Origin of the sequence: Streptomyces sp. NPDC051909 (genome assembly GCF_040681095.1) — a bacterium.
Taxonomy (GTDB): Bacteria; Actinomycetota; Actinomycetes; order Streptomycetales; family Streptomycetaceae; genus Streptomyces.
In genome coordinates, this window is the sequence record NZ_JBFAYA010000016.1 from 1 (window position 1) to 217,913 (window position 217,913).

197 protein-coding genes, 5 tRNA genes, 2 pseudogenes and 1 riboswitch are annotated in these 217,913 nt (G+C 71.8%); of the genes and pseudogenes, 68 read left to right on the plus strand and 136 right to left on the minus strand.

What is annotated here, in order from left to right; translation table 11 throughout:
- Positions 1 to 300: 300 nt before the first annotated feature.
- The 3 genes from AB0M18_RS24370 to thyX all read right to left on the minus strand — a co-directional run bounded on the left by AB0M18_RS24370 (position 301) and on the right by thyX (position 3,978).
- Positions 301 to 1,986, minus strand: a complete 1,686-nt coding sequence (locus AB0M18_RS24370; RefSeq protein ID WP_365761411.1) for a ribonuclease J — start codon at positions 1,984 to 1,986, stop codon at positions 301 to 303.
- 141 nt (positions 1,987 to 2,127) lie between these two features.
- Complete coding sequence (gene dapA, locus AB0M18_RS24375; protein WP_365761413.1) at positions 2,128 to 3,027, minus strand: 4-hydroxy-tetrahydrodipicolinate synthase; 900 nt, start codon at positions 3,025 to 3,027, stop codon at positions 2,128 to 2,130.
- A gap of 207 nt (positions 3,028 to 3,234) precedes the next feature.
- Complete coding sequence (gene thyX / locus AB0M18_RS24380) at positions 3,235 to 3,978, minus strand: FAD-dependent thymidylate synthase (RefSeq protein ID WP_365761415.1); 744 nt, start codon at positions 3,976 to 3,978, stop codon at positions 3,235 to 3,237.
- Between the two features lie 165 nt (positions 3,979 to 4,143).
- Here thyX and AB0M18_RS24385 point away from each other — a divergent pair, with 165 nt between their 5' ends.
- Positions 4,144 to 4,383: a hypothetical protein gene (locus tag AB0M18_RS24385; protein ID WP_365761417.1), complete on the plus strand. Its 240-nt coding sequence runs from the start codon at positions 4,144 to 4,146 to the stop codon at positions 4,381 to 4,383.
- A 52-nt stretch (positions 4,384 to 4,435) separates the two neighbouring features.
- Positions 4,436 to 4,984, plus strand: a complete 549-nt coding sequence (locus tag AB0M18_RS24390; RefSeq protein ID WP_365761419.1) for a hypothetical protein — start codon at positions 4,436 to 4,438, stop codon at positions 4,982 to 4,984.
- Between the two features lie 40 nt (positions 4,985 to 5,024).
- Here AB0M18_RS24390 and AB0M18_RS24395 read toward each other — a convergent pair whose 3' ends face one another.
- From AB0M18_RS24395 to eccD, 6 genes are all read right to left on the minus strand, one after another.
- Positions 5,025 to 5,465, minus strand: a complete 441-nt coding sequence (locus AB0M18_RS24395) for a hypothetical protein (RefSeq protein ID WP_365761421.1) — start codon at positions 5,463 to 5,465, stop codon at positions 5,025 to 5,027.
- 5 nt (positions 5,466 to 5,470) lie between these two features.
- Positions 5,471 to 6,223 carry a 4-hydroxy-tetrahydrodipicolinate reductase gene (dapB, locus tag AB0M18_RS24400; protein WP_365761423.1) on the minus strand — a complete coding sequence of 251 codons (753 nt, stop codon included), beginning with the start codon at positions 6,221 to 6,223 and terminating at the stop codon, positions 5,471 to 5,473.
- A gap of 60 nt (positions 6,224 to 6,283) precedes the next feature.
- On the minus strand, positions 6,284 to 7,663 hold the full coding sequence (locus AB0M18_RS24405) for a pitrilysin family protein (protein WP_365761425.1): 1,380 nt from the start codon (positions 7,661 to 7,663) through the stop codon (positions 6,284 to 6,286).
- A complete protein-coding gene (locus AB0M18_RS24410) occupies positions 7,660 to 9,873 on the minus strand; it encodes a polyribonucleotide nucleotidyltransferase (protein ID WP_365761427.1) in 2,214 nt (737 codons plus the stop codon). Before AB0M18_RS24410 ends, AB0M18_RS24405 begins: the two co-directional genes overlap by 4 nt.
- Positions 9,874 to 10,144: 271 nt before the next feature.
- Positions 10,145 to 10,432, minus strand: coding sequence for a 30S ribosomal protein S15 (gene rpsO, locus AB0M18_RS24415; RefSeq protein ID WP_265864476.1), 288 nt, complete (start codon positions 10,430 to 10,432; stop codon positions 10,145 to 10,147).
- A 199-nt stretch (positions 10,433 to 10,631) separates the two neighbouring features.
- The gene (eccD, locus tag AB0M18_RS24420) at positions 10,632 to 12,107 is read right to left on the minus strand and encodes a type VII secretion integral membrane protein EccD (RefSeq protein WP_365761430.1); all 1,476 of its coding nucleotides are present in this window, start codon (positions 12,105 to 12,107) and stop codon (positions 10,632 to 10,634) included.
- A 182-nt stretch (positions 12,108 to 12,289) separates the two neighbouring features.
- On the opposite strand from eccD, the gene eccCa reads away from it, so the two are divergent.
- The 6 genes from eccCa to AB0M18_RS24450 all read left to right on the plus strand — a co-directional run bounded on the left by eccCa (position 12,290) and on the right by AB0M18_RS24450 (position 20,633).
- Positions 12,290 to 16,240 carry a type VII secretion protein EccCa gene (gene eccCa / locus AB0M18_RS24425; RefSeq protein WP_365761432.1) on the plus strand — a complete coding sequence of 1,317 codons (3,951 nt, stop codon included), beginning with the start codon at positions 12,290 to 12,292 and terminating at the stop codon, positions 16,238 to 16,240.
- A gap of 131 nt (positions 16,241 to 16,371) precedes the next feature.
- On the plus strand, positions 16,372 to 16,785 hold the full coding sequence (locus AB0M18_RS24430; protein WP_365761434.1) for a hypothetical protein: 414 nt from the start codon (positions 16,372 to 16,374) through the stop codon (positions 16,783 to 16,785).
- 32 nt (positions 16,786 to 16,817) lie between these two features.
- On the plus strand, positions 16,818 to 18,983 hold the full coding sequence (locus AB0M18_RS24435; RefSeq protein ID WP_365761436.1) for a hypothetical protein: 2,166 nt from the start codon (positions 16,818 to 16,820) through the stop codon (positions 18,981 to 18,983).
- A complete protein-coding gene (locus AB0M18_RS24440; RefSeq protein ID WP_365761438.1) occupies positions 18,980 to 19,645 on the plus strand; it encodes a hypothetical protein in 666 nt (221 codons plus the stop codon). The genes AB0M18_RS24435 and AB0M18_RS24440 overlap by 4 nt, the downstream gene beginning before the upstream one ends.
- Positions 19,646 to 19,653: 8 nt before the next feature.
- Complete coding sequence (locus AB0M18_RS24445; RefSeq protein WP_365761440.1) at positions 19,654 to 20,310, plus strand: hypothetical protein; 657 nt, start codon at positions 19,654 to 19,656, stop codon at positions 20,308 to 20,310.
- 89 nt (positions 20,311 to 20,399) lie between these two features.
- Entirely contained in the window at positions 20,400 to 20,633 is a 234-nt protein-coding gene (locus tag AB0M18_RS24450) for a DUF397 domain-containing protein (RefSeq protein ID WP_365761442.1), read from the plus strand.
- Between the two features lie 72 nt (positions 20,634 to 20,705).
- Here the strand turns inward: AB0M18_RS24450 and AB0M18_RS24455 are convergent, their stop codons facing one another.
- The 7 genes from AB0M18_RS24455 to eccB all read right to left on the minus strand — a co-directional run bounded on the left by AB0M18_RS24455 (position 20,706) and on the right by eccB (position 27,449).
- On the minus strand, positions 20,706 to 21,014 hold the full coding sequence (locus tag AB0M18_RS24455) for a WXG100 family type VII secretion target (RefSeq protein ID WP_365761444.1): 309 nt from the start codon (positions 21,012 to 21,014) through the stop codon (positions 20,706 to 20,708).
- 17 nt (positions 21,015 to 21,031) lie between these two features.
- On the minus strand, positions 21,032 to 21,361 hold the full coding sequence (locus tag AB0M18_RS24460; RefSeq protein WP_365761446.1) for a hypothetical protein: 330 nt from the start codon (positions 21,359 to 21,361) through the stop codon (positions 21,032 to 21,034).
- Positions 21,362 to 21,395: 34 nt separating this feature from the next.
- Positions 21,396 to 22,637, minus strand: coding sequence for a S8 family serine peptidase (locus tag AB0M18_RS24465; RefSeq protein ID WP_365761448.1), 1,242 nt, complete (start codon positions 22,635 to 22,637; stop codon positions 21,396 to 21,398).
- A gap of 13 nt (positions 22,638 to 22,650) precedes the next feature.
- Positions 22,651 to 24,015, minus strand: coding sequence for a hypothetical protein (locus AB0M18_RS24470; RefSeq protein ID WP_365761450.1), 1,365 nt, complete (start codon positions 24,013 to 24,015; stop codon positions 22,651 to 22,653).
- Between the two features lie 18 nt (positions 24,016 to 24,033).
- Positions 24,034 to 24,498, minus strand: coding sequence for a hypothetical protein (locus AB0M18_RS24475; RefSeq protein WP_365761452.1), 465 nt, complete (start codon positions 24,496 to 24,498; stop codon positions 24,034 to 24,036).
- Between the two features lie 124 nt (positions 24,499 to 24,622).
- On the minus strand, positions 24,623 to 25,897 hold the full coding sequence (gene mycP, locus AB0M18_RS24480; protein ID WP_365761454.1) for a type VII secretion-associated serine protease mycosin: 1,275 nt from the start codon (positions 25,895 to 25,897) through the stop codon (positions 24,623 to 24,625).
- A 10-nt stretch (positions 25,898 to 25,907) separates the two neighbouring features.
- Complete coding sequence (gene eccB / locus AB0M18_RS24485) at positions 25,908 to 27,449, minus strand: type VII secretion protein EccB (protein WP_365761456.1); 1,542 nt, start codon at positions 27,447 to 27,449, stop codon at positions 25,908 to 25,910.
- A gap of 191 nt (positions 27,450 to 27,640) precedes the next feature.
- Between eccB and eccE the strand changes: the two genes are divergently transcribed.
- The 8 genes from eccE to AB0M18_RS24525 all read left to right on the plus strand — a co-directional run bounded on the left by eccE (position 27,641) and on the right by AB0M18_RS24525 (position 38,967).
- A complete protein-coding gene (gene eccE / locus AB0M18_RS24490) occupies positions 27,641 to 28,966 on the plus strand; it encodes a type VII secretion protein EccE (RefSeq protein WP_365761458.1) in 1,326 nt (441 codons plus the stop codon).
- Positions 28,967 to 29,127: 161 nt separating this feature from the next.
- On the plus strand, positions 29,128 to 29,913 hold the full coding sequence (locus AB0M18_RS24495) for a hypothetical protein (protein ID WP_365761752.1): 786 nt from the start codon (positions 29,128 to 29,130) through the stop codon (positions 29,911 to 29,913).
- A 226-nt stretch (positions 29,914 to 30,139) separates the two neighbouring features.
- Complete coding sequence (locus AB0M18_RS24500) at positions 30,140 to 32,950, plus strand: SCO5717 family growth-regulating ATPase (RefSeq protein WP_365761460.1); 2,811 nt, start codon at positions 30,140 to 30,142, stop codon at positions 32,948 to 32,950.
- A gap of 206 nt (positions 32,951 to 33,156) precedes the next feature.
- Positions 33,157 to 35,004, plus strand: coding sequence for an ABC transporter substrate-binding protein (locus tag AB0M18_RS24505; RefSeq protein ID WP_365761754.1), 1,848 nt, complete (start codon positions 33,157 to 33,159; stop codon positions 35,002 to 35,004).
- 3 nt (positions 35,005 to 35,007) lie between these two features.
- Positions 35,008 to 36,081, plus strand: coding sequence for an ABC transporter permease (locus tag AB0M18_RS24510; protein WP_365761462.1), 1,074 nt, complete (start codon positions 35,008 to 35,010; stop codon positions 36,079 to 36,081).
- Positions 36,078 to 36,980 (plus strand): ABC transporter permease, encoded by a 903-nt coding sequence (locus tag AB0M18_RS24515; protein WP_365761464.1) that lies wholly within the window; start codon positions 36,078 to 36,080, stop codon positions 36,978 to 36,980. The genes AB0M18_RS24510 and AB0M18_RS24515 overlap by 4 nt, the downstream gene beginning before the upstream one ends.
- Positions 36,977 to 37,951, plus strand: a complete 975-nt coding sequence (locus tag AB0M18_RS24520) for an ABC transporter ATP-binding protein (protein WP_365761466.1) — start codon at positions 36,977 to 36,979, stop codon at positions 37,949 to 37,951. The genes AB0M18_RS24515 and AB0M18_RS24520 overlap by 4 nt, the downstream gene beginning before the upstream one ends.
- Positions 37,948 to 38,967: an ABC transporter ATP-binding protein gene (locus AB0M18_RS24525; protein ID WP_365761468.1), complete on the plus strand. Its 1,020-nt coding sequence runs from the start codon at positions 37,948 to 37,950 to the stop codon at positions 38,965 to 38,967. The genes AB0M18_RS24520 and AB0M18_RS24525 overlap by 4 nt, the downstream gene beginning before the upstream one ends.
- A 107-nt stretch (positions 38,968 to 39,074) precedes the next feature.
- Here the strand turns inward: AB0M18_RS24525 and AB0M18_RS24530 are convergent, their stop codons facing one another.
- Complete coding sequence (locus AB0M18_RS24530) at positions 39,075 to 40,088, minus strand: hypothetical protein (RefSeq protein ID WP_365761470.1); 1,014 nt, start codon at positions 40,086 to 40,088, stop codon at positions 39,075 to 39,077.
- A 69-nt stretch (positions 40,089 to 40,157) separates the two neighbouring features.
- Entirely contained in the window at positions 40,158 to 41,333 is a 1,176-nt protein-coding gene (locus AB0M18_RS24535; protein WP_365761472.1) for a type III polyketide synthase, read from the minus strand.
- 147 nt (positions 41,334 to 41,480) lie between these two features.
- Here AB0M18_RS24535 and AB0M18_RS24540 point away from each other — a divergent pair, with 147 nt between their 5' ends.
- Positions 41,481 to 42,698 carry a cytochrome P450 gene (locus tag AB0M18_RS24540; RefSeq protein ID WP_365761474.1) on the plus strand — a complete coding sequence of 406 codons (1,218 nt, stop codon included), beginning with the start codon at positions 41,481 to 41,483 and terminating at the stop codon, positions 42,696 to 42,698.
- A gap of 36 nt (positions 42,699 to 42,734) precedes the next feature.
- On the opposite strand, the gene AB0M18_RS24545 is transcribed toward AB0M18_RS24540, so the two are convergent.
- The 9 genes and pseudogenes from AB0M18_RS24545 to rimP all read right to left on the minus strand — a co-directional run bounded on the left by AB0M18_RS24545 (position 42,735) and on the right by rimP (position 53,912).
- Positions 42,735 to 43,688: a bifunctional riboflavin kinase/FAD synthetase gene (locus AB0M18_RS24545; RefSeq protein WP_365761756.1), complete on the minus strand. Its 954-nt coding sequence runs from the start codon at positions 43,686 to 43,688 to the stop codon at positions 42,735 to 42,737.
- 2,667 nt (positions 43,689 to 46,355) lie between these two features.
- A pseudogene (locus AB0M18_RS24550) lies at positions 46,356 to 46,799 on the minus strand (trypsin-like peptidase domain-containing protein); the annotation flags it as partial.
- Positions 46,800 to 46,958: 159 nt separating this feature from the next.
- On the minus strand, positions 46,959 to 47,858 hold the full coding sequence (gene truB, locus AB0M18_RS24555; RefSeq protein WP_365761476.1) for a tRNA pseudouridine(55) synthase TruB: 900 nt from the start codon (positions 47,856 to 47,858) through the stop codon (positions 46,959 to 46,961).
- On the minus strand, positions 47,855 to 48,295 hold the full coding sequence (rbfA, locus tag AB0M18_RS24560; RefSeq protein WP_365761478.1) for a 30S ribosome-binding factor RbfA: 441 nt from the start codon (positions 48,293 to 48,295) through the stop codon (positions 47,855 to 47,857). The genes truB and rbfA overlap by 4 nt, the downstream gene beginning before the upstream one ends.
- Positions 48,296 to 48,324: 29 nt before the next feature.
- Positions 48,325 to 48,618 (minus strand): DUF503 domain-containing protein, encoded by a 294-nt coding sequence (locus AB0M18_RS24565; RefSeq protein ID WP_356076752.1) that lies wholly within the window; start codon positions 48,616 to 48,618, stop codon positions 48,325 to 48,327.
- Positions 48,619 to 48,775: 157 nt separating this feature from the next.
- A complete protein-coding gene (gene infB / locus AB0M18_RS24570; RefSeq protein WP_365761481.1) occupies positions 48,776 to 51,859 on the minus strand; it encodes a translation initiation factor IF-2 in 3,084 nt (1,027 codons plus the stop codon).
- 162 nt (positions 51,860 to 52,021) lie between these two features.
- Positions 52,022 to 52,300, minus strand: coding sequence for a YlxR family protein (locus AB0M18_RS24575; protein ID WP_365761483.1), 279 nt, complete (start codon positions 52,298 to 52,300; stop codon positions 52,022 to 52,024).
- A 101-nt stretch (positions 52,301 to 52,401) separates the two neighbouring features.
- Positions 52,402 to 53,403: a transcription termination factor NusA gene (gene nusA, locus AB0M18_RS24580; RefSeq protein ID WP_365761485.1), complete on the minus strand. Its 1,002-nt coding sequence runs from the start codon at positions 53,401 to 53,403 to the stop codon at positions 52,402 to 52,404.
- Positions 53,404 to 53,405: 2 nt separating this feature from the next.
- Positions 53,406 to 53,912, minus strand: coding sequence for a ribosome maturation factor RimP (gene rimP, locus AB0M18_RS24585; RefSeq protein WP_365761487.1), 507 nt, complete (start codon positions 53,910 to 53,912; stop codon positions 53,406 to 53,408).
- A gap of 165 nt (positions 53,913 to 54,077) precedes the next feature.
- Between rimP and AB0M18_RS24590 the strand changes: the two genes are divergently transcribed.
- The 4 genes from AB0M18_RS24590 to AB0M18_RS24605 all read left to right on the plus strand — a co-directional run bounded on the left by AB0M18_RS24590 (position 54,078) and on the right by AB0M18_RS24605 (position 57,038).
- A complete protein-coding gene (locus tag AB0M18_RS24590; protein WP_365761489.1) occupies positions 54,078 to 54,626 on the plus strand; it encodes a hypothetical protein in 549 nt (182 codons plus the stop codon).
- Complete coding sequence (locus AB0M18_RS24595) at positions 54,623 to 55,039, plus strand: ferritin-like domain-containing protein (RefSeq protein WP_365761491.1); 417 nt, start codon at positions 54,623 to 54,625, stop codon at positions 55,037 to 55,039. Before AB0M18_RS24590 ends, AB0M18_RS24595 begins: the two co-directional genes overlap by 4 nt.
- Positions 55,040 to 55,113: 74 nt before the next feature.
- Positions 55,114 to 56,004 (plus strand): aminoglycoside phosphotransferase family protein, encoded by an 891-nt coding sequence (locus tag AB0M18_RS24600; RefSeq protein WP_365761493.1) that lies wholly within the window; start codon positions 55,114 to 55,116, stop codon positions 56,002 to 56,004.
- A 56-nt stretch (positions 56,005 to 56,060) separates the two neighbouring features.
- Positions 56,061 to 57,038: a slipin family protein gene (locus AB0M18_RS24605; protein ID WP_365761495.1), complete on the plus strand. Its 978-nt coding sequence runs from the start codon at positions 56,061 to 56,063 to the stop codon at positions 57,036 to 57,038.
- Between the two features lie 76 nt (positions 57,039 to 57,114).
- On the opposite strand, the gene AB0M18_RS24610 is transcribed toward AB0M18_RS24605, so the two are convergent.
- The 13 genes from AB0M18_RS24610 to AB0M18_RS24670 form a co-directional block, all read right to left on the minus strand.
- Positions 57,115 to 58,818: a proline--tRNA ligase gene (locus AB0M18_RS24610; protein ID WP_365761497.1), complete on the minus strand. Its 1,704-nt coding sequence runs from the start codon at positions 58,816 to 58,818 to the stop codon at positions 57,115 to 57,117.
- Between the two features lie 98 nt (positions 58,819 to 58,916).
- Positions 58,917 to 59,459 carry a GNAT family N-acetyltransferase gene (locus AB0M18_RS24615; protein WP_365761499.1) on the minus strand — a complete coding sequence of 181 codons (543 nt, stop codon included), beginning with the start codon at positions 59,457 to 59,459 and terminating at the stop codon, positions 58,917 to 58,919.
- A gap of 34 nt (positions 59,460 to 59,493) precedes the next feature.
- Positions 59,494 to 60,339 (minus strand): GNAT family N-acetyltransferase, encoded by an 846-nt coding sequence (locus AB0M18_RS24620; RefSeq protein WP_365761501.1) that lies wholly within the window; start codon positions 60,337 to 60,339, stop codon positions 59,494 to 59,496.
- Between the two features lie 188 nt (positions 60,340 to 60,527).
- The gene (gene ispG / locus AB0M18_RS24625) at positions 60,528 to 61,685 is read right to left on the minus strand and encodes a flavodoxin-dependent (E)-4-hydroxy-3-methylbut-2-enyl-diphosphate synthase (protein WP_365761503.1); all 1,158 of its coding nucleotides are present in this window, start codon (positions 61,683 to 61,685) and stop codon (positions 60,528 to 60,530) included.
- 127 nt (positions 61,686 to 61,812) lie between these two features.
- Positions 61,813 to 63,117, minus strand: coding sequence for a site-2 protease family protein (locus tag AB0M18_RS24630; protein ID WP_365761505.1), 1,305 nt, complete (start codon positions 63,115 to 63,117; stop codon positions 61,813 to 61,815).
- A complete protein-coding gene (dxr, locus tag AB0M18_RS24635) occupies positions 63,114 to 64,364 on the minus strand; it encodes a 1-deoxy-D-xylulose-5-phosphate reductoisomerase (RefSeq protein ID WP_365761507.1) in 1,251 nt (416 codons plus the stop codon). Before dxr ends, AB0M18_RS24630 begins: the two co-directional genes overlap by 4 nt.
- Before the next feature lie 34 nt (positions 64,365 to 64,398).
- Positions 64,399 to 65,646 (minus strand): 3-phosphoshikimate 1-carboxyvinyltransferase, encoded by a 1,248-nt coding sequence (gene aroA / locus AB0M18_RS24640; protein ID WP_365761509.1) that lies wholly within the window; start codon positions 65,644 to 65,646, stop codon positions 64,399 to 64,401.
- A 92-nt stretch (positions 65,647 to 65,738) separates the two neighbouring features.
- A complete protein-coding gene (locus AB0M18_RS24645) occupies positions 65,739 to 67,667 on the minus strand; it encodes an acyl-CoA dehydrogenase family protein (protein ID WP_365761511.1) in 1,929 nt (642 codons plus the stop codon).
- A gap of 152 nt (positions 67,668 to 67,819) precedes the next feature.
- A complete protein-coding gene (locus tag AB0M18_RS24650) occupies positions 67,820 to 69,265 on the minus strand; it encodes an aldehyde dehydrogenase family protein (RefSeq protein WP_365761513.1) in 1,446 nt (481 codons plus the stop codon).
- A 181-nt stretch (positions 69,266 to 69,446) separates the two neighbouring features.
- Complete coding sequence (locus tag AB0M18_RS24655; protein WP_365761515.1) at positions 69,447 to 70,748, minus strand: PQQ-binding-like beta-propeller repeat protein; 1,302 nt, start codon at positions 70,746 to 70,748, stop codon at positions 69,447 to 69,449.
- 72 nt (positions 70,749 to 70,820) lie between these two features.
- Complete coding sequence (locus AB0M18_RS24660) at positions 70,821 to 71,792, minus strand: EamA family transporter (RefSeq protein WP_365761517.1); 972 nt, start codon at positions 71,790 to 71,792, stop codon at positions 70,821 to 70,823.
- Between the two features lie 113 nt (positions 71,793 to 71,905).
- On the minus strand, positions 71,906 to 73,522 hold the full coding sequence (locus tag AB0M18_RS24665) for a PucR family transcriptional regulator (RefSeq protein WP_365761519.1): 1,617 nt from the start codon (positions 73,520 to 73,522) through the stop codon (positions 71,906 to 71,908).
- 280 nt (positions 73,523 to 73,802) lie between these two features.
- Positions 73,803 to 76,256: an ATP/GTP-binding protein gene (locus AB0M18_RS24670; protein WP_365761521.1), complete on the minus strand. Its 2,454-nt coding sequence runs from the start codon at positions 76,254 to 76,256 to the stop codon at positions 73,803 to 73,805.
- Between the two features lie 245 nt (positions 76,257 to 76,501).
- Here AB0M18_RS24670 and gabT point away from each other — a divergent pair, with 245 nt between their 5' ends.
- Together gabT and AB0M18_RS24680 are read left to right on the plus strand one after the other, a co-directional pair.
- On the plus strand, positions 76,502 to 77,836 hold the full coding sequence (gene gabT / locus AB0M18_RS24675; RefSeq protein WP_365761523.1) for a 4-aminobutyrate--2-oxoglutarate transaminase: 1,335 nt from the start codon (positions 76,502 to 76,504) through the stop codon (positions 77,834 to 77,836).
- Between the two features lie 109 nt (positions 77,837 to 77,945).
- A complete protein-coding gene (locus tag AB0M18_RS24680; RefSeq protein ID WP_365761525.1) occupies positions 77,946 to 78,680 on the plus strand; it encodes a phosphatase PAP2 family protein in 735 nt (244 codons plus the stop codon).
- Here the strand turns inward: AB0M18_RS24680 and AB0M18_RS24685 are convergent.
- The 8 genes from AB0M18_RS24685 to AB0M18_RS24720 form a co-directional block, all read right to left on the minus strand.
- Positions 78,646 to 80,451, minus strand: a complete 1,806-nt coding sequence (locus tag AB0M18_RS24685; protein ID WP_365761527.1) for a glycoside hydrolase family 18 protein — start codon at positions 80,449 to 80,451, stop codon at positions 78,646 to 78,648. The two genes, AB0M18_RS24680 and AB0M18_RS24685, sit on opposite strands and share 35 nt — an antisense overlap.
- Positions 80,452 to 80,541: 90 nt before the next feature.
- Positions 80,542 to 81,051, minus strand: coding sequence for a hypothetical protein (locus AB0M18_RS24690; protein WP_365761529.1), 510 nt, complete (start codon positions 81,049 to 81,051; stop codon positions 80,542 to 80,544).
- A gap of 130 nt (positions 81,052 to 81,181) precedes the next feature.
- A complete protein-coding gene (locus AB0M18_RS24695) occupies positions 81,182 to 82,600 on the minus strand; it encodes an FAD-dependent oxidoreductase (RefSeq protein ID WP_365761531.1) in 1,419 nt (472 codons plus the stop codon).
- Positions 82,601 to 82,672: 72 nt separating this feature from the next.
- A complete protein-coding gene (locus AB0M18_RS24700) occupies positions 82,673 to 83,467 on the minus strand; it encodes an ABC transporter permease (RefSeq protein ID WP_365761533.1) in 795 nt (264 codons plus the stop codon).
- Entirely contained in the window at positions 83,467 to 84,396 is a 930-nt protein-coding gene (locus tag AB0M18_RS24705; RefSeq protein WP_365761535.1) for an ABC transporter permease, read from the minus strand. The genes AB0M18_RS24700 and AB0M18_RS24705 overlap by 1 nt, the downstream gene beginning before the upstream one ends.
- A complete protein-coding gene (locus AB0M18_RS24710; protein WP_365761537.1) occupies positions 84,393 to 85,559 on the minus strand; it encodes an ABC transporter ATP-binding protein in 1,167 nt (388 codons plus the stop codon). The genes AB0M18_RS24705 and AB0M18_RS24710 overlap by 4 nt, the downstream gene beginning before the upstream one ends.
- Before the next feature lie 43 nt (positions 85,560 to 85,602).
- A complete protein-coding gene (locus AB0M18_RS24715; RefSeq protein WP_365761539.1) occupies positions 85,603 to 86,850 on the minus strand; it encodes a spermidine/putrescine ABC transporter substrate-binding protein in 1,248 nt (415 codons plus the stop codon).
- Between the two features lie 55 nt (positions 86,851 to 86,905).
- The gene (locus AB0M18_RS24720) at positions 86,906 to 88,420 is read right to left on the minus strand and encodes a gamma-aminobutyraldehyde dehydrogenase (protein WP_365761541.1); all 1,515 of its coding nucleotides are present in this window, start codon (positions 88,418 to 88,420) and stop codon (positions 86,906 to 86,908) included.
- Positions 88,421 to 88,596: 176 nt separating this feature from the next.
- Between AB0M18_RS24720 and AB0M18_RS24725 the strand changes: the two genes are divergently transcribed.
- Positions 88,597 to 89,148, plus strand: coding sequence for an NADAR family protein (locus tag AB0M18_RS24725; RefSeq protein WP_365761543.1), 552 nt, complete (start codon positions 88,597 to 88,599; stop codon positions 89,146 to 89,148).
- A gap of 101 nt (positions 89,149 to 89,249) precedes the next feature.
- Here AB0M18_RS24725 and AB0M18_RS24730 read toward each other — a convergent pair whose 3' ends face one another.
- Positions 89,250 to 89,870, minus strand: a complete 621-nt coding sequence (locus AB0M18_RS24730) for a DUF4190 domain-containing protein (protein ID WP_365761545.1) — start codon at positions 89,868 to 89,870, stop codon at positions 89,250 to 89,252.
- 89 nt (positions 89,871 to 89,959) lie between these two features.
- Here AB0M18_RS24730 and AB0M18_RS24735 point away from each other — a divergent pair, with 89 nt between their 5' ends.
- The 4 genes and pseudogenes from AB0M18_RS24735 to AB0M18_RS24750 form a co-directional block, all read left to right on the plus strand.
- Positions 89,960 to 90,985, plus strand: coding sequence for an adenosine deaminase (locus AB0M18_RS24735; RefSeq protein ID WP_365761547.1), 1,026 nt, complete (start codon positions 89,960 to 89,962; stop codon positions 90,983 to 90,985).
- Positions 90,986 to 91,004: 19 nt separating this feature from the next.
- Positions 91,005 to 91,694: a glycerophosphodiester phosphodiesterase gene (locus AB0M18_RS24740; protein ID WP_365761549.1), complete on the plus strand. Its 690-nt coding sequence runs from the start codon at positions 91,005 to 91,007 to the stop codon at positions 91,692 to 91,694.
- A gap of 11 nt (positions 91,695 to 91,705) precedes the next feature.
- A complete protein-coding gene (locus tag AB0M18_RS24745; RefSeq protein ID WP_365761551.1) occupies positions 91,706 to 92,485 on the plus strand; it encodes an SAM-dependent methyltransferase in 780 nt (259 codons plus the stop codon).
- 18 nt (positions 92,486 to 92,503) lie between these two features.
- Positions 92,504 to 92,685 (plus strand): annotated as a pseudogene (locus AB0M18_RS24750) (peptidase); the annotation flags it as partial.
- Here the strand turns inward: AB0M18_RS24750 and AB0M18_RS24755 are convergent.
- The 3 genes from AB0M18_RS24755 to AB0M18_RS24765 form a co-directional block, all read right to left on the minus strand.
- Positions 92,651 to 93,223: a hypothetical protein gene (locus tag AB0M18_RS24755; RefSeq protein ID WP_365761553.1), complete on the minus strand. Its 573-nt coding sequence runs from the start codon at positions 93,221 to 93,223 to the stop codon at positions 92,651 to 92,653. The pseudogene AB0M18_RS24750 and the gene AB0M18_RS24755 overlap by 35 nt on opposite strands.
- 31 nt (positions 93,224 to 93,254) lie before the next feature.
- Positions 93,255 to 93,791 carry an HXXEE domain-containing protein gene (locus tag AB0M18_RS24760; RefSeq protein WP_365761555.1) on the minus strand — a complete coding sequence of 179 codons (537 nt, stop codon included), beginning with the start codon at positions 93,789 to 93,791 and terminating at the stop codon, positions 93,255 to 93,257.
- Between the two features lie 147 nt (positions 93,792 to 93,938).
- Positions 93,939 to 95,375 carry a gamma-aminobutyraldehyde dehydrogenase gene (locus tag AB0M18_RS24765; protein ID WP_365761557.1) on the minus strand — a complete coding sequence of 479 codons (1,437 nt, stop codon included), beginning with the start codon at positions 95,373 to 95,375 and terminating at the stop codon, positions 93,939 to 93,941.
- Positions 95,376 to 95,565: 190 nt separating this feature from the next.
- Between AB0M18_RS24765 and AB0M18_RS24770 the strand changes: the two genes are divergently transcribed.
- The 5 genes from AB0M18_RS24770 (at position 95,566) to AB0M18_RS24790 (ending at position 100,679) form a co-directional block, all read left to right on the plus strand.
- A complete protein-coding gene (locus AB0M18_RS24770; RefSeq protein ID WP_365761559.1) occupies positions 95,566 to 96,072 on the plus strand; it encodes an Lrp/AsnC family transcriptional regulator in 507 nt (168 codons plus the stop codon).
- Positions 96,057 to 97,436 (plus strand): aspartate aminotransferase family protein, encoded by a 1,380-nt coding sequence (locus AB0M18_RS24775; protein WP_365761561.1) that lies wholly within the window; start codon positions 96,057 to 96,059, stop codon positions 97,434 to 97,436. The genes AB0M18_RS24770 and AB0M18_RS24775 overlap by 16 nt, the downstream gene beginning before the upstream one ends.
- A gap of 210 nt (positions 97,437 to 97,646) precedes the next feature.
- Positions 97,647 to 98,378, plus strand: coding sequence for an ATP-binding cassette domain-containing protein (locus AB0M18_RS24780; RefSeq protein WP_365761563.1), 732 nt, complete (start codon positions 97,647 to 97,649; stop codon positions 98,376 to 98,378).
- Positions 98,360 to 99,448 (plus strand): hypothetical protein, encoded by a 1,089-nt coding sequence (locus AB0M18_RS24785; protein WP_365761565.1) that lies wholly within the window; start codon positions 98,360 to 98,362, stop codon positions 99,446 to 99,448. The genes AB0M18_RS24780 and AB0M18_RS24785 overlap by 19 nt, the downstream gene beginning before the upstream one ends.
- A gap of 94 nt (positions 99,449 to 99,542) precedes the next feature.
- On the plus strand, positions 99,543 to 100,679 hold the full coding sequence (locus AB0M18_RS24790) for an LOG family protein (RefSeq protein ID WP_365761567.1): 1,137 nt from the start codon (positions 99,543 to 99,545) through the stop codon (positions 100,677 to 100,679).
- Here AB0M18_RS24790 and AB0M18_RS24795 read toward each other — a convergent pair.
- Positions 100,646 to 101,068, minus strand: a complete 423-nt coding sequence (locus AB0M18_RS24795) for a hypothetical protein (protein ID WP_365761569.1) — start codon at positions 101,066 to 101,068, stop codon at positions 100,646 to 100,648. The genes AB0M18_RS24790 and AB0M18_RS24795 overlap by 34 nt on opposite strands.
- A gap of 65 nt (positions 101,069 to 101,133) precedes the next feature.
- On the opposite strand from AB0M18_RS24795, the gene AB0M18_RS24800 reads away from it, so the two are divergent.
- Complete coding sequence (locus AB0M18_RS24800) at positions 101,134 to 102,141, plus strand: hypothetical protein (RefSeq protein ID WP_365761571.1); 1,008 nt, start codon at positions 101,134 to 101,136, stop codon at positions 102,139 to 102,141.
- Here the strand turns inward: AB0M18_RS24800 and AB0M18_RS24805 are convergent.
- The 4 genes from AB0M18_RS24805 to rlmN form a co-directional block, all read right to left on the minus strand.
- A complete protein-coding gene (locus AB0M18_RS24805) occupies positions 102,138 to 103,166 on the minus strand; it encodes an ABC transporter ATP-binding protein (RefSeq protein WP_365761573.1) in 1,029 nt (342 codons plus the stop codon). The genes AB0M18_RS24800 and AB0M18_RS24805 overlap by 4 nt on opposite strands.
- On the minus strand, positions 103,166 to 104,779 hold the full coding sequence (locus tag AB0M18_RS24810) for an iron ABC transporter permease (protein WP_365761575.1): 1,614 nt from the start codon (positions 104,777 to 104,779) through the stop codon (positions 103,166 to 103,168). The genes AB0M18_RS24805 and AB0M18_RS24810 overlap by 1 nt, the downstream gene beginning before the upstream one ends.
- A gap of 53 nt (positions 104,780 to 104,832) precedes the next feature.
- Positions 104,833 to 105,930, minus strand: coding sequence for a thiamine ABC transporter substrate-binding protein (locus AB0M18_RS24815; protein WP_365761577.1), 1,098 nt, complete (start codon positions 105,928 to 105,930; stop codon positions 104,833 to 104,835).
- 83 nt (positions 105,931 to 106,013) lie between these two features.
- Positions 106,014 to 106,123: riboswitch (TPP riboswitch) on the minus strand.
- Between the two features lie 29 nt (positions 106,124 to 106,152).
- Positions 106,153 to 107,259 (minus strand): 23S rRNA (adenine(2503)-C(2))-methyltransferase RlmN, encoded by a 1,107-nt coding sequence (gene rlmN, locus AB0M18_RS24820; protein WP_365761579.1) that lies wholly within the window; start codon positions 107,257 to 107,259, stop codon positions 106,153 to 106,155.
- A gap of 139 nt (positions 107,260 to 107,398) precedes the next feature.
- Between rlmN and AB0M18_RS24825 the strand changes: the two genes are divergently transcribed.
- Entirely contained in the window at positions 107,399 to 108,073 is a 675-nt protein-coding gene (locus AB0M18_RS24825) for a hypothetical protein (RefSeq protein WP_365761581.1), read from the plus strand.
- Between the two features lie 110 nt (positions 108,074 to 108,183).
- On the opposite strand, the gene AB0M18_RS24830 is transcribed toward AB0M18_RS24825, so the two are convergent.
- The 5 genes from AB0M18_RS24830 to rpsB all read right to left on the minus strand — a co-directional run bounded on the left by AB0M18_RS24830 (position 108,184) and on the right by rpsB (position 112,810).
- Entirely contained in the window at positions 108,184 to 109,377 is a 1,194-nt protein-coding gene (locus AB0M18_RS24830; RefSeq protein ID WP_365761583.1) for a phosphatidate cytidylyltransferase, read from the minus strand.
- The gene (gene frr / locus AB0M18_RS24835; protein ID WP_265864595.1) at positions 109,377 to 109,934 is read right to left on the minus strand and encodes a ribosome recycling factor; all 558 of its coding nucleotides are present in this window, start codon (positions 109,932 to 109,934) and stop codon (positions 109,377 to 109,379) included. Before frr ends, AB0M18_RS24830 begins: the two co-directional genes overlap by 1 nt.
- A 130-nt stretch (positions 109,935 to 110,064) precedes the next feature.
- On the minus strand, positions 110,065 to 110,829 hold the full coding sequence (gene pyrH, locus AB0M18_RS24840) for a UMP kinase (protein WP_365761585.1): 765 nt from the start codon (positions 110,827 to 110,829) through the stop codon (positions 110,065 to 110,067).
- Between the two features lie 158 nt (positions 110,830 to 110,987).
- Entirely contained in the window at positions 110,988 to 111,824 is an 837-nt protein-coding gene (gene tsf / locus AB0M18_RS24845) for a translation elongation factor Ts (RefSeq protein ID WP_265864597.1), read from the minus strand.
- Between the two features lie 110 nt (positions 111,825 to 111,934).
- Entirely contained in the window at positions 111,935 to 112,810 is an 876-nt protein-coding gene (gene rpsB, locus AB0M18_RS24850) for a 30S ribosomal protein S2 (RefSeq protein WP_365761587.1), read from the minus strand.
- 253 nt (positions 112,811 to 113,063) lie between these two features.
- Here rpsB and AB0M18_RS24855 point away from each other — a divergent pair, with 253 nt between their 5' ends.
- Positions 113,064 to 113,546, plus strand: coding sequence for a M23 family metallopeptidase (locus tag AB0M18_RS24855; RefSeq protein ID WP_365761589.1), 483 nt, complete (start codon positions 113,064 to 113,066; stop codon positions 113,544 to 113,546).
- Positions 113,547 to 113,647: 101 nt separating this feature from the next.
- On the opposite strand, the gene AB0M18_RS24860 is transcribed toward AB0M18_RS24855, so the two are convergent.
- The 17 genes from AB0M18_RS24860 to AB0M18_RS24940 all read right to left on the minus strand — a co-directional run bounded on the left by AB0M18_RS24860 (position 113,648) and on the right by AB0M18_RS24940 (position 126,957).
- Positions 113,648 to 114,208, minus strand: a complete 561-nt coding sequence (locus AB0M18_RS24860; protein ID WP_365761758.1) for a helix-turn-helix domain-containing protein — start codon at positions 114,206 to 114,208, stop codon at positions 113,648 to 113,650.
- Positions 114,209 to 114,265: 57 nt separating this feature from the next.
- Positions 114,266 to 115,108, minus strand: coding sequence for an RNA polymerase sigma factor WhiG (gene whiG / locus AB0M18_RS24865; RefSeq protein ID WP_265864603.1), 843 nt, complete (start codon positions 115,106 to 115,108; stop codon positions 114,266 to 114,268).
- 254 nt (positions 115,109 to 115,362) lie between these two features.
- A complete protein-coding gene (gene dprA / locus AB0M18_RS24870) occupies positions 115,363 to 116,613 on the minus strand; it encodes a DNA-processing protein DprA (protein ID WP_365761591.1) in 1,251 nt (416 codons plus the stop codon).
- Positions 116,610 to 118,229 (minus strand): YifB family Mg chelatase-like AAA ATPase, encoded by a 1,620-nt coding sequence (locus AB0M18_RS24875; RefSeq protein ID WP_365761593.1) that lies wholly within the window; start codon positions 118,227 to 118,229, stop codon positions 116,610 to 116,612. The genes dprA and AB0M18_RS24875 overlap by 4 nt, the downstream gene beginning before the upstream one ends.
- A complete protein-coding gene (locus AB0M18_RS24880) occupies positions 118,229 to 118,603 on the minus strand; it encodes a YraN family protein (RefSeq protein WP_365761595.1) in 375 nt (124 codons plus the stop codon). Before AB0M18_RS24880 ends, AB0M18_RS24875 begins: the two co-directional genes overlap by 1 nt.
- 153 nt (positions 118,604 to 118,756) lie before the next feature.
- A complete protein-coding gene (locus AB0M18_RS24885; RefSeq protein WP_008737534.1) occupies positions 118,757 to 119,065 on the minus strand; it encodes a DUF2469 domain-containing protein in 309 nt (102 codons plus the stop codon).
- Positions 119,066 to 119,120: 55 nt separating this feature from the next.
- Complete coding sequence (locus tag AB0M18_RS24890; RefSeq protein WP_365761597.1) at positions 119,121 to 119,681, minus strand: NUDIX hydrolase; 561 nt, start codon at positions 119,679 to 119,681, stop codon at positions 119,121 to 119,123.
- Complete coding sequence (lepB, locus tag AB0M18_RS24895) at positions 119,678 to 120,451, minus strand: signal peptidase I (RefSeq protein ID WP_365761599.1); 774 nt, start codon at positions 120,449 to 120,451, stop codon at positions 119,678 to 119,680. Before lepB (AB0M18_RS24895) ends, AB0M18_RS24890 begins: the two co-directional genes overlap by 4 nt.
- Positions 120,452 to 120,514: 63 nt before the next feature.
- On the minus strand, positions 120,515 to 121,591 hold the full coding sequence (lepB, locus tag AB0M18_RS24900) for a signal peptidase I (RefSeq protein ID WP_365761760.1): 1,077 nt from the start codon (positions 121,589 to 121,591) through the stop codon (positions 120,515 to 120,517).
- Entirely contained in the window at positions 121,512 to 122,639 is a 1,128-nt protein-coding gene (gene lepB, locus AB0M18_RS24905) for a signal peptidase I (protein ID WP_365761601.1), read from the minus strand. Before lepB (AB0M18_RS24905) ends, lepB (AB0M18_RS24900) begins: the two co-directional genes overlap by 80 nt.
- Positions 122,632 to 123,417, minus strand: coding sequence for a signal peptidase I (gene lepB, locus AB0M18_RS24910; protein ID WP_365761603.1), 786 nt, complete (start codon positions 123,415 to 123,417; stop codon positions 122,632 to 122,634). The genes lepB (AB0M18_RS24905) and lepB (AB0M18_RS24910) overlap by 8 nt, the downstream gene beginning before the upstream one ends.
- Before the next feature lie 38 nt (positions 123,418 to 123,455).
- Positions 123,456 to 123,806, minus strand: a complete 351-nt coding sequence (gene rplS / locus AB0M18_RS24915; RefSeq protein ID WP_265864619.1) for a 50S ribosomal protein L19 — start codon at positions 123,804 to 123,806, stop codon at positions 123,456 to 123,458.
- 127 nt (positions 123,807 to 123,933) lie between these two features.
- Positions 123,934 to 124,755 carry a tRNA (guanosine(37)-N1)-methyltransferase TrmD gene (gene trmD, locus AB0M18_RS24920; RefSeq protein ID WP_365761606.1) on the minus strand — a complete coding sequence of 274 codons (822 nt, stop codon included), beginning with the start codon at positions 124,753 to 124,755 and terminating at the stop codon, positions 123,934 to 123,936.
- Positions 124,755 to 125,348 (minus strand): ribosome maturation factor RimM, encoded by a 594-nt coding sequence (gene rimM, locus AB0M18_RS24925; RefSeq protein ID WP_365761608.1) that lies wholly within the window; start codon positions 125,346 to 125,348, stop codon positions 124,755 to 124,757. Before rimM ends, trmD begins: the two co-directional genes overlap by 1 nt.
- 163 nt (positions 125,349 to 125,511) lie before the next feature.
- Positions 125,512 to 125,751, minus strand: coding sequence for an RNA-binding protein (locus tag AB0M18_RS24930; RefSeq protein ID WP_056566048.1), 240 nt, complete (start codon positions 125,749 to 125,751; stop codon positions 125,512 to 125,514).
- Between the two features lie 2 nt (positions 125,752 to 125,753).
- A complete protein-coding gene (gene rpsP / locus AB0M18_RS24935) occupies positions 125,754 to 126,197 on the minus strand; it encodes a 30S ribosomal protein S16 (RefSeq protein WP_365761611.1) in 444 nt (147 codons plus the stop codon).
- A 154-nt stretch (positions 126,198 to 126,351) separates the two neighbouring features.
- Positions 126,352 to 126,957: a hypothetical protein gene (locus AB0M18_RS24940; protein ID WP_365761613.1), complete on the minus strand. Its 606-nt coding sequence runs from the start codon at positions 126,955 to 126,957 to the stop codon at positions 126,352 to 126,354.
- A 350-nt stretch (positions 126,958 to 127,307) separates the two neighbouring features.
- On the opposite strand from AB0M18_RS24940, the gene AB0M18_RS24945 reads away from it, so the two are divergent.
- Positions 127,308 to 128,033 carry a methyltransferase domain-containing protein gene (locus AB0M18_RS24945; RefSeq protein WP_365761615.1) on the plus strand — a complete coding sequence of 242 codons (726 nt, stop codon included), beginning with the start codon at positions 127,308 to 127,310 and terminating at the stop codon, positions 128,031 to 128,033.
- 13 nt (positions 128,034 to 128,046) lie between these two features.
- Here AB0M18_RS24945 and ftsH read toward each other — a convergent pair whose 3' ends face one another.
- The 6 genes from ftsH to AB0M18_RS24975 form a co-directional block, all read right to left on the minus strand.
- Positions 128,047 to 129,996: an ATP-dependent zinc metalloprotease FtsH gene (ftsH, locus tag AB0M18_RS24950; protein WP_365761617.1), complete on the minus strand. Its 1,950-nt coding sequence runs from the start codon at positions 129,994 to 129,996 to the stop codon at positions 128,047 to 128,049.
- A 149-nt stretch (positions 129,997 to 130,145) separates the two neighbouring features.
- Positions 130,146 to 131,699 carry a signal recognition particle protein gene (ffh, locus tag AB0M18_RS24955; protein WP_365761619.1) on the minus strand — a complete coding sequence of 518 codons (1,554 nt, stop codon included), beginning with the start codon at positions 131,697 to 131,699 and terminating at the stop codon, positions 130,146 to 130,148.
- A gap of 89 nt (positions 131,700 to 131,788) precedes the next feature.
- Positions 131,789 to 134,275 (minus strand): [protein-PII] uridylyltransferase, encoded by a 2,487-nt coding sequence (locus AB0M18_RS24960; protein WP_365761621.1) that lies wholly within the window; start codon positions 134,273 to 134,275, stop codon positions 131,789 to 131,791.
- Positions 134,276 to 134,300: 25 nt separating this feature from the next.
- Entirely contained in the window at positions 134,301 to 134,639 is a 339-nt protein-coding gene (locus AB0M18_RS24965) for a P-II family nitrogen regulator (RefSeq protein ID WP_128977495.1), read from the minus strand.
- A complete protein-coding gene (locus AB0M18_RS24970) occupies positions 134,636 to 135,982 on the minus strand; it encodes an ammonium transporter (protein WP_365761624.1) in 1,347 nt (448 codons plus the stop codon). The genes AB0M18_RS24965 and AB0M18_RS24970 overlap by 4 nt, the downstream gene beginning before the upstream one ends.
- A 302-nt stretch (positions 135,983 to 136,284) precedes the next feature.
- Entirely contained in the window at positions 136,285 to 137,760 is a 1,476-nt protein-coding gene (locus AB0M18_RS24975; protein ID WP_365761762.1) for a hypothetical protein, read from the minus strand.
- Positions 137,761 to 138,184: 424 nt separating this feature from the next.
- Here AB0M18_RS24975 and AB0M18_RS24980 point away from each other — a divergent pair, with 424 nt between their 5' ends.
- Entirely contained in the window at positions 138,185 to 138,838 is a 654-nt protein-coding gene (locus AB0M18_RS24980; protein WP_365761626.1) for a bifunctional DNA primase/polymerase, read from the plus strand.
- Between the two features lie 131 nt (positions 138,839 to 138,969).
- Here the strand turns inward: AB0M18_RS24980 and ftsY are convergent, their stop codons facing one another.
- Entirely contained in the window at positions 138,970 to 140,187 is a 1,218-nt protein-coding gene (gene ftsY / locus AB0M18_RS24985) for a signal recognition particle-docking protein FtsY (protein ID WP_365761628.1), read from the minus strand.
- Positions 140,188 to 140,330: 143 nt separating this feature from the next.
- Between ftsY and AB0M18_RS24990 the strand changes: the two genes are divergently transcribed.
- Positions 140,331 to 141,359: an LLM class flavin-dependent oxidoreductase gene (locus tag AB0M18_RS24990; protein WP_365761630.1), complete on the plus strand. Its 1,029-nt coding sequence runs from the start codon at positions 140,331 to 140,333 to the stop codon at positions 141,357 to 141,359.
- Here AB0M18_RS24990 and AB0M18_RS24995 read toward each other — a convergent pair.
- The 4 genes from AB0M18_RS24995 to AB0M18_RS25010 form a co-directional block, all read right to left on the minus strand.
- A complete protein-coding gene (locus tag AB0M18_RS24995) occupies positions 141,356 to 142,789 on the minus strand; it encodes a sugar porter family MFS transporter (protein ID WP_365761632.1) in 1,434 nt (477 codons plus the stop codon). The two genes, AB0M18_RS24990 and AB0M18_RS24995, sit on opposite strands and share 4 nt — an antisense overlap.
- 217 nt (positions 142,790 to 143,006) lie before the next feature.
- Positions 143,007 to 146,564, minus strand: coding sequence for a chromosome segregation protein SMC (smc, locus tag AB0M18_RS25000; RefSeq protein ID WP_365761634.1), 3,558 nt, complete (start codon positions 146,562 to 146,564; stop codon positions 143,007 to 143,009).
- A 240-nt stretch (positions 146,565 to 146,804) separates the two neighbouring features.
- Positions 146,805 to 147,023, minus strand: a complete 219-nt coding sequence (locus AB0M18_RS25005) for a hypothetical protein (protein ID WP_265864635.1) — start codon at positions 147,021 to 147,023, stop codon at positions 146,805 to 146,807.
- 417 nt (positions 147,024 to 147,440) lie between these two features.
- On the minus strand, positions 147,441 to 147,722 hold the full coding sequence (locus AB0M18_RS25010; protein ID WP_365761636.1) for an acylphosphatase: 282 nt from the start codon (positions 147,720 to 147,722) through the stop codon (positions 147,441 to 147,443).
- 213 nt (positions 147,723 to 147,935) lie between these two features.
- On the opposite strand from AB0M18_RS25010, the gene AB0M18_RS25015 reads away from it, so the two are divergent.
- Complete coding sequence (locus AB0M18_RS25015) at positions 147,936 to 148,760, plus strand: CAP domain-containing protein (protein WP_365761638.1); 825 nt, start codon at positions 147,936 to 147,938, stop codon at positions 148,758 to 148,760.
- Between the two features lie 75 nt (positions 148,761 to 148,835).
- On the opposite strand, the gene AB0M18_RS25020 is transcribed toward AB0M18_RS25015, so the two are convergent.
- Positions 148,836 to 149,420, minus strand: coding sequence for a flavodoxin family protein (locus AB0M18_RS25020; protein ID WP_365761640.1), 585 nt, complete (start codon positions 149,418 to 149,420; stop codon positions 148,836 to 148,838).
- 131 nt (positions 149,421 to 149,551) lie between these two features.
- Here AB0M18_RS25020 and AB0M18_RS25025 point away from each other — a divergent pair, with 131 nt between their 5' ends.
- Positions 149,552 to 149,935: a helix-turn-helix domain-containing protein gene (locus AB0M18_RS25025; RefSeq protein WP_365761642.1), complete on the plus strand. Its 384-nt coding sequence runs from the start codon at positions 149,552 to 149,554 to the stop codon at positions 149,933 to 149,935.
- Position 149,936: 1 nt separating this feature from the next.
- Here AB0M18_RS25025 and mutM read toward each other — a convergent pair whose 3' ends face one another.
- The 9 genes from mutM to AB0M18_RS25070 all read right to left on the minus strand — a co-directional run bounded on the left by mutM (position 149,937) and on the right by AB0M18_RS25070 (position 159,085).
- Positions 149,937 to 150,806, minus strand: coding sequence for a bifunctional DNA-formamidopyrimidine glycosylase/DNA-(apurinic or apyrimidinic site) lyase (gene mutM / locus AB0M18_RS25030; protein ID WP_365761644.1), 870 nt, complete (start codon positions 150,804 to 150,806; stop codon positions 149,937 to 149,939).
- 130 nt (positions 150,807 to 150,936) lie between these two features.
- Positions 150,937 to 151,725 carry a ribonuclease III gene (gene rnc / locus AB0M18_RS25035; RefSeq protein WP_365761646.1) on the minus strand — a complete coding sequence of 263 codons (789 nt, stop codon included), beginning with the start codon at positions 151,723 to 151,725 and terminating at the stop codon, positions 150,937 to 150,939.
- 19 nt (positions 151,726 to 151,744) lie between these two features.
- A complete protein-coding gene (gene rpmF / locus AB0M18_RS25040; protein WP_030496967.1) occupies positions 151,745 to 151,918 on the minus strand; it encodes a 50S ribosomal protein L32 in 174 nt (57 codons plus the stop codon).
- A gap of 2 nt (positions 151,919 to 151,920) precedes the next feature.
- Complete coding sequence (locus AB0M18_RS25045) at positions 151,921 to 152,526, minus strand: DUF177 domain-containing protein (RefSeq protein WP_365761648.1); 606 nt, start codon at positions 152,524 to 152,526, stop codon at positions 151,921 to 151,923.
- Positions 152,527 to 152,688: 162 nt separating this feature from the next.
- A complete protein-coding gene (locus AB0M18_RS25050) occupies positions 152,689 to 153,726 on the minus strand; it encodes an ATP synthase F0 subunit B (protein ID WP_365761650.1) in 1,038 nt (345 codons plus the stop codon).
- A 120-nt stretch (positions 153,727 to 153,846) separates the two neighbouring features.
- Positions 153,847 to 154,326, minus strand: a complete 480-nt coding sequence (gene coaD / locus AB0M18_RS25055) for a pantetheine-phosphate adenylyltransferase (RefSeq protein ID WP_265864814.1) — start codon at positions 154,324 to 154,326, stop codon at positions 153,847 to 153,849.
- Positions 154,327 to 154,352: 26 nt separating this feature from the next.
- Positions 154,353 to 154,934 carry a 16S rRNA (guanine(966)-N(2))-methyltransferase RsmD gene (gene rsmD, locus AB0M18_RS25060; RefSeq protein WP_365761652.1) on the minus strand — a complete coding sequence of 194 codons (582 nt, stop codon included), beginning with the start codon at positions 154,932 to 154,934 and terminating at the stop codon, positions 154,353 to 154,355.
- 81 nt (positions 154,935 to 155,015) lie between these two features.
- Complete coding sequence (recG, locus tag AB0M18_RS25065; protein ID WP_365761656.1) at positions 155,016 to 157,253, minus strand: ATP-dependent DNA helicase RecG; 2,238 nt, start codon at positions 157,251 to 157,253, stop codon at positions 155,016 to 155,018.
- A gap of 260 nt (positions 157,254 to 157,513) precedes the next feature.
- Positions 157,514 to 159,085 carry a DAK2 domain-containing protein gene (locus AB0M18_RS25070; RefSeq protein WP_365761658.1) on the minus strand — a complete coding sequence of 524 codons (1,572 nt, stop codon included), beginning with the start codon at positions 159,083 to 159,085 and terminating at the stop codon, positions 157,514 to 157,516.
- A 235-nt stretch (positions 159,086 to 159,320) separates the two neighbouring features.
- Here AB0M18_RS25070 and rpmB point away from each other — a divergent pair, with 235 nt between their 5' ends.
- A complete protein-coding gene (rpmB, locus tag AB0M18_RS25075) occupies positions 159,321 to 159,506 on the plus strand; it encodes a 50S ribosomal protein L28 (protein ID WP_003957616.1) in 186 nt (61 codons plus the stop codon).
- Positions 159,507 to 159,612: 106 nt separating this feature from the next.
- Here the strand turns inward: rpmB and thiD are convergent, their stop codons facing one another.
- On the minus strand, positions 159,613 to 160,416 hold the full coding sequence (gene thiD, locus AB0M18_RS25080; protein ID WP_365761660.1) for a bifunctional hydroxymethylpyrimidine kinase/phosphomethylpyrimidine kinase: 804 nt from the start codon (positions 160,414 to 160,416) through the stop codon (positions 159,613 to 159,615).
- Positions 160,413 to 161,375 carry a thiamine-phosphate kinase gene (locus AB0M18_RS25085; protein ID WP_365761662.1) on the minus strand — a complete coding sequence of 321 codons (963 nt, stop codon included), beginning with the start codon at positions 161,373 to 161,375 and terminating at the stop codon, positions 160,413 to 160,415. The genes thiD and AB0M18_RS25085 overlap by 4 nt, the downstream gene beginning before the upstream one ends.
- A 233-nt stretch (positions 161,376 to 161,608) precedes the next feature.
- On the opposite strand from AB0M18_RS25085, the gene AB0M18_RS25090 reads away from it, so the two are divergent.
- The gene (locus AB0M18_RS25090) at positions 161,609 to 161,842 is read left to right on the plus strand and encodes an Lrp/AsnC ligand binding domain-containing protein (RefSeq protein WP_265864650.1); all 234 of its coding nucleotides are present in this window, start codon (positions 161,609 to 161,611) and stop codon (positions 161,840 to 161,842) included.
- Between the two features lie 23 nt (positions 161,843 to 161,865).
- A complete protein-coding gene (locus AB0M18_RS25095) occupies positions 161,866 to 162,345 on the plus strand; it encodes a DUF3515 domain-containing protein (RefSeq protein WP_365761764.1) in 480 nt (159 codons plus the stop codon).
- A gap of 69 nt (positions 162,346 to 162,414) precedes the next feature.
- On the opposite strand, the gene AB0M18_RS25100 is transcribed toward AB0M18_RS25095, so the two are convergent.
- The 3 genes from AB0M18_RS25100 to AB0M18_RS25110 all read right to left on the minus strand — a co-directional run bounded on the left by AB0M18_RS25100 (position 162,415) and on the right by AB0M18_RS25110 (position 165,402).
- The gene (locus AB0M18_RS25100) at positions 162,415 to 163,554 is read right to left on the minus strand and encodes a D-alanine--D-alanine ligase family protein (protein WP_365761664.1); all 1,140 of its coding nucleotides are present in this window, start codon (positions 163,552 to 163,554) and stop codon (positions 162,415 to 162,417) included.
- Positions 163,555 to 163,633: 79 nt separating this feature from the next.
- Positions 163,634 to 164,635 carry an NAD(P)H-dependent glycerol-3-phosphate dehydrogenase gene (locus AB0M18_RS25105; RefSeq protein WP_265864653.1) on the minus strand — a complete coding sequence of 334 codons (1,002 nt, stop codon included), beginning with the start codon at positions 164,633 to 164,635 and terminating at the stop codon, positions 163,634 to 163,636.
- Entirely contained in the window at positions 164,632 to 165,402 is a 771-nt protein-coding gene (locus AB0M18_RS25110) for a lysophospholipid acyltransferase family protein (protein WP_365761666.1), read from the minus strand. Before AB0M18_RS25110 ends, AB0M18_RS25105 begins: the two co-directional genes overlap by 4 nt.
- A gap of 121 nt (positions 165,403 to 165,523) precedes the next feature.
- Here AB0M18_RS25110 and cofC point away from each other — a divergent pair, with 121 nt between their 5' ends.
- Together cofC and AB0M18_RS25120 are read left to right on the plus strand one after the other, a co-directional pair.
- Positions 165,524 to 166,183, plus strand: a complete 660-nt coding sequence (cofC, locus tag AB0M18_RS25115; protein WP_365761668.1) for a 2-phospho-L-lactate guanylyltransferase — start codon at positions 165,524 to 165,526, stop codon at positions 166,181 to 166,183.
- A gap of 58 nt (positions 166,184 to 166,241) precedes the next feature.
- The gene (locus AB0M18_RS25120) at positions 166,242 to 166,445 is read left to right on the plus strand and encodes a hypothetical protein (protein WP_365761670.1); all 204 of its coding nucleotides are present in this window, start codon (positions 166,242 to 166,244) and stop codon (positions 166,443 to 166,445) included.
- A gap of 100 nt (positions 166,446 to 166,545) precedes the next feature.
- On the opposite strand, the gene AB0M18_RS25125 is transcribed toward AB0M18_RS25120, so the two are convergent.
- The 4 genes from AB0M18_RS25125 to leuC form a co-directional block, all read right to left on the minus strand.
- Positions 166,546 to 167,217: an HU family DNA-binding protein gene (locus AB0M18_RS25125; protein ID WP_365761672.1), complete on the minus strand. Its 672-nt coding sequence runs from the start codon at positions 167,215 to 167,217 to the stop codon at positions 166,546 to 166,548.
- Between the two features lie 143 nt (positions 167,218 to 167,360).
- Positions 167,361 to 167,588: a hypothetical protein gene (locus tag AB0M18_RS25130; protein ID WP_265864658.1), complete on the minus strand. Its 228-nt coding sequence runs from the start codon at positions 167,586 to 167,588 to the stop codon at positions 167,361 to 167,363.
- A 104-nt stretch (positions 167,589 to 167,692) separates the two neighbouring features.
- Positions 167,693 to 168,286, minus strand: coding sequence for a 3-isopropylmalate dehydratase small subunit (gene leuD, locus AB0M18_RS25135; RefSeq protein WP_365761674.1), 594 nt, complete (start codon positions 168,284 to 168,286; stop codon positions 167,693 to 167,695).
- Positions 168,287 to 168,292: 6 nt separating this feature from the next.
- The gene (leuC, locus tag AB0M18_RS25140; protein ID WP_365761676.1) at positions 168,293 to 169,717 is read right to left on the minus strand and encodes a 3-isopropylmalate dehydratase large subunit; all 1,425 of its coding nucleotides are present in this window, start codon (positions 169,715 to 169,717) and stop codon (positions 168,293 to 168,295) included.
- A 141-nt stretch (positions 169,718 to 169,858) separates the two neighbouring features.
- On the opposite strand from leuC, the gene ndgR reads away from it, so the two are divergent.
- A complete protein-coding gene (gene ndgR, locus AB0M18_RS25145) occupies positions 169,859 to 170,575 on the plus strand; it encodes an IclR family transcriptional regulator NdgR (protein WP_005311436.1) in 717 nt (238 codons plus the stop codon).
- 144 nt (positions 170,576 to 170,719) lie between these two features.
- Here the strand turns inward: ndgR and AB0M18_RS25150 are convergent.
- The 9 genes from AB0M18_RS25150 to AB0M18_RS25190 form a co-directional block, all read right to left on the minus strand.
- Positions 170,720 to 170,792: transfer RNA gene (locus tag AB0M18_RS25150), tRNA-Glu, on the minus strand.
- A 43-nt stretch (positions 170,793 to 170,835) separates the two neighbouring features.
- A tRNA-Gln gene (locus tag AB0M18_RS25155) sits at positions 170,836 to 170,907 on the minus strand.
- A gap of 20 nt (positions 170,908 to 170,927) precedes the next feature.
- A tRNA-Glu gene (locus AB0M18_RS25160) sits at positions 170,928 to 171,000 on the minus strand.
- 61 nt (positions 171,001 to 171,061) lie between these two features.
- Positions 171,062 to 171,134 (minus strand) — tRNA-Glu (locus AB0M18_RS25165).
- A gap of 42 nt (positions 171,135 to 171,176) precedes the next feature.
- Positions 171,177 to 171,248: transfer RNA gene (locus AB0M18_RS25170), tRNA-Gln, on the minus strand.
- Positions 171,249 to 171,343: 95 nt separating this feature from the next.
- On the minus strand, positions 171,344 to 172,066 hold the full coding sequence (locus AB0M18_RS25175; protein ID WP_365761678.1) for an HAD family hydrolase: 723 nt from the start codon (positions 172,064 to 172,066) through the stop codon (positions 171,344 to 171,346).
- Between the two features lie 62 nt (positions 172,067 to 172,128).
- Positions 172,129 to 173,604 (minus strand): glutamate--tRNA ligase, encoded by a 1,476-nt coding sequence (gene gltX, locus AB0M18_RS25180; RefSeq protein WP_365761680.1) that lies wholly within the window; start codon positions 173,602 to 173,604, stop codon positions 172,129 to 172,131.
- Complete coding sequence (locus tag AB0M18_RS25185) at positions 173,597 to 174,391, minus strand: fumarylacetoacetate hydrolase family protein (RefSeq protein ID WP_365761682.1); 795 nt, start codon at positions 174,389 to 174,391, stop codon at positions 173,597 to 173,599. The genes gltX and AB0M18_RS25185 overlap by 8 nt, the downstream gene beginning before the upstream one ends.
- 80 nt (positions 174,392 to 174,471) lie before the next feature.
- A complete protein-coding gene (locus AB0M18_RS25190) occupies positions 174,472 to 174,672 on the minus strand; it encodes a hypothetical protein (RefSeq protein ID WP_365761684.1) in 201 nt (66 codons plus the stop codon).
- Between the two features lie 582 nt (positions 174,673 to 175,254).
- Between AB0M18_RS25190 and AB0M18_RS25195 the strand changes: the two genes are divergently transcribed.
- From AB0M18_RS25195 to AB0M18_RS25260, 14 genes are all read left to right on the plus strand, one after another.
- A complete protein-coding gene (locus AB0M18_RS25195) occupies positions 175,255 to 179,064 on the plus strand; it encodes a nitrate- and nitrite sensing domain-containing protein (RefSeq protein ID WP_365761686.1) in 3,810 nt (1,269 codons plus the stop codon).
- A gap of 9 nt (positions 179,065 to 179,073) precedes the next feature.
- Positions 179,074 to 179,487, plus strand: coding sequence for a roadblock/LC7 domain-containing protein (locus tag AB0M18_RS25200; RefSeq protein WP_265864815.1), 414 nt, complete (start codon positions 179,074 to 179,076; stop codon positions 179,485 to 179,487).
- A 192-nt stretch (positions 179,488 to 179,679) separates the two neighbouring features.
- A complete protein-coding gene (locus AB0M18_RS25205; RefSeq protein WP_365761688.1) occupies positions 179,680 to 180,087 on the plus strand; it encodes a DUF742 domain-containing protein in 408 nt (135 codons plus the stop codon).
- Positions 180,068 to 180,655 carry an ATP/GTP-binding protein gene (locus AB0M18_RS25210; protein WP_365761690.1) on the plus strand — a complete coding sequence of 196 codons (588 nt, stop codon included), beginning with the start codon at positions 180,068 to 180,070 and terminating at the stop codon, positions 180,653 to 180,655. The genes AB0M18_RS25205 and AB0M18_RS25210 overlap by 20 nt, the downstream gene beginning before the upstream one ends.
- A 363-nt stretch (positions 180,656 to 181,018) precedes the next feature.
- Entirely contained in the window at positions 181,019 to 184,267 is a 3,249-nt protein-coding gene (locus tag AB0M18_RS25215) for a nitrate- and nitrite sensing domain-containing protein (protein WP_365761692.1), read from the plus strand.
- A 10-nt stretch (positions 184,268 to 184,277) separates the two neighbouring features.
- A complete protein-coding gene (locus tag AB0M18_RS25220) occupies positions 184,278 to 184,691 on the plus strand; it encodes a roadblock/LC7 domain-containing protein (RefSeq protein WP_128978734.1) in 414 nt (137 codons plus the stop codon).
- A 93-nt stretch (positions 184,692 to 184,784) separates the two neighbouring features.
- Positions 184,785 to 185,327, plus strand: coding sequence for a DUF742 domain-containing protein (locus AB0M18_RS25225; protein WP_365761694.1), 543 nt, complete (start codon positions 184,785 to 184,787; stop codon positions 185,325 to 185,327).
- Positions 185,308 to 185,889 carry an ATP/GTP-binding protein gene (locus tag AB0M18_RS25230; protein WP_017235983.1) on the plus strand — a complete coding sequence of 194 codons (582 nt, stop codon included), beginning with the start codon at positions 185,308 to 185,310 and terminating at the stop codon, positions 185,887 to 185,889. The genes AB0M18_RS25225 and AB0M18_RS25230 overlap by 20 nt, the downstream gene beginning before the upstream one ends.
- A 177-nt stretch (positions 185,890 to 186,066) precedes the next feature.
- Entirely contained in the window at positions 186,067 to 187,068 is a 1,002-nt protein-coding gene (locus AB0M18_RS25235) for a serine/threonine-protein kinase (protein WP_365761696.1), read from the plus strand.
- On the plus strand, positions 187,058 to 187,534 hold the full coding sequence (locus AB0M18_RS25240) for a hypothetical protein (RefSeq protein ID WP_365761698.1): 477 nt from the start codon (positions 187,058 to 187,060) through the stop codon (positions 187,532 to 187,534). Before AB0M18_RS25235 ends, AB0M18_RS25240 begins: the two co-directional genes overlap by 11 nt.
- Positions 187,535 to 187,538: 4 nt before the next feature.
- Positions 187,539 to 188,330 (plus strand): hypothetical protein, encoded by a 792-nt coding sequence (locus AB0M18_RS25245; RefSeq protein WP_365761700.1) that lies wholly within the window; start codon positions 187,539 to 187,541, stop codon positions 188,328 to 188,330.
- Between the two features lie 114 nt (positions 188,331 to 188,444).
- A complete protein-coding gene (locus AB0M18_RS25250; RefSeq protein ID WP_365761702.1) occupies positions 188,445 to 189,233 on the plus strand; it encodes a hypothetical protein in 789 nt (262 codons plus the stop codon).
- A 47-nt stretch (positions 189,234 to 189,280) separates the two neighbouring features.
- A complete protein-coding gene (locus tag AB0M18_RS25255) occupies positions 189,281 to 190,096 on the plus strand; it encodes a PP2C family serine/threonine-protein phosphatase (RefSeq protein WP_365761704.1) in 816 nt (271 codons plus the stop codon).
- Positions 190,083 to 191,495 carry a hypothetical protein gene (locus tag AB0M18_RS25260; protein ID WP_365761706.1) on the plus strand — a complete coding sequence of 471 codons (1,413 nt, stop codon included), beginning with the start codon at positions 190,083 to 190,085 and terminating at the stop codon, positions 191,493 to 191,495. The genes AB0M18_RS25255 and AB0M18_RS25260 overlap by 14 nt, the downstream gene beginning before the upstream one ends.
- A gap of 92 nt (positions 191,496 to 191,587) precedes the next feature.
- On the opposite strand, the gene AB0M18_RS25265 is transcribed toward AB0M18_RS25260, so the two are convergent.
- The 3 genes from AB0M18_RS25265 to AB0M18_RS25275 form a co-directional block, all read right to left on the minus strand.
- Positions 191,588 to 191,791, minus strand: a complete 204-nt coding sequence (locus tag AB0M18_RS25265) for an acyl-CoA carboxylase subunit epsilon (protein ID WP_265864676.1) — start codon at positions 191,789 to 191,791, stop codon at positions 191,588 to 191,590.
- Between the two features lie 44 nt (positions 191,792 to 191,835).
- The gene (locus AB0M18_RS25270) at positions 191,836 to 193,419 is read right to left on the minus strand and encodes an acyl-CoA carboxylase subunit beta (RefSeq protein ID WP_365761708.1); all 1,584 of its coding nucleotides are present in this window, start codon (positions 193,417 to 193,419) and stop codon (positions 191,836 to 191,838) included.
- Positions 193,420 to 193,644: 225 nt separating this feature from the next.
- A complete protein-coding gene (locus AB0M18_RS25275) occupies positions 193,645 to 194,157 on the minus strand; it encodes a hypothetical protein (protein WP_365761767.1) in 513 nt (170 codons plus the stop codon).
- A gap of 296 nt (positions 194,158 to 194,453) precedes the next feature.
- Here AB0M18_RS25275 and AB0M18_RS25280 point away from each other — a divergent pair, with 296 nt between their 5' ends.
- Positions 194,454 to 195,065 (plus strand): YceI family protein, encoded by a 612-nt coding sequence (locus AB0M18_RS25280; protein WP_365761710.1) that lies wholly within the window; start codon positions 194,454 to 194,456, stop codon positions 195,063 to 195,065.
- A 102-nt stretch (positions 195,066 to 195,167) separates the two neighbouring features.
- On the opposite strand, the gene AB0M18_RS25285 is transcribed toward AB0M18_RS25280, so the two are convergent.
- Complete coding sequence (locus tag AB0M18_RS25285) at positions 195,168 to 196,328, minus strand: serine hydrolase domain-containing protein (RefSeq protein WP_365761712.1); 1,161 nt, start codon at positions 196,326 to 196,328, stop codon at positions 195,168 to 195,170.
- A 115-nt stretch (positions 196,329 to 196,443) separates the two neighbouring features.
- Between AB0M18_RS25285 and dnaN the strand changes: the two genes are divergently transcribed.
- A complete protein-coding gene (gene dnaN / locus AB0M18_RS25290) occupies positions 196,444 to 197,556 on the plus strand; it encodes a DNA polymerase III subunit beta (protein WP_365761714.1) in 1,113 nt (370 codons plus the stop codon).
- A gap of 5 nt (positions 197,557 to 197,561) precedes the next feature.
- On the opposite strand, the gene AB0M18_RS25295 is transcribed toward dnaN, so the two are convergent.
- The 8 genes from AB0M18_RS25295 to ureA form a co-directional block, all read right to left on the minus strand.
- Positions 197,562 to 198,908: a hypothetical protein gene (locus tag AB0M18_RS25295; protein WP_365761716.1), complete on the minus strand. Its 1,347-nt coding sequence runs from the start codon at positions 198,906 to 198,908 to the stop codon at positions 197,562 to 197,564.
- A gap of 53 nt (positions 198,909 to 198,961) precedes the next feature.
- Complete coding sequence (gene cimA / locus AB0M18_RS25300; protein ID WP_365761718.1) at positions 198,962 to 200,578, minus strand: citramalate synthase; 1,617 nt, start codon at positions 200,576 to 200,578, stop codon at positions 198,962 to 198,964.
- A 282-nt stretch (positions 200,579 to 200,860) separates the two neighbouring features.
- Positions 200,861 to 202,183 (minus strand): MFS transporter, encoded by a 1,323-nt coding sequence (locus AB0M18_RS25305; RefSeq protein WP_365761720.1) that lies wholly within the window; start codon positions 202,181 to 202,183, stop codon positions 200,861 to 200,863.
- Between the two features lie 81 nt (positions 202,184 to 202,264).
- A complete protein-coding gene (locus AB0M18_RS25310) occupies positions 202,265 to 202,804 on the minus strand; it encodes a TetR/AcrR family transcriptional regulator (protein WP_365761769.1) in 540 nt (179 codons plus the stop codon).
- A gap of 156 nt (positions 202,805 to 202,960) precedes the next feature.
- A complete protein-coding gene (locus tag AB0M18_RS25315; RefSeq protein WP_365761722.1) occupies positions 202,961 to 203,083 on the minus strand; it encodes a hypothetical protein in 123 nt (40 codons plus the stop codon).
- A gap of 26 nt (positions 203,084 to 203,109) precedes the next feature.
- Positions 203,110 to 204,126 carry an agmatine deiminase family protein gene (locus AB0M18_RS25320; protein ID WP_365761724.1) on the minus strand — a complete coding sequence of 339 codons (1,017 nt, stop codon included), beginning with the start codon at positions 204,124 to 204,126 and terminating at the stop codon, positions 203,110 to 203,112.
- Between the two features lie 9 nt (positions 204,127 to 204,135).
- On the minus strand, positions 204,136 to 205,818 hold the full coding sequence (locus AB0M18_RS25325) for an urease subunit alpha (protein WP_365761726.1): 1,683 nt from the start codon (positions 205,816 to 205,818) through the stop codon (positions 204,136 to 204,138).
- The gene (ureA, locus tag AB0M18_RS25330; protein ID WP_365761728.1) at positions 205,818 to 206,567 is read right to left on the minus strand and encodes an urease subunit gamma; all 750 of its coding nucleotides are present in this window, start codon (positions 206,565 to 206,567) and stop codon (positions 205,818 to 205,820) included. Before ureA ends, AB0M18_RS25325 begins: the two co-directional genes overlap by 1 nt.
- 184 nt (positions 206,568 to 206,751) lie before the next feature.
- Between ureA and AB0M18_RS25335 the strand changes: the two genes are divergently transcribed.
- Positions 206,752 to 208,236, plus strand: a complete 1,485-nt coding sequence (locus tag AB0M18_RS25335) for a cytosine permease (RefSeq protein ID WP_365761730.1) — start codon at positions 206,752 to 206,754, stop codon at positions 208,234 to 208,236.
- A 9-nt stretch (positions 208,237 to 208,245) separates the two neighbouring features.
- Here AB0M18_RS25335 and AB0M18_RS25340 read toward each other — a convergent pair whose 3' ends face one another.
- From AB0M18_RS25340 to AB0M18_RS25350, 3 genes are all read right to left on the minus strand, one after another.
- Positions 208,246 to 209,337 (minus strand): branched-chain amino acid aminotransferase, encoded by a 1,092-nt coding sequence (locus AB0M18_RS25340; RefSeq protein ID WP_365761732.1) that lies wholly within the window; start codon positions 209,335 to 209,337, stop codon positions 208,246 to 208,248.
- A 262-nt stretch (positions 209,338 to 209,599) separates the two neighbouring features.
- Positions 209,600 to 210,640 (minus strand): 3-isopropylmalate dehydrogenase, encoded by a 1,041-nt coding sequence (locus AB0M18_RS25345; protein ID WP_365761734.1) that lies wholly within the window; start codon positions 210,638 to 210,640, stop codon positions 209,600 to 209,602.
- Between the two features lie 135 nt (positions 210,641 to 210,775).
- Positions 210,776 to 210,907 (minus strand): hypothetical protein, encoded by a 132-nt coding sequence (locus AB0M18_RS25350; RefSeq protein WP_365761736.1) that lies wholly within the window; start codon positions 210,905 to 210,907, stop codon positions 210,776 to 210,778.
- 288 nt (positions 210,908 to 211,195) lie between these two features.
- On the opposite strand from AB0M18_RS25350, the gene AB0M18_RS25355 reads away from it, so the two are divergent.
- The 3 genes from AB0M18_RS25355 (at position 211,196) to AB0M18_RS25365 (ending at position 213,260) form a co-directional block, all read left to right on the plus strand.
- Positions 211,196 to 211,552 carry a helix-turn-helix transcriptional regulator gene (locus AB0M18_RS25355; RefSeq protein ID WP_365761738.1) on the plus strand — a complete coding sequence of 119 codons (357 nt, stop codon included), beginning with the start codon at positions 211,196 to 211,198 and terminating at the stop codon, positions 211,550 to 211,552.
- A complete protein-coding gene (locus tag AB0M18_RS25360; RefSeq protein WP_365761740.1) occupies positions 211,549 to 212,280 on the plus strand; it encodes a hypothetical protein in 732 nt (243 codons plus the stop codon). The genes AB0M18_RS25355 and AB0M18_RS25360 overlap by 4 nt, the downstream gene beginning before the upstream one ends.
- A gap of 92 nt (positions 212,281 to 212,372) precedes the next feature.
- Complete coding sequence (locus AB0M18_RS25365; protein WP_365761742.1) at positions 212,373 to 213,260, plus strand: alpha/beta hydrolase; 888 nt, start codon at positions 212,373 to 212,375, stop codon at positions 213,258 to 213,260.
- A 13-nt stretch (positions 213,261 to 213,273) separates the two neighbouring features.
- On the opposite strand, the gene AB0M18_RS25370 is transcribed toward AB0M18_RS25365, so the two are convergent.
- The 3 genes from AB0M18_RS25370 to AB0M18_RS25380 all read right to left on the minus strand — a co-directional run bounded on the left by AB0M18_RS25370 (position 213,274) and on the right by AB0M18_RS25380 (position 216,240).
- Positions 213,274 to 213,510 carry a hypothetical protein gene (locus AB0M18_RS25370; protein WP_365761744.1) on the minus strand — a complete coding sequence of 79 codons (237 nt, stop codon included), beginning with the start codon at positions 213,508 to 213,510 and terminating at the stop codon, positions 213,274 to 213,276.
- Between the two features lie 138 nt (positions 213,511 to 213,648).
- Positions 213,649 to 215,280: an L-glutamate gamma-semialdehyde dehydrogenase gene (pruA, locus tag AB0M18_RS25375; protein WP_365761746.1), complete on the minus strand. Its 1,632-nt coding sequence runs from the start codon at positions 215,278 to 215,280 to the stop codon at positions 213,649 to 213,651.
- Between the two features lie 33 nt (positions 215,281 to 215,313).
- Positions 215,314 to 216,240 carry a proline dehydrogenase family protein gene (locus AB0M18_RS25380; protein WP_365761748.1) on the minus strand — a complete coding sequence of 309 codons (927 nt, stop codon included), beginning with the start codon at positions 216,238 to 216,240 and terminating at the stop codon, positions 215,314 to 215,316.
- Positions 216,241 to 216,433: 193 nt separating this feature from the next.
- Here AB0M18_RS25380 and AB0M18_RS25385 point away from each other — a divergent pair, with 193 nt between their 5' ends.
- Positions 216,434 to 217,681, plus strand: a complete 1,248-nt coding sequence (locus AB0M18_RS25385; protein WP_365761750.1) for a helix-turn-helix domain-containing protein — start codon at positions 216,434 to 216,436, stop codon at positions 217,679 to 217,681.
- The last annotated feature ends 232 nt before the right edge of the window (positions 217,682 to 217,913 follow it).

Below are 217,913 nucleotides of genomic sequence, written 5' to 3' on the forward strand. Positions count from 1 at the left end.
CTTCCTTTGTACTCACCCTCGCGGGCTTTCCTCCGGGCGCTTCCTTCGTTTCCGACTCTATCAGATCTTTCCGATCCGATTTCCTCGGTGCTTTCTGGTCCCGATTACTTTCGCATTCGAGGCCTTCCGGCGCGTTCCGACTTTATCAGAAGTTCTGAGTCGGAATTTCCACCTCCCGGTTCGACCTCCCGGCACGCACTGGTGCCCGGGGCTTCCCCTTTGGCGGAGCCGTAAACGTACTGGAGGGGGGTGCCCCGATGCAAATCGAGGCGCCCCCCTCCGGGCGTACGCGACGGTCCGTCAGACCTCCACGACCACCGGGAGGATCATCGGGCGGCGGCGGTAGGTGTCGGACACCCACTTGCCGACCGTGCGACGGATCAGCTGCTGGAGCTGGTGGGGCTCGACCACGCCGTCCTGGGCGGACTTGTTCAGGGCCTGGTCGATCTTCGGGAGCACCGCGTCGAAGGCGGAGTCCTCGATGCCGGAGCCGCGGGCGTGGACGTTCGGGCCGCCGACGATCTTGCCGGTGGAGGAGTCCACGACGATGAAGACCGAGATGATGCCCTCCTCGCCGAGGATGCGGCGGTCCTTGAGGGATGCCTCGGTGACGTCGCCGACCGAGAGGCCGTCCACGTACACGTAGCCGGCCTGGACCTTGCCGGTGATGCGGGCGCGGCCGTCGACCAGGTCGACGACGACGCCGTCCTCGGCGATGACGATGTGGTCCTTCGGGATGCCCGTCATCGCGCCGAGCTCGGCGTTGGCGCGCAGGTGGCGCCATTCGCCGTGGACCGGCATGAGGTTCTTCGGCTTGCAGATGTTGTAGAAGTACAGCAGCTCGCCGGCCGAGGCGTGGCCCGAGACGTGGACCTTGGCGTTGCCCTTGTGGACGACGTTGGCGCCCCAGCGGGTCAGGCCGTTGATCACGCGGTAGACCGCGTTCTCGTTGCCCGGGATCAGGGACGACGCCAGGATCACGGTGTCACCGGGGACGATCCGGATCTGGTGGTCGCGGTTGGCCATCCGGGAGAGGGCGGCCATGGGCTCGCCCTGGGAGCCCGTACAGACGAGCACGACCTCGTCGTCCGGCAGGTCGTCGAGGGTCTTCACGTCCACGACGAGGCCGGCGGGGACCCGCAGGTAGCCGAGGTCGCGGGCGATGCCCATGTTGCGGACCATGGAGCGGCCGACGAAGGCGACCCGGCGGCCGTACTCGTGGGCGGCGTCCAGGATCTGCTGGATGCGGTGCACGTGGCTGGCGAAGCTGGCCACGATGATGCGCTTCTGGGCGTTGGCGAACACGTTGCGCAGGACGTTGGAGATGTCGCGCTCGTGTGCGGTGAAGCCGGGGACCTCGGCGTTCGTGGAGTCGGTGAGCAGGAGGTCGATGCCCTCCTCGCTCAGCCGCGCGAAGGCGTGCAGGTCGGTGAGACGGTTGTCCAGCGGGAGCTGGTCCATCTTGAAGTCGCCGGTGTGGACGGCCATGCCCGCGGGGGTGCGGATGGCGACGGCCAGGGCGTCGGGGATGGAGTGGTTGACGGCGATGAACTCGCAGTCGAAGGGGCCGAGCCGCTCACGGTCCCCCTCCGCCACCTCAAGGGTGAGCGGACGGATGCGGTGCTCCTGGAGCTTGGCCTCGATCAGGGCGAGGGTCAGCTTGGAGCCGATGAGCGGAATGTCCTGCTTCATGCGGAGCAGGTACGGCACACCACCGATGTGGTCCTCGTGGCCGTGGGTCAGGACGATGCCGACGACGTCGTCGAGGCGGTCCTGGATGGTGGTGAAGTCCGGCAGGATCAGGTCGACGCCGGGCTGCTCCTCCTCGGGGAAGAGGACGCCGCAGTCGACGATCAGCAGACGGCCGTCGTACTCGAAGACCGTCATGTTGCGGCCGATCTCGCCGAGGCCGCCGAGCGGGGTGACGCGCAGGCCGCCCTTGGGCAGCTTCGGCGGGGCGCCGAGTTCAGGATGCGGATGGCTCAAAAGACTCTCCTCACCACACGCGCCACGTACCGGCTCGGCACGTGGCGCGCATGACATTCGTGCACTTGCTGTGTGTGTCTTCGGTTACGAGTGTTCAATTACGCGTGTTCAGTTACGGATCTTCGGTTGTGAAGTCTGTTGTCAGAGCTGTACCCCGCCGGCGGCCAGGTCGACCTTGAGCTGGGCGGTCTCCTCGGCGGAGAGCTCGACGAGCGGCAGGCGCAGGGGGCCGGCCGGGAGTCCCTGGAGAGCGAGGGCGGCCTTGGTGGTCATGACGCCCTGGGTGCGGAACATGCCGGTGAAGACCGGAAGCAGCCGCTGGTGGATCTCGGTGGCCTTCTGGACGTCACCGGCGAGGTAGGCGTCGAGGAGGGCGCGGAGCTCCGGGGCGACGACGTGGCCGACCACGGAGACGAAGCCGCAGGCGCCCACGGAGAGCAGCGGCAGGTTGAGCATGTCGTCGCCGGAGTACCAGGCGAGGCCGCTTCGGGCGATGGCCCAGCTGGCCCGCCCGAGGTCGCCCTTGGCGTCCTTGTTGGCGACGATCCGCGGGTGCTCGGCGAGCCGGACGATGGTCTCGGTGTCGATCGGGACGCCGCTGCGGCCGGGGATGTCGTACAGCATCACCGGGAGCTCGGTGGCGTCGGCGATGGCCGAGAAGTGCCGGTACAGGCCCTCCTGCGGGGGCTTGTTGTAGTACGGCGTGACGGCGAGCAGGCCGTGCGCGCCGTCGCGCTCGGCGGTGCGGGCGAGCTCCAGGGTGTGGTGGGTGTCGTTGGTTCCGATGCCGGCGACGACGTGCGCGCGGTCGCCGACCGCCTCCAGTACGGCCCGTACGAGCTGCGATTTCTCCGCGTCGGTGGTGGTGGGGGACTCGCCGGTGGTGCCGTTGACGACGAGACCGTCGTTGCCGGCGTCGACCAGATGGGTGGCGAGTCGCTGGGCGCCGTCGAGGTCGAGTGCGCCGTCCGCCGTGAAGGGCGTGACCATGGCGGTGAGGACCCGCCCGAAGGGGGTCTGCGGAGTGGAGATCGGAGCCATGGGTAACACGCTACTCGCTGCTCAGCGCCGGGGGTCCCCTCGGGGGACGTGATAAAGGGAGCCCGGCACTGCCTGCTCGGGGGTTCAAGCAGTGCCGGGTCCGTTTGATCAGCCTAGATGAACTTCACGAAACGTCGCAATACGGACACTTCGCAGGGGTTGTTCGTACTTTTGTGCGCCCCCGGCGTGCGCCCCCCTGCTCACGGCTTACGGCGCGACCCGGCCGTTCTTGTTGAAGGCGGCGTGGGTCAGCGGCATCAGCCGGGCCCAGTGCTCCTCCATCTTCTCGCCCACCATCTCGATCTCCCGCTGCGGGAACGACGGCACCGCCGCCAGCTCGTGCTGGGTGCGCAGACCGAGGAAGTGCATCAGCGAGCGCGCGTTGCAGGTGGCGTACATCGAGGAGTAGAGGCCCACCGGCAGGACCGAACGGGCGACCTCGCGGGCCACGCCGGCGGCCAGCATCTCCTGGTACGTGGCGTACGCCTGGCGGTACGAGTCCTCCATGGCGCGGCCCGTCAGCTCGTGCTGCGCCTCGGTGCCCTCGACGAACACGTACTTGCCCGGGCGGCCCTCCTGGACCAGCTTGCGGGACGCGTCCGGCACGTAGAAGACCGGCTGGAGCTCCCTGTAGCGGCCCGACTCCTCGTTGTACGACCAGCCCACCCGGTGCCGCATGAACTCGCGGAACACGAAGATCGGGGCGCTGATGAAGAAGGTCATCGAGTTGTGCTCGAAGGGGCTGCCGTGACGGTCCCGCATCAGGTAGTTGATCAGGCCCTTGGAGCGCTCCGGGTCCTTCTGGAGCTCTTCGAGGGACTGCTCACCGGCCGTGGACACCCGGGCCGCCCAGAGGACGTCGGAGTCGGCCGCGGCGCTCTTGACCAGCTCGACGGTGACGTCGCTCCTGATCTCGATCTTCGCGTCGTGCTCGGTGGAGGTGTCGGTCACCAGCGGTCCTTCCCGGCGGGGCTCGTTGCAGTCGCCCACTCTATCCACCTACGTCTCAAGGATGAGATTGGGCCGCTTTGATGAAGAATCGGCACCAAAGCGCCTGTGTCCTCGTCTGTAGAGACGACAAGCACGTTTCAGCACCGAATCCCAGGAGAGTGGACCATGCCGCGCCGGCGAGAGGCCGTCCCGTTCGCGTTCGTCGCGGAGTCCGACCACTTCCGCAGTAACGTCACTCCCCCGCCGAAGGAACGTCTCACCGCCTCCCAGTACCTCGGCCGCACCCTCCTCGGTCTCACCGTCGTCGCCGGTCTCGTCGGCTCCCTCGTCTTCGGCATGCCGGCCCTCGGCGGCGGGGACGCGGGCGGCAGGCAGCATCAGTCCGAGGCATCCGACGGCCGCTGAGGTAGCCTCACCGGGCACAGCCACCGAACGTGCTTGTGAGTGAGGACCTGTCGTGCCCCTGCCCTTCCTGACGGCCGACCGCGCCTTTGACGCGGACGAGGACATCGCGCTGCCGTTCGCCGACCACGACCAGTGGCGGCGTCCGTACCGGCCCGGGCCGTGGCGGGTGGGGCTCGCCGCCCTCGCACTGCTGCTCGCCTCGTTCGTACTGCTCGCAGCCGTGATCATCGCCGCCGCGGGGGCGCCCGGCGGGGCGCTCCTCACCTTCGGCTTCGCCGCGGTGATCGTCGTCGCCGCGCTGCGCACCCTCCGTATGGGTGTCTGGGTCAGCCGGGCCGGTCTGCGGCACGTCCGCTTCTTCACCACGAGCACCCTGCCCTGGCACCAGGCGAACGGTGTGCGCACCGTCCAGCAGCCCGTGCGCTGGCTGGGGCTCCCCCGCACCGTGCAGGGCCAGGCCCTGGTCCTCGTACGGCAGAACGGCGAGCAGGTCGCGCTGCTGACCGATCACAACGCCGACTTCCTCTCCCGCGTCGAGGCCTTCGACCGCGCCGCGGACACCGTCGAGGCCTGGAACGCGGAGTACGCCGGCGCCCGCTAGGGCCACCGGCGTACTCACGCTCACGCAGGAACAGCTGCCGCTACACGGCGTCGTGCAGCGTGATCGCGCGCTGCATCGCCTTGCGGGCGCGCGGGGTGTCGCGGGCGTCGTGGTAGGCGACCGCGAGGCGGAACCAGGAACGCCAGTCGTCGGGCGCGTCCTCCGTCTCGGCCTTGCGCCGGGCGAACACCTCGTCGGCCGAATCGCGGTCGATCCGGCCGCCCTGGGTGCGCTTCAGCTCGTCGACGGGCAGTCCGCCCTCGGCCTCCAGCTCCGCGGCCAGCCGGTTGGCCCGGCGCGCGAAGCGGGTGTTCTGCCACAGGAACCAGGCGCCGACGACCGGCAGCACGAACGCTATCGCCCCCATGCCCATGGCGGCCGGCTCGCCGGTGAGGAGCAGCAGGACACCCTCCATCGCCACCACCCCGAAGACCAGCACCAGGACGGTGGCGAGGAAGACGTACGTGATCTTTCCGCCCATGCCCGTCAGCCCAGGTCCAGGAAGTGTTCCAGGCCGAAGGTGAGGCCCGGGACGGTGGTCACGCGGCGGGCGGCCAGCAGGATGCCCGGCATGAAGCTGGAGTGGTGCAGCGAGTCGTGCCGGATCGTGAGGGTCTCGCCCTCGCCGCCGAGCAGCACCTCCTGGTGGGCGAGCAGGCCCCGCAGGCGTACGGCGTGCACCGGGACGCCGTCCACGTTCGCACCGCGCGCCCCGTCCAGGGCGGTGGTGGTCGCGTCCGGCTGGGCGCCCAGGCCGGCCTCGGCGCGGGCCGCGGCGATCAGCTGGGCGGTGCGGGTGGCGGTGCCGGAGGGGGCGTCCACCTTGTTCGGGTGGTGCAGCTCGACGACCTCGACCGACTCGAAGTACGGCGCGGCGATCTGCGCGAACTTCATGGTGAGGACCGCGCCGATGGAGAAGTTCGGGGCGATCAGGACACCGGTCTGCGGCATCTGGTCGAGCCAGCCCGTCAGCTGCGCGAGGCGTTCCTCGGTCCAGCCGGTGGTGCCGACGACCGCGTGGATGCCGTGGCGCACGCAGAAGTCGAGGTTGCCCATGACCGAGCCGGGGGTGGTCAGCTCGACGACGACCTGGGCGTCCGCCTCGACGAGCGTCTCCAGCTTGTCGCCGCGGCCGAGGGCCGCGACCAGTTCCATGTCCTCGGCGGCCTCGACGGCCCTGACCGCCTCGGAGCCGATGCGGCCCTGGGCTCCGAGGACCGCCACGCGCAGCTTGCTCATTGCTCTTCCTTACTCGTGCTCTGGAGAACTCGTGCTCTGGAGACACTCGTGCTCAGGGGGTCAGGAGACCGCTTCGTGGAGGCGGCTCGCCTGCTTGTCCTTCAGCGGGCCTATCACCGAGAGCGAGGGCCGCTGCTCCAGTACATCGCGCGCCACCTCCCGTACCTCGTCGGGGGTGACGGCGGCGATCCGGGTCAGCATGTCGTCGACCGACATCTGGGTGCCCCAGCACAGCTCGCTCTTGCCGATGCGGTTCATCAGCGCTCCGGTGTCCTCCAGGCCGAGGACGGTGGAGCCCGAGAGCTGGCCGATGGCGCGGGCGATCTCGTCGTCGGTGAGACCGTCGGCGGCGACCTTGTCGAGCTCGTCCCGGCAGATCCTCAGCACGTCGTGGACCTGGCTGGGCCGGCAGCCCGCGTACACGCCGAACAGGCCGCAGTCGGCGAAGCCCGAGGTGTACGAGTAGACGCTGTAGGCCAGTCCGCGCTTCTCCCGGACCTCCTGGAAGAGGCGGGAGGACATGCCGCCGCCGAGGGCGGTGTTCAGTACGCCGAGGGCCCAGCGGCGCTCGTCGGTGCGGGCCAGGCCGGGCATGCCGAGGACCACGTGCGCCTGCTCGGTCTTGCGGCCGAGCAGCTCGACCCGGCCCGCGGTGCGCAGGGTGCGCCGTCCGTCGCGCGGGGCGATCGGAGCGGCGTCGTCCCGGCCGAGGGCGCCGGCACGTTCGAAGGCGCGGCGGACCTGGCGTACGACGGTGGCGTGGTCGACGTTGCCCGCGGCCGCGACCACCAGGTGGGTGGGGTCGTAGTGCTTCTTGTAGAAGCGGGCGACCTGGTCCCGGGTGAGCGCGTTGATGGTGTCGACGGTGCCGAGGACCGGGCGGCCCAGCGGGGTGTCGCCGAACATGGTCTGCGCGAACAGGTCGTGCACCATGTCGCCGGGGTCGTCCTCGGTCATCGCGATCTCCTCGAGGATGACGCCGCGCTCGGCGTCCACGTCGGAGTCGAGGATGAGCGAGCCCGTGAGCATGTCGCAGACGACGTCGATCGCCAGCGGCAGGTCGGTGTCGAGGACCCGGGCGTAGTAGCAGGTGTACTCCTTCGCCGTGAAGGCGTTCATCTCGCCGCCGACCGCGTCGATCGCGGCGGAGATGTCGAGGGCGGAGCGCTGCTTGGTGCCCTTGAAGAGGAGGTGCTCCAGGTAGTGGGTGGCGCCGTTGAGCGCCGGGGTCTCGTCGCGGGAGCCGACGTGCGCCCAGATGCCGAAGGTGGCGGAGCGCACGGACGGCAGGGTCTCGGTGACGACGCGGAGACCGCCGGGGAGGGTGGTGCGGCGGACGGTGCCGATGCCGTCCTTGCCCGGCAGAAGCGTTTGGGTACGGGCGACGGCCCGCCCCTTGGTGGAGGGGCGGGCCGTCGTCGCGGAACTGCGGGACGTCACTGGTCGGTGTCGTCCTTCTTCTCGGCCTCTTCGCCCTCGATCACGGGGATGAGGGAGAGCTTGCCGCGCTGGTCGATCTCGGCGATCTCGACCTGGACCTTGGCGCCGACCGCGAGCACGTCCTCGACGTTCTCCACGCGCTTGCCACCGGCGAGCTTGCGGATCTGCGAGATGTGCAGCAGGCCGTCCTTGCCGGGCATGAGGGAGACGAAGGCACCGAAGGTGGTGGTCTTGACGACCGTGCCCAGGTAGCGCTCGCCGACCTCCGGCATGGTCGGGTTGGCGATGCCGTTGATCGTGGCGCGGGCGGCCTCGGCGGCCGGGCCGTCGGCGGCACCGATGTAGATGGTGCCGTCGTCCTCGATCGTGATCTCGGCGCCGGTGTCCTCCTGGATCTGGTTGATCATCTTGCCCTTGGGGCCGATGACCTCGCCGATCTTGTCCACGGGGATCTTGACGGTGATGATCCGCGGGGCGTTGGGGGACATCTCGTCCGGGGTGTCGATCGCTTCCATCATCACGTCGAGGATGTGGAGGCGGGCGTCGCGGGCCTGCTTGAGGGCCGCGGCCAGGACGGAGGCCGGGATGCCGTCCAGCTTGGTGTCGAGCTGGAGAGCGGTGACGAACTCCTTCGTACCGGCGACCTTGAAGTCCATGTCGCCGAAGGCGTCCTCCGCACCGAGGATGTCGGTGAGGGTGACGTAGTGCGTCTCGCCGTCGATCTCCTGGGAGATCAGACCCATGGCGATACCGGCGACGGGGGCCTTGAGCGGCACACCGGCGTTCAGCAGCGACATGGTGGAGGCGCAGACCGAGCCCATGGACGTCGAGCCGTTGGAGCCGAGGGCCTCGGACACCTGGCGGATCGCGTAGGGGAACTCCTCGCGGGTCGGCAGGACCGGCACGAGGGCGCGCTCGGCGAGGGCGCCGTGGCCGATCTCGCGGCGCTTCGGGGAGCCGACGCGGCCGGTCTCGCCGGTGGAGTACGGCGGGAAGTTGTAGTTGTGCATGTAGCGCTTGCGGGTCACCGGGGAGAGGGTGTCCAGCTGCTGCTCCATGCGGAGCATGTTGAGGGTGGTGACGCCCAGGATCTGGGTCTCGCCACGCTCGAACAGGGCGGAGCCGTGCACGCGCGGGATGGCCTCGACCTCGGCGGCCAGCGTACGGATGTCCGTGACGCCGCGGCCGTCGATGCGGACCTTGTCCTTGATGACGCGCTCGCGGACCAGGGCCTTGGTGAGGCTGCGGTAGGCGGCGGAGATCTCCTTCTCGCGGCCCTCGAAGGCCGGGAGGAGCTTCTCGCCCGCGAGGACCTTGACGCGGTCCAGCTCGGTCTCGCGCTCCTGCTTGCCGGCGATGGTGAGCGCCTGGGCGAGCTCGCCGCGGACGGCGTCGGAGAGAGCGGCGTAGACGTCGTCCTCGTAGTCGAGGAAGATCGGGAACTCGCCCTCGGGCTTGGCGGCCTTGGCGGCGAGGTCGGACTGCGCCTTGCAGAGGACCTTGATGAAGGGCTTCGCGGCCTCGAGACCGGCGGCCACGACCTCCTCGGTCGGCGCCTCGGCGCCGCCCTTGACGAGCTCGATGGTGCGGTCGGTGGCCTCGGCCTCGACCATCATGATCGCGACGTCGCCGTCCTCCAGGACGCGACCGGCGACGACCATGTCGAAGACGGCGTCCTCGAGCTCGGTGTGCGTCGGGAAGGCGACCCACTGGCCGTTGATCAGGGCGACACGGGTGCCGCCGATCGGGCCGGAGAAGGGCAGGCCGGCCAGCTGCGTGGAGCAGGAGGCGGCGTTGATGGCGATCACGTCGTAGAGGTGATCGGGGTTGAGCGCCATGATCGTCTCGACGATCTGGATCTCGTTGCGCAGGCCCTTCTTGAAGGACGGGCGCAGCGGGCGGTCGATCAGGCGGCAGGTGAGGATCGCGTCCTCGGAGGGGCGGCCCTCGCGGCGGAAGAAGGAGCCGGGGATCTTGCCGGCGGCGTACATCCGCTCCTCGACGTCCACCGTGAGGGGGAAGAAGTCGAGCTGGTCCTTGGGCTTCTTCGACGCGGTGGTCGCGGACAGCACCATCGTGTCGTCGTCCAGGTAGGCGACGGCGGAGCCGGCGGCCTGGCGGGCCAGGCGGCCCGTCTCGAAGCGGATGGTGCGGGTGCCGAAGGCGCCGTTGTCGATGACGGCCTCGGCGTAGTGGGTCTCGTTCTCCACTAGCGGTTTCTCCTACGTTTCGTCTTTGCGTCCGCGGGCCCGTGTGGCGCGCGGGCGGTGCGGGAGAAGCGATGTGGGGGCGGGCCGGTCTTCGATCGAAGCTCCCGGGGACCATGCCCGGGGGCCACTACCGAGGACCGGCGGCGTGCCGGCTGCTTCTCGCGCGTGGATGTGGCGTTGTGTGACCAGACTAAGTGCCGGGGGGTACATCGCGCACGTACAGCAAAGGGAGCGGCCCCCTGAAAGTGGGAACCGCTCCCTTCACAGCGACTTACTTGGCGCCGGCCGCACCGCGGCGGATGCCGAGGCGGTCGACCAGCGTACGGAAGCGCTGGATGTCCTTCTTGGCCAGGTACTGCAGCAGGCGGCGACGCTGACCGACCAGGATCAGCAGACCACGACGGGAGTGGTGGTCGTGCTTGTGGGTCTTGAGGTGCTCGGTCAGGTCCGAGATGCGGCGGGAAAGCATCGCGACCTGGACCTCGGGGGAGCCGGTGTCGCCCTCCTTGGTGCCGAACTCGGCCATGATCTGCTTCTTGACAGCGGTGTCGAGAGCCACGCGGATCTCCTCTGGTTCGTGCGCCCACGAGTGCCCCTGGTCTAGGTCTCAGGGGAAGCTTCGGTGACTCGGGAGCGAAGGTCCGATGAGCGCTGCTTCCCGATCTTCACGGGTTGCCCGTGGGTTTCCGGAAGCGCGTACACAAACGGCCGTCACACAGCGTACCAGGTCACCACAGCGGCCCTGAGCTCCCCCGGCCTCAGCTGGTGAGCGAGCGGGCCCGCATGAAGACGTCGAGGACGGCGAGGCACAGCGGGACCAGGGAGAGCAGCACGAAGCCCTCGGTGAGGTCGAGCAGTCGGCCCCAGAAGGGCGAGAGTCCCTTGCGCGGGATGATCAGGCCGATCGCGGTGACCAGGGCGGCGCCGGCGGCGACGGCCGCGGTGAGCCAGATCGTACGGATGTCGAGGCCGCCGCGGTCCCCGTACATCAGGAGGTCCTTCACCAGGTCGACCGGCGGGTTCAGGGAGAGGCCGAGGACCAGCAGGGCGATCGCGGCGAGGCCGGCGACCAGGACGCAGGCGACCTGCGAGGTGTAGCGGAAGAGACGGGCGCGCAGCAGCATCGCCAGGCCGGCGGCGAGGGCGAGCAGCTGACCCCAGGTGTTGGCGGCGAAGCCGAGGACGGCCGAGGAGCCGACGACGACCGCGGCGCAGCCGCCGACCAGGCCGAGCAGCATCTCGTGGCCGCGGCGGGCCTGGAGCGCGATCCGCTCGCCGTCGACGGGCTGCGCGTCGGGGCCGGCCTGCTGGTGCGGGTCGGCGAGGAACTCGTCGTCGGTGGCGCTGCGCGGGGAGGCGTAACCGATGGGGAGCCGGGCGAAGCGGGCGGACAGGCTCGGCAGGAAGGCGACCAGGCCGATCGCGACGGGCACGCAGACGGCGGCCGTCTGGGTGGCGGAGGCCTCGGTGAGGATCGCGACGAAGGTGGCGAGGGTGCCGACGGTGGCCAGGAAGGTCGCGGCGACGAACGGGGCGTCACCGCTGGGGGTGAGCGCGACCAGGGCGACGGAGGCGACCAGGACGGTGACGCAGCCCATCAGGAACTGGAGCCGGCCCGGTCCCTGGCCGGCGTCCGGGGCGAGGATGCCGGAGCCGGCGATCAGCAGCAGCGGCAGCGCGCCGAGGCCGAGTGCGACGGCGGTGGCGCGGTCCCCGTAGACCCGGGCGCGGACGCCGGCGAAGGCGGTGAGGAGCACGCCGGCCGCGCCGGCGATGACGCCGGGCAGGCTGTGCATGTCGTGCCGGACGGGGTCGGCGAACCAGAGCACGAAGCCCATGAGGACGAGGAGCAGCACGCCGCCGACGAGTCCGGCGCCGCGCAGCAGGTCGTCGCTCCACAGGTGCCGGTCGCGGGTGACGGCGGAGGCGACGGCGTCGGAGACGTCGTCGAAGACGGCCGGCGGCAGGGACTGCGCGAAGGGGCGCAGGCTCAGCACCTCGCCGTCGAGGACCTGTTGGGCGGCGAGGGTGCGGGCGCCGTCGAGGACGGTGCCGTCGCGTCGCACCAGGTGGTATCCGGTGGGGGCGCCGGCCGGCTGGGTCTGTCCGGTGAGCCGGAGGATCTCCGGGTAGACGTCGGCGACGGCGATGTCCTCGGGGAGTGCGACGTCGATGCGGCTGTCCGGCGCCACGACGGTGACGCGGCAGAAGCCGGTCGCTGCGGTCGTACTCACGTGTCTGGACCCCCTGATTCGCGGTTGCGCACACTGCGGCGACACCCTACCGGGGACCGCTGACGGTGGCTGCAAGTAGGATCCTGCACTCACGGGGGAGTCCGCATCGAAACACAGTCGACGGGGGCGCTGGTGCGGAGAATCCTCCCCGAGCCCGCCCGTAACGAGGGATTGATGCGCCGGTGAGCCAGATCGTCGTCAAACGCCCGCCGAGGTCCCTTCCTCCGGAAGTACCCGGTGAGGAACTGGTCCTGGAGTCGCCGCCGGAACTGCCGCGGGGCCAGCAGGAGTCCGCGCTGATGCAGCTCCTGCCGATGCTCGGCATGGGTTCGTCCGTGGTGTTCTTCTTCATGACGCCGTCGCCGATCATGCGCATCATGGGCACCCTGATGCTGGCGTCGACGGTCGGCATGGCCATCGCCCAGTTCGTCAGATTCCGCCGCGGGTCGCAGGGGCAAATGGCCGATGTGCGGCGGGACTACCTCAAATACCTCGCGCAGACCCGGCGTACGGTGCGGCGCACGGCGCGCAGGCAGCGGGACGCGCAGCTGTTCCTGCACCCGGCGCCCGAGCAGTTGTGGTCGGTGGTCGCGGAGGGTTCGCGGGTCTGGGAGCGGCGGGTCGGTGACCACGACTTCGCGCAGGCCCGGATCGGGCTCGGCGCCCAGCAGTTGGCGACTCCGCTGGTGGCGCCGGACACGGCGCCGGTGGACGAGCTGGAGCCGCTGTGCGCGGGGGCGATGCAGCAGTTCCTGGCGGTGCACGGCACGTTGGACGGGCTGCCGATGGCGGTCTCGATGCGCGCCTTCTATCACGTGACGGTCTCCGGTGATCCGGAGTCGGCGCAGTCCGCGGCGCGCGGACTGGTGGCGCAGCTGGTGACCCTGCACTCCCCCGACGACCTGATGGTGGCCGTGGTGGCGGCACGGGGTGCGCAGGAGCGCTGGGACTGGACGAAGTGGCTGCCGCACACGCAGGTGCCGGGCACGGTCGACGGGGCGGGCACGAAGCGCCTGTTCGGCGACGACCTGGGCGAGCTGGAGCAGTTGCTGCGGTCCCGGCTCGACGGCCGGCCGCGGTTCAGCCGGGAGAACCAGCCGGTGCTCGACCAGCCGCATGTCGTGGTGGTCCTGGACGGCGGAATGGTGCCGCCGGACTCGCTGTTCGCGGCGGCCGAGGGCCTGCAGGGCGTGACGATCGTCGAGGTGGTGTCGGGCGAGCTCGACGAGCCGCGCGGTGGTCTGTCCGTGGTGGTGCGGCCCGGGCGGCTGCGCCTTGAGTCGGGCGGCGGTTTCGCGTACGAGGGCGTGCCGGACGTCATGTCGCCGCAGGCCGCGGAGGCGCTGGCCCGGCAGCTGGCGCCGCTGCGGATGGGCGGCGGGGACGACGACGAACCGCTGCTCGCCAACCTGGACTTCACGGATCTGCTGAACCTGGGCGACGCGGCCTCGGTGGACGTGGCGCGCACCTGGCGGCCGCGTTCGGTCGCGGAGCGGCTGCGGGTGCCGATCGGCGTGGGCGAGGACGGCTCGCCGGTCATGCTGGACCTGAAGGAGGCCGCGCAGGAGGGCATGGGCCCGCACGGTCTGTGCGTGGGTGCGACGGGTTCCGGCAAGTCGGAGCTGCTGCGCACGCTGGTGCTCGGTCTGGCGGTGACGCACTCCTCGGAGACGCTGAACTTCGTCCTCGCGGACTTCAAGGGCGGCGCGACCTTCATGGGCATGTCGCAGATGCCGCACGTGGCGGCGGTCATCACCAACCTGGCGGACGACCTGACGCTGGTCGACCGCATGGGTGACGCGATCCGCGGCGAGCTGCAGCGGCGTCAGGAGCTGCTGCGGTCGGCGGGCAACTACGCCAACATCCACGACTACGAGAAGGCGCGGGCGGCGGGTGCTCCGCTGGAGCCGCTGGCCTCGCTGGTGCTGGTCATCGACGAGTTCTCCGAACTCCTCACGGCCAAGCCCGACTTCATCGACATGTTCATCCAGATCGGCCGCATCGGCCGGTCGCTCGGTGTGCACCTGCTGCTCGCCTCGCAGCGCCTGGAGGAGGGCAAGCTGCGCGGCCTCGACACGTACCTCTCGTACCGGATCGGTCTGCGGACCTTCTCGGCGGCCGAGTCGCGCACGGCGATCGGTGTGCCGGACGCGTACCACCTGCCGTCGGTGCCGGGTTCGGGCTATCTGAAGTTCGGTACGGACGAGATGACCCGCTTCAAGGCGGCGTACGTCTCCGGCACGTACCGTACGGGCGGGCCGCGTCTCGAGGCGGGCAGCATGCCGATCGAGCGGCGGCCCGCGCTGTTCACGGCCTCGCCGGTGCCCGTGGTGTACGCGGCGCCGGACCCGGCGTATCTGACCGCGCGGCGCGACGACGAGGACGAGGCGCTCGCGGACACCGTCCTCGACGTGATCGTGCGCCGTCTGGAGGGGCAGGGCGTGCCGGCCCACCAGGTGTGGCTGCCGCCGCTCGACCAGGCGCCGTCGCTCGACCAGCTGCTGCCGGGGCTCGCGCAGACCGCGGACCGGGGCCTCACGGCGACCGAGTACACGCGGCCGGGCGGGCTCACCGTGCCGCTCGGTCTCATCGACAAGCCGTTCGAGCAGCGCCGCGAGGTGCTGTACCGGGACTTCTCGGGTGCGGCGGGCCACATGATGGTGGTCGGCGGTCCGCAGTCCGGCAAGTCGACGCTGATGCGCTCGCTGGTCGCGTCGTTCGCGCTCACCCACACCCCGGCCGAGGTGCAGTTCTACTGCCTCGACTTCGGTGGCGGCGGCATGTCCTCGCTGGCCGAGCTGCCGCATGTCGGCGGGGTGGCCTCGCGCCTCGACCCGGAGCGGGTGCGGCGCACGGTGGCCGAGGTGCTCGGCGTACTGAACCGGCGCGAGGAGTTCTTCCGCTCGCACAACATCGACTCGATGACGACGTACCGGCGCAAGCGCGCGGCGGGCGAGCTGCCGAACGAACCCTGGGGCGACGTCTTCCTGGTCATCGACGGCTGGGGCGGTTTCCGCACCGAGTACGAGGGCCTGGAGTCCGTGATCTCCGACCTCGCCTCGCGCGGTCTGGGCTACGGCATCCACGTGGTGATCACCGCGGCCCGCTACATGGAGGTCCGGGCGGCGCTCAAGGACCAGATGCTGGGCCGGCTCGAACTGCGGCTCGGTGACGTCATGGACTCCGAGTTCGACCGCAAGGTCGCGGCGAACGTGCCGACCGGCGTGCCCGGACGCGGCCAGGTGCCGGAGAAGCTGCACTTCATGGGCGCGCTGCCGCGCATCGACGGTTCGAGCTCGGCGAGCGACCTGTCGTCGGGCACGGCGGCCTTCGTCGAGGCCGTGCGCACGGCCTGGCAGGGCCCCGGCGCGCCGGCCGTCCGTCTGCTGCCGCACAAGCTGCCGGCCGAACAGCTGCCGAAGGGCTTCGAGTTCCCGCAGCACGGCATCGCGATCGGCATCGACGAGACGCGCCTGGAGCCGGTCTTCGTCAACTTCGAGACCGACCCGTTCCTCCTGATCTTCGGCGAGAGCGAGTCCGGCAAGACCAACCTGCTGCGCCTCATCGCCAAGCAGATCGGCGAGCGCTACTCCCCCGACGAGGCGAAGCTGGTCGTCGGCGACTACCGGCGTTCGCTGCTCGGCGCGCTGCCGGAGGAGCACCTGCTCGAGTACGCGCCGATGGCGAGCTCCATGCAGATGCACATGGAGGCCCTGGGCGGCGTCTTCGCCCGCCGCCAGCCGCCGCAGGACGTGACGCCGCAGCAGCTGCGCGACCGCAGCTGGTGGTCGGGCCCGCAGGTCTTCATCATCGTCGACGACTACGACCTGGTGGCGACCAGCGCCGGCAACCCGCTGGCCCCGCTGGCCGAGTACCTGCCCTTCGCCCGCGACACGGGCGTCCGCTTCATCATCGCCCGCAACAGCGCGGGCGCCTCGCGCTCCCTGTACGAGTCCTTCATGCAGCGCATCAAGGAGCTGGGCGCCCAGGGCATCGTCCTCTCCGGCGACCCCGCCGAGGGCGACCTCGTCGGCACCGCCCGCCCCCGCCCGATGCCGCCGGGCCGCGGCTACTTCGTGGGCCGCCGGGGCCAGGCCTCGCTGGTGCAGACGGGGCGGCTGCCGGAACGGTAGGCCCCCGCTCTCCCGGTCATGGTGCGGGCATGGTGCGGCCTCGCGATCGAGGCCGCGCGATTGACCCGCGCCATTGGACGTGAGCACTTCAGGAATGTGAACATCACTGCAACTCACACGAGGGGGACCGCATGTCGTTCGATGACGAATGGGCACAGCAGAAAAGCGCAGCGGCCACGCGCCTCAACCAGCTTCCCGCGGATCCGGGTGGGGGCGGCAGCGGCAAGCCCGACCTCGGGACGACGCCGGCGAAGAAGCAGAAGGCCGCCAACGACATCGCGGGCATCCAGACGACGGTGCGGGAAGGCGCGGACGCGGCCGACGAGGGCACCAACGGCGCGGTCTCCGAGTTCAAGGGCTGGGACACCGCGTCCGGGCTGAAGAAGGCCCACGAGCACTGGGACACGCAGGTGGCTCGTCTGCAGGGCCGGCTGGGCGGGGACAGGGATGCCCTCACGGGCACGGCTAATCGGTTCGTGCTCAACGACCTGGAGACGGAGTACAGCTTCAACTCGGTGAATTCCAAGATCACCGGCGTGTCGTAGGGGGAACCGGAATGCCGACGTACCAGGAAATCATGCAGACCGACCTCGGCAAGCTGATCACGGCTGCTGACGGCTGGAAGAAGATGGCCGGGAAGTTCAAGGAGGCGGAGGACGCCTACGAGAAGCAGGTCCAGAGCGTCGCCACCGACAACCCGCTGTGGACCGGCCAGGCCCAGCAGGTCAGCGCCGTGAACTTCGCGATGACCCGCAAGGAGCTCGACTCGGCGCAGAAGGAAGCACTGGCCGTGGAGTCGCTGCTGCGTGACGCCCATGGCACGTTCACCGAACTCAAGAACCGGGTGAAGTCGGCGGTCGACGAGGCGATAGCCGCCGGCATGAAGGTCAACGAGTCCGGCAACGCGAGCTACGACTTCAGCAAGGTCAGCACGCAGGACGCCTACACCATCCGGCACGACCCGGATCTGCACGACGTCGAGATGTCCTGGACGCGGAAGATCAGCGACGCGGTCAAGGCTGTCACGGATTACGACGCGGACGTCAAGGTCGCCCTGCTCAACGCCTCCGGCGCCGACGGCACCGCACCGTTCGGCTTCAACTCCAAGCCGGTCAACGACGTCGAGGCGGTCGAGGCGCTCAAGCTCTCGGAGAAGGTCCGCGAGGGCAAGGCGTCGAAGGCGGAGCTGGAGCACTACCGCGAGATCCTGGAGAAGAACTCCAAGGACAAGCACTTCAGCGAGGCCTACCTGAACGGCCTGGGCGCGAAGGACACCCTCACGATCGCGGACAGGATGAACCTGGCCGCGAACGAGCGGGGCCTCTCGGACGCCGAGAAGAAGCTCTACAACTCGATCAACGCGGGCCTGGCGGACACGATCGCCTCGGGGACGAGCGACCCGAAGAGCTACGCGTACCGGCCGTTCGTGGACGGTCTGAAGGAGCTCGGCGGCGAGGTCGTCACCGATGAGACCGGCCCCTTCGGCGACAACGTCCCGACGCACGGATACCAGGTCCTCGTCACCCTCATGAACCAGGGGAACCCGGACGGCTACGGCAAGGAGTTCCTCAACGAGATCGGTCACGACATGATCGAGATCGAGAAGAAGGACCCTGACCACTGGGCGCACTTCAGGGACGTGTTGCGTCCCAACGTCGCTGCCGACCCGCTGGACGGCCTGCTCAACATCATGAGCAAGGACCCGGCGGACGCCGAGTACTTCCTCGACCCCAAGGCGCCGGGGAACGAGAACGAGCACCTGAAGTTCCTTCTCACGGACCGGGAGTGGCCGAAGGAAGGGCTGAACAACGTCTATGGGCCTCCCCAGTTCATGGACGACCCCATGAAGGCCATGGGCCTCGGGAATGCCATTCAGGCGGCGGCGACCGGCCACGAGCCGGGCGAGAAACTCGGACCGGTCGGACTGCACAGCGATGGCCAGGCGCGGGTCATGCACAACGCGATCAAGTTCCTCGACGATGACATGGGCGGTGCCAAGGCCTTCGAAGGAGACTTGGCAAACCTCCGTCAACCGATGGCGAGGGCCTTGGCAGACTATGTTGCCGATACCCACCTCGGACTCAACGGGCAGGAGGCGGCGTACGGGGAGGTCGACGGCAAGGACTCCATCACCACTCGTCCGGGATCGGGTGACACCTCGAGCATTGCCGTGGGGCAGGGAAGTCTCGTTCGCGTCATGCGTGGCATCGCTGACGACGGCCCGTCCTACGCCCTCCTCTACGAGGCTGAGCGCTCCTATTCCGCCCACCTGCTTGCCGAGGCTCCGCCCTTCCACGGCGATCCCATGCATTCATCCAGCGCGGAATGGAACCACCGATCGCGGGACATCGGAATGGCGATGGGCGCCCTCAACGAGATCGGCGCCGACGTGTACATAGACAAGGCGGACGACAAGGTGAAGTGGGCCGAGGGCACCTCGGAGCACACGGCAGCGGCGGTCAACGGAATGATCGGAGAGATTCCGGTCGTCGGCACCGTGGGAGGCTCGATCATTGACTCCGTCAAGTACGAATGGGTCAAGGATGTCACCGACCTCGCAGAAGAACAACGAGACAACGCAGTCAGCGACAACTTCGCCTCCGGCAAGCAAGGCGTTTCCAAGATTTACAACGCATGGCAGACTCAGGAGAATGTGGCCACCGGACCGTTCAATGCGGCGCGGGATGCCGCCTACGGCGGTCTCAGCGACGGTATCGGCGACGCCAGGAAGCATCTGGGATGAAGACGTCGAAGCGACGCCCTTGGCTCGCGCTCGCAGCTATCTCCGCGGTCAGCATGACCTCCTGTACTTCTGAGCCCGCGAGCCCTCCTGAAAACAGACTCTGCAAAATCCCGGCAGGTTCTGTCGAGGAACAGTTGCTGCACGCTGTCATCCGAACGAAGACCTTCAGGACTGACTCGCACCAACCTCGCGACCAGCGCTTCGTCGAGAGGATGGAGGAGAACCTCCGCAACATCGCGGACCCAGCCGCGACCTACGCCGTCATGGGATGCTCCTACGTACCGAACGGGCAAGAAGGTATCGGCCGCGCCACGATCGAATTCGAGTGGGAACCCCTCGGTGACGCAAACAAGGAGGCCCTCGAGAAGGACACCCGGGAATACCGGCTGAATGGCGCAACCGGAAGATCCAATGATGTCACGACGAGCCTGTACGTCCAGTGCCTCATGCCAGGTGAGCTGAAGGCACCTTCGAAGAAGGTCCTCCTTCACACAGATGCCGCGTTCACGGTGAATCTGGGTCCCATTCACGATCACCACACCCAGGACCAGCAGATGGAGTTCGTCTACCGCATGGCGCGCCGGGCCACGGAGGCCCTGGGCTGTCAGAACAAGCCGCTGGAGAAGGAGCCGGTCGTGAAGCCGTCCTTCGCGAAGCGTTGAGAGGGATCATGCGTCACCTGAAGCCCCGGGCCGCCACAGCGGTCAGCGTCGTCGTCCTGCCCCTGCTCGTCGGCTGTGGCGGCGGCGGGGCGGACAACGGCGGATCCGTGAGCGTGGACCGGCTGGTGACGCTCTCGGAGGAGGTCGGAAAGGACGGCGCGGACACGTGCCCCCTGCCGTACGACGCCGCCGATGCGGTGGACGAGGCCGGACTCGGCGAGGGCATCGAGCCGGGTGCGGCAGGCGCGGAGGTGGACGAGCCCGTCGCGACCGCCCAGGGCGGGAGGACGTCGGATCCGCAGTCGCCGTGGGCAGGCAAGGCCGGTGCCTGGATCACCTGCTCGTACCACGTGGGCGGCGAGGATCTGGACATCCACACCGCCGGCACGGAAGCGGGGAACGCCATCAACCTCCTGCTGCCCACCGCGCAGAGCGCCGCCGGCATGAGCTCCGACGAGATGAAGACCTACTACGAGAAAGCCGACAAGGCCAAGCCCGGAGAACCGGTGCCGAGCCAGAGCGGCAACGTCGTCACCGTACGGCTCGATTCCGGCGGCAAGGGCGATGTCGCCCTGCTGCTGACCGTCGGCGAGGACCACAAGAGCAAGCTGAAGCCGGAGCAGGTTCTCGAGCTCGCGCGGACCTTCGCCACGCAGGTGAAGTGAATCTGTGCATTCCGTCTGACAGGGGACTCGCCCGTGGTCGATCATTGATCCCGCGACGACGTTCCGCCCGCACAAAGGAGCAGAGCCAGATGAGCACTCAGCAGGAGAAGGACGAGCTGTACGCGCTCGACATCAGCGGCGTCGAGTGGCAGGGCGCCCCCGGGACGAGCCCCGACGAGGAGCGCGTGGAGATCGCCCACCTGCCGGGCGGCGGGATCGCGATGCGGTCGTCGCTCGACCACGACACCGTGCTGCGGTACACGAAGGCGGAGTGGGACGCGTTCGTACTCGGCGCGAAGGACGGCGAGTTCGACCTGCAGTAGGCGCCGGTGAACATGAGAAGGGGCCCGCTCCGGGAGGAGCGGGCCCCTTCTCATGGACCGGGTCCGGGTGGATCAGTACGACTCGGTGAAGAGGCGCGAGGCCTTCACGTCGGTGGAGCGGTAGCTGTCCTTGCCCTGCTCGACGATCTGGGCGATCTTCTCGAGGCGGGCCTTCATGTCCTCGGCACGCTTCTTGTACTTGCCCTGAAGGATCTCGTACTCGCGGTGCGCGTCACCGTCCCACGTGTCGGTCACGGTGCGGAGCGCCGTGTCCATCGTCGTGAGGTCGTTGACGATCTGCTGCGAGACCGCACGGATGCGGTTCGCCATCTCCTGAACGCTTTCGTACCGGACCTTGGTCCCGGCGGCGTCGACAGACATGTTGATCCCCCTTTTCGTCAGATGTTGTTGAGCGACGAGTGGTTGACGGCGGCGAAGGTGGCGCGCACGTCGTCGTCGTTCGCGTTGCTGAGGTTCTTGGTCTCGCTCACAGCGTGGAGGAGGACGTTCAGCAGACGACGGATGGTGTCGTGGTCCTCGTTGAGGTTCGTCTGGGCCGTCTTGAAGCCGATCGCACCGACACCGGTCCAGCCGGCGGCGCACGTCTCGAGGATGTTGGCGAGCTCACGCGCCTGCTTGGAGACCGCGTCACCGGTCTCCGTGATCTTGATCTTCGCCTTGGTGATCGGATCGTCTGCGAGTCCGAACCCACCAGCGGGAGTGCTCATGTAATGCTCCTCTTGTTGTCGATGCTGCAGTTGTTCATGCGTCTGTCGACGCTCTCCTGCGTACTCCCGCCACTACGCCGAAGCCGATCAGGGCGACGACGGCGACGGCACTCGCGACAATGGCCCAGAGCGGAAAACCGCCCTCGTCGGACTCTGCGGCCTGGTTGTTGTCCTTGGCCTGGCCGTTGCCGCTTGCCCCCGTGTTCTCAGGAGAGGGGGAGGTCTGTGATGCGTTGGACGGCTTGGGTGTCGGCGCCTTGCCCGCGCCCTGCGCGGCGAGCAGCGGGTCGACGTCTGGGTCGCCCGGGTTGCCTTTGCCCTCAAGGAGGACCTGGGCGGGGCGGACGGAACCGTAGCCGATGTAAGGGGACGGAACCGGGCCCGTGTGGCCCGCAGTCTCCATCATGACCCGGAGAACCTGGTTCCTCGTCCATTCGGGGTGAGCGGACCAGATGAGGGCGGCGGTACCGGAGGCAATGGCAGCGGAATGGCTGGTGCCCCAGAAGCCGCAGAATTTGTTCTTGTCATTGGGGCAGCGTCCCGGCATTTCGATACCGGGAGCGACCAGGTCGACATAGGAGCCGTAGTCGGAGAACTTGGCGACCTTGCCCTTGGTGTCCACGGCGCCTACAGCAACCACGCCGGGAACGGAGGCAGGGTAGACGTTGCGCCGCTCCCTACCGTCGTTGCCGGAGGCGGCGAAGATCAATGCGCCCTTCTGCACCGCGTAGTCGACTGTGCTCTGCCACTCGCGGGCTTCAGCCTCGTCCGCCACACCACCGGACGAGATGTTGATCACCCGAGCGCCGTTGTCCACTGCGTAGCGGATGCCCTGGAACATGGTCTTCCACCCGTTGAAGGCGTAGTCGCCCGTCTTGACCGGGAGGATCCCCGCTCCGGGAGCAATGCCCTTCACACCACCGTCGGCACCGGTCCCGGCGATCGCGAGGGCCATGTTCGTGCCGTGGCGGTCCCTGTCCTTGTCATCCACACGGCCAAGCCCGCCCGTGTCGAAGTTGCGTCCGGGCAGCACCTTTCCACGCAGCTCCGGCAGCGTCGAGTCGACGCCGGTGTCGAGCACCGCCACGGTGATGCCCTTGCCCGTGGCCACCTTCCACAGCTCGTCGGCCTTCATCGCGTCCAGATACCACTGGCGCGACCGCATGTCGTCCGCCGTCGCGGCAGGCGCCGCGACGGTCCAGGTGGCGACGACGGCCGACATGGCGCCGAGCAGGGCTGCTGCGCGGCGCCGGGCGACCCGGGTGAGGGGGGACATCAGGGAAGTGCTCCTAGTCGATGACGGGCGGGACGATCTGGCGCTGGCCCGAGGTCCACGTCTCCTCGTCCTCGGTCAGATAGTCGGGGCGGTGGCCCGGCTGACGCCGTTCCTCCCCCTCGTGCTGCGACGAAGCGGGCGGACGCACCAGACCCGTGCCACCGGGAGTGAAGGCCGAGCGTCCACTCACACCGGACGCCCTGGGCGCGCCCACGGTTCCGCCCGGCTGGTTTGCCAGGCGGCGGCCTGCGCCACCCTGGCCGCCGGCGGGGCCGCCGTGCATGCCACCGGCGCCCGGGCCGTGCATGCCACCTGCGCCACGGCCGTACGGCGCGGAGGTCCGCTCCTCGCCGACCACCATGCCCTTGGGCATACGACCCATCTGCTGGTTCGTGAGCGGACGACCGGGCACCTGACGGCCACCGGTGATGCCCTCGGTACGGCCCATCGGGCCCGGAAGGCCGGTGCGGTTCGCTCCGCTCGGCAGACCCGTGATCGGCGCCCGGGGCGGCTGGTAACCGCTCTGCTGAGCCATCGGCGGCGCCATGGGCGGAAGGGGCAGCGGGTTCGTGGGCGTCGGTGGCGTCGCGGTGGTGGTCACCGGAGGCTGTACGGGCGGTCGGTTGGTGGTCTCCGGCGGCGGCGTAAGCGTCACGGAGTCGAGATTGGTGTCCACCTCGGACTCCGGAGGGCGCGGCGGCGTGACCGACGGCGGGTTCACCGGGTCGGCGATCGGCCGATGCGTGCTGCTCGGGGTCGACACGTCGGCCCGTTGGAGTGTCGTGTGGCCGGTCGGAGTGGTGCCCGTACCGGAACCCGAACCCGAACCCGAATACGTCCCGGAGCCGGTACCGCTCCCCGAACCGTACTCGCTATATCCACCGTCCCAGCGGCCTTCGACCGGCTTGAACTCCGGCTGCCGCTCCGCCGCGAGACGCTCACTCGACGTGTCGTAGTACGAAGAGAGGCGCTCCATCTGCTGGATGCCTTCCTGGAGCTTCGGGCCGGTCTCCGCCTCAAGGCGGGCCTTCTCCTTCTCCGGGTCCGCGAAGCACATGCCCGCCGGCTTCGGCATGGCCGACTTGGCCTCGGACAGCGCGTTTCCCGCGCGCTTCATCTCCTCGGACACGACCTTGGTGAAGTCACCGAGGACGAGCGTCTCACGGACCATGCCTTCGCCCCACAGGCGGAAGGCATCGCCGCCCTCACCCTCCCACTGCACGTGGGAGATGTAGTGCCTCAGGTCCGCGGCGATGTCGAGAATCTTCGGCACCGCCGCCGCGAGCGCCGTGCCTGTGCTCGAAATCTCCTCGGGCTTGGCCGACGCGATCATCGCGTACAGAGCGTCCAGGGACTTCCCCTCGAACTCTCCAGACATCGTGTTGTCCTCCCCCGTTTAGCTGAAGCCGCCGGAATCCTTGGTGCCGTTCACCGGCTTGGCCGGCTGCTGCGGCGTGGCCGGGTCCTCGACGCCCACCTCGGTGTGCTTCTCGTAGTCCTCTTGCGTGGTCTTCTGGATCTGCTGGAAGCGTTCCCGCTGCTCCTCGTTCACGCTGCCATAGCCCTTGTCGGCGATCTGCGCGCGAATCCCCATCGCCTCGATCGTCTCGCCGAAGATCTTCGTCAACTCCTCGAGCCGCGTGCGCACCTTCTCGTACGCCCCGTGCAGCTCGCTCGCCGCGCTGAAGCCCGTGCCGTACGACGCGGCCGTGACCTTCTGCTCGCCGATCTTCGTGTGCTCGGCCGGCGAACCCTTCAGTTCGTCGACCAGCTTCTGCATACGCGTCTGGAAGGTCAGGAGCGTCACTTCACCGACATCGAGCCCCTGCTTGCCGCCGCCGTCCCCGTTCGGCCCAGCCACTTCGGTTCCCCCTCGTCCCCACGTACGAACTCGACCACTCTAACGACTTGGTACGACAGTTCCAACTGCAAAGTTGCCTAGGTACTGCCGGGTAGTGACTAAGTATCCCTACTCATCTGACGGCTCATCGAGCCGCCCCTCCGCGCGCCCCGCGCCGCCGTCCGTCCCTGATCACCACGGCCGCCCCCGCCACCACCGCGACCAGCACCCCCGCGATGCCCAGCGCGTACGTCGCAAGGCGCTCCGAGCGCTCCTGCGGGGTCTCCGACATGGCCATGTGGGCCGGTTCCGGGGCCTCGGCCTTCGGTGGGCCGGGGTCCGGGGTGGGGCCGGTGGGCGGGGGCTCCGGGCCGTCGGCCAGGGCGCGGACCGGGTCGACGACGCCCCAACCGACGTGGTTGTCATGGCCGTTGACGGAGCGGATCGCGGTCTGCTCGATGCGGGTGGCGATCTGCGCGGGGGTCCACTTCGGGTACTTGGCGCGCAGCAGGGTCGCCACGCCCGCGACGTACGGGGCGGAGAAGCTGGTGCCGTTGTCGACGCACTGGCCGCCGCCGGGGACCGTCGAGACGATGTCGACGCCCGGGGCGGCGACGCCGACGAAGGTGCCGGACTGGGAGAAGGCGGCGCGTTCGTTGTTGCGGTCGGAGGAGGCGACGGCGATGACCCCGGGGAAGGCGGCGGGGTAGGTGTTCTTGAGTTTGCCGTCCATGCCGTCGTTGCCTGCGGACGCGACGACCACCACACCGCTGTCGATCGCCTTGGCGACCGCCTTGCCGAGCGAGGACTCGGGGCCGAGCGGCTGGGTGGTGTCCTGGGAGATGTTGATGACCTGGGCGCCCTTGGCGAGGGCGTGCTCGATGGCGAGGGCCATCGTGTCCGACTTGCCGCTGTTCTTCTCGTCGTTCTGGCGGATCGGGATGATGGTCGCCTCGGGCGCCAGGCCGACGAAGCCGGTGCCCTTGCGCGGGCGGGCGGCGATGATGCCGGCGACCTTGGTGCCGTGGCCCACGTCGTCGACGGTGCCGTCGGTCTTGCCGCGCTGGTCGTTGCCGGCGCCCGAATTCTGCTTGTCCGGCTTCAGGTAGTCCTTGCCGGCCTTCGCGTCGACGGCGGGCTTCAGCTGCGGGTTGACGTCGTCGACGCCGGTGTCGATGACCGCGACGCGCACCCCCTTGCCCTTGGTGTCCTGCCACAGCTCGTCGAGCAGCACCCGCTGGAGCGACCAGGGGATGCCCTCGATCTGCTTCTTCATCGGGAAGGTGCACTCGCCGCTGCCGTCGATTCCCACTGCGAATCGGGGTCGCGGTTCGGCGGCGGCCGCCGGGCCGGCGGCCAGTCCGCCCGTCAGGGCCGTGGCCGCGAGCAGCGCGCCCGCACGCCTACGAGACGTCGTCAACGGTGCCCCCTCACGAACCCTGCGGCTGGCGCGCGCTGTTGGTGTCCAGGCGCGGGCCCTTCGACAGGAACTCCGACCACTCCATCGGTACGAGCACGGGGGTGACCTTCTCGTAGCCGAGCCGCTTCTGCGCGTCGGACGGCTCCGGCCGCCCGTCCGTGGTCTGCTGCTGGTTTCCGGTGCCGATCTCGGAGCGGCCGGCGTCGCTGTCGCCGTTGGCCTGGACGGCGTAGCGCAGTCCGGTGTCGGTGACGAGGAAGAGCGAGCCGTCGGGGGCGGACTGCTTGCCCTGGATCTGGGTGTAGAGCAGTCCGGTGCCGGGCGTGACGTACGTGCTGGTGCCGCCGGCGGTGATGTCGGCGGGGTAGTTGGGGCCGGCCCAGGTGGACAGGGTGGTCCTGCCCTTGGCGTCGACGTTCTCCAGGACGGAGCAGACGGTGTCGCGGGAGCCGGGGCCGCCGACCGAGTTGATCTGGGTGGACTTCCGCTCGGGCCAGCGCAGTTCGGCGCCGAAGGCGGTGCTGTCGGGCGTGAGCGACTGCAGGTCGACGGGGGTGGCCTTGCCGGCCATGTCGAGGGAGTCGGTCTTCGGGGACTGGATGAGCAGCCAGGCGGTGAAGTCGGAGACCGGCTGGACCTTGCCGTCGAGGACCACGTAGTGCTGGGGGCCGGAGCCGGTCTGGGCGAGGAGCACCATGCCGACCTTGTCCTGCTCGGGGGTGAGGCCGCCGCGGACGTGGGCGTCGGCGCCGACCGTGCCGGGGATCGGCGGGAAGTCGACGGGGCTGCCGTCCTTCAGGGTGGCCAGCCAGTCGTCGGTGACCTGCTGCGGCTGCCGGCTGCCGAAGAGGGCGTTGGTGAGGTTCTGGGACTTCTCGGCGACGCGGTACTTGGTGCCGGTGTGGTCGACCAGGTACTGGGCGCTGTCCTTCTGCCCCTTCACGTACATGACCTGACCGGCCTTCAGCTTGTTGCCGTTCTCCGTCCGGCCGAGGTCGCGCTCGGCGAAGAGGAAGGTGGCCTTCTGGACGCTGCCGCCGTTGCCGCCGCCGGGCTGTTCGCAGACCGCCCAGCGCTTGGCGGTGCCGGCGTCGTCGGCGCCGGGGAGGCGGTCGGGGGCGTACGGGATGCCGAGGATGGGGCCGCGCGGCGGCTTGCCCTCGTCGAGCGTCTTGTCCTCGACCTGGATGACCTGGAAGTCGTCCGGGTTGAGCAGCAGCCGCGCGGAGGCGAGGTTGAGCACCGGGTGGAGCAGGGTCTTCTTGTCCTTGCCCTTGCCGGTGGTGAGGACGACATAGCGGGTGGTCGACTGCTTGCCGACGATCACCTTCTTGCCGGGCTCGTCCCAGCCCTGGGGCGCGGTCGGCTTGAACATGCCCCAGGCGCCGAAGCCGGCGATCACGAGCGCGCCGACGATGACTCCGGGCAGCACCGCGCGCAGCGGCCTGGGCGCCCCCTCCTCCGTACCCGAGGGAGAGGGTTGGAGGAATGCCGCGACCGTGCGCTTCTTCGCAAAGGTGTATGCGTTGAGCTCGTCCCGCCGTGATGCCATGAGTCCCCGTTTCCGTCAGGCGCAGTCTTCGCTCGGGAGTCCGGGGAGCATGGCGCCCGGGCCCCGGCTGTCGGACCGGCCCCCTACTATGCCTGCTGTCCGCCGGTGCGTGTGGGGCGGGTAGGGTGATCCGGCCGCCAAAGGCCTGGCGGGCCAGGGTGATCGGGACGAATTGAGGGGGATTCTCCATCATGGCTTCCGCGACGCGGACACGGTCCGCTGCGGGCGGGTCCACATCCGCGCCCCCCACCTCGCCGGGCACGGGGCCCGGTTCGCCCGTTGCGTCCTCGGTGTCTCCGCGACTCCAGGCACGCCCCGGACACTTCGGGGCGTTCCGATTGCAACAGCTCGTACTGATCGAGGTGGCGGCCGCGATCCTGGTCGTGGCAGCGGTCGTGGACAAGCTGATGCTGGTGCCCGCGGGCGTGGTGGCGGCGCTGCTCGTGCTGCTCGCGCTGCTGCGCCGGCACAAGCGCTCGCTGCCGGAGTGGCTGGCCACCTTCCTCGCGCTGCGCGCCCGCACCCGCCGGTCGGCGGCCTTCGCCGTGCCGGAGGGCACGGAGCCGGGCCTTGCCCCGGTGGTGGAGTGCGATCCGGCGCTGCGGACCTACACGTACAGCGACCGTGACCGGCGTCCGATCGGGATGATCGGCGACGGGACCTTCCTGACGGCCGTCGTACGGGTCGAGTCGGAGTCCTCGGCGCTGCGCCCGGACCGGGGCGCGCACCCGCTGCCGGTGGGGCTGATCGGCGACGTGCTGTCGGTGGACGGCATTCGTCTGGAGTCGGCGCAGATCGTGCAGCACACCCAGCCCGCGCCCGCGCCGCACCTGCCCGCGCAGTCGATGGCGGCCCGCAACTACGGTCCGCTGCAGGCGCAGACGGGTTCGCCGGCGCTCCGGATCACCTGGGTCGCGCTGAAGCTGGACCCCGAGCTGTGCCCGGAGGCGGTCGAGGCGCGCGGCGGCGGCGTGGAGGGCGCGCAGAAGTGCCTCGTGCGAGCCGCGGACCAGCTCGCGAGCCGGCTGGCCGGCGCGGGCTTCAAGGCCACGGTGCTGACCGAGCAGGAGCTGACCTCCGCGCTCGCCACCTCGACCTGCGCGAGCCCGATGGCGATAGCGCAGGCCGGCCGCGGGCAGGCGCAGGGGCGCCGCACCCAGGAGACCGCGCGCACCTGGCGGGTCGACGACCGCCGCCACACGACGTACTGGGTGGGGCGCTGGCCCCAGCTGGGCGGCGCGGGCGGGGCCGGGGCGTCGATGCCGCAGCTGGTGGCGCTGCTGACCTCGCTGCCGGCGCTCGCGACGACCTTCAGCCTGACGCTGAGCGGGGGTGACCGTCAGGAGGTGACGGTCACCGGACATGTACGGATCACCGGGCGCAGCGACGAGGAACTCCTCGCGGCCCGGCACGAACTGGAGCGTGTGGCGCGCGGTGTGAAGACGGGCCTGGTGCGGCTCGACCGCGAGCAGGTGCCGGGCATGCTGGCGACGCTGCCGTTGGGGGGTGCGCGCTGATGACGACTCCGGGGAACCCGGCGGGTCACCTGGGCCAGGCAGGTCAGATGAGCCAGGTCGGCCCTGCCGGGCAGGTCGGGCAGGTCGGGCAGGTCGGGCAGCCGATGGGCGCCGTGCCCGGCGGTCCGGTCGGGGGTCCGGTCGGGGGTGTCACCGGCGGTGTGCCGGGCGGGGCCCCCTCGCGGCGGGCCCGGCCGAGCGGCGGCGGGCGTGCCGCCCTGCGCAGTACGGGACGGGGCGGCGGCAAGCCCCGTCTCGGCTTCGGGCTCATCGGGCCGCGCCGCGACCGGCATGCGGCCCCGCTCGACCAACTCGGCGCGCTGGCACTGCCGGTGGGCGACGACGGCGTGGTCATCGGCGTGGACGCCGAGAGCCGGCCGGCCGTCCTCGGCATCAACCGGCCCAGCGCGTACGACGTGACGCTCATCGGCGGCCTGTGGACGGCGCAGGTGCTCGCACTGCGGGCGGCGGCGACCGGCGCCCGGGTGGCGGTGGAGACGGGCCGCGCGCCCGCCTGGACGGCGCTCGCCCAGGCGGCCGGCGGCGGCCAGCCCTGCATCACGCTGCACGACGTGGGCCGGGTGCCGCCGCAGGGCGCGTCCGCCGGCAGCCCCGTGGTCGTCGTCCGCGACTGCGGCATGCGGCCGCCGCGCGGCCGGGTGGTCTCCGCGCCGTGGCAGTCGGTGGTCACCCTGCTCCCCTATCTGAGCCCGGTGGCCCCGCGGCTCCTGGAGAAGTCCTCGCTCGTCGGCGTGCAGCGGGTCTCCCCCGACGAGGCCGCGCAGATCGGCCGGATCATGGGGTTGCAGCGTGCGGAGTGGGAGGCGCTGTCGACGCTGGCCGACGGGGTGACCCTGTGGTGCACGCCGAACGACCGCCAGTTCGTGATGACGCAGGCCACGGACGCCGAGACCGGATTGTTGGGCGGCGCCCGCCGGATGGACTGATCCGGCCGGACCGACAGACAATCACCCAACCTGTCCGTTTTTATGCGGGTTTGGAGTGCCGTCAGTCTCACTCTCCGGTACTCGTGGGTCACTTGGGGGACCCGGCCTGTCCGCGCACCGGGGAGCGGCGGGCCGTCGGCCCTGCCCCGCGGGCACGGTTGGCGTTTAGGGTGGGATGTGCCCGCCCACGACTGCACACGGGTGCGCGACCACACCAGGAGGCAAAGTGAACCGCGATCGGGACGAGATCAACGGGGGTTGGAACCCGCCCGTCGACGATCAGTCCGACGCAGATCCCGCCGAGATGACGGGTGAGTTCACCATCGACTACACCCCGCCGGCCTGGTACACGCAGAACGCGTCGGGCGGTACGGGCGCCGGGGCGCCGACGCCTCCGCCGCCGACCGGTGCGCCGGTCGCGGTGCCCGGGCTCCCGGCGCCGGGAGTTCCCGCGCCCGGTGGCTACGAGTCGAACTGGACCCCGACGCCCCCGCCGGTCCCCGGTCCCGAGGCCCCGGTCCCGGCCCCGGCCCCGGTCGCGCCCGTCGCGCCCCCGGTCGCCGAGGCCCCTGTGACGCCGCCGCCGGCTCCCGCACCCGCCCCCGCGGCCGTTCCCTTCGGTGGTGGCGATCTGGAGAGCGGCGCGACCATGCGCTTCTCCCCCGCCGCGCTCAAGCGCGAGATGGCGGAGATCGCGGCCGCGCAGGAGGCGCAGCCGGCCCCGGAGACCCCGCAGATCCCGGAGTCCCCGCAGGCCCCGGAGGCCGAGGCCGCGCCGGAGACCGACGCGACGACCGCCGAGGCCGAGAGCGAGCCCGAGACGGGCGCCGAGGCCGCCGCGCAGTCCGCGGAGCGCACGCCCGGGCCCGAGGCCGCCGCCCCGGCGGAGAGCGCCGAGGAGGCTCCGGAAGCCGCGGAGGCCCCCGCGCCCGAGCCCCAGGCCGACATCGCTCCCGTGCCCACGCCCGAGCCCGAACCGGAACCGGCGGCACCCGCCCCCGCCCCCGTACCGCAGGACTCCGCGCCCGGCGCGCTGCCGCCCGTGGCCGCGGAGGTGCCGGCGCCGGGGAGCGGACTGCCGCCGCTGCCGCCGTCGTTCCAGCCGGCGACGCCGGCGCCCGCGCCGCAGTGGCCCGCGCAGGCCGCCCCGGCCGAGCAGCAGGTGCCGCAGGCTCCGGCCGCCCCGCTGCCGCCCGCGACGGACGCCTGGCCCGCCCCCGTACCGCCGCAGGGTGGCTACGGCTTCCCGCACCCGGGCCAGCCGCAGCCGCCCCAGGCCCCGCAGGCCCCCCAGGGCTACGGCTTCCCGCAGCCGCCCGTACCCCCGCAGCCCCAGGCCCCCCAGCAGCCGCAGCAGGGTTACGGGTTCCCCCACCCCGGCCAGCCCCCGTTCGGGCAGCCGCAGCCGCCCGTACCCCCGCAGCCTCAGGCACCCCAGCAGCCCCAGGCACCGCAGCAGCCCCAGGGTTACGGGTTCCCGCACCCCGGCCAGCCCCCGTTCGGCCAGCCGCAGCCCGCTCCGGGCGCGCCGAACGTTCCCGCCCCGGCACCCGCCCCCGACTCCCCGGCGATCGACCCCCGTACCGGGGCCGCGTGGCCGTCGGCCGTGACGCACGACCAGCGGGAGCGGTCCGTGCCGGGCGCCCCGCTCGGGTACAACGCGGCCGTCGAGCTCTCCTCCGACCGGCTGCTTCGCAACAACAAGCAGAAGCCCAAGTCGAGCCGCAACCCCGGCGCCGCCAACCGCTTCAAGCTGGGCGGCAAGAAGGAGGAGGCGGAGCGGCAGCGGAAGCTGGAACTGATCCGGACCCCCGTCCTCTCCTGCTACCGGATCGCGGTCATCTCGCTCAAGGGCGGCGTCGGCAAGACCACGACGACGACCGCGCTCGGCGCGACCCTGGCCACCGAGCGGCAGGACAAGATCCTGGCGATCGACGCCAACCCGGACGCCGGCACGCTCGGCCGCCGGGTGCGGCGCGAGACCGGGGCGACCATCCGCGACCTGGTGCAGGCGATCCCGTACCTCAACTCGTACATGGACATCCGCCGGTTCACCTCGCAGGCGCCGTCCGGTCTGGAGATCCTCGCCAACGACGTGGACCCGGCCGTCTCGACGACCTTCAACGACGAGGACTACCGGCGCGCGATCGACGTCCTGGGCAAGCAGTACCCGATCATCCTCACGGACTCGGGCACCGGCCTGCTCTACAGCGCGATGCGCGGGGTGCTCGACCTCGCCGACCAGCTGATCATCATCTCCACGCCGTCCGTGGACGGCGCCTCCAGCGCCTCCACCACGCTCGACTGGCTTTCGGCGCACGGGTACGCGGAGCTGGTGCAGCGCTCGATCACGGTCATCTCGGGAGTCCGCGAGACCGGCAAGATGATCAAGGTCGAGGACATCGTGCAGCACTTCCAGACCCGTTGCCGCGGGGTGGTCGTGGTGCCGTTCGACGAGCACCTGGCGGCCGGCGCCGAGGTCGACCTCGACATGATGCGGCCGAAGACCCGCGAGGCGTACTTCCACCTCTCGGCGATGGTGGCCGAGGACTTCGTACGGGCGCAGCAGGCGCAGGGCCTGTGGACGGCGGAGGCGCAGGGCGCGATGCCGCCGCACATGGCCCCGCCGATGCCCGGCCAGCCGGGCTACCAGGCCCCGCCCGGGCAGCCCCAGCCGTACCCGGGTCAGCCGGGTCAGCCGGGTCAGCCGGGTCAGCCCTACCCGCCGCAGCAGCCCGCGCCCGGCCAGCCGGCCCCGGGCCGGCCCTACGCGTACCCGCCCCAGCAGCCCCCCGTACCGGGTCAGCCGTATGGCGGTCCCCCCGCCCCCGGACAGATGTACGGGGCGCAGCCCGGCCAGCCGCCGATGCCGCAGGGCTGGCAGCAGCCGGGGCAGCCGCTCCCGCCGCACGCCCAGACGCCCGGCCAGGTTCCCGGGCAGACGCCCGATCAGGTCCCGGGCCAGGTCCCGCCGCCCAACTGGCCGCAGCAGGCGCCGCAGCAGCCTCCGCAGGCGCCGCCAGCCCCTCAGCAGTAGGGCGTCACAGGAGTAGACCAATGAGGCCCCGTACCGGTGTTCCGGTACGGGGCCTTTCGGCATTCCCGCAGCCCACACGGTGTTTGAGACATCGTTGACGACGGCAGACCACCGCTGATACACCTTCGCTTCATCCATCGTCAGCCCAAGATCCACGGCACTTCCCCCGACGCACGCATCCCGACGCGAGGTCACGCCCCATGGTCATGGTCACGAAGGTTCCACCCCGTCAGGCAGCCGCCCGCAGACCCCTCCGCCCGCTCCGTCTCCTGCTCGCCACCGGCGTCACAGCCGCCTCGCTCGCGGCCGTGCCGGGTACCGCCCGGGCGGAGGACGACAAGGCGGCCGCCGGCAACACGCTCACCGTCGCCGTCTCGCAGAGCGTCGACTCGCTCTCGCCGTTCCTCGCGCAGAAGCTGGTGTCGACCAGCATCCACCGCCTCGCGTACGAGTACCTGACGAACTACGACGCGAAGGACGCGCACCCGATCCCGGGCCTGGCGACCGAGTGGAAGTCCTCGCCGGACAAGCTCACCTGGACGTACACGATCCGCAAGGACTCGATGTGGTCCGACGGGCAGCAGGCCACCGCCGAGGACGCGGCATGGACCTTCAACAAGATGATGACCGACCCGAACGCGGCCACCGCGAACGGGAGTTTCACGGCCAACTTCAAGAAGGTCTCCGCGCCCGATCCGCAGACCCTGGTCATAGAGCTGAAGCAGCCGCAGGCGACGATGACGGCGCTGGACGTGCCGATCGTGCCCAAGCACGTGTGGGAGAAGGTCTCCGACTTCTCCAAGTTCAACAACGACCAGCAGTTCCCGATCGTCGGCAACGGCCCGTTCGTCATCACCGACTTCAAGGTCGACCAGTACATCAAGCTGAAGCCGAACAAGAAGTTCTGGCGCGGGGCGCCGAAGTTCGACGAGCTGGTCTTCAGGTACTACAAGGACGGCGACGCGGCCGTCGCCGCGCTGCAGAAGGGCGAGGTGTCCTTCGTCCCGAACCTGACGCCCGCTCAGGCAGCCGCGCTGAAGACACAGAAGAGCATCAAGGTCAACGACGCGCCCGGCCGCCGCTTCTACGCGCTCGCCACCAACCCGGGCGCCCGCGCCAAGGACGGCAAGACCTTCGGCAACGGCAACAAGGCGCTGCTCGACCCCGAGGTGCGCAAGGCGCTGTTCCTGGCCGTGGACCGTACGACCCTGGTCGACAAGGTCTTCCGGAACCACGCCGTGGAGGGCGAGGGCTACATCCCGCCGCGCTTCGGCTCGTACTTCTGGAAGCCCACCGACACCCAGAAGCGGGCCTACGACCCCGCCAAGGCCGAGCAGGTCCTGGAGGCGGCCGGGTACAAGAAGAACGCCGAGGGCAAGCGGCTCGGCAAGGACGGCAAGCCGCTCGACCTCCGCATCCTGTGCCACGCCACCGACCCCAACGACAAGGCCTCCGCGAAGTACCTCCAGGAGTGGTGGGGCAAGCTCGGCATCGGGCTCAGGGTCGACTGTCTGGACAGCGTCTCCGACCCGTGGGCGAAGGGCGACTACGACCTCGCCTTCGACGGCTGGTCGGTCAACCCCGACCCGGACTACGTCCTGTCCATCCACACCTGCGGCACGCTGCCCGCGACCCCGAAGGACACCGGAGCCACCGACAACTTCATCTGCGACCGGCAGTTCGACGCGCTGTACTGGCAGCAGGCCGTCGAGTACGACGCCGCCAAGCGCTCCGACCTGGTCAAGCAGATGCAGTCGCGGCTCTACGACACCGGGTACATGAACATCATCGCGTACCCGAACGCCCTGGAGGCGTACCGCACCGACCAGATCCGCTCCATCACCACCATGCCCGAGGCCGCCGGCAACCTGTGGGGCCAGGACGGCTACTGGAGCTGGTGGTCGGCGGTGCCCGCCGCGCAGGCCTCCGCCGAGTCCTCGGACGGCTCGAACACCGGCGTGATCATCGGGATCGGCGCGGCCGCCGTGGTCGTCGTCGGCGTCGGGGTCTTCCTCGGCATGCGCCGCCGCTCCACCGCCGACGACCGCGAGTAGCCCGTGACCAGCGCAAGCACGCCCGCCCCCTCCGTGGTCCCGGCCGACGCGGCCCGGACCACGGAGGGCGGCGCCCCCCGCACCCGTACCACCGCCGCCCTCCCCTATCTCCGGCACGCGGCGACCAAGGTCGCCGGCGCCGCCGTGTCCCTGCTCGCCGTCCTCGTCACCAGCTTCTTCCTGTTCCGGATCCTCCCGGGCGACCCGGTGAAGACGATGACGCACGGTATGCCGACCACAGCGGAGCAACTGGCCACGCTGCGCCACCAGTTCGGTCTCGACCTGCCGCTCTGGCAGCAGTTCACCGACTACTGCGCCATGGCGCTCACCGGCGACCTCGGCACCTCCTTCCAGTTCCGCGCCCCGGTCGGCGAGCTGATCGCGCAGAAGCTCCCGGCGACGCTGCTGCTCACCGGCACGGCCGTGGTGCTCTACTCGGCGCTCGGCCTGTGGCTGGGCACGCGTTCCGCGTGGCGGCACGGCAGCCTCGGCGACAGGCTGAACACGGGGGTGGCACTCACCCTGTGGTCGGTCCCGTCCTTCTGGCTCGGGCTGCTGCTGATCATCGTCTTCTCGGTCGGCATGGGGCCCATCCCGGGCCTCTTCCCGACCGGCGGCATGGAGTCCGGCACCGGCGAGACCGGCTTCGGCTACCTCCTCGACGTCGCCCACCACATGGTCCTTCCGGTGCTCACCCTGGTCGCCGTGGGCTACGCCCAGACCCTTCTGGTGATGCGCTCCTCGCTCCTCGACGAGATGGGCGGCGACTATCTGACCACCGCGCGGGCGAAGGGCCTGCGCGACGACGCGGTACGCCGCCGCCACGCCGTCCCCAACGCACTCCTGCCGGTCATCACCATGATCTTCATCAACCTGGGCCATGTGGTGGCCGGTTCGATCCTGGTGGAGACGGTGTTCTCCTGGCCCGGCCTCGGCGGGCTGTTCTACCAGGCCCTCAGCGTGCCCGATCTCCCGCTCGTACAGGGCCTGTTCGTGGTCTTCGCCGGCGCGATGATCGTGATGAACCTGATCGCCGACCTGCTCTATCCGCTGCTCGACCCCCGGGTGGGCCGATGACCTCACAGACCACCGCCGCATCCCTCGCCCGGCAGCGCCGGCGCACCTCGCTCGCCCGCTTCTGGAGGCAGTACAGCGCCCACCGGGCCGGACTCTGGGGCCTGGCGGGCCTCGCCCTGATCGGCCTGATCGCGCTCGCCGCCCCCCTCCTCGTCGGCGCGGACGTCCAGTCCGTCACGAACGCGCCCGGCACCGCACTGGAGTCGCCGAGCGCCGAATTCCCCCTCGGCACCGACCAGTTCGGCCGCTCACTCCTCGGCCTGCTGATCTGGGGCGCCCGGATCTCCCTCCTCGTCGGACTGCTCGCCGCCGCGCTCTCGGTGGCCATCGGCACCCTGGTCGGGATCGTCGCGGGCCACTACGGCGGCTGGTTCTCCACGGTCGTCATGCGGATCACCGACTGGTTCCTGGTGATGCCGGCCCTGGTCCTCGCGATCGTCCTGGCCACCGTGATGTCCCGGTCGATGTGGACGGTGATCCTGGCGATCGGCGTGACCAGCTGGCCGACCACGGCCCGGCTGGTGCGGGCGCAGACCATCGCGGTCGAGTCCCGCCCGTACATCGAGCGCGCGACCGCCCTCGGCGGCGGCCACGGGCACATCATGACCCGGCACGTCCTGCCGAACGTGATGCCCCTCGTCCTCGCGCAGACCACCCTGGGCATCTCCACGGCCATCCTCACCGAGGCGACCCTCGCCTTCCTGGGGCTCGGCGACCCGACGGTGGTGTCGTGGGGCGGGATGCTCCAGGACGCGCGCGAGGCGGGCGCGGTGTCGTCCGGCCACTGGTGGTACCTGGCGCCGCCCGGCATCGCCATCGCGCTCGTCGCCCTCGCCTTCACGCTCTGCGGCCGGGCCATCGAGTCCGTCCTCAACCCGAAGCTGGGAGTGTCCCGTTGAGCCATCAGCCACTGCTGGAGGTACGAAATCTCAGCGTGACGTACGGAACGGGCCCGAAGGCCGTCCCCGCCGTGCGAGGCATCGACCTCACCCTCCCCGCCGGCCAGAAGCTGGGCGTCGCCGGCGAGTCCGGCTGCGGCAAGTCGACGATGGCGCTCGCGCTGCTCCGTCTCCTGCCCGCATCGGCCCGCACCAGCGGCGAGATCCTGCTCGACGGCGAGGACGTCCTCGCCATGAAGTGGGGGCGGCTGCGGGCGGTGCGCTGGGCGGGGGCGTCGATCGTCTTCCAGGGCGCGATGCACTCGCTGAACGCGGTGCGGCGGATCGGCGACCAGATCGCGGAGCCGCTGCTCGTGCACGGCGGGTCCACCCCGGCGGCGGCCCGCACACGGGTCGGCGCGCTCCTGGAGCACGTGGGTCTCCCGACCGCCCGCGCGTCCGCGTATCCGCACGAACTCTCCGGCGGCCAGCGCCAGCGCGTGATGATCGCGATGGCGCTGGCCTGCGACCCCCGCCTGATCGTGGCGGACGAGCCGACGACCGCGCTCGACGTGATGATCCAGGCGCAGATCCTGCGTCTGATCGAGCAGCTGGTCGCCGAGCAGGACATCGGACTGCTGATGATCAGCCACGACCTCGCCGTGCTCGCCGACACCTGCGACCGGCTCGCGGTGATGTACGCGGGCCGGGTGGTGGAGGAGGGACCGGCGAAGGCGGTGTACGAGGCGGCCGCCCACCCCTACGGGCAGGCGCTGTCCTCGGCGTTCCCCCGGATCGGCGACCCGGCCTCCCGGCGCGCCCCGCGCGGCCTGCCGGGCGACCCGCCGGACCCGGCGGACCTGCCGGGCGGCTGCGCGTTCCGCCCGCGCTGCCCGGCGGCAGTAGAGGTGTGCGCAACGGAGGACCAGGAACTGCGGGACGCGGGCGCGGGGCGCCGGGCGGCCTGCGTACACGTGGGAGGCACGGCATGAGCACCCCGGAACCCCTCCTCGCCGCCCGGGGCCTGCGCGTCGCCTTCCCCGGCCGCCGAGGCGCACCTGTCGCCCGGGCGGTGGACGGGGTGGACCTGGACATCGGCGCGGGCGAGATCGTGGCACTGGTCGGCGAGTCCGGCTGCGGCAAGACGACCCTGGCCCGCTCGCTGCTCGGCCTGGTCCGCCCGACCGAGGGCGAGGTCCGCTTCTCGGGCACCCCGCTCACGTACACGGGCAAGGCCCTCAAGGCGTACCGCAAGCGTGCCCAGCTCGTCCTCCAGGACCCGAGCGGTTCGCTGAACCCGCGGCACACGGTGTACGACGCGGTGGCCGAGGGCCTACGCATCCACGGCTTCACAGGCGACGAGCAGACAGCAGTCGCCGAGGCCCTCTCACGTGCCGGGCTCCGCCCGCCAGAGCGCTTCTTCCTCCGCTATCCCCACGAGCTGTCCGGCGGCCAGCGCCAGCGCGTGGTGATCGCGGGCGCGCTCGTCCTGGAGCCCGAACTGATCGTGGCGGACGAGCCGGTGGCCTCGCTCGACGCCTCCGTACGGGGCGAGATCCTGGCGCTGCTCCTGCGGCTGCGCGACGAACTCGGCCTGTCGGCCCTCGTGGTGACCCACGATCTGGGCCTGGCGTGGAACATCGCGGACCGCGTGGCGGTCATGTATCTGGGCCGGATCGTGGAGACGGGCCCGGTGGAAGAGATCCTGACCACCCCCCACCACCCCTACACCCAAGCCCTCTTGTCAGTCCTCCCGGAGTCCGTCACCGAACCCATCGTCCTGACCGGCGAACCCCCGGACCCCACCCACATCCCACCCGGCTGCCGCTTCCACGCCCGCTGCCACGTGCTCGCCTCCGGCGCGGCGGCGGAGGTGGCGGACCGCTGCCGTACGACGGACCTGCCGGTCCTGGGCGGCGGCGGGGCCACGGCGGCGGCCTGCCACTGGTCGGACACGCTCCACCGGACGGAAGCGGGGGACGGACGGGGGGCCGGGTTCGGGACGTGAAGCGTGATTTGTGGCGCGGAACAAGGGCGTTCACCCTGCGAAGGGCCGGCTCCGCGCCGTAGATCATGCAGTCCAGAACCCGGCCCCCCGCCCGGCACACGCGCCCCCTACGGCCCGGCAGGCTTCGGCGCGGGCTTCTCCTCCGGCTTCGTGGCCGGGGTCTGAACCGCAGGAGCCTGCACCGCAGGAGCCTGCACCGCCGGGGCCTGCGCAGCCGGGGCCTGCGCAGCCGCCGGCTTCGCCGCCGTCGCCGGAGCCGCCGGGTTCTGCGGCTTGCCGACGGGCTTCTGGGTCACCGAGCCCTTCGGAAGGACCTCGCACGAGGAGATCGAGGTCCGGGTGGAGACCGACTTCACCGTGCAGGTGTCGTTGCCGATGCCCGCGTCCACCGTGCCCCAGTGCTCGCCGACGATCAGGATCGCGCCGTCGTGCCCGCTGATGGTGTCGTCGCCGGGCCCGGACTGGATGAGGCCTCCGGACTCGGGGCCGAGCCCCGCGGCCTCGATCCTGTCGTCCTCGCTGCCGCCGAGGACGCGTCCCGAGAAGTCGATGATCCCGGTCCTGATGGTGTCCTTGCCGTCGTTGCCGGTGACGATGCCGCCGCCCCGGTTGAACTGTCCGGGCGCGCCGAACACCGAGCCGGTGGTGATGGTGTCGTCGCCGTCGTCGCCGTGGACGATCGCGCCGCGCTCGGCGCCCTCGCCGTGCACGGTGGCCACCTTGATGGTGTCGTTGCCGCGGTTGCCCCGCACCATGCTGAAGGTGGTCTGCGGCACCAGGTGCTTGGCGCGGATGACGTCGTCGCCCTCGCCGCCCATGATGGCGGAGTCGATGACCAGGCCCTTGACCTCGATCACGTCGTTGCCCGCGCCGCCCGAGACGGTGACGCCCTCGATGTCGCTGTCGCAGAAGATGTGGTCGTCGCCCGAGCCGCCGAGGACCTGGTCGCCCGGGGGCGCGGGGACGTCGTTGATCCAGCACTGGTGCATGGGCACCCGGGCGGAACCGTGCGCCGAGGCGTGGGCAGCGGGCGCGCCGGTGAGGGTGGCGGCGGCGAGCAGGACGGCGAGCGCGGCGGGGCCGCGCGCCGCTCTGCCCAAGGAGGGCGGCGTGACGGACATGCGGTTCTCCTCTGCGGTGATGGAGGTGGCGGGAAGGGCGGGAGGGGCTGGGCCGGGATCGGCCCCACGTCACGCGACGCTGCGGACCGGGGCCGCGTGTCGGGGCGAGTAGCCGACGATCCGGCGGGTGTCGAGGCGCGGCTCGGGCGCGCTGTCGCCGTTGGTCCACCGGCCGAGGCACATCTCGGCGGTGATGCCGGGGCCGAAGCCGGCGAGGATGCCGCGGGCGCCCTCGGCGAGTCCGCCCTCCTCGAAGAGCCGGCGCACCGCGTCGAGGACGACGGCGCTGGCGATGTTGCCGTACTCGGTCAGCGTCGCCCGGCTGAACCGGAAGTCCTCCGGGGGAACTTCGAGGAAGCGGCTGAGGTCGTCGAGGATCCGCGGGCCGCCCGCGTGGATGATGTAGAAGTCGAGGTCGCCGGCGTCCCAGCCGTGCTCGCCCGCGAGTTCGCGCAGCGCGGGCGCGAGGGGTTCCATCGTGCCGGGCACGCGCTTGTCGAGCAGGAAGTGGAAGCCGGTGGCGCGCACGCTGTAGGCGATCCAGTCCTCGGTGCCGGGCACGAGGTAGGAGTTGTTGCGCTCCAGGCGGATGCCGGTGCCGCCGCGGCCGCGGACCACGGCGGAGGCGACGGCGTCGCCGAACAGTCCGTTGGAGAGCAGGGTGCCGACTTCGAGGTCGGTGGGCTGGTAGCACAGCGAGCAGAACTCGCAGGCCACGATGAGGACGTTGGCGTCCGGGTAGGCGGTGCAGAAGTCGTGCGCCCGGTTGACCGCGGCGCCGCCTCCGGCACAGCCGAGCTGGGCGATCGGCACCTGCCGGGTGTGGCTGGGGAAGCCCATCGTGTTGATCATCCAGGCCGTGAGCGAGGGCATCATGAAGCCCGTGCACGACACGTAGACGATCATGTCGATGTCCGCGGGGGTCAGCTTCGCGTTGGCGAGCGCCTCCTTGACGACCGCGGGGACGCGGGCTTTCGCCTCGGCCTCGTACAGCGCGTTGCGCTCCTGGAATCCGGGGTGCTTGAGGGTCTCCTCGATCGGCTGCACGATGTGCCGGCGCGTCACCCCGGTGTTCCCGATCAGCCGCAGGGCCAAGGGCAGTTGGGGGTGGTCGGCATGGCGTGCGCGGGCGAGGTCGAGGGTCTCCTCCATCGTGATCACGTACTCGGGTACGGCCACCGCGGGTTTGCACAGAGTCACCACGACACGCGCTCCTTCGTCTCGTTCGCCGTGAACTGGGCCCACACTCGCCCGGCGGTCGCGACCCCGCAACCGCGAGCGCCACCGGCCGGTCACATACGGTCACCGCACCGGGGAGGCGGGCGTGCTCCGTACGGGGGGCTGTCGGCGTTCGGCGTGTCGCGGCCGCGGGCGGCCGGGAACAGGGTCCTCATGACCTCCGATCCCACGGCCGCGCCACGGCCGGTCCGCACCTGGGCGGTGGAGGACCTCCCCGCCCTCGACTTCGACCCGCTGCTGCTCGAACTGCTCCACGAGGAGCCCGTCTCCCGGATCCGGCTGCCGTTCGGCGGGGATCACGAGGCGTGGCTGGTCACCCGGTACGACGACGTCCGTCTGGTGACGTCGGACCCCCGGTTCGGCCGGACGGCCCTGCTGGAGCGCCAGGTGACCGGTATGACGGGCCACATGGTGGCCTCCAAGGCGGCGCTGAACTACGCCGATCCGCCGTACCACACGCAGCTGCGCAAGGCGGTGACGAAAGCTTTCACCGGACAGTCGACCAAACGGCTGCGGCCCCTCGCGCAGGCGACCGCCGACCGTCTCCTGGACGCCATGGAGGCGGCCGGAAGCCCCGCCGACCTGATGAAGCACCTGCACGGCCCGCTGCCCCTGTCCGTGGTGTGCGACCTGCTCGGCATCCCCGAGGCGGACCGCGCCGAGCTGGCCTCCTGGCCGGACCTGATCCTGTCCTCGGGCCCCGGCCCGGAGGGCAGCAGGGCGGCCAAGGCGCAGATCCACGCCTACATCACCCGGCTGCTCGAACAGCGCGCGGCCGAGCCCTCCGACGACCTGGCCGGGGTGCTCGCGGAGTCCCTGGCCGAGGGCCGGGTGGACCGTGACGAGGCCGTGTCGCTGGCCATGGCGATCCTGATCAGCGGCGCGCACGCGGTCCGCAACAACAGCGCCAACATGGTCTATCTGCTGCTCACCCGGCCGGACCTGACGAAGCGGCTGCGGGCCGAGCCGGAGCTGCTCCCGCAGGCGGTGGACGAGCTGCTCCGCTGGATCCCGCACCGCAACGGCGTGGGCCTGCCCCGGATCGCCCTGGAGGACGTCGAGGTCGGCGGGGAGCTGGTCCGGGCCGGCGAGGCGGTGTACGCGTCCTATCTGGCCGCGAACCGGGACCCGGCGGTCTTCGCGGACCCGCACACCGTCGACTTCGACCGGACCGGCACCGGGCACGTCTCGTTCGGTCACGGGCCGCACCACTGCATGGGCGCGATGCTGACCCGGATGGAGTCCGAGGTGATCGTGTCGACGCTGCTCGCCCGCTATCCGGAGCTGCGGCTCGCGGGCCGGCCCGAGGACGTGCCGTTCCAGTCCAAGGGCCTGATCCGCGGACCGCGGGAGCTGTACGTCACCTGGTGACGGTCACCGTGAGGGTCACCGTGCCGGTGCCGGGGCTCACCGCGCGTCGTAGGCGGCGGTGAGCTCCCGGCACTTCTTGACGTCGTCGGCCATGGCCGTGAGCAGGTCGTCGAGGGTGTCGAACTTGAGCATGCCGCGCACGTAGGCGAGGAAGTCGACCGTCACGTGCAGCCCGTACAGGTCGAGGCCCTCGCGGTCGATCGCGTACGCCTCCACGGTCCGCTCGGTGCCGTCGAACTGCGGGTTGGTGCCCACCGAGATCGCGGCGGGCATCCGCTCGCCGGCGGCGGTCAGCCAGCCCGCGTAGACGCCGTCGGCGGGGATCGCGGTGTGCGGCAGGGTCTCGACGTTGGCGGTCGGGAAGCCCAGCTCGCGGCCCCGCTGGGCGCCGCGCACGACGATGCCCTCGACGCGGTGCGGCCGGCCCAGGATCTCGGCGGCGCCGGCCATGTCGCCCTCGGCGACGAGCCGGCGGGTGAGCGTGGAGGAGAACGGCTCGCCGCCGCCGGCCGCGCCGGTCACCCGCAGGTCGATGATCTCGACCTCGTAGTCGTAGGTGGCGCCGAGCTCGGCGAGGAACTGCACGTTCCCGGCGGCGCGGTGGCCGAAGCGGAAGTTCGGGCCCTCGATGACGCAGCGCGCGTGCAGCTTGTCGACCAGGACCTTCACGATGAAGTCGGCCGGGGACAGCTGCGAGAACTCCGCCGTGAACGGCAGGACGAGGACCGCGTCCACGCCGAGCTCGGCCATCAGCTCGGCGCGCCGGTGGTGCGGGGCGAGCAGCGGCGGGTGGCTGCCGGGGCGGACAACCTCGGAGGGGTGGGGGTCGAAGGTGACCACGACCGAGGGGACGCCCAGCTCGCGGGCGCGCTCCACGGCCCGGCCGATGATCAGCTGGTGCCCGCGGTGGACTCCGTCGTAGGAGCCGATGGTGACGACGCTGCGCCCCCAGTCCTGGGGGATGTCCTCCAAGCCACGCCAGCGCTGCACTGTGACCGCTCCTCGTCCGCCTGTACCCGTGTCCGCGTGTACGCCTGTTGGCGCAGGTCTAAGACTGCCATGAGCATGCGGCTGCGTCGGCATCGGCATGGTGTGCGCCTTGTCTCGCGGTGCGCGGAAAGGCTCCCCGAAGGCGCCTTCGGAAGGCGTGTCCGGTCGTACGGCGCGGAGTTCGGCGCGCAGGAAGCGGGAGGCTCCGGTGCCGGGCGCGGCGAGGACGGGGGCGAGGGCGGCCCGCTGGGCGGGCAGCGCGAGCAGCCCGAGAACGAGCGGGTGGAGCACACAGCGCACCTCGGGGCCCCGTTCCAGGCGCCGGTCGACGAAGGTGGCGACCAGCGGCGCGCCCTCGGGGTGGTGCCGGGCGTACTCGGCGACGAGGGCGGCGGCGCGGCGGGCGAGCCGGGGGGTGTCGACCGCGGCGAGCGCGCGGAGCACGGGCGCGGCCCCGGCCCCGCCTCCGTCGAGGAGCCGGGCGCGCAGCACGTCGAGGACGGGGTCGGGGTGGCTGGGCAGGGCGGCGGACAGCGCGTCGGCGGGGACGCCGGGGTCGGCGAGCGCGCGGGGCAGGAACCGCTCGCGGGTCTCGGGGTCGCGGATCAGCAGGCCGAGCGCGGCACCGTGCAGGGCCCGGTCGCCGGGCCGGGCGAGCAGCGCGAGGGCGGCGTAGCGCAGGGTGCCGCGGTCGGCGGGGTCGGTGGCGTGCCGGGCGACGAGCTGTCCGTACGCCGCTGCCGCCGCCCGCCGTTCGGGGCGCCCGTCGTCGTGCGCCCAGCGGTCCACGGCCCGGCACAGCGCGGCGGGTTCGTCCTCGGCGAGCGCGGCGAGCAGGCCTTCGGCGAGCGGGTGGGCGGTGGCGACCAGGGCCTCGCACAGGTCGTCCACGGCGAGCCCGCGCCGGGTGTGCAGGAGGGCCTGGGCGGCGGCGCCGACGGTGGCGCCGGGCGCCCCGGAGAGGGTGCGCTCGTCGCCGAACCAGCGGCAGAGCAGCGGCTGCACCCCGCGCGGGTCGGCGGTGAGCCGGGACGCGGCGAGGTCGAGGAAGCGGCCCTCGGGCGCGGGGTCGGCGGCGACGAGCCGGCGCAGCAGGTCGAGCCGCTCGTCCTCGGCGACCGGCAGGTCCCGCCAGTAGCCGGCGCCGAAGCCGGGCAGCACTCCGCGCTCGCCGATGCGGTCGGCGAGGGTGCGGAGCACGGGGAGGTACGGGCGGAGGTCGGCCAGGTCCGCGAGCGCGCCGCGCAGCAGCCGGGCGGCCCACCAGCGGCCCTCCTCGGCCTCCCCCGTCTCGGCCTCCCCCGTCTCGACCCCCTCCTCGGAGTCGGAGGCGGACGGTGACTCCGCGAGGGCGTCCACCAGGGAGGTGAGCCGCGGGGTCAGGCCTTCGGGCCCGTGGTCGCGGTCGAGATGGTGCAGGGACTGGAGCACGGGGCCGATCCGGTGGCGCGGCACGGGCAGCGTCGCCGGGTGGTGGATCAGGGCGTCGAGGGCCCGGTCGATGTCGAGGTGGGTGCCCTGGAGCCAGTCGGCGAGCTCCTCGTGCGCGAAGCGGTAGCCGCCGCCGGCCGGGACGAGCAGGGCCTCGGTGAGGACGGCGGAGGCCCAGCCGGTGCGCCAGGGGAACAGCTCCTCGAAGGACTCCCGGTCCAGTTCGCCCTGGCCGGGTCCGAGGCAGCGCCGGGCGGCCTCGTGGACCCGGCCGCTGACCCGGGCGGCGAGCCGGCGCACGGCGGTGCCGCGAAGGACCGGCCGGCCGCCGGCGGCGATCCGGACGGCGACCTTGAGGCACATCAGGTCCAGGTGGGCGGCGAAGATCTCGTCCCGGCCGGGGCGGCCGGGCAGCTCGCCGCGTGCGGCGGCGCGGACCTCGCCGAGCAGCCGCAGGGCGAGCGGGTGGCGGGCGGCGGCCTCGGCGACGGCGTCCTCGGGCACGGCGTGCCGGCGGCGGGCCGCGACGGCCTCGGCCTCGGTGAGGTCGCCGAGCAGGACGACGGCGGGCGGGGCGGTGTAGTGGGTGCGGGCCTGTTCCCAGTGCTCGGGGCGGCAGGCGAGGGCCAGCCGGGCGCCGTGGGCGGTGAGCCACTCCTCGGTGGCGGCGGTCCAGGGCCCGAGCCGGTGGGCGAGCAGCGGGGGCATCTCCTCGGGCCCGTCGAGCAGCACGAGCAGCGGCCGGCCGGCGTCCCGGGCGAGCGCGGCGGCCTGTTCGGGGGTGACGTTCTCCGGTTCGCCGGGGGTGCCGGAGGCGGCGGCGACCCGGCCGGCCCGGCGCAGCGCCCGCCCGACGGCGGCGGCCAGGGAGGGGTCGTCGGCGTGCAGGTCGGCGCCGCGCAGCCAGACGGTGGGCGCGGGTTCGGGGCCGCGGGCGCGGGCGGCGGCCAGGCCCGCGAGGGCGGTGCTGCGGCCGGTGCCGGGCACGCCGACGACGGCGAGCACGGGGGTGCCGGCCTCGTCGCGGACCCGGGGTTCGGGCAGGTCCTCGGGGGTGCCGGTGGTGGTGGCGGTGAGTTCCAGGACGGCGCCGAGGTTGAGGTGGCGGCCGTAGCAGGGGACGGTCGTGGCGTTGCGGCGCAGGAGCGCGGCGAGCGGGCCGGTGGACGGTACGGGCAGGGCGTGTCCGGCGGCGCGGCGGTCGCCGTGGGCGGCGGTGCCGAGGACGGCGAGGACGGCGCCGGTGGCGGGGTCGAGGACGGGTCCGCCGGCGGCCGGGCCGCCGTCGAGGAGGGCCTCGGCGCCCTCGGTGCCGATGGCCAGTTCGAGGGCGGGTCCGGTGCTGCCGCCGAGCACCCGGGCCTCGCGCCAGCCGTACGCGCTGATCCGGACGTACCGGCCGGGCTCCAGGTCCGGGCGGACGGCGAGCGGCAGCGGGCGGACGGCGATGCCGGGGCAGCGGACGAGGGCGAGTCCGTGATCGGGCAGCGGGGTGACGTCGGCGTCGGTGACGGGCCGGGGCGGTCCGGTGGGGGCGCGCAGCACCATGCTGCGGTGCCCGGCGACGACCTCGTGCCCGGTGAGCAGGGTGCCGCGGTGGTCGGCGAGGAATCCGGTGCCGAGGGACCGCCCGGCCGGATCCTCGATCCGCACCAGTGTCCCCAGGTCCCCGCTCCCCATGGGGAGACGGTAGGTCGGCGGTGATCTCCGGGTGAAGCGCGTCGGACGAACGCGCCCCCTCGCACTCCCGGGTTCGCTTCGAGCGCTTCCCCGATGGGGTGAAAAACGGCGGTGGGGCGGACACCGGAGTGTCCGCCCCACCTCGGTGGTTCAGGCAGCTCAGCCGAAGACGGCCAGGCTCTTCGCCTTGCCCCGCTGGTCCTCGACGAGCGCGAGCAGCCGCCCGTCCGGCCCGAAGACCGCGACCGGCCCCCTGGGGTACTCGGGCATCTCCAGGCGTACGCCGTTGAGCAGCAGCCGGGCCCGCTTCTCGTCGACGTCCCAGCGCGGGAACGCCGCCGCGGCCGCCTCGGCGACCGGCATGACCGTCAGCTCCTCCTGGAGCTGGTCCAGGGTCCTGGCACTGTCCAGCTTGTACGGGCCGACCCGGGTGCGGCGCAGCGCGGTCAGATGGCCGCCCACGCCGAGCCCGGCGCCCAGGTCCCGGGCGAGCGCCCGGATGTACGTACCGGAGGAGCACACCACCGAGACGACCAGGTCCATGACGGGCGTGCCGTCCTCGGCGGTCGCCTCGCGCACGTCGTACACCCGGAACGAGGAGACGGTGACCGGCCGGGCCGGGATCTCGAACTCCTCGCCGCCGCGCACGCGCGCGTACGAGCGCTTGCCGTCGATCTTGATCGCGGAGACCTTCGACGGCACCTGCATGATGTCGCCGGTGAGCTCGGCCACGCCGGCGTCGATCTGCTCGCGGGTGACCTTCGACGCGTCGACCGACGCCGTGATCTCGCCCTCGGCGTCGTCCGTGATGGTGGTCTGGCCCAGGCGGATGGTGCCCAGGTACTCCTTCTCGGTCAGCGCGAGGTGACCGAGCAGTTTGGTCGCCCGCTCCACGCCGAGGACGAGGACGCCCGTGGCCATGGGGTCGAGCGTGCCGGCGTGGCCCACGCGGCGGGTCTTGGCGATCCCGCGCATCTTGGCCACGACGTCGTGCGAAGTGAAGCCCGACGGCTTGTCGACGACGACAAGACCATCGGGCGTTTTCCCTGCGGTGCTCATTCGGCGGCTTCGTCCTCGCCCTGCTTCTTGTAGGGGTCGGCGTCACCGGCGAAGGTGGCGCCGGAGGAGGCCTGCCGCACCTGGGCGTCGGAGGCGCGCGCCTTGTCGAGGAGGTCCTCGATGGTCCGGGCGTTCTCCGGGAGGGCGTCCGCCACGAAGGCGAGCGTCGGGGTGAACTTGGTGCCCGCGGCCTTGCCGACCGCGGAGCGCAGGATGCCCTTGGCGCTCTCCAGGCCTGCGGCGGCGCTCGCGCGCTCCTCCTCGTCGCCGTAGACCGTGTAGAAGACCGTGGCCTCCCGCAGGTCACCGGTGACGCGGGTGTCCGTGATGGTCACGTGCGTACCCAGGCGCGGGTCCTTGATGCCGCGCTGCAGCTTCTCGGCGACCACCTCCCGGATGAGGTCCGCCAGCTTCTTCGCCCGCGCGTTGTCGGCCACTGGTCCGTCTCCTTCTTTGCCTTGCTCATTCAGTCTTCATCAGTGTGGAGCCTTCGGCGCACCGAGAGCAGCTCCACCTCGGGCCGGGCCGCGACCAGCCGCTCGCAGCGGTCGAGCACGTCCGACACGAACCCCGCGTCCCCGGACACCAGCGCGACCCCGATCCGGGCCCTGCGATGGAGGTCCTGGTCGCCGGTCTCGGCCGCGCTCACGGAGAACTTGCGCTGGAGCTCGGCGACGATGGGCCGGACGACGGAGCGTTTCTCCTTCAACGAATGAACGTCGCCGAGGAGCAGATCGAAGGACAGAGTCCCCACGTACATGCGGTGCCGGATGTCCCGCCGGTTCGGGTTCGACGTCCCACCGGGCGCACGCCCGGCGGGGGAACATCAAAACCGTACACGCAACGGCCGGGGCCGATCGACGGAATAACTTCCGCCGACCGGCCCCGACCTGAGCCTCGCGACTCGGCCTCGCGTGTTACACGCGCGGCTTCTCGCGCATCTCGTACGTCGCGATGACGTCGTCGATCTTGATGTCGTTGAAGTTTCCGAGGTTGATACCACCCTCGAAGCCCTCGCGGATCTCGGTGACGTCGTCCTTGAAGCGGCGCAGACCCTGGATGGTGAGGCCCTCGGCGATGACCTTGCCGTCGCGGATGAGGCGCGCCTTGGTGTTGCGCTTGACCTCGCCGGAGCGGATGAGGACACCGGCGATGTTGCCCAGCTTGGACGAGCGGAAGATCTCGCGGATCTCCGCCGTACCGAGCTCGACCTCTTCGTACTCCGGCTTGAGGAGGCCCTTGAGCGCCGCCTCGATCTCCTCGATCGCCTGGTAGATGACCGAGTAGTACCGGACGTCGACGCCCTCGCGCTCCGCCATCTGCGCGGCACGGCCGGCCGCACGGACGTTGTAGCCGATGACGATGGCGTCGGAGCCCATGGCCAGGTCGATGTCCGACTCGGTGACCGCACCCACGCCACGGTGCAGCACGCGGATGTCGACCTCCTCGCCGACGTCGAGCTGGAGCAGGGAGGACTCCAGGGCCTCGACCGCACCGGACGCGTCGCCCTTGATGATGAGGTTGAGTTCCTGGACGAGACCGGCCTTGAGCACCTTGTCGAGGTCCTCGAGGGACACCCGGCGGACGCGCTTGGCGAAGGCGGCGTTGCGCTCACGCGCGGCGCGCTTCTCGGCGATCTGACGGGCGGTGCGGTCCTCGTCGACGACCAGGAGGTTGTCGCCGGCGCCCGGGACGTTGGTGAGACCCAGGACCAGGACGGGAGTCGACGGGGTCGCCTCCTCGACGTTGTTGCCCTTGTCGTCGAGCATCGCCCGGACACGGCCGTACGCGTCGCCGACCACCACGGTGTCGCCGATGCGCAGCGTTCCGCGCTGGACCAGGACGGTCGAGACGGCACCGCGACCGCGGTCGAGGTGGGACTCGATCGCAATACCCTGCGCGTCCTGGTCCGGGTTGGCCCGGAGGTCGAGCGAGGCGTCGGCGGTGAGGACGACGGCCTCCAGCAGGGAGTCGATGTGCAGCCCCTGCTTGGCGGAGATGTCGACGAACATCGTGTCGCCGCCGTACTCCTCGGCCACCAGACCGAACTCGGTCAGCTGACCGCGGACCTTGACCGGGTCCGCACCCTCGACGTCGATCTTGTTGACCGCGACGACGATCGGGACGCCGGCGGCCTTGGCGTGGTTGAGCGCCTCGATCGTCTGCGGCATGACGCCGTCGTTGGCCGCGACCACGAGGATCGCGATGTCGGTCGACTTGGCACCGCGGGCACGCATGGCGGTGAACGCCTCGTGACCGGGGGTGTCGATGAAGGTGATGCGGCGCTCTTCGTCGTTGACCTGGGTCGCGACCTGGTAGGCACCGATGTGCTGGGTGATGCCACCGGCCTCGCCCGCGACCACGTTGGTCTTGCGGATCGCGTCGAGGAGCCGGGTCTTACCGTGGTCGACGTGACCCATGACGGTCACGACCGGCGGACGGGAGACCAGGGCCTCTTCGCCGCCCTCGTTCTCGCCGAACTCGAGGTCGAAGGACTCGAGCAGCTCACGGTCCTCCTCCTCCGGCGAGACGATCTGAACCGTGTAGTTCATCTCTTCGCCGAGCATGACGAGCGTGTCGTCGGAGACGGACTGCGTGGCCGTGACCATCTCGCCGAGGTTCATCATGACCGCGACGAGCGACGCCGGGTTGGCGTTGATCTTCTCCGCGAAGTCGGTGAGGGACGCACCGCGCGACAGGCGAATGGTGTCGCCGTTGCCGCGAGGCAGCATCACGCCGCCCACGGACGGGGCCTGCATGGCCTCGTACTCCTGGCGCCTCTGCCGCTTCGACTTGCGACCGCGACGCGCGGGACCGCCGGGACGACCGAAGGCGCCCTGCGTGCCACCACGGCCACCCGGACCACCGGGACGACCGCCGAAGCCGCCGGGACGACCGCCGAAGCCGCCGCCACCACCGGGACCGCCGGGACGGCCACCGCCGCCACCCGGACCGCCGGGACGACCGGCGAAGCCGCCGCCGCCACCGCCGGGACCGGCCGGACGACCGGCGAAGCCGCCGCCGCCGGGACGCCCGCCGGGACCGCCCGGACGCCCGCCGGGGCCACCGGGACCACGGCCGCCGGGGCCGCCACCGGGACGCGGGCCGGCAGCGGGACGCTGCGGCATCATGCCCGGGTTCGGACGGTTGCCGCCGGGGCCGCCACCGGGACGCGGGGCCTGCGGACGGGGCATGCCACCCGGGGTCGGGCGCGAAGCGCCGCCCTGGGGACGCGGGGCGCCGGGAACGCCGCCGGGGCCCTGCGGACGCGGGGCACCACCGGGCGCGCCGGGGCCGCCGGGACGCGGAGCGCCACCCTGCGGACGGGGCGCCTGCGGGCGCGCCATGCCGGTGGAGCCACCGGACGTGAAGGGGTTGTTGCCCGGACGCGGGCCGGCCGGGCGACCGCCCGGACGCGGGGCCTGCTGACCGCCGGGACGGGGGGCCTGCTGACCCGGACGCGGCGCCTGCTGGCCCGGACGGGCAGCGGGACGCGGACCGGGGGTGGCACCACCGGGGCGCGGACCGGCGGCCGGGGCCGACGGGGGCGCGGTGAACTCCGGGGCGGCCGGAGCCGGGGCGGCGGGCGCCGGCTTGGGCGCGGGCTTCGGACCCGGGCGCGGGCCCGACGCGGCCGGAGCCGGGGAGGGGGTGCTGCTCGCGGGCGCGGCCGGGGTGACCGGGGCCGCAGGCGCGGCGGGGGCCGGCTTGGGGGCCGGGGCGCCGGGCTTGGGGGCAGCGGGACGGGCCGCGGCGGCCGGAGCCGGTGCCGCGGGCTTGGGGGCGGGCGCCGCCTTGCGGGGGGCACCCGGCTTTGCTGCGGTCTTGCCGGCGTTGCCGCCGGGACCCTGCAGCGCATCAGTCAACTTGCGCACGACCGGCGCCTCGATCGTCGAGGACGCCGAACGGACGAATTCACCGAGTTCTTGGAGCTTGGCCATGACGACCTTGCTCTCCACACCGAACTCCTTGGCGAGTTCGTATACCCGGACCTTAGCCACTTCGCTCCTTTTAGGTCCGGTTACCGCCGGACCGTTGCTACTTCATGGGCGTACTCATCGCGTACTCATCGAGTGCTCATCGCAATCTCGACCTACTTCCAACTCGCGAGGTACCTGACCGCACGGTGTTCCGTGCCGTACATCTTTTGTGCCGTACTTCATCTACGGTGCGTCCTGCTCGACATGTGCGCGAAGCGCCGCGGTGTCGAGCGGTCCCGGGACCTTGAAGGCCCGCGGGAACGCCCGGCGGCGCACCGCCAGGTCGAGACAGACCGAGGCGGGGTGCAGATACGCACCCCGGCCGGGCAGCGTACCGCGATGATCGGGAACGCACTCGTCCTTATTCATCACGATCCGCAGCAGCTCGTGCTTGGCCGCTCGCTCCCGGCATCCCACACAGGTTCGCTCAGGGCATACGCGGGCATGCGTCCGGCCAGACACGTTAAGTCTACCTCCCCGTACCGACCTCACCCGTTCGGGGCAAAAATCGAACAGTCGTTGGCCAAAAAGGATCAGTGCCGGTACGGGACCGGGCCGCCGTGCTACTGGGCGGCGGAAGCGTCCTGCTGCTCGGTGTCCGGACGGATGTCGATCCGCCAGCCGGTCAGCCGCGCGGCCAGACGGGCGTTCTGCCCCTCCTTGCCGATCGCGAGCGACAGCTGGTAGTCGGGCACCGTCACCCGGGCGGACCGGGCGGCCAGGTCGACGATCTCGACCTTGGAGACCCGCGCCGGAGAGAGCGCGTTGGCCACCAGCTCGGCCGGGTCGTCCGACCAGTCCACGATGTCGATCTTCTCGCCGAGCAGCTCGGCCATCACGTTGCGCACCCGGCTGCCCATCGGGCCGATGCAGGCGCCCTTGGCGTTCAGGCCCGAACGGGTGGAACGGACCGCGATCTTGGTGCGGTGGCCGGCCTCACGGGCGATGGCGGCGATCTCGACGGAACCGTCGGCGATCTCCGGCACCTCCAGGGCGAACAGCTTCTTCACCAGATTGGGGTGCGTGCGCGAGAGGGTGACGGACGGACCGCGCACACCCTTCGCCACCCGGACGACGTACGTGCGCAGCCGCAGACCGTGCGTGTAGTCCTCGCCCGGCACCTGCTCCTGCACCGGAAGGATGGCTTCCAGCTTGTCGTCCAGCTTGACGAGGACGTTCTTCGGGTCCTTGCCCTGCTGCACCTGGCCCGCCACGATGTCGCCCTCGCGGCGCGCGTACTCGCCGAAGGTGACGTCGTTCTCGGCGTCCCGCAGCCGCTGCTGGATGACCTGGCGGGCGGTGCTCGCCGCGATCCGGCCGAAGTCCGACGGGGTGTCGTCGAAGTCCTTGGGCTCCTGGCCCTCCTCCAGCTCGGAGGGGTCTTCCTTCGCCCACACCGTCACGTGACCGGTCTGCCGGTTCAGCTCCACGCGCGCGTGGCGGCGGGCGTCGGGGGTGCGGTGGTAGGCGATGAGGAGGGCCGACTCGATCGCCTCGACCAGCATCTCGAAGGAGATTTCCTTCTCCTGTGCCAAGCCCTTCAGGAGCTTCACGTCGATGTCCACGGCTACGCCTCCTCTTCCTTCTTGTCCTTGCGGTTGAACTCGATCTCGACACGCGCCCGGACGATCTCGGCGAACTCGACCCGGCGGGCGGTGGCCTTGCGGCCCTTCACGCCCGGCACCTCGGTGTCCAGACCGTCCTCGTCCACGGCGAGGATCCGGGTGACCAGCTCGCCGCCGCCCGCCTCGGGGCTCAGCTGCAGCTTGACCAGGCGGCCGGTGGCACGCTCGTAGTGACGGTGCTGGGTGAGGGGGCGGTCCGCGCCCGGGGAGCTGACCTCGAGGACGTACTCGCCCTCGCCCATCACGTCCGTCTCGTCGAGCATGTTGGAGATGACGCGGCTCAGCTCCGCGCAGGCGTCCAGCTCGACGCCCTCGTCGGAATCGACGATCACCCTCAGCAGTCCGCGGCGCCCGGCCCGGGACAGCTCGATCTCCTCGAGGTCGAGGTCCTTCGCGTGAACGAGCGGCTCCAGAAGACCGCGCAGCCGTTCGTTCTGGGTGGTGCTCATCCGGGTGACTCCTCGGCCGCGTGTGCTGTTGTGGGTTCGTCGCGTGTCAGATCAAAGGGTATCCGGTCCCGGAGGGTGTTGCCGTCCACGCGGCCCGGCACCGCGGGTACGCTCGCCTGCGGCGATCTTCGAACATTTCGAACACCACTCCGAGGAGGGAGAGGCGTGACGACCCTGGGCAGGCGCGCGCTCCTGACCGCCGGCGCCGCGGGCGCGGCGGCGGCACTGGCCGGCTGCACGTCCGGTTCCGGCGGCGGGCCGCGGCGGCCGACCGCCGCCGAACGCGCGGCCGAACGGGCGGCGGCCGCCGAGGCGGCGCTGCGCCGCCGTTCGGTGACCGCCGGCCGCGACCTGCTGACGCGGTACGACGCCGTCATCGACGGCCACCCGTCGCTCGCGGCCCGGCTCGCGCCGCTGCGGGCGTCGGCGGCGGCCCATGTGAAGGCCCTGTCCGAGGGCGGCACCGCCCCGGCGCCCGGCCCTTCCGGAGCCGCGTCCCCCTCGCCGTCACCGTCACGGTCACTGACTCTCGTCCGGGTGCCCGCCGACCCGGCCGCCGCGCTGAAGGACCTCGCCGCCGCCGTCCGGGCCACCGCCGACTCCCACACGGCCGCACTGCTCACCGCGCCGCCCGAGTACGCCCGGCTGCTCGCCTCCGTCGCCGCCGCCGGCGCCGCCCACGCCTATCTGCTCACCGAAGGGGACCGCGGATGAGCGCGCTCGCAGCAGCCCAGGCCGCGCTGGCCGCCGAGCACGCCGCCGTGTACGGCTACGGGGTCGTCGGCGCCCGTGTCGGCGCCGACCGGCGGGCCGAGGCCACCGCCGCCCACCAGGCCCACCGCGGCCGTCGCGACGCGCTGCGCCGCACCGTGCGCGACCTGGGCGGCGAACCGGTCGCCGCGGCCGCCGGCTACGCCCTGCCCTTCGACGTCCCGGACCCGGCCGCCGCCGTCCGCCTGGCGGCCGTCCTGGAAGACCGCGTCGCGGGCGTCTACTCCGACCTGGTGCGCTCCGCCGACGGCCCGCTGCGCCGCGACGCGGCGGCGGCGCTGCGCGAGGCGGCGGTGCGGGCGGTCCGCTGGCGCGGCAGCGACGTAACCTTTCCTGGGCTCGCCGAGCGGGCCTGACAGGCCGCACTCCTGGATAGCGGCGCTATCCGGGAGCTCGCCGCACCGCAGGAGACGAAGGAATCAACGCACGCATGGCTTTCGAACCGCCGCAGCGACTGGTGCGGGCTCTCGGCGAGACGTACGGGGACGCTGCCGCGGCCGAATGGCTGAAGGCGCTCCCGGAACTCGCCCAGGACACCCTCGATCGGTCCGGTCTGGTCGCCGAACGGGTGATGGCACCCGGCGGGCGCAGCAGCCTCGTCGTGCTCGTGCCCGACGGCGTCGTGAAGCTCGCGCCCGCGTTCGCCCGCCCCGACCTGGAGCGGGAGGCGCTCGCGCACTGGAGCGGCTGGGGCGCCGTCCGGCTGCTCGCCCCGGGCGAGCCCGTGCCCGGCGCGCTGCTCCTGGAGCGGCTGCACCCCGAGGTGTCGCTGCGCTCGCTGCCGGAGGCGAAGGCGCTCCTTGAGGCCGCCGACACCGTACGGAAGCTGTGGGTGGAGCCGCCCGCCGGGCACGGCTTCGAGTCCGTCGCCGAGCGCACCGCGCGCCAGGCCGCGCCGATGGAGGCGTACCGGGCCGATCCGGAGGCCGGCACGCTGGTGACCGCCGCCCTGGAGGCCCGTACCGAGCTGCTCGCCGCCCCGGCGGAGGCGCTGCTCCTGCACGGCCAGTTCCGGCAGGGCAAGGTGCTCGCCGGCGACCGGGCCCCGTGGCTCGCGGTCGGCCCCGAACCGCTGGTCGGCGAGCGGGCCTACGACCTGGCGCGCCTGGTCAGGGACCGGGTGGAGGACCTGGTGGCCGCCTCCGCGGGCGCCTCGGCGGCCCGGCGGCGGGTCAACAAGCTCGCCGACTCGCTGGAGCTGGACCGGGACCGGCTGCGCGGCTGGACGCTGTTCCGTGCGGTCGAGTCCGCGACCCGCGCGCTCACCGCCGGACGGCGGGCCGACGCGGAACTGCTCCTGGAGTTCGCCGGCTGGCTGTGAGTCGTGGCCCCGTCGCAGGGAATACCCTTTTTGTATCCCTTTGACAGGGGGCCGTGATGATCCAAGAGGTGTTGATGGCGGCCGCGGGAGCTGCCGCGGTGATCGGTGTCTACGCGGCCGCGGCGGCGCGGGTCGTGAAGCAGTACGAGCGCGGCGTGGTGTTCCGCTTCGGGCGGCTGCGCGGGGAGGTGCGCACGCCCGGCTTCAACATGATCGTTCCGGGCGTGGACCGCATGCACAAGGTGAACATGCAGATCGTCACGATGCCGGTGCCGGCCCAGGAGGGCATCACCCGGGACAACGTGACGGTGCGGGTGGACGCGGTCGTCTACTTCAAGGTCGTCGACGCGGCCGAGGCGCTGGTGCGGGTGGAGGACTACAAGTTCGCCGTCTCGCAGATGGCGCAGACCTCGCTGCGGTCGATCATCGGCAAGAGCGACCTCGACGACCTGCTGTCGAACCGGGAGAAGCTCAACCAGGGCCTGGAGCTGATGCTCGACTCCCCCGCCATCGGCTGGGGTGTGCAGATCGACCGGGTCGAGATCAAGGACGTGTCGCTGCCGGAGACGATGAAGCGCTCGATGGCCCGGCAGGCGGAGGCGGACCGGGAGCGCCGGGCCCGGCTGATCAACGCGGACGCGGAGCTGCAGGCCTCGAAGAAGCTGGCGGAGGCGGCCCGCCAGATGGCGGACACGCCGTCGGCGCTGCAGCTGCGGCTGCTCCAGACGGTGATGGCGGTCGCTGCGGAGAAGAACTCGACGCTGGTGCTGCCGATCCCGGTGGAACTGCTGCGCTTCCTGGAGCGCGCGCCGCTGTCCGAGACGGCCTCCCGTCCGGCGCCGCCGGTGGCCGCGCCCGACGCGCCCTCGGTGACCGGCCCTCCCCCGGTCCCGCCGGAGGCGCCCGAACCGCCCGAGGTCGAGCCGCCGCGCTCGGACGCCTATCTGGTGGGCCGGGGCGACGCGGTCGACGCCATCGAGGACCTGGCGGGCGCGCCGGTGGACCCGGCACCGCGGGAGGAGGACGGCGCCTGAGCCGTACGACGTGAGGAGCGGGGCCGTACGACGAAGGGGGCGGGTCCGGTACCGGACCCGCCCCCTCAGCCGCGCGTCACGCCGACAGGCGGGCGATCGCCTCGTCCACCGTGAGCTCCTCGCGCTCGCCGGTGCGGCGGTCCTTCAGCTCTAGGACGCCCTCGCCGGCCCGGCGGCCGGCGACCAGGATCTTCGGGACGCCCATGAGCTCGGAGTCGGTGAACTTGACGCCCGGGGAGACGCCGGCCCGGTCGTCGACCAGGACGCGCAGGCCGGCCGCGGCGAGCTTGTCGGAGACCTCCAGGGCCAGCTCGGTCTGGAGCGCCTTGCCGGCGGCGACGACGTGGACGTCGGCCGGGGCGACCTCGGCGGGCCAGCACAGGCCCTTCTCGTCGGCGGTCTGCTCGGCGAGCGCGGCGACGGCGCGGGAGACGCCGACGCCGTACGAGCCCATGGTGACGCGGACCGGCTTGCCGTTCTGGCCGAGGACGTCGAGCTTGAGCGCGTCGGCGTACTTGCGGCCGAGCTGGAAGATGTGGCCGATCTCGATGGCGCGGTCCAGCTTCAGGCCGGTGCCGCACTTGGGGCACGGGTCGCCTTCCTGGACGACCACGACGTCGACGTATTCGTCGACCTCGAAGTCGCGGCCCGCGACCACGTTCTTCGCGTGCATGCCGTCCTTGTTGGCACCGGTGATCCAGGAGGTGCCGGGGGCGACGCGCGGGTCGGCGAGGTACTTCACCTTGTCCAGGCCCTGCGGGCCGACGTAGCCGCGGACCAGGTCCGGGCGGACCGCGAAGTCCTCCTCCGCCACCAGCTCGACCGTGGCCGTCGGACCGAAGTGCTCCTCGACCTTGCCCATGTCGACCTCGCGGTCGCCGGGCACGCCCACGGCGACGATCTCGCCGTCGACCTTCACCAGGAGGTTCTTGAGCGTGGCGGAGGCCGGGACGCCGAGGGAGGCGGCGAGGGTCTCGATCGTCGGGGTGTCGGGGGTGGGGATCTCCTCGGCGGCGGGGACCGCGGAGCCGTCGACCGGCTTCACCGCCTGGTACACCGCCTCCGTGTTCGCCGCGAAGTCGCAGTTCGGGCAGTCGGCGAAGGTGTCCTCGCCGGCCTCGGCGGGGGCGAGGAACTCCTCGGACTTGGAGCCGCCCATGGCGCCGGCGGTGGCGGCGACGATGCGGTAGTCGAGGCCGAGGCGCTCGAAGATGCGCTGGTACGCGGCGCGGTGCAGGGCGTAGGACTGGGCGAGGCCCTCGTCCTCCAGGTCGAAGGAGTACGAGTCCTTCATGAGGAACTCGCGGCCGCGCAGGATGCCGGCGCGGGGGCGGGCCTCGTCGCGGAACTTGGTCTGGATCTGGTACAGGATCACCGGCAGGTCCTTGTAGGACGAGCACTGGTCCTTGACCAGCAGGGTGAAGATCTCCTCGTGGGTCGGGCCGAGGAGGTAGTCGCCGCCCTTGCGGTCCTGGAGGCGGAACAGCTCGGCGCCGTACTCGTCCCAGCGGCCGGTGGCGTCGTAGGGCTCGCGGGGCAGCAGGGCGGGCAGGGAGACCTCCTGCGCGCCGATGGCGTCCATCTCCTCGCGGACGATCCGCTCGACGTTGGAGAGGACCTTCTTGCCGAGCGGCAGCCAGCTCCAGATGCCGGCGGCGGTGCGGCGGACGTAGCCGGCGCGGACGAGGAGCTTGTGGCTGAGGACCTCGGCGTCCGCCGGGTCGTCGCGCAGCGTCTTCGCCATCAACTGGGACATGCGCTGGACCGGTGCGTTGGCCATGGTTCTCGTACTCCTGAAGGAACGGACGGTGATGGCCCCGAGGTTAGCCGGGCCGCCCCTGGCAGGAGAAATCAGTTCCCCCCGCCTGCCCTCCGGGCCTACCGGCGCTTGAGCGGCAGCGGGGCGCCCATCACGGCGTACGGGCGGGGTGCGCTCGGGAAGTGGACCCGGCGGGCGAGGTCGGTGTAGCCGAGGGAGCGGTAGAGGCCGCGGGCCGGGCTCTCGATGTCGATCGCGGAGAGGATCGAGCGGGGCAGGTCGGACCGGTCGGTGATGGTGGTGATCAGTCCGCGGCCCACGCCGCGGCCCTGGAAGTCGGGGTGGACGTGCAGTTCGGTGATGACGAAGGATTCGTCGAGCCAGGCGTCGAGGCCGTCGGCGCGCAGATACGGTTCGACGACCGTGGACCACCAGTGGCTGCGGTCGTTGGGCATGCCGTAGACGAAGCCGACGAGACGTCCGTCGGGGGTGGTGGCTCCGTAGGCGAGGGCGCCGGGGCTGAGGAGGTGGCGCAGCACGATGTGCCGTCGTACGGCCACCTCGCCGGCGTCGAGGCCGAAGGCGACGGCCTGCACGGCGAGGGCCTCGTCGACCCGTGCGGCGAGATTGACCGGCGCGATCACGACCTCGGTGTCATCCATGCGCCGCACCCTATAGGCCGGTCGGATAGTCCGGTCAGAAGAGCACGCTCATGAAGGCGCCGACCTCTTCGAAGCCGACGCGGCGGTACGCGGCGCGGGCGGGCTTGTTGTAGTCGTTCACGTAGAGGCTGACGACGGGTGCGACGTCGGCGAGGGCGTACTTCAGGACGGCGGCCATGCCGGTCTCGGACAGGCCCTTGCCGCGGTGTTCGGGGGCGACCCAGACGCCCTGGATCTGGCAGGCCTGGCGGGTGGCGGCGCCGATCTCGGCCTTGAAGAGGACCTTGCCGTCCTCGATGCGGGCGAAGGAGCGGCCGGAGCCGACGAGTTCGGCGACCCGGGCCTGGTAGAGCAGTCCGCCGTCGGCGGCGAGCGGGGAGACGCCGACCTCCTCGGTGAACATGGCCACGCAGGCGGGCATGATCACGTCCATCTCGTCCTTGCGGACCCGGCGCACCAGCGGGTCGGCCTCGACGGTCGTGGAGGGCTGCTCGGTGACCATGAGCGGCTGGTGGGCGCGGATGTCGCGGGCGGGGCCCCAGCCGGGTTCGAGGAGCCGCCACAGCTCGGCGGTGGGTCCGGCGGGGCCGACGATGGAGGAGCAGCGGCGGCCGGCCCGGCGGGCCCGGTCGGCGAAGGCGCGGACGGCCTCGGGGGTGGCGCAGATGGGCACGAGGTTGGCGCCGGAGTAGCAGAGCGAGGTGAGGCGCCCGTCGCTGTACCAGCCCCACATCTCGCCGCCGAGCCGCCAGGGGTCGAGCCCGGCGAGCTGGACGCGGGCGGTGACGAAGGCGTTCTCGACGGGGGCGCTCTCCAGGACGGCGAGCGCGGCGCCGAGGTCGGCGGGTTCGAGGACCCGCGTCGATGATTGTGTCAACACGAGGGCCTCACCTCCTTTTCTAGGCCTCGGCTCGCCTCCGGGCGCTTTGAGCCCGGCTCACAGCCCCGACCGTGCTCTCCCCCTCGTTCCTCGGGGGTTGCGCGCGCTCGAGGCTGTTCCCCCGGCGCGCCCTTCGGCTCGCTCGGCGGTCTCTCGGGGCAGGCCCGGATCGATCGGTACCGACAGTGTCACCCGGCGACCGACACCGTGGGCTCGCCGGAGGCGACGCCGTCCTTCTCCATCTGCTCGGCGATCTTCATGGCCTCGTCGATGAGGGTCTCGACGATCTTCGACTCGGGGACGGTCTTGATGACCTCGCCCTTGACGAAGATCTGGCCCTTGCCGTTGCCGGAGGCGACGCCGAGGTCGGCTTCGCGGGCCTCGCCGGGGCCGTTGACGACGCAGCCCATGACGGCGACGCGGAGCGGCACCTCCATGCCCTCCAGGCCGGCGGTGACCTCCTCGGCGAGCTTGTAGACGTCGACCTGGGCGCGGCCGCAGGACGGGCAGGAGACGATCTCCAGGCGGCGCGGGCGCAGGCCGAGGGACTCGAGGATCTGGTTGCCGACCTTGATCTCCTCGACCGGCGGGGCGGAGAGGGAGACCCGGATGGTGTCGCCGATGCCCTCGGAGAGCAGGGCTCCGAAGGCGACGGCGGACTTGATGGTGCCCTGGAAGGCGGGGCCGGCCTCGGTGACGCCGAGGTGCAGCGGGTAGTCGCTCTGGGCGGCGAGCTGGCGGTAGGCGTTGACCATGACGACCGGGTCGTTGTGCTTGACCGAGATCTTGATGTCGCGGAAGCCGTGCTCCTCGAAGAGGGAGGCCTCCCAGAGGGCGGACTCGACGAGCGCCTCGGGGGTGGCCTTGCCGTACTTCTGGAGCAGGCGGCGGTCGAGCGAGCCGGCGTTGACGCCGATGCGGATCGGGGTGCCGGCCTCGGAGGCCGCCTTGGCGATCTCCTTGACCTTGTCGTCGAACTGCTTGATGTTGCCCGGGTTGACGCGGACCGCGGCGCAGCCGGCGTCGATGGCGGCGAACACGTACTTCGGCTGGAAGTGGATGTCGGCGATGACCGGGATCTGCGACTTCTTCGCGATGGTCGCGAGGGCGTCGGCGTCGTCCTGGGTGGGGCAGGCCACGCGCACGATCTGGCAGCCGGAGGCGGTGAGCTCGGCGATCTGCTGGAGCGTGGCGCCGATGTCGGAGGTGCGGGTGGTGGTCATCGACTGCACGGACACCGGGGCGTCGCCACCGACGGCCACCGATCCGACCTGGATCCGGCGGCTCTTGCGCCGTTCGGCGAGCTTGGTCGGAACGGACGGCATACCGAGAGAGATCGCGGTCATCAGCTGTACAACCCCAAGGTGTGGTTCATCGGGCGCGTCGGGCTCAGGTCTTCGAGCTCAGGTCTTCGAGATTACCGCTCCTGCGGCGGCGGGCCGGACACCGCGGGGGTGTCCGGCCGTGGGCGTACTACGTCAGCTTCACCGGGTTGACGATGTCGGCGACGAGGACGAGCAGGGTGAAGCAGACGAAGACGCCCGCCACCACGTAGGCGGCCGGCATCAGCTTGGCCACGTCGAACGGGCCGGGGTCGGGCCGCTTGAAGATCCGGGCGGTGTGGCGGCGGATCGACTCCCACAGGGCGCCGGCGATGTGGCCGCCGTCGAGCGGGAGCAGCGGGAGCATGTTGAACAGGAACAGCGACACGTTGAACATGACGACGAGGTTGAGGAAGAAGACCAGCCGGGTCTGCGGCGGGGCCTCGATGGCCATCAGTTCGCCGCTGATCCGGGCGGCGCCGACGACGCCGACCGGGGAGTCCTTCTCGCGTTCGCCGTCGCCGAAGGCGGCGTTCCACAGGGCGGGGATCTTGCCGGGCAGGGCGATGACGGACTCGACACCGGCCTGGAGCTGGTCGGACATCCGGTCGACGGACTGGCCGAAGGTCAGCGGCAGCACCTCGGTCTTGGAGGCGAAGCCGAGGTAGCCGGCGGGTTCGGTCCGCAGCGGCTGGACGACCCGGCCGTCGGCGTCCTTCTTGTAGACGTCGTTCTTGATCAGCGTGGGGTGGAGGTCGATCCGCTGGCCGGCGCGCTCGACGGTGACGGTGGCCGGGCCGATGGTGGCGCGGATGCGGTCGGAGAGGGTGTTCCAGTCGGAGACCGGGGTGCCGTTGAAGGCGACGATCTTGTCGCCGTCCTTGAGGCCGGCGGCGAACGCGGGCGAGACCGGGTCGCCGGTCTGGCACTTCTCGCGCTTCTCGGACTGGGCGATCACGCACTTCTGGACACCGGCGACCTTGGTCGTCTGGGTCTCGAAGCCGATGGCCATGGCGCTGCCGAAGAACAGCACGACGGCGAGCACCAGGTTCATGAAGGGCCCGGCGAACATGACGATGACGCGCTTCCACGGCTTGCGCGTGTAGAAGAGGCGGTCCTCGTCGCCTTCCTGGAGTTCCTCGAAGGAGGCCTCGCGGGCGTCCTCGATCATGGAGCGCCAGGGGGAGGTGGAGCGGGCCTCGATCCGGCCGTCCTTGCCGGGCGGGAACATGCCGATCATCCGGATGTAGCCGCCGGCCGGGATGGCCTTGATGCCGTACTCCGTCTCGCCCTTCTTCCGCGACCAGATGGTGGGGCCGAAGCCGACCATGTACTGCGGCACGCGGATGCCGAACAGCTTGGCCGTGGAGAGGTGGCCCAGCTCGTGCCACGCGATGGAGACGAGGAGTCCCAGCGCGAACAGCACGATGCCGAGGACGGTCAGGAGTGTGGTCATGCGCGCGCCTCCGCGATTGCCTTCGCCGCGAGTTCCCGGGCCCGGGCCCGTGCCCAGGTCTCCGCTTCCAGGACGTCCGACACCGTGAGCGAGGTTCCCCGGCTCGGCCGGCCGTGCTCGGTGACGACTGCGGTGACCGTATCCATGATTCCGTTGAACGGCAGCCTTCCGGCGAGGAAGGCGTCCACGCACTCCTCGTTGGCGGCGTTGAAGACGGCGGGCGCGGTGCCGCCGAGATCGCCGACGTGCCGGGCGAGGTTCACGGACGGGAAGGCCTCGTTGTCGAGCGGGAAGAACTCCCAGGTGGAGGCCTTGGACCAGTCGAAGGCGGGGGCCGCGTCGGGGACCCGCTCGGGCCAGCCGATGCCGATGGCGATGGGGCCGCGCATGTCGGGCGGGGTGGCCTGGGCGAGGGTGGAGCCGTCGGTGAACTCGACCATGGAGTGCACGTACGACTGCGGGTGGACGACGACCTCGATGCGGTCGAACGGGATGTCGTAGAGCAGGTGGGCCTCGATGACCTCCAGGCCCTTGTTCACGAGGGTGGCGCTGTTGACCGTGATGACCGGCCCCATGGCCCAGGTGGGGTGGGCGAGCGCGTCCTCACGGGTGACGCCTTCGAGGTCGGCGCGGGTGCGGCCGCGGAAGGGGCCGCCGGAGGCGGTGACGACCAGCTTGCGCACGTCCGCGCGGGTGCCGGCGGCGAGCGCCTGGAAGAGCGCGGCGTGCTCGGAGTCGACCGGGATGATCTGGCCGGGCTTGGCGAGCGCCTTCACCAGCGGGCCGCCGACGATCAGCGACTCCTTGTTGGCGAGCGCGAGGGTCCGGCCGGCCTCCAGGGCGGCGAGGGTCGGCGCCAGGCCGATGGAGCCGGTGATGCCGTTGAGGACGGTGTGGCAGGGCGAGGCGGCGAGCCGGGTGGCCGCCTCGGGCCCGGCGAGGATCTCGGGGAGCCGCTCGGGGCCGTACAGCGCCTTGAGGGCGTCCTTGAGCTCCGCGACCGCGTCCTCGCGGGCGACGGCGACCGTGCGGACCTTCAGCCGGTGCGCCTGCTCGGCGAGCAGCCCGATCCGGCCGCCGGAGGCGGCGAGGGCGGTGACCCGGAACCGGTCGGGGTTGCGCAGGACCAGGTCGATGGCCTGGGTGCCGATGGACCCGGTGGAGCCGAGGACGACGATGTCCCGGCGGCCTTCGGACACGTCGAAGGCGATGTGCGGGTCGGCGAGAGGAGAGGGGCGGTCGCTCATGCCCCCCATTCTTGCCGCAAACGCTGTGCGCCTTTCACAGCCCCTGGGTGAAGCGGGCGAAAACGGGGTGGAAGTCCGGGAAGGTCTTCCGTACGCAGCCGGGGTCGTCGAACGTGATCCCGGGAGTGCGCAGGGCGGTGACCGCGAAGGACATCACGATGCGGTGGTCGCCGTGGGTGGCGATCTCGGCCGGTCCGGCGGGGGTGCCGGGCCGGATCTCGATCCAGTCGGGGCCGGTGGCGACGTCGATGCCGAGCCGGCGCAGGTTCTCGGCGCAGGCGTCGAGCCGGTCGCACTCCTTGACCCGGGTGTTGGCGACGTCCTCGATGCGGACCGGGCCTTCGGCGAAGGGCGCGAGCGCGGCGAGGGTCGGCATGGTGTCGGAGATGTCGCGCATGTTCACGGTGAGGCCGTGCAGACGTCCGGTGGAGCGGACGGTGGTGGCCGTGTCGGTGATCTCGACCTCGGCGCCCATGCGGCGCAGGACGTCCACGAAGGCGAGGTCGCCCTGGAGGGCGCCGGTGCCGAGTCCGGGGACGGTGACCTCGCCGCCGGGGACGAGGGCGGCCGCGGCGAAGAAGTACGAGGAGGTGGAGGCGTCGGGCTCGATCGCGTACGTACAGGCGCGGTAGCCGGTGGGGGCGACCCGGTAGGTGCGGCCCTCGGCGTCGTCCTCGCGCGTGATCTCGGCGCCGAAGGCCCGCATCATCGCGAGGGTGATCTCGACGTACGGCTCCGAGACCAGGTCGGTGACCGTGATGTCCAGGCCTTCGGCGGTGAGCGGGCCGAGCAGGAGCAGGGCGGTCAGGTACTGCGAGGACTGCCCCGCGTCGAGCCGGACCGCCCCGCCCTTGATGCCGCGGCCGGTCACGGTGAGCGGGTGGTGGCCCTCGCGCTCGCCGTGGCCGAGCTCCACCCCGAGTTCGCGCAGGGCGGTGGTGAGCGGGCCGAGCGGGCGTCGGCGCATCTGCGCGGAGGCGTCGAAGCGGAAGGTGCCGTGCCCGGCGGCGGCGAGGGCGGGCAGGAAGCGGGCGGTGGTGGCGCCGTCCCGGCAGTACACGTCGGCCTCGGCGACCCCGGGCCCGGCGGGCCGCCCCTCGATGTGCCAGGCGCCCGGCTCCTGCCGTACGGCATAACCGAGGGCCTTCAGGCCTTCGGCGAAGCCCTCGCTGTCGTCGGAGTGCAGCGGCCGGAGCAGGGTGGTGGTGCCTTCGGCCGCGGCGGCGAGGAAGAGGGCGCGGGCGGTGACGGACTTGGAGCCGGGGATGTCGATGACGGTCACGCCCGCCAGTGTGCCGTGGCGGGCGGGCCGGTCGCGGGCCGGTCCGGTGGGTGGACGAGCGGTCCGCGGGATCCGGCGCCCTCGGGCGGTCCTCAGGTGATCTTCCGGTGGAGGTTCTCCTTCGCCGACGGGCCGGGAGTGGTGTCCGCGATCCAGGGGCCGTCGTCGCTCGGGTCGAGGATGCCCTCCTCCAGCCAGGTGTACGAGCCGGCGAGGACGCCGTCGACGACACGGCGGTCCAGGTCGTCGGTGTTGGCCCACAGGCGCCCGAAGAGCTCCTCGATCCGCAGCCGGGACTGCCGGCAGAAGGCGTCGGCGAGCTGCCGGGCCTCGCGGCCGTGCGGGCCGGTGGTGCGCAGGAGTTCGGCGCGCACGCAGACGGCGCTCATCGCGAAGAGCTCGGCGCCGATGTCGACGATCCGGCCGAGGAAGGCCTGCTTGAGCTCCATCCTCCCCTGCCACCGGGACATCGCGTAGAAGGTAGAGCGGGCCAGCTTGCGGGAGGTGCGCTCGACGTACCGCAGATGGGTCGCGAGCTCGCCGAACTCTCCGTACGCCCCCGGCAGCTGTCCCGGTCCGGCGACCAGCTTCGGCAGCCAGCGGGCGTAGAAGCCGCCGGCCCGGGCGCCGGCCCGCGCCTTGTCGGCGAGCGGTTTCTCGGGGTCGATGAGGTCGCCGGCGACGGAGAGGTGGGCGTCGACGGCCTCACGGGCGATGAGCAGGTGCATGATCTCCGTCGAGCCCTCGAAGATCCGGTTGATGCGCAGGTCGCGCAGCACCTGCTCGGCGGGGACGGCGCGTTCGCCGCGGGCGGCGAGGGAGTCGGCGGTCTCGTAGCCGCGGCCGCCGCGGATCTGGACCAGCTCGTCGGCGATCCGCCAGGCCATCTCGGAGCCGTACAGCTTGGCGAGGGCGGCCTCGATGCGGATGTCGTTGCGGTCCTCGTCGGCCATCTGGGAGGCGAGGTCGACGACCGCCTCCAGGGCGAAGGCGGTGGCGGCGATGAAGGAGATCTTGGTGCCGACGGCCTCGTGCCGGGCGACCGGCTTGCCCCACTGTTCGCGCTCGGCGGCCCACTCGCGGGCGATCTTCAGACACCACTTGCCGGCCCCGGCGCAGGCGGCGGGCAGCGAGAGGCGCCCGGTGTTGAGGGTGGTCAGGGCGATCTTCAGGCCGGCGCCCTCGGGGCCGATGCGGTGCGCGGCCGGGACCCGCACCCGGTGGAAGCGGGTGACGCCGTTCTCCAGGCCGCGCAGGCCCATGAAGGCGTTGCGGTGCTCGACGGTGATGCCGGGCGAGTCGCCCTCGACGACGAAGGCGGTGATGCCGCCCTTGTGGCCCTCGGAGGCGGGCACGCGGGCCATGACGACGAGCAGGTCGGCGACGACGCCGTTGGTGGTCCACAGCTTCACGCCGTCCAGGACGTAGGTGTCCTCGCCGTCGGGGACGGCGGTGGTGGCGAGCCGGGCCGGGTCGGAGCCGACGTCGGGCTCGGTGAGCAGGAAGGCGGAGATGTCGCTGCGGGCGAGCCGGGGCAGGAAGGCGTCCTTCTGCTCCTGGGTGCCGAACAGCTTCAGCGGCTGCGGCACCCCGATCGACTGGTGCGCGGAGAGCAGCGCGCCGAGCGCCGGGCTGACGGAGCCGACGAGGGCGAGCGCCCGGTTGTAGTACAGCTGGGTGAGGCCGAGGCCGCCGTACTTCGGGTCGATCTTCATCCCGAGCGCGCCGATCTCCTTGAGGCCGCGGATCGTCTCGTCGGGGATGCGGGCCTCGCGTTCGATGCGGGCGCCGTCGACCCGGGTCTCGCAGAAGGCCCTGAGGGTGGCGAGGAAGGCCTCGCCGCGCCGTACGTCCTCGGCTGCGGGCAGCGGGTGCGGGTGGATGAGGTCGAGGCGGAACCGGCCGAGGAAGAGTTCCTTGGCGAAGCTCGGCTTGTGCCAGTCCTGCTGGCGGGCGGCCTCGGCGACCTGCCGGGCCTCGCGCTCGGTGACCTTGGGCGGCCGCTGGGTGGGTGCGGACATGGACGCCTCCTTGGGCTTCCTGTCCGTCGTACCCGATTTCGGAGGGTTCGGAAAGACGAAGGGCGGCCCGAGCCCCCGCACAGTGGGCTCGGACCGCCGGTCTCTTCGTCCGTACGGGTGTACGGGTGTACGAACGGCCTGGGGCGTACGGGCTAGAGCGCGAGGCCCGTCAGGACCAGGACGCGCTCGTAGGTGTAGTCGTCCATCGCGAACTTGACGCCCTCGCGGCCGACGCCGGAGCGCTTGGCGCCGCCGTACGGCATCTGGTCGGCGCGGTAGGACGGGACGTCGCCGACGATCACGCCGCCGACCTCCAGCGTGCGGTGGGCGCGGAAGGCGGCCTGCACGTCGTGGGTGAAGACACCGGCCTGGAGGCCGTAGTCGGAGTCGTTGACCGCGGCGAAGGCCTCGGCCTCGCCGTCGACCTTGGCGACCGTGAGGACCGGGCCGAAGACCTCGGAGCGGGCCAGGGTGACGCCGGCCGGGAGGTCGGTGAGGACGGTCGGGGCGTAGGACGCGCCCTCGCGCTTGCCGCCGGCGAGCAGCTTGGCGCCGGCCGCGACGGCCTCGTCGACCCAGGACTCGATGCGCTTGGCGGCGTTCTCGTCGACCTGCGGGCCGACGTCGGTGGCGTCGTCCGCCGGGTCGCCGGTGACCTGGGCCTCGACGGCCGCGACGATCTTCCGCAGCAGGCGGTCGTGGACGGAGGCGTCCACGATCACGCGCTGCACGGAGATGCAGGACTGGCCGCCCTGGTAGTTGGAGAAGGTGGCGATCCGGGTCGCGGCCCAGTCCAGGTCGGCCTCGGAGGACCAGTCGGGCAGCACGACGGCGGCGGCGTTGCCGCCGAGCTCCAGGGTGCAGTGCTTGTGCGGCACGGACTCCTGGATGGCGTAGCCGACCTTGTCGGAGCCGGTGAAGGAGATGACCGGGAGGCGCTCGTCCTGGACCAGGGCGGGCATCCGGTCGTTCGGCACGGGCAGCACGGACCAGGAGCCGGCCGGCAGGTCGGTCTCGGCCAGGATCTCGCCCAGGATCAGGGAGGAGATCGGGGTGGCCGGGGCCGGCTTGAGGATGACCGGGGCGCCGACGGCGATGGCCGGGGCGACCTTGTGGGCGCCGAGGTTCAGCGGGAAGTTGAACGGCGCGATGCCGAGCACGACGCCCTTGGGGATGCGGCGGGTCAGCGCGAGCCGGCCCACGCCGCCGGCCTCGGTGTCGAGGCGCTGGGCCTCGCCGGCGTTCCAGCGGCGGGTCTCCTCGGCGGCGAAGCGGAACACGGACACGGCACGGCCGACCTCGCCGCGGGCCCACTTGATCGGCTTGCCGTTCTCGGCGGAGATCAGCTGGGCGATCTCCTCGGTGCGCTCGGCGAGCCGCTTCGACACGTGGTCGAGGGCGGCGGCCCGGACGTGCGCCGGGGTCGCGGCGAACTCGTCGACGACGGCGTGCGCGGCGGCGACGGCCTCCTCGACCTGGGCCTCGGTGGGCACGCTGACCTTGCCGACCAGACGTCCGTCGTACGAGTTCGTGACGTCGAAGGTGGCCTCGCCGGTGGCCTCGCGGCCGGCGAGCCAGAAGGCGTGGGTGGTCGTCATTGCGTCCCGGCCCTTTCGTAGGGGGTGTACGAGGAGTGCCCGAGGGGTGCCTCGCGCTCTGCTGACACGGTAGGGCGAACCGGGCGGAGAGGCGCTTGTCCGTGGTGGAGTGGTGGGGCGGGCACTCCTGTCCGCTTTGGCCCAAGCGGCCCCTGCGAGCCGGGGCGGAGGCGCCCGTCCGTCACCAGGTCCGGTACGCCGAGAAGGGCCGGCGCTTCCAGTCCTCGCCCCAGCGGACGGCGATGTACAGGTCCTCGTACCGGAACAGGCCGGTGAGCTTGTCGTTGCCGTCGTCCGTGTCCCGGTCGAAGGTGCGCTCGTCGACCGTCTCGCCGGTGGCGGCGTCGTAGACGTGGAGCTCGTCGAGGCCCCTCCGCTCACGGGTGAAGATCGTCGCGCGGCCGCCGCCCACATGCAGCCCCGTGACGCTCTGATTGGCATAGAGGCGGTCCGAGCTCCATGCCTCGTTTCCGCTCGCCAGGTCGTAGGCGACGACTCCGCCGGAAGCGACGAAGAGTTTTCCGTCGGAGACGGCCACCTCACCGCCCCTGACGTCGATCTGCCCCTGGCGGCGGCCGTCCTGGCCGAAGGCGAACCAGGCGTGCACGCCGTGCTCCATCGGCTCCTGCACCTTCAGCACCGTCGGTTCGGCGGACAGGAAGGACATGAAGGAGTCCGGGGCGACGGGCCGCCGGGCGCCCAGCGGGACGGTCCACCGCACCTTTCCGTCGGCCGGGTCGAAGGCGGCCAGCTTCGCCTCGGTCGCGCACTGGAGCGCGGCGAGCACCTGCCGGGACGCGACGGCCACCTCTCGCGGGAGGCAGCCCTTCGGCACGGCGGCCTTCCAGCGCGGGACACCCGTCCGCAGGTCGAAGGCGCGCAGCGCCCGGTCGCCGGGGAGCACGGGCCGCGTACGCCGGTCCGGTGGGGTGTTCCACTGCTCGTCCTCGTCGCGGAGCACGGCGAGCCCGGCCCCGGTGGCGAGGACGTCGTCGGCGTACCTCGGGTCGGCATGGCCCGGCTGCCGCGCGGTGCGCCACAGCTCGCGACCGTTCTTCAGGTCGATCGCGGCGACCGTGGCGCAGCCCTTGCCGCCTTCCATGAGGCCGATCAGCGCGACGGAGTCGGCGGCGCCGGTGCTGGTGGCGCAGATCTCGGCCCGGCCCGGCACGGCGTACTCCCAGCGCCGCTTCCCCGAACGGGCGTCGAAGGCGGTGACGGCGTCGAAGCGGCTGCGGACGACGGTGTCGCCGACGAGCCAGGCGGCGTTGCCGTACTCGGCGGCGGTCCGGTCGTACGGCGTGTCCCAGACCCGCTCCATCCCGTCACCCGGCAGATTGCCCGTCTCGGAGGCGACGCAGGAGGCGATGCCTCCGACGAGCGCGAGCGGCACACCGAGGAGGAGGGCGGTGCCGAGCACCCACCTCCGCCGGCTCCCCGCGCTCGCGTCCGATCTCGCGCTCGCGTCCGATTCCGTGGCCATACGGATCCCCACCCCTGGTTCGCGGGCCGCTCCCCTGCGACCGCCGACGGCCCACAGCGTAGGCGTAGTTGATCAGCGGCGCCGCTCCGTCGAGACGATCAGACAGACGCCCGCCACGACGATCGCGCCGCCGAGCACGATCGACCAGGTCAGGGCCTCGTTCAGGATGAGCGCGCCGAGGGCGACGGCGACGACCGGGTTCACGTAGGCGTAGGTGGAGACGAGCGAGATCGGCGCGGTCTGGATGAGCCAGGCGTACGCGGTGAAGGCGACGAGCGAGCCGAAGACGACGAGGTACGCCAGGGCCGCCCAGGAGCGCCCGGACACCGCGGACGGGTCGAAGCCGTGCTGCTCGCCGCGCAGCAGGCCGACGCCGAGGCCTGCGAGGCCGCCCGCGAGCATCTCGTACACGCTGGCGGTGAAGGGGCTCGCGGGCATCGGGATCCGCCCCGCCGAGAACGAGCCGACCGCCCAGAGGAGGGCGCCGACGACGACCAGGACGACCCCGCCGATCGCGACCTCGCCGCTGAGGCCGGGGAGGGTGAGCACGCCGAGGCCGGTGAGACCGAGCAGCACACCGGCGGTGCCGCCGAGGCTCGGCCGGTCGCCGGTGGCGGCCTTGAGCAGCACCACCCAGGCGGGGACGACGGCGACGAGCAGCGCGGCGAGGCCGGACGGGATCGCCGTCTCGGCGACGACGACGAGGCCGTTGCCGCCGACGAGGAGCAGCAGGCCGACCAGGGCCGCCGAGCCGAGCTGACGCGGGGTCACCTTGAGCGCGGCCGGGCCCTGCCGCCACGCGACGAGCCCCGCGAGGATCAGCCCCGCCGTGACGAACCGGGCGCCGGCGGAGAGGAAGGGCGGCAGCGTCTCGACGACGATCCGGATCCCGAGGTACGTGGAGCCCCAGACGACGTACACGATCCCGAGCGCCACCCAGACGGCGACGGGGAGCCGCCGGGCGACGGGCGCGGGCGGGGACGACGGGGGTGGCTGGAGCGGCGGGATCTCGGAGGCCGGACGGTCGGCTGCGGGACTTGTCATGCGCAGGAGATTACGGAGCGGGGCGCCGTCCTGCCAGGAATTCTGCCCGCGATCGGGCAGGGGAAGGGGAATTCACCGGGCAGCGCCGCATGCCAGGAGTTCCCGGCACCCGGTCACCGCCTCGGCGACCCCGGCTTGACCGGTCCGCTCGGCGGTGTGTCGCCCGTCGCCTTCAGCGCCAGCCACAGCTCCATCCGCACGTCCGCGTCGTCGAGCGAACGGCCGAGGATCTCCTCGACCCGGCGCATCCGGTAGCGGAGGGTGTGGCGGTGCACGCCCAGGTCGGCCGCGGCCGCGTCCCACTGGCCGTGCCGGGAGAGCCAGGCGCGCAGCGAGGCGACGAGGTCGCCGCGGCCGGTGGCGTCGTGTTCGTACAGGGCGCGCAGCAGGCCGTCGGCGAAGGCGCGGACGGCGTCGTCGGCGAGGAGCGGAAGCACGGACCCCGCGGCGAGTTCCTCGTGCTCGACGAGGGCGCGGCCGCGCCGCCGGGCGACCGACAGGGACTGTTCGGCCTGCTTGTAGGCGGCGGCCGCGGCGATCGGGCCGGTCGGCGCGGAGAGCCCGACGACCAGGCCCGCCTCCTCGGCCTCGCGGCTCGCGTAGCCCTCGCACGCGGTGACGACCGCTCCCCCGTCGCCGGCCAGGACGACGAGCCGCTCGCCGCCCTCCGGCCCCTCGGGCACGGTCAGCGCCGACTCCCCGGCCCGGGCCGCCGCGGTCTCAAGGGTCTCGGCGAGCACGGCGAGCGGCGACTCGCCCTCCTTCGCCTCCTGCGCCCCCTTCGCCTCGGCGCCCGCCGGTTCGGCGATCAGCAGCCGGAAGGGCGCGTCGAGCAGCCCGCCGTACAGATCCCCGGCCACCGCCCGGGCGTGGTCCGGCTGCCCGGCGAGCAGCATCCGCAGCACCGCCGCGCCGAGCCGCTGCTCGGCGGCCTGGAGCGAGCGGGACCGCTCCGTCGTCAGGGTGAGGAGGGCGATGGCGGAGTGGACGGCATAGCGCTCGGCCGTGCCGAGGGGTGCGCCCGTGCCGACCGCGAGCGCCCCGCGCACCCGCCGCCCGGTGCCGAGCGACTGGAGTTCGATCCGGTCGTCCGTGCCGCCGACCACGGCGCTCGCGGGCGCGGGCCGCTCCCGCAGCCGCTCCACGTCGGGGGTGAGCCGGGCCGCCCGCCGCGCCGCCCAGTCGGGCGACACGGCGATCACGGTGCCGGAGGTGTCGTACAGCGCGGCCCAGCCGTCCACATGCGCGGCGAGCCGGGCGACGACCGCGTCCGGGCCCTCGGCGAGCGCCGCCCGGGTCAGCTCGCGCTGCGCCTCGAAACCGGCGGTCACGGCCCGGTACTGGTCGGCGGCGATGGCCGCCGAGACCGCCTTGCTGATGGCGAGGAACGGCGTCCGCCGCGGCACCTCCAGGAGCGGCAGGTGCTCCTCGCGTGCCGCTTCGAGCAGCGCGCCCGGGATGTCCTCGTAGTTGACCCCGACGGCGAAGCCGAGGCCGACGACCCCGGCGCCGAGCAGCCGCCGCACATAGCGCCGCATCGCCTCCGGGTCCTCGGCGTCGAGGGTGAGCGCGGTGGTGAGCAGCAGCTCACCGCCCTCCATGTACGGGACGGGGTCGGCGAGCTCGCTGACGTGCGCCCAGCGCACGGGGGTGTCGAGGCGGTCCTCACCGGCGCGGACGGTGAGTTTGAGCGCCGAGTGCTGGACGAGCGAGGCGAGGGTGGGCGGCATTGGGGACCGTCGGACCTTTGAGGTTCTGGGGAGGGAGCGCGTCGGAGGTGGGGAGGGCGCGCGCCGCCGGTGGGGGAGGCGTGCACCCGATTCTGCCAGCCCGTCCGGGCCCCCGCCGTCAGCGTCTGTCTTTCGGATCTTGCCGGGCTCGCGCGCCCTGGCACGCACGCTCGCCGCGTTGTCGTCGGTCGCCAACGCTCCGCGTTGTCTCTCTCCTCCGCCTTGCGATCGCACGCACCAGACCCCGCTCCCTGATCCGGCTTGATCCGAAAGACAGGCGCTAGCTCCGCAGGTCCACGAGCAGCGGCGGGGTGTGCTCGCCGCGCACATGGGTGAGGGAGAGGACGGCGTGGCCGGGCGGGACGTCGTGCGCGAGCTCGGAGGCGGACCACCGCTCGCGTTCCACCTCCCGTACCGTCACCGCCTCCGTGGTGACCGCCTTGCCGGTCATCAGCTTGCGCAGGGCGTGCAGGGCGCGGGTCATCGGCTGGTCGGCGAAGACGGTGTGGTGGGCGACCTCGGTGGTCTCGACCCGCTCGGTGCCCCAGGCCTCGGCGAAGGCCCGTCCGTCCCAGTTGGGGATGCCCGCGAGGGCCATCCGGCAGCCGACGCCGGCGAGCAGCGGGCCGTGCAGTTCGGCGGGCACCTCGGCGAGGGTACGGAGGGCGAGCACGGCCCCGGCGTGCTGCGGGCGCAGCCGCTGGAGGCCCCGTACCGTCCCCGGGGTGAGCGCCCCGGCCGCGTCGTCGAGCACCAGACACGCGAAGTGGCCGCGCGGCGAGCGGTCCCGGACGACGGTCTCGAACTGGGCGAGCAGCAGCCGGTTGAGGAGCCGGGCGGCCTCCTCGTGGGCGCCGTCGTCGGGCAGGCAGATCCGTACCCGTACGGGGTGCTGGGCGACGGCCCGCAGTGAGAACGGCCGGGCGTCACCCTGGCCCGTAGCCCCCGTGCCTCCCCCCGTACCTCCACCCGTGGCGAAGAACTCGGCGAAGGCCGGGCGGTCGAGGGCGGCGAGGCGGTCGGCGAGGACGGGGCCGAGGTCGGTGGCGGTGCCGACCTGCCGGATCCGTGAGTCGAGTTCGCGGCGCATGGTCGGGGCGCCGTCCTCGGGCAGCAGGTCGTGCAGGGTCCGCAGGGTCTCGGGGCGGGCCTCCAGGAGTTCGCGCAGCACGGGGACGGTGGGGAAGCGGCCGTAGGCGGCGCGGTACGGGCCGACGAGCTGGGCGAGCACGGTGGCGGCGCGGCGGGTCTCCACGCCGGGCATGTCGCCGACGAGTCCCTCGGCGAGGAAGGCGGCGGCCTCGTCGGGGTCGGTGGACCCGGCGTAGAGGTCGAGGTCGTGCGCGGAGGCCGGGTCGCCGAGCCGGATGACGACGTCGTACGCCGTGTCGGGCCCGAGGGGCGCGCCGGCCCCGGCGACGGCCACGACGGAGGTGGCGCCGGCGAGGGCCTGGAGGGTGAGCGACTCGACGACGGGGGCGATCAGGGCGCGGGTCTTGCCGGAGCCGGAGGGGCCGACGGCGAGCAGCGAGGTGCCGAGCAGCCCGGGGTCGAGGGCGAGTCCGGCGCCGCGGTACGCGTGCGGGGTGCGCTCGCCGTCCGCGTACCGCCCGACCCGGACCTGCCCGAGGAACAGGTCGTGGGTGGCGGCGCGGCCCGGCAGGTCCCGCTCGCCGGAGGGGTGGGCGCCGGTGGCGGCGCCGTCCCGGAGCAGCCTGCCGACGAGCGCGGCGCGGCGTACCTGGTCGCGCTCGGTGTCCCGCCAGGCGCGGCGCACCCGGGCGCAGTCGACGTCGTTCATGCGTCCCCCGGCGACCTCGGCGGCGAGCAGGTCGGCGGCCCGCCGCTCGCCGGCCTCGCGCAGGGCGGGCCACTGGGAGGGCGGCACGACGGGGCCGGCGGGCTCGGCGGGGGCCGGGGCCTTGCGGGCGCGGTGGGCACGCAGCAGGCCCCACCAGTCCCCGAGGCGGGCGAAGGGCCACAGGACGAGGAGGGCGATCAGGGTGTAGAGGGTGTAGACGGCGAAGGGGGAGGCGAAGACCTCGAAGCCGCCGGTGAGCAGGGCGAGGAGCGCGAGCAGCGAGTCGACGACGGGCAGCGCCTTCCAGCCGAGGCCGAAGGCCTCCGGCCAGACGAGGGTGAGGGCGGCGAGCGCCGCCAGGGCGGCGAGCAGCGCGCGGGGTACGGGGCGCAGCCCCCGGAAGTAGTGCGCGGTGATCTTGCGCCAGGAGCCGAGGAACCCGAGGGCGGTCACGAGCAGGCCGAGGAACACCCCGTCCACGACCACGAGCGCCTGCTGGCCGTGCCAGTCGACCCAGACGAGGCTGCCGGGCCAGAACCAGTCACTGGGCGTGACGGCCCACACCAGCTGGGACTTGTACGGGAAGAGGCCCGAACTCCAGGCCGACCAGACGAGCAGTCCGATGACCACGGGGAGCACCATGCCGAGGATCGTCACCGGCGCCAGCCGCTCCGGCGCCTCCTGCGGCGGCACGTGCCGGTAGCGCCAGATGCCCGGGCCCGCCTCCGGCCGGGGCGCGTCCAGCCACGCGGCGACCCGGCTCACGGCGCCGCCGCCGGTCGCCGTGGGCACCCCCGGCGCCCCCGCCGGCTTCGGCGGTACGGGCGGCACGGGTGGCACGGGTGGCGGAACGGGTGCCTCCGGCGGAGTGGCCGGGCGGGGGACGCCCGCGCCCCGGGTGTCGCTCGGCTCGTACGTACCGTCGGTCTCCATGAACCCCTGCCCCCTGACCAGCCAGGTCGCCGCCACTGTGCCACCGTCAATCTAGTGGGCCCGGGCCGCCCCGGAGGGGATTCGCCGGACCGGCGCCCGAGCCCCGGCCCGTACCCCGCCATGTCCACCACGGACAACGACACACCCCCCAACACTCCCGATCGGCGCATGCCTCTCCCCCTCCGCCGCGCCTAGCCTGCGGAGGAAACCCGCAAGTGCGTCCAGAACACCCCCAGGAGCCCCGCATGAACGCTGTCCCGCAGGAGCGGCGCGTCGTCACCGCCATCCCCGGCCCGAAGTCGCAGGAGCTTCAGGCCCGCCGCCTCGACACGGTCGCCGGTGGCGTGGGCTCCACGCTGCCGGTGTTCACCAAGCGGGCCGGCGGCGGCATCATCGAGGACGTCGACGGCAACCTGCTGATCGACTTCGGTTCCGGCATCGCCGTGACCTCCGTCGGCGCCTCCGCCGAGGCCGTCGTGCGCCGCGCCTCCGCGCAGCTCCAGGACTTCACCCACACCTGTTTCATGGTGACGCCGTACGAGGGTTACGTGGAGGTCTGCGAGGCGCTGGCCGAGCTGACCCCGGGCGACCACGCCAAGAAGTCGGCCCTGTTCAACTCGGGCGCCGAGGCCGTCGAGAACGCGGTGAAGATCGCCCGCTCGTACACCAAGCGCCAGGCCGTCGTCGTCTTCGACCACGGCTACCACGGCCGCACCAACCTCACCATGGCTCTGACGGCGAAGAACATGCCGTACAAGCAGGGCTTCGGTCCCTTCGCGCCCGAGGTCTACCGCGTGCCGGTCGCCTACGGCTACCGCTGGCTCACCGGCCCGGAGAACGCCGGCCCGGAGGCCGCCGCCCAGGCCATCGACCAGATCACCAAGCAGATCGGCGCCGACAACGTCGCCGCGATCATCATCGAGCCGGTGCTCGGCGAGGGCGGCTTCATCGAGCCGGCCAAGGGCTTCCTGCCGGCGATCGTGAAGTTCGCCAACGACAACGGCATCGTCTTCGTCGCCGACGAGATCCAGGCGGGCTTCTGCCGCACCGGCCAGTGGTTCGCGTGCGAGGACGAGGGCATCGTCCCGGACCTGATCACCACGGCCAAGGGCATCGCGGGCGGTCTGCCGCTCGCCGCCGTGACCGGCCGCGCCGAGATCATGGACTCCGTGCACGGCGGCGGCCTCGGCGGCACCTACGGCGGCAACCCGGTGGCGTGCGCCGGTGCGCTCGGCGCCATCGAGACCATGAAGGAGCTCGACCTCAACGGCAGGGCCAAGCGCATCGAGGAGGTCATGAAGGGCCGCCTCACCGCGATGCAGGAGAAGTTCCCGGTCATCGGTGACGTCCGCGGCCGCGGCGCCATGATCGCCATCGAGCTGGTGAAGGACCCGGCGACGAAGGAGCCGCACGCCGAGGCCGCCGCCGCGCTCGCCAAGTACTGCCACAACGAGGGCGTCCTCGTCCTCACCTGCGGCACCTACGGCAACGTGCTGCGCTTCCTGCCGCCGCTGGTCATCGGCGAGGACCTGCTCAACGAGGGCCTGGACGTCATCGAGGCCGCGCTCGCCACGATCTGACAGTTCGGCAGCCGCTTCCGACACCCTGTGTGAAGAAGCTGTGGGGGGCCGATGGCGGGATGGAGTTCCGGCTGTCGGCCCCCCTCTTCGTGCCGTACGGTTTCCGCAGATGAGAGAAACACCCTGGGCGGAGCCTCCCCAGCCCCGCCCGCACCGTGCCTTCGCGCACACCACTGGAGCCCTGGGCTCCGGAACTCCTCACCGATCGGATGGCCGCCCGCCCCACACCCCCCGGGGCGCGCGGCAGCCCGGTCCAGGCGACCGCCCCGGAACCACCCCCCCTGTTCCGGGGCTGTCGGCCGTCTTCTGGGCGGTCGTCGCCCTCTCCGTCGTCACCTGGCAGGTCCTGGTCCACGGCCCGCTCGCCCGGCTCGACGAACGCCTCTCCCGCGGCCTGGTGGACACGGTCCCCCGGCCCTTGAGCGAACTCGCCTCCGACCTCGGCGACATGACGGTCGCCCTTCCGGTCCTCGGCTGCGCCATGGCGTACGCGGTCTGGCGCGGCCGCCGGCTCGCGGCCCTGTACGCGGGCCTCGCGATGGCCGCCGTGCCCCTCCTGGTCGTCCCCCTGAAGGAGTGGACGGCCCGCCCCGGCCCGCTGGAGCCCTGGGCCCACGGCTACTACCCCTCCGGCCACACGGCGACGGCGATGGTGGCGTACTTCGGCGCGGCCTTCCTGGTGTCCGTGCGCCTGGTGCCCGTCGCCGCCGTGCTCACGGCGGTGACGGGCACCGGGCTGATCCTGCGCGGTTTCCACTGGCCGCTGGACGTGCTGGCCAGTCTCTGCCTCGGGCTGCTGATCCTGCGGATCAGCTCCACGTGTACGCGTCGAAGTTCCGGCTGAACTCCCAGCCGTTGTAGCGGTCCCAGTTGATCGACCAGGTCATCAGGCCACGCAGGCCGGGCCAGGTGCCGTGGGTCTGGTAGCCGCCGCAGTCGGTCTTCCTGGTGAGGCAGTTCAGGGCCTTGTTCACCTCGGCCGGGGCGGTGTGGCCGTTGCCGGCCTGGGTGGAGGCGGGCAGTCCGATGGCGACCTGGTCGGGGCGGAGGGCCGGGAAGACGCGGTCGGTGTTGCCGGCGACCGGGAAGCCGGTGAGCAGCATGTCGGTCATGGCGATGTGGAAGTCGGCGCCGCCCATGGAGTGGTACTGGTTGTCGAGGCCCATGATGGAGCCCGAGTTGTAGTCCTGGACGTGCAGCAGGGTGAGGTCGTCGCGCAGGGCGTGGATGACCGGCAGGTAGGCGCCGGCGCGCGGGTCCTGGCCGCCCCAGGGGCCGGAGCCGTAGTACTGGTAGCCGAGCTGCACGAAGAAGGTCTCGGGGGCCATGGTCAGCACGAACGTGCTGCCGTACCTGGCCTTGAGGGTCTTCACCGCGGAGATCAGGTTGACGATGACCGGGCTGGTCGGGTTGCGGAAGTCGGTGTCGCCGGTCTGCAGCGACAGCGAGTGGCCCTCGAAGTCGATGTCGAGGCCGTCGAGGCCGTACTCGTCGATGATCTTCGAGACCGAGGAGACGAAGGTGTCGCGGGCCGCGGTGGTGGCGAGCTGGACCTGGCCGTTCTGGCCGCCGATGGAGATGAGGACCTTCTTGCCGGCGGCCTGCTTGGCCTTGATGGCGGCCTTGAAGTCGGCGGGGGACTCCACGTTCGGGCACTCGGTCTGCGGGCAGAGGCTGAAGCGGATGTCTCCGGAGGTCACCGAGGTCGGCTCGCCGAAGGCCAGGTTGACGACGTCCCACGAGTCGGGCACGTCGGCCATCCGGGTGTAGCCGGAGCCGTTGGCGAAGCTGGCGTGGAGATAGCCGACGAGGGCGTGCGCGGGCAGCTGGCCACCCCCTCCCCCGCCGCCCCCGGAGGTGGTGGTGGCGGTGACGGCGGCGGACTTCGCCGACTCGCCCGCGCTGTTGGCGGCGGAGACCTGGAAGCCGTACGAGGTGGAGGCCGCGAGTCCGGTGGCGGTGTACGAGGTCCCGGTCACGGTCCCGGCGAGCACGCCGTCCTTGTACACCTTGTACGAGGTCGCGCCGGACACCGCCGGCCAGGACAGGCTCACCGAGCTGGAGGTCGCGGAGCCGGCGGTCAGCCCGGTCGGGGTCGCCGGTATCTGCACCGGGTCGCCGCCGGGGCCGAGCAGCGACAGGTCGTCGGCGACATAGGCCCCGGTGCCGTACCAGCCGTGGGTGTAGATCGTCACGGAGGTGGTGGAGGCGCCGGTGGTGAAGCCGGTGGAGAGCTTCTGCCAGTCGGGGGCGGACTGGGTCCAGGTGGAGACGTCCGTGGTGCCGGTGCCGGACGCGCCGAGGTAGACGTACGAGCCGCGCACCCAGCCGCTGAGCGTGTAGGTCGAGTTCGGCTTCACGGTGACGGTCTGGGAGCACCTGGCGTTGTCGCTGCCGGCCGGGGTGGCCTGCAGGGCCTTCGTCCCGCCGTGCACGGGTGACGAGACGACGGCTCCGCTGCCGGCTGTACAACTCCAGCCGTCCAGGCCGGATTCGAAGCCTCCGTTGCGGGCGAGTTCGGTGTCTGCGGCGTGGGCGAGGGGGGTCAGGGCCACGAGGCCGCCGGCGGCGAGCACGCCCGCCACGACGAGGGAGAGAGGTCTGGTGCGGGCCACAACTGCCTCCGGGGGTGGGGGAATCGAGGGGGAGCGCGCCACAGCATGGTCCAGACCAATCGGGTGGTCAAGACCTCTGGGCGCGGCCGGTCACCCCTCCCCACGGGCCAGCCGACCCGCCGCCTCGTGCATCGCCAGTTCGAGCAGCGTCGCGTCGGTGAGCGTGCCCGCCGCGTCCGGGGCCACCAGCCAGCGCACCCTGCCGGTCACCCGGCCCGGGTACGGGACGACGATCCAGGTCCCGGGGCCCGCGCTGCGCACCCCTGTGCCGAGCCAGCGGGCGGCGGTGCCCGGCGGCACGAAGAAGCCCATCCGGGAGTCGCCGAAGTCGGCGAGCACCGGCCCGGGCCGGTCGACGAGCCGGGTGAGCACGTCGAGCGTGGGATAGCCCAGCTCGGAGGGCAGGATCAGCACGTCCCAGCGGCGGCCGGCGGGCAGCAGGGCGACCCCGTGCGGGTTGCGCTCCCACTCCCAGCGGCAGGCGTCGGGGTCCGGCGCGACCGAGGTGAGCCACTCGACGACGGCCCTGGCCGCCGGGCCGGCGCCCGACCCGGCGCCCGAACCCGCACCCGTACCACTTCCCGTCCCCGTACCAGTCATGACGAAAGCCCTCTCCTCGTACGGACCCGCCAGGCGCGGTGTCCGTACGGAGAGAGGGCGCCGCCCCGCGGCTATGACGCGGGTTTGCCGTCCATCGAATGTGACCTGCGTCACATCACCTGAGACGGGCTCAGCTGTCGAAGCCGAGACCGAGCTTGTCCATCGTCTTCAGCCACAGGTTCCGCCGGCCGCCGTTCTCGTCGGCCCGCGCGAGCGACCACTTGGTCAGCCCGATGCCCGCCCAGGCGATCGGCTCCGGCGGGAACGGCAGCGGCTTGGAGCGCACCATGTCGAGCTCGGTCCGCTCGGTGCGCTCCCCCGACAGCAGGTCCAGCATCACGTCGGCGCCGAAGCGGGTCGCGCCGACGCCGAGGCCGGTGTACCCGGCGGCGTACGCCACCTTGCCCTGGTGGGCCGTGCCGAAGAAGGCCGAGAAGCGCGAGCAGGTGTCGATCGCGCCGCCCCAGGCGTGGCTGAAGCGCAGGCCCTCCAGCTGCGGGAAGCAGGTGAAGAAGTGCTGGGCGAGCTTGAGGTACGTCTCCGGGCGGTTGTCCATCTCCGCGGCCACCTTGCCGCCGAAGCGGTAGACGGCGTCGTAGCCGCCCCACAGGATGCGGTGGTCGGCGGTGATCCGGAAGTAGTGGAACTGGTTGGCGGAGTCACCGAGGCCCTGCCGGTTCTTCCAGCCGACCGCGGCCAGCTGCTCGGGGCTCAGCGGCTCCGTCATCAGCGCGTAGTCGTACACCGGGACGGTGTAGTGCCGCACCCGCCTGACCAGCGAGGGGAAGACATTGGTGCCGAGCGCGACCCGGCGTGCCGCGACCCGGCCGTACGGGGTGCGCACGGCCATGCCGCCGCCGGCCGGCAGCAGGTCGAGCGCCGGGGTGTTCTCGAAGATCCGCACCCCGAGCTCGCGGCAGGCCCGCTTGAGGCCCCAGGCCAGCTTCGCCGGGTGCAGCATGGCGACCCCGCGGCGGTCCCACAGGCCGCCGAGGAAGGTGGGCGAGTCGACCTCGGCGCGCACCGCGTCGCGGTCCAGGAACTCCAGACCGCCGGCCAGGCCGAGCCCTTCGGCCTCCTCGTACAGCTCGTGGAGCTCGTCGAGCTGGTAGGGCTCGGTGGCCACGTCGATCTCGCCGGAGCGCTCGAAGTCGCAGTCCAGGCTGTAGCGGGCGACGGCCTCCTCGATGGCGTCGAGGTTGGCCTCGCCCATCCGCTCCAGCTTCGCCAGGTCGCGAGGCCAGCGGGCGAGTCCGTTGCCGAGGCCGTGGGTGAGGGAGGCGGCGCAGAAGCCGCCGTTGCGGCCCGAGGCGGCCCAGCCCACCTCGCGGCCTTCGATCAGTACGACATCCCGGGAGGGGTCGCGCTCCTTGGCGAGGAGCGCGGTCCACAGTCCGCTGTAGCCGCCGCCCACCACGAGCAGGTCGCAGCGCTCGGTACCGGTGAGGGCGGGCAGGGCTCCGGGCTTGCCGGGGTCTTCCAGCCAGAAGGGGACGGGCTGGGCGTCGGAGAGAGATTGTGCAGCGAGACGCATGGCGACTGGGGCCATGGTTTCCAACTCCTTCGGTGCCCGACCGGCCCGGCCGCGTCGAGACGCCGCCGGGCCGGTCAGGCGCTGATGTCAGGCTGTTGCCGTTTTCTTGCGCCGGTTCGTGATGATCTGCCCGGCCACGACCACCAGGACCGCGATGACGAACATCGCCGTGCCGATGACGTTGATCTGGACGGGGGTGCCACGCTGCGCCGAGCCCCACACGAACATGGGGAAGGTGACCGTGGAGCCCGCGTTGAAGTTGGTGATGATGAAGTCGTCGAAGGACAGCGCGAAGGCGAGCAGCGCGCCGGCCGCGATGCCGGGCGCCGCGATCGGCAGGGTGACCCGCAGGAAGGTCTGCGCCGGACCCGCGTAGAGGTCGCGCGCGGCCTCCTCCAGGCGCGGGTCCATGGACATCACGCGCGCCTTGACGGCGGTCACGACGAACGACAGACAGAACATGATGTGGGCGATCAGGATGGTCCAGAAGCCCAGCTCGGCGCCCATGTTGAGGAACAGGGTGAGCAGCGAGGCGGCCATCACGACCTCGGGCATCGCCATCGGCAGGAAGATCAGCGAGTTGATCGCGCCGCGTGCCCGGAAGCGGTAGCGGACGAGCGCGAAGGCGATCATCGTGCCGAGCACGACCGCGCCGACCGTGGCCCAGGCGGCGATCTGCAGCGAGAGGGTGAGGGACTCGCACATGTCGGCGACCCCGCAGGGGTCCTTCCAGGCGTCGAGCGAGAACTGCTGCCACGCGTAGTTGAAGCGCCCGTTCGGCTTGTTGAACGAGAAGGCCATCACCACGACGTTCGGCACGATCAGGTACGCGAGCGTGAGCAGGCCCGCGATGACGACGAGGTGCTGTCGGATCCAACGCATCAGACCAGGTCCTCCGTTCCCGCCCGGCGGATGTAGACGGTGACCATGAGCAGCACGATCGCCATGAGGATGAAGGAGAGGGCGGCGGCCGTCGGGTAGTCCAGGACGCGCAGGAACTGGGACTGGATGACGTTGCCGACCATCTTGGTGTCGGTGGAGCCGAGGAGTTCGGCGTTGACGTAGTCGCCGCTGGCCGGGATGAAGGTGAGCAGGGTGCCGGAGACGACGCCGGGCATCGACAGCGGGAAGGTCACCTTGCGGAAGGTGGTGGCGGGCGAGGCGTACAGGTCCCGCGCGGCCTCGTGGAGCCGCCCGTCGATCCGCTCCAGGGAGGTGTAGAGCGGCAGGATCATGAAGGGCAGGAAGTTGTAGGTGAGACCGCAGACCACGGCCATCGGGGTGGCGAGCACCCGGCTGCCCTCGGTCCAGCCCAGCCAGCTGGTCACGTCGAGGACGTGCAGCGTGTTGAGCGCGTCGACCACCAGGCTGTCGTCGGCCAGGATGGTCTTCCAGGCCAGCGTCCGGATGAGGAAGCTGGTGAAGAAGGGCGCGATGACGAGCACGAGCAGCAGATTGCGCCAGCGGCCGGCCTTGAAGGCGATCAGGTACGCCAGCGGGTAGCCGAGCAGCAGGCACAGCAGGGTCGCGGTGCCGGCGTAGAGCAGCGAGCGCACGAACTGCGGCCAGTACTCCTGGAAGGCCTCCCAGTAGGTCTGGAAGTGCCAGGTGACCTCGAAGCCCTTCTCCAGGGAGCCGGTCTGCACCGAGGTGGAGGCCTGGTAGACCATCGGCAGCGCGAAGAAGACGAGCAGCCACACGATGCCGGGCAGCAGCAGCCAGTACGGCACCAGCCGCTTGCGGGTGGAGGGCTTGCGCAGCAGCGGCTCCTCGGCCGGCGGCGCCTCCTCCTTCGTCAGGGTGGCGCTCATGCGGCGTCCTCCACCGTCTCGACGCCCGCGTCGATGTCCTGGGCGGCGTCGAGGCCGAAGGTGTGGGCCGGGTTCCAGTGCAGGACGACCTCGGCACCGGGCCGGAGTCCCGCGCGCCTGTCGACGTTCTGCTCGTACACGTGCAGCTCCGCGCCGGCCGGCGAGTTGACCACGTACTGCGTCGAGACGCCGATGAAGGAGGACTCGGCGATCCGGCCGGTCACCCGGTTGCGGCCGTCGGCGATCTCACCGGCGTCGTCGGCGTGCGTCAGGGAGATCTTCTCGGGCCGCACGCCGACCAGCACCTTGCCGCCCACCCGGACGGCGGAGGTACAGCGCTCACCCGGCACCCGGAGCTTGCCGCCGCCGGCGGTGACCAGGACGTCGGAGCCGGTCTCGGCGACCTCGGCCTCGATGAGGTTGGAGGTGCCGAGGAAGTTCGCGACGAAGGTGGTCTGCGGGTTCTCGTACAGGTCGGCGGGGTCGCCGAGCTGCTCGACCCGGCCGCCGTTCATCACCGCGACCGTGTCGGCCATGGTCATGGCCTCCTCCTGGTCGTGGGTGACGTGCACGAAGGTGATGCCGACCTCGGTCTGGATGCGCTTGAGCTCCAGCTGCATCTGGCGGCGCAGCTTGAGGTCGAGGGCGCCGAGCGGCTCGTCGAGGAGCAGCACCTGCGGGTGGTTGATGAGCGCGCGGGCGACGGCGACGCGCTGCTGCTGGCCGCCGGAGAGCTGGTGCGGCTTCTTGCGGGCGTGCTCGCCGAGCTGGACGAGTTCGATCATCTCGTCGACCTGCTTCTTCACCGACTTGATGCCGCGCCGGCGCAGGCCGAAGGCGATGTTCTCGAAGATGTCCATGTGCGGGAAGAGCGCGTAGGACTGGAAGACGGTGTTCACCGGCCGCTTGTACGGGGGGAGGTCGGTGACGTCGCGGTCGCCGAGGAAGACGGTGCCGGTGGTCGGGTCCTCCAGGCCGGCGATCATCCGCAGCGTGGTCGTCTTGCCGCAGCCGGAGGCGCCGAGCAGGGCGAAGAAGGAGCCCTGGGGGATGGTCAGGTCGAGCGGGTGGACGGCGGTGAAGGAGCCGTAGGACTTGCTGATGCCGGCCAGACGGACGTCGCCGCCGCCGTTCTTGTCAGTCTTAGCAGTCTTGTCAGTCATGGGTTGCTGTCCCGGGTTCGTGAAGGGGAGGGCGGACGGCCGGTCAGGCGCCGATGAGCTTGGCGAACTTCTCCTCGTACGCCGTCTCCTCGGCGCTGCTGAGCGAGCGGAAGGCGTGCGACTTCGCGGCCATCGCCTTGTCCGGGAGGATCAGGGTGTTGCTCGCGAGCTCGGGGTCGATCTTGGCGAGCTCGTCCTTCACGCCGTCGACCGGGCACACGTAGTTGATGTACGCGGCGAGCTGGGCGGCCACCGGGAGCTCGTAGTAGTAGTCGATGAGCTTCTCGGCGTTCGTCTTGTGCCGGGCGTTCGCCGGGACCAGCAGGTTGTCGCTGGAAGTGATGTAGCCGGCGGACGGGATGGCGAAGCGGATGTCCGGGTTGTCGGCCTGGAGCTGGATGACGTCGCCGGCCCAGGCGAGACAGGCCGCGAGGTCGCCCTTGTCGAGGTCCGAGGTGTAGTCGTTGCCGGTGAAGCGCCGGATCTGCTTCTTGTCGACGCCCTTCTGGAGGCGCCCGATCGCCGCGTCGTAGTCGGCGTCGGTGAACTTCCCCGGGTCCTTGCCCATGTCGAGCAGGGTCATGCCGACCGAGTCGCGCATCTCGGTGAGGAAGCCGACCCGGCCCTTGAGGGCGGGGTCGTCGAGGAGCTGGGTGACGGAGTCGACCTTCTTCCCGCCGGTCGCCTTCACGTTGTAGGCGATGACGGTGGAGATGCCGGTCCAGGGGTACGAGTAGGAGCGGCCCGGGTCCCAGTCGGGGCGGCGGAACTGCGACGACAGGTTGGCGTAGGCGTTCGGCAGGTGCGCCGGGTCCAGCTTCTGCGCCCAGCCGAGCCGGATGATCCGGGCGGCCAGCCAGTCGGTCACGCAGATCAGGTCGCGGCCGGTGTCCTGGCCGGCCGCGAGCTGCGGCTTGATCTTGCCGAAGAACTCGACGTTGTCGTTGATGTCCTCGGTGTACTTGACCTTGATCCCGGTCCGTTTGGCGAACGCCTCCAGCGTGGGGCGGGACTTCTCGTCCTCGCTGACGTCCATGTACTCGGTCCAGTTGGAGAAGGCGACGGTCTTCTCCTTGGCCGAGACGTCGATCGAGGCCGGCCCCTGGCCGTCCCGCTTGGCCGGCGGGATGCCGCAGGCGCTCAGCCCGGCGAGTCCGCCGAGGGTGAGCGCGCCGACGCCGCCCGCACGCAGCATCGAACGGCGGCTGAGGGCGCCCCGGCCGCTGGTGAGGCTGCGCCGTATGGCCGCCGTCTGCGCGGCCGACAGGCTGTCGGACTGGTACTGCTCCATGCGCTGTGCCCTTCCGGGTGGGTGTGGGTGTGCCGCTGGTCGGACGGCGCTGTTGCTATCGGTCCCCGAAGATCGTGCGGTGCCAGTCCTTCGCGGCGACCGCCGTGTTGTCGAACATCACGTGCTTCACCTGCGTGTACTCCTCGAAGGAGTACGCCGACATGTCCTTTCCGAAGCCCGAGGCCTTGTAGCCGCCGTGGGGCATCTCGCTGATGATCGGGATGTGGTCGTTGACCCAGACGCAGCCGGCCTTGATCTCGCGGGTCGCCCGGTTCGCCCGGAAGACGTCGCGGCTCCAGGCGGAGGCGGCGAGGCCGTAGGGGGTGTCGTTGGCGAGCCGGATGCCCTCGTCGTCGCCGTCGAAGGGCAGGGCCACCAGGACCGGCCCGAAGATCTCCGACTGCACGACCTCGCTGTCCTGCGGGGCGCCGGTGATCAGGGTGGGTCGGTAGTATGCGCCACTCTTCAGCTCGCCACCAGGGGCTTCGCCGCCGGTGACGACGGTCGCGTACGCCCGGGCCCGCTCCACGAAGCCGGCCACCCGGTCGCGCTGGGCGTGGCTGACGAGCGGCCCGAGGTCGGTCGACGGGTCGAAGGGGTCCCCGAGGCGCACCGTCTCCATCAGCTCGGCGACCCGGGCGACGAAGGCGTCGAACAGCGGCCGCTGGACGTACGCGCGGGTGGCTGCGGTGCAGTCCTGGCCGCTGTTGATCAGGGAGGCGGCGACGGCGCCGTGCGCGGCGGCCTCCAGGTCGGCGTCGTCGAAGACGAGGAACGGGGCCTTGCCGCCCAGCTCCAGGTGGAGCCGCTTGACGGTGGACGTGGCGATCTCCGCGACCCGCTTCCCGACGCCGGTGGAGCCGGTGAAGGAGGTCATGGCGACCCCGGGGTGTCCGACCAGGTGCTCGCCGGCGACCCGCCCGGCGCCGTTGACGATGTTGATCACACCGTCGGGAAGGCCGGCCTCGGTGGCCGCCTGGGCGAACATCAGCGAGGTCAGCGGGGTCAGCTCGGCCGGCTTGAGCACGACGGTGTTGCCGGCGGCGACGGCCGGCAGGATCTTCCAGGCGGCCATCTGCAGCGGATAGTTCCACGGGGCGATGGAGCCGACGACGCCGATCGCCTCGCGCCGTACGTACGAGGTGTGGTCGCCGGAGTACTCGCCGGCCGACTGGCCCTGGAGGTGCCGGGCGGCGCCCGCGAAGAAGGCGGTGTTGTCCACGGTGCCGGGCACGTCGAACTCGCGGGTGAGCTTGATGGGCTTGCCGCACTGGAGGGACTCCACCCGGGCGAACTCCTCGGCCCGCTCGGCGAGGACCCCGGCGAAGCGGTGCAGCGCGTCGGAGCGCTCGCCCGGGGTGGCGCCCGCCCAGCCCGGGAAGGCCTCGGTCGCGGCGGCCACCGCCGCGTCGACGTCGTCGGCCGAGGCGAGGGTGTACGTGAGGACGTTCTCGCCCGTCGCCGGGTCGACGACGCTGTGGTCCCGGTCCGAGGTTCCGGGGCGGAGCCGCCCGCCGATGTACTGCGCGCCGTCCGCGAAGCGGTCCGACACCTGGAAGCGGTTGCCCATGACGCTCTCCGTTGTTCCAGCTCGAGTTGAGTGCCGATCCTGGCAGAGGGCATCCCGTCCAACAAGTGATTCCGTTGTTGCCTTTTGGTTACGCGACGGATTCGGTCGATCAATGTGTCGAGGACGGCGGGAAAATGCCGTACGGACTGTCCGTGGCAACTGGAACAGTGGCCTGCATGAACGAACCGATCGCTCTCGACTCATTGAAACAGCAGGTCAGAAGCGGACAGCGGGTGAAGTGGCTGCACTTCTGGGGACACCGCCCGCACCCCTCCGGGCGTCTGTCGGCGAGCTGTCTGAGCCAGTGGTGGCCGGCGCCCTTCGTGGTGGACGGCGTGCGCTACGCGACCGCCGAGCACTGGATGATGGCGCACAAGGCGCGCCTGTTCGACGACCCGGAGGCGGAGCGGGCGGCCCTCGCCGCGGCCTCGCCGGCGCAGGCGAAGAAGGCCGGCCGGCTGGTGCGCGGCTTCGACGAGGAGGTCTGGCGGCGCGAGCGCTTCGGCATCGTCGTGGCGGGCAGCGTCCACAAGTTCGGCTCCGACGAGGCCCTGAAGGCCTTCCTGCTCGGCACCGGCACCCGGGTCCTGGTGGAGGCGAGCCCGGTGGACCGGATCTGGGGCATCGGTCTGGCGGCGGACGATCCGGCCGCCATGGCCCCGGACCGGTGGCGCGGTGAGAACCTGCTGGGCTTCGCCCTGATGGAGGCGCGCGAGCGGCTGCGGTGAGCGGGGCCGGCGACGGGCCCGGGGTCCGGGTCCGGGACCGGGACCGGAGACGACGACGGGGGCCGCGCGAGCGGCCCCCGTCCCAGGTCACGCGTAAGGCGCTAGAAGCGCTCCTCGACGACGAGCGAGGTGTCCCAGGGGTCCTTGCCGCTGTCCTCCCACTCGTCGGCGTTGGCGATGATCCAGCCGTAGAAGACGGCCATCACGATGCCGAGCACGATGCCGATGGCACCGAGGACGATGCCCGCGGTGGCCTGGCCGCTGTTGGTGGCCTCACCGCGCGACACCCGCTTCTTGCCGATGATGCCGAAGATCAGGGCGAGGACGCCGAGGAGCAGGCTGGGCAGCCCGTAGAAGCAGAAGATGGCCACGGCGATGATGCCGACGACCATGCCGGCCGTGCCGAGGCCGTTGGACGGGGCCTGGCCCCAGCCCGGCGGCTGACCGCCGTAACCCGCTCCGTAACCGGGGTACGGGGTGGGCGCCGACGCCGGCGGGTAGCCGTACCCGGGCGTGCCGGCCGCGGGCGTGGGCGTCGGTGTCGCGGTCGGGTACCCGAAGCCGCCCCCCGGCGCGGCGGGCGGCGGAGGCAGCTCGGCGCCCGGCATCGAGGCCATGGTCGGCTGGTCGTGGACCGTGGGCGGCGTGGGCTTGCTCAGCTCGACGCCGTCCTGGTTCGGCGGCGCCCACGGGTCCGCCGGCTGGTCTCTGTTCTCGGACATGTGCCTCCCCCATCGTGGTCACGCCATGCTACGACCTCCCCCGTCCGGGGGAACGCCCCGGTGTCCGGCCCCCGGCCTACGATGACCGGATGACCGACCTTCACGCCTTCATCGCGGGGCTGCCCAAGGCCGAGCTGCACGTCCACCACGTCGGCTCCGCCTCGCCCCGCATCGTCTCCGAGCTGGCGGCCCGTCACCCGGACTCCAAGGTTCCGACCGATCCCGAGGCCCTGACGGACTACTTCACGTTCACCGACTTCGCCCACTTCATCGAGGTCTATCTCTCCGTCGTGGACCTGGTCCGCACCCCGGAGGACGTGCGGCTGCTCACCTACGAGGTGGCCCGGGACATGGCCCGGCAGAACATCCGCTACGCGGAGCTGACCATCACCCCGTTCAGCTCGACCCGTCGCGGCATCGACGAGCGCGCCTTCATGGCCGCCATCGAGGACGCCCGGCTCGCGGCCGAGAAGGAGCTCGGCGTGGTGCTGCGCTGGTGCTTCGACATCCCCGGCGAGGCGGGTCTGGAGGCGGCCGAGGAGACGGCGCGGCTCGCCGTCGAGCTGCGGCCCGAGGGTCTGGTCTCGTTCGGTCTGGGCGGACCGGAGATCGGTGTGCCGCGCCCGCAGTTCAAGCCGTACTTCGACCGGGCGCGGGCGGCCGGGCTGCGGTCCGTGCCGCACGCCGGCGAGACCACCGGCCCGGAGACGGTCTGGGACGCGCTGAACGAGCTGGGCGCCGAGCGCATCGGCCACGGCACCAGCTCCGTCAAGGACCCGGAGCTGCTCAAGTACCTGGCGGAGCACCGGATCGCGCTGGAGGTGTGCCCCACCTCGAACATCGCGACCCGCGCCGTGGAGCGCCTGGAGGACCACCCGATCAGGCAGATGGTCGAGGCCGGGGTGCTCGTCACGATTAACAGCGACGACCCGCCGATGTTCGGCACGGACCTCAACAACGAGTACGCGGTGGCGGCCCGGCTGCTCGATCTGGACGAGCGCGGTCTCGCGGCGCTCGCGAAGAACGCGGTGGAGGCCTCCTTCCTCGACGAGGCAGGCAAGGCGCGGCTCACCGAGGAGATCGACACGTACACGGAGCGCTGGCTGTCGGCCTGACGCCCGGGAGAATGGGGCCATGAACCCCGTCACTGTCGTAGGCCACCGCGGCGACCCGTACCGCGTCCGCGAGAACACCGTCCCCTCGATCGTCTCGGCGTTCGAGCGGGGCGCGGACGCGGTGGAGGTCGACGTCCGGCTGACCGCGGACGGCGTCCCGGTCCTGCTGCACGACGACACCCTGAAGCGGCTGTGGGGGTTCGACCGGCCGCTGTCCGCGGTGCCCCTGGCCGAGCTGCGGGAGCTCACCGAGGACGGGGTGCCGACGCTGCGCGAGGCGCTGATCGCGGCGGGCCCGCACCGGCTGATGCTGGACCTGCCCGGCGGGAACACCGCCTCGGTGCGGACGATCGTCGACACGGTGCGCGAGTGCGGCGCGGGCGAGCGCGTCTACTACTGCGCGGGCGGCACGGCCATGCTCGACGTGCGGGCCGCCGACCCGGGCGCGGAGATCGCACTGACCTGGAACTCGCTGGCGCCGCCGCGCCCGGTGCTGCTCGACGCGGTGCGCCCGAGGTGGCTCAACTACCGCTTCGGCCTTGCGAGTCGGCAGCTGGTCGAGCGGGTGCACCGGGCCGGGCTGCTTGTCTCGGTGTGGACCCCCGACACGAAGCGGAACTTGCGTAAGCTGATCGGGAACGGGGTCGATTCGATCACGACCAATCGGGTCGACGCGCTGGCCGCCGTCTTGCGAAAGGGCCGTGGATGAACGAGCCGTCGATGAACGACAGGATCCGCACCGACATCGCGCACAACGCGCGCGTGTGGAACTACTGGCTCGGCGGCAAGGACAACTACCCGGTGGACCGGGCGGTCGGCGACCGGGTGACCGCCCTCCATCCCGGTATCGGCGCGGTCGCCCGCGCGGACCGCGCGTTCCTGGGCCGGGCGGTGACCCAGCTGACCGCCGAGGCCGGCATCCGCCAGTTCCTGGACATCGGCACCGGACTGCCGACCGCCGACAACACCCACGAGGTCGCCCAGCGGATCGCGCCGGACTCCCGGATCGTCTACGTCGACAACGACCCGATCGTCCTCACCCACGCCCGCGCGCTGCTCACCGGGACCCCGGAGGGCGCCACGGAGTACGTGGACGCGGACGCCCGGGACCCCGAGCGGATCCTCGCGGCGGCCGCCGGCACGCTCGACCTCACCCGCCCGGTCGCGGTGCTGATACTGGGCATCCTCAACTTCGTCCTGGACCTCGACGAGGCACGCGCGGTGGTCCGGACCCTCATGGCCGCGGTGCCGTCCGGGAGTTACCTGGTCGTCACCCATCCGACGTACGACCCCGAGGTGGGCGGCGAGGCCAACGTGGCGGCCATGGAGTTCTGGAACGCCAACGCCACCCCGCCGATCACCGCCCGCAGCCGCGCCGAGTTCGCCTCCTTCCTCGACGGCCTCGACGTCCTGGAGCCGGGCATCGTGTCCTGCGCCCGCTGGCGGGCGCCGGAGGCGGCGGACGTGGCCCAGTACGGCGCGGTGGCCCGCAAGCCCTGAGGCCCTCCAGGGCCAGCCGGCGGGCGCGAGGTGTGGGGCAGGACCGGTGGCCGCTGGGGCTGCGACGCGGCCATCGCCTCGACCGCCACGGCGAGCGGACCCCGGTCTACAGCGTCAACTCGACCGACGCCAAGGGCCAGGACATGAACAAGGTGGCGATGGCTCTCATGCCGGCGACGTACGGGCTGCCGTCGGCGTGACCGGCTCCGGGGCTTCGAGGGCCTCCAGGGCTTGGAGGGCTTCGAGGCGCTTGATGAGGCGGCGGACGGCGAGCAGCGGCAGGATGCCGAAGACCCCGAAGGACATGTCGATCACCGACCACCAGAAGGGGATGTCGCGGACCGGCCCGCAGATCAGGGCGAGCGGGATGATGCCGACGCAGGCGATCATGCCGAACTCGATGACCCAGATGTTGCGGACCGGGTCGCGGTAGGGCCCGTAGAAGGCGACGGCGATGACAAGGTGGGCGAAGGCCAGCCAGTCGGTGCCGTAGAGGAGGTACGGGGCCTGGGCATCGGCCCCCTCCACGCCGGTCCGCACCCGGGATATCCACTCGGCGAGGCCGGGGAAGACGTCGGCGACCGGGGCGGCCCAGCCGTCCAGGGCCCCGTCGACCAGGCGGAGTTCGGTGACCAGCGGGAACGCGGTGGCCCCGCTGAGCACCAGACAGACGATGAAGACGACCAGCCAGACGCGGATGCGCTTGAGGAGGGCTCTGGGCCCGTTCGTGTCGCTCATGGAAGGCAGCGTACGCCTCTCATGAACGCGTTCAAAAACGGGCCCCCCGAGTGAGCCGGCGCGCCACCGCGTGCGAGACGACGGTGGCCCCGCCCGCGAGCGCGAGTCCGACCACCACGTCCCGGCCCCGGGTGGGCCGCAGCACCCCGGCGCGGCGCAGCCGGCCGCGCGCCCAGAGGGTGAAGGGGATGACGAGCAGCGGCGAGGTGACCGAGCCGGGAGTCACCCCGCGGACGGCGGCGGCCTGCGCGAGATGCACCAGGCCGTGCAGGCCGAAGCCGTTCAACGCGCCCTGATAGAAGGCGGACCGCCCGCCCGTGCGGTGTCCGGCGACGGCGGCGGAGCCGACGATCGCGGCCATCACGCCGACGGCGGCCCGGAATTCACGGTCGTCGACCGAACCGAGCGCCTTCCACACCGCCTCCGGCGCACCCGGGAAGCGCTCTCGGAGCAGCGGCAGGTTCTCCCGCATCCAGCGCGGCCCGTACACCACCTCCTCGGTGTCGTGCAGCGCCCAGGCGGCGAACAGTCCATAGGTGACGGCTGAGTCGATCCCCGTATCGGTCATGCGTACGGCTTATCACGCGCGCGTGGATCAGGACTCCCGGATCGCGCGGAGCAGCGCCGCCCCGTCGGGCGCGGCCGCCACCGACGGGCGCGGCCCCGGCGCCCTGTCGGTCAGGGTGCCGGGGCCGCGTCGCGGGGCCGGGAAGGGTCAGCCGAGCGAGGTCATCACGTGCTTGATGCGCGTGTAGTCCTCGAAGCCGTACGCCGAGAGGTCCTTGCCGTAGCCGGACTTCTTGAAGCCGCCGTGGGGCATCTCGGCGACCAGCGGGATGTGGGTGTTGATCCACACGCAGCCGAAGTCGAGCGCCTTGGACATGCGCATCGCGCGGGAGTGGTCCTTCGTCCAGACCGAGGACGCCAGGGCGTACTGGACGCCGTTGGCGAAGTCGAGGGCCTGGGCCTCGTCGGTGAAGGACTGGACCGTGATGACGGGGCCGAAGACCTCGTTCTGGATGATCTCGTCGTCCTGCTTGAGGCCGGAGACGACGGTCGGGGCGTAGAAGTAGCCCTTGTCGCCGACCCGGTGGCCGCCGGCCTCGACCTTGGCGTGCGCCGGGAGGCGGTCGATGAAGCCGGAGACCTGCTTCAGCTGGTTGGCGTTGTTGAGCGGGCCGTAGAGCACGTCCTCGTCGTCCGGCTGACCCGTCTTCGTCTCGGCGGCGGCCTTGGCGAGGGCGGCGACGAACTCGTCGTGGATGGACTCGTGCACGAGCACGCGGGTGGCGGCGGTGCAGTCCTGGCCGGCGTTGAAGAAGCCGGCGACGGAGATGTCCTCGACGGCCTTCTCGATGTCGGTGTCCTCGAAGACGACGACCGGGGCCTTGCCGCCGAGCTCCAGGTGGACGCGCTTGACGTCCTTGGACGCCGACTCGGCGACCTGCATGCCGGCCCGGACCGAGCCGGTGATGGAGGCCATCGCCGGGGTCGGGTGCTCGACCATGGCGCGGCCGGTCTCGCGGTCGCCGCAGATGACGTTGAAGACGCCCTTGGGGACGATCTGGCCGATGATCTCGGCCATCAGGACGGTCGACGCCGGGGTGGTGTCCGAGGGCTTCAGGACGACCGTGTTGCCCGCGGCGAGCGCCGGGGCGAACTTCCACACGGCCATCATCATCGGGTAGTTCCACGGCGCGACCTGGGCACAGACGCCCACCGGCTCGCGGCGGACGATCGAGGTCATGCCCTCCATGTACTCGCCGGCCGAGCGGCCCTCCAGGAGCCGGGCGGCACCCGCGAAGAAGCGGATCTGGTCCACCATCGGCGGGATCTCCTCGCTCGCGGTGAGGGCGACCGGCTTGCCGGTGTTCTCGACCTCGGCGGCGATCAGGTCCTCGGCGCGCTCCTCGAAGGCGTCCGCGATCTTCAGGAGGACCTTCTGGCGCTCGGCGGGCGTGGTGTCGCGCCAGGCGGGGAAGGCGGCCGCGGCGGCCTCCATCGCGGCGTCGACGTCGGCCTGGCCCGACAGCGGGGAGGTGGCGTACACCTCGCCGGTGGCCGGGTTGATCACGTCGATCGTGCGGCCGTCGGCCGCGTCCCGGAACTCCCCGTTGATGTAGTTGCGCAGCCGGCGCAGCTCGGTGGTCACTTGCCACCCCTCCTGTCACGTTCTGTCTCCGCACTCCGTCGTGCGGCGTCCCGATGTGCGAGACACCTCAGCCTAGTCGGTCCACTGACGCTTTCAACAGGCCCGACCCTCGCCAACTTCGGATTCAGTGTGATCGAGAGCCTTGAACAACGAATTTCATCGCTTCGGGGTTGCGAGAACGACAGGTTCGGTGCACAGTGAAGTCGTGGCCAGTCGAAGCACAGACTCCAGAACCGGAAGCGGTTCGTCCCCGACGATCGACGCCGTCTCCCTGGCGATCATCGAACAGCTCCAGCAGGACGGGCGCCGTCCCTATGCCGCCATCGGCAAGGCCGTCGGCCTGTCCGAGGCGGCCGTACGGCAGCGCGTCCAGAAGCTGCTCGACCAGGGCGTCATGCAGATCGTCGCCGTCACCGACCCGCTCACCGTGGGATTCCGGCGCCAGGCGATGGTCGGCATCAACGTCGAGGGTGACCTGGATCCGGTTGCGGACGCGCTGACGGCCATGGCCGAGTGCGAGTACGTGGTGATGACCGCGGGCTCCTTCGACCTCATGGTGGAGGTCGTCTGCGAGGACGACGACCACCTCCTGGATGTGATCAACAAGCGCATCCGCACCCTCCCCGGGGTGCGCTCCACCGAGAGCTTCGTCTACCTGAAGCTCAAGAAGCAGACCTATATGTGGGGAACCCGATAGCCGTGAGCAAGGACCTCTCGAAGACCGCCTACGACCACCTGTGGATGCACTTCACCCGCATGTCGTCGTACGAGCACAGCCCCGTCCCCACCATCGTCCGCGGTGAGGGCACCTACATCTACGACGACAAGGGCAGGAAGTACCTCGACGGCCTCGCCGGCCTGTTCGTGGTCCAGGCCGGTCACGGCCGCACCGAGCTCGCCGAGACGGCCCGCAAGCAGGCCGAGGAGCTCGCCTTCTTCCCGGTGTGGTCCTACGCCCACCCCAAGGCCGTCGAGCTCGCCGAGCGCCTCGCCAACGAGGCCCCCGGCGACCTGAACAAGGTGTTCTTCACCACCGGCGGCGGCGAGGCCGTCGAGACCGCCTGGAAGCTCGCCAAGCAGTACTTCAAGCTGGTCGGCAAGCCCACCAAGTACAAGGTCATCTCGCGTGCGGTCGCCTACCACGGCACCCCGCAGGGCGCCCTGTCCATCACCGGTCTGCCCGGTCTGAAGGCCCCCTTCGAGCCGCTGGTGCCCGGCGCCCACAAGGTGCCGAACACCAACATCTACCGCGCCCCGATCTTCGGCGACGACCCGGAGGCCTTCGGCCGCTGGGCCGCCGACCAGATCGAGCAGCAGATCCTCTTCGAGGGCCCCGACACCGTCGCGGCCGTCTTCCTGGAGCCGGTGCAGAACGCCGGCGGCTGCTTCCCGCCGCCGCCCGGGTACTTCCAGCGGGTCCGCGAGATCTGCGACCAGTACGACGTGCTGCTCGTCTCCGACGAGGTCATCTGCGCCTTCGGCCGCCTCGGCACCACCTTCGCCTGCGACAAGTTCGGCTACGTGCCGGACATGATCACCTGCGCGAAGGGCATGACCTCGGGCTACTCCCCGATCGGCGCGTGCATCGTCTCCGACCGCCTGGCCGAGCCGTTCTACAAGGGTGACAACACCTTCCTGCACGGCTACACCTTCGGCGGCCACCCGGTGTCCGCCGCCGTCGGCCTCGCCAACCTCGACATCTTCGAGAAGGAGAAGCTGAACCAGCACGTCCTCGACAACGAGGGCAACTTCCTCTCCACGCTGCAGAAGCTGCACGACCTGCCGATCGTCGGCGACGTCCGCGGCAACGGCTTCTTCTACGGCATCGAGCTGGTCAAGGACAAGGCCACCAAGGAGTCGTTCAACGACGAGGAGACCGAGCGCGTCCTGTACGGCTTCCTCTCCAAGGCGCTCTTCGACAACGGCCTGTACTGCCGTGCCGACGACCGCGGCGACCCGGTCATCCAGCTGGCTCCGCCGCTGATCTCGGACCAGTCCACGTTCGACGAGATCGAGCAGATCCTCCGCGCCACCCTCACCGAGGCGTGGACCAAGCTCTGACGGTCCCGCAGCATCACACCGCCCTCACGGTGTGCCCCCGGCCCGGGCATGCCGCCATCCGAGTGGATGGCGGCGGCCCGGGCCGCGTGCTGTCCGTACAAGCGGATCTGAATCCTTACGGTGCCGAGTGACCCACGTGACCCACAGGCCCGTCTCCTCGTTCCCCCGTACGGGGGAACTCACGACAGATCCGACATCGAGGTGTACGCGATGGTGGCCCCACCGGACAACGACGTGCTCTGGGCGCGTTCCCTGCGCTGCGCCCTGGGCGGCTCGGACGTGCTGACCGGAGTGTCCGTCGGCGCGCGCGAAGGCGAGATCCTCGCCGTCACCGGACCCCGCGGCAGCGGCAAGACCACCCTGCTGCGCTGCCTGTCCGGCCAGACCGTCGCCCAGGAGGGCGAGGTCTGGTTCAACAGCGCCCCCGTGCACACCATGAGCCGGGCCCAGCGCGAACGGCTGCGGCGCGAGCGCTTCGGCTGGATCGACCCCGAGCCCGGGCTCGTCCCCGAACTCACCGGCTGGGAGAACGCCGCCCTGCCGCTGCTGCTCCGCGGCGTGTCCCACCGGGCCGCCCGCACCGCCGCCGTCGAGTGGCTGGAGCGGCTCGACACCGGCGCCGCCGCCAGGCAGCGCCCGCACGCCCTCACCCAGTCGCAGCGCCAGCGGATCGCGATCGCCCGCGCCCTGGTCACCACCCCCTCGGTGCTGTTCGCCGACGAGCCGACCGCGACCCTGCACCGCGCCGACGGCGCTCAGGTGCTGCGCACGCTGACCGCCGCGGCCCGCTCGCACGGCATCACCGTGCTGCTCGCCAGCGGCGACCCCGAGGTCGCCGCGCTCGCCGACCGCACGGTCGCGCTCCTCGACGGGCGCCGCGTCGGCGCCGTACCGCCGGCCACCGGGGCGGAGGGCGTCACCGCGTGCTCGCTCTCCGTCTAGTCCGCGGAACCCACCCCGTCGTGCAGCTGCGCCGCCTGCTCGTCGCCGCGGCCGCCGCCGGGGTGGGCTTCCTGCTCCTGTGCACCCTCGGCTACGCCGTCGGCCACCCCCGGGACTCCTCCGCCGCCGTGCTGCGCCTGCTGTGGTGCGCGCTGCCGCTCGCCGCGACGGTGCAGTTCGCGGTCGCGGTGGCCCGCACCGACCCCAGCATCCGGCCGCGCCCCGGCCTGTCCGCGATCGGCCTCGGCCCGGCCCGGCTCACCGCGATCGCCGCGACCTCCACCGCCGTCGCCTGCACCCTCGGCTCGGCCGTCGCCCTGCTCTTCTATCTGCATCTGCGCGGCGACATCACCGGTCTGCCCTTCGACGGCGCCGCCGCAGAGCTGCTCGCCGCCGACCAGCCCCTCCCGCTCGCCGCGGCCCTCACCCTCCTCGCCGTCGTCCCGGTGGCGGGCGCCACCGCGGCCGGCCTCGCGCTGCGCCCGCGGAAGGCCGCGGAGACCCCCGCCGTACGGTCCGCGACCGCGGGCCTGCCCTGGGGCGTGGCCCTGCTCGCCGTGGGCCTGGCCGTCGAGACGTACGCGGCCCGCGGCGACGGCGGCGGGGTCCTGGCCGGCTGGGTGCTCACCGCGGTCGGCCTGGCGATGGCCGGCCCCGGCATCACCCACGGCTGCGGCCGCCTGCTCCAGCTGGTCCGCCCCGGCGCCGTACGCCTGCTCGCCGGCCGCGTTCTCATGGACGAGGCCCGCCGCATCGGCCGCCCGCTGGGCGTGGTCTCCGCGGTCGGCTCCGGCGCGGTCGCCGGCTACGCGCTGTACGGCGGCGAGCTCGGCCCGCTGTCCTGGCTCGGCGTGACCGTGGTCGTCGGCTGCACCACCGCGACGCTGCTCTCCGCCGCCCTGGAGTCCAAGCAGGCCCGCACCCACACCACCGAGGCCCTCCTCCGCCTCGGCGCCCCACCCACGGTCCTGCGCACCACGGCGCTGCTGCGGGCGGGCGTGCTGCTCGCGGTGTTCGTGCCGCTGACGTGGGCGGTGGGGGCGCTGGCGGCGGTGCCGTTGCGGGGCTGAGGCCTGAGGCCCCCTGCGGGGCCCGAGGGATCGGGGGCCTAGGCCGCGCCCCGCCGGACAGGCCCGGCGGCGGCCCCCGGCCTATCGTGGGCCCATGACCCAGCCCCTGGGGAGGCCGGCCCGGCCGCGCGGGCACGAGCGGGAGATCCACTCCCTCGACGAGTTCGACGCGGCGCTCGGCGCACGCGGCTCGCTGCGCGGGCACCGGATCCAGTCGGTGGACCTCACCGACCGCACGTTCGCGCTGCTCGCCGAGTCGACGGCCGACGCCGTGTTCCTGGGCTGCGCGATGGCGCCGGAGGCGGCGGCGAAGGTGCGGGCCGACGGGGCGCTGGTGTTCCCGCCCGTGCCGGACCTGCCGTTCGACCCGTACCGGGCCCGGCTCTACTCCCCCGACGAGCTCTACGAGGGCATCGCGGGCCGGCCGTACGAGGAGACCCCGGACGCCCGCTCGTACGCCTGGTTCCGGCGGACCCGCGGGGACGGCGACATCTTCTCCTCGATGCTGCGCTCGCTCCACGACGACGCGATCTCGGACGCCCTCGACGAGGCGCTGGCCGGCGCGCGGGTGGTGGGCGTGATGGGCGGGCACGCGATGGGCCGGGGCAGCGCGGAGTACGCGGGCGCGGCCCGGCTGGGCCGCTCGCTGACCCGGGCGGGCCTGACGGTGGCGACGGGCGGCGGCCCCGGCGCCATGGAGGCGGCGAACCTCGGCGCCTACGCCGCCCCGCTGCCCGACCCGGTCCTCGGCGAGGCCCTGGAACTCCTGGCGAAGGCCCCGTCCTTCACGCCGTCGGTCACCGACTGGGCGCGGGCCGCCTTCGAGGTACGGGCCCGGTGGCCGCGCGGCGGCGACTCGGCCGGCATCCCGACCTGGTTCTACGGCCACGAGCCGCCGAACGCCTTCGCGTCGCGGATCGGCAAGTACTTCGCCAACGCGACCCGCGAGGACGGGCTGCTCGCCCGCTCGACGGCGGGCGTGGTGTTCCTGCCGGGCGCGGCCGGCACGGTCCAGGAGATCTTCGACAACGCGACCCCGAACTACTACGCCTCCCACGGCGCCCCGACCCCGATGGTCCTGGTGAACCGCGCCCACTGGACCGACCGCCTGCCGGCCTGGCCGCTCCTCACGGCCCTCGCCGAGGGCCGCGCGATGGCGGCGCGGGTCGCGCTCGTCGACTCGATCGACGAGGCGCCTCAGGCGCTTGAACGGCTGGCCGCCGCCGCGTAGTCGGTCCCGTAGCGGGTCGCGTCCATGATCGGCCCGGCGAGCGCCCACCCGTCGAGTTCGGTGTCCCGTTCCGGGACGTCCTGCCCGAGGACGCCCTGCGCGGCCCGGAGGAGACGGCACGCCGTCCCCGGCTCGTACAGGTTGAGATGGTGCTGGTCGGGCATCCGGATCACGGTGCCCGATTCGAACCGGTCGTTCGAGATGACGCCGGTCCCGGTCGGCGCGAACACGATCGCGAGCCGCGGCCGTTCCCGGCGCGACCGGTCCGCGGACCAGAACGCGAGCGTCAGCCGGCAGTCCTCGTAGGCGGGCCGCGCCCGCTGCCGCACGGTCCACAGCCAGGGCGTCCCGTCCACGACGAGGGTGCGCAGGCGTCGGTCGTTCTTCACGGGCGACAAGGTAACAGGGGGAATTCGGTTGGCCGGAGGAACGGCGGCGGGCACAATCCCGGGCGATGGATGTGTTCGTGTGCGCCGGGTGCGGCGCGGAACTGACGGTGCCGCTGGCGCGGGTCCCGCTTCCGGTCGAGGCCCATTTCTCCTACGGGCACGGTGTGATGCCGCAGCTGATGGCGCCGGGCACCTATGCCGTGGATCCGGAACCGTCGGGGCCGCCGTTCCGGCCCTGGGAGGAGATCGGGGAGGCGGAGGCGGCGGCCCGCGGGCTGTTCGCGCCGGTCTATCCGCTGTCCTTCGGGGCGCGGGACCGGATCGTCGTGGCGCCGGGCGACGTCCGCGGGACGCGGCTGATCCCGGAGCACTCGGGCAACTCCTGTCTCGGCATGTGCGTGGGCGACCAGCCCAGCATGGCCTGCACGGCCTGCGGGCTGCTCGTGGCCTCGCGGGTGGACGACTGCGGTCTGTGGCAGGCGGTGTGGATCGAGCCCAACGCGGTACGCCGGGTGGCCACCGGACTTCCCGTCCCTGCCCGGGAGTTGGAGCCGCTGGCGCCGATCGATCCGCTCGGCGGCTGGAGCGACGCGTGGCAGGCCGCGACCGGAACGGCCCTGGCCGATCTCCTCGTCGCCTCGGGGGGCGCTCCGCTCGCCCTGCCCGACGGCCTGCTCTCCGAGGTGTTCGGGGCACCGCTGGACACCCTGCTGCCACCCGGGCCACCGCCGAAGCGCGTGGGCCTGGCCGGTCCCGGGCGGCCCGGCGGCGGTCTGGACATCGCCCTCGTCCCGTACGACCGAGTCACCGGCGAGCCCTGGCGTCCGGCGGGCGGCGCCGTGCCCGTACCGCTGCCCGACGGCGTGTGGGCGTATCTCGCGCTGCCCGGCGAGACCTGGCCGCTTCCGGCGTCGGGCACCCTGCCGGACGGCGTGCTCCGCGACGACTACCCGCTGCCGGACCACCCCTGGTACGTCTTCCGGCCGGACCACCATGCCTTCCGCGCCACCCTCGCCCGGCGGCCCGAGGTTCGCGAGCCGTGGCTGCGCGCCCTGTTCGACCGGGGGTTCTAGGGCGCGTCCTCCTCAAGGACCACCACGTCCTCCGCCCGGAACTCCACGTCCACCTCCGCGCCCTCCGTCGGCGCGTCCCGCAGCGCGAACTCCGCCTCCAGGGGCGGGCCTTCGGCCGGGCGGAGGGTGACGGCGACGTGGTCGCCGCGGAAGGTGCGGGAGACCACCCGGCAGGCGAGCCCCTCGCCGGGGGCGGTGAGGCGGACGCCGGCGGGACGGACCAGGAGGCGGCGCTCACCCTGGGGGGAGCCGTCCGGGACGGGGATCTTGCCCCAGGGGGTGTCCGCGGCGGCGCCGCTCACCGTGGCCGGGACGACGTTGTCGAAGCCGAGGAAGCGGGCGACGAACTCGGAGGCGGGGTGTCGCCAGACGTCGACGGGCGTGCCGGTCTGGGCGATCCGGCCCTCGTTCATGACGACGACCCGGTCGGCGAGGGCGAAGGCCTCGCCCTGGTCGTGGGTGACGGCGAGCACCGTCGTCCCCAACCGGGCGAACAGCGCGCGGAGTTCGACGACGAGCCGTTCCCGCAGTCCGCGGTCGAGCTGCCCGAGCGGCTCGTCCAGCATCAGCAGGCGGGGCCGCGGCGCGAGCGCCCGGGCCAGCGCGACGCGCTGCTGCTCGCCGCCGGACAGCGCGGACACGGCCCGCCGTCCGGCCCCGGGCAGTCCGACGAGATCGAGCAACTCGGCGACCCGTGCGCCCTGTTCGCCCTTGGGCACGCCGTGCATGCGCAGCCCGAAGGCGACGTTCCCGGCGACGTCCCGCTGTGGGAACAGCTGGTGGTCCTGGAACATCAGGCCGACCCCGCGCCGGTGCACCGGCACTCCTGCCTGGTCGGCGCCGCCGAGCAGCACCCGGCCCGCGTCCAGCGGCTGGAGCCCGGCGACCGCCCGCAGCAGTGTCGACTTGCCGCTGCCGCTGGGACCCAGGACGCAGACGATCTCGTGCTCGGCGACCTCCAGGTCCACCGCGTCGAGCACGACCCGGTCCCCGAACCGTACGGTCGCGCCGGTCAGCGAAAGCATCAGAACTCCCCCGAGGTCCGGTCGGAGCGCAGCCGTTCCAGGAGCAGCAGGGACACCGCGCACACCACCATCAGAATCGTCGAAAGGGCCATCGCCTGGCCGTAGTTGAGCTCACCGGGCCGGCCGAGCAGCCGCGCCACGGCGACCGGCAGGGTCGGGTTGTCGGGCCGTGCGATGAACACGGTCGCCCCGAACTCGCCGAGTGACACCGCGAACGCGAACCCGGCGGCGATCAGCAGCGCCCGCCGCACCATCGGCAGGTCGACCTCCCGCCAGGCCCGCCACGGCGACGCCCCGAGCACCGCCGCCGCCTCCCGCAGCCGCTCGTCCACGGCCCGCAGCACCGGCAGCATGGTCCGCACCACGAACGGCACCCCGACGAGCGCCTGCGCCAGCGGTACGAGGATCCAGGCGGCCCGCAGGTCGAGCGGCGGCTCGTCGAGGGTGATGAGGAATCCGAAGCCGACCGTCACCGCGGACACCCCGAGCGGCAGCATCAGCAGCGCGTCGAAGCCGCGCACCAGCCGCCCCGCCCGCCGGGTGAGCGCCGCCGCGGCGAGCCCGCCGATGACGACGGCGATGCCGGTCGCGGCAAGGGCGTACTGCAGCGAGTTCACGATCGTGTCGGTCAGCGGCACGAGGAAGGTGCCGCCCTCGTCGACGTGTCCGAGGGCCCGGTAGTAGTCCAGGCCGTAGCCGTCGGAGGTGGCGAGGGAGCGCTCCACGAGCACGCCGAGCGGGGCGAGGATCAGCAGCGCCACGGACAGCAGGACGCCGCCGAGCAGCGCCCACTGGCCCGCGCCCTGGGGCGGGCGGGCGGTGCGCTCCGCCGGGACGAGGCGCAGCGCCGTCTCCCGGCGCCGTACCACGCGCGCGTGCACCGCGAGGATGGCGCCGACGGCGACGAACTGCACCATGGTGAGCACGGCGGCCGTGGACAGCTGGAGCCGGTCGGCGGTCTGCCGGTAGATCTCGGTCTCCAGGGTGGAGTACGCGGGGCCGCCGAGGATCTGCACGATGCCGAAGGAGCTCGCGGTGAACAGGAACACCATGAGCGCGGCGGCGGCGACCGACGGCCCGAGCGCGGGCAGCGTCACCGTCCGCCAGGCCCGCCACCGGGACGCGCCGAGGACCCGGGCGGCCTCCTCCTGGCGCGGGTCGAGCTGCGACCAGAGGCCGCCGACGGTCCGGACGACGACCGCGTAGTTGAAGAAGACATGGGCGAGCAGGATCGCCCACACCCCGGTGTCGAGCCGCAGCCCCCACCAGTCGTCGAGCAGCCCGCGCCGCCCGACCAGGGCCAGGAACGCCGTGCCGACCATCACCGTCGGCAGCACGAACGGCACCGTGACCACGGCCCGCAGCACCCGCTTGCCGGGGAAGTCGAACCGCGCGAAGACATACGCGCCGGGCAGCGCGACAAGGAGGGTGAGCGCCGTGGAGGCGAGCGCCTGCCACAGCGTGAACCACAGGACGTCGAGGATCTCCGGCCGGCTCAGCGTCTCGCCGAACCGCCCGAGCTCCCACCGCCTGTCCGGCCTGAGCCCGCGCTCCACGATGGAGACGACGGGCCAGGCGAAGAACACGGCGAAGAACACGACGGGCAGGACCATCAGTCCGAGCCGCGTCGCGCTCCCCGCCGCGCTCCCCGAGCGCCTGATGCGGGCTACTTCAGGACGAGCGAGGTCCACTGCTGGATCCACTGGTCACGGTTGTCGGCGATCTTCTTAGGCTCCATCGTCTCGGGCTTGTCGATCACCACACCGTGCTTGGTGAACAGCTCCGGGAGCGTCGCGTCGCTCGTCACCGGGTTGACGAACATCTGCAGCGGCATGTCGTCCTGGAACTTCTTCGAGATGAGGAAGTCGATCAGCTTCTTGCCGCCCTCGGGGTTCTTCGCCCCGTTCAGCAGGCCCGCGAACTCGGTCTGGCGGAAGCAGGTGCCGGTGGACACGCCGGTCGGCGCGACCTTCGGCTGGGGCTCCGCGTACAGCACCTCGACCGGCGGGGAGGAGGCGTACGACACGACGAGCGGGCGGTCGCCCTTGGCCTTCTTGCCGCCGGCCGAGCCGGAGAACTCCTGGTTGTAGGCGAGCTCCCAGCTGTCGACGGTCTTCACACCGTTGGCCTTGAGCTTCTTCCAGTAGTCCTGCCAGCCCTCGTCCCCGTACTTCGCGGCCGTGCCGAGCAGGAAGCCGAGGCCCGGGGAGGACCGCTCCGGGTTCTCCGTGACGAGCAGGTCCTTGTACTGCGGCTTCGCCAGGTCGTCGAAGGTCTGCGGCGGCGCCAGCTTCCTGTCCGCGAAGTACTGCTTGTCGTAGTTGACGCAGATGTCGCCGGAGTCGATCGGCGTGACCCGGTGCTGCTCCTTGTCGAGCTGGAGCGACGCCGGGATCCGGTCCAGGCCCTGGGCCTCGTACGGCACGAAGATGCCGTTGTCGAGGGTGCGGGACAGCAGCGTGTTGTCCACGCCGAAGAAGACGTCGCCCTGCGGGGAGCCCTTGGTCAGGATCTCCTTGTTGACGGCCTCGCCGGCGTCGCCGCTCTTGAGCACCTTGACCGTGAGACCGGTCTGCCTGGTGAACTCCGCGAGCACCTCCTTGGAGGCGTTGAAGGAGTCGTGGCTGACGAGGGTCACGGTCTTCGGCATGGGCTGGTCGGTCTTGCCGGCCGCCTCCCGCACGTCGTCCGTGCCGCACGCGGCGAGGGTCGAGACGCCGAGCGCCGCGACGAGCGCGGCGGCGGCCGCCTTCCTGATGTTCACGTGAATGTCCTCCTGGGTGTGACCAGAAGGAGACGCGGCCCTGCCCGCGTCCGGGGAGACCGGGCGCGGGCAGGGCGCAACAGCTCGAGTTACGACCGAACTTCCTACCCAGAATGACCTGGGCAAGGTTCAGAGGGTCTGCGGTCTACGGTTACCGCACTCTCAGCGCTGTGGCGCTCCCCTGTCGGAATATGAAGATGTGTTCGAGCTCAGACTACAAGGTCAGCGCTCGGCGGCGGCCAGCTGTCCACAGGCGCCGTCGATCTCCTGACCGCGGGTGTCACGGACGGTGACCGGAACGCCGTGGCGGGCGATCGCCTCGACGAAGGCCTTCTCGTCCTCCGGGCGGGACGCCGTCCACTTGGACCCGGGCGTCGGGTTCAGCGGGATGAGGTTGACGTGCACCCGCTTGCCCTTGAGGAGGCGGCCGAGGAGGTCGCCGCGCCAGGCCTGGTCGTTGATGTCGCGGATCAGCGCGTACTCGATGGAGATCCGGCGGCCCGACTTCTCCGCGTACTCCCACGCGGCGTCGAGGACCTCGCGCACCTTCCAGCGGGTGTTCACCGGCACCAGGGTGTCGCGCAGCTCGTCGTCCGGCGCGTGCAGCGACACCGCGAGCCGGCACTTGAAGCCCTCGTCGGCGAACCGCAGCATCGCGGGCACCAGACCGACGGTGGACACGGTGATCCCGCGCTGTGACAGGCCCAGGCCGTCCGGCTCGGGGTCCGTGAGGCGGCGGATCGCGCCGACGACCCGCTTGTAGTTCGCGAGCGGCTCGCCCATCCCCATGAACACGATGTTCGACAGACGCGCCGGACCACCCGGCACCTCGCCGTCGCGCAGCGCGCGCATCCCGTCGACGATCTGGTGCACGATCTCCGCCGTCGACAGGTTCCGGTCCAGACCGGCCTGCCCCGTCGCGCAGAACGGGCAGTTCATGCCGCAGCCGGCCTGCGACGAGATGCACATGGTCACCCGGTCCGGGTAGCGCATGAGCACCGACTCCACGAGCGTGCCGTCGTGCAGCCGCCACAGCGTCTTACGAGTGGTGTCGTCGTCGCACGAGATGTGCCGCACCACCGACATCAGATCGGGCAGCAGCTCCCCCGCGAGCTTCTCGCGCGACGCGGCGGGAATGTCGGTCCACTCCGCCGGGTCGTGCGCATAGCGCGCGAAGTAGTGCGTGGACAGCTGCTTGGCGCGAAACGGCTTCTCGCCGATCGCGGCGACGGCCTCCTTGCGCTCGGCGGGCGACAGGTCGGCGAGGTGCCGCGGGGGCTGCTTGGCTCCGCGCGGGGCGACGAAAGTGAGTTCTCCGGGCTTGGGCATGGTGGTACCAGTGTCGCAGACGGATTCCCGGCGGCGACCGGACGCGAGTTGTTGATCAACGACCCATGGGGTTAAGTGATCATGCCAAGTGTCCGGTCGTGTCGCGGCCGGGCCGCGATCGGGCGGTCGGAGGAGTTCGGTGAAGGCTGTTGTACGGGGGGCCGCCGTCGCGGCCGTGCTGGCGCTCACGGTGACGGCGTGCGGGGAGGGGAACTCGACGGCGGGAAGTACGGCCGCGGGGAGCGCGGGCGCGGGAACCACGGCCGCGGGGAGCACGGCCGCGGGGAGCGCCGGGACGTCTCCCGCCTGGATCGACGCGACAGGGCTGTTCTCCGCCCTCCCGGTCGAGTCCGGCGTGGGTGACATCTTCGTCGGCGACGACGCCGCGGTGATCCAGGACGGCGAAGCGCTCGCCGAGTGCTCGAAGGAGACGAAGTCGTCCTGCGCCGGGATCCAGGCTGCGGGGAAGAAGGAGATGGAGGCACGGGGCTCCGACGAGACGCGCCTGGAGTTCACCCTCTTCACCTTCGCCACGACGGACCAGGCCGCCGGGACGATGAGGGATCTGGCGGAGCAGCGGCGGAAGAAGAGCGCGGAGAACGGCACGGCGCCCCAGCCGCTCACCATCGACTCCGGGGCCGACGAGACCGAGGCGATGCGGGACGGCGACCGCTGCCACATCGTCATGCGCATCGGCACGGTCGTGTCCCACGTCTACACCAACGGCGCGCAGGACGGGAACGTGGAGCACGCGGTGAAGGTCCAGGTCGCCCGGGTGAAGTCCGTCGCGGCAGGGATCAATCCGGACCGCTGACACCCGGAGGACCGACCGGAGAACGGACCTGAGGACGGCCCGGAGAACGGTGAGGGCCCGTGGCCCGCACCAGGAGTGCGGGCCACGGGCCCTTCGTACGAGAGCACGGGTCAGCCGCTGCCCACGAACAGCACCAGGAGCAGCCACACCACCGGCGCCGTGGGCAGCAGCGAGTCAAGGCGGTCCATGATGCCGCCGTGGCCCGGCAGCAGCGTGCCCATGTCCTTGATGCCCAGGTCACGCTTGATCATCGACTCGCCCAGGTCGCCGAGCGTCGCGCTCGCCGCCACCGCCAGGCCGAGCAGCAGACCCTGCCACCAGGCACCGTCGTCGATCAGGAACTCCATGCACAGCGCGCCCGCCGCCATCGCGAACGCCACCGCGCCGACCAGACCCTCACGGGTCTTGCCGGGGCTGATCCGCGGCGCCAGCTTGTGCTTGCCGAACCGCCAGCCCACCGCGTACGCGCCGGTGTCCGACACCACCGTGAGCAGCAGGAACGTCAGCACCCGCTGCGGACCGTCGTCCGCGGTGAGCAGCAGCGCCACGAAGGTCGCCAGGAACGGCACGTAGAACGCCGCGAACACGCCCGCCGTGACGTCCTTCAGATAGCCCTCGGGCGGCTCCGTCATCCGCCACACCAGGACCGCGAGCGCCGTCAGTGCCATCGCCACCCACGCGCCCTCGGGGCCGCGCACATAGCCGGCGACGACCATCGCCGCACCGCCGACCGCGAGCGGCACCAGCGGTGCCTTGATGGACTTGCGCTCCTGGAGCCGCGAGGTCAGCTCCCACAGGCCCACGACCACGGCGACCGCTATCACGCCGACGAACGCCGGCTTCCAGATGAACAGCGACGCGATGATCACCGCACCGAGCCCCAGGCCGACCCCTATCGCCGCGCCCAGGTCTCGGCCCGCGCTCTTCTTCTGCCGCGGCTGCTGCCGGGGCGAAGGAGCGGGTGCGGGCGGAGAGGGGCTGGACATGGGCTCCTGCGAATACTCGTACGGACGGTGCTGGTACTCGGGATGCTGGTGCTCGGGATGCTCGTGGTTCGGGTGCTCGGAATGCTCGTGGTTCGGGTGCTCGTGCGGCGCCTCGTCACGGAACAGGGGACCGCTCGGCAGAGCGGCCCCCCGGTCGTGATCGTCCTGGTTGTCGCCGGCGGGAACGTCGGACACGATGGGCATGGGCCGAGTCTGCGCCGCCCGCCGCCATGCGTGGGCGGGACCCGCCGGGGCAGGCCCCTGGTCGGGTCCCCCGAAGCCGGATCCGGCCGGGGACCCCCAGGATGAGTCGTTCATCAGACCTCGAGGAGCTCGGCTTCCTTGTGCTTGAGCAGCTCGTCCACCTGCGCCACGAACTTCGCGGTGGTGTCGTCGAGCTCCTTCTCGCCGCGACGGCCCTCGTCCTCGCCGACCTCGCCGTCCTTGACGAGCTTGTCGATGGCCTCCTTGGCCTTGCGACGCACGGCGCGGATCGAGACCTTGGCGTCCTCGGCCTTGGTCTTGGCGACCTTGATGTAGTCGCGGCGGCGCTCCTCGGTCAGCTCGGGGAACACCACGCGGATGATGCTGCCGTCGTTGCTCGGGTTGACACCGAGGTCCGAGTCGCGGATGGCCTGCTCGATGTTGCGCAGCGCGCTCTTGTCGAACGGGGTCACCACGGCCATACGCGGCTCCGGCACCGAGAACGACGCCAGCTGGTTGATGGGCGTGATGGCACCGTAGTAGTCGGCCACGATCTTGTTGAACATCGCCGGGTGCGCACGACCGGTGCGGATCGCCGCGAAGTCGTCCTTGGCGACCAGGACGGCCTTCTCCATCTTCTCCTCGGCCTCGAGGAGGGTCTCTTCGATCACCACTTGCTCCTGCGTGTCGTCGCGTTGTGTCCTGCACGGTGTACGACCGGCAGGGCTCTGTCCATCCCCCGCGCGGAGCGCGTCCCCCTCACGGAGGCGGTGCCCCGCGCGGGGCGGTTCCCGGTTCGGGTCAGGCCCGGGTGCCCTGGTCGCTCACGAGCGTGCCGATCTTCTCACCCTTCACCGCGCGCGCGATATTGCCCTCGGCCAGCAGCTCGAAGACGAGGATCGGCAGGTTGTTGTCGCGGCACAGGGTGATGGCGGTGGCGTCGGCGACCTTCAGGTCGCGAGAGAGCACCTCGCCGTACTCCAGCGCGTCGAACTTCACCGCGTCGGGGTTCCGCTTCGGGTCGGAGTCGTAGACCCCGTCGACCCCGTTCTTGCCCATCAGCAGGGCCTCGGCGTCGATCTCCAGGGCGCGCTGGGCGGCGGTCGTGTCGGTGGAGAAGTACGGCATGCCCATGCCGGCGCCGAAGATGACCACGCGGCCCTTCTCCAGGTGCCGTACGGCGCGCAGCGGGATGTACGGCTCGGCGACCTGCCCCATGGTGATGGCGGTCTGCACGCGCGAGTCGATGCCCTCCTTCTCCAGGAAGTCCTGGAGGGCGAGGCAGTTCATCACGGTGCCGAGCATGCCCATGTAGTCGGACCGGGCCCGGTCCATGCCGCGCTGCTGGAGCTCGGCGCCGCGGAAGAAGTTGCCGCCGCCGATCACGATCGCGATCTCGGCGCCGTCGCGGACGACGGCGGCGATCTCGCGCGCGATCGCGTGCACGACATCCGGGTCGACTCCGAGGCCGGTGCCCCCGGAGAAAGCCTCGCCGGACAGCTTCAGCATGAAGCGGCCGGCCTTTTTGCCGTTGTTGTCGTCGCCCTGTGCGGCGCCCTGATTCATGGAGATCTCCTCGTGCACATACGAAGAAGGCCATTGCCCTGGGGTCCTTGCGGTTTCCCGTACGGCAATGGCCTCCTCGTCAGATCTGCGGCCGTCCGGCGCGAACGCGGGCGGCTGCCTCAGACCCTACCGGGGTCCGGTGTCCGTTGCGTACGGACTCAGATGCCGACCTTGATGCGGGTGAAGCGCTTCAGGGTGACACCGGCCTCGTCCAGAACCTTCTGGACGGTCTTCTTGTTGTCCAGCGCGTAAGGCTGGCCGAGCAGCGTGGCGTCCTTGAAGAAGCCGTTGACGCGACCCTCGACGATCTTCGGGAGCGCGGCCTCGGGCTTGCCCTCGGCGCGGGTGGTCTCCTCGGCGACGCGACGCTCGGTCTCGACGACCTCGGCCGGGACGTCCTCCTTGGACAGCCACTTCGGGGCGAACGCGGCGATGTGCTGCGCGACACCCTTCGCGACCTCGGCGTTCTCCTTGTCCAGCTCGACCAGGACACCGATCTGCGGCGGCAGGTCGGGCATGGTGCGGTGCATGTACGCGGAGACGAAGCCGTCGCCGTACTGCGCGAAGCGGTCGAGGACGATCTTCTCGCCGAGGTTGGCGTTGGCCTCGTCGACGAACGCCTGGACGGTCTTGCCGGCCTCGATCTCGGAGGCGAGCAGCGCGTCGAGGTCGGCCGGGGAGGTGGCGGCCACGTGCGCGGCGAGCGCGTTGGCGACGGCCAGGAACTTCTCGCCCTTGGCGACGAAGTCCGTCTCGCACTTCAGCTCGACCAGGACGCCGGAGGTGTTGTCGTCGGCGATGAGGGAGACCACGGCGCCGTTCTCGGCGGAGCGGCCCTCACGCTTGGCGACACCCTTCTGGCCCTTGATGCGCAGGGCCTCGACGGCCTTGTCGACGTCGCCGTCGGCCTCGTCCAGGGCCTTCTTGCAGTCCATCATGCCGGCGCCGGTGAGCTCGCGGAGCTTCTTGACGTCAGCGGCGGTGTAGTTCGCCATGAGTCTGTTTCTCTCTCGAAGTCTGAAAGATCGGGCGGGTCACGGGTGGACGGCGGGGGCTTTGTGGGCCCCCGCCGTCTTCACCGCAAGTCCTGAGGGACCGAAAAGGGTCAGGCCTGCTCGGCGTCCGCGGCCGGAGCCTCGGTGGCCTCGGCAGCGGCCTCGGCCGGCTTCTCGGCCTCGGCGGCCGGCGCCTCGTCGGCCTTCTTCTCGCCCTCGAGCAGGTCGCGCTCCCACTCGGCGAGCGGCTCGCCCGCGGCCTTCTCGCCCGGCTTCTGGTCGCCGGTCGCGGCGCCGGAGCGGGCGATGAGGCCCTCGGCGACGGCGTCGGCGATCACGCGGGTGAGCAGGGTGACGGAGCGGATCGCGTCGTCGTTGCCCGGGATCTTGTAGTCGACCTCGTCGGGGTCGCAGTTGGTGTCGAGGATCGCGACGACCGGGATGTGGAGCTTGCGCGCCTCACCGACGGCGATGTGCTCCTTCTTGGTGTCGACGATCCAGACGGCGCTCGGCACCTTCTGCATCTCGCGGATACCACCGAGGGTCTTCTCCAGCTTGGCCTTCTCGCGGGAGAGGACCAGGAGCTCCTTCTTGGTGAGGCCGGAGGCGGCCACGTCCTCGAAGTCGATCTGCTCGAGCTCCTTGAGGCGCTGCAGACGCTTGTAGACGGTCGAGAAGTTGGTGAGCATGCCGCCCAGCCAGCGCTGGTTCACGTACGGCATGCCGACGCGGGTCGCCTGCTCGGCGATGGCCTCCTGGGCCTGCTTCTTCGTACCGACGAACATGATGGAGCCGCCGTGCGCGACGGTCTCCTTGACGAACTCGTAGGCGCGGTCGATGTACGACAGCGACTGGAGCAGGTCGATGATGTAGATGCCGTTGCGCTCGGTGAAGATGAAGCGCTTCATCTTCGGGTTCCAGCGACGGGTCTGGTGACCGAAGTGGACGCCGCTCTCCAGCAGCTCCCGCATCGTGACGACGGCCATGGCCATCTCCTTGGTTTCTCGGTTGTGTTCCTGACGCCCCGGCGCGCCGTGCCACGAGGGACCGAAAGGCGCTGCCACCCGTCACGAAGGACCGGTGGCGGGGCGTGCGAAGTCGACCCGGTGACCCGGGTCGCCATGGAAAGTGTACGGGACCCCGGGAGCGCCGGGTGACGCCGTTGTCCACAACCGGGTGGTTGTCCACAGATTCCGCCGATGCCGGTCATCAGGTCCGCGGCCCGGGCAGCCTGCCGTCATGCATCAGATTCCGATGACCCTGCTCACCCTGCTGACCCTGCTCACGACGGTGTGGCCGGTCGGCCCGCCCCGCCCCGCCATCCTGCGCGGCTGGGAGCCCCCACCGGGCCCGTACGCCGCCGGGCACCGCGGCGTCGACCTCGCGGCCCTGCCGGGCACCCCGGTCCTCGCCCCGGCCGCCGGCACCGTCACCTTCGCCGGCCCGGTCGGCGGCCAGGGCGTCCTGGTCCTCACCCTGCCGGGCACGGGCGCCCCGCCGCTGCGCACGACCTACGTCCCGGTGGACCCCCTCGTACCCGCGGGCTCGACCGTACGGACCGGCGACATCGTCGCCCGGGTCACCGCAGGCGGCGACCACTGCCCTGTGAGCTGCCTCCACTGGGGCCTCCTCCGCGGCGACACCTATCTGAACCCGCTGCGGCTGCTGGGCGGCGCGGGCCCGTCGCGCCTGCTGCCGGTATGGGGGCGCACACCTGAATGACACGGAGGGCGCGGGGGGGGGGCGGGGCGGGGGGAGGGGAGGGGAGGGGAGGGGAGGCCGCCGGGATCTCGGGCGGCGTGGCGCCGGGTGGCCCCGGTGGCTCAGGTGCCGCGGATGCCGCCGAGGGCCATGGACACCGCCGCGTCCGCGATGGTCGTCGGGTCCTCGGCCGCGCCGAGTTCGATGCGGCGGACGGCGGCGTCGACGACGCCCTGGAGGAGCATGGCCTCCAGGCGGGGCTGGGGGCGGCCGAGCGCGGTGAGGGCGGCGACGATCATGGTGACCAGTCCGCCGTGGGCGGCTCGGATCTTCTCGCGGGCGCCGTCGTCGAGCTCGCTCGCGGAGATGGCGACGACGGCGCGGTGGCGGCGGTCGCCGACCAGGTCGAGCTGGCTGCGGACGTAGGCCTCGATCTTGCCCTCGGCGGTGTCGTGGGCGGCCATGGCCGCTTCGACCTCGGCCGCCCAGACGGGGAAGTCGACGGCGCAGAGTTCCTCGACGACTGCGGCGCGGGAGCGGAAGTACTCGTAGACCGACGAGCGGGCCAGGCCCGTGCGCTCGGCGAGGGCGGGGAAGGTCAGTGCTTCCGTACCGCCTTCGGACAGCAGGGAGCGCGCTGCGTCCAGCAGGGCGGCGCGCTGCATCGTCCGGTGCTCGGCCACGGAGGCCGCTCGAATCCTTGGCACGGCTCCACTGTACGGCGGTGGGGCGGGGTGGCGTCAGCGGCCCACGTCGGCCAGTTTGGCGCGGAGCTGGAGGACGGACTTGGTGTGGATCTGGCTGACGCGGCTCTCGGTGACGCCGAGGACGTGGCCGATCTCGGCGAGGGTGAGGCCCTCGTAGTAGTAGAGCGTGACGACGGTCTTCTCGCGTTCGGGAAGGGTGTTGATGGCGCGGGCGAGGAGCCGGCGCAGTTCGCGGTCCTCCGCGACCTCGACGGGGTTGTCGGCGGCGGTGTCCTCGAGGGTGTCCATGAGGGAGAGGCGGTCGCCGCCTTCGCCGCCGACGTGCAGGAGCTCTTCGAGGGCGACGACGTTGGCGAGGGACAACTGGCTGAAGACGGAGTGGAGTTCTTCGAGGGTGACGCCCATCTCCTCGGCCACCTCGGGCTCGCTGGGGGTGCGGCGCAGTTGGGCTTCGAGGGTCGCGTAGGCGCGTTCGACGTTGCGGGCCTTCTGGCGGACGGAGCGGGGGATCCAGTCGAGGGCGCGGAGTTCGTCGATCATGGCGCCGCGGATGCGGGTGATGGCGTAGGTCTCGAACTTGATGGCCCGCTCGACGTCGAACTTCTCGATGGCGTCGATGAGTCCGAAGACTCCGGAGGAGACGAAGTCGGCCTGCTCGACGTTGGAGGGCAGGCCGACGCTGACGCGGCCGGCGACGTATTTGACGAGGGGCGAGTAGTGCAGGATCAGCTGTTCCCGCAGCCGTTCGTCGCCGGTGTCCTTGTAGGAGCGCCACAGTTCGTCGAGCGAGGTCGGTGCGGGCGGTCGCACGGTGCCGGTGCCCCGGGCTGCTGGGGGCACCGCGGCGCGGTCAGACCCGGAGGTGTGCTGGGGCATGCGTCGCCTTGAGCCGTTCTGCTGTCGGGTGCGAAGGAGTCGTTCCGGTTGTCGGGCGGGGAATCCTCGTGAGCGTAGCGTGAGTGGGCCGTCGCGGTGAGCGAACGTCGGTGGATCGCGCCGCTCCGGGTGGCTGCCGTCGCCCAGATCTTCGAACGGGGTCCGCGGCATGGGTCGGCCCGTCGGGTGCGGCCGCGAGACCTCGGTTGCTCATCGTCTTCACCGTCTTCACCCTTTCACCCGAATGCTCCGGGTCAAGTACCGCCATGCCGGGCGTTCGACGGTTCTGTCGGCCTGTTCGTCAACCGCCAGTCGTCCCGGTGTCGCTCGACGAACCCGAGGGAGTGGAGTTCGTACAGCTTGGCGAGGGTGTGGTCGGGGTGGGTGCCGGCGCGGGCGGCGATGTCGGCGAGGGGTGTGGGGTGGTGGCCGGGGAGGGCTTCGAGGATGCGGGCGGTGTCGGGGGCGAGGAGGTCGCGGGGCAGGACGGGGCCGCGGCGGGGTGGGGCGAGTTGGCCGATGTCTCCGACGAGTTCGACGATTTCGGCGGCGTCGGTGACGAGGGTGGCTTCGCCGCGCAGGAGTTCGTGGACTCCGGCGGAGAGTCCGCTGGTGACGGGGCCGGGGACGCCCATGGTGTGGCGGCCGAGGCGGGCGGCGGCGCGGGCGGTGACGAGGGAGCCGCTGCGGTACTCGGCTTCGATGACGACGGTGCCGCGGGTGAGGGCGGCGATGACGCGGTTACGGAGGACGAATCGGCTGCGGGTGGGGTGGCTGCCGGGTGGGAGTTCGCCGAGGACGAGGCCTTGTTCGGTGATGCGTCGGATGAGGCCGGCGTGGCCGCGGGGGTAGGGGACGTCGACGCCGCAGGCGAGGACGGCGACGGTGGCGCCGCCGGTGCCGAGGGCGCCGCGGTGGGCGGCGCCGTCGATGCCGAAGGCGGCGCCGGAGACGACGACCCAGCCGTGTTCGGTGAGGCCGGCGGCGAGGGTGGCGGCGGTGTGGGCGCCGTAGGGGGTGCAGGCGCGGGCGCCGACGAGGGCGACGGAGCGGAGGGCCCAGGCGCGGAGGTCGGCGGGTCCGCGGACCCAGAGGCCGATGGGGCGGGCGTCGGCGAGGTCGTCGAGTTGGCGGGGCCATTCGGTGTCGCCGGGGATGACGAAGCGTCCGCCGAGTCGGGTGATGTGGTCGAGGTGTTCGTCGGGTGCGGCAGTGCGGGCGCGGCGTCGCCAGCCGGCGAGGCGGGCTTCGCCGGTGCCGGGGAATGCCGTGCCGTCGCGGGGGTTCGGGGCGGCCGGACCGGGGGTGTCGGGCTCCCACAGGCCGGGTTCCGCCGACGCGGTGTCGTCGTGCAGGAGTCGGAGGAATCCGGTGGCGCCGTGCTGTCGGAGGGCGCGGCCGGCGTGTTCGTCGCCGGGTTCGACGATGTGGCTGAGGGCTGCGCGGGCGAGGCGTTCCTCGTCGGGGGAGGGGGCGGAGGCCCGGTTGTCGTCGTACGGGGTCATGTCCACTCCCCCGCCCCTGCGGGTACGGGGACGCCCCGGGTGATGCCGGTGCGGAGTTCGAGGGCGAGGGCGAGGTCCTCGGCGCCGGGGCGGTCGTGGCCGGCGAGGTCGGCGACGGTCCAGGCGACGCGGAGGACGCGGTCGAGGCCGCGGGCGGTGAGGAGGCCGCGCTCGATGTCGCGTTCGGCGGCGGCGAGGGCGCCGGGGGCGGCTTGGTAGCGGGTGCGGAGTTCGTGGCCGGGGATTTCGCTGTTGACGGTCCAGGGGGTGCCGTCGAGCCGGGCGGCGGCACGGGCGCGGGCTTCGCGGACGCGGTCGGCGACGGTGGTGCTGGGTTCGCCCCGGCTGCCCTGGCCGAGGAGGTCGGTACGGGTGACGGGTTCGACTTCGACGCGGAGGTCGACGCGGTCGAGGAGGGGCCCGGAGAGGCGGGCCTGGTAGCGGCGGATGAGGGAGGCGGGGCATTCGCAGCCGGCGCCGAGGAGGGTGTGGCGTCCACAGGGGCAGGGGTTGGCGGCGAGGGTGAGGAGGAAACGGGCGGGGAGGCGGACGACACCGGCGGCACGGGCGACGACGACGTGTCCGGATTCGAGGGGCTGACGGAGGGCGTCGAGGGCCTTGGTGCTGAATTCGGGTGCTTCGTCGAGGAAGAGAACGCCACGGTGGGCGAGGGAGACGGCGCCGGGGCGGGGCAGTCCGTTGCCGCCGCCGACGAGGGACTGCATGGTCGCGGAGTGGTGGGGTGCGCAGTAGGGCGGGCGGTGGACGAGGGGTTCGCCGGGCGGGAGGATCCCCGCGACGGAGTGGACGGCGGTGACTTCGAGGGATTCCTGCCGGGTGAGCGGCGGGAGGATGCCCGGGAGGCGTTCGGCGAGCATGGTCTTTCCGGCGCCGGGTGGTCCGGTGAGGAGCAGGTGGTGGCTGCCGGCTGCGGCGATCTCCAGGGCGCGGCGGGCGGTGTGCTGGCCCGCGACGTCGGCGAGGTCGGGTCCGTCGGCGGGGTCGGCGGCGAGTCCGGTGCCGACGCCGGCGCCGGGGACGAGGAGTCCGGCGAGCATGGGGTCGGGTCGGCCCTCTTCGTGGGGTTCTTCCTCGGGGACGGGTTCGTCGGCGAGGACGGCGATGAGTTGGGCGAGGGTGCGGACGCCGAGGACGGAGATGCCGGGGACGAGGGCGGCTTCGCCGGCGGTCTGTTCGGGGACGACGACGTGCCGGTAGCCGGCGTCGGCCGCGGCGAGGACGGCGGGGAGGACGCCTCGGACCGGGCGGACGCGGCCGTCGAGGCCGAGCTCTCCGATGAGGACGAGATCGGCGATGCTGCGCGGGTCGATGCGTTCGGCCGCACCGAGGACGGCCGCGGCGACGGCGAGGTCGAAGCCGGAGCCGCCCTTGGGGACGGAGGCGGGGCTGAGGCCGACGGTGAGTTTCTTCTGGGGCCATTCGGCTCCGGCGTTCACGATGGCGGCGCGGACCCGGTCGCGGCTTTCGGTGAGGCTCTTGTCGGGGAGTCCGACGAGGGTGAAGGCGGCGACGCCGGCTTCGAGGTCGGCCTGGACCTCCACGACGACGCCTTCGACGCCGACGAGGGCGACGGAGCAGGTGCGGGCGAATCCCATCAGGCCACCCCCTGGGCGTGCGTGACGACGGGTGCGCCGCGCCGGGGCAGGAGGACGCCGACGAGGTCGATGCGGACGGCGCCGCCGGCGGGTCCGCCCGGTGGTCCGCCGTGCCGGTCGAGCCAGCAGGCGGCGAGGTGCCGGAGCCGTTCGGCCTTGCGCGGGGTGACGGCTGCCATGGGGTGCTCGAAGGCGCCGTCGCGGCGGGTCTTGACCTCGCAGATGACGAGGGTGTCGCCGTCGCGGGCGACGATGTCGATTTCTCCGGTCCGGCCGCAGCGCCAGTTCCTGGCGAGGATGCGCAGGCCGGTGGCGGTGAGCCGGCGGGCGGCGATGTCTTCGCCGTACCGTCCGAGTGCTCGGGTTGCGTTCATGCGGTACCACCTCCGGCACCGACTGTGACGCATCGCCACGCTGCGTGTGCGGGGCTGTGGACAGGCGGCCGACTGTGGAAAACCCGCTCACTCTTTCGAGGGATCGCGGGCCCGCAGGCCCACCCGCCACCGGCCCCGCCCCGGCCCCCGGGGTCAGCTGCCGGGGAGCTCCAGGTCCGTCTTGTTGAGCTCCTCGATGTTGACGTCCTTGAAGGTGAGGACGCGCACCTGTTTCACGAAGCGGGCCGGCCGGTACATGTCCCAGACCCAGGCGTCGGCCATGGAGACCTCGAAGAAGACCTCACCCTGGACCGAGTGCACCTGCATCTCGTAGTCGTTGGTGAGGTAGAAGCGCCGCTCGGTCTCGATCACGTATTTGAACAGCCCGACGACGTCGCGGTACTCCCGGTAGAGCTTCAGCTCCATCTCGGTCTCGTACTTCTCGAGGTCCTCGGCGCTCATGGCATGTTCCCCTTCAGCCGTGCGTCCCCCTATTGTGCGCCAGTCGCCCGGGCCCCTAAACGATTTCCGGGGCGAGATCGAGCGGCGGGCTCGGGGGTCCTTCGCCGAGCAGTGAGTCAAGCAGCTCGGCGAGTCTGTCGGGGTACACCGTCTCACGGGCCACCGACAGTTCGGCGGAGGTCCACCATCTCAGGCCGGAGACGCTGCGGGTCTCCAGCTCCGTGAGGCCGCCCGGGGCGGTCGCGGTCTGGGTCGTACGGGCCAGGTAGTACCACTCGTCCTGGTCCCAGCGGCGGCCGGCGAAGGGGAACGAGCAGTAGCGCCGCCACAGCACCGGCCCGAGGTCGACGTCGGTGATGCCGGTCTCCTCGGCGAGTTCGCGCAGCGCGGCCTGCTCGCGGCTCTCGTCGCCCTCCAGGCCGCCGCCGGGGGTGAACCACCAGGTCTGGGCGGGGTCGTCGGGCTCGTGTCCGTGCAGGAGGAGGATCCGGTCGTCGGGGTCGAGCAGCACGACCCGCGCCACCCGCCGGACCTCCGCCGCCCCGGCCTCCGCACCCGCCACGCCCTCGCGAGCACCCTCCGCACCCGCCACGCCCTCGCGATCCGTCTCCGTCATGCGCTCACCGTGTCCCTCTCCCCCGCCTTCGCCTTCGGCGGCGCGGGCTTGCGGCCGCCGCCGAGGCGCCGGGCCACCGGCCCGTACGCGGCGCCCGCCAGGATCAGTACACACCCGGCGCCGATCGCGGTGAAGAGCGGCACGACCGGGCCGGGGCTCGAAATGCCGCCGGACAGGGCCGCGAAGCCGGCGGGCCGTTCCACGACGCCCGGGGCGGGCCAGGCGACGGCGTCGATCCGGCCGAGGACGGCCGAGCGCGGCACGAAGCCGTGGGAGGCGTCCTGGAGGTGGGAGCGGGAGTCCAGCGAGTTGTGCCGCTCGTCGCCGAGGAGGAAGAGACTCCCCTCGGGCACGGTCACGGTGAACTTCTCCGCGGAGGGGACCTTCCCGGCGCGCAGGTACGTCTCGTCGACCGGCTCGCCGTCGAGGGTGAGCCGCCCGCCGGCGCCGCAGCAGGCGATGGTGTCGCCGCCGACGCCGACGACCCGCTTGACCATGGGCACGTCGCCCCACAGCGGGGCCTGGAAGACCACGATGTCGCCGCGCTTCACGTCGGCGCCGTCGACGCGCTCGGCGAGGACCTTGGAGCCGACCTCAAGGGTCGGGGTCATGGAGTCGCTGGGCACGGTGTACGGCTGGTAGAGCACCGCGCCGGCGACGAAGCCGCCGAGGAACAGCACAAAGCCGACGGCCACGGCGAGCCCCGACAGAACACTGCCGAGGCGGCCGCGGCCGTCCTTCGTACGCGATGTGCGCGATGTGACGCTCATGGGCACCTCGGGGGATCCGCGGACCGTCCGTGCGACGGTCCGGGACGGCACCCTACCCGCGGGTCACCTCTCCGCGGTATGGCGAATCTCAGCGGTACGGCCAACGGTCTCCGCGTCGTGGTCGGCGGACTCGGCGCCGTGCCGAGCGGTCTGCCTCTTGCGCCGCCACAGGACCAGCGGGAGCGCTCCGGCGAGACCGAGGGCGGCGGGCGCGGCGGGAGCCGCGGCCAGGGCCTGGCTGAGACCGGGCTGGTCGAAGGTGTCCGGGATGGGCAGGGTGGACCAGCGGGTCACCGGCCAGGCGATCACCACGGCGCGGCCCACGACCTCGTCGTTGGAGACGGTGCCGCCGCCCTGGAGCTCCATGTGGAAGCGGGAGTCCAGCGAGTTCTGCCGGTTGTCGCCCATGACCCAGATGCGGCCCTCGGGGACCTTGACTGGGCCGAACGCCGGGTCGCAGGGCACCGAGCCGGGGTGCAGGTAGGAGCTCTCGTCCAGTTCCTTGCCGTTGACGACGACCTTGCCGCCCTCCTTGCAGGAGACGGTGTCGCCGCCGACCGCGATGACCCGCTTGATCAGGTCCTTCTCCTCGGCGGACGGCATGAGGCCGATGAAGCTGAGGACCTTCTGCACCACGTTCGGCTCGGGGGTGTTGGCCTCCTCCAGCCAGCCGCCCGGGTCGTGGAAGACGACGACCTCGCCGCGCTCGGGCTCCGAGCCGAACCACGGGGTGAGCTTGTCCACGAGGACCCGGTCGCCGCGCTGCAGGGTGTTCATCATCGAGTCGGAGGGGATCGAGAAGGCCTGCACCAGGAAGGTCTTGATCAGCAGCGCGAGCACGAGCGCGATGCCGATGAGCAGGGGCAGTTCCTTCCAGAAGGAACGGGGCTTGTTCGGGCCGCGGCCGCCGCGCCCGGAGCGCTCGTCGTCGCCGTCCCCGTCGCCGTCGTCGCCGGACCCGCCGTCGGCGGAGCCGTCCGCCGGACCCGCGCCCGGGTCCGTACCACCCTGGTCAGGGCCGTGGTCAGGGCCTTGGTCAGGGCCTTGGTCAGGGCCTTGGTCAGGACCCTGCTCGGGGCGCTCGGGGCGCTCGGGCCTCTTGTCGGGCTCGTCGTGTCCTGATCGCGCGCCGACGGCCAAATCCCCCACATCCACTCCTCAGTCCGTGCAACCGCCCGTCCCGGAACAGGGACAGGCCCGCAACTCCCATAACGAGCAGAAGTTCCGCAGGGGTCGGGAGCCCGGGCAATCCGTTCAGATTGCGCGTGGACACACTATGCGACAGACCTGTGGATTCGGCCGCGCCCGCCCCGTGCCCCACCGCTTCCGTCGCCTCCGTCGCTTCCGTCGCCTTCGTCGCCTTCGTCGACGTGTCGGCCGGATCCGGTACGGAGGCGAAGGTCGCGCGCTCCTCCAGACGGCGCCAGTGGTCGATCGGCCAGGCGATCACCACGGCCCGGCCGACGATCCGGTCGACGGAGACCGTGCCGTGCTCCGGCTCGTCGAGGTGGAACCGCGAGTCGGCGGAGTCGGAGCGGTGGTCGCCCATCACGAAGACCCTTCCGGCCGGGACCTTCACCTCGAAGGGAATCGTCGAGGGTGCGTTCCCGGGGTGCAGATACGGTTCGTCCAACGCTACGCCGTTGACGGTGAGCCGCCCGTCGGCGCCGCAGCACTTCACCGTGTCCCCGCCGACCGCGACGACCCGCTTGATCAGGTCCCGCTCGTCGGCCGAGGGCAGCAGGCCGATGAAGGTCAGCGCCTGCTTGAGCTGCTTGACGCCCACCGGGTCGTCGGAAGGCGGCGCGGCCTCCTGCTGGAGCCAGTTGCCGGGATCCTCGAACACCACGACGTCGCCGCGCTCCGGCTCGGCGCCGAACCAGGGCGTCAGCTTGTCGACCAGCACCCGGTCGTCGATCCGGATGGTCTGTTCCATCGAGCCGGAGGGGATCACGAAGGCCTGCACGAGGAAGGTCTTCAGGACCAGGGCGATCAGTACGGCGACGGTGACGAGCAGCGGGATCTCGGTGATCGCGGAGCGCCGCCGGCGCCGCTTGACCTTGCGGGCGAGCCTGCGCCGCTCGGCCCGCCCCGCGAACGCCCGGCCGTCGCCGTCCGGCAGCCCGGACCCGTCGGCGGCGCGGGAAGCGGCGCGGCGGCCGGCGGGGGCCTTGCCCCGCCTACCCATGCCCGCCCGGTCCCGTCCACTGCGGTACGGCGTCGAAGGCCTCGGTGTCCGGGACGGTGGACCAGCGGCCGACCGGCCAGCCGATCCAGTCCGCGCGGCCGATGACCTGCTCGACCGGGACCATGCCGCCGCCGGGCCGGCCGAGGTGGTCGCGGGAGTCGCTGGACTGGCTGCGGTGGTCGCCCATCACCCACAGGGTGCCGTCGGGGACGACGATGTCGAAGCGGACGTTCGAGGGGCGGTCGCCGAGCATCACGTACGTCTCGGTCACGGGCACGCCGTTGACGGTGATCCGGCCGGCCTTGTCGCAGCACACCACCCGGTCGCCGCCGGTGCCGACGACCCGCTTCACGAAGTCGGTCTCGTCGGGCTCGGCGAGGCCGAGTGCGGCGGCCGCGTCGTGCAGCAGGCCGGTGACCGGGTTCCCGGCGGGCTGCTCCTCGACGAAGGAGCCGGTGCCGTCGAAGACCACCACGTCGCCGCGGCGCGGCTCATCGCCGAAACGGTACGCCAGTTTGTTGACCAGGATCCGGTCGCCGACCTGGAGGGTCGGCTCCATCGAGCTGCTGGGCACCAGGAAGGGCTGGAGCACGAAGTGGCTGAAGACCAGCAGGAAGACCATGCAGGCGACGCCGATCAGGCCCGTGCGCCGCCAGGTCAGCACCCCGCCCGGCGCACTGCCGGACCCCTCGTCGAGCCCGGAAACGCGCGCGGAGCGCGACCGCTCCTCCTCGCCGGAGGAGCGATCGCGCTCCGTGTGCTGTGCTTCGGTGTCCATCGGGGGCGAGCCTATCCCGCCACCCTGTGGGCCGATGCTCAGTTGTCGCGCTTCTCCTTGATCTTGGCAGCCTTGCCGCGCAGCTCACGGAGGTAGTAGAGCTTGGCGCGACGGACGTCACCGCGGGAGACGAGCTCGATCTTCTCGAAGATCGGGCTGTGCACCGGGAAGGTGCGCTCGACGCCGACGGAGAACGAGACCTTGCGGACCGTGAAGGTCTCGGAGACGCCCGAGCCCTGACGGCGGATGACGACACCCTTGAACTGCTGGATGCGGGAGCGGTTGCCCTCGATGACGCGAACGTGGACGTTCACGGTGTCGCCGGGGCGGAAGGCCGGAACGTCGGAACGCAGGGTGCCGGCGTTGACCTGGTCGAGCAGGGAGGCCATGGAGGTCTCTTTCCTCGCTGATGCCACAGGTCATCAGCGGTACGTACGAACGGATGGAGCGTCGTCCGTCTCTGGCAGGCGTCCATCCCCCTGTGGCAGGGGCGCGCGCCGGACGTACGACAGCGGCCTATTCTTCCACGGGCCCGGGCCCGCGCCAAAATCGGCCACCGGGTTCGGGTGCCCAGCCGAGCATGGAGAGGATCTCCCGGTCCTTCTTGTCGAAGGCGGCCGGGTCGGTGCGCTCGACGAGATCGGGCCGGTTGGCGACGGTACGCCGCAGGGCCTCGTCCCGGCGCCAGCGCGCGATCTTCCCGTGGTGCCCGCTGAGCAGCACGTCCGGGATGCCACGGCCGCGCCACTGAGGGGGCTTGGTGTAGACGGGGCCTTCCAGGAGGTTGGCCATTTCGCCGGGGGCGAAGGAGTCGTCACGGTGCGACTCGGCGTTGCCGAGGACGCCGGGCAGCAGCCGGGCGACGGCCTCGGTGATCACCAGGACGGCGGCCTCGCCGCCGGCCAGGACGTAGTCGCCGATGGACACCTCGTAGACGGGCATCCGGGTGGCGTACTCGTCCATCACGCGCCGGTCGATGCCCTCGTAGCGGGCGGGCGTGAAGATCAGCCAGGGCCGCTCGGAGAGTTCGACGGCGAGTTCCTGGGTGAAGGGGCGGCCGCTGGGGGTCGGGACGACGAGCGCCGGGGCGTGCGCGCCGGTCTCGAAGCCGTCGGCGAGGGCCTGGTCGAGGGCGTCGCCCCAGGGCTCGGTCTTCATGACCATGCCGGGTCCGCCGCCGTACGGGGTGTCGTCGACCGTGTTGTGCCGGTCGTACGTCCAGTTCCGCAGGTCGTGGACGTGGACGTCGAGCTGGCCGCGGGCGCGGGCCTTGCCGACCAGCGAGACGTTCAGCGGTTCGAGGTACTCGGGGAAGATCGTGACGACGTCGAGGCGCATCAGACCGCGCCCTTCGCGGCGCCGTCGCCGCCGTGGTCCTCGTCGCCCTGGTCCTCGTCGCGCGTGGAGTCGATGACGGCCTCGCGCTCGTCGATCAGACCGGGCGGCGGGGTGATGACGGCGCGCTGGTTCTCCAGGTCGATCTCGGTGACGATCTCCGAGACGAAGGGGATCATGACCTCGCTGCCGTCGGGCCGCTCGACGATGAACAGGTCCTGGGACGGCAGATGCGAGATCTCGCTGATCACGCCGATCTCGGTGCCGTCGGTGAGGACGACGTCGAGGTCGACCAGCTGGTGGTCGTAGTACTCGTCCTCCTCCTCGGGCAGCTCGTCGGGGTCGACGTCGGCGATGAGGAGGGTGTTGCGCAGGGCCTCGGCGCCGTTGCGGTCGCGGACGCCCTCGAAGCGCAGCAGCAGCCGGCCGCTGTGCACCCGGCCGGTCTCGATGGTGAGGGGCCCGGCGGAGGCCGGGTCCGTGTGCAGGACGGCGCCGGGTCCGAGCCGCAGCTCGGGCTCGTCGGTCCGCACCTCGACGGTGACCTCGCCCTTGATCCCGTGGGCGCGGCCGATCCGCGCGACTACCAACTGCACTGGTGAACTCTCCCCTTTTTGCGGCTGAACCGCCGCCGCTCTCGCGGAGGTGGTACCTCTCCGTCGTGGTTGCCCAATTAATGGTCGCTCTTGCCGGCGGGCAAAACGACTCGGGCCGGGGCGGGCGCGAGCGCCCTCCCCGGCCCGTGCCGGTGTCAAACTTTCAGCGGACCTGGTCCACGTCGACGAGGTCGACGCGGATGCCGCGGCCGCCGATGGCACCCACGACGGTGCGCAGGGCGCGCGCGGTGCGACCGTTGCGGCCGATCACCTTGCCGAGGTCGTCGGGGTGGACCCTGACCTCGAGAACGCGACCCCGGCGCAGGTTGCGCGAGGCGACCTGCACGTCGTCGGGGTTTTCGACGATGCCCTTCACGAGGTGCTCGAGAGCCTCCTCGAGCATGATCAGGCCTCGGTCGACTCGGTGGACTCGGCCTCGGCCTCGTCCGCCTTCTTGTCGGCCTTCTTGGCCTTCGGGGTGATGGCCTCACCCTTGCTGTCGTCGCCCTCGAGAGCCTTCGCGAACTCGTCGAAGGAGGCGCGCTTGGCTTCCTTGGTCGCCGGGGCGAGCAGCGGCTTCTCCGGGGCCGGGAGGCCCTTGTGCTTCTGCCAGTCGCCGGTGAGCTTCAGGATGGCGAGAACCGGCTCGGTCGGCTGGGCGCCGACGGACAGCCAGTACTGCGCACGCTCGGAGTCGACCTCGATACGCGACGGGTTGTACGTCGGGTGGTAGAGGCCGATCTCCTCGATCGCACGACCGTCCCGGCGGGTGCGGGAGTCGGCGACGACGATGCGGTAGTGCGGCTGGCGGATCTTGCCGAGGCGCTTGAGCTTGATCTTGACTGCCACTGGAGTGGTGTCTCCTGAACTTGACGTGGTTGGGCACTTGAGATGCCACGTGGGGTTGCGGTACTCGGGTGCCCGATGGACGCGTCAGCCGGAGGAGAGAGGGGTCCTGTGCGACTGTCGAGTACAGCTAGCCATTGTGCCACACCCCGGCGGGTCAGCTTGCGGCACCCACGGTCTCGCCCACGGTGTCCGGAATGCGGAAGGGTTTGCCGCAGCCGCCGCACATGATGGGCGCCTGGGCGAGCACGGAGGGCACCACGCGCACGTTGCGCCCGCAGTCGCAGACGGCCTTGACGCGCACGCCGCCGCCCGAGGAGCCGTGCCGGGCGGCCGGTCCGCGGAAGGAGCGCTTGGTGTCGGCGGCGGTCGCCACGGTGTGGGCCTTCAGGGCGCGCTGGAGCCGCTCGATGGTGGTCCGGTAGCGCCGCCTGGCGTCCGCGTTCAGGGTGACCAGGGAGAAGCCGCTGCTGGCGTGCGGCTCCTCGGGGTGGTCGAGACCCAGCTCCTCGGCGATCGCGAGGAATCTGCGGTTGTGGTAGCGGCCGGCGCGGGAGGTGTCGCGGACCCCGCGGGCGGCTGCGATGCCGTGGACTGCCTCGTGGAGCAGTCGCTCGAAGGAGAGTTCGGCGCCGCAGGCGGACGAGGACTCTCCGATCAGGGACTCGGGCGCGGCAAGGTCCGGCAGTTCGGGGTGGTGCCGCTGAATGTCGGCCCACGCCTGTGCCAGCTCTGCGGCGAGGACAGGTGGTGTCGTGCTCACGTCGGGTACAACGAGCCGGATCCCTTCCGGGTTCCATTCCGGGGCAACTGAAATATTTTGCACGTACCCGTCAGTCAAGAGGGCTTCCCTTCGCGTCGTACGGCGCTGCCGGGCGGGGTTGCGAGGGACAGTACCGGGCGTCTGCCCGAACTCGGGCACCACCCCCCTCCGATGGCCGAAGCTCGCCGTAGGCCGTCCGTCGGCGATCCCTCGGCGATCCGTCGGCAGCTTCGTCGGCGGTCCGCGACTCGTGCGCCGCGAGCACTGGACGGGGGGCGGGTTGCGCAGTTCCCTGGCTACGGGGGGTTGTCGTCCGAGCACGGATCCGAGTACGGATAGGGGCGCTTTCCATGACACCTACGCTCGTCCCGCACCACCCCGCGCGCGACTGGGCCGAGATCCAGGAACGGATGCTGGTCCCGCTCTACGAGGCGGTGTACGACCGGCTCGGCGTGGGGCCCGGGTCGCGGGTGCTCGGCCTCGGCTGCGGTTCCGGCCTGGCGCTGCTCATGGCGGCTGGGCGCGGGGCGCGGGTGGCCGGCGCGGACCGGGACCCGGCGCGCCTCGCGCTGGCCCGGGAACGGCTGCCCGAGGTGCCGCTGACGGTGTCGGGGCTGCCGGAGGGCGGCCCGTACGACGTGATCACGGCGTTCCACGGGGCGGCGGCGCTCGGCTCCGATCCGGCGGCCGTCACCCGACTGGCGGAACGGGGCGGGGCGATCGTGCTCGCCTGCTGGGGTCCGGCGGAGCGGTGCGCGACGACTTCGGTGCTGCGGGTCGCGGCGCGGCTCGCGGGCTGGGGTCCGGCCGAGCGGAAGGGCCTGGGGGCGGCGGTGGCCGCGGCGGGGCTGCGGGCGGTCGGTTCGGGCCGGGTGGCGTGCCCGTTCGGCTACGCGGACCGGGACAGCGCGGTGCGGGGGCTGCTTTCGACGGGCGAGTTCGACGCGGCGCTCGCGGCGACGGATCCGGACCAGGTGGAGAAGGAGCTCCTGGAGGCCCTTGAGCCGTATGTGCGCGGGGACGGGACGGTGTGGATGCCGAACGTCTTCCGGTACGTGGTGGCGCGCACGCCCTGACGCGCGCCGGGGGTCACTCCTCCCCCGCTCCCCCGAGCCCCTCGCCCTCGCCCTTGGCCAGGCGCGGGATGCCCGCCGCCCGGTAGGCCTGCTCCTCCTCCAGGGTCTCGTTCTCCAGGAGGGCCGCGGCGAGGGCGTCGAGTCTGTCGCGGTGCTCGTTCAGCTGGCGTACGGCGCTCTCGTAGCACTCGTCGACGATGCGGCGCATCTCCGCGTCGACGGTGTCGAGGGTGGCGGGGGCGGCGGAGAGTCCGTAGGCCTGCTGGGCGTCGCCGGGGATGGCGGTGAGCCGGCCGACGCGTTCGCTCATGCCCCAGCGGCCGGCCATGCCGCGGGCGATGTTGGTGACCTGTTCGAGGTCGCTCTCGGCGCCGGTGGTGATGACGCCGAAGACGACCTGTTCGGCGGCCATGCCGCCGAGGGCGCCGATGATCCGGCCGCGCAGATACTCCTCCGTATAGGCATATTTATCGGACTCGGGTGTGGACAACGTGACGCCGAGGGCACGGCCGCGCGGCACGATGGTGACCTTGCGGACGGGGTCGGCGCCGGGCTGGAGCATGCCGAGGAGGGCGTGGCCGCTCTCGTGGTAGGCGGTGCGGCGGCGTTCTTCGAGGGGCATCACGAGGGGGCGTTCGGCGCCGAGCTGGACCTTTTCGAGGGCGTCGGAGAGATCGGACCGGGTGACGGTCTTCTGCCGGCGCTTGACGGCGAGGAGGGCGGCCTCGTTGGCGAGGTTGGCGAGTTCGGCGCCGGTCATGCCGGGGGTGGTCTTGGCCACGTGCTGGAGGTCGACGTCGTGGGCGAGCGGGATCTCGCGGGTGTGGATCCTCAGGATGGCCTCGCGGCCGCCGCGGTCGGGCGGGTTGACGTGGACGATGCGGTCGAAGCGGCCGGGGCGGGTGAGGGCGGGGTCGAGGACGTCGGCACGGTTGGTGGCGGCGAGGACGATGACGCCCTCGGAGCCGGTGAAGCCGTCCATCTCGGTGAGGATCTGGTTGAGGGTCTGTTCGCGTTCGTCGTGGCCGCCCATGCCGGAGCCGGCGCCGCGGGCCCGGCCGATGGTGTCGATCTCGTCGATGAAGATGATCGCGGGGGCGACCTTGCGGGCCTCGGCGAAGAGTTCGCGGACCCGGGAGGCGCCGACGCCGACGATCATCTCGATGAACTCGGAGGCGGAGGCGGAGAAGAAGGGCACGCCGGCCTCGCCGGCGACGGCGCGGGCGAGCAGGGTCTTGCCGGTTCCGGGCGGTCCGGCGAGGAGGACGCCGCGGGGCATCTTGGCGCCCATCTCGCGGTAGGCGCCGGGGTTCTTGAGGAAGTCGACGACGTCGTTGAGCTCGCCCTCGACCTCGTCGATGCCGGCGACGTCCTCGAAGGTGGTGCGTCTGCCGCCCTCCAGCTCGACGGGCTTGGGCGGGGCCTTGCGCCCGAGCATGCCGCCGGCGCCGCCCATGCCGCCGCTCATGCGGCGGGCGATGAACACCCACAGCAGGACGAGGAGCACCATCGGGGCGAGGGAGATGAGGAGATTGGCGAGGAAGCTGCGTTCCTGGACGACGGGTTCGGCGGTGACGGTGACGTTGTTCTTGGTGAGCTGGGCCCACAGCTCGTCGTCGGCGAAGGCGGGCCGCTGGGTGGTGAACTTGGTGTAGTCGCCGTCGCCGCCGGGGACCGGCTGTTTGTTCTTGAGCTGGCCCTGGATCGCGTCGCCCTTGGAGTAGATCTTGGAGACGTTGCCGGCGGCGACCTGTTTGTCGAACTCGGTGTAGGAGATCGTCGGCCCGTCCTTCTCGTTGAAGAAGGACAGCACGAGGTTGGCGATGAGGTAGACGACGAGCGCCACGAGGATGAGGCCGCCCCAGCCTCCGGGCATCTTCTTCCTGGACGGCGCGGGCGGCGGGGCCCCTTCCGAGCGCCAGGGCTGATCGGTCCGGTCGCGCGGGGGTACGGGGTTGGCCACGGGCTCTCCTCGGGGCTCGGGGCGGCAGTGGCCCCAGTATCGAAGAACCGGGCATCAGCGGCATTACGGGTGGGCCGGGCGAACGAAAAGGGGCCCGCGGCGGTTTCGCACCGCCACGGACCCCTCGTCGGGCGAACGCCCCGGGGACGTCAGCCCATGAACTTCTTGAACTCGTCCGGGAGCTCGAAGTCACCCGGGCCCTCGCCCGCCGCAGGGAGCCCGAAGGCGCCGCCGGCCTGGGCCTGCTCGCGCTTGGCCTGGGCGGCCTGCTCCTCGGCCTTCCGCTTCATCGGGTTGCCGCTCTTGCGCTTGCCCTTGGCCTGCTTGATCTGCTTCTTCTGCCGGCCGGGACCGCCGCCCATGCCGGGGATCCCCGGCATGCCGGGCATGCCGCCGCCCTGGGCCATGCGGGACATCATCTTGCGGGCCTCGAAGAAGCGCTCCACCAGACCCTTGACGGCGCTGACCTCGACGCCGGAACCCTTGGCGATACGGGCACGGCGGGAGCCGTTGATGATCGTCGGGTCCTGGCGCTCGGCCGGGGTCATCGACTTGATGATCGCGCCGACGCGGTCGACCTCGCGCTCGTCGATGTTGTTGATCTGCTCCTTCATCTGCGCCATGCCGGGCAGCATGCCGAGGAGCTTGGAGATGGAGCCCATCTTGCGGACCTGCTCCATCTGGGCCAGGAAGTCGTCGAGCGTGAACTCCTGGCCCTTCTTGGACGCCAGCTTGGAGGCCATCTTGGCGGCCTCTTCCTGGCTGAAGGTCTGCTCGGCCTTCTCGATGAGCGACATGATGTCGCCCATGCCGAGGATGCGGGACGCCATGCGGTCCGGGTGGAACGCGTCGAAGTCGTCCAGCTTCTCGCCGTTGGAGGCGAACATGATCTGCTTGCCGGTGACGTGCGCGATGGACAGCGCGGCACCACCGCGGGCGTCGCCGTCGAGCTTGGACAGCACCACGCCGTCGAAGCCGACGCCGTCGCGGAAGGCCTCGGCGGTATTGACCGCGTCCTGACCGATCATGGCGTCGACGACGAAGAGGACCTCGTCGGGCGAGGTGGCGTCGCGGATGTCCGCGGCCTGCTGCATCAGCTCCTGGTCGATGCCGAGGCGGCCGGCGGTGTCGACGATCACGACGTCGTGCATCTTCGAGCGCGCGTACTCGATCGAGTCCTTGGCGACCTGGACCGGGTCGCCCACGCCGTTGCCGGGCTGCGGGCCGTAGAAACCGACGCCCGCGCGGTCGGCGACGACGCCGAGCTGGGTGACGGCGTTGGGGCGCTGGAGGTCACAGGCGACGAGCAGCGGGGTGTGGCCCTGGCCCTTGAGCCAGAGACCGAGCTTTCCGGCGAGGGTGGTCTTACCGGCACCCTGGAGACCGGCGAGCATGATCACGGTCGGCGGGTTCTTCGCGAACTTCAGCCGGCGGGTCTCGCCGCCGAGGATGCTGATGAGCTCCTCGTTGACGATCTTGATGACCTGCTGGCTCGGGTTCAGGGCCTTGGAGACCTCGGCACCGAGCGCCCGCTCCTTGACGCGGGAGATGAACGCGCGGACGACCGGGAGGGCGACATCGGCCTCGAGGAGGGCGATACGGATTTCCCGGGCCGCGCTGTCGATGTCCTGCTCGGAGAGGCGGCCTTTACCCCGGAGGGACTTGAAAGTCGCGCTGAGGCGGTCGGAAAGCGTATCGAACACGGTGGTCGCGATTCCTCGGGTCGGGGTGGGCAGTCACCCAAGGGTATCCGGCCCGTAGGGAACCCGGTCGGCCCCCGGTCGTCCCCCGGTCACCGCAACGCCTCCTCCAGCGTCTTCGCCAGGGCCGCCGCCTCCTCCGGGTCGGGCAGGGAGCCGTCCGGGCGGGTCACGTACAGGGTGTCGACGGCATTGGCGCCGAGGGTGGAGACATGGGCGCTGCGGACCCGGACCTCGGCGCCCTCCAGAGCCCGGCCGATGCGGTGGAGCAGGCCGGGCGCGTCCTGGGCGCGGACCTCCAGGACGCATGCGTGGCGGGAGGCGGCGGGGGCGACGGTGACCCGGGGCGGCGGCGCGGTGACCCCGCGGCGGCGCGGCTGGGCGGCGTCGCGTTCGGCGAGCCGTGCGGACACGTCGAGGGAGCCGTCGAGGGCGCGGACGAGGTCGGCGCGCAGCCGGTGTGCCTCGGGCAGCGAGCCGTACTCGGCGGCGACCCGCCAGTCGAGGACGAGGACCGGCCTCCGGCCGAGCCCGTCGGGCAGGGCGACGGCGCGCAGGTCGGCGGCGCGGACGGTGAGGCGGTGCAGGGCGAGGACACCGGCGACGGCGGGCAGCACGCCGGGGCGTTCGGGGAGGGCGACGAGGAGTTCGACGCCGACGGGCTCGGATTCGGGTTCGGGCTCCTGGGAGCCGTCGGGGACGGTCGGCTCGGTGTGCAGGGCGAGGACCGGTTCGCCGGTGCGCAGGGCCTCGATCGCGAGGCGCTCCTGTTCGGCGCTGGGGGCGGCGGCCTCGGGGTCCGGCGGTTCCTCGCCGGCGAGGACTCCGGCGACGCGGCTGACGAGCTCGTCGACGAGCCGGGCGCGCCAGGTGGACCAGGCGGCGGGTCCGGTGGCGAGGGCGTCGGCCTCGGTGAGGGCGTGCAGGAGTTCCAGGGCGCCCTGGGTGCCGATGGTGTCGGCGACGGTGCGGACGGTGGCGGGGTCGTCGAGGTCGCGGCGGGTGGCGGTCTCGACGAGCAGCAGGTGGTGGCGGACGACGGTGGCGAGGACGGCGGTGTCGGCGCGGTCGAAGCCGAAGCGGCCGGCGAGGTCGCGGGCGATGGTCTCGCCGGCGACGGAGTGGTCGCCGGGCCAGCCCTTGCCGATGTCGTGCAGGAGGGCGGCGACGAGGAGCAGGTCGGGGCGGTGGACACGGCGGGTGAGGGAGGCGGCGCGGACGGCGGTCTCGACGAGGTGCCGGTCGACGGTCCAGGTGTGGACGGGGTTGCGCTGGGGGCGGCAGCGGACCCGTTCCCAGTCGGGGAGCAGCCGGGTGATCAGGCCTTCGGCCTCCAGGGCCTCCCAGACGGGGACGGTGGGTTCGCCGGCGCCGAGGAGGGTGACGAGGGCTTCGCGGGCCTCGGCGGGCCAGGGCGTGGGCAGGGTGGTGCCGGCGGCGGCGAGGCGGCGTACGGCGTGCGGGGAGAGCGGCAGTCCGGCCTGGGCGGCGGCCGCGGCGGCGCGCAGCGGCAGGACGGCGTCGCGTTCGGGGCGTGCGGAGAGGGCGAGGACGGCCTCGCCGTCCATCTCGACGACGCCCTCGGCGAGCGGGGTGCGCTCGGCGGGGGCCTTCGCCCCGCCCGTACGGCCGCCGGCGCGTCCGCCGAGGAGGCCGCGGAGCCGGGGCCGGGCGGTGCGGGCCCGGACCACGCGACCGACCTCGCGCCAGGTGACGTCGGAGGCGTACGCGATGGTGCGCGCCGCCTCGTACACCTCGCGGAGCAGGGTGTCGGCGTCGAGGAGGCCGAGTTCGGCGGCGACGGCGTCCTGCTCCTGGAGGGCGAGCCGGTCGGTGGCGCGGCCGGTCGTGAGGTGGAGGGCGTCGCGGGCGTCGAGGAGGCGGCGGCGGGCGTCGTCGAGACCCTCGCGGGGGGCGTCGGCGAGCCAGGAGGCGGCGACGGCGCGCAGCGCCTGGGCGTCGCGGAGGCCGCCGTGGGCCTCCTTGAGGTCGGGTTCGAGGAGGTACGGGAGCTCGCCGACGCGTTCGGCGCGTTCCCGGCACAGCGCGTGGAGCTCGGGCAGCCGGCGGGTGGCCTGGTTGCGCCAGTCGGCGAGGACGGCGGTGCGCAGGGCGGCGGCGAGGGCGGTGTCGCCGGCGACGGGCCGGGCGTCGAGGAGGCCGAGCTGGACCTTGAGGTCCTCGCCTGCGGTCTTGCGGGCCTCGGCGGTGGTCCGTACGGAGTGGTCGAGGGCGAGGCCGAGGTCCCACACCGGGTACCAGAGGCGGTCGGCGAGGGCGGCGATCGCACGGGGGTCGGCGCTGCCGTCGTGGAGCAGGAGCAGGTCGAGGTCGCTGCGCGGGGAGAGTTCGCCGCGGCCGTAGCCGCCGACGGCGACGAGGGCGGTGCCGGGGGGCGCGCCGGCGGCCTGGTACAGCCCGGCGAGCCAGTCGTCGGTGAGCCGGGCGAGCGCGGTACGGCGCGGCGGCCCGGACCGCGTCTTCTCGGTGAGAAGGCGCAGTCGGGCCGCCGCGTAACCGCCGGGTCCGGTGTCGTCGGTGTTGTCGGGCTCGTCGTCCCGCACGTCGATGCTCGTCACCAGCGGCTCCTTACAGAATCAAGCGCTACAGGGCGTCCGGTCCGCGCTCTCCGGTGCGGACCCGTACGGCGGTCTCGACCGGGACGCTCCACACCTTTCCGTCACCGATCTTGCCGGTGCGGGCGGCCTTGACGACGACCTCGATGAGCTGTTCGGCGTCGTCGTCCTCCACCAGGACCTCGATACGGATCTTGGGGACGAGGTCGACGGTGTACTCGGCGCCGCGGTAGACCTCGGTGTGGCCGCGCTGGCGGCCGTATCCGCTGGCCTCGGTGACGGTGAGGCCGTGGACGCCGAAGGCCTGCAGGGCCTCCTTGATCTCGTCGAGCCGGTGCGGCTTCACGACCGCGGTGATGAGCTTCATGCGTCCACCTTCGTGTTCTGCGTCGGGGCGGGTGCGGGGGCGGCGGTGGTGCGTCCGGTGACGCCGCCGCCGGCGCCGCTGAAGTCGTACGCGGTCTCGGCGTGCTCGCTCTGGTCGATGCCGGAGACCTCGTCGTCCTCGGTGACCCGCATGCCCATGGTCTTGTCGATGATCAGGGCGAGGATCGCGGAGGCGATCAGGGAGTAGGCGAGGACGGCGAAGACGCCGATCGCCTGCTTGCCGAGCTGCTCCAGGCCGCCGCCGTAGAAGAGGCCCTTGGCGTCGGACTGGACGCCGCCGGTGGCGAAGAGGCCGACGAGGAGGGAGCCGACGACGCCGCCGACCAGGTGGACGCCGACCACGTCGAGGGAGTCGTCGTATCCGAGCTTGTACTTCAGGCCGACGGCCATGGCGCAGAGCAGACCGGCGATCACGCCGATGGCGATGGCGCCGAGCGGGGAGCAGGAGCCGCCGGACGGGGTGATGGCGACGAGGCCGGCGACCGCGCCGGAGGCGGCGCCGAGGGTGGTGAAGGAGCCGTGGCGGAGCTTCTCGTAGGCGAGCCAGGCGAGCATGGCGGCGGCGGTGGCGACCTGGGTGTTGACGAACATGACGGCGCCGACGCCGTCGTCGTTGCCGAGCCACGAGCCGGCGTTGAAGCCGAACCAGCCGAACCACAGCAGGCCCGCGCCGAGCATGACCAGCGGGAGGCTGTGCGGGCGCATCGGGTCCTTCTTGAAGCCGACCCGCTTGCCGATGACGAGGATCACGCCGAGGGCGGCGGCGCCGGCGTTGATGTGGACGGCGGTGCCGCCGGCGAAGTCGATGACGCCCAGCTCGAAGAGCCAGCCGCCGGCGCCCCAGACCCAGTGGGCGACGGGGAAGTAGACGACCGTGACCCACAGGGTGATGAACAGGGCCCAGGCGCTGAACTTCACGCGGTCGGCGAGGGCGCCGCTGATGAGGGCCGGGGTGATGATGGCGAACATCAGCTGGAAGACGGCGAAGACGTACACCGGGATGGTGTAGCCGTCCCAGAGCTCGGTGAGGCCGATGCCGCTGAGGCCGACGTAGTCGGAGGACCAGCCGAAGAGGGAGGCCGAGTCGGTGCCGAAGGCGATGCTGAAGCCGAAGAGCACCCACAGGATCGTGACGATCCCGAGGCTGATGAAGCTCATCATCAGCATGTTGAGGGTGGACTTCACGCGGACCATGCCTCCGTAGAAGAAGGCGAGGCCGGGGGTCATCAGCATGACCAGGGCGGAGCAGATGAGCATGAACCCGGTGTTGGCGGCGGACAGCGTGGGCGTGTCCGCGGCCAGGGTCGTGATGGCTGCTGCCATCGGCGTCTCCTCGTCGTCGTACGGCCTGTGCGGGGCGGGGCCGGTTATGAGCCAGAGATTCGCGCAGGCCGGTTTCCGCCGATGCCGCTCGATGTTTCGCCGTAGTGACGAAGGAGGGGGGCGTGTTACGCGACCGTGAACGGCAGGGTCACAGCCAGGTAACGGCCGCACCCTCCGCGGGTGCGCGCAGAAACCCGGCCGCGTCGGTCGTCCGTGTGTCCTTGCGGCGGGGGAGCCGAGTCGGGCTTACGGGACGGCCGGCGCGGCCGGTGTCTTCGGGTGGTGCGGCGCTGCCGCCCGGGTCAGACGGCCTCGGCGGTCTCCGGGAGCAGCGCGGTGAGCCGGTCGGTGAGGTGGACGACTTCGGCGACGTCGCCGAAGTCGCGGGCGGCGGTGTCGACGGTCTTGCGCAGCCGGGTGTTGACCCGCTCGGAGCGCACCTTCCTGGCGATGCCGATGGCCTTCTCGGCGAGTGCGACGGACTGCTCGGGCTCGCGCTTGAGCAGGTGCACGGTGGCCATGCCGATGAGGTTGAGGGCGTACGAGCGCTGGTGCTCGGTGTCCTGCTCGAAGAGCTGGACGGCCCGCTCCATGACGGGTTCGGCGAGCGAGGCGTAGGTGGGCGAGCGGCCGGCGACATAGGCGAGGTCGCGGAAGGAGTGCGAGTTCTCGCCGTTGAGCTCGGCCTCGGAGAAGAAGCGGATCCAGTCGGGCTCGGGCTCGCCGTCGAGGCCGATGTCGGAGAAGGTGTCCTCGGCCATCCGGACGGCCCGCTTGCACTTGGAGGGCTGTCCCATGTTGGCGTAGGCGCGGGCCTCCATCGCATACAGCATGGCCTGGGTGCGGGAGGTGGCGCAGTCCCGACTGCCGTACTGGGCGAGGTGGATGAGTTCGAGGGCGTCGTCGGGCCGGCCGAGGTGGATCATCTGGCGGCTCATCGAGGACAGGATGTACGAGCCGAGGGGCTTGTCGCCGGCCTCCTTGGCGGCGTGCAGGGCGAGCACGAAGTACTTCTGGGCGGTGGGCTGGAGGCCCACGTCGTAGCTCATCCAGCCGGCGAGCTCGGCGAGCTCGGCGGCGCACTTGAAGAGGCGCTGGGCGACGGGTCCGGGCTGCGGCTCCTGGAGCAGGTCGGTGACCTCGTGGAGCTGGCCGACGACGGCCTTGCGGCGCAGTCCGCCGCCGCACTGGGCGTCCCACTGCCGGAACATCGCCGTGGTGGACTCCAGGAGGTCGAGCTCGACCGGGGAGAGCCGGTGCGGACGCCGCTCGATCTCGCCGGGGTCGGGCCGCTCGCCGTCGCCGGTCGGGGTGGGCACCAGCCAGCGCTGCATGGGCTCGATGAGGGCGGGTCCGGCGGCGAGCTGGAGCGAGGAGCCGAGGAAGCCGCGCCGGGCGAGCATCAGATCGCTGCGGGAGAACTCGCTGAGCAGGGAGACGGTCTGGGGGCCGGCCCAGGGCAGGTCGACTCCGGACACGGAGGGCGACTGGTGGGCGGTGCGCAGTCCGAGGTCCTCGACGGCGACGACGGAGCCGAAGCGCTCGGAGAACAGCTCGGACAGGATCCGCGGGATCGGTTCACGGGGCTGCTCGCCGTCGAGCCAGCGCCGCACCCGGGAGGTGTCCGTGGAGATGTGGTGCGCGCCCATCTGCCGGGCCCTGCGGTTCACCTGGCGCGCCAGCTCGCCCTTCGACCAGCCGCTGCGCACGAACCACGAGCTCAGCTGCTCGTTCGGGCGCTTGCCGGCAGCCGAACCGTCTGCGCCGCTGTCGCCCACTGGAACGCCCCCCATCTGCCTGATGTCCTCGTGCGTACCCCTGCCAGCATGCCGTGTCTCGGGCTGTCCGTCCGGCGTTTGCGCCTCTTCGAACGGAGAACCGGGTTGCCTGCGGCATACCCACGCGTGCCATTCGCCCCGGGGTTCGTGTACCGAAGGTAATCCTACGATCACCCGTCCGCGCATGGCGTTTCAAGAAACGCCACCATTCGCCACCCCTTCGAATGAACTCGCCGCGTGCGGAACACGATTCACTTGACATGCGACGGAGCGGGGTCGAGGAACCGGGGCGCGAGGAGGCGCGTGTCGCGGTCCGCACCACCGACCGCACCACCGCACGCCCGCGTGGCGGCGCGATGTGGCGGATCGTGACGGTGGACCTCCGGTCCGTAACCACCGGCGCGTTCGACCCGTTGGAGGGGGCATGGGCTTCACGATCGGCGGCATTCGTGAGAAGCGGTCCGGCTCACGTCGCCGCGTACGCACGACGGAGTGCACAGCGGTGGCCGAGTACACCGGACTGTGGGGCTGGGACGTCGTCCCGGGGGCGCGGGCGGTCGCCGGCCGCTGCTCCTGCGGCGATCCCGTCTGTACGGCGCCGGGGGCGCACCCCCTCCCCTTCGCCGAGCCGGTCCCGGCCGGCGCGGGTCTCGACGTCGCGACCAAGGCGTGGTCGGAGTACCCGGGGGCGGCGCTGCTGCTGCCGGTGGGCCGCTCCTTCGACGTGATCGAGGTCGCCGAGGCCGCGGGCCGCCGGGCGCTCGTCCGTCTGGAGCGGATGGGGCTGCCGCTGGGCCCGGTGTGCGCGACGCCGACCGGACGGGCGCGGTTCTTCGTGGCGCCGGGCGCGGCGGCCGAGCTGCCGCGGCTGCTGTACCGGATGGGCTGGGACGACGCCGATCTGGATCTGCACTGTCTGGGCCCGGGGGCGCATGTGACCGCGCCGCCGTCGGACCTGGGCGGGCTCGGGCCGGTGCGCTGGCTGCGGCCGCCGACCCTGGACACCGCCGGGGCGCCGCCGCAGGCCCGGCTGCTGCTCGGCACCCTCGCGTACATCTGCCACCGCACCCGCCGCTGACCGCCACCGACCACCGCTGCCCGGCGTGCGCCGGCCCCGGTACGGAGAAGGGCCCCTGCCGTTGAGCTGCGGCAGGGGCCCTTCTCGTATGCGCTGCGGATCGTGTGCGTGCGCTGCGGCGCCGCGGAGGGTCAGTCGCCGATCAGGGCGTCGACGAACGCGCCCGGCTCGAACGGGGCCAGGTCGTCCGGGCCCTCGCCCAGGCCGATCAGCTTGACCGGGACGCCCAGCTCACGCTGGACGGCGACGACGATGCCGCCCTTGGCGGTGCCATCGAGCTTGGTGAGGACGATGCCGGTGATGTCGACGACCTCGGCGAAGACGCGGGCCTGGATGAGGCCGTTCTGACCGGTGGTGGCGTCGAGCACGAGCAGCACCTCGTCGAGCGGGCCGTGCTTCTCCACGACACGCTTGACCTTGCCGAGCTCGTCCATCAGGCCGGTCTTGGTGTGCAGCCGCCCGGCGGTGTCGATGAGGACGACATCGGCCTTCTCGGCGATGCCCTCCTTGACCGCGTCGAAGGCGATGGAGGCCGGGTCGCCGCCCTCCGGGCCGCGCACGGTGTGCGCGCCGACCCGCTCGCCCCAGGTCTGCAGCTGGTCGGCGGCGGCGGCGCGGAAGGTGTCGGCGGCGCCGAGGACGACGGACTTGCCGTCGGCGACCAGGACGCGGGCCAGCTTGCCGGTGGTCGTGGTCTTGCCGGTGCCGTTGACGCCGACGACCATCACGACACCGGGGGTGTCCTCGGGGCTCTCGGTCTTCACCGAGCGGTCCAGGTCGGCGCCGAGGAGGGCGATCAGCTCCTCGCGCAGCAGGCCGCGCAGCTCCTCGGGGGTGCGGGTGCCGAGCACCTTGACACGCTCGCGCAGCCGCTCGACGAGTTCCTGGGTGGGGGCGACGCCGACGTCGGCGGTGAGGAGGGTCTCCTCGATCTCCTCCCAGGTGTCCTCGTCGAGGTGCTCGCGGGACAGCAGCGAGAGCAGTCCCTTGCCGAGCGAGTTCTGCGAGCGGGCGAGCCGGGCGCGCAGCCGGACCAGCCGGCCGGCGGTCGGCTCGGGCACCTCGATCTCGGGTGCCTCGGTGACCTGCTCCTCGACGACGACCGGGGCCTCGGCGGTCTCGGCGGGGGCCGGGAGCTCGACCTCTTCGACGGTGCGGCGTGGTTCTTCCCGCGGTGTCTCCGCCTCGTCGCCGATGTGCGGTTCGGCGGGCGGAGCGGTGATGGTCGGGGCGGTGGACGGCGGCTCGGCCGGCGGCAGCTGCTTCTTCTTGCGGCCGCTGATCACGAGCCCGCCGGTCACGGCGACCGCGACGACCAGAGCGATGACTACAGCAAGGATGAGTTCCATAACGACTCCAGTATGGCGTGATCCCGCCGGGTGCCCCTCGTACCGGGCCGGGGTGCCTCACGGGCGCGTCCGGGACGTTCCCATCTGACACTTCGTCAGCTAACCTCCGTCCCGCCTGCGCCACCCACCGCGGAGGGGACCCCATGCCGTTCACCGTCGTCCGCTTCAACCTCGTCGACCCGCACGCCGACCCGGTCTCCCTCTCCGCCCGCTACCGGGCGGCCGTGGAGATGGCGGCGCACGCCGACGCGCACGGCGTCGACACCGTGCAGACCGAGGAGCACCACGGTGTCGCGAACAACTGGCTGCCCTCCCCCTTCGCCTTCGCGGGCGCGGTCTTCGGGGCGACCAGGAGGATCGCGGTGACCGTCTCGGCGATCATCGGGCCGCTGCACGACCCGCTGCGGCTCGCCGAGGAGATCGCGGTCCTGGACCTGCTGAGCGGCGGGCGGCTCGTGACGGTGGCGGGGATCGGCTACCGGCCGGAGGAGTACGAGGAGCGCGGGGTCGACTGGGGGCGCCGGGGCAGGCTGCAGGACCTGCTCCTGGAGACGCTGCTCGCCGCCTGGTCGGGCGAGCCCTTCTCGTATCAGGGCCGTACGGTACGGGTCACCCCGCGGCCGCTCACCCGGCCGCACCCGCTCCTCCTGGTCGGCGGCTCGTCGCGGGCGGCGGCCCGGCGGGCGGCCCGGCTGGGGCTGCCGCTGTTCCCGAGCGCGCATCTGCCGGAGCTCGAGACGTACTACCGGGAGCAGTGCGCGGCGTACGGCACGGAGGGCTGGACGATGATGCCGGCCCGCGAGACCCCGCTGCTGCACGTGGCGGAGGATCCGGACCGCACGTGGGCGGAGTACGGGGAGCACTTCCTGCACGAGGCGCGCACCTATGCGTCCTGGCAGTCGAAGGACATCCGCTCGGCGGTGCGGTCGACGGCGGGGACGGTGGCGGAGCTGCGTGCGGAGGGGGTCTACCGGGTGGTGACACCGGACGAGTGCGTGGCGCTCGGGGCGGAGCTCGACAGTCTGGTGCTGCATCCGCTGTGCGGCGGGATGCCGGTGGAGGAGGGCTGGCGGAGCGTGCGCCTGTTCGGTGAAGCCGTACTGCCCCGGCTCAAGGCACAGGACCTCGAACCGGGGCAGTTCCGTACAAGAGGAGGGGGCAGCGGGGATTAGCCCATCTCCTCCAACGCCTTGCCCTTGGTCTCCTTCACGTACCTGAGCACGAAGGGGATCGAGAGCACGGCGAAGACCGTGTAGATGACGTAGGTCCCGGACAGGTTCCAGTCTGCGAGGGACGGGAAGCTGGCGGTGATGGCCCAGTTGGCGATCCACTGGGCGGAGGCGGCGACGCCGAGGGCGGCGGCGCGGATCCGGTTGGGGAACATCTCGCCGAGGAAGACCCAGACGACCACGCCCCACGAGAGGGCGAAGAAGAGCACGAAGACGTGGGCGGCGACGAGCGCCACGACGCCCTGGGTGGTGGGGAGCTTGCCGTCGACGAGGTCGGCGGAGAAGGCCCAGGCCTCGAAGGCGAGGGCGATGGCCATGCCGACGGAGCCGACGAGGGCGAGCGGCTTGCGGCCGACCCGGTCGACCAGGACCATCGCGATCACGGTGCCGACGATGTTGATGATCGACGTGGTGAACGAGTAGAAGAACGAGCCCGAGGGGTCGACGCCGACGGACTGCCACAGCGTCGCGGAGTAGTAGAAGGCGACGTTGATGCCGACGAGCTGCTGGAAGACGGAGAGGCCGATGCCGACCCAGACGATGGGCAGCAGCCTGGACCTGCTGCCGGCGACGAGCAGGTCCCTGAAGGTGGACTTGTGCTCGCTGCGCATGGCCAGGTCGATCTCGGCGACCCGGCGGTCCAGGTCGACGCCGTGGCCCTCGACCTCGGCGAGCACCTCCTTGGCGCGCTCGGTCCTGCCGACGGAGATGAGGAAGCGCGGGGACTCGGGGATCGCGAAGGAGAGCATGCCGTAGAGGAGGGCGGGGACGACCATCACGCCGAGCATCCACTGCCAGGCCTCCAGGCCGCCGATCTCGCCGCGCTGGTCGCCGTCGGCGAGCTGGAGGATGCCGTAGTTGACCAGCTGGGAGATGGCGATGCCGATGACGATGGCGGCCTGCTGGAAGGAGCCGAGGCGGCCGCGGTACGCGGCGGGGGCGACCTCGGCGATGTAGGCGGGGCCGATGACGGAGGCCATGCCGATGGCGAAGCCGCCGACGATCCGCCAGAAGGCGAGGTCCCAGAGGGCGAAGGGGAGCGCCGAGCCGACGGCGCTGACGGCGAAGAGCACGGCGGAGATCTGCATGCAGCGGATGCGGCCGATGCGGTCGGCGATCCGGCCGGCGGTGGCGGCGCCGATGGCGCAGCCGATCAGGGCGATGGCGATGACCTGGGCGAGGGTGCCGGAGCCGATGTCGTAGCGGTCGCGGATGGCCTCGACGGCGCCGTTGATGACGGAGCTGTCGTAGCCGAAGAGGAAGCCGCCCATCGCGGCGGACGCCGTGATGAAGATGACGTGTCCGATGTGGTCCGGATGGGCCGAACGGCCTTCGGACGAAGGCGGTGTGGGCGCCTGCGCGGTGCTGGTCACAAGGACTCCTCGGGGCTCCGGCAGCGTCGCCGGTGCGGTGGGGGGGCGAGCCCTTCAAGTGGGGCACAACTCCACGCCGGGCACCACTTGAAGGTAAAAGCAACGTTGCAGAGACTATGCCTTCAGGTTTCGAAGTCAAGACTCGATGTCGTATGACTTGAAACGCACTCTGTGGCGCCTTGTGTTCAGAACTTGAAGTGATCTTGAAGGATCTTTCTCAGCGGAGCCGCTGGCTGATCACCTTCGAGACGCCGTCGCCCTGCATCGACACGCCGTACAGCGCGTCCGCGACCTCCATCGTGCGCTTCTGGTGCGTGATCACGATCAGCTGCGAGGACTCCTGGAGCTCCTGCATGATCCGGATCAGTCGCTGCAGATTGGTGTCGTCGAGCGCAGCCTCGACCTCGTCCATCACGTAGAACGGGCTGGGCCGCGCCTTGAAGATGGAGACCAGCAGCGCCACGGCCGTCAGCGAGCGCTCGCCGCCGGAGAGCAGCGAGAGCCGCTTGACCTTCTTGCCCGGCGGGCGGGCCTCGACGTCCACGCCGGTGGTGAGCATGTTGTCCGGGTCGGTGAGCACGAGCCGGCCCTCGCCGCCCGGGAAGAGCCGGGAGAACACCCCCTCGAACTCGCGGGCCGTGTCCCGGTACGCCTCGGTGAAGACCTGCTCGACCCGCAGATCGACCTCCTTCACGACCTGAAGGAGGTCCGTTCGGGTCTTCTTCAGGTCCTCCAGCTGCTCGGACAGGAACTGGTGCCGCTCCTCGAGAGCCGCGAACTCCTCCAGGGCGAGCGGATTCACCTTTCCGAGCTGCTGATACGCCCGTTCGGCGGCCTTGAGCCGCTTCTCCTGCTCCGCGCGGACGAAGGGCCGCGGCTGGTTGCGCGGATGGTCCGGGTCCTCCGGGAGCTGTTCGCCCTCGGCGGGCGGCGACGGCGGTACGGGCTGGTGGGGGCCGTACTCCTCGACGAGGGCCGCCGGTTCGACGCCCAGCTCCTCCAGGGAGCGGGACTCCAGCTGCTCGATCCGCATCCGCTTCTCCGCGCCCAGCACCTCGCCGCGGTGCACCGAGTCGGTGAGCTTGTCCAGCTCGGCCTTGAGCTCGCGGCCCCGGGTGCGGGCGGCGGTCAGCCCCTGCTCGCGGGCGCCCTTGGCGGCGTCGGCGAGGGCGCGCTCGTGCTCGGCGCGGGTCAGCGAGACCTCGATGTGGGCGAGCAGCTGGCGGGTGCCGGAGGCGACGGCGGTGGCCACCGCCGCCTCGTGGCGCAGCCGGGCGCGACGCTGTTCGGCACGCGCGCGTGCCTCGCGTTCGGCGCGGGCCGCCCGGTCGAGCGAGTCGGCCCGGCCGGCCAGACCCTTGACGCGTTCCTCGTGGGTACGGACCTGGAGGCGGGCCTCCATCTCGGTCTGGCGCGCGTTGGAACCGTCGATCGCGAGCCGGTCGCGCACCGAGGCGTCGGGCTCCTCGGCCCCGTCGTCCTGGAGGGTCTCCTCCGCGACGAGCAGCCGTTCGGTCAGCTCCTCGGCCTCGGCGAGGGCGGTCTCCAGGGCCGCTTCGGCGCGGGCCGCCGCGGCGGTGGTGCGCTCGGCCTCCCCGGCCGCTCCCCTGGCCTGGCCGGCGAGCCGGCCGAGCTGCTGCGCCACCTGCGACTTCTCCCGGTCGGCCGTCCGGCGCCGCTCGGTCAGCTCCTCCACCAGCCGTGCCGCCGCGCGCCGGCGCTCCTGCGCCGTCTCCTTCGCGGTGGCCAGCTCCGCGCACCGCACGTCGAGCTCCGCCAGCTCGGCCGCCGCCTCGTCCACCGAGGCCTGCACCTCCAGGAGGCTGGGCGCCCCCGCGGAGCCGCCCTGCGCGAAGTGCGCCCCGAGCAGGTCCCCCTCGGCGGTGACCGCCGTCAGCTCCGGCCGCGCCCGCACCAGCTCGACGGCCTCGTCCAGCCCGTCCACCACGCCGATGCCGTGCAGCAACCTGCGTACGGCGCCGATGAGTTCGGCAGGGCCGGTGACCAGCGCGGCGGCCGGGCGCACCCCGTCCGGCAGGGGTGTCTCCGGTACGGCGGGCTGGTCGCCCGCGAGCAGCAGCGAGGCCCGGCCCGCGTCCTGTTTGCGTAGCAGGCGCAGGGCCTCGGCGGCGGCGGTCGGGCCGGTGACGGCGAGGGCGTCGGCGGCGGCGCCCAGGGCGGCGGCGAGCGGGACCTCGTATCCGGGGGTGACGGTGAGGAGTTCGGCGGCCGGGCCGAGCAGGCCGCTGAGCCCGGCGGAGAGCAGCGCGCCGGTGCCGTCCTTGCGACGCAGGCCGAGGGCGAGGGCGTCGTGCCGGGCGCGGGTGGCGGCGCGGGCGCGGTCGGCGTCGGCGGCGGCCTCGCGGGCGGCGGCGAGGGCGGTCTCCGCGTCGGCGAGTTCGCGGCGGGCGGCCTCGTACCGCTCCCCCAGTTCGGTGTCGCCCGCGTCGAGGCCGTCGACCTCGGCCTTCAGCTGCTCGTACTCCTCCTGTGCGGCGACCGCCCGCTCCTGGGCCTCGTCGCGGGCGGCGGCCATCCGGTCGATCTCCGCCTGGGCCGAAGCGGCGCGCGAGCGGGCCGCGTTGACCTGGCCGTGCAGCCGGGCCAGGCCCTCGCGGCGGTCGGCGATGGCGCGGGCGAGGTCCTTGAGGCGCCGTTCCTCGACGGCGAGGGCGCGTTCCAGTTCGGCGCGGTGGGCGACGGTGTCGTCGAGGGCGCGCTCGGCCGCTTCGAGGGCGGCCTCCAGTTCGGCCTCCTGCTCGCGGATGCGGGCGGCCTCGCGCTCCATGTCCTCGGGATCCCGGCCGCGCCGCTCCTCCGGGGGCTGCGCGGTGGCGCTCTTGATCCGGGCGTCGGCGAGGGAGACGGTGCCGCGCACCCGCTCGGCGAGCTGCGACAGCTCGTACCAGCTCTGCTGGGCGCGCTGGAGCCGCGGTGCGAGGCGGCGCACCTCGTCCTCCAGGCCGGCCTCCTTCGCGAGGGCCGCCCTGAGTTCGGCCTCGGTGGCCTCCTTGCGGGCGAGCAGCGCGGCCTCGTCGGCGACCTCGGCCTTCAGCGCCTCCTTGAGGCGTACGAGGTCGTCGGAGAGCAGCCGCAGGCGCGCGTCGCGCAGGTCGGCCTGGATGACGGCGGCGCGGCGGGCGACCGCGGCCTGCCGGCCGAGCGGTTTGAGCTGGCGGCGCAGTTCGTCGGTGAGGTCCTGGACGCGGGCGAGGTTGGCCTGCATCGCGTCGAGCTTCCGCAGCGCCTTCTCCTTGCGCTTGCGGTGCTTGAGGACACCGGCGGCCTCCTCGATGAAGGCGCGGCGGCCCGCCGGATCGGCGTGCAGGACGGAGTCGAGCCGGCCCTGGCCGACGATGACGTGCATCTCGCGGCCGATGCCCGAGTCGGACAGCAGGTCCTGGATGTCGAGCAGCCGGCAGGTGTCGCCGTTGATCTGGTACTCGCTGCTGCCGCCGCGGAACATGATCCGGGTGATGGTGACTTCGGCGTAGTCGATGGGCAGCGCGCCGTCGGAGTTGTCGATGGTCAGCGAGACCTCGGCGCGGCCGAGCGGCGGGCGCCCGGTCGTGCCGGCGAAGATGACGTCCTCCATCTTGCCGCCGCGCAGCGACTTGGCGCCCTGCTCTCCCATGACCCAGGACAGCGCGTCCACGACATTGGACTTGCCCGAGCCGTTGGGCCCGACGACGCAGGTGATTCCCGGTTCGAACCGCAGCGTGGTGGCGGAGGCGAACGACTTGAAACCGCGGAGCGTCAGGGCCTTGAGATGCACGCCTGCGGACTCTACCCGGGGTCTCGGGTTTCACCCGTGAACGTGCAGGGCACACCCTCCCCCAAGGAATGTCACACGGGGACGGGGGGCGCCGCAGGAGCCGCGCAGGGAGATCGCAAGAAGGAAGGGACGCCGGAGCGCCCCTTGCATGTCCAGCATGTGCGATGTCGGCGAAGTGTGATGCGCGATGCCGGCCGTGCTGGCGTGAGTGTTCTCACCTGGCCCCTCGGGGCTGGGACCTCAGGTGAGCGCAGGCTCCGCATTGGTGACGTCGAGATCGATGCTGTCCAGCAGCGACTCTCCCTGGTGCTGGGCGGCGGCAGCGGCGAGCGCGTCATTCTCGGACTGGATCCGAACCAGCTCGGACTCGAGGTCCTGGACGCGCTGCTGAAGCCGTCGCATCTCGGCGAGGAGTCGCGGGTCGGAGCCGCCGACGTAACCGAGAAGCGCCTTTGCCATGATGGATGGTCCTCCACAATGAGTGACCGACCGAAGCGGTGTGGGTCGTGAGGGATTCGCACCCGCGGTGCTCGGCCGTGCTCTTTGTCGTGCCGGTTCTCACGGTCGAACAGCTAAGGTGCGCGGGGCTTCCAGAGTCTCACCAAAAAGTTTGACGGTCAACACGATCACGCCCTGCTTCCGGGCTTCACCGGGGGGCTGCGGCCGCGAAATACCGGCGGCGGCGCCTCGCAACTCGGTGCCCGAGGGGCGTGGAGATCATCCTTACTGCCGCAGCCTGGCACGGCGAGCGATTCTTCGCAACCACCAGGCCCTTCTCGCTTCCGCGACCGTTCACCGCGGTCCCCGTCCGGGGCCTTTCGCGGCTGTCGGACGGGGGTGTGCGGAGGGTGGTCGGGGGTCTTCGGAGGGAGACGGTCAGCGGACGGCGAAGCCGTCGTAGCCGCCGCGCGGGGTGTCCCATATCTCAGTGACACCGTCCACGCGCCCGGGCGTGTCGGCGGAGCGGAGCCATTCGAGCAGACGGTGGCAATTGTCACTCGGCCCCTCGGCCACGACCTGGACCCGGCCGTCGTCGAGGTTCAGGGCGAAGCCGACGAGCCCACCGATCTCCAGTGCGTTTGCCCTGGTGAACCAGCGGAAGCCCACTCCCTGTACCCGGCCGCGCACCCAGGCGGTCATCCGTACGTCCTCGTTCATGCCTGAACGCTAGCGGGCCAATTACGGAAGGAGCACGTCAGCCCCGCATGTCATGGCGTACAGTCCGTGCGGAACGGGCCTCACCCGTTCGGCGGTGCCCTGTTCGAAGGTCCGCCGGGAGGCCCGCAGAAGCAAAGATCAGCAAAGAGCACAGCTCATACGCGGCTCAGACAGCCGGCTCGAACGCAGTTCAGTACGTCAGGAGGCGAGCAGATGGGACGGCATCGCGGTACACGGCGCGGCGCACCCGTGAAGACCGGGCTGCTCGGTGTCTCCGCGGCGGTCGCGATCGGCGCGATCGGTGTCGCCTCGGGCCTGCTGCCCGGTGGCGAGACGTTCTCGTTCGACAACGCCGGCAAGGCGGAGCCCCGCGTGACGGCACAGGCCGATCAGCGGGCGCCGAGTCTGAACACCCAGGGCGGCGCCTCGGCCACCCCGGCCGGGGAGTCGGCCGGCACGCGCAAGGCCGCCGCCCCGTCGGCGAAGCCCACGCCGAAGCCGACCCCGTCGAAGACGGCGACGCCGAGCCCCGAGCCCACGACCGCGAAGCCCACGCCGAAGCCGAAGGCGACGACCCCGGCTCCGGTGAAGAAGACGCCGGCCCCGACCACCGAGGCCCCCGCCGCACCGACCGCCGCCGCCCGCTCCCTGGCCACCCGCGAGCAGGCCGCCGAGGCGGAGGTCGTGCGCCTGGTGAACGCGGAGCGCGCCAAGGTGGGCTGCGTCCCGATCCGCTCGGACGCCGAGCTCGCCGCCCTGGCCGGCGCCTTCAGCGCCGACATGGCCGCCCGGAACTTCTTCGACCACACCGACCCCGACGGCGCGACCCCCTGGTCCCGCGCCCAGAAGGCCGGCATCACGGACCTCGGCGGCGAGAACATCGCCCGCGGCCAGGTCGACGCGGCCGCGGTGATGAAGTCCTGGATGGCCAGCGACGGACACCGCGCCAACATCCTGAACTGCGACTACACCGCGCTCGGCGTCGGTGTGCACTTCGGCTCCGGCGGCCCGTGGTGGACGCAGGACTTCGGCTTCTGAGCCCGGAGTTCCCCGGATACGCGCGAGGGCCCCGTCACCACTCCGGTGACGGGGCCCTCCGACGTACCGGTCGGGTCAGGCGGCGGCCTTGCCGAGCGCGAAGGTGCGGGCGGTGGTGGCGACCCGGCGGCCGAGGTGCTCGGCGGTGGCTATGTCGGCCTTGTGGACGCCCTCCGGGCCGAGGTCGTTGAAGGTCTGGGCGCCCGCGCCGGCGAAGAAGCCGAGGCGGTTGAGGTCGTTCTCGGAGGCCTCGGTGGTGTTCCAGCCGGGCTTCAGGCCGAGGTTGACCCAGGTCATGCCGTGCTGGCCGGCCAGGGTCTGGAAGAACTGCAGGGTGTGCAGCTTGTCGCCGCTCTTCGAGCCGGAGTTGGTGAAGCCGGCCGCCAGCTTGTCCAGCCAGGCGTCGGTGAACCAGCGCTTCGAGGTGGCCTCGGCGAACTGGTGGAAGGCGCCGGAGGCGGTGCCCATGTAGGTCGGCGAGCCGAAGACGATCGCGTCGGAGGCGTCGAGCAGCTCCCACTCGGTGTCGGTGATCCCGTCGACGTCGATCAGGTGCACGGTGGCGCCGGCGTCGGCGGCCCCGTTCCGGACGGCCTCCGCGAGGACGGCGGTGTGTCCGAAGCCGGAGTGGTACGCGATGGAGACGACGGGCGTGGTCATGGAAGGACTCCTCGGCGGTGCGAAGAACGGCAGGGGGAACGACGAGAAGTAGAGTACTAACTTTTGGATAGTGCAATCTACTAGTTAGCGCTTCCTGTGCCACAGCGCTGTCCGCGCGTATGGTAGAGGGCATGACTGAGGACCTCGCCTTCAACGTGTTCGCCAAGGCCTGTCCCTCCCGCGGCACGCTGGAGCACGTGACCGGCCGCTGGGGCAGCCTCACCCTGGGGGCCCTGCACGAGGGCGGCGCCCGCTTCAACGAGTTGCGCCGCCGGGTGGACGGCGTGAGCGAGAAGATGCTCTCCCAGACGCTCCACGCGCTGGAGCGCGACGGACTGGTGCATCGCGAGGCGCAGCCCACCAACCCCCCGCGGGTCGACTACCGGCTCACGCCGCTGGGCACCGAGGTCGCCGAGCAGCTGCTCGGACTGATCCACCTCGTCGAGGGGCACATGCCGCAGGTGCTCGCCGCCCGCGAGAGTTACGACGCGGAGCGCGCCCCCGTCACGGGGTGAGTCAGACGGACGCGCGCGGCGGACGCTGGCAGCGCGGACAGAAGTAGCTGGAGCGGTTCATCCACGGGCGGCGGCGCATCGGCGTCCCGCACCGGTGGCAGGGCTCGCCCTCCCGCCCGTAGGCGTCGAGCGAACGGTCGAAGTAACCCGACTCGCCGTTCACGTTCACGTACAGGCTGTCGAAGCTGGTGCCGCCGACCGCGAGGGCCGCGTTCATCACGTCCCGGACATGCCCGAGCAGCTCCGCCGAGCGCGGCCGGGTGAGGGTGGCCGTCGGCCGCTCGTAGTGCAGCTTCGAGCGCCACAGCGCCTCGTCCGCGTAGATGTTGCCGACCCCGCTGATCAGCGACTGGTCGAGCAGTGCCCGCTTGATCGTGGTCCGCCGCAGCCGCAGCGCACCCGCGAAGGCGGCGTCGTCGAAGGCCGGGTCCAGGGGGTCGCGCGCGATGTGCGCGATGACGTCCGGCAGTCCGTCCGCGCTGTCCGGGGCGGTGTCGTGCAGCGAGAGCCCGCCGAAGGTCCGCTGGTCCACGAAGCGCAGCTCGGTGCCGGTGGAGTCGTCGAAGCGGATCCGGATCCTCAGGTGCTTCTCGTCCGCCGCGTCCTCCGGCTGGACGAGGAGCTGGCCGCTCATCCCGAGGTGTCCGAGCACGGAGGCGTCGCCGGAGTCCAGCGGCAGCCACAGATACTTGCCGCGCCGCCGGGCGATCCCGAACCGCTGCCCCTTCAGGCGCGCCGCGAAGTCCGCCCCGCCCTCGGGGTGCCGGCGCACCGCCCGCGGGTGCAGGACCTCGACCTCCGCGACGGTCCGCCCCGCGACCCACCGCTCAAGACCGCGTCGTACGACCTCGACCTCGGGCAACTCGGGCACGGGACTTCCTCCGGACGGCTCACAACGGGCTGGTAAGGGCTGCTGACCGCAGCCTACCGCCGGGCACGGACAGCACGATGCCCCCGTCCCTGGGCGGGACGGGGGCATGCGCGTCGGAGACGGAAGGGGGTCAGGCGGTGGCGGCCTGGTCCCCGGCGGAAGAGGTGTCGGCGCCCTCTTCCACGGTTGCGGCCTTGGCCGCTGCCGCGCGCTCGTCCGCGGCGGCGCGAATCGCGCGCCACGCGGACTCCGCCGCCTGCTGTTCCGCTTCCTTCTTGCTGCGGCCGGTGCCGGTGCCGTACGAGACACCACCGACGCGGGCGGCAGCAGTGAACGTCTTCTCGTGGTCCGGACCCTCCTCGCTGACGAGGTACTCCGGCACACCGAGACCCTCGGCCGCGGTGAGCTCCTGGAGACTGGTCTTCCAGTCCAGGCCGGCACCGAGGTTCGAGGACTTCTCGATCAGCGGGTCGAAGAGCCGGTGCACCAGCTCGGACGCCGCGTCGAGGCCCCGGTCGAGATAGACCGCGCCGATCACCGCTTCGAGGGTGTCGGCGAGGATGGACGCCTTGTCCCGGCCGCCCGTGCCTTCCTCGCCCCGGCCGAGCCGGATGAAGGAGCCCAGGTCGAGGCCGCGGCCCACCTCCGCCAGCGCACGCGAGTTGACCACCGCGGCCCGAAGCTTGGCCAGCTGGCCCTCGGGGAGATCCGGGTGGGTGCGGTACAGCGTGTCCGTGACCACCAGGCCGAGCACCGAGTCCCCGAGGAACTCCAGCCGCTCGTTGGTGGGCAGACCGCCGTTCTCGTACGCGTACGAACGGTGGGTGAGCGCACGCACCAGAAGGGCGGACTCGAGCTGATACCCGAGCCGCCCTTCCAGAAGCGTGTGGGACGAGGCCGAATTGACGTGGTCAGACATCGTGCCTCTCACCAGCCCCTCAGACCGAGAGGACCTGGCGCTTGTTGTAGGTGCCGCAGCTCGGGCACGCGATGTGCTGCTGCTTGGGCTCCTGGCAACGCTCACACGAAACCAGGGTGGGGACCGCAGCCTTCCACTGCGACCGGCGGTGGCGCGTGTTGCTGCGCGACATCTTCCGCTTCGGAACAGCCACGGCTACTTCTCCTGCTCTTCGTCGACACCGGTTGCGGCGCCGCTCATGTTGTCCTTCTCATCGGTTCCCAGCGAACCGGCGAGTCCCTGCAATGCCGCCCAACGTGCGTCGACGGCGTCGTGGTGGTGGTCCGGGTTGTCGTTCAGGTTGATTCCGCACTCGGAACACAGACCTTCACAGTCCTCCCGGCACACCGGCTGCATGGGCAGTGCGAGCACCACCGCATCGCGCAGCACGGGCTCGAGGTCGAACATGCCGTCCTCGAGGGGGATCATGTCCTCGTCGTCCTCGGCTTCGTCGTCCGCGGCCGCCTTCGAGCGGCCCCGGTCGTCGGAGTCGGGGTACGAGAACATCTCCTGGAAGTCCGCGTCGAGCTCCAGCTCGACGGACTCCAGACACCTTACGCACTCCCCCTCGGCCGATGCACGGGCGGTGCCTGTGACAAGCACCCCTTCCATGACCGACTCGAGACGGAGCTCGATCTCCACCGGGGCGCCCTCGGGCACCGCGATGACCCCCGCGATCCCCAGATCCCTGGGGGCGTCGACCGTGCGGGAGAGCCGCTGCATGGCACCAGGACGCCGTCCCAGCTCGTGCGTGTCGAACACGAGGGGATTGCGGTGGTCGAGGCGCGTGCTCAGGGCTCTTCCTGCTTTCGGATCGTTCACAGACGTGAGGGGGCTGCCGAACGAGGGCAGCCTTGACGGGTCACGACAGGCGCGACCGAACAGCCAGGATACTGGACGCTTCGCGCAGCTCCCAATCCGGGATCAGTGCCCCTGTTCGTACCGGCGCAGCTGCTCCAGGTCGATCATGCTCGTGTCGAAGAAGCTCGTCTCGTCGAGTGAGGCGGGCGCCTGCTGCGGGGCCTGGGCCTGCTGGACCTGCTGCTGGTACGCGTAGGGGTCCTGCTGGTACGCGTACGGGTCGACCTGGGGCTGCTGGTACGCGTACGGGTCGGCCTGCTGGGGCTGCTGCTGGTACCCGTACGGATCCTGCTGGTAGGCGTAGGCGTCCTGCTGGGGCGCCTGCGTCTGCTGAACCGGGATCTGCGCCGGCTGTACGGGCTCGGGGTCGGCCAGCTCCGCGAGGCCGGCCAGGTAGTCGGCGTCGCTGCCGTGGTGCAGGCCCGGGCCGCCGGCCGCGTCCTGGGCGGCCATGTGCTCGCCGAGGGCGTCCGAGGCGATCCGGCCGTGCAGCGTCTGCCGGCCGCGGCCGACGGCCTCCAGGGTCTTGCTCAGGACGGCCTCGAACGCGCCCAGCTTGACGTCCACGTAGGCGTCGGCGCGCTGGATCAGGGTCTGCGGGTCCGCGCTGTACTCGGGGGCGTCCTCGTCGGCGTACCCCTCGGCGTCGAGGCCCGGACCCCGGCCGAGCAGCTTCTCGCGGCCGCGGTCCACGGAGGCGATGGTCTTGTTGAGGACGACCTCGAAGTTGGCGAGCTTGGAGTCGACGTAGTCGTCGGCCTCGGCGCGGATCTCCTCGGCCTCGCGGCGGGCCTCGGCGAGGATCCGCTCGGCCTCGTCCTGGGACTGCCGGGCGACCTGGGAGTCGGAGACGATCGAGCCGCGCTCGGCGTGGGCGGCCTCGATGATCCGCTCGGCCTCCTGGCGGGCCTGCTCGACCATCTGCTCGCGCCCGCCCAGGAGCTCCTGGGCCTGGGCCAGGGAGCCGGGCAGGGCGCCCCTGACCTCTTCGAGCAGAGCGAGCAGCTCGGCCCGGTTGACCACGCAGGACGCCGACATGGGCATGGAGCGGGCGCTCCGGACCGTATCGACGATGTCGTCGAGCTTCTTCTGCACGTCCACCGGTGCTCGCCACTCTCTACAGCTGGATGGAGACGGACGGGACGACTGTAAGGCCAGTCGGGGCCCGTCCGGGACCTGGTGACGGAGCGTCAGTGGCGGTGGCCGGGGGTCACGGCCGGTTCAGCGCTCCCGCAGGCGCTCGGTGAGCCGGCCGAGGACCTGCGGCGGCACCAGGTGGGAGACGTCGCCGCCCCAGGCCGCGACCTCCTTGACCAGCGAGGACGACAGGAAGCTGTAGGTGGGGTTGGTGGGCACGAACAGCGTCTCGACGCCGGAGAGCCCGTTGTTCATCTGGGCCATCTGCAGCTCGTAGTCGAAGTCGCTGACGGCGCGGAGTCCCTTGACGATGGCGGGGATGTCGCGCTGCTTGCAGAAGTCGACGAGGAGGCCGTGGAAGGACTCGACCTCGACGTTGCCGAAGTCGGCGGTGACCTCGCGGATCAGCTCGATCCGCTCGTCGACCGTGAACAGGCCCTTCTTCGACTGGTTGATCATCACCGCGACGTGCACGACGTCGTACAGCTTGGAGGCGCGGGCGATGATGTCGAGATGTCCATTGGTGATGGGGTCGAACGACCCCGGACATACGGCGCGGCGCAACTTGGTTCCCTCGCTCTCCGGTCCGGTCATCGTGCGTCTTCGCACGTAGAGGCGGCGCGACCGTACCAAAACGTTCCCTCGCCGTAGCGACGGGCCCGCAGTGGTTCGAAGCCGTCCGGCCAGCCGAATTCGCCGCCTCGGGTGCTGCGCTCCACGGTGACGAGGGCATCCTCCGCCATCCAGCCCCCCGAGCGCATTGTGAGGAGGATCTCGCGGAGATCGGCGTCGGCGACGGCGTAGGGCGGGTCGAGGAAGACCAGGTCGTACGGCTCGGCCGGGGCCGGTCCGGTGATGATCTGCTCGGCCTTGCCGGTGCGCAGCTCGGCGCCGGGCAGGCCGAGGCTGCGGATGTTCTCGCGGACGGTCTTCGCGGCGCGCGGCTCGGCCTCGACGAGCAGGGCGTGGGCGGCGCCGCGGGACAGCGCCTCCAGGCCGACGGCGCCGGAGCCCGCGTACAGGTCGGCGACCCGGGCGCCGGCGAGGCCGTGGAAGGACTCCCAGGTGGAGAAGAGACCTTCCCTCGCGCGGTCGGAGGTGGGCCGGGTGCCGTTGCCCGGGGGCACGGCGAGCCGTCGTCCGCCGGCGGTGCCGGCGATCACGCGGGTCATGTGGGGTCCTCGCGATTCATAATCCATTGCGCTCGCAATAGCTTATGGCGGTTTCGGCCCCGTCGCGCCGACCCGTTCGCGTCAGCCCTTCTCCAGGTACTCCTCCCGGTCCTTGTCGAGGAGCGCGTCGAGCGCGGTGCGCAGGGCGGGGTGGGCGGTGAGGTCGGGGTCGGCGAGGACGAGGGCGGTGGCCTCCTCGCGGGCGGCGGCGATGACCTCCTCGTCCTCGATGACGGCGAGGACCCGCAGGGAGGAGCGGACGCCGGACTGGGCCTGGCCGAGGACGTCGCCCTCGCGGCGCTGTTCGAGGTCGATGCGGGAGAGCTCGAAGCCGTCGAGGGTGGAGGCGACGGCGCCGAGGCGCTGGCGGGCGGGGCTGGCCTCGGGCATCTCGGTGACGAGCAGGCAGAGGCCGGCGGCGGAACCGCGGCCGACGCGGCCGCGCAGCTGGTGGAGCTGGGAGACGCCGAAGCGGTCGGCGTCCATGATCACCATGGCGGTGGCGTTGGGCACGTTGACGCCGACCTCGATGACGGTGGTGGCGACCAGGACGTCCGCCTCGCCGGCGGCGAAGCGGCGCATGACCTCGTCCTTGTCGTCGGGGTGCATCCGGCCGTGCAGCACCTCGACGCGGAGTCCGGCGAGGGGTCCGGCGCGCAGCTGCTCGGCGACGTCGAGGACGGCGAGCGGCGGGCGCTTCTCGGCCTCGTCCTCGGGGCTGGGCTTCTTCTTGGCGCCCTTCTGGTTCGCCTTCTGGTCCTCCTCGTCGCCGATCCTCGGGCACACCACATATCCCTGGTGCCCGGCCTCGACCTCCTCGCGGACCCGCTCCCAGGCGCGGGCGAGGAAGTGCGGCTTGTCGGCGGCCGGGACGACGTGGCTGGCGATCGGGGAGCGGCCGGCGGGCAGCTGGTCGAGGACGGAGGTCTCCAGGTCGCCGAAGACGGTCATCGCGACCGTACGGGGAATGGGCGTGGCGGTCATGACGAGCAGGTGCGGGGGCTGCCTGCCCTTGCCGCGCAGGGCGTCGCGCTGCTCGACGCCGAAGCGGTGCTGCTCGTCGACGACGACCAGGCCGAGGTCGTGGAACTGCACCTTGTCCTCGATCAGGGCGTGGGTGCCGATGACGATCCCGGCCTCGCCGGTGACCAGGTCGAGCAGTGCCTGCCGCCGCGCGGCGGCGCCCATGGAGCCGGTGAGCAGCACGACCTTGGTGGCCTTGTCGGCGCCGCCGAGCATGCCTCCCTCGGCGAGGTCGCCCATCATCTCGGTGACCGAGCGGTGGTGCTGCTGGGCGAGCACCTCGGTGGGCGCGAGCATGGCGGCCTGTCCCCCGGCGTCGACGACGGCGAGCATGGCGCGCAGCGCGACCATGGTCTTGCCCGAGCCGACCTCGCCCTGGAGGAGGCGGTGCATGGGGTGTTCGGTGGCGAGGTCGTCGAAGATCTCCTTCGAGACGTGTCGCTGGCCCTCGGTGAGGGTGAAGGGGAGGCGGGCGTCGAAGGCGGTGAGGAGGCCGTCGGGGGCGGGGCGGCGGGGGACGGCGGCGAGCTGGGTGTCGGCGTGCCGGCGGCGGGCCAGGGCGACCTGGAGGACGAAGGCCTCGTCCCACTTGAGGCGGTCGCGGGCGTCGGCGATGTCGGCCTTGGTGCGGGGGCGGTGGATGCGGGTGAGGGCGTCGGGCAGGTCGGCGAGGCCGCGGCCCTCGCGCAGGGCGGGCGGCAGGGGGTCGACGAGGCCGGCCCAGGCGGTGGCGGCCATGGAGTCGAGCGCGATGCCGACGGACTGCTCGATGGTCCAGGACTCCAGCTGCTTGCAGGCCGGGTAGATGGGCAGCAGCTCGCTCGCGAAGGCCTTGACGGTCTCGGTGTCGCTGTCGGCGTCGAGGAGCTTGTACTCGGGGTGGGCGAGCTGGAGGCGCCGGTTGAACATGCCGACCTTGCCCGCGAACATGGCGCGCCGGCCGGGCAGCAGTTCCTTCTGGTGGAAGTGGACGGTACGGCCGAAGAAGACCAGCTGCATACGGCCGCTGCCGTCGGTGATGGTGACTTCCAGGCGCTGACCCTTGCCGCGGCCGCCCCGGTTGAAGGTGTGCACGCGCGCGTCGGCGACCTGGGCGACCACGGTGACGTGCTCGTCCAGCGGGAGGTCGGCGAGCGCGGTCAGCTCGCCGCGCTCGGCGTACCGCCGCGGGTAGTGGTGCAGCAGGTCGCCGACCGTGTGCAGGTCCAGGTGCTCGGCCATCACCTTGGCGGTGGCGGCGCCGAGCAGTTTCTTGAGGGGTTCGTCGAGCGCGGGCACGGGTCTATTGCACACCATGGCTCGGACAATCCGAGTGCCCTCGATTCTGAAACACGGGGACGTGGATGGTGGCCCAGCGCTACATTCGCGCTGTGCCGTTCGGCACCGGGCAGGGCTTGTCCGTCATGAGTCCGCGTCAGCGGGCCAGTGAGGAGCCACCGCGTTCGCGCACAGGCGGAGTCACTGCACACCACGGCGCTGAGTCGCAGAAGAGCAGGTGTGCCCGAAGCGCTCGGGTGTTGGGTCCACGGGATCGCGGGCCCAACACCCGAGCGCTGTCATTCCACCCCGATCAGTAGCGGCGGCGCCCCCGCCCCCGCGTGGTACGTCGTCGTGTCCACCGCCAAGTACGTGGCGCGGACGTGCTGTTCGAGAGTCGGTGCCAGGTCCTCCGGGGTGTCGTCCGCGACGACGAGGGTGACCAGCTCACCGCCGGCGGAGAGCATCCGGTCGAGGACGGTGACGGCGGTGGCGGTGAGGTCGCGGCCGATGACGGCGACGTCGCCCTCGATGAGGCCGAGGACGTCGCCGGCCTGGCAGACCCCGGCGGAGGTGAAGGACTGGCGTTCGGCGACGCCGAGTTCGGCGTAGCGGGTGGCGCCGGCGGCGGCGGTCATGGCGACGACGTCCTCGTCGAAGCGCCGCTCGGGTTCGTGGACGGCGAGGGCGGCGATGCCCTGGACGGCGGCGCGGGTGGGGATGAGGGCGACCCGGATGCCTTCGCGGCGGGCGTGTTCGGCGGCCTCGGCGGCGATCCCGCGCAGCTCGGTGTCGTTGGGGAGCAGCACGATCTCGCGGGCGTGGGCGCGCCGGATGGCCTCGGTGAGCTCGGCGGCGGTGGGGGTCTCGCCGGGGCGGGCGACCAGGGTGGTGGCCCCGGCCTCGGCGCACAGCCCGGCCAGGCCCTCGCCGGGCAGCACGGCGACGACGGCCCGCTCGGCGGGTTCGGGGCGGCTCTCGAAGTGGGTGACGCGGATCCGGTACGGGCGTCCCGCCTCGACACCGGCCTCGACGGCGGCGCCGGCGTCGTCGACGTGGACGTGCACGTTCCACAGTCCGTCGCCGCCGACGACGACCAGGGACTCCCCCAGGGCGTCGAGCCGGCCGCGGAGCCGGTCCACGGCCTCGTCCCCGGCCTCCAGGAGGTAGATGACCTCGTAGGCGGGGCCGGTGCCCGCGGCGCAGTCGACGGCGAGCGGCGGGTGGTGGTGCCAGGCGGGTTCGGCTGGCCGGTCGGGGGCCTCGCCCGCGAGGGCCTCCAGGAGGGCGCCGAGGACGGCGACCAGGCCGGCCCCGCCGGCGTCCACGACCCCGGCGCGGCGCAGCGCGTCGAGCTGTCCGGGGGTGGCGTCGAGGGCGGCGCGGGCCCCCTCGTACGCCCGTCCGGCGACCGTGACGAGGTCCCCGCCCGCGGCGCAGGCGTCGGCCGCCGCGTCGGCGACGGTGAGCAGGGTGCCCTCGACGGGGTGGGCGACGGCCTGGCGGGCCTGGCCCGCGGCGCTCGCCAGGGCGCGGGCGAGGTGGTCGCCGTCGGCGCCCTCGGTGAGGACCGCGGCCATGCCGCGGAGCAGCTGGGAGAGGATCGTGCCGGAGTTGCCGCGGGCGCCGAGCAGGGCGCCGTGCGCCATGATCCGTATGATCTCCGCCACGTCGGCGGCCCCGTCGGCGGCCTCCACGGCGCGGGCGGCGGACTCCACCGTCAGATAGAGATTGGTGCCGGTGTCGCCGTCCGCGACGGGATAGACGTTGATGGCGTCGATCTCCGCGCGCTCCCTCCCGAGGGCCGCAAGCGCCCCTGCGCACCAGGATCGGACCGTCTCGGCGTCGAGGGTCTGCGGAGCTCGCGGCAACGGGTGGTCCTCCTGTGCTTCGCGGTGGGTTCACCGCAGCGTAGACCGGCGACCGCCCGGGGCCCGGGGCGGGGGCCGGGCGGGCCGTGGTAGTTTCGTTCCACCGAAGCATCCGTTGTATGCTGCTTCGGTTGCCCGGCACTGACCGGGCCATTCCCCGGCAAGCCACTTCAGATCCTTGATCCGATTCCGGTGCGCCGGTTTCACTGTAAATCTGAAGTCTTTGGAGTGACCCGTGGCTGCCAACTGCGACGTCTGCGGCAAGGGGCCGGGCTTCGGCAACAACATTTCGCACTCGCACCGCCGTACGTCTCGTCGCTGGAACCCGAACATCCAGCGTGTGCGTGCCGTGGTCGGTCGGACGCCGAAGCGGCTCAACGTCTGCACCTCGTGCATCAAGGCCGGCAAGGTCTCGCGCTAATCGCGACGTCGTGTCGTAGCGCAGCCCCTGCGGTTGCCTTGAAAGGCCGGTTCACCTCGGTGAACCGGCCTTTTGCCTTGCCCGGAAACAGTCCGGCGGGCGACGGCTAGCGCCGCTGCATCCATCCGTGGTCGACCGGGCCGATGCCCGCGCCGAGCGCGAAGCCGGCGGCGATGGCGCCCGTGACGTACGCCTTGGCCTGCCGTACGGCCTCCGGGACCGTCAGGCCCTTCGCAAGGCCCGAGGCGACCGCCGAGGCGAGCGTGCAGCCCGTCCCGTGGGTGTGCCGGTTGTCGTGCCGGGGAGCGCGCAGCCACAGCTCCTCGGTGCCGTCGGTGAGCAGGTCCACGGCCTCGGCTACGTCTCCGGGCAGGTGCCCGCCCTTGATCAGCGCCCAGCGCGGCCCGTACGCGAGGATCGCGTCGGCCGCCCGGCGCATGCCGGCCTCGTCCTCGACCACGATGCCCGTGAGCTGCGCCACCTCGTCCAGGTTGGGGGTGGCGACGGTCGCGACCGGCAGCAGCTTCGTACGGACGGAGTCCAGGGCCGAGGCGGCGAGCAGGGAGTCGCCGTGCTTGGAGACGCCGACCGGGTCGACGACGACGGGGGCCCCGGTGGAGGCCAGCAGCTCCGCCACCGTCTCCACGAGCGCGGCGGAGGCCAGCATGCCGGTCTTGACGGCCTGGACGCCGATGTCGTCCACCACGGCCCGGTACTGGGCCCGTACGGCCTCCTCGGGCAGCTCCCAGGCGCCCAGGACGCCCAGCGAGTTCTGGGCGGTGACGGCGGTGATCACGCTCATGCCGTGGACGCCGAGCGCGAGCATGGTCTTCAGGTCGGCCTGGATGCCCGCGCCGCCGCCGGAGTCCGATCCGGCGACGGTCAGGACCAGAGGAGGCCGGGTGGTCACTCCATGCCCCCGAAGTGGTCCCAGCCGCCCTTGCTGTGCCAGGGCGCGCCGTCGACGGTCACCTGGGGCAGCGCGGAGGGGTTGAGGACCTCGCCGATGACCTTCCAGCGGGCGGGCAGCTTCACGTCCGCCGGGAAGGTGGCGACGATCGCGTGGTCCTCTCCGCCGGTGAGCACCCACTGGAGCGGGTCGACGCCGACGGCCTGGCCGATGTCGTTCATCTGGCTGGGGATGTCGATGGAGCCGGAGCGCAGGTCGATGCGGACCTTGCTGGCCTCGGCGATGTGCCCGAGGTCGGCGATGAGGCCGTCGCTGACGTCGCACATGGCGGTGGCGCCGAGGCCGGCCGCGGCGGGGCCGGCGTGGTACGGCGGCTCGGGGCGGCGGTGGGCCTCGACGAAGGCGCGCGGGGAGCGGAAGCCGCGGGAGAGCACCGCGTAGCCGGCGGCGGACCAGCCGAGCCAGCCGGTGTAGGCGACGACGTCGCCGGGCTTGGCACCCCCGCGGGTGACCGGGTCGTGGTTGCGCAGGTCGCCGAGGGCGGTGATGGAGACCATGATCGTGTCGCCGCGGACCACGTCGCCGCCGACCACGGCGGCACCGGCGACCTGACATTCGTCGCGCAGTCCGTCCATGAGTTCGGTGGTCCAGGTGACCGGGAGCTCGGCGGGTACGACGAGGCCGAGGAGCAGCGCGGTGGGCACGGCGCCCATGGCGGCGATGTCGGCGAGGTTCTGCGCGGCGGCCTTGCGGCCGACGTCGTAGGCCGTGGACCAGTCGCGGCGGAAGTGGCGTCCTTCGAGCAGGATGTCCGTGCTGGCCACCACCCGCCGGTCGGGGGCGGAGACGACCGCGGCGTCGTCGCCGGGCCCGATCCGCACCGCGGGGGTGGAGGTGAGCCGGGAGGTCAGCTCCCTGATGAGCCCGAACTCGCCGAGCTCTCCGACTGTGCCCTTCACCGCGATTCACCTCGTGTCGTCGTGCCGGCCGCCGCGCCGCCGTGCCGCTCCTCGCCGTGCGGGTCGCGGGCCGTCACCGTGCCGGATACCGTCAAGTAGACCGTCAACTTCTCATGTGCGTACGCCACCCCGGGTGCGCCTCCGGACCCGGAGGTCTCCCCGCGGCCCGCGGCGACGCGGTACCGTGGCGTCTCTTTCTCCCACAAGATCCTCGTGGCCGCCCTGGAGGTTCCGTGGTTCAGGCGTACATCCTTATTCAGACCGAGGTGGGCAAGGCGACGACCGTCGCCGAGACCATCGCCAAGATTCCTGGAGTGATCCAGGCCGAGGACGTGACCGGTCCCTATGACGTGATCGTGCGGGCCGAGGCAGACACCGTGGACGCGCTCGGGCGCATGGTGGTCGCCAAGGTCCAGCAAGTGGAAGGCATCACGCGCACCCTCACCTGCCCGGTCGTGCATATCTAGCCCCCGTCTACCCTTGGCCGGTGATGTCTTCTCACCGGCCCTTCGGCCTGCCCGCCTCCGCCGCCGCGGCCTTGCTGCTGCTGGCGGCCACCGGCTGTTCCGCGTCGGACGCGAAGGCGTCGGTGCCGGTTCCCGGTCCTCCGGCGGCCGAGGCCGCCGTCTGCCGTGCGCTCGCGAAGGAGCTGCCCGGCACCGTGGCCGGTCTGGCGCGGACCGGGACCGAGCCGGAGTCCGAGCTGACCGCCGCGTGGGGGGATGCGGCGATCGTACTGCGCTGCGGGGTCTCCCGGCCCGAAAAGATGAACGATCCGCAGGCGCAGGGAGTCGAGGCGAACGGCGTGAACTGGCTGTTCGAGCCGCGTGCGGGCGACGGGCCGCGCTTCACCACCACGTACCGCAAGGCGTACGTGGAGGTGACGCTCGACGCGCGCTACGCGCATGACGTCGGCCCGCTGGCGGACCTGGCCGAGCCGGTGAGCAAGGCCGTGCCCCCCAGCCTCTGAGGGTGCCTCCGAGGGGCCGGGGGGCCAGGATCCAGGGCCCAGGATCCAGGTCCCAGGGCCAAGGGGTGTCTAGCGCAGGCCGGTGGAGCGGTTCAGCGCGGCCTGGATGAGCCGGTCGACGAGCTCCGGGTAGCCGACGCCGCTCTCCTGCCACATCCGCGGGTACATGGAGATGGGCGTGAAGCCGGGCATGGTGTTGATCTCGTTGATGACGAACCCGCCGTCCTCGGTGAGGAAGAAGTCGGCGCGCACCAGGCCCTCGCAGGACACGGACTCGTAGGCGAGGACCGCGAGCCGCTGCACCTCGGCGGTGGCCTCGTCGCCGATCGGCGCGGGCACCAGGCCGGAGGCCGAGTCGATGTACTTGGCCTCGAAGTCGTAGAAGTCGTGGTCGGTGACCGGCGGGATCTCGGCGGGCACGCTGGCGCGCGGGCCGTCCTCGAACTCCAGGACGCCGCACTCGATCTCGCGGCCGCGCAGCAGCGCCTCCACGATGATCTTCGGGTCGTGGCGGCGGGCCTCCTCGACGGCCTCGTCCAGGCCGGCGAGGTCGTCGACCTTGGTGATGCCGACGGACGAGCCGCCGCGGGCCGGCTTCACGAAGAGCGGCCAGCCGTGGTCGGCGGCGAACTCCACGATCTTCTTGCGGGCCGCGGCCGGGTTCTGCTCCCACTCCCGCGGGCGGATCACCTCGTACGGGCCGACCGGCAGGCCGAAGGAGACGAAGACCCGCTTCATGTACTCCTTGTCCTGGCCGACGGCGGAGGCGAGGACGCCGGCGCCGACGTACGGGATGCCGGAGAGCTCCAGGAGGCCCTGGAGGGTGCCGTCCTCGCCGTACGGGCCGTGCAGCACGGGGAACACGACGTCGACCTCGCCGAGCGCCTGCGGCAGCGCGCCGGGCTCGTTGAGGACCACCTCGCGGCTGGCCGGGTCGACGGGCAGAACGACGCCGCCGGTGGCGGACTCGGCGAGCTCGGCGACGTCCGGCAGGGCGCGGTCGCTGATGGCCATCCGCTCGGGGGCGTCGGCGGTCAGCGCCCAGCGGCCCTCGCGGGTGATGCCGATGGGCAGCACGTCGTACTTGTCCCGGTCGATGGCGCGCAGGACGGCACCGGCGGTGACGACGGAGATGGCGTGCTCGGAGCTGCGTCCGCCGAAGACGACGGCCACGCGCGGCTTGCGGGGGCTCTGGGTGTTCTCGCTCATATCGCGATGAGCGTACCTTGCGGTGTCCGAACTCCTGAGCGCCCCGCTGGTGCCGGACGCGATCGGCTCAGCGACGTGCTCAGCGGCGCTCGGGCTTGGCGCTGCGGGACATGAGTTCCTTGAGCGCGACGACCGGCGGCTTGCCGTCGTGGACGATCGAGACGACGGTCTCGGTGATGGGCATGTCGACGCCGTGGCGGCGGCCCAGATCCAGCACGGACTCGCAGGACTTGACGCCCTCGGCGGTCTGCTTGGTGGCCGCGATGGTCTCCTGGAGGGTCATCCCGCGGCCCAGGTTGGTGCCGAAGGTGTTGTTCCGGGAGAGCGGCGAGGAGCAGGTGGCGACGAGGTCGCCGAGGCCCGCGAGGCCGGAGAAGGTCAGCGGGTCGGCGCCCATGGCGAGGCCGAGGCGGGTGGTCTCGGCGAGGCCGCGGGTGATGAGCGTGGCCTTGGAGTTGTCGCCGAGGCCCATGCCGTTGGCGATGCCGACGGCGAGGCCGATGACGTTCTTCACCGCGCCGCCGAGCTCGCAGCCGACGACGTCGGTGTTGGTGTACGGGCGGAAGTACGGGGTCATGCAGGCGCTCTGGAGCCGCTGGGCGACCGACTCGTCGGCGCAGGCGACCACGGCGGCGGCGGGCTGCCGGGCGGCGATCTCCTTGGCCAGGTTGGGGCCGGTGAGCACGGCCACGCGCTCGGCGGGCACGTCGGCGACCTCGCGGATGACCTCGCTCATGCGCTTGGCGGTGCCGAGTTCGATGCCCTTCATCAGCGACACCAGGACGGTGTCCGGGGCGAGTTTCGGCGCCCACTGCGCGAGGTTCTCGCGCAGCGTCTGCGAGGGGACGACGAGCACGGTGAAGTCGGCGTCGCGGGCGGCCTCGGCCGGGTCGGCGGTGGCCGTGATGCCCTTGGGGAGTTCGACGCCGGGGAGGTACTCGGGGTTGGTCCCGGTGCTGTTGATGGCCTCGGCGAGTGCGGCGCGGCGGCCCCAGAGGCTCACCTCGCAGCCCGCGTCGGCGAGCACCATCGCGAAGGCGGTGCCCCAGGATCCGTTGCCGAAGACGGCTGCCTTGGTCACTTCTCGCCCTCTCCGGTCTTGCCTTCCGCGGCCCTGGCCTTGCGGCGCTGCTCCTGCCGGGCCTTCCGGTGGTCGTACGGCTCGGCCGGCGCCTTCTCGCCGCGGACCTCCTCCAGGAGGCGGGTGATGGCGGCCATGATCTCCTCGGTGGCCTCGCGCAGTACGTCGGGCGTGGGCTCGACGTCGTAGAAGCGGGAGAGGTCGACCGGCGGACCCGCCTGCACGATCAGGGTCTTGCGGGGCCGCAGCCGGAGCTTGTCCTGCTTGGCGTACGGCGGCATCGCGAGGTTGGCGCCCCACTGGGCGACCGGGATGACGGGGGCCTTGGTGAGCAGGGCGACCCGGGCGGCGCCGGTCTTGCCGGCCATCGGCCACATCTCGGGGTCGCGGGTGAGGGTGCCCTCGGGGTAGAAGGCGACGCACTCGCCGCGCTCGATGGCGTCGACGGCGGCGCGGAAGGCGTCCAGGGCGTTGGTGGTCTCGCGGTAGACCGGGATCTGGCCGGTGTTGCGGAGCATGGTGCCCACGAAGCCGGCCTTGAAGAGTCCCGCCTTGGCCAGGAAGCGGGGCACGCGGCCGGTGTTGTACTGGTAGTGCGCGTAGGAGAGCGGGTCCAGGTACGAGTTGTGGTTGACCGCGGTGATGAAGCCGCCGTCGGTCGGGATGTGCTCCTGTCCGCGCCAGTCCCGGTTGAACAGCACCACCAGTGGGGGTTTGGCGATGACCGCCGCCAGGCGGTACCAGAAGCCGATTCTGCGGCGGGACACGCGAACACCTTTCTCCGGACTGCGCAAGGGGTCAAGTGTCACCCCCTGCTCCTGGCCTGTCGAGGACACCGTACGCCCCGGGGCTCGGGCGGTCCGCGCGGGCGGGACAGAATGGGGCGCGATGACGAGCCACGCCGAGCACGACCCCGAGAACGCCTGGTCCCTGGTGGTGCCCGTGAAGCCGCTGGCCCGTGCCAAGAGCCGGCTCGCGCCCGCCGTGGGCGGGCCGCTGCGCGGCCGACTCGCGCTCGCCTTCGCCGAGGACACGGTGGCGGCGGCCCTGGCCTGCCCCGCGGTACGGGATGTGGCGGTCGTCACGGACGACCCGGCGGCCGCAGCGGCGCTCGCCGCCCTGGGCGCCCGGATCGTCCCCGACCTCCCGGCCGCGGGCCTCAACGGCGCCCTCTCCCACGGCGCCCGCGCCGTCCGCGCCCTGCGCCCTTCCGCCCGCGTGGCCGCCCTCAACGCCGACCTCCCGGCCCTCCGCCCGGCCGAGCTGGCCCGGGTCCTGGCGGTGGCCGGACAATTTCCCCGGGCTTTTCTCGCCGATGCCGCCGAAATAGGTACGACATTCCTCTCGGCGTCCCCGGGCGTGGAATTGGAACCCGCATTCGGAGGCCCTTCACGCCGCCGCCATTTGTCCTCGGGCGCGATGGAAATCCGCCTCCCGGACGTGGATTCCGTCCGCCGGGACGTGGACACCGCCGACGACCTGGCGGCGGCGATGGCCCTCGGGGTGGGCCCGCGGACGGCGGCGCGGTGGGTGCGGGCGGCGGGGTAGGGCCGTCCCCCGCCCCGGCTCCCGCCCTGTCCCCCGGCCCGGCCGATAGGCTGCCCGTATGCAGGCGACCGCGTACACGTACGATCCCGAGACCCACAGCGGCAGCGTGCTGCTCGACGACGGCACCCCGGTGGAGTTCGGGGGCGAGGCGTTCGCGGCCGGGGGGCTGCGGCTGCTGCGGCCGGGGCAGCGGGTGCGGATCGAGACGGAGGGCGCCGGGAGCGCCCTGCGGATCACGCTGGTGACGCTGCAGACGTTCTAGAGGTCCGGGCCCTGATCCGCCGGACAGGCCCAGGGTCGGACACGCCGCGGGCCGGGCTCCCCTGGGGGGAGCCCGGCCCGGCGTGTGAGCACCAGCCGTCCTACTTCTTCGCGGCGGTCTTCTTCGCGGTGGTCTTGCGCGCCGTCGTCTTCTTGGCGGGCGCCTTCTTCGCGGTGGCCTTCTTGGCCGGCGCGGTCTTCTTCGCGACGGTCTTCTTGGCCGCGGCGGTGGTCTTCTTCGCCGGGGCCGCCTTCTTCGCGGCCGCGGTGGTCTTCTTGGCGGCGGCCGTGGTCTTCTTGGCGACCGTCTTCTTGGCCGCGGCGGTGGTCTTCTTCGCCACGGTCTTCTTGGCCGGGGCCGCCTTCTTGGCGGCGGCCTTCTTCGCGGTGGTGGCCTTCTTGGCCGCCGCCTTCTTCACCGTGGCGGCGGCGGCGCCGCCGGTGAGGGAGCCCTTCGGGGCCTTCTTGACGGAGACCTCGCCACCCTTGGGGAGCTTCTTCGAGCCGCTGACCAGGTCCTTGAAGCCCTGACCGGCACGGAAGCGCGGGACGGAGGTCTTCTTGACCCGGACGCGCTCACCCGTCTGCGGGTTGCGGGCGTAGCGGGCCGGACGGTCGACCTTCTCGAACGAGCCGAAACCGGTGACCGAGACCCGGTCCCCGGAGACCACGGCGCGCACGATGGCGTCGAGCACGTGGTCGACGGCTTCGGCGGCCTGCTGGCGACCGCCCAACTTGTCGGCAATCGCTTCTACGAGCTGCGCCTTGTTCACGTCTTCCCCTTCGGAGACTTTGCCGGAACGAAAGTGTTCAAGCTTTTTCGCACGTTAGGCATGTATATACCGCAAATCAAACACGAAACGGGCTAATCACCCTTGTGCCGCAACGCGGTGGACGAGTTGCGGAGTTCCGGGTGTCAGTCGTCTTCAGGGAATCGACCCTCGTCGAGGTCCTTCATCAACCGGTCCAGACGCGTTGCCGCGTCCTTGAGATCGTGCTTCGCCGCGGCCGTGACGACCAGCAGCTTCCGGGACAGCGCCATCCTTACGCCCTCCGGGACTTGCAGTTCGCGCACCCTTGTGTGCGCTTCCTTCAATCGGGCGGCGACTGCCTCGTAGAGCTCGAGTTGGCTGTCGCGTTCCATGCACCGATTGTGCCATCTAGGGCGAGTTGTCGCCCGACAGGGTCTCAACAAGCGACTGCGCCCCCCACCGGAGGGTGGAGGGCGCAGTACTGGAAAAGCGCTGCTCAGACGGCAATTGTACGGGGCTTGAAGGAGGGCCTGGCGGCCTCGTAGGCCGCGATGTCCGCTTCGTTCTGAAGGGTGAGGCTGATGTCGTCCAGACCGTTCAGGAGCCGCCAGCGGGCGTTCTCGTCGAGCTCGAAGTCGGCGTCGATCCCGGCCGCGAGGACCTTGCGGGCCTCCAGGTCGACGGTGATCTCGGCGGTCGGGTCGGCCTCGGTCAGCTCCCACAGCGCGTCCACGGTCGCCTGCGGCAGGACCACGGTCAGCAGGCCGTTCTTCAGCGAGTTGCCGCGGAAGATGTCGGCGAAGCGGGAGGAGATCACGGTCTTGAAGCCGTAGTTCTGGAGCGCCCAGACGGCGTGCTCACGGGAGGAGCCGGTGCCGAAGTCGGGGCCGGCCACCAGGACCGTGGCGCCCTGCCGCTCGGGGCGGTTGAGGACGAACTGCTCGTCCTTGCGCCAGGCCTCGAAGAGGCCGTCCTCGAAGCCGTCGCGGGTGACCTTCTTGAGCCAGTGCGCGGGGATGATCTGGTCGGTGTCGACGTTGCTGCGGCGCAGCGGAACGGCGCGGCCGGTGTGGCTGGTGAAAGCTTCCATGATTCCTCAGACCCCCGCGGTGGTGGCGACGTCGGACAGATCGGCCGGGGAGGCCAGGTGGCCGAGGACGGCGGTGGCGGCGGCGACCTGGGGGGAGACCAGGTGGGTGCGGCCGCCCTTGCCCTGCCGGCCCTCGAAGTTGCGGTTGGAGGTGGACGCGGAGCGCTCACCGGGGGCCAGTTGGTCGGGGTTCATGCCCAGACACATAGAGCAGCCCGCGTGCCGCCATTCGGCGCCGGCCTCCTTGAAGACCTTGTCCAGGCCCTCTTCGACGGCCTGCAGGGCGACCCGGACCGAGCCGGGGACGACCAGCATGCGGACGCCGTCGGCGACCTTGCGGCCCTCCAGGAGGCCGGCGACGCCCCGCAGGTCCTCGATGCGGCCGTTGGTGCAGGAGCCTACGAAGACGGTGTCGACCCTGATGTCGCGCAGCGGCTGCCCGGCGGTCAACCCCATGTACTCCAGGGCCTTTTCGGCGGCCAGGCGCTCCGAAGCGTCTTCGTACGAAGCGGGGTCGGGGACGTTCGCCGAAAGCGGCGCGCCCTGGCCCGGATTGGTGCCCCAGGTGACGAACGGCGCCAGCTCGGCGGCGTCGATGACGACCTCGGCGTCGAAGACCGCGTCCTCGTCCGTCCGCAGGGTCCGCCAGTAGGCGACGGCGGCGTCCCAGTCCTCGCCCTCGGGGGCGTGGGCCCGGCCCTTCAGATAGGCGAAGGTGGTCTCGTCGGGGGCGATCATGCCTGCGCGGGCGCCGGCCTCGATCGACATGTTGCAGATGGTCATCCGGGCCTCCATCGAGAGCTTCTCGATGGCGGAGCCGCGGTACTCCAGGACGTAGCCCTGGCCGCCGCCGGTGCCGATCCGAGCGATGATCGCCAGGATCAGGTCCTTGGCGGTGACGTCCTCGGGCAGCTCGCCGTCGACGGTGATCGCCATGGTCTTCGGGCGGGCCATGGGCAGGGTCTGGGTGGCGAGCACGTGCTCGACCTGACTGGTGCCGATGCCGAACGCCAGCGCGCCGAAGGCGCCGTGCGTGGAGGTGTGCGAGTCGCCGCAGACCACGGTGGTGCCCGGCTGGGTCAGTCCCAGCTGCGGTCCCACCACGTGGACGACGCCCTGCTCGACGTCGCCCAGCGGGTGCAGCCGGACGCCGAACTCGGCGCAGTTCTTGCGCAGGGTCTCCAGCTGGGCGCGGGAGACCGGGTCGGCGATCGGCTTGTCGATGTCGAGGGTCGGGGTGTTGTGGTCCTCGGTGGCGATGGTGAGGTCGAGGCGCCGCACCTGCCGGCCGTTCTGGCGCAGGCCGTCGAAGGCCTGGGGGCTGGTCACCTCGTGCAGCAGGTGCAGATCGATGAAGAGGAGGTCGGGCTCGCCTTCGGCGCGCCGGACGACATGGTCGTCCCAGACCTTCTCCGCGAGTGTCCTACCCATCGCTTTCCCTCCGGCCGGCGGCTGCGCCGACACCACTAGAGACCCGTTTGGCAGGCCGTTTTGCGGCCCGCCCCACCAGAGTGACGGGTTCCTCGGAAAATTGAACTTGCGTTTCACAGAGTGAGACGCGAGTATCGTTGCATGGACAACTCTAGCGGCGTAGGCGTTCTCGACAAGGCAGCCCTTGTCCTGAGCGCCCTGGAGTCCGGTCCGGCCACCCTCGCAGGACTGGTCGCGGCGACGGGACTCGCACGACCCACGGCCCACCGACTGGCCGTGGCACTGGAACACCACCGGATGGTGGCCCGCGACATGCAGGGCCGGTTCATCCTCGGACCGCGGCTCGCGGAGCTCGCCGCCGCGGCCGGCGAGGACCGCCTGCTCGCGACGGCCGGCCCGGTGCTGACGCATCTGCGCGACGTGACGGGCGAGAGCGCCCAGCTCTACCGGCGCCAGGGCGACATGCGCATCTGCGTGGCGGCGGCCGAGCGCCTGTCCGGACTCCGGGACACCGTCCCGGTCGGCTCGACGCTCACGATGAAGGCCGGCTCGTCCGCGCAGATCCTGATGGCCTGGGAGGAGCCCGAGCGGCTGCACCGCGGCCTGCAGGGCGCCCGCTTCACGGCGACGGCCCTGTCGGGCGTACGGCGCCGCGGCTGGGCCCAGTCGATCGGCGAGCGCGAGCCGGGCGTGGCGTCCGTCTCCGCGCCCGTGCGCGGCCCCAGCAACCGCGTGGTGGCCGCCGTGTCGGTCTCCGGGCCGATCGAGCGCCTGACCCGCCACCCGGGCCGGATGCACGCCCAGGCGGTCATCGACGCCGCCGCGCGCCTGTCCGAGGCCCTGCGCCGCAACGGCTGATCCGCTCTCCCTCTGTTCATCTATACGTGTCCGGCCCACCGCTCCAACGCCGCAGCGGTGGGCCGGAGTTGTGTCCGTCACAAGATCGTCCGTACTGCAACGACGAAGAAGCCCTCCCCCGAAGGGAAGGGCTTCTTCTGTGCGTACCCCCGACCGGATTCGAACCGGCGCTACCGCCTTGAGAGGGCGGCGTGCTAGGCCGCTACACAACGGGGGCGCGGATCACACAGGCGATTGAAGTACATCGCCGCAGATCCAAGCTGGTCTACCAGGACTCGAACCTAGACTAACTGAACCAGAATCAGTCGTGCTGCCAATTACACCATAGACCAAAGTGGTTTAGACCAACTCGTACCCCCGACCGGATTCGAACCGGCGCTACCGCCTTGAGAGGGCGGCGTGCTAGGCCGCTACACAACGGGGGCCCTAGCGATCCTGCATCAGAGTCACCGGGAGCTACCCAAGTGATCCTGCGGGAAGGATCTGTACCCCCGACCGGATTCGAACCGGCGCTACCGCCTTGAGAGGGCGGCGTGCTAGGCCGCTACACAACGGGGGCTTTGTGGATGCCAATCCACGGTTTGCAGATGAGCTCTGCGAGCTGGCCTACCTGGACTCGAACCAAGACTAACTGAACCAGAATCAGTCGTGCTGCCAATTACACCATAGGCCACCGGGGCTTGATCACTTCGAGAAGGGATCCTGCTCGGCTTGCGCTTCCGGGGCTTTCCGGCCTTTCGGCCCGTTCCCCTCGGCGCAGGAAGAACATTACCCGAAGGTGGACGGTGCTCCAAAACGCGTATCCGCCCGCAGCAGCGCCGGGAGCTGGCGGAGGCTCGTGATCCGCTTCAGGTCGGGCCGTCCGCCGGTGTCCGCGCGGTCGAGCCAGATGCCCGTCAGACCGGCCCCGTCGGCACCCCGCGCGTCGATGTCGGGGTGGTCTCCCACGTACGCGACCTCGCAGGGCCGCAGGTCGAGGGCGGTGCAGGCGGCGTGGAAGGCCTCCGGGGCCGGCTTGGCCACGCCGAGCTCCACGGCGCACACCACGGCCTCGAAGCGGTCCCGTACGCCGAGCGCGCGGAGCTTGTGGTCCTGGTTGTGCAGGCTGGAGTTGGAGAGGACCCCGTGGCGGTAGTCGTCGGCCAGGAGGTCCAGGACGGGCACGGTGTCGGGGAACAGCTCCCAGGCGGCCTCGTAATGGACCACGTAGCGCTCGAACCAGTCGTCGGCCTCCCCGGCGGTCAGTCCCGGCCGGCCGAGGAAGTCCCGGACCCTCCCCCGCCGCTGCTCCTGCCAGTCCCCGCCGCCCGCCTCGTAACGCCGCCAGTGCAGCTCCGTGAGCTCCTTCCAGCGCGCGAGGGCGTCCTCCACGGATCCGTACCGCCCGAGCAGCCCCTCGGCCGCGAGATGGGCGCGCATGCCCGCGCGGTCGGCACCGGCGTAGTCGAAGATCGTGTCGTCGATGTCCCAGAGGACGGCGCGGATGGCCATGCAGACGACGGTACCCCCGTCCCGGGGCGGGACGGGGGTACTCCGGACGGATCCGGGGAGGGTCAGCCGGCGAGCTTCGCCAGGGCCGCGTCGATGCGGGCCAGGGTCTTGTCCCGGCCCAGGATCTGGAGCGACTCGAAGAGCGGCAGGCCGACCGTGCGGCCGGTGACGGCGACGCGGACCGGGGCCTGGGCCTTGCCGAGCTTGAGGCCGTGGGCCTCGCCGGCGGCCAGGACGGCGTTCTTGAGCGACTCCGGGTCGTTCCAGTCGGCGTCCACGAGCTTCTCGCGGGCGGTGGTGAGCAGCGCGGCGGGCTCGCCCTTCATCGCCTTGTCCCACGAGGGCTGGTCGAAGACCGGCTCCGCCAGGAACAGGAAGTCGACGTTGGCCGTGATGTCCGACAGGACGGTCAGACGCGTCTGGGCGTAGGGCGCGATGGCCTCCCAGGCGGCCCGGTCGAAGTCCTCCGGGGCCCAGTTCGCGTGCGGGGCCGCCAGCCAGGGCTCGCAGGCCGCGGCGAAGTCCTTCACGTCCAGCATGCGGATGTGGTCCGCGTTGATGGACTCGGCCTTCTTGAGGTCGAAGCGGGCCGGGTTGGCGTTGACGTCCGCGATGTCGAACCTCTCGACCATCTCGGGGATGGTGAAGAGGTCCTGGTCGGCGGAGAAGGACCAGCCGAGGAGGGACAGGTAGTTCAGCAGGCCCTCGGGGAGGAAGCCGCGCTCCCGGTAGAGGTTGAGGGAGGCCTGCGGGTCGCGCTTGGAGAGCTTCTTGTTGCCCTCGCCCATGACGTAGGGCAGGTGGCCGAAGGCGGGGATCTCCTTGGCGACGCCCAGCTCGATCAGCGCCTTGTAGAGAGCGATCTGGCGCGGGGTGGAGGAGAGCAGGTCCTCGCCGCGCAGGACGTGGGTGATCTCCATCAGGGCGTCGTCGACCGGGTTGACCAGGGTGTACAGCGGGGCGCCGTTGGCGCGCACGATGCCGTAGTCCGGGACGTTCTCCGGGGTGAAGGTGAGCTCGCCGCGGACCAGGTCGGTGAAGGTGATGGTCTCGTCGGGCATCCGGAAGCGGACGATGGCCTCGCGGCCCTCGGCCTTGTAGGCCTCGACCTGCTCGGCGCTCAGCTCGCGGCAGTGGCCGTCGTAGCCGGAGGGGCGGCCGGCGGCGCGGGCGGCCTCGCGGCGGTCGTCCAGCTCGGTCTGGGTGCAGTAGCAGTGGTACGCGTATCCGCCGGCCAGCAGCCGCTCGGCGACGTCCTTGTAGATGTCCATCCGCTGCGACTGGCGGTACGGCTCGTGCGGGCCGCCGGTCTCGGGGCCTTCGTCCCAGTCGAGGCCGAGCCACTTCAGCGAGTCGAGGAGCTGGTCGTACGACTCCTCGGAGTCGCGCGCAGCGTCGGTGTCCTCGATGCGGAAGACCATGGTGCCCTGGTTGTGCCGGGCGAAGGCCCAGTTGAAGAGGGCGGTGCGGACCAGGCCCACGTGGGGGTTGCCGGTCGGCGACGGACAGAAACGGACGCGGATATTCGCGTTAGCCACGCTTGATCACCCTGTTGGTGAGAGTGCCGATGCCTTCGATGGTGACGGCGACCTCGTCGCCGACGTTGAGGGGGCCGACCCCGGCGGGGGTGCCGGTGAGGATGACGTCGCCCGGGAGCAGCGTCATGGCCTCGGAGATGTGGACGACCAGGTCCTCGATGGAGCGGATCATGTCGCTCGTACGACCCAGCTGACGCTGTTCGCCGTTGACCGTCGCCTGGATGATCAGGTCGCTCGCGTCGGCGGTGCTCAGGCCGGTCTCGATCCAGGGGCCCAGCGGGCAGGAGGTGTCGAAGCCCTTGGCGCGGGCCCACTGGGACTCGCGCTTCTGGACGTCGCGCGCGGTGACGTCGTTGGCACAGGTGTAGCCGAGGACGACGTCCTGGACGCGCTCGCGGGGCACCTCGCGGCACATGCGGCCGATGACCACGGCCAGTTCGGCCTCGTGGTGCAGCTCGTGGGAGAAGGAGGGGTACTCGATGGCGTCGCCGGGGCCGATGACCGAGGTGGTGGGCTTGAAGAAGGCCACCGGGACCTCGGGGACCTCGTTGCCGAGTTCCTTCGCGTGCTCCGCGTAGTTGCGGCCGATGCCCACGACCTTGTTGGGGAGCACGGGCGGCAGGAGCCGGACCTTGCTCAGCGGGACCTTGGTGCCGCTGAGCTCGAAGTCGGTGTACGGGATGCCCTTGATGATGTCGAGGACCAGGCCGCCGGACTCGACGGTCCCCTCGCCCTCGACTGCCCCGAAGGCGACGTTGCCGTCGATGGAGAATCTGGCGATGCGCACGAGTGCTGTCGCCCCTCACTTGCTACTGGCTGGAGTCTGACCCCGTCAGGCTATCTCGGCCGGTAGCGGCGACCGCCGTATTACTCGGCGGAGAGGTACGCCGGGACGTACGGCGCGGGCGGGACCATCAGGACCGTGCGGCGCGGGTTGGCGGTCGCGCCGGGGAGCGCGGCGGCGTACTCGGGCTGGGCGCCCCGGCCGAGGTCCGCCGCGTCCTCGAGGTGGGCGAGGGTGGAGCGGCGGGGGTTGGCCGTGGTGCGGAGTACGGACGTCGTGTTCATCGCGGTGTCGGACCCTTGTCTGCGTGGGGCGCGCCGGTAGGGGGCGCGTGGTACGGGATGCCCATTCTGTAAAGCGTCAGGCTAAACATGCAATTCCCTTCGAATGCATGGCGGATTCAACGAACTACGTGTGAGTTTGCTCACCACCGGTGGAACATTCCGGGCATTACGCACCGCCATCCGGGGTAACCGAAACGGACATTCCTCCACTGAACGATCCATTCCGCTGCTGATCATCGCGACTGGGACACCCTCACCCCTCCGCCGATTCGCCGGATTCGGCCCGTTTCATCCGTGATCATCTTCTACATGGGGTGACACCGCGTTCACACGTTGTCATGCACTTCGCCGCAGGCTCCACGGCCCTTGTTGGAGATCCGGCACTGTGCTGGAATTCCACGCACCGCCGCGGGCTTCAGGCCGGCGCGCAGGGGGCGCAACGCAGCGCCGGCCGAGTGGCGGGAAAGGGGGATCTGCGCCGGTCACCGACGACCACCACTGGGGCGCACCTGCGCCCCACGACGCCGACACCGTCCTCTCCGTTCACCCGGAAGGACGCCTGGTCCAGAGGTTGCGACGCTAGTGCAGGGACGTTTCAAGAGGGATGGCACGGGCTCTTCCCAGGCCCGCAAGGGCCGAGGGGAAGCTGCTGCGGAGCAGGAGCCGCGTGCCGGGACCCAGCACGGATCCCCGGCCCCGCACCCCCAGAACCAGGGGAAGCCCCAGGGGAAGACCCAGGGCAAGGGCGACTCCGGCGACAGCGCGAGCCGCGGCACCGCCGCGGACGCCGTGGCGGAGAGCGCTCCGCTCCCCCGCCTGGCCGGCGACAACCAGGTCGGTCCGCGAATAGCCCTGCGCAACTGGCGCATCTCCACGCGCCTGGTCGCGCTGCTGACCCTCCCCGTGGTCGCGGCGACCAGCCTCGGCGGCATCCGTATCAACGAGTCCCTGCAGGACATGGAACAGCTGGATCAGATGCAGCTGCTCACCAAGTTGACCAAGGAAGCCACCAACTTCGCCGAGAAGCTGCAGGCCGAGCGCGACTTCTCCGCCGGTCCGCTCGCCAACGGCAAGTCGTCGGGCGACTACCAGGTCACCACCCCGCGCAAGGCGACCGACCGCGCCTACAAGGCCTTCCTCAAGGCCACCAACGACATTCCGACGACCGAGGACGACGACCAGCTCCGCAGCATCCGGCAGAACGTCAGCCAGATCGCCTCGCAGGTCAGCGCGCTCGGCACGATCCGCACCACCGCGTACGAGGACAAGGTCGCCCACTCGGTGACGGTCGAGGCCTACAGCCGCCTCATCCGCTCGCTGCTCAGCCTGTCCCAGGACATGGCGCAGGCCACCAGCAACCCGGACATGATCAAGCGGACCCGCGCGCTCGCCGCGTTCTCGTCCGCCAAGGAGTACGCCTCCATCCAGCAGGCGATCATCGCCTCGGCGCTGCCGCCCAACGACAGCCGCGCCGGCAATCTGGCGCTCGGTGACCGCCTCTACGGCGACGCCGCGCTCACCAGTGAGTCCGTCGAGCTCAAGTCCTTCAGGTCGATCTACGAGTCGACCGGCGGCGACGCCGAGGAACTCACCGCCTCGCTGACGAACGGCAACCCCTCCATCGAGGCCGCCGACAACTACACGCAGCGGATGCTGAAGTCGGACCGCGGACTGCCGGACGTCAAGCGCGGTTACCTGAACTTCACCGACGAGTACACGACCAAGATGCGTGCCATGAACACCATCGAGGCCACGCTCCTCGGCGAGATGGAGACCAAGGCCCGTGAGCTGCGCCAGGAGTCGCAGCGCGACGCGATCATCAACGGTGCGCTGATCCTCCTCGTCCTCGGCGTCTCCCTCGTCGGCGCCTTCGTCGTGGCCCGGTCCATGATCCGCTCGCTGCGCCGGCTCCAGGACACCGCGACCAAGGTCGCCCAGGAGCGCCTGCCCGAGCTGGTCAAGCAGCTCTCCGAGTCCGACCCGCAGGACGTCGACACCTCCGTCGAGTCCGTCGGTGTGCACTCCCGGGACGAGATCGGCCAGGTGGCCGCGGCCTTCGACGACGTGCACCGCGAGGCGGTCCGCCTCGCCGCCGAGCAGGCCCTCCTCCGGGGCAACGTCAACGCGATGTTCACCAACCTCTCGCGCCGTTCCCAGGGCCTCATCCAGCGCCAGCTCTCGCTCATCTCCGAGCTGGAGTCCCGCGAGGCCGACCCGGACCAGCTGTCCTCGCTGTTCAAGCTCGACCACCTCGCGACCCGTATGCGCCGTAACGGCGAGAACCTCCTCGTCCTCGCGGGCGAGGAGCCGGGCCGCCGCTGGACCCGTCCGGTGCCGCTGGTCGACGTGCTCCGCGCCGCCGCCTCCGAGGTGGAGCAGTACGAGCGCATCGAACTGGCCGCGGTCCCGGCGACCGAGGTCGCCGGCCGCGTGGTCAACGACCTCGTGCACCTCCTCGCCGAGCTGCTGGAGAACGCCACCTCGTTCTCCTCGCCGCAGACCAAGGTCCGGGTCACCGGTCACGCGCTGCCCGACGGCCGTGTGCTCGTCGAGATCCACGACACCGGCATCGGCCTCTCCCCCGAGGACCTGGCCGCGATCAACGAGCGGCTCGCCTCGCCGCCCACCGTGGACGTCTCGGTCTCCCGCCGCATGGGTCTGTTCGTGGTCGGCCGCCTGTCCCTGCGACACGGCATCCGGATCCAGCTGCGCCCGTCCGACTCCGGCGGCACCACCGCGCTCGTCATGCTCCCGGTCGACGTCGCCCACGGCGGCAAGAAGCCCGCGCCGAAGCCCGGCGCCGGCGGCCAGGGCGCGATGCCGCAGGGCGGTCAGGGTGCCCCGGGCGGCCGGCTGGCCGGCGGTCAGGGCGCGGCCGGTGGCCCCGGCGCGCTCGGCGGCGGACGTCCGGGCGGTGCCCCGTCGGCGCCCGGCGGCCGGCTCGGCGCCGGTGCGGCCCGTGGCGCGCTGCCCGCGCGCGACGGTGCCGGACAGGGCCAGAACGGCCCGAGCGGTCAGAACTTCTTCCAGGAGCGCTCGCAGGCGCCCGCCCCGGCGCAGGCCCAGGCTCCGGCCCAGGACCTGGGTCCGCAGACCCAGCCGATGCCGCCCGTCCCGCAGGACGACCGGCGCCCGGCGCCCGGCGGTTTCGTGGGCGGCGCGCAGAGCGCCATCCCGTCCCGTACGGACGTGTGGGGCAACCAGGGCACGGCGAACGGGCAGCCCGCGCGCGGCCCTCAGGCCCCGCAGGCTCCCCAGGCGCAGGCCCCGCAGGAGCCGCGTCCGGTCCAGGGCGGCTACCCGCGGGCCGAGCTGCCCGGCGGCGCCCCGCAGGCGCAGCCGCAGCACCCGGCCCGGCCGCAGGCCACGAGCTGGGGCAACGACCAGGCGCAGCCGGTCCGCCGGCCGCAGCAGGACATGACTCCGCTGGACGCGCCGCGCGGTCACGAGGAGCCGTTCGACGGTCCGGGCTCCACCGGCCAGTTCCCGCGCCCGGACTTCGGTGCCCCGCAGGCCCCGGCCCCGCAGGGCTATCAGGACCCGGCGTCCACGGCGCAGTTCCCGCGCCCGGACTTCGGTGCCCCGCAGGCCCCGCAGCACCAGGCGCCCCAGCAGCAGGTCCCCCAGCAGCAGCAGTTCGGCCACCAGCCGTTCGTACCGCAGGCGCAGCAGCAGGCGCCTCAGCAGGCCCCGCGCCAGCGCACGACGAACGAGCACCAGCACCAGCCCCAGCAGCCGCAGCTCCAGCAGCCGCGTCAGCCGGAGGCCCTGCCGCCGGCGCAGCACGGCGGTGACGGCAGTACCCCGCTGTACGACACGCTGGAGACCAACTGGTTCCACCAGGAGCAGGGCCAGGGCGGCGGACAGCCGCAGGCCCAGCCGCACGGCCAGGGCCAGGCTCAGTACCCGGCTCCCGCGCAGGGCCGGCACTCCGGTCCGGCGCAGGGCCAGGGCCAGGGCCAGGGCCAGGGTCAGGGTCAGTTCCAGGCCTCGCGCCCGGCTCCGGCCGCCCCCTCCCAGGGCGTGCCGGACGTCGAGCGGACGATGCAGACCCCGGTGGTCCCGCAGTCCGAGGCGGGCCGGCCGAACGGCCAGGCCGCCTGGCGGACCTCGCCCAACGACGAGCTGGTGCGCCAGGCCGAGCGGGTGCGCAAGCCCGCCGCCGGCGGGGTCACCACCTCCGGGCTCCCGCGGCGCGTGCCGCGGGCCAACCTCGTGCCCGGGACCGCCCAGGAGCAGGCCACGCAGGCCGGCCCCCAGGTGTCCCGCGCACCCGACGACGTCCGCGGCCGGCTCACCAATCTGCGCCGCGGTATCCAGCAGGGCCGTCAGGCGGGCAACTCGACCACGGGTTCCTTCAATGTCGGTCCGACCCACCAGCAGGAGCGTTAGTTGAGCGCGATGAGCCAGGCGGCGCAGAATCTGAACTGGTTGATCACCAACTTCGTGGACAACACCCCCGGGGTGTCGCACACGGTGGTGGTCTCCGCCGACGGACTGCTCCTTGCCATGTCCGAAGGGTTTCCCCGCGACCGCGCCGACCAGCTTGCGGCGGTCGCGTCCGGACTGACCTCGCTGACCGCGGGGGCGTCCCGGATCTTCGAGGGCGGGCCCGTGGCACAGACCGTGGTGGAGATGGAGCGCGGCTTCCTCTTCATCATGTCGGTCTCGGACGGGTCCTCGATGGCCGTACTCGCCCACCCGGAGTGCGACATCGGTCTCGTGGGCTACGAGATGGCGCTGCTCGTCGACCGAGCGGGCAGCGTGCTCACCCCCGACCTGCGGGCCGAGCTCCAGGGCAGCCTGCTCCGCTAGCCGGAGCGCCGCCCGCCGAGCCCGGACCGCTCGAATCCGTACCCGTAACCGATCCGTACCCGAAACCGACACGCCCTGGGCGGTGCGCCCCTCCGCACCGCCCCGGACCCGTTCACCGTCCGGCCGCCCCACCCGGTCCCCCACCGGCCCCATCAGACGGCAGAAGGTTCTGCTGTCACGCCCGGAGGATTCATGACCCCGCCCCCCGCCTCTCACGATCCGTACGGCACATCGACAGACGAGCCGTACGGAGCGGAAGGCGACCAGCCGCTGGTCCGGCCCTATGCCATGACCGGCGGCCGGACCCGGCCGCGCTACCAGCTCGCCATAGAGGCGCTGGTCAGCACCACGGCCGACCCGGCGCATCTGGCCACACTGCTTCCGGAGCACCAGCGGATCTGCCACCTCTGCCGCGAGGTCAAGTCGGTGGCCGAGGTGTCGGCGCTCCTGTCGATGCCGCTCGGCGTCGCCCGCATCCTCGTCGCCGACCTGGCCGAGGCGGGCATGGTGGCCATCCACCAGCCGGGCAACGGAGAGGCCGGCGGCACGCCGGACGTGACACTGCTCGAAAGGGTGCTCAGTGGACTTCGCAAGCTCTAGCGGCCCCGCCTCCGCGGCCCGTTCGACCACCAGCGCGAAGATCGTGGTGGCGGGAGGCTTCGGCGTGGGCAAGACCACGTTCGTGGGCGCCGTCTCCGAGATCAACCCGCTGCGGACCGAGGCCGTCATGACGTCCGCCTCGGCCGGCATCGACGACCTGACGCACACCGGTGGCAAGACGACCACCACCGTGGCGATGGACTTCGGCCGTATCACCCTGGACCAGGACCTGATCCTGTACCTCTTCGGTACGCCCGGTCAGGACCGTTTCTGGTTCATGTGGGACGACCTCGTGCGTGGTGCGATCGGTGCCGTGGTGCTCGTGGACACCCGACGGCTCGCCGACTGCTTCCCGGCGGTGGACTACTTCGAGAACTCGGGCCTCCCCTTCGTCATCGCGCTCAACGGTTTCGACGGACAGCAGCCCTACGCCCCGGAAGAGGTCCGCGAGGCGCTGCAGATCGGGCCGGACGCTCCCATCATCACGACCGACGCCCGTCACCGCGCGGACGCGAAGAGCGCGCTCATCACCCTCGTCGAGCACGCCCTCATGGCGCGGTTGAAGTAGTACACAGCAAGTAGAAGTCGATATACGTCAGTTGTCGTAGAGATTTTGGGGGCGGTCTGTGTCGTTGGACACGACCGCCCTCGACGGTTCCGCCGGTTCATAACATTTCGACAGAGAATTGCGGCGCCTCGGACACCCGACGCATCCGGCTGATGCCGCTGCGCTCACATGAGCCCCGCCTTTTGGCGGGGCTCGCTCTTTATGCCCGTTTTATCGCGGCCGTGAGCCACGAAAACCGGGCGCTTCGCACTGTTTGGAGGGGACCCCCTTCACGTGCTGCAATTCATGAACTCCCGAGTAGTACGGCCCTGAACGAAACATCCGGCACAACACAGGTGCCGGCGCCGAGAGGTTGTTGGTCGAGTGAGGCGAAGCAAGGAAAGCTCCGCGGAGCAGCAGACGCGGGGCAACTTCACGCCGCCGTCGCGCGCGGCTATGCCGCCCGCGGACGAGCCCGTGGCGTCGCCGGCCCCGAGCCGCAAGGGCAGCACCAGCAAGCTGTCCCCGCGCAACTGGCGGGTGCCCACCAGGCTGAACGCGATCCTCCTCATACCCGTGCTCGTCGGCCTCGTCATGGGCGGCTTCCAGGTCAAGGCGGCCATCGACACCTGGCAGGAGGCGCAGGACGCCGAGAAGACGGCGCTCATCGTGCGCGCCGCCTCGGACTACGGCCAGGCGCTGCTCAACGAGCGCGACCTCACGGCCGCCCCGCTCCTCAAGGCCAAGACGCCGGAGGACCGCGAGAGCGACGAGGTCACCCAGGCCTACGCCGCCACCGACGCCGCCAAGGCGAAGTTCGACGAGGCCGTGAAGGACATGCCGGGCGGCCAGGGCCTCGAGCGCCGCCTGGGCCTGTTCCGCAACGCCGAGCCCAAGCTCCAGGAACTCCGCAAGATCGCGTACACCGCGTCCCAGGACCCGGTGACCACCGAGACCTCGTACACCGAGGTCCAGCACTACCTGATGGAGTTCTCCAACGAGCTCGGTCTGGGCACCGGCAACATCACCAGCTACGGCCGCACCGTCTACGCGATCCAGCTGGCGAAGGCCGCCGAGTCGCTCCAGCGCTCCATCGGCACCCACCTGCTCGTCCGGCCCAGCACGAAGGACCCGGTCTTCGCCCAGCAGTCGGTCGCCTTCAACTCGTACAACTACCTGGAGCAGATCGCTCTCGGCGAGTACCAGTCCGGTGGCACCGAGGAGGACGTGAACCGCCTCAAGGAGGTCATGGCGGGCAAGTCCGCCGAGGGCGCCAAGAAGATGGCGGCGCTGGGCATCACGCTGCCCAAGGGCGCCGGCAAGGACCCCTCCGTCTACGCGGGCGTGGCCCAGGCCATCGGCGGAGCCGAGGACGCCGACGCCATCGCGGACCTGAAGAAGCAGCACATCACCGCCGACGTCTGGGTGGCCGTCGCCACCGCCAAGTTCGACGGCTACACGGAGGTCGAGAAGGAGCTCGTCGAGAAGGCCGTGACCGAGGCCGCCGACATCTCCTCGGACGCCCAGACGGACGCCTACGTCACCGGTGGCATCACCGTGGTCGCCCTGCTCGCCGCCTTCATCCTGGCCGGCCTCATGGCCCGCCAGATGAGCCGCTCGATGCGCGAGCTGCGCACCGCCGCCTTCGGCATCGCCGAGCAGCGCCTGCCGATGCTCGTCGACCAGCTCTCCCGGACCGAGCCCGGCCGGGTCGACACCCGGGTGCAGCCCATCCCGATCGACTCCACGGACGAGATCGGCGAGGTCGCCCGCGCCTTCGACCAGGTGCACCGCGAGGCCGTCCGGCTCGCCGCCGAGCAGGCCCTGCTCCGCGGCAACATCAACGCGATCTTCACCAACCTGTCGCAGCGCAACCAGTCGCTGATCGAGGGCCAGCTGACCCTCATCACCGACCTGGAGAACAACGAGGCCGACCCGGACCAGCTGGAGAACCTCTTCCGCCTGGACCACCTGGCCACCCGTATGCGCCGCAACGGCGAGAACCTCCTGGTCCTCGCCGGCCAGGAGCCCGGCCGCCGCTGGGACCAGCCGGTCCCGCTGGTCGACGTGATGCGTGCCGCCGCCTCCGAGGTGGAGCAGTACGAGCGCATCGACATCGCCGGCGTCCCCGAGGCCGAGATCCACGGCCAGGCCGTGACCGACCTCGTGCACCTGCTCGCCGAGCTCCTGGAGAACGCCACCACGTTCTCCTCCCCGCAGACCAAGGTCCGCGTCACCGCGACCCGTCTCCCCGACGGCCGTGTCATGGTCGAGATCCACGACAAGGGCATCGGCCTCACCGCCGAGGACTTCGCGGACATCAACCACAAGCTGGCCAACCCGCCGACCGTGGACGCCGCCGTCTCCCAGCGCATGGGCCTCTTCGTGGTCGGCCGGCTCTCCGACCGGCACGGCATCCGGGTCCAGCTGCGCCCCTCGGGCGAGCAGGCCGGCACCACCTCGCTGGTCATGCTGCCGGACGCGATCACCCACGGTGGCGGTGGCGAGGCCGCTCCGCTGCACGACGACTTCACCGTCTCGCAGATCATCCCGCAGCAGGCCCAGACGGCCTTCCAGCCGCAGGCCCAGCCGATGCGCACCGCGGCCGAGCTCGGCTTCGACGACTCGCGCTACGAGCAGCAGGAGGACGAGCGCCAGCTCGACCCGGTCAACCGCTCGCTGATGCGCGAGGAGCGCCGGGCGGCCCTGGAGGCCCAGGCCGTGCAGGGCGGCGAGTCCGCCCCGTACCAGGAGATCGAATCCGGCGCGCCCGAGCAGCAGACGTTCGTACAGCAGCAGCACGAGCAGGAGTACGCATCGGCCTACCCCGGTGAGTACCAGCAGGAGTACCAGCAGGACTACGCGCAGCCGACGCAGCCGCAGGGCCAGGACGCCTACGGCTATGCCGAGCAGGGCTACGAGGACTACCGGCAGCCCGCCGACGGCTACCCGGCGCAGGGCTATGCGGAAGCCGCGTACGACCAGGGCGCGACGGCTCAGCAGGGCTACGCGAACGGCTACGAACCCCAGCCCCACCAGGGCGACTGGCCGCAGCAGACCGGTTACGACCAGGGCTACGCACAGCAGTTCGGGACGGAATCGGAATCTGCCCAGGCCGCTCCCGAACAGGACCGCGACCGCGTAGGCTTCGACCGTCCGGGGAGTGCCCCCACTCCCACCCCGGACGCCGGCCACGCGCTGACCGACGCCGGTCTGCCGCGCCGCGGCAGCAGCGCCCCGCAGGCGCCGCGGACCCCGCAGGCGCCGCAGTCCGAGCCGCCGGCCCAGCAGACGCGGCCGGAGGGCAACAGCACGGCACCCATGGACGCCGACGGCTCCGACGCCTGGCGCTCGACCAACGACGAGCGCTGGCAGCGGGCCGAGAAGCTCCGCGACCCGAAGGCGGGCGGGGTCACCTCCTCCGGCCTTCCCCGACGGGTCCCCAAGGCCAACCTGGTCGAGGGAGCCGCGGAGCACACCCCGCAGGGCGGCCCACAGGTCTCCCGCGCACCCGAGGACGTCCGGGGCAGGTTGAGCAACCTGCGCCGCGGCATCCAGCAGGGACGCAGCGCGGGTACGGACACGAACGGATCGGGCCTCGGCCCGGGCAACACCTACAACCAGGAGCGTTAGTGTGAGCGCGATGAGCCAGGCGGCGCAGAATCTGAACTGGTTGATCACCAACTTCGTGGACAACACCCCCGGGGTGTCGCACACGGTGGTGGTCTCCGCCGACGGCCTCCTCCTTGCGATGTCCGAAGGGTTCCCCCGCGACCGCGCCGACCAGCTCGCGGCGGTCGCGTCCGGACTCACCTCGCTGACCGCGGGCGCGTCCCGGATCTTCGAGGGCGGTGCGGTCAACCAGACCGTCGTGGAGATGGAGCGCGGCTTCCTCTTCATCATGTCGATCTCGGACGGCTCCTCGCTGGCCGTGCTCGCGCACCCCGAGTCCGACATCGGTCTCGTGGGCTACGAGATGGCCCTGCTCGTCGACCGGGCGGGCAGTGTGCTCACCCCCGATCTGCGGGCCGAGCTCCAGGGAAGTCTGCTCAACTAACAGACAGACAGTGCGTTTCTCGCCACCGCACCGTAGGGTGCGGTGGCGCGGTTCCAAGGGACATGGGACCGCGAAGCAGTCGGAGGAGGAGAAGTGGGCACACCCCCGGGCGGAAGCCCCTACAACGGTTTTGACGCGCAGCAGCCTCTTGGCGACCCCGCGCAGAACCGCTACAACTTTCCCTCCGCGCCGAGCAGATCGGGTGTGTCGCAGCCGTACCAGCAGCCTCAGGCCCAGCCCACGCCCACCGGCGCGCCCGGCGCGCCGGCCGGCCGTGCGGGCTCCGCGGGCGGGAACAACCCGCTCGTCCGCCCGTACGCCATGACCGGCGGCCGGACCCGGCCGCGTTACCAGCTCGCCATCGAGGCGCTGGTCAGTACCACGGCCGATCCGGCCCGGCTGCAGGGCCAGTTGCCCGAGCACCAGCGGATCTGCCGGCTGTGCTTCGAGATCAAGTCGGTCGCCGAGATCTCCGCACTGCTCTCCATCCCCCTCGGCGTTGCCCGGATCCTCGTCGCCGACCTGGCCGAGGCCGGACTCGTAGCCATCCACCAGCCCGGCGGCGACGAAGCCGCCGGCGGTCAGCCAGACGTGACACTGCTCGAAAGGGTGCTCAGTGGACTTCGCAAGCTCTAGCGGCGGGGCGGCCCGTTCAACCACCAGCGCGAAGATCGTGGTGGCGGGCGGCTTCGGCGTGGGCAAGACCACGTTCGTCGGCGCGGTCTCGGAGATCAACCCGCTGCGAACCGAGGCCGTCATGACGTCCGCTTCCGCGGGCATCGACGACCTCACCCACACGGGCGACAAGACGACGACGACCGTCGCCATGGACTTCGGCCGCATCACCCTGGACCAGGACCTGATCCTGTACCTCTTCGGTACGCCCGGTCAGGACCGCTTCTGGTTCATGTGGGACGACCTGGTCCGCGGCGCCATCGGCGCCGTCGTCCTGGTGGACACCCGGCGGCTCGCCGACTGCTTCCCGGCGGTCGACTACTTCGAGAACTCGGGCCTGCCCTTCGTCATCGCGCTCAACGGCTTCGACGGCCACCAGCCGTACCAGCCCGAGGAGGTCCGCGAGGCCCTCCAGATCGGCCCCGACACCCCGATCATCACCACCGACGCCCGCCACCGCGCGGACGCCAAGAGCGCGCTCATCACGCTCGTCGAGCACGCCCTCATGGCCCGTCTGCGGTAGTCGTCCCACCGCTTCGTGCCGAAGGCCGCGTCCCGGAGACGGGAGCGCGGCCTTCGGCATATGCCCCTCGGAACGTGCCCTTCGGCGCTGCCCTTCGGAACGTGATCCCCGACACGCGAAACCGCCCCCGCGGGGCGGGGCGTCCAGTACGTTGTACGGGGACCTCGGGGGGAGACGATGGGCTCGCTGGACGGTACGCGCCGGATCGGCCGCTTCACGGTCGAACGCACGCTGGGCAATGGCGGGATGGGCAAGGTCTACCTGTGCCGCACACCCGCCGGGTTACGCCTGGCGGTCAAGGTGATCAGCACCGAGCTCGCCCACTCGCGGGCCGGCCGGATCAGGTTCCACCGCGAGGTCGAGGCCCTGCGCGACGTGCGCAGCCCGTACACCCTCCCGCTGTACGACGCCCAGACGCTCACCCCGCCGTACTGGCTCGCCTCCCGCTACGTGGAGGGCCCCACCCTCGACCAGCACGTGCGCAAGCGGGGGCCGCTGCCCGAGCGGCGGGTCGCCGAACTGGGCGCGATGCTCGCCGAGGCACTGGCCGGGGTGCACGCCCACGGGCTGATCCACCGGGACCTCAAGCCCAGCAACATCATCCTGGAGGACGGCGAGCCCCGGCTCATCGACTTCGGCATCGTCCGCTCCGACAGCTGGACCCGGGGCCTGACCGATCCCCTGTCGCCGCCCGGCACCAACGGCTTCATCCCGGCCGAGAGCCTGCGCGGCGGCGAACCGACGCCCGCCGTCGACGTGTTCGCGCTCGGGGTCGTGCTGGTCTTCGCCGCCACCGGCCTGCTGCCCTTCGGGCACGGACTGCCCGCCACCCTGCGGATCTACCAGGGCGTGCCGCCCCGGCTCGCCGGCGTGCCGACCGCGCTCGCCGGCATCGTCCGCTCCTGCCTCTCCCCCGCCCCCGCCGACCGGCCCGGGCCGGAACAGCTGATGGCGGAGCTCGGGGCGCTGATGAAACCCCCGCCGGGGGCCGGGCCTCCGGCGCCGAAGCCGCCGCGGCAGCGCACCGTCCCGGTCGCCGATCCCCCGCACCACTGCCATGCCCCCGTGCCGCCGGCCGCCGGCGGGGGCTGCGCGCTGCGCCCGGTCGCCGCGCGACTGCTCGCGGCCGGGCTGACCCGTCCGCTGATCCGGAAGGCGGTGCTGCACCGTGAGCCCTGAGCCCGTGGTCGAACTGCGCGACGGCTGGGAGTCGTTGGTACGGGAATGGGCGCGCCGTCGCGGCGAGCCCGTCCACGCCGAGGACGGCGCCCTCCTCCTGGAGACCAGGACCGGCGACCCGTCCGGGCCCCGGCTCACCGTGGACATCAGCAGGGCGGCCGGCTCGCTCGTGGTGGCCGTCACCGACGGGACGCTGGTCCCGTCCGACCGGCTGGCCCCGACGGCGGCCGCCGCGACCGCGTGGAACGCCCACGAGGTGACCCCGGCGGCCGTGCTCGGCGACGCCCGCAGCGAGGAGCCGCTGCTCTCCGCGGTGCTCGCGCTGCCGCTGGTCTGCCATCTCACCGCCACCGGGTTCGCGAGCACCCTCGACGCGCTGCTCGACCGCTCGGTGCGGCTGCTGCGGGAGTGCCACGACCTGGGATTCGTGCTGCGGAGCTCCGATGACATCACCTCGCCGGAGTGAGCCCGTGGAGACCTCCGCGCTGATCCTCACCCTCGTGGTGCTGCCGCCGACGGCCCTGCTGTTCGCGCTCTGGGCGAGCACCGGCTCCTGGTTCTCCGGCTCCCGCCCGGAGGAGCCGGAGCGGCCGGAGCAGGCGCCGTCGTCGCAGCGGCCCGAGCCCGAGGAACAGAGCCCCGAGGAGGCGCCCATGCCCGAGCAGGACGGGACCCGGGAGGGGCGGGGCGTCCGGGCGCGGCCCGAGCGGGCGGCCCACCCCCGGCTCCAGGACGACGTCCGCTGGGTGGTGTCCAACTCGCGCGCGGTCCTCGGCGACGCCCTCGACACCGCGCTCGACGCGGCGGCCGGCCTGCTGCCGTTCCGTACGAACCCGGGCCAGGGTCCGGCGGAGCCCGTACCGGCCCCGGATCCCGGACCGCCCGCGGCGCTGCCGCCCTCGCCCCGGGCCCCCGAACTGCCCAGCGGCTGGCGGCCGGCGCGGGAGCCCGACCCCGAACCGGTCCCGACACCGGAGCCCGCACCGGAGCCGGCCGCCGGGCCCGGGACCGTGTACCGGGCCGCCGCCGCGACGGCCGCCGCACGGGAGTCCGACACCCTCGCCCTCGGCACCGGATACCGGGCCGTCGTCACCGCCGCGACCTGGCTGCGCCCCGACGGGTACGTGGAGTGGGACGGCGCCCTGTGCCGGGCCCGCTGGCGCGGCCCCGCGTCGGCCTACCCGCGCCCCGGGGACCTGGTCCGGGTCACCGCGTCGCCGGACACCGACCCGCCGCTGCTCATCGCCTCCCCGCTCTCCTGAACCCCTCGCCCTCCCGAACTCCCCGCCCTCCTGAACTCCTCGTCCTCCTGACGCACATCTGAAGCACGCCCACCACCCACCGTCCCCGTTCCGCACTCGCACGCCGGAGTAGCCGTGTACCCGACCGCAAGTCCCGACGAAGCCCCGCTCCCCGTGCCGTACATGGGCTTCGAGTTCGACAGCGCCCAGCGGCTGCCGCTGCTGCTGTGCCTGGACACCTCCTCGTCGCTCAGCCAGAGCGGCGCGATCGGCGCCCTCAACGACGCCCTCGACTCGTGGGCCGGGAGCCTCGCCGAGGACACCGCGCTCAGCGCCGCCGTGGACGTCGCCCTCATCACCTTCGGCGGCACCGAGGGCATCACCGTCTGGCAGGGCGCCACCCCGCTCGGCGCGCTCGCCCCGCGCTGGCCGCACAGCCCCTTCGTACCGGCCCACGAGTTCCGGCCGCCGGCGCTGCGCGCGCACGGCGTGACGCTGATGGACCGGGCGCTGCGGCTCGCCATGGAGGTCGTCGCCGACTACAAGGCAGGGCTGCGCGAGGAGGGCCTCACCTACTACCGGCCGCAGATCTGCGTGGTCACCGACGGCGCGCCCAGCGACGAGCAGGGCCGTTTCTCGCACGCGTACCGGGATCTGCTGCCCGAGCTGCGCAAGGCCGAGGAGGAGCGCCGCTTCCGTCTCTTCGCGGTCGGCGTCGGCGAGCGGCACGCCGGTGCCGAGGAGGTCCTCAAGGAGCTGGCACCGCACTACCACGCCTGGCTGGACGGCTTCCCGTTCGCCGAACTGCTCACCGCGATGTCGCACAGCGCCCGGGCCACCCAGGGCGGTGCCGACGAGGCCGAGTTCCAGGAGATCTTCGCCCGGCTGAAGAGGCGGCGCGGCGGCGGGCAGGTCCCGGCGTGAGCCCGGGCGGGCCGAGCCGGCGGGGCCGGCCGGCCCATCGCTGGCGGGTGCACGGGATCAGCGCGACCGGTTACCGGCATCTGCGGGACGACAAGCCCTGCCAGGACGCCTGGAGGCACCGGGAGGTCCCGGGCGGCCTGGTCCTGGCGGTGGCGGACGGCGCGGGCAGCGCCGAACGCTCCGGCGAGGGCGCCCGGGTGGCGGTCGAGCTCGCGATGGACGCCTTCGCCCCGGTCGCCGCTCCCTGGCGGCCCGGCGACGACCCGCGCGAGCGCAGGGAGTTGCTGACCGAGGCCTTCCGCGAGGTCCGCGCCGAGTTCCTGACCTGGTGCGCGGGCCCCGCGGCCCCCTTCGCGACGACCCTCACCGTGGTGGTGGCCGCCGAGGGCTGGCTGGGGCAGGTGTCGATCGGCGACGGTCTGGTGCTCGTACGGGGAGAGGGCCGCGCGCCGGACGAGCGCCCGCCCGGCGGCGGGGACACGGCCTCGCCGCCGGGCCCCGCCTCGTACCATCTGCTCCCCCAGACCCACACCGGCAGCGAGTACGCCAACGAGACCGTCTTCCTCGGCTCGCCGACCGCGCTCGGGCAACTGCGCGTGGACTGCGTCCGCGACCCGATGATCGACGGGGTGCTGCTGTCCACGGACGGGCTCACCCACGCCCTGCTGCGCCGCTCCCCCGCCGGGCCGCCGCTGCCGCACGACGCCTTCCTCGGCCATCTCTTCGAACGGCTCGGCCGGGACGGCTACGACCACGACGAGGAGGACCGCCGGCTCGCGGAATTCCTCGCCTCCGACCAGATCTCCCGAGTGACCGGGGACGACAAGACTCTCCTGTGGGCGATACGACATGACGACCACTGACGGCACCGGCGCCGGCACCGGCTCCGACCCCGGCGACGACTCCCTCACCGACGCCGTGGAGCTGACGCTCGGCGACGGCACCCGGATCAGCCGCACCGGCAAACCGCTCGGCACCGGCGGCCAGGGCAGCGTCTGGGCCTTCGCGGAGCGCGCCGACCTCGCCGGAAAGATCTACAACCGGCCGCCCGACGCCGCCCAGTTGCGCCGGCTCGCCGCGATGCTGCGCGCCGACCCGCTGGCCGGGGAGCGGCTCGCGGCCGGGCAGCCGCCCATGCTGGTGTGGCCGGTGCAGCTGATCGAGTCGGCGGGCCGGCCGGTCGGCTACGGGATGCCGATCCTGGACCCGGCGGCGCACGTCCGGCTGAGCGGGCTGCTGCAGAAGAACGTGCGGCGCAGCCAGTACCGGGGCCGGGCGCACTGGGGCTTCCTGCTCGGGGTGGCGTCCAACCTCGCGTACATGACGGCGGAGCTGCACCAGCGCGGCTATGTGGTGGGCGATCTGTCCAGCGCGAACGCGGTGGTCGACCCGCGGGGCTATGTCACCCTGCTCGACTGCGACTCCTTCGCCTTCACCGATCCGCTGACCGGCGAGTTCTTCGGCAGCGACGTCTTCACGGACGACTACGCGGGGCCCGAGCGGCACCGCGGCGGGCCGCCCACCCGGCACTCGGACGACTTCGCCCTCGCCGTCCTCGTCTACCAGCTGCTGACCAGCGGGAACCATCCGTACGACGGGAGCCCGCGGGTCGGTCAGGCCGAGTCCACCCGCAGGGACAACGTCCTGGCCGGGAACTCCTTCCTGGTGCATCCGGACCGGGTGCGGGTGCCGCGCCGGCAGCTGCCGGTCGAGACGCTGCCGCCGGAGGTGCTGCGGCTGGCGCGGCAGACCTTCGGGCCCGGCTGGCGCGAGCCCGCCCGGCGGCCCTCCTCGGCGGCGTGGCTGGAGGCCCTGGACGAGGCGAAGGAGTCGGTGGTGGTGTGCGGCGCGGTGCCGGAGCACCACTACGGCGGGCATCTGCGGGCCTGCCCGTGGTGCGCGCACGCGGCGAAGGGTCACCCGGATCCGTTCACGGGCGGCGGCGGGACCCGGGTCCGGGCCCCGGGATCCTCCACCTCGGCCTCCACCTCGGCCTCCGCGTCGGCGTCGGCGTCCGCGTCCAGGTCCACGTCGGCGTCGGCATCCGCGTCCGCGTCCGCGAAGTCCTCCGCGCCGCCTCCGCCGCCCCCTCCGACACCGCCCCCGGCCCCGGCCCCGGCCCCGGCCGCTCCCGCGCAGAAGCCCGAGCCGCTGTCCAAGGGCGACATCGCGCTCGCGATCACGCTGATCGTGGGTGCGCTGGCCATCCTGGTCGGGGTGGTCTGGGGGATCGTCGCGCTGATCGGATTCCTGCTGTCCTGACGTCGTGGCGTCGTGGCGTCCTGACGGGCATACGGCTGAGGGCCGGACCCCGGGTGTTCCCGGTGTCCGGCCCTCAGCCGTCGGTACGTACGTCAGCGCCAGCTGTGCGGGGCGCGGAAGCCGTTCTCGCGCTCCAGGCGGCGCCAGCCGGCGGTGCGGGGACGGTGGTGGGCGGCCGGCTCGGCGGGCTGGGCCGCGGCGCGGGCGAGGAGGACCGCGGTGATGGCGGCGAGTTCCTCGGGGTCGGCGTGGCCCTTCTCGACCCGGAGCAGGTTGGCTGTGGCAGGCGTGGTCACTTCGGTGAGCTCCTCTGATGAGGCTTGCTGCGGCTTGGGGAGGCTTACTGCGGCGGGTTGCCGTGCTTGCGGGACGGCAGGTCCGCGTGCTTGGTGCGGAGCATCGCGAGGGACTTGGCGAGCACCTCGCGGGTCTCGGCGGGGTCGATGACGTCGTCGACCAGGCCGCGCTCCGCCGCGTAGTACGGGTGCATCAGCTCGGCCTTGTACTCCTTGACCATGCGCGTCCGCATCGCCTCGGGGTCCTCGGCCTCCGCGATCTGCTTGCGGAAGATCACGTTCGCGGCGCCCTCGGCGCCCATGACCGCGATTTCGTTGGTGGGCCAGGCGTACGTCAGGTCGGCGCCGATGGACTGGGAGTCCATCACGATGTACGCGCCGCCGTATGCCTTGCGCAGGATCAGCGAGATCCGGGGCACGGTCGCGTTGCAGTAGGCGTACAGCAGCTTGGCGCCGTGCCGGATGATTCCACCGTGCTCCTGGTCTACACCAGGGAGGAAGCCGGGTACGTCCAGAAGAGTGATGATCGGGATGTTGAAGGCGTCGCACATCTGCACGAAGCGGGCGGCCTTCTCGGAGGCCTCGATGTCGAGGACACCGGCGAGGGACTGCGGCTGGTTGGCGACGATGCCGACGACCTGGCCGTCGAGCCGGGCCAGGGCGCAGATGATGTTGCGGGCCCAGCGCTCGTGGATCTCCAGGTAGTCGCCCTCGTCGACGAGCTCCTCGATGACCTTGTGCATGTCGTACGGACGGTTGCCGTCGGCCGGCACCAGGTCGAGCAGCACGTCGGAGCGGCGGTCCGCCGGGTCCTCGGAGGCGACGACCGGCGGGTTCTCGCGGTTGTTCTGCGGCAGCATCGACAGCAGGTACCGCACCTCGGCGATGCAGGTCTCCTCGTCGTCGTACGCGAAGTGCGCCACGCCGCTCGTCTCGGCGTGCACGTCCGCGCCGCCGAGACCGTTCTGGGTGATCTCCTCGCCGGTGACCGCCTTGACGACGTCGGGGCCGGTGATGAACATCTGCGAGGTCTCGCGGACCATGAAGACGAAGTCCGTGAGGGCCGGGCTGTAGGCGGCGCCGCCGGCGCAGGGGCCGAGCATCACGGAGATCTGCGGGATGACGCCCGAGGCCTTGGTGTTGCGCTGGAAGATGCCGCCGTAGCCGGCGAGGGCGGAGACGCCCTCCTGGATACGGGCGCCGGCGCCGTCGTTCAGGGAGACCAGCGGCGCACCGGCCGCGATGGCCATGTCCATGATCTTGTGGATCTTGGTGGCGTGGGCCTCGCCGAGGGCGCCGCCGAAGATCCGGAAGTCGTGCGCGTAGGTGAAGACCGTGCGGCCCTCGACCGTGCCCCAGCCGGTGATGACACCGTCGGTGTACGGCTTCTTCGCCTCCAGGCCGAAGCCGCTGGCGCGGTGCCGGCGCAGCTGCTCGACCTCCTGGAAGGAACCCGGGTCCAGGAGCAGCTCGATCCGCTCGCGCGCGGTCAGCTTGCCCTTCGCGTGCTGCGCCTCGGTCGCACGGTCACTCGGGCCGCGCCGCGCCTGCTCGCGCAGTTCGTGCAGCTCGGCCACGCGGCCACGGGCGTCGGCGGGCTCGCTCGGGATCTGGTCCACAACGGTCATGTACCGACCCTACGAACTCACCCGAGAAAACCCCGCCGTCGACTCCGTACAGTCTCGCGTGTCGAATCCTGGTGGGGCATGACAGAACCGTCGCCCCATCGGATCGAGTCAACAGCCGGAGACCCCCGATGCTTGTAGGGTTTCCACATAGCTTGCACGTCGACCGACACCGGGGACCGCCGAGGCGCCCGTCCGGGGACGGGCGCCTCGGCCGCAGCACACCGCTCAGCAGCCGCCGCAGTTGTAGTAGGTGACGTCCCAGTGGTTGCCCTCGTCGGCGTAGATGTTGCCGGAGCCGGACTTCCACTGCGGGGCGCCGTCGCCACGCAGGCCGATGTAGGTGAAGTTGTTCTTGATGTAGCTGCCGACGCACGTGTACTTGCTGTAGTCGAGCTTGTAGCCGTTCCAGTGCGAGTACGTGCCGCTCGCGTGGCCGGTCTCGGTGCCGCCGGTGATGTTGAGGGCGCAGCCGCTGGCCCGCTTGAGGGTCTGGGCGCCCTGGGCGGTGGCGAGGTTGAGCTGCTCGAAGGACGTGCAGGTGGAGTTGTAGCGGTCCGAGCAGCCGCCGGACGAGGACCAGGTGATGCCGACCTCGCGGAACATCGAGGTCGCGGTGGCGTGGCTGATCTTGGTGACGGCGGCGTGGGCCTCGCCGGCGCCGGCGAGGACGCCGAAGCCGGGCGCGAAGAGCGCGCCCAGGACCAGGGCGAGCGCGGTGAGGACGGAGCGGAGCCTCATGGGGGACTGGAGTCTCATGGGGGACTTCACGGGGATGCCTCCTGCGGATGACCGTGACGGTTGGGGACGGCTGTGCAGGTGGTGCGTGTGCTCGGTGCGCATGATGCCGCAGTTCTACGCGCGTCCACCAGAGGGCGTGAGGGGCGGGCTTCGAGGCGGGCCGGATCCGTTCGGATGAACGTCCTCCCTAGATGTTGAAAGTTGAACGGAATAGGCCTATGGTCGATGTCGTTGAAGGTTCAACGAATGCACGACCAAGCGCCTCCCCCGCGCACCGTCCCCCCAAGGAGCACGTCATGGGTCTCTTCAGCCGCAAGAACAACACCGAGTCCGCCGCCGTCGCCACCCTCCCCGTGGACCCGGCCCTGGCCGCCCTCACCGGCGACTACACCATCGACCCGGCCCACAGCAGCATCGGCTTCACCGTCCGGCACGCCATGGTCACCAACGTCCGCGGCACCTTCGCCGAGCACGAGGGCTCGCTGAAGCTGAACGGCACCGACCCGGCCGCCTCCAGCGCCTCCATCGACGTCAGGATCGCCTCGATCGACACCGGCATCGCGGACCGCGACGGGCACCTGCGCAGCGGTGACTTCTTCGACGCGGAGACCTTCCCGCTGATGACCTTCCGCTCCACCGAGGCCGCGCACCTGGGCGGCGACAAGTACCAGATCAAGGGCGACCTGACCATCAAGGACGTCACCAAGCCGCTCGCCGTCGACCTCGAGTTCAACGGCACCGCGACCGACGTCTACGGCAACGAGCGGGTCGGCTTCGAGGGCTCCGCCGAGATCCTGCGCTCCGAGTGGGGCCTGACCTGGAACGCGGCCCTGGAGACCGGTGGCGTCATGGTCTCCGACAAGGTGAAGCTGAACTTCGACATCTCCGCCATCAAGAACGCCGCCTGATCCACCGGATCGACCGGGCCGGCCCACCACCGGCCCCACGGCGACGAGCCACCCCGAACCCGGCAGCCCGTGGGCTGCCGGGCGGCGGTGTTTCCGCCCCGGTCAGGCGCGGCCGTCCAGGCGGTCCGCGGCCGCGGTGACCGCGCGGATCAGGCGGGCGTTCTCCGGGGCGCCGGGGCCGGCCAGGAAGCCGAAGCGGCGGCGGGCGTAGCTGTAGGAGAGGGTGCGGGAGGGGTCGGCGAGGGACTGGGTGCCGGGGGCGCCGCTGTGGCCGACGGCGGTCGGGCCGAGCGAGGGGTAGCGGGTGGCGAGCGGGACGAAGCCGAGGCCGAAGGCGTTGTTCTCGCCGGTGACCAGGTCCGTGCCCGAGGAGTGCACCCGGGAGAACTCGGCGAGCGTCTCCGGCTTGAGCAGCGGGGGCCGGCCGTCGAGCTCGCCGGCCACCGCCGCGTACACCCGGGCCAGGCCGCGCGCGGTGCCGACGCCGCCGCCGGAGAGCGGCGAGGCGGCGTGCACGGCGCGGGAGTTGCCGAAGGCGATGATGTCGAAGGGCGGATCGGCCTGCTGGTCGAAGGCGACGGCGAGCAGGCTGTCCGGCGCGACCGGGTGCTCCGCCTCGAAGGCCTCCTGGACCGGGGTGCGCAGCACCGGCAGGGCCGGGCGGAAGCGGGCCTTCAGCTCCTCGGGCAGGCCGAGGTGGTAGTCGGCGCCGTACGGCTCGCGGACCCGCTCGGCGTAGTGGTCCTGGACCGTGCGGCCGGTGGCGCGCAGCACGACCTCGCCGGCCAGGGCGCCGAAGCTGAGCGCGTGGTAGCCGTGGCCGGTGCCGGGCTCCCAGTACGGGGCGTGGGCGGCGATCCGGGCGGCGACCAGGCGGTCGTCGGCGAGCTCGTCGAGGGTGAAGCCGCCGGTGACGCCGAGGGCGCCGGCCCGGTGGGCGAGCAGCTCGCGGACGGTGACGGCGCCCTTGCCCTCGGCGGCGAACTCCGGCCAGTAGGATCTCACTTCGCGGTCCAGGTCGAGGGCGCCGTCCTGCACGAGGAGGGCGGCGACCAGGGCGGTGACGCCCTTGGCGGAGGAGTAGAGCGCGAGGAGGGTGTCGCCGTCGACGCCCTCGCCGCCCCACAGGTCGACCACGAGCTCGCCGCGGTGGTAGACCGCGAGCTGGGCGCCGCCGTCGCGCGCCTCGTCGGCCGCGACCGTGGCGAACTCCTCCCGTACGGACTCGAATCCGCTCGCCACGGTGCCGTGGACCTGCGTCATGACCGCCCCTCCCCCTTCGTGCGCGGATGCCTCAGAGTGCCGAACGATCAAGACCGCGCCGGGATTCCCGCTCCGTCCGGGGCGATTGTCAGTGGCGGTCGCTAGCGTCGGCGGCATGGAATTGCGTATCGACAGCGGGGCGTTGACCGAGGCTGTGGGCTGGGCCGCCCGCGTGCTGCCCGCCCGTTCTCCCGTGCCCGTCCTCGGCGGTCTGCTCCTGGAGGCGGCGGACGGCCGGCTCACCGTCTCCGGTCTGGACTACGAGGCCTCGGCCCGGACCGAGGCCGACGCCGAGGTGCTCGGGGAGGGCCGGGCATTGGTGCTCGGGCGGCGACTGCTCGACATCTGCAAGGTGCTGCCGCAGGGCCCGGTGGAGTGCGCGGTGGACGGGGCGCGCCTGTCGGTGACCGGCGGGGACGCCCGGTTCGGGCTCTCGCTGCTGCCGCTGGACGACTACCCGGACCGGCCGGCGCTGCCCGCGCTGCGCGGCGAGGTCGACGCGGCGGCGTTCGCGGCGGCCGTCGGGCATGTGGCGGTGGCGGCCGGCCGGGACGACGCGCTGCCGGTGCTCACCGGGATACGGCTCGGCCTGGACGGCACCACGATGACGCTGGCCGCGACCGACCGCTATCGGTACGCGGTGCGCACCCTGGAGTGGAAGCCGGCGGCGGACGCCTCCGGCGAGGCGCTGGACGTCGTGGTGCCGGCCCGCCGGCTCACCGAGGTCGCCCGCTCGTTCACCGGCGCCGGGACGGTCCGGCTCGCCCTGGACGGCGGCTCGATCGGTTTCGAGAGCGGCGGGATGCGCACCACCACCCGGCTGCTCGACGGCCGGCTCCCCCGGCACGACAAGCTCTTCGCGCTCGGGGAGCACGCGGTGGCCGTCACCGGGCGGGCGCCGCTGGTGGAGGCCGTGAAGCGGGTCGCGGTGGTCGCGGAGGGCGACAGCCCCGTACAGCTCGCCTTCGACGGGACGACCGTCCATCTCCAGGCGGGGTACGAGGACGACGTGGCCTCGCAGCGGCTGCCGGCCGCGCTGACCGGCGCCGAGGCCGTGACCGTGGCCTTCAACCCGGGCTATCTGCTCGACGCGCTCGGCTCCTTCGACGCGCCGGAGCTGAGCCTGCGGCTGCTGGGTCCGGGCCAGCGGGTCCTGATCACGGACGCGACGGACGGGGGTGAGGGCACCCACCGGCATCTGCTGATGTCGGTGAAGCCGCTGGTCTGACGCTCCTAGAAGCCGCCTCCGCCGTCGAACCCGCCACCGCCGTCGAAGCCTCCGCCGCCGCCGAAGTCGCTGCCGCCGAAGTCACCGGGGCTGAAGTCGGCGCCGGAGAAGTCGCCGCCCTGGAAGTCCTGGAAGTCGCCGCCGCCGTACTCTCCGGCGTAGGCGGGGGTGGCGAGCATCGAGCCGAGCATGGTGCCGACGAGCAGGCCGGGCAGCATGCCGCCGCCGAAGTAGCCGCCGGCCCACGGGCCGTACGCCGGGCCCGCCTCCCAGTACGGGCGGCGGCCGCCGTCGGTGTCGACCGTGCGGGCCTGCGGGTCCTGCCCGTCGTCCAGGCGGGCCGCGTCGGCGGCGCAGACCGGGACCTCGCGGGGCGAGCCGCCGGCCGGGGTCCAGGTGCGGTCCTCGGTCGAGGGTCCGTGACGCGGGTCGAAGAAGCAGGGCGGGCGGCGCTCGGGCAGCGGCCTGTGCTCCCGACGGGCGGCCAGGACCGCGAGCGAGAAGCGTCCGTCCTCCAGGGCCTGGGTGACGGCGCGCACCTCGTGCGGCCGGGTCACGGCGCCCATCCTGGACTTCGCCGTGTCGTAGGAGTCGAGGGCCCGCTCGTAGTCGCCGCGCATGGCGTCGTCGGCGCCGGGCTCGGCCGGGTGGAAGTCGAGCCGCTCCAGCTCCTCGCCGAAGGCGGTGATGTCCTCGTCCACGACGACCCGCAGCCGGTCGACGGCGGCGCGCTCCTCGGCCTCCTTGCGGAGCCGGTTGCGCCGGACCACGGCGTAGGCGCCGGCGCCGCCGGCCACCACGACACCGCCGAGGACGACGAGCCCGGCCACCGGCACCCCGGAGTCGTCGGCGGCCGTGCCCCAGGAGGCCGGGGCGGAGCCGCGCATGGTGGGCAGGGCCTGGTCGACGAAGTTGTTCAGCTCGGTGGCCGCGTCGACGCCGGGCTGGCGTACGGAGGTGACCAGGTTGTCCACGGCCGCGCTCGACATCACGACGCGGTCGGCGCCCGCGTCGAAGCGGTCGCCGAGGCGGATCGCGTAGAGCCCGGTGATCCCGGTCTGGGTGCGCACGTTCCGCAGCAGGTTCTCGGGCGGGAACTGCGCGTTCGCGGGCAGCACCGCCACGAAGAGCGGCTTGTCCGCGTCCTTGATCTTCTGGGCGAGGGCGGTCGCGTCGGCCGTGGAGAGCTGGCCTGCGGCGCCGGGGTCGACGTACACCGGGCCCTGCTTGAGGGCGGCGGCCACGTCGGGTATGCCCGTGGCCCTGGCGCTCGCGGCGGGCGCCAGGACCAGAAGCAGGAGGAGTATCAGCCCGCCGAGCGCGGACCACACGGATATCGCCCTGGTCCTCATGATTCGAAGCTACCCGAACCGGACCAAACCGAACACAGATGGCCGATACGGGATTATTCGGCCGGGTCGACGCCGGCCCGCAGCAGCCCGTACGTGAAGGCGTCCTCCAGGGCCTGCCAGGAGGCCGCGATGACGTTCTCGCCGACGCCGACCGTGGACCACTCGCCGTTGCCGTCACTGGTGGTGACCAGGACGCGGGTGGTGGACTCGGTGCCGTGCCGGCCCTCCAGGATGCGGACCTTGTAGTCGATGAGCTCGAACTTGGCGAGCTGCGGGTAGATCCGTTCCAGGCCGACCCGGATCGCCCGGTCGAGGGCGTTGACCGGGCCGTTGCCCTCGGCGGTGGCGACGATCCGCTCGCCCTTGGCCCAGAGCTTCACAGTGGCCTCGTTGGCGTGGGTGCCGTCGGGGCGGTCCTCGACGATCGCGCGCCAGGACTCCGTACGGAAGTAGCGGCGGGCACGGCCCTCCGCCTCCTCCCGGAGCAGCAGCTCGAAGGAGGCGTCGGCGGCCTCGTAGGTGTAGCCCTTGAGCTCGCGCTCCTTGACCCGCTCGACGACCCGGGCGACCAGGGCGCGGTCGCCGCCGAGGTCGATGCCGAGCTCCTTGCCCTTGAGCTCGATGGAGGCGCGGCCGGCCATGTCGGAGACCAGCATCCGCATGGTGTTGCCGACCAGCTCGGGGTCGATGTGCTGGTAGAGGTCGGGGTCCACCTTGATCGCGGAGGCGTGCAGGCCGGCCTTGTGCGCGAAGGCGGAGACGCCGACGTAGGGCTGGTGGGTGGAGGGGGTGAGGTTGACGACCTCGGCGATGGCGTGCGAGATCCGGGTCATCTCGGCGAGCGCGCCCTCGGGCAGCACCCGCTTGCCGTACTTGAGCTCCAGGGCCGCGACGACCGGGAAGAGGTTGGCGTTGCCGACCCGCTCGCCGTAGCCGTTGGCGGTGCACTGGACGTGGGTGGCGCCGGCGTCGACGGCGGCGAGGGTGTTGGCGACGGCGCAGCCGGTGTCGTCCTGGGCGTGGATGCCGAGGCGGGCGCCGGTGTCGGCGAGGACGGTGGCGACCACGGCCTGGATCTGGGCGGGGAGCATGCCGCCGTTGGTGTCGCAGAGGACGACGACGTCGGCGCCGGCCTCGTGCGCGGCGCGGACGACGGCCTTGGCGTAGCCGGGGTTCGCCTTGTAGCCGTCGAAGAAGTGCTCGCAGTCGACGAAGACCCGGCGGCCCTGGGCGCGCAGGTGGGAGACGGTGTCACGGACCATCTCCAGGTTCTCGTCGAGGGTGGTGCGCAGGGCGAGCTCGACGTGCCGGTCGTGGGACTTGGCGACCAGGGTGATCACCGGGGCGCCGGAGTCGAGCAGAGCCTTGACCTGCGGGTCGTCGGCGGCGCTGCCGCCGGCCCGGCGGGTGGCGCCGAAGGCGACCAGCTGGGCGTTCTTGAACGCGATCTCCTGGCGGGCGCGGGCGAAGAACTCGGTGTCCCGGGGGTTGGCGCCGGGCCAGCCGCCCTCGATGAAGCCGACCCCGAAGTCGTCGAGGTGTCGCGCGATGGTCAGCTTGTCCGCGACGGTGAGGTTGATGCCTTCACGCTGGGCGCCGTCGCGCAGCGTGGTGTCGAAGACATGGAAACTGTCGTCGAGGCGCGAGCCCTCGGCGTTCTCCGTGGTCATGGCTGTGATGGCTCCTGTCGGATGTGGCTCCGGAAGGTATGGATCCACTTGCCCCCATTCTCACGCGCTGTCCGTTTCCGGTACTGGTGGGGCCGGAAAACGAAAAAACCCCTCGCGGGTGCGAGAGGTCTGCGCGCGGGTCTGGGGCACGGTGTCCACTGCCGCGGGGATCGTTCCACGCTTCAGCGGCCACTGCGGACCGGCGCGCTGCTGCCGATAATCATCGTGGTAGCGAGCACGCCGGAATTCTGACACAGGTCCGGTTTCAGCGGGACGCCGGTCTCACGATACGGGCAGTCGATCTCGCGACCGCTCGGCCTCGGGGGCGGCGCCCACCCGGCCGAGATCGATGTCGCGGGTCTCCCGCATCGTGAGGTAGACGATCAGAGAGACGGCCGCGCAGCCCGCCACGTACCAGTAGTAGCCGGACTCGACGCCCGCGTCCTTGAACCACAGGGCCACGTATTCGGCGGTGCCGCCGAACAGCGCGTTGGCGATGGCGTACGGCAGGGCGACGCCGAGGGCGCGGATGCCGGTCGGGAAGAGCTCGGCCTTCACGCAGGCGTTGATCGAGGTGTAGCCGGTGACGACGACCAGGGCGAGCAGGGCGAGCCCGAGGGCCGGCCAGAAGGAGCCGGCGTGCTGGAGCAGCGTCATGATCGGCACGGTGAGGAGGGTGGAGCCGACCGCGAAGGTGATGAGCAGCGGGCGGCGTCCGATCCGGTCGGAGAGCCGGCCGGCGAGCGGCTGGAGGCAGGCGAAGACGATCAGCGCGCAGAAGGAGACCAGGGTCGCGGTCTGCTTGGGCAGCCCGGCGGAGTTGGACAGGTACTTGGTGAGGTAGGTGGTGTACGTGTAGTAGGCCACCGTGCCGCCCATGGTGAGCGCGACGACGAGGAAGGCCTCGCGCCTGTGCGCCCACAGGGCCTTGAGGGTGCCCTGCTGGCCCTGGGCGACCCCGGAGTCGGCGGTCTCCTCGTACACCTCGGTCTCCAGCATGGTCCGCCGCAGATAGAAGACGACGGCCGCGCCGAGGGCGCCGACGACGAACGGGATGCGCCAGCCCCAGCTGTGCAGGGCCTCGGTGGACATGGTCCGCTGGAGGATGATCTGCAGGCCGAGGCCGATGATCTGACCGGCCGTCATCGACACGTACTGGAAGCTGGAGGCGAAGCCGCGGTGCCGCGGCGCGGAGGCCTCGGTGAGGTAGGTGGCGCTGGCGGCGTACTCGCCGCCGACGGACAGACCCTGGAGGAGCCGGGCGATCAGCAGGACGGCGGCGCCGCCGTAGCCGGCGACGGCGTAGGTGGGAGCGACGGCGATGAGGACCGCCGAGGCGGACATCAGGGTGACGGTGAGGGTCAGGGCCGCCTTGCGGCCCTTGCGGTCACCGACCCGGCCGAGCAGCCAGCCGCCGACCGGGCGCATGAAGAAGCCGACGGCGAAGATGCCGGCGGTGTTCATGAGCTTGGCGGTGTCGTTCCCCTCGGGGAAGAACGCCCCCGCGAAGTAGGTGGCGAAGCTCGCGTACACGAACCAGTCGAACCACTCGACCATGTTGCCGGCCGACCCGACCCAGATCTTCTTCCAGTGCTCTCGTCCCATGGGCAGGAACCGTGCCGGAGGCGGCCGGTCGGCAACAAGGGCGCGCGGCGCAACAATCGGGAGTACTTGCGTGCCTAACGGTCACGGAAGCAGGGTTTCGGCGATGAACTCCCGTACGTGGTCGAGGACTTGTGACCGCCCGGTGCCGGGGATGCCGACGGCGACGTGCACGCTGAACCCGTCGAGCAGGGCCCGCATCCGGTGCGCGAAGCGGTCCGGGTCGACGGGCCGGAACTCGCCGCGCGAGACGCCCTCGGCGAGCAGCGCGACGAGGTCGCGATGCCAGGCGGCCTCGATGGCGGCCTGCCGGGCGCGGGCGTCGTCGTCGGCGTTCTGCGAGCGGTTCCAGACCTCCAGCCAGAGGGTCCAGTGCGGATCGCGCGGCCCGTCCGGCACGTACACCTCGACATAGCCGTCGAGCCGCTCCCGGGCCGTCCCGGGCCGGGCGAGCAGCGCCCCGCGCTCGGCGCCGAGCCGCCCCTCGCTCCACTCCAGGGTCTGCAGCAGCAGCTCGTCCTTGGTGCGGAAGTAGTAGAGCAGGTGCCCACTGCTCATCCCGACCTGCCGCCCGAGCCCGGCCATGGTCAGCCCGTCGAGCCCGCGCTCGGCGATGGTGTCCATGGCGGCGGCGAGCACGTCCTCGCGGGGCGGCGCGGCCTGGTTGCGGCGGCGGGGGTGGGGGGCCGGGTCGGGGGCCGGGCTGCTGCTCTGACTCACTCGTACGTTCTACAGGATCGGGCCTCGCCGGGACCCGGGCGCCGTAGAGCTCGCCGGGACTCAGGCGTCGTGGACGACGTACACGAAGAACATCGCGACGAGGAAGCCCAGCACCATGCGCACGGCGATGTGCCCGACCATGCCGGCGAGCACGCCCCACAGGATCCGCAGGACCCGCTCCATCGCGCCCCCTCCCCCGGGTGGCGGCGCTACACCGCCGGCTGCTGCTGGGTGATGCAGTGGATGCCGCCGCCGCCCGCGAAGATCGGGCGGGCGTCGACCAGGGTCACCGTACGCTCGGGGAAGAGGCGGCGGAAGATCTCGGCGGCCAGTTCGTCGTGCGGGTCGTCGAAGGCGCAGAGGACCACGCCGCCGTTGCAGAGGTAGTGGTTGATGTACGAGTAGTCGACCCAGTCGCCCTCGTCGTCCTTGAGGACGGTGGGGGCCGGGACCTCGATGACCTCCAGGGGGCGGCCCTGGGCGTCGGTCTGGCCGCGGAGCAGGTCGACGTAGAGGCGGGAGCGTTCGTAGTCGGGGTGCTGCGGGTTCTGCTGACTGTGGACCAGGACGGTGCCGGGGCGGGCGAAGGCGGCGACGATGTCGACATGGCCCTGGGTGCCGTAGAGGCCGTAGTCGCCGGCCAGGCCGTGCGGGAGCCATATAGCCTTGGTCGTGCCGAGCTGCGCGTGGATCTCGGCCTCGACCTCCTGGCGGTTCCACTCGGGGTTGCGGCCCGCGCCGAGCTGCACGGTGTCGGTGAGCAGGACGGTGCCCTCGCCGTCCACGTGGATCGCGCCGCCCTCGTTCACGAGCGGGGAGGAGAGTACGGGGACTCCCGCCACGTCCGCGACATGGCGGGCGATCTTGGAGTCGTGCTCCCAGCGGGCCCAGTCCTGGGCGCCCCAGCCGTTGAACACCCAGTCCACGGCAGCGAGTTCGGTGCCGTTGGTGACGAAGGTCGGGCCGATGTCCCGCATCCAGGCGTCGTCGAGCTCGCGCTCGACCAGGTCGATCTCCTCGCCGAGGAGCGCACGGGCCGAGTCGGCGTCGCCGGGCGCGACGACCATCGTCACCGGCTCGAAGCGGCGGACGGCGCGGGCCACCGACGCCCAGGCGGTACGGGCCTCGGCGAGCTCCTCCTCGTCGGTGAAGGTGGGGTTGGGGCTGGGCCAGGCCATCCAGGTGCGCTCGTGCGGCATCCATTCGGCGGGCATGCGGAAGGTCATCGACAGGTCCTAGAGGAAGTAGAGGCGGTTGAGGGAGACGGACTCGGCCGCCTCGGAGCGGATCGGCGTGCCGTCGAGCGAGACGAGGCCGGTGCGGCCGTCGACCTGCACGTCGCCGACGCGGGAGTTGAACCGAAGGTCGGCGGGGCCGATGCCGCGGGTGCCGCGCACCGGGACGCGCCGGCGGCGGGTGGGCATCCCGTCGGTGCCGAGGTCGACGGCGGCCTGCGCGACGAAGGCCACGGAGATGTCGGCGGCGGTCGCGCCGTGGGCGCCGAACTGCGGGCCGAGCACGAGCGGTTCGCAGGTGTCGGTGGCGGCGTTCGGGTCGCCCGTGACCCCGTACGCGGGGAAGCCGGACTTCAGGACCAGCTGTGGCTTGGCGCCGAAGAACTCGGGCCGCCACAGCACGATGTCGGCGAGCTTGCCGGTCTCGATCGAGCCGATCTCGTGCGCGAGGCCGTGGGCGATGGCCGGGTTGAGGGTCAGCTTGGCCAGGTAGCGCAGCACGCGCGCGTTGTCGTCGTGCGCGCCGTCGCCCTCCAGCGGGCCGAGCTCGGCCTTCATCTTCCCGGCCATGGCGAAGGTCCGGCGTACGGTCTCGCCGGCCCTTCCCATGCCCTGCGCGTCCGAGGACGTGATGCCGATCGCGCCGAGGTCGTGCAGGACGTCCTCGGCGCCCATCGTCCCGGCCCTGATCCGGTCGCGCGCCATGGCGGCGTCGCCGGGCAGGTCGGTCTTCAGGTCGTGGACGGACACGATCATGCCGTAGTGCTCGGCGACGGCGTCGCGTCCGAAGGGCAGCGTGGGGTTGGTGGAGGAGCCGATGACGTTCGGCACGCCCGCCATCTTCAGCACGTTGGGGACGTGCCCGCCGCCGCAGCCCTCGATGTGGAAGGCGTGGATGGTGCGTCCGTCGAGGACCTTCAGGGTGTCCTCGACCGACAGGCACTCGTTGAGGCCGTCCGAGTGCAGGGCGACCTGCACGTCGTGCTCCTCGGCGACCCGCAGCGCGGTGTCCAGGGCCCGGGTGTGGGCGCCCATGTCCTCGTGGACCTTGAAGCCGGAGGCACCGCCCTCCGCCAGGGCCTCCACCAGCGGCGCCGGGTCCGAGGACGAGCCGCGGGCGAGGAAGCCGATGTTGACCGGCCAGGCGTCGAAGGCGTTGAAGGCGTGGCGCAGCGCCCACGGCGAGTTGACGCCGACGCCCCAGACCGGCCCGAACTCCTGGCCGATGACCGTGGTGACGCCGCTGGCGAGCGAGGCCTCCATGATCCGGGGCGAAAGCAGGTGCACATGGGTGTCGACGGCGCCGGCGGTGGCGATCATGCCCTCGCCGGAGACGATCGAGGTGCCGGTGCCGACGACCACGTCGACGCCGTCGAGGGTGTCCGGGTTGCCGGCCCGCCCGATGGCGTGGATGCGGCCCTCGCGGATGCCGATCGAGGTCTTGCGGATGCCCTGCACGGGGTCGATCACCAGGACGTTGCTGATGACGACGTCGCAGGTCTCGCGGACGGCGGCGGCCTTCAGGTGGAGTCCGTCGCGGGCGGTCTTGCCGAAGCCGGCGAGGAACTCGTCGCCGGGCTTCTGGGAGTCGGACTCGACGCGCACGACGAGGCCGGAGTCGCCCAGGACGACCCGGTCGCCGGCCCGGGGGCCGTGCACGGAGGCGTACTCGTAGGGGTCCATCACTCACCCTCCTTCGGGGCGTTCGCGGGGGCGGCCTCGCCACGGGCGTCCGCGCCGAGATATCCGCAGGCCGCGGCCCTGCGCAGGGCCTCGTCCCGCGCCCCGGGGGCGTCCAGGGGTCCGTCGACCAGGCCGGCGAAGCCGATCGCGACGCGGGCGCCGCCGATCGGGACCAGGCCGACCTCGGCCGCGCCGCCGGGGTCGAAGCGGAAGGAGGCGCCGGCCGGGATGGCCAGGCGCATGCCGTACGCCGCCGCGCGGTCGAAGTCGAGGCGCGGATTGGCCTCGAAGAAGTGGAAGTGGGAGGTGATGCTCACCGGGACCGCGGCGGTGTTGCGGACGGCGAGGGTGACGGCCGGGGCGGTCTGCTCGTACCCGGGCCCCGGGAGCAGCGCGCCGGGCGCGCCCTCCGCCGGCGAGCCGCCCCCCGTTTCACCGGGGGACCCCCAGCCGATGGGGTCGGAGACCACCGCGAGCCGGGATCCGTCGTCGAAGACGGCCTCGACGTGCACCTCGGTGACCACGTCGGCGACGCCGGGCAGCACGTCGTCGGGGCCGAGCACCGAGCGGGCCGCCTCGATCGCCTCGGCGAGCCGCCTGCCGTCGCGGGCAGCCTCGCAGACGGTGTCCGCGACGATCGCGGTCGCCTCGGGGACATTGAGCCTCAGGCCGCGGGCCCGGCGGGCGCGGGCCAGCTCGGCGGCCCCGAAGAGCAGCAGCCGGTCGCGTTCCGTGGGGGTCAGTCGCACGTCTCGTACACCTCCTGATCGAACGACTTTGAGCAACACTCTAAATGTTGTCGCGGCATCTTCCAAGCATTGACGTGGCCGTCCGCGATGAGTCACATTGGCTGACATTGAGCGTCGCTCTAAAGCCGCTCCGAACCCCCCACTCCCCCGCCCCGCCCCCAGCCCCGTCCCCCAGGGAGTTCTCATGGCGATAGAACAGCGCGGAGTCGACACGGTCCCCGAGGAGGAACGCACCAGCGGTCCCCGCGACCTCGTGTCGATCCTGCTCGGCTCCAACCTCTGCCTCGGCGTGATCGTCTTCGGCTGGCTCCCGGTCTCGTTCGGGCTCGGCTGGTGGGCCTCGGTGACCTCGGTCGTCGCCGGCACCCTCGTCGGCGTCGCCGTCACCGCCCCGCTCGCGCTGGTCTCGCTGCGCACCGCCACCAACCTCTCCACCTCCTCCGGCGCCTTCTTCGGCGTCCGCGGCCGGCTCGTCGGCTCGGTGGTCGGACTGCTGCTCTCGCTCGGCTACACCGCGCTGACCCTGTGGATCGGCGGCGACGTGATGGTCGGCACCCTGGAGCGGCTGATCGGCCTGCCCACCGGCGGCGCCACGCACACCGCCGTCTACGCGCTGCTCGCCGCGCTCACCGTGATCGGCGCGGTCTACGGCTACCGGCTGCTGCTCCGGCTCAGCCAGGCCCTCGCGATCGGCATGACCGTGCTCCTCGCCGTCGGACTCGTCGCGTACGCCGGGGACTTCACCACCGCGGCCGTGCCGGACACCCCGTACCTGCTCGGCTCCTTCTGGCCGACCTGGCTGCTCTCGGCGGTCGCCGCCGGTCTCAGCGGCCCGGTCGCCTTCATCACCCTGCTCGGCGACTACACCCGCTACATCTCGCCGCGGCGGCACCACCCGAAGAAGGTCTGGCGCGCCACCTGTCTCGGCCTGATCGTGGGCCTACTCGTGCCCCAGCTCTTCGGCACCTTCACCGCCCTCGCGGCCCGCGGCGGCGCCGACTACGCCGGGCCGCTGGTGGCCGCGTCCCCCGTCTGGTACCTGGTGCCGCTGCTGCTCGCCGCCACCGCCGGCTCGGTCGGCAACGCCGGACTGATGCTCTACTCGATGGGCCTGGACCTGGACGCGATCCTGCCGAAGGCCACCCGCGCCCGCGCCACCCTGGTCGTCGCGGCCGTCGCCACCGCCTTCGTCTTCCTCGGGCACTTCGCCTCGGACGCGCAGACCGCGATGACCTCGTTCGTGCTGCTGCTCACCGCGATCGGCACCCCGTGGGCGGTCATCACGCTCATCGGGCACCGGCGGTGCCGCGGGGTGTACGACGCGGAGGCGCTCCAGGTCTACAACCGGCGCTCGCGCGGCGGGATCTACTGGTTCGCCGCCGGCTGGCACCCGCGCGCCACCGCCGCCTGGGCGATCGGCGCGGCGGTCGGGCTGGCCGGGGTGTCCACCCCGCTCTACGAGGGCCCGCTGCTCTCCCTGACGGGCGGGATCGACTGCAGCTTCGTGCTCTCGGGGATCATCGGCGGACTGCTGTACGCGGTGCTCACGCCGGCGATGCGGACGGAGACGGCGCCGCAGGCACAGGCACAGGCGCAGGCACAGGCACAGGCGCCCGGGAACGCGGAAGCGCCCGGGACGGAGACCGTCCCGGGCGCCCTGGTGGACTGATCTAGTCGCTCACTTGCCCAGCTCGTGCATCCAGCCGTGGGCATCCTCGGCCCGGCCGGTCTGGATGGCGAGCAGCGCCTCGCGCAGCTTCATCGTGGTCTCACCCGGCTGACCGCCCGAGTGCTGCCAGTCGCCCCGGGCGGACTTGACCGTGCCGACCGGGGTGATGGCGGCGGCGGTGCCGCAGGCGAAGACCTCGGTGAGGGTGCCGTTCGCGGTGTCGGCCTGCCACTGGTCGATGGAGACGCGGCCCTCCTCGACCTCGTAGCCGAGGTCGGTGGCGAGCTTGAGCAGCGAGTCGCGCGTGATGCCCGCGAGCAGGGAGCCGGTGAGGGCCGGGGTGACGATCTTGTTCCCGTACACGAAGTACAGGTTCATGCCGCCGAGTTCCTCGACCCACTTGTGCTCGACCGCGTCGAGGTAGCAGACCTGCTCGCAGCCCTTCTCCGCCGCCTCGGCCTGCGCGAGCAGGGAGGCCGCGTAGTTGCCGCCGGTCTTGGCGTCGCCCATGCCGCCGGGGACGGCGCGGACGCGGTCCTCGGAGGCCCAGATGGAGACCGGCTTGACGCCGCCGGGGAAGTACGGGCCCGCCGGGGAGGCGATGACGACGAAGAGGTACTCGTTGGCCGGGCGGACGCCCAGGCCGACCTCGGTCGCGATCATGAACGGGCGCAGGTAGAGCGAGGCCTCGCCGCCGTGCGCCGGGACCCAGGCCTCGTCCTGGCGGACCAGCGCGTCACAGGCCTCGATGAAGGTCTCGACCGGCAGTTCGGGCATGCCGAGCCGGTGCGCGGAGCGCTGGAAGCGGTGGGCGTTGGCGTCCGGGCGGAAGCTGGCGACGGAGCCGTCGGGGCGGCGGAAGGCCTTCAGGCCCTCGAAGATCTCCTGGGCGTAGTGCAGGACGTTCGTCGCCGGGTCGAGGGAGAGCGGGCCGTACGGCACGAGCTGGCCGTCGTGCCAGCCGCGGCCCTCCGTCCAGCGGACGGTGACCATGTGGTCGGTGAAGTGCCGGCCGAACCCGGGGTTGGCCAGGATCGCCTCGCGCTCCGCGTCGGACAGCGGGCTGGAGGAGGGCTTGAGCTCGATGGTGGGCGTCGTCATGAGTGCTTGTCCTTCACCGGTTGTGTGGATCGGACCGCGCTCACGCCGCTCCGCAGTCACGCACACCTCACGCGGTACTGCTGGGACGTCCGAGCCTTCCGCATGCCGCGGCCCCACGTTCGATTATCGCGCGTGGCGGCCGGTGCACGAAACGGTGTGTACGCGGTCCAGGGTTCGATGGTGGCACCCTGCGACCGCACACGTACAGCCGCCGGGTGGCCTGAGGGCGACCCGGCGGCTGTCGTGGAGTGTCAGCGGCGGGTCAGCTCGCTACTCGCGCGGCGAGCGCGTCGCCGATCTCGTCCGTGGAGCGGACGGCGTCGCCGCGCTCGGTGAGGTCGGCGGCGACGGCCTCCTCGATCCGGGCGGCCTCGGACTCGTGGCCGAGGTGGCGCAGCAGGAGGGCGACGGAGAGGACGGTGGCCGTCGGGTCGGCCTTGCCCTGACCCGCGATGTCCGGCGCGGAGCCGTGGACCGGCTCGAACATGGACGGGAACGCGCCGCTCGGGTTGATGTTGCCCGAGGCGGCCACGCCGATGCCGCCGGAGACGGCCGCGGCGAGGTCGGTGATGATGTCGCCGAAGAGGTTGTCGGTGACGATGACGTCGAACCGGGCCGGGTCGGTGACCAGGAAGATCGTCGCGGCGTCGACGTGCAGGTAGTCGGTGGTGACCTCGGGGAACTCGGCCGCCACCTTGTTGAAGATGTTCGTCCACAGGTGGCCCGCGAAGGTCAGCACGTTGTTCTTGTGGACCAGCGTGAGCTTCTTGCGGGGGCGGGCCTGGGCGCGGGCGAAGGCGTCGCGGACCACGCGCTCGACACCGTAGGCGGTGTTGACGGAGACCTCGGTGGCGACCTCGTGCTCGGTGCCCTTGCGGATGGTGCCGCCGTTGCCGGTGTACGGGCCCTCGGTGCCCTCGCGGACCACGACGAAGTCGATCTCGGGCTGGCCGGCGAGCGGGGTCGCGACGCCGGGCAGCAGCTTCGAGGGACGCAGGTTGACGTGGTGGTCGAAGGCGAAGCGCAGCTTGAGCAGGAAGCCCCGCTCCAGGACGCCGGACGGGACCGACGGGTCGCCGATCGCGCCGAGCAGGATCGCGTCGTGCTGCTTGAGGGCGTCGAGGTCGGCGTCGGTGAGGGTCTCACCGGTGGCGTGGTAGCGCTTGGCGCCGAAGTCGTACTCCTTCGTCTCCAGCTTCACATCCTGGGGAAGGGCGGCCGCGAGGACCTTGAGGCCCTGGGCCACGACCTCCTGGCCGATGCCGTCGCCGGGGATGACTGCGAGATCGATGCTGTGAGACATGTCGGCACCCTACTGCTCGTCCCATCGTCTGACACGTCACGTCCACCATGTGGACGAACGGACAGGTGCGGGGGTGGACCCGGGGGGATGTCGGCCAGTGGTCCGGGGGATGTCGGCCGGGTGGTCCGGGAGGTGTCAGTGGCCGGTCTCGCCACCGTTGTCACGGCGGTCGAGGGCGCGCTGGAGGGCGGCGGCGGCGTTCTTGCGGGCGTCGTCGCTGGGACGGACGGCGGAGTGGCGGACGCGGCGGGCGGTCTGAGTGGCCATGAGGGATCGACTCCTTGAGATCAGGGCGGTGATCGAAGGCGCCGGAAGGGGCGGGGAGCGCCGCCGCAGGGGTGGCCTGCACAGGGGCGTCGCGCTCTCGACCGCCGTCGCTCGATGGAGCGGGACGTTCGGCTTCTACAAAGCTAGGGCAGCTCCGGCTGTCTGTCTCCACAGTTACTCGGACTTCCTACTATCTGAGACGGCGAACGGGTCACACCCCGCACCGACAAGGCACTCGTCTCCGCTAGCTAGATTGCATTCCTACCTAGGTAGTGATGGAATGCCGTCATGGCCGCAGACCGCAGATCCAGCTGGCTCAAGGGAGTCCTCGACCTGCTCGTCCTCTCCTGCCTGACCGACGGGGAGAGTTACGGGTACGAGATCGCCAAGGCGCTCGCCGGGGCCGGACTGGGCGAGATCAAGGGCGGGACGCTCTATCCCGTCCTGAACCGCCTGGAGGAGGCGGGCCTGCTGGAGGCCGAGTTCCGGGCCGCCGAGCGCGGGCCCGGGCGGCGCTACTACCGACTCACGGAGGTGGGCCGCACCCACCTCACGGCCGAGACCGAGGCGTGGACGGAGTTCCACCGGGCCGTCGGGAAGCAGCTGCGCACACGGGGACGGACACGGGGAGACGACACACCATGAGCACGACCGAAGACTGGTTCGCGGAGCTGACGGAGGCGCTGCGCGCCGCCGGGGTCCCGGGGGAGCAGATCACCCGGACCGTCGACGAACTGCGCGGCCACCTGGCGGAGTCGGGGACGGCTCCGGAGCAGGAGTTCGGCCCGGCGGACCGGTTCGCGGCCTCGCTCGGCGGGCTCGCGCCCGCGCCCGGCGAGCCGGAGGCCGAGGCGGAGCACTGGACCTGGACGGCGGACCTGTTCAACGACCGCCGGATGCTGGCGGTCCACGGCGACCAGGGCTGGGAGGTGGAGTCCCTGGACTCGCTCGGCCGCTTCGTGTGCCGCCGGGCGCCCTCGGTGGCGCTCGCCTGGGAGTACCGGCGCGAGGTGATCGCCGGCCGGCGCCGGGCGGCGGTGCTCGGCGAGCTGGAGCCCGAGGGCTGGGAACTGTGCGGCGAGTGGCTGGTGTACGGCTACTTCAAGCGCCCGAAGGCGGCGACGGAGGGCCCGGAGGGCGCCCTGCGCTCGGTCCCGAGGACCCCGATCGGGCACCTCTTCCTTAGCCGGCGGGCGAAGGTGCTGCTCGCGGTGTGGGCACTGGCCTCGGTGGCGGCGTTCGTGGCGATGGGCCCGCTGGGCCTCGCGGTCCTCGTGTCCTTCGGCGGCGCGATGCTGGCGGTGCTCACGGCGAACCTGGAGACCCGGAAGGGCAAGGAGACCTCCTCCTCCCCCCTAACTCCTGACCTCTAACCCTTAAAAACTCATTGACAGGTTAGAGGCGAAGGCGGTTGACTCCCCTTGTCACCGCATAACCGGTAACCGCCGCATGAGGGGTTAGAGATATGTCCGTGCTCCCGGTCCACCACCGCTCCGTCACCGTCCGCGGCCACGCGATCCACTACCGGGAGGCGGGCCCCGCCGACGCGCCCGTGCTCCTCCTGCTGCACGGATTCCCCACCAGCTCGCACATGTTCCGCGAGCTGATCCCCCGGCTCGCCCACCGCTACCGCCTGATCGCCCCGGACCACCTGGGCTTCGGCCGCAGCGACGCCCCGGACGCCGCCGACTTCCCGTACACCTTCGCGGAACTGGCGGCGCTCACCTCGGAGTTCACCGAGGAACTGAAGCTCGACCGGTTCGCGCTCTACATCCAGGACTACGGCGCCCCCATCGGCCTGCGCCTCACCCTCGCGCACCCCGAGCGGATCACCGCGATCATCAGCCAGAACGGCAACGCGTACGAGGAGGGGCTCGGCGCCGAGGCCTGGGCCCCGGTCCTGGCGATGATCGCCGAGCGCACGCCCGAGACCGAGGAGCCGGTCCGCGCGATCCGCTCGCTCGACGGCATCCGCTGGCAGTACGAGACGGGCGTCCCGGACGCGTTCCGCGAGCTGCTCAGCCCGGACGCCTGGCACCACGACGCGGCCCTGATGGCCCGCCCGGGCCAGGACGCGATCCAGCTCGACCTGATCGGCGACTACGGCGCCAACTTCGCCCTCTACCCGGCCTTCCAGGAGTACTTCCGCACCAGCGGCGTGCCGCTCCTCGCCGTCTGGGGCGAGGGCGACCAGGTCTTCGTCCCGGCCGGCGCCGAGGCCTTCCGCCGCGATCTCCCGGACGCCGAGATCCACCTCCTGCCCACGGGCCACTTCGCCCTGGAGACCCACGCGCCGCGGATCGCCGCGCTGATCGACGACTTCCTGGCGCGGCGGGTCGCCGACGAGCGGTAGCGGGACGTCACCGTCAGGCCGTGGCCCGCTCCAGCTCGTGGGTCACGCGCTCCACCCATGCGGTGAACTCCATGCGCGCGTGCGCGTCGCCCTCGCACAGGGCGGTGACCTGCGCGTGCGTGAGCCGCTCCGGTCCCGTCGCGGTGAGCAGCCGGTGCAGCTCCCGCATCACGGTCGTCAACCGCTGGGCGTCGGGGTGGTCGATCGCGTCGGCCCCGTGCCCGGGGCCGAGGGTCGTCGAACCAGGCATGCCGTACCTCCTCGCAGAGCCGGCCCCCTCCCCAGCAGCGTAGACCCGCCCCATGGAAACCGCCCCCGACCTCGGTTGGGGGACCAAGGAAGGGGGCGGTGTTCAGGGGCCGCTCGGGGAAGAGAGCGGCGGGGGGCGTCAGCCCATGTGCGGGTAGCCGTACTCGGTCGGCGGGACCAGCGTCTCCTTGATGGCGCGGGTCAGCGTCCAGCGCATCAGGTTCTGCGGGGCGCCGGCCTTGTCGTTCGTGCCCGAGGCGCGGCCGCCTCCGAAGGGCTGCTGGCCGACGACGGCGCCGGTCGACTTGTCGTTGATGTAGAAGTTGCCCGCGGCGTAGCGCAGCTTCTCCATCGTGTACGCGGCGGCGGCGCGGTCGTTCGCGATAACCGAGCCGGTCAGGGCGTAGGCCGACACCGACTCCATCTGCGCCAGCATCTCGTCGTACTTCGCGTCGTCGTAGACGTGGACCGCGAGGATCGGGCCGAAGTACTCGGTCGTGAAGACCTCGTTCTCGGGGTCGGAGCACTCGATGACCGTCGGGCGCACGAAGTAGCCCTCGGAGTCGTCGTAGCTGCCACCGGCGACGATCGTGCAGCTCGGGTCGGCGGCGGCGCGGTCGATCGCGGCCTTGTTCTTCGCGAAGGCGCGGTCGTCGATGACGGCGCCGATGAAGTTGGTGAGGTCGGTGACGTCACCCATCTTGATGCCGTCGACCTCGGCCGCGAACTCCTCCTTGAAGCCGTCGTTCCAGATGGAGGCCGGAACGTAGGCGCGCGAGGAGGCGGAGCACTTCTGGCCCTGGAACTCGAAGGAGCCGCGGGTCAGCGCGGTCTTCAGGACGGCGCGGTCGGCGCTCGGGTGCGCGACGACGAAGTCCTTGCCGCCGGTCTCGCCGACGATCCGCGGGTAGGAGCGGTACTTCTCGATGTTGGTGCCGACCGTCTTCCACAGGTGCTGGAAGGTGCGGGTGGAACCGGTGAAGTGGATACCGGCCAGGTCGGGGTGGTTCAGGGCCACGTCCGAGACGGCGATGCCGTCGCCGGTCACCAGGTTGATGACGCCCTTCGGCAGGCCGGCCTCCTCCAGGAGCTCCATGAGGAGCACGGCGGAGTGGGTCTGGGTCGGGGACGGCTTCCAGACCACCACGTTGCCCATGAGGGCGGGGGCGGTGGGCAGGTTGCCCGCGATGGCCGTGAAGTTGAACGGCGTGATCGCGTAGACGAAGCCCTCAAGCGGGCGGTGGTCCAGTCGGTTCCACACGCCCGGGGAGTTCGCCGGCGGCTGCTCGGCGAGGATCTGGCGGGCGTAGGCGACGTTGAAGCGCCAGAAGTCGACGAGCTCGCACGGGGTGTCGATCTCGGCCTGCTGGGCGGTCTTCGACTGGCCGAGCATGGTGGAGGCGGCCAGCGTCTCGCGCCACGGGCCGGCGAGCAGCTCGGCGGCGCGCAGGATGATCGCGGCGCGGTCGTCGAAGGACATCGCGCGCCAGGCCGGGGCGGCGGCCAGGGCGGCGTCGATCGCGTCCTGGGCGTCGGCCTGGGTGGCACCGCGGAAGGTGCCGATGACGGCCTTGTGGTTGTGCGGCTGGACGACCTTGAACTCCTCGCCGCCGCCCATGCGCTTGACGCCGCCGATCGTCATCGGCAGGTCGCGCGGGTTGTCGGCGAGCTCCTTGAGCTTGGCCTCCAGGCGGGCGCGCTCGGGCGAACCGGGGGCGTAGCCGTGCACCGGCTCGTTGACGGGAGTGGGGACCTGGGTCACAGCGTCCATGTGTCTCTTGACTCCTTCTGAGGGGTGTGGGGCTCAGCCCTTGGTGAGCATGGAACGGACGAAGAAGAGGAGGTTGGCCGGCTTCTCCGCGAGGCGGCGCATGAAGTAGCCGTACCAGTCGGTGCCGTAGGCCGTGTAGACGCGCATCCGGTGGCCCTCGGCGGCGAGCCGGTTCTGCTCCTCGCTGCGGATGCCGTACAGCATCTGGAACTCGTACTCGTCCAGCTTGCGCCCGGCGCGCCGCGCCAGCTCCTGGGCGACCGAGATGAGGCGCGGGTCGTGGGACCCGATCATCGGGTAGCCCTCGCCGTCCATCAGGATCTTCATGATCCGGACGTAGGCCTTGTCGATCTCGGCCTTGTCCTGGATCGCGACCTCGGCGGGCTCCTTGTAGGCGCCCTTCACGATGCGCACGCGCGAGCCGCTCTCGGCCAGGCGGCGGGCGTCGTCCTCGGTGCGGAAGAGGTAGGCCTGGATGACGCAGCCGGTCTGCGGGAAGTCCTTCCGCAGCTCCTCGTGGATGGCGAACATCGAGTCGAGGGTGGTGTGGTCCTCGGCGTCCAGGGTGACCGTGGTGCCGATCTCGGCGGCGGCCGCGACGACCGGGCGGACGTTCGCAAGGGCGAGCTCGTGGCCGCCGTCCAGCGACTGGCCGAACATCGACAGCTTGACGGACATCTCGGCGCGGGTGCCGAGGCCGAGGTCCTTGAGGCGGCCGATCAGCTCCAGGTAGGCGTCGCGGGCGGCGTAGGACTGCTCGACGGTGGTGATGTCCTCACCGACGACGTCGAGGGTGACCTCGAGGCCGCGGGCGGCCAGGTCCTGCACGATCGGGACGACGTCGTTCACCGACTCGCCCGCGATGAAGCGGGCCACGACCTGCTTGGTCCCGGGGGCGGCCGACACGAAACGGCGCATCTTGTCGCTGCGCGACGCGGCGAGGATCACGGGACCCAGCACGGGGACCTCCTGAGGACGGGGTGACGAAAGGTGCCGTACCCGATCTTCGGTAAGGAATCGGGAACAGCACGGAGAACCACCGTGAAACCTAAGGATCGCTCCGATCGTCCGCCATCTACAGCTGTCACGCATCCGTGGCCCCGCTCTCAGACATCTGTCTGAGGAAGGCCGGGCGCGGTGCGAGAATGGCGCCGTGAAGGGCGATTACCAGGACCTGGTCGACGAGATCTCGACGCTGCTCGGCACCCCCGCGATCCTGGAGAACCGCGACTTCGGCCTGATCGCCTTCGGCGCGCACGACAGCGAGGACGACAGCGCCATGGACCCGGTCCGCACCCGGTCGATCCTCACCAGGAAGTCGACCCCGGCGGTCCGCGCCTGGTTCGAGGGCTTCGGCATCGCCCGGGCGACCGGCCCGGTGCGCATTCCGGCCGCGCCGGACGCCGGGGTCTTCCGGGACCGGATCTGTCTCCCGGTACGCCATCGTGGTGTGGTCCTCGGTTACGTGTGGCTGCTCGACGCCGAGCCGGGCCCCTCGCACGAACGCCTCACCGCCGCGATGGAGGTCGCGACCCGGATCGGGGACCTGCTCGCCGACGAGGAGCGGGCGGGCGCCGACCTCTCCCGGGAGCTGCGGACCACCCTGACGGCGGAACGCGGATGGCAGTACGACATGGCCCTCGCCGCCCTGCGCACCGCGCTCGGCCCGGACGCGGACGGGCTGCACACCCTGGTCTGCCTCGCGCCCTGGCCCGAGGAGGACTCCCCCTCGCCGCGTACGGTGCCGGGCGCGGCCGCCCTGTGCACGGTGCCGTGGCGGGCGACGGCGGGCCGGAGCTCGGCCCCCGGCCCGGGCGGGGGCGCGGGATCCGGTCCGGGTTCACCCGCGGGCCAGACCTCGCCGACTCCGTACCTCCCCGGCACCGGCACCGGCACCGGCCGCGCCCTCGCCGCGCTCGTCCGGCTCCGCTCGGGCGACAACCTCTCCCCCGCCACCACGGCGGCCGGCCGGCTGCGCGACGCGGGGGGCGCGGGAGCGGTCGCCGGCATCGCGGCGCCGCGCCGCGGGCTCGCGGATCTCGACCTCGCCTGGCGGGAGGCCACGTCGGCCGCGCGGGCCGCGAGCGCCCAGCCGCACCTCGGCCCACTGGCCGAGTGGGCCGCCATCGGCCCGTACCGGATGCTCACCGCCCTCCCGGCGGCCGAGCCCGACCCGGCGGTCCGCGCGCTGCTCGCCCCGGCCCATGCCGAACTGGCCCGCACGGCCGAGGTGTTCCTCGACCACGCGGGCCAGGCGGGCCGGACGGCGACGGCCCTCGGCATCCACCGCCAGACCCTCTACTACCGCCTCTCCCGCGTCGAACAGCTCACCGGCCTCGACCTGGACGCGGGCGAGGACCGGCTGTTGCTGCACATGGCGCTGAAGTCGGCGCGGTTGTAGGTCGGTTGCTCCACGGCCTCCTTGGGCTCCAGGCGGACGCAGCAGTACCCCTCGCCGGGTGCCGGGCACGCCTCGTAGCTCTGAGCTCGGCACGCTCCCGCTCGGCGAGCCGGGCACCGAGCGCGTGGGCGTTGCGGTGCAGTACGGCCCTAGGGCGTGTGTCGGAAGTAGCTCCCCCTGGCTTCGCCGGGTGGGGGTACCCCCGGCGAAGCCAGGGGGCGTACCCCCAGTC

What these genes read in the sequence shown, in the direction of transcription:
- rnc (WP_365761646.1), bottom strand. Translation starts at nt 151,725, where the DNA reads ATGTCTGACCACGTCAATTCGGCCTCGTCCCACACGCTTCTGGAAGGG.
- AB0M18_RS25205 (WP_365761688.1), top strand. Translation starts at nt 179,680, where the DNA reads ATGACCCCGCCCCCCGCCTCTCACGATCCGTACGGCACATCGACAGAC.
- pyrH (WP_365761585.1), bottom strand. Translation starts at nt 110,829, where the DNA reads ATGAATCAGGGCGCCGCACAGGGCGACGACAACAACGGCAAAAAGGCC.
- dapB (WP_365761423.1), bottom strand. Translation starts at nt 6,223, where the DNA reads ATGAGCAAGCTGCGCGTGGCGGTCCTCGGAGCCCAGGGCCGCATCGGC.
- AB0M18_RS25275 (WP_365761767.1), bottom strand. Translation starts at nt 194,157, where the DNA reads ATGAGGCTCCGCTCCGTCCTCACCGCGCTCGCCCTGGTCCTGGGCGCG.
- AB0M18_RS24450 (WP_365761442.1), top strand. Translation starts at nt 20,400, where the DNA reads ATGAGCACTCAGCAGGAGAAGGACGAGCTGTACGCGCTCGACATCAGC.
- AB0M18_RS24945 (WP_365761615.1), top strand. Translation starts at nt 127,308, where the DNA reads ATGACACCTACGCTCGTCCCGCACCACCCCGCGCGCGACTGGGCCGAG.
- AB0M18_RS24855 (WP_365761589.1), top strand. Translation starts at nt 113,064, where the DNA reads ATGCATCAGATTCCGATGACCCTGCTCACCCTGCTGACCCTGCTCACG.
- pruA (WP_365761746.1), bottom strand. Translation starts at nt 215,280, where the DNA reads ATGGACGCTGTGACCCAGGTCCCCACTCCCGTCAACGAGCCGGTGCAC.
- AB0M18_RS25200 (WP_265864815.1), top strand. Translation starts at nt 179,074, where the DNA reads ATGAGCCAGGCGGCGCAGAATCTGAACTGGTTGATCACCAACTTCGTG.
- dnaN (WP_365761714.1), top strand. Translation starts at nt 196,444, where the DNA reads ATGGAATTGCGTATCGACAGCGGGGCGTTGACCGAGGCTGTGGGCTGG.
- AB0M18_RS24630 (WP_365761505.1), bottom strand. Translation starts at nt 63,117, where the DNA reads ATGACCACACTCCTGACCGTCCTCGGCATCGTGCTGTTCGCGCTGGGA.
- AB0M18_RS24695 (WP_365761531.1), bottom strand. Translation starts at nt 82,600, where the DNA reads ATGGCCCCAGTCGCCATGCGTCTCGCTGCACAATCTCTCTCCGACGCC.
- AB0M18_RS24460 (WP_365761446.1), bottom strand. Translation starts at nt 21,361, where the DNA reads ATGAGCACTCCCGCTGGTGGGTTCGGACTCGCAGACGATCCGATCACC.
- AB0M18_RS24440 (WP_365761438.1), top strand. Translation starts at nt 18,980, where the DNA reads ATGAAGACGTCGAAGCGACGCCCTTGGCTCGCGCTCGCAGCTATCTCC.
- gabT (WP_365761523.1), top strand. Translation starts at nt 76,502, where the DNA reads ATGAACGCTGTCCCGCAGGAGCGGCGCGTCGTCACCGCCATCCCCGGC.
- AB0M18_RS24515 (WP_365761464.1), top strand. Translation starts at nt 36,078, where the DNA reads ATGACCTCACAGACCACCGCCGCATCCCTCGCCCGGCAGCGCCGGCGC.
- AB0M18_RS25280 (WP_365761710.1), top strand. Translation starts at nt 194,454, where the DNA reads ATGGGTCTCTTCAGCCGCAAGAACAACACCGAGTCCGCCGCCGTCGCC.
- rplS (WP_265864619.1), bottom strand. Translation starts at nt 123,806, where the DNA reads ATGGCCTCCCTGCTCGACCAGGTCAACGCCGGCACCCTGCGTTCCGAC.
- AB0M18_RS25175 (WP_365761678.1), bottom strand. Translation starts at nt 172,066, where the DNA reads ATGGCCATCCGCGCCGTCCTCTGGGACATCGACGACACGATCTTCGAC.
- AB0M18_RS24965 (WP_128977495.1), bottom strand. Translation starts at nt 134,639, where the DNA reads ATGAAGCTCATCACCGCGGTCGTGAAGCCGCACCGGCTCGACGAGATC.
- AB0M18_RS24735 (WP_365761547.1), top strand. Translation starts at nt 89,960, where the DNA reads ATGACCGACCTTCACGCCTTCATCGCGGGGCTGCCCAAGGCCGAGCTG.
- leuC (WP_365761676.1), bottom strand. Translation starts at nt 169,717, where the DNA reads ATGGGTAGGACACTCGCGGAGAAGGTCTGGGACGACCATGTCGTCCGG.
- AB0M18_RS24615 (WP_365761499.1), bottom strand. Translation starts at nt 59,459, where the DNA reads ATGGATGACACCGAGGTCGTGATCGCGCCGGTCAATCTCGCCGCACGG.
- AB0M18_RS25120 (WP_365761670.1), top strand. Translation starts at nt 166,242, where the DNA reads ATGCAGGCGACCGCGTACACGTACGATCCCGAGACCCACAGCGGCAGC.
- rlmN (WP_365761579.1), bottom strand. Translation starts at nt 107,259, where the DNA reads ATGCCCAAGCCCGGAGAACTCACTTTCGTCGCCCCGCGCGGAGCCAAG.
- eccE (WP_365761458.1), top strand. Translation starts at nt 27,641, where the DNA reads ATGGCTTCCGCGACGCGGACACGGTCCGCTGCGGGCGGGTCCACATCC.
- AB0M18_RS24670 (WP_365761521.1), bottom strand. Translation starts at nt 76,256, where the DNA reads ATGGAGACCGACGGTACGTACGAGCCGAGCGACACCCGGGGCGCGGGC.
- AB0M18_RS24930 (WP_056566048.1), bottom strand. Translation starts at nt 125,751, where the DNA reads ATGCTCGAGGAGGCTCTCGAGCACCTCGTGAAGGGCATCGTCGAAAAC.
- AB0M18_RS25345 (WP_365761734.1), bottom strand. Translation starts at nt 210,640, where the DNA reads ATGTCTCACAGCATCGATCTCGCAGTCATCCCCGGCGACGGCATCGGC.
- AB0M18_RS25370 (WP_365761744.1), bottom strand. Translation starts at nt 213,510, where the DNA reads ATGCCTGGTTCGACGACCCTCGGCCCCGGGCACGGGGCCGACGCGATC.
- AB0M18_RS24610 (WP_365761497.1), bottom strand. Translation starts at nt 58,818, where the DNA reads ATGGCCAACGCACCGGTCCAGCGCATGTCCCAGTTGATGGCGAAGACG.
- AB0M18_RS25365 (WP_365761742.1), top strand. Translation starts at nt 212,373, where the DNA reads ATGTCCGTGCTCCCGGTCCACCACCGCTCCGTCACCGTCCGCGGCCAC.
- AB0M18_RS25235 (WP_365761696.1), top strand. Translation starts at nt 186,067, where the DNA reads ATGGGCTCGCTGGACGGTACGCGCCGGATCGGCCGCTTCACGGTCGAA.
- AB0M18_RS24745 (WP_365761551.1), top strand. Translation starts at nt 91,706, where the DNA reads ATGAACGACAGGATCCGCACCGACATCGCGCACAACGCGCGCGTGTGG.
- AB0M18_RS24470 (WP_365761450.1), bottom strand. Translation starts at nt 24,015, where the DNA reads ATGTCTGGAGAGTTCGAGGGGAAGTCCCTGGACGCTCTGTACGCGATG.
- AB0M18_RS25340 (WP_365761732.1), bottom strand. Translation starts at nt 209,337, where the DNA reads ATGACGACGCCCACCATCGAGCTCAAGCCCTCCTCCAGCCCGCTGTCC.
- AB0M18_RS24435 (WP_365761436.1), top strand. Translation starts at nt 16,818, where the DNA reads ATGCAGACCGACCTCGGCAAGCTGATCACGGCTGCTGACGGCTGGAAG.
- AB0M18_RS24830 (WP_365761583.1), bottom strand. Translation starts at nt 109,377, where the DNA reads ATGAACGACTCATCCTGGGGGTCCCCGGCCGGATCCGGCTTCGGGGGA.
- AB0M18_RS24800 (WP_365761571.1), top strand. Translation starts at nt 101,134, where the DNA reads ATGGATGTGTTCGTGTGCGCCGGGTGCGGCGCGGAACTGACGGTGCCG.
- AB0M18_RS25260 (WP_365761706.1), top strand. Translation starts at nt 190,083, where the DNA reads ATGACGACCACTGACGGCACCGGCGCCGGCACCGGCTCCGACCCCGGC.
- AB0M18_RS24565 (WP_356076752.1), bottom strand. Translation starts at nt 48,618, where the DNA reads ATGTACGTGGGGACTCTGTCCTTCGATCTGCTCCTCGGCGACGTTCAT.
- AB0M18_RS24690 (WP_365761529.1), bottom strand. Translation starts at nt 81,051, where the DNA reads ATGACTGGTACGGGGACGGGAAGTGGTACGGGTGCGGGTTCGGGCGCC.
- leuD (WP_365761674.1), bottom strand. Translation starts at nt 168,286, where the DNA reads ATGGAAGCTTTCACCAGCCACACCGGCCGCGCCGTTCCGCTGCGCCGC.
- AB0M18_RS25320 (WP_365761724.1), bottom strand. Translation starts at nt 204,126, where the DNA reads ATGACCTTCCGCATGCCCGCCGAATGGATGCCGCACGAGCGCACCTGG.
- AB0M18_RS25130 (WP_265864658.1), bottom strand. Translation starts at nt 167,588, where the DNA reads ATGGAACGCGACAGCCAACTCGAGCTCTACGAGGCAGTCGCCGCCCGA.
- AB0M18_RS24780 (WP_365761563.1), top strand. Translation starts at nt 97,647, where the DNA reads ATGGTGGCCCCACCGGACAACGACGTGCTCTGGGCGCGTTCCCTGCGC.
- AB0M18_RS24455 (WP_365761444.1), bottom strand. Translation starts at nt 21,014, where the DNA reads ATGTCTGTCGACGCCGCCGGGACCAAGGTCCGGTACGAAAGCGTTCAG.
- AB0M18_RS24650 (WP_365761513.1), bottom strand. Translation starts at nt 69,265, where the DNA reads ATGACGACCACCCACGCCTTCTGGCTCGCCGGCCGCGAGGCCACCGGC.
- AB0M18_RS25305 (WP_365761720.1), bottom strand. Translation starts at nt 202,183, where the DNA reads ATGGGACGAGAGCACTGGAAGAAGATCTGGGTCGGGTCGGCCGGCAAC.
- AB0M18_RS24505 (WP_365761754.1), top strand. Translation starts at nt 33,157, where the DNA reads ATGGTCACGAAGGTTCCACCCCGTCAGGCAGCCGCCCGCAGACCCCTC.
- AB0M18_RS24970 (WP_365761624.1), bottom strand. Translation starts at nt 135,982, where the DNA reads ATGGCAGCAGCCATCACGACCCTGGCCGCGGACACGCCCACGCTGTCC.
- AB0M18_RS24725 (WP_365761543.1), top strand. Translation starts at nt 88,597, where the DNA reads ATGAACGAACCGATCGCTCTCGACTCATTGAAACAGCAGGTCAGAAGC.
- AB0M18_RS24810 (WP_365761575.1), bottom strand. Translation starts at nt 104,779, where the DNA reads ATGGTCCTGCCCGTCGTGTTCTTCGCCGTGTTCTTCGCCTGGCCCGTC.
- AB0M18_RS25295 (WP_365761716.1), bottom strand. Translation starts at nt 198,908, where the DNA reads ATGAGGACCAGGGCGATATCCGTGTGGTCCGCGCTCGGCGGGCTGATA.
- trmD (WP_365761606.1), bottom strand. Translation starts at nt 124,755, where the DNA reads ATGCGCCTCGACGTCGTCACGATCTTCCCCGAGTACCTCGAACCGCTG.
- AB0M18_RS24740 (WP_365761549.1), top strand. Translation starts at nt 91,005, where the DNA reads ATGAACCCCGTCACTGTCGTAGGCCACCGCGGCGACCCGTACCGCGTC.
- AB0M18_RS24605 (WP_365761495.1), top strand. Translation starts at nt 56,061, where the DNA reads ATGATCCAAGAGGTGTTGATGGCGGCCGCGGGAGCTGCCGCGGTGATC.
- AB0M18_RS24805 (WP_365761573.1), bottom strand. Translation starts at nt 103,166, where the DNA reads ATGCTTTCGCTGACCGGCGCGACCGTACGGTTCGGGGACCGGGTCGTG.
- AB0M18_RS24890 (WP_365761597.1), bottom strand. Translation starts at nt 119,681, where the DNA reads ATGACGGAGACGGATCGCGAGGGCGTGGCGGGTGCGGAGGGTGCTCGC.
- AB0M18_RS25355 (WP_365761738.1), top strand. Translation starts at nt 211,196, where the DNA reads ATGGCCGCAGACCGCAGATCCAGCTGGCTCAAGGGAGTCCTCGACCTG.
- eccB (WP_365761456.1), bottom strand. Translation starts at nt 27,449, where the DNA reads ATGGCATCACGGCGGGACGAGCTCAACGCATACACCTTTGCGAAGAAG.
- AB0M18_RS24715 (WP_365761539.1), bottom strand. Translation starts at nt 86,850, where the DNA reads ATGGAGCAGTACCAGTCCGACAGCCTGTCGGCCGCGCAGACGGCGGCC.
- dprA (WP_365761591.1), bottom strand. Translation starts at nt 116,613, where the DNA reads ATGACCCCGTACGACGACAACCGGGCCTCCGCCCCCTCCCCCGACGAG.
- AB0M18_RS24980 (WP_365761626.1), top strand. Translation starts at nt 138,185, where the DNA reads ATGGGCTTCACGATCGGCGGCATTCGTGAGAAGCGGTCCGGCTCACGT.
- AB0M18_RS25360 (WP_365761740.1), top strand. Translation starts at nt 211,549, where the DNA reads ATGAGCACGACCGAAGACTGGTTCGCGGAGCTGACGGAGGCGCTGCGC.
- AB0M18_RS24430 (WP_365761434.1), top strand. Translation starts at nt 16,372, where the DNA reads ATGTCGTTCGATGACGAATGGGCACAGCAGAAAAGCGCAGCGGCCACG.
- AB0M18_RS25010 (WP_365761636.1), bottom strand. Translation starts at nt 147,722, where the DNA reads ATGAACGAGGACGTACGGATGACCGCCTGGGTGCGCGGCCGGGTACAG.
- AB0M18_RS25220 (WP_128978734.1), top strand. Translation starts at nt 184,278, where the DNA reads ATGAGCCAGGCGGCGCAGAATCTGAACTGGTTGATCACCAACTTCGTG.
- AB0M18_RS25325 (WP_365761726.1), bottom strand. Translation starts at nt 205,818, where the DNA reads ATGGACCCCTACGAGTACGCCTCCGTGCACGGCCCCCGGGCCGGCGAC.
- ftsY (WP_365761628.1), bottom strand. Translation starts at nt 140,187, where the DNA reads ATGGAACTCATCCTTGCTGTAGTCATCGCTCTGGTCGTCGCGGTCGCC.
- AB0M18_RS24655 (WP_365761515.1), bottom strand. Translation starts at nt 70,748, where the DNA reads ATGGCCACGGAATCGGACGCGAGCGCGAGATCGGACGCGAGCGCGGGG.
- AB0M18_RS24525 (WP_365761468.1), top strand. Translation starts at nt 37,948, where the DNA reads ATGAGCACCCCGGAACCCCTCCTCGCCGCCCGGGGCCTGCGCGTCGCC.
- dapA (WP_365761413.1), bottom strand. Translation starts at nt 3,027, where the DNA reads ATGGCTCCGATCTCCACTCCGCAGACCCCCTTCGGGCGGGTCCTCACC.
- AB0M18_RS24385 (WP_365761417.1), top strand. Translation starts at nt 4,144, where the DNA reads ATGCCGCGCCGGCGAGAGGCCGTCCCGTTCGCGTTCGTCGCGGAGTCC.
- AB0M18_RS24445 (WP_365761440.1), top strand. Translation starts at nt 19,654, where the DNA reads ATGCGTCACCTGAAGCCCCGGGCCGCCACAGCGGTCAGCGTCGTCGTC.
- AB0M18_RS24990 (WP_365761630.1), top strand. Translation starts at nt 140,331, where the DNA reads ATGCCGTTCACCGTCGTCCGCTTCAACCTCGTCGACCCGCACGCCGAC.
- ndgR (WP_005311436.1), top strand. Translation starts at nt 169,859, where the DNA reads ATGGACAACTCTAGCGGCGTAGGCGTTCTCGACAAGGCAGCCCTTGTC.
- AB0M18_RS25100 (WP_365761664.1), bottom strand. Translation starts at nt 163,554, where the DNA reads ATGAGCGAGAACACCCAGAGCCCCCGCAAGCCGCGCGTGGCCGTCGTC.
- recG (WP_365761656.1), bottom strand. Translation starts at nt 157,253, where the DNA reads ATGGTGTGCAATAGACCCGTGCCCGCGCTCGACGAACCCCTCAAGAAA.
- lepB (WP_365761601.1), bottom strand. Translation starts at nt 122,639, where the DNA reads ATGGGTAGGCGGGGCAAGGCCCCCGCCGGCCGCCGCGCCGCTTCCCGC.
- AB0M18_RS25285 (WP_365761712.1), bottom strand. Translation starts at nt 196,328, where the DNA reads ATGACGCAGGTCCACGGCACCGTGGCGAGCGGATTCGAGTCCGTACGG.
- AB0M18_RS24680 (WP_365761525.1), top strand. Translation starts at nt 77,946, where the DNA reads ATGAGAGAAACACCCTGGGCGGAGCCTCCCCAGCCCCGCCCGCACCGT.
- AB0M18_RS25095 (WP_365761764.1), top strand. Translation starts at nt 161,866, where the DNA reads ATGTCTTCTCACCGGCCCTTCGGCCTGCCCGCCTCCGCCGCCGCGGCC.
- truB (WP_365761476.1), bottom strand. Translation starts at nt 47,858, where the DNA reads ATGAGCACCGCAGGGAAAACGCCCGATGGTCTTGTCGTCGTCGACAAG.
- AB0M18_RS25025 (WP_365761642.1), top strand. Translation starts at nt 149,552, where the DNA reads ATGACTGAGGACCTCGCCTTCAACGTGTTCGCCAAGGCCTGTCCCTCC.
- AB0M18_RS24755 (WP_365761553.1), bottom strand. Translation starts at nt 93,223, where the DNA reads ATGAGCGACACGAACGGGCCCAGAGCCCTCCTCAAGCGCATCCGCGTC.
- AB0M18_RS24645 (WP_365761511.1), bottom strand. Translation starts at nt 67,667, where the DNA reads ATGTCCGCACCCACCCAGCGGCCGCCCAAGGTCACCGAGCGCGAGGCC.
- AB0M18_RS25270 (WP_365761708.1), bottom strand. Translation starts at nt 193,419, where the DNA reads ATGACCGTTGTGGACCAGATCCCGAGCGAGCCCGCCGACGCCCGTGGC.
- AB0M18_RS24880 (WP_365761595.1), bottom strand. Translation starts at nt 118,603, where the DNA reads ATGAACGCAACCCGAGCACTCGGACGGTACGGCGAAGACATCGCCGCC.
- dxr (WP_365761507.1), bottom strand. Translation starts at nt 64,364, where the DNA reads ATGAGCGACCGCCCCTCTCCTCTCGCCGACCCGCACATCGCCTTCGAC.
- AB0M18_RS24760 (WP_365761555.1), bottom strand. Translation starts at nt 93,791, where the DNA reads ATGACCGATACGGGGATCGACTCAGCCGTCACCTATGGACTGTTCGCC.
- AB0M18_RS24885 (WP_008737534.1), bottom strand. Translation starts at nt 119,065, where the DNA reads ATGAGCGCCGAGGACCTCGAGAAGTACGAGACCGAGATGGAGCTGAAG.
- AB0M18_RS24665 (WP_365761519.1), bottom strand. Translation starts at nt 73,522, where the DNA reads ATGCCGCCCACCCTCGCCTCGCTCGTCCAGCACTCGGCGCTCAAACTC.
- AB0M18_RS25005 (WP_265864635.1), bottom strand. Translation starts at nt 147,023, where the DNA reads ATGGCAAAGGCGCTTCTCGGTTACGTCGGCGGCTCCGACCCGCGACTC.
- AB0M18_RS25335 (WP_365761730.1), top strand. Translation starts at nt 206,752, where the DNA reads ATGGCGATAGAACAGCGCGGAGTCGACACGGTCCCCGAGGAGGAACGC.
- AB0M18_RS24600 (WP_365761493.1), top strand. Translation starts at nt 55,114, where the DNA reads ATGGCTTTCGAACCGCCGCAGCGACTGGTGCGGGCTCTCGGCGAGACG.
- AB0M18_RS24720 (WP_365761541.1), bottom strand. Translation starts at nt 88,420, where the DNA reads ATGGGCAACCGCTTCCAGGTGTCGGACCGCTTCGCGGACGGCGCGCAG.
- AB0M18_RS25190 (WP_365761684.1), bottom strand. Translation starts at nt 174,672, where the DNA reads ATGAACACGACGTCCGTACTCCGCACCACGGCCAACCCCCGCCGCTCC.
- AB0M18_RS24875 (WP_365761593.1), bottom strand. Translation starts at nt 118,229, where the DNA reads ATGGGATTCGCCCGCACCTGCTCCGTCGCCCTCGTCGGCGTCGAAGGC.
- AB0M18_RS24705 (WP_365761535.1), bottom strand. Translation starts at nt 84,396, where the DNA reads ATGAGCGCCACCCTGACGAAGGAGGAGGCGCCGCCGGCCGAGGAGCCG.
- AB0M18_RS24530 (WP_365761470.1), bottom strand. Translation starts at nt 40,088, where the DNA reads ATGTCCGTCACGCCGCCCTCCTTGGGCAGAGCGGCGCGCGGCCCCGCC.
- AB0M18_RS25015 (WP_365761638.1), top strand. Translation starts at nt 147,936, where the DNA reads ATGGGACGGCATCGCGGTACACGGCGCGGCGCACCCGTGAAGACCGGG.
- AB0M18_RS24465 (WP_365761448.1), bottom strand. Translation starts at nt 22,637, where the DNA reads ATGTCCCCCCTCACCCGGGTCGCCCGGCGCCGCGCAGCAGCCCTGCTC.
- AB0M18_RS25315 (WP_365761722.1), bottom strand. Translation starts at nt 203,083, where the DNA reads ATGGAGCGGGTCCTGCGGATCCTGTGGGGCGTGCTCGCCGGCATGGTC.
- AB0M18_RS24790 (WP_365761567.1), top strand. Translation starts at nt 99,543, where the DNA reads ATGACCCAGCCCCTGGGGAGGCCGGCCCGGCCGCGCGGGCACGAGCGG.
- rimP (WP_365761487.1), bottom strand. Translation starts at nt 53,912, where the DNA reads ATGAGCACCACCCAGAACGAACGGCTGCGCGGTCTTCTGGAGCCGCTC.
- AB0M18_RS24730 (WP_365761545.1), bottom strand. Translation starts at nt 89,870, where the DNA reads ATGTCCGAGAACAGAGACCAGCCGGCGGACCCGTGGGCGCCGCCGAAC.
- tsf (WP_265864597.1), bottom strand. Translation starts at nt 111,824, where the DNA reads ATGGCGAACTACACCGCCGCTGACGTCAAGAAGCTCCGCGAGCTCACC.
- rpsB (WP_365761587.1), bottom strand. Translation starts at nt 112,810, where the DNA reads ATGGCCGTCGTCACGATGCGGGAGCTGCTGGAGAGCGGCGTCCACTTC.
- cofC (WP_365761668.1), top strand. Translation starts at nt 165,524, where the DNA reads ATGACGAGCCACGCCGAGCACGACCCCGAGAACGCCTGGTCCCTGGTG.
- AB0M18_RS24660 (WP_365761517.1), bottom strand. Translation starts at nt 71,792, where the DNA reads ATGACAAGTCCCGCAGCCGACCGTCCGGCCTCCGAGATCCCGCCGCTC.
- rsmD (WP_365761652.1), bottom strand. Translation starts at nt 154,934, where the DNA reads ATGACCCGCGTGATCGCCGGCACCGCCGGCGGACGACGGCTCGCCGTG.
- AB0M18_RS25350 (WP_365761736.1), bottom strand. Translation starts at nt 210,907, where the DNA reads ATGGCCACTCAGACCGCCCGCCGCGTCCGCCACTCCGCCGTCCGTCCC.
- AB0M18_RS24700 (WP_365761533.1), bottom strand. Translation starts at nt 83,467, where the DNA reads ATGCGTTGGATCCGACAGCACCTCGTCGTCATCGCGGGCCTGCTCACG.
- ispG (WP_365761503.1), bottom strand. Translation starts at nt 61,685, where the DNA reads ATGACCGCGATCTCTCTCGGTATGCCGTCCGTTCCGACCAAGCTCGCC.
- cimA (WP_365761718.1), bottom strand. Translation starts at nt 200,578, where the DNA reads ATGACCACGGAGAACGCCGAGGGCTCGCGCCTCGACGACAGTTTCCAT.
- AB0M18_RS25020 (WP_365761640.1), bottom strand. Translation starts at nt 149,420, where the DNA reads ATGACCACGCCCGTCGTCTCCATCGCGTACCACTCCGGCTTCGGACAC.
- AB0M18_RS24540 (WP_365761474.1), top strand. Translation starts at nt 41,481, where the DNA reads ATGACCTCCGATCCCACGGCCGCGCCACGGCCGGTCCGCACCTGGGCG.
- AB0M18_RS24710 (WP_365761537.1), bottom strand. Translation starts at nt 85,559, where the DNA reads ATGACTGACAAGACTGCTAAGACTGACAAGAACGGCGGCGGCGACGTC.
- AB0M18_RS24395 (WP_365761421.1), bottom strand. Translation starts at nt 5,465, where the DNA reads ATGGGCGGAAAGATCACGTACGTCTTCCTCGCCACCGTCCTGGTGCTG.
- lepB (WP_365761603.1), bottom strand. Translation starts at nt 123,417, where the DNA reads ATGGACACCGAAGCACAGCACACGGAGCGCGATCGCTCCTCCGGCGAG.
- lepB (WP_365761599.1), bottom strand. Translation starts at nt 120,451, where the DNA reads ATGAGCGTCACATCGCGCACATCGCGTACGAAGGACGGCCGCGGCCGC.
- AB0M18_RS24595 (WP_365761491.1), top strand. Translation starts at nt 54,623, where the DNA reads ATGAGCGCGCTCGCAGCAGCCCAGGCCGCGCTGGCCGCCGAGCACGCC.
- AB0M18_RS25310 (WP_365761769.1), bottom strand. Translation starts at nt 202,804, where the DNA reads ATGGACACCATCGCCGAGCGCGGGCTCGACGGGCTGACCATGGCCGGG.
- whiG (WP_265864603.1), bottom strand. Translation starts at nt 115,108, where the DNA reads ATGCCCCAGCACACCTCCGGGTCTGACCGCGCCGCGGTGCCCCCAGCA.